General features: G+C 33.2%; 213 protein-coding genes, 5 tRNA genes and 1 pseudogene (1 of these 219 cut by a window edge). 143 read left to right on the top strand and 76 right to left on the bottom strand.

The features are described 5' to 3' along the window. Together GR162_RS06150 and GR162_RS06145 are read right to left on the bottom strand one after the other, a co-directional pair. On the bottom strand, window positions 1-921 hold the beginning of the coding sequence (locus GR162_RS06150; protein WP_160781386.1) for an ATP-binding protein. The gene continues 1,509 nt to the left of window position 1, outside the view; 921 of the gene's 2,430 nt are visible here — the first part of the coding sequence; its start codon is at window positions 919-921; the stop codon falls past the left edge of the window. A gap of 228 nt (window positions 922-1,149) precedes the next feature. Then, entirely contained in the window at window positions 1,150-2,826 is a 1,677-nt protein-coding gene (locus tag GR162_RS06145) for an AraC family transcriptional regulator (RefSeq protein WP_160781385.1), read from the bottom strand. Between the two features lie 340 nt (window positions 2,827-3,166). On the opposite strand from GR162_RS06145, the gene GR162_RS06140 reads away from it, so the two are divergent. The 20 genes from GR162_RS06140 to GR162_RS06045 all read left to right on the top strand — a co-directional run bounded on the left by GR162_RS06140 (window position 3,167) and on the right by GR162_RS06045 (window position 21,022). Beyond that, complete coding sequence (locus GR162_RS06140) at window positions 3,167-3,859, top strand: hypothetical protein (protein ID WP_160781384.1); 693 nt, start codon at window positions 3,167-3,169, stop codon at window positions 3,857-3,859. Window positions 3,860-4,135: 276 nt separating this feature from the next. Further along, window positions 4,136-5,023 (top strand): helix-turn-helix transcriptional regulator, encoded by an 888-nt coding sequence (locus tag GR162_RS06135; protein ID WP_160781383.1) that lies wholly within the window; start codon window positions 4,136-4,138, stop codon window positions 5,021-5,023. A gap of 35 nt (window positions 5,024-5,058) precedes the next feature. Further along, window positions 5,059-6,231 (top strand): hypothetical protein, encoded by a 1,173-nt coding sequence (locus GR162_RS06130; protein ID WP_160781382.1) that lies wholly within the window; start codon window positions 5,059-5,061, stop codon window positions 6,229-6,231. A gap of 59 nt (window positions 6,232-6,290) precedes the next feature. Beyond that, window positions 6,291-6,488 (top strand): YqaE/Pmp3 family membrane protein, encoded by a 198-nt coding sequence (locus GR162_RS06125; protein WP_160781381.1) that lies wholly within the window; start codon window positions 6,291-6,293, stop codon window positions 6,486-6,488. Between the two features lie 237 nt (window positions 6,489-6,725). Further along, the gene (locus GR162_RS06120) at window positions 6,726-7,214 is read left to right on the top strand and encodes a hypothetical protein (RefSeq protein WP_160781380.1); all 489 of its coding nucleotides are present in this window, start codon (window positions 6,726-6,728) and stop codon (window positions 7,212-7,214) included. Window positions 7,215-7,339: 125 nt separating this feature from the next. Beyond that, window positions 7,340-7,678, top strand: a complete 339-nt coding sequence (locus tag GR162_RS06115) for a DUF4134 domain-containing protein (RefSeq protein ID WP_113678690.1) — start codon at window positions 7,340-7,342, stop codon at window positions 7,676-7,678. Further along, complete coding sequence (locus tag GR162_RS06110) at window positions 7,678-7,989, top strand: DUF4133 domain-containing protein (RefSeq protein ID WP_160781379.1); 312 nt, start codon at window positions 7,678-7,680, stop codon at window positions 7,987-7,989. The genes GR162_RS06115 and GR162_RS06110 overlap by 1 nt, the downstream gene beginning before the upstream one ends. A gap of 31 nt (window positions 7,990-8,020) precedes the next feature. Further along, the gene (locus GR162_RS06105; protein ID WP_160781378.1) at window positions 8,021-10,489 is read left to right on the top strand and encodes a TraG family conjugative transposon ATPase; all 2,469 of its coding nucleotides are present in this window, start codon (window positions 8,021-8,023) and stop codon (window positions 10,487-10,489) included. 12 nt (window positions 10,490-10,501) lie between these two features. After that, window positions 10,502-11,185, top strand: coding sequence for a conjugal transfer protein TraI (locus GR162_RS06100; protein ID WP_160781377.1), 684 nt, complete (start codon window positions 10,502-10,504; stop codon window positions 11,183-11,185). A gap of 14 nt (window positions 11,186-11,199) precedes the next feature. Beyond that, on the top strand, window positions 11,200-11,817 hold the full coding sequence (locus GR162_RS06095; RefSeq protein ID WP_160781376.1) for a hypothetical protein: 618 nt from the start codon (window positions 11,200-11,202) through the stop codon (window positions 11,815-11,817). Between the two features lie 5 nt (window positions 11,818-11,822). Beyond that, window positions 11,823-12,458, top strand: a complete 636-nt coding sequence (locus tag GR162_RS06090) for a TerB family tellurite resistance protein (RefSeq protein WP_160781375.1) — start codon at window positions 11,823-11,825, stop codon at window positions 12,456-12,458. A gap of 49 nt (window positions 12,459-12,507) precedes the next feature. Then, window positions 12,508-13,659 (top strand): conjugative transposon protein TraJ, encoded by a 1,152-nt coding sequence (gene traJ, locus GR162_RS06085; RefSeq protein ID WP_370516232.1) that lies wholly within the window; start codon window positions 12,508-12,510, stop codon window positions 13,657-13,659. Window positions 13,660-13,680: 21 nt separating this feature from the next. Further along, the gene (gene traK / locus GR162_RS06080; protein WP_160781373.1) at window positions 13,681-14,301 is read left to right on the top strand and encodes a conjugative transposon protein TraK; all 621 of its coding nucleotides are present in this window, start codon (window positions 13,681-13,683) and stop codon (window positions 14,299-14,301) included. 270 nt (window positions 14,302-14,571) lie between these two features. Continuing rightward, window positions 14,572-15,858: a conjugative transposon protein TraM gene (traM, locus tag GR162_RS06075; RefSeq protein WP_160781372.1), complete on the top strand. Its 1,287-nt coding sequence runs from the start codon at window positions 14,572-14,574 to the stop codon at window positions 15,856-15,858. 11 nt (window positions 15,859-15,869) lie between these two features. Continuing rightward, window positions 15,870-16,733, top strand: a complete 864-nt coding sequence (gene traN / locus GR162_RS06070; RefSeq protein ID WP_160781371.1) for a conjugative transposon protein TraN — start codon at window positions 15,870-15,872, stop codon at window positions 16,731-16,733. Window positions 16,734-16,745: 12 nt separating this feature from the next. Beyond that, a complete protein-coding gene (locus GR162_RS06065; protein WP_160781370.1) occupies window positions 16,746-17,888 on the top strand; it encodes a hypothetical protein in 1,143 nt (380 codons plus the stop codon). Window positions 17,889-17,910: 22 nt separating this feature from the next. Beyond that, a complete protein-coding gene (locus GR162_RS06060) occupies window positions 17,911-18,957 on the top strand; it encodes a hypothetical protein (protein ID WP_160781369.1) in 1,047 nt (348 codons plus the stop codon). A gap of 10 nt (window positions 18,958-18,967) precedes the next feature. Further along, a complete protein-coding gene (locus GR162_RS06055; protein WP_160781368.1) occupies window positions 18,968-19,252 on the top strand; it encodes a hypothetical protein in 285 nt (94 codons plus the stop codon). 58 nt (window positions 19,253-19,310) lie between these two features. Further along, window positions 19,311-19,475, top strand: coding sequence for a hypothetical protein (locus tag GR162_RS06050; protein ID WP_160781367.1), 165 nt, complete (start codon window positions 19,311-19,313; stop codon window positions 19,473-19,475). Then, the gene (locus tag GR162_RS06045) at window positions 19,472-21,022 is read left to right on the top strand and encodes a recombinase family protein (protein ID WP_160781366.1); all 1,551 of its coding nucleotides are present in this window, start codon (window positions 19,472-19,474) and stop codon (window positions 21,020-21,022) included. The genes GR162_RS06050 and GR162_RS06045 overlap by 4 nt, the downstream gene beginning before the upstream one ends. Here GR162_RS06045 and GR162_RS06040 read toward each other — a convergent pair. Beyond that, window positions 20,988-21,061 (bottom strand) — tRNA-Arg (locus GR162_RS06040). The two genes, GR162_RS06045 and GR162_RS06040, sit on opposite strands and share 35 nt — an antisense overlap. A 114-nt stretch (window positions 21,062-21,175) precedes the next feature. On the opposite strand from GR162_RS06040, the gene GR162_RS06035 reads away from it, so the two are divergent. Continuing rightward, complete coding sequence (locus GR162_RS06035; RefSeq protein WP_129748793.1) at window positions 21,176-21,688, top strand: adenine phosphoribosyltransferase; 513 nt, start codon at window positions 21,176-21,178, stop codon at window positions 21,686-21,688. Here GR162_RS06035 and GR162_RS06030 read toward each other — a convergent pair. From GR162_RS06030 to GR162_RS06015, 4 genes are all read right to left on the bottom strand, one after another. Continuing rightward, window positions 21,685-22,335 carry a response regulator transcription factor gene (locus GR162_RS06030; RefSeq protein WP_008463961.1) on the bottom strand — a complete coding sequence of 217 codons (651 nt, stop codon included), beginning with the start codon at window positions 22,333-22,335 and terminating at the stop codon, window positions 21,685-21,687. The two genes, GR162_RS06035 and GR162_RS06030, sit on opposite strands and share 4 nt — an antisense overlap. Next, window positions 22,325-22,981 (bottom strand): sensor histidine kinase, encoded by a 657-nt coding sequence (locus tag GR162_RS06025; RefSeq protein WP_237421295.1) that lies wholly within the window; start codon window positions 22,979-22,981, stop codon window positions 22,325-22,327. The genes GR162_RS06030 and GR162_RS06025 overlap by 11 nt, the downstream gene beginning before the upstream one ends. Window positions 22,982-23,079: 98 nt before the next feature. Continuing rightward, a complete protein-coding gene (locus tag GR162_RS06020) occupies window positions 23,080-23,727 on the bottom strand; it encodes a hypothetical protein (protein WP_119790863.1) in 648 nt (215 codons plus the stop codon). A gap of 7 nt (window positions 23,728-23,734) precedes the next feature. After that, the gene (locus GR162_RS06015; RefSeq protein WP_160781364.1) at window positions 23,735-24,163 is read right to left on the bottom strand and encodes a hypothetical protein; all 429 of its coding nucleotides are present in this window, start codon (window positions 24,161-24,163) and stop codon (window positions 23,735-23,737) included. 440 nt (window positions 24,164-24,603) lie between these two features. Between GR162_RS06015 and GR162_RS06010 the strand changes: the two genes are divergently transcribed. Beyond that, window positions 24,604-25,425 (top strand): N-acetylmuramidase family protein, encoded by an 822-nt coding sequence (locus GR162_RS06010; protein WP_119790867.1) that lies wholly within the window; start codon window positions 24,604-24,606, stop codon window positions 25,423-25,425. A gap of 204 nt (window positions 25,426-25,629) precedes the next feature. On the opposite strand, the gene pheT is transcribed toward GR162_RS06010, so the two are convergent. Next, window positions 25,630-28,050, bottom strand: coding sequence for a phenylalanine--tRNA ligase subunit beta (pheT, locus tag GR162_RS06005; protein WP_160781363.1), 2,421 nt, complete (start codon window positions 28,048-28,050; stop codon window positions 25,630-25,632). Between the two features lie 274 nt (window positions 28,051-28,324). Between pheT and GR162_RS06000 the strand changes: the two genes are divergently transcribed. Both GR162_RS06000 and GR162_RS05995 read left to right on the top strand, forming a co-directional pair. Next, the gene (locus GR162_RS06000; RefSeq protein ID WP_066035225.1) at window positions 28,325-29,830 is read left to right on the top strand and encodes an aldehyde dehydrogenase family protein; all 1,506 of its coding nucleotides are present in this window, start codon (window positions 28,325-28,327) and stop codon (window positions 29,828-29,830) included. A 225-nt stretch (window positions 29,831-30,055) separates the two neighbouring features. After that, window positions 30,056-30,430, top strand: a complete 375-nt coding sequence (locus tag GR162_RS05995; protein ID WP_160781362.1) for a DUF779 domain-containing protein — start codon at window positions 30,056-30,058, stop codon at window positions 30,428-30,430. Window positions 30,431-30,508: 78 nt separating this feature from the next. On the opposite strand, the gene GR162_RS05990 is transcribed toward GR162_RS05995, so the two are convergent. The 6 genes from GR162_RS05990 to GR162_RS05965 all read right to left on the bottom strand — a co-directional run bounded on the left by GR162_RS05990 (window position 30,509) and on the right by GR162_RS05965 (window position 39,516). Beyond that, complete coding sequence (locus GR162_RS05990; protein WP_066034700.1) at window positions 30,509-31,441, bottom strand: AraC family transcriptional regulator; 933 nt, start codon at window positions 31,439-31,441, stop codon at window positions 30,509-30,511. Window positions 31,442-31,599: 158 nt separating this feature from the next. Further along, complete coding sequence (locus GR162_RS05985) at window positions 31,600-32,601, bottom strand: hypothetical protein (RefSeq protein WP_160781361.1); 1,002 nt, start codon at window positions 32,599-32,601, stop codon at window positions 31,600-31,602. Between the two features lie 177 nt (window positions 32,602-32,778). Continuing rightward, window positions 32,779-33,642, bottom strand: a complete 864-nt coding sequence (locus GR162_RS05980; protein ID WP_091131899.1) for a bestrophin family protein — start codon at window positions 33,640-33,642, stop codon at window positions 32,779-32,781. A gap of 250 nt (window positions 33,643-33,892) precedes the next feature. Continuing rightward, a complete protein-coding gene (locus GR162_RS05975; RefSeq protein WP_008463984.1) occupies window positions 33,893-35,203 on the bottom strand; it encodes a TolC family protein in 1,311 nt (436 codons plus the stop codon). Window positions 35,204-35,239: 36 nt separating this feature from the next. Beyond that, on the bottom strand, window positions 35,240-38,338 hold the full coding sequence (locus GR162_RS05970) for an efflux RND transporter permease subunit (RefSeq protein WP_160781360.1): 3,099 nt from the start codon (window positions 38,336-38,338) through the stop codon (window positions 35,240-35,242). A 119-nt stretch (window positions 38,339-38,457) separates the two neighbouring features. Then, window positions 38,458-39,516 carry an efflux RND transporter periplasmic adaptor subunit gene (locus GR162_RS05965; RefSeq protein WP_160781359.1) on the bottom strand — a complete coding sequence of 353 codons (1,059 nt, stop codon included), beginning with the start codon at window positions 39,514-39,516 and terminating at the stop codon, window positions 38,458-38,460. Between the two features lie 473 nt (window positions 39,517-39,989). On the opposite strand from GR162_RS05965, the gene GR162_RS05960 reads away from it, so the two are divergent. The 4 genes from GR162_RS05960 (at window position 39,990) to GR162_RS05945 (ending at window position 42,539) form a co-directional block, all read left to right on the top strand. Continuing rightward, entirely contained in the window at window positions 39,990-40,589 is a 600-nt protein-coding gene (locus GR162_RS05960; RefSeq protein ID WP_160781358.1) for a redoxin domain-containing protein, read from the top strand. A 33-nt stretch (window positions 40,590-40,622) separates the two neighbouring features. Then, window positions 40,623-41,477 (top strand): hypothetical protein, encoded by an 855-nt coding sequence (locus tag GR162_RS05955; protein ID WP_066034695.1) that lies wholly within the window; start codon window positions 40,623-40,625, stop codon window positions 41,475-41,477. A 49-nt stretch (window positions 41,478-41,526) separates the two neighbouring features. Further along, on the top strand, window positions 41,527-41,871 hold the full coding sequence (locus tag GR162_RS05950; RefSeq protein WP_160781357.1) for a hypothetical protein: 345 nt from the start codon (window positions 41,527-41,529) through the stop codon (window positions 41,869-41,871). A gap of 62 nt (window positions 41,872-41,933) precedes the next feature. Further along, complete coding sequence (locus tag GR162_RS05945) at window positions 41,934-42,539, top strand: PAS domain-containing protein (RefSeq protein WP_066034694.1); 606 nt, start codon at window positions 41,934-41,936, stop codon at window positions 42,537-42,539. A 132-nt stretch (window positions 42,540-42,671) separates the two neighbouring features. On the opposite strand, the gene GR162_RS05940 is transcribed toward GR162_RS05945, so the two are convergent. The 3 genes from GR162_RS05940 to recG all read right to left on the bottom strand — a co-directional run bounded on the left by GR162_RS05940 (window position 42,672) and on the right by recG (window position 48,010). Then, window positions 42,672-43,598 (bottom strand): type IX secretion system membrane protein PorP/SprF, encoded by a 927-nt coding sequence (locus GR162_RS05940; protein WP_160781356.1) that lies wholly within the window; start codon window positions 43,596-43,598, stop codon window positions 42,672-42,674. Then, window positions 43,591-45,768, bottom strand: a complete 2,178-nt coding sequence (locus GR162_RS05935; RefSeq protein WP_160781355.1) for a gliding motility-associated C-terminal domain-containing protein — start codon at window positions 45,766-45,768, stop codon at window positions 43,591-43,593. Before GR162_RS05935 ends, GR162_RS05940 begins: the two co-directional genes overlap by 8 nt. Before the next feature lie 133 nt (window positions 45,769-45,901). After that, window positions 45,902-48,010, bottom strand: a complete 2,109-nt coding sequence (gene recG / locus GR162_RS05930) for an ATP-dependent DNA helicase RecG (protein ID WP_160781354.1) — start codon at window positions 48,008-48,010, stop codon at window positions 45,902-45,904. Between the two features lie 258 nt (window positions 48,011-48,268). Between recG and GR162_RS05925 the strand changes: the two genes are divergently transcribed. The 4 genes from GR162_RS05925 to GR162_RS05910 all read left to right on the top strand — a co-directional run bounded on the left by GR162_RS05925 (window position 48,269) and on the right by GR162_RS05910 (window position 51,565). Beyond that, window positions 48,269-48,700 (top strand): hypothetical protein, encoded by a 432-nt coding sequence (locus GR162_RS05925; protein WP_160781353.1) that lies wholly within the window; start codon window positions 48,269-48,271, stop codon window positions 48,698-48,700. 133 nt (window positions 48,701-48,833) lie between these two features. Next, entirely contained in the window at window positions 48,834-50,600 is a 1,767-nt protein-coding gene (locus GR162_RS05920; protein WP_202393902.1) for a hypothetical protein, read from the top strand. 30 nt (window positions 50,601-50,630) lie between these two features. Next, window positions 50,631-51,170, top strand: coding sequence for a DUF1697 domain-containing protein (locus GR162_RS05915; RefSeq protein ID WP_008463998.1), 540 nt, complete (start codon window positions 50,631-50,633; stop codon window positions 51,168-51,170). Next, the gene (locus GR162_RS05910) at window positions 51,170-51,565 is read left to right on the top strand and encodes a DUF4348 domain-containing protein (protein WP_160781352.1); all 396 of its coding nucleotides are present in this window, start codon (window positions 51,170-51,172) and stop codon (window positions 51,563-51,565) included. Before GR162_RS05915 ends, GR162_RS05910 begins: the two co-directional genes overlap by 1 nt. A gap of 2 nt (window positions 51,566-51,567) precedes the next feature. Here GR162_RS05910 and GR162_RS05905 read toward each other — a convergent pair whose 3' ends face one another. Genes GR162_RS05905 through GR162_RS05895 form a run of 3 tightly spaced genes read right to left on the bottom strand, consistent with a single transcriptional unit; the run spans window position 51,568 to window position 53,224 of the window. Next, window positions 51,568-52,071 carry a hypothetical protein gene (locus GR162_RS05905; protein WP_160781351.1) on the bottom strand — a complete coding sequence of 168 codons (504 nt, stop codon included), beginning with the start codon at window positions 52,069-52,071 and terminating at the stop codon, window positions 51,568-51,570. Window position 52,072: 1 nt separating this feature from the next. Then, the gene (locus GR162_RS05900; RefSeq protein WP_160781350.1) at window positions 52,073-52,453 is read right to left on the bottom strand and encodes a carboxypeptidase-like regulatory domain-containing protein; all 381 of its coding nucleotides are present in this window, start codon (window positions 52,451-52,453) and stop codon (window positions 52,073-52,075) included. Then, a complete protein-coding gene (locus tag GR162_RS05895) occupies window positions 52,454-53,224 on the bottom strand; it encodes a diphthine--ammonia ligase (protein WP_160781349.1) in 771 nt (256 codons plus the stop codon). Between the two features lie 63 nt (window positions 53,225-53,287). On the opposite strand from GR162_RS05895, the gene GR162_RS05890 reads away from it, so the two are divergent. The 3 genes from GR162_RS05890 (at window position 53,288) to GR162_RS05880 (ending at window position 57,163) form a co-directional block, all read left to right on the top strand. Further along, window positions 53,288-54,025, top strand: coding sequence for a transposase (locus tag GR162_RS05890; protein WP_160781348.1), 738 nt, complete (start codon window positions 53,288-53,290; stop codon window positions 54,023-54,025). A gap of 7 nt (window positions 54,026-54,032) precedes the next feature. Further along, window positions 54,033-56,093: a M1 family metallopeptidase gene (locus tag GR162_RS05885; RefSeq protein WP_160781347.1), complete on the top strand. Its 2,061-nt coding sequence runs from the start codon at window positions 54,033-54,035 to the stop codon at window positions 56,091-56,093. 161 nt (window positions 56,094-56,254) lie between these two features. Beyond that, window positions 56,255-57,163, top strand: a complete 909-nt coding sequence (locus tag GR162_RS05880; RefSeq protein ID WP_160781346.1) for a patatin family protein — start codon at window positions 56,255-56,257, stop codon at window positions 57,161-57,163. An 86-nt stretch (window positions 57,164-57,249) separates the two neighbouring features. Here GR162_RS05880 and GR162_RS05875 read toward each other — a convergent pair whose 3' ends face one another. Continuing rightward, complete coding sequence (locus tag GR162_RS05875) at window positions 57,250-57,774, bottom strand: hypothetical protein (RefSeq protein ID WP_160781345.1); 525 nt, start codon at window positions 57,772-57,774, stop codon at window positions 57,250-57,252. A gap of 123 nt (window positions 57,775-57,897) precedes the next feature. On the opposite strand from GR162_RS05875, the gene GR162_RS05870 reads away from it, so the two are divergent. The 4 genes from GR162_RS05870 (at window position 57,898) to GR162_RS05855 (ending at window position 62,712) form a co-directional block, all read left to right on the top strand. Then, window positions 57,898-58,665: a TSUP family transporter gene (locus GR162_RS05870; protein WP_160781344.1), complete on the top strand. Its 768-nt coding sequence runs from the start codon at window positions 57,898-57,900 to the stop codon at window positions 58,663-58,665. A gap of 124 nt (window positions 58,666-58,789) precedes the next feature. Beyond that, the gene (locus GR162_RS05865; protein ID WP_160781343.1) at window positions 58,790-59,089 is read left to right on the top strand and encodes a hypothetical protein; all 300 of its coding nucleotides are present in this window, start codon (window positions 58,790-58,792) and stop codon (window positions 59,087-59,089) included. Between the two features lie 531 nt (window positions 59,090-59,620). Then, entirely contained in the window at window positions 59,621-61,957 is a 2,337-nt protein-coding gene (locus GR162_RS05860) for an ATP-dependent helicase (RefSeq protein WP_160781342.1), read from the top strand. Window positions 61,958-62,091: 134 nt separating this feature from the next. After that, on the top strand, window positions 62,092-62,712 hold the full coding sequence (locus GR162_RS05855) for an L-threonylcarbamoyladenylate synthase (RefSeq protein ID WP_066035223.1): 621 nt from the start codon (window positions 62,092-62,094) through the stop codon (window positions 62,710-62,712). 192 nt (window positions 62,713-62,904) lie between these two features. On the opposite strand, the gene GR162_RS05850 is transcribed toward GR162_RS05855, so the two are convergent. From GR162_RS05850 to GR162_RS05840, 3 genes are read right to left on the bottom strand one after another with little or no spacing between them, the layout of a single operon-like run. Next, window positions 62,905-63,738, bottom strand: coding sequence for a flagellar motor protein MotB (locus GR162_RS05850; RefSeq protein WP_008464017.1), 834 nt, complete (start codon window positions 63,736-63,738; stop codon window positions 62,905-62,907). Window positions 63,739-63,771: 33 nt separating this feature from the next. Beyond that, complete coding sequence (locus GR162_RS05845) at window positions 63,772-64,791, bottom strand: glycosyltransferase (protein ID WP_160781341.1); 1,020 nt, start codon at window positions 64,789-64,791, stop codon at window positions 63,772-63,774. A gap of 22 nt (window positions 64,792-64,813) precedes the next feature. Beyond that, complete coding sequence (locus tag GR162_RS05840; protein WP_008464020.1) at window positions 64,814-65,269, bottom strand: type I restriction enzyme HsdR N-terminal domain-containing protein; 456 nt, start codon at window positions 65,267-65,269, stop codon at window positions 64,814-64,816. 69 nt (window positions 65,270-65,338) lie between these two features. Here GR162_RS05840 and holA point away from each other — a divergent pair, with 69 nt between their 5' ends. From holA to ettA, 3 genes are read left to right on the top strand one after another with little or no spacing between them, the layout of a single operon-like run. Continuing rightward, window positions 65,339-66,343, top strand: a complete 1,005-nt coding sequence (gene holA / locus GR162_RS05835) for a DNA polymerase III subunit delta (protein ID WP_008464021.1) — start codon at window positions 65,339-65,341, stop codon at window positions 66,341-66,343. Window positions 66,344-66,403: 60 nt separating this feature from the next. Beyond that, on the top strand, window positions 66,404-66,586 hold the full coding sequence (locus GR162_RS05830) for a CAL67264 family membrane protein (protein WP_008464023.1): 183 nt from the start codon (window positions 66,404-66,406) through the stop codon (window positions 66,584-66,586). Window positions 66,587-66,645: 59 nt separating this feature from the next. Beyond that, window positions 66,646-68,337 carry an energy-dependent translational throttle protein EttA gene (gene ettA, locus GR162_RS05825; protein ID WP_160781340.1) on the top strand — a complete coding sequence of 564 codons (1,692 nt, stop codon included), beginning with the start codon at window positions 66,646-66,648 and terminating at the stop codon, window positions 68,335-68,337. A gap of 221 nt (window positions 68,338-68,558) precedes the next feature. Here the strand turns inward: ettA and GR162_RS05820 are convergent, their stop codons facing one another. Then, a complete protein-coding gene (locus tag GR162_RS05820) occupies window positions 68,559-68,972 on the bottom strand; it encodes a thiol-disulfide oxidoreductase DCC family protein (protein ID WP_160781339.1) in 414 nt (137 codons plus the stop codon). A 254-nt stretch (window positions 68,973-69,226) separates the two neighbouring features. Continuing rightward, window positions 69,227-71,392, bottom strand: a complete 2,166-nt coding sequence (locus tag GR162_RS05815; RefSeq protein ID WP_066034678.1) for a DNA mismatch repair protein MutS — start codon at window positions 71,390-71,392, stop codon at window positions 69,227-69,229. A gap of 189 nt (window positions 71,393-71,581) precedes the next feature. On the opposite strand from GR162_RS05815, the gene GR162_RS05810 reads away from it, so the two are divergent. Further along, window positions 71,582-72,247, top strand: coding sequence for a uracil-DNA glycosylase (locus tag GR162_RS05810; protein WP_160781338.1), 666 nt, complete (start codon window positions 71,582-71,584; stop codon window positions 72,245-72,247). Window positions 72,248-72,374: 127 nt separating this feature from the next. Here GR162_RS05810 and GR162_RS05805 read toward each other — a convergent pair whose 3' ends face one another. The 4 genes from GR162_RS05805 to GR162_RS05790 all read right to left on the bottom strand — a co-directional run bounded on the left by GR162_RS05805 (window position 72,375) and on the right by GR162_RS05790 (window position 76,155). Then, window positions 72,375-72,749 (bottom strand): DUF4258 domain-containing protein, encoded by a 375-nt coding sequence (locus GR162_RS05805; protein WP_160781337.1) that lies wholly within the window; start codon window positions 72,747-72,749, stop codon window positions 72,375-72,377. A 36-nt stretch (window positions 72,750-72,785) separates the two neighbouring features. After that, window positions 72,786-73,985, bottom strand: a complete 1,200-nt coding sequence (locus GR162_RS05800) for an alanine dehydrogenase (RefSeq protein WP_008464031.1) — start codon at window positions 73,983-73,985, stop codon at window positions 72,786-72,788. A 131-nt stretch (window positions 73,986-74,116) separates the two neighbouring features. Further along, entirely contained in the window at window positions 74,117-74,524 is a 408-nt protein-coding gene (gene tsaE, locus GR162_RS05795; RefSeq protein ID WP_160781336.1) for a tRNA (adenosine(37)-N6)-threonylcarbamoyltransferase complex ATPase subunit type 1 TsaE, read from the bottom strand. A gap of 77 nt (window positions 74,525-74,601) precedes the next feature. Then, window positions 74,602-76,155 (bottom strand): bifunctional response regulator/alkaline phosphatase family protein, encoded by a 1,554-nt coding sequence (locus GR162_RS05790; protein ID WP_008464034.1) that lies wholly within the window; start codon window positions 76,153-76,155, stop codon window positions 74,602-74,604. A gap of 223 nt (window positions 76,156-76,378) precedes the next feature. On the opposite strand from GR162_RS05790, the gene GR162_RS05785 reads away from it, so the two are divergent. The 21 genes from GR162_RS05785 to GR162_RS05685 all read left to right on the top strand — a co-directional run bounded on the left by GR162_RS05785 (window position 76,379) and on the right by GR162_RS05685 (window position 103,546). Further along, on the top strand, window positions 76,379-77,608 hold the full coding sequence (locus tag GR162_RS05785) for an HD domain-containing protein (RefSeq protein WP_008464036.1): 1,230 nt from the start codon (window positions 76,379-76,381) through the stop codon (window positions 77,606-77,608). Window positions 77,609-77,647: 39 nt separating this feature from the next. Further along, window positions 77,648-78,691, top strand: a complete 1,044-nt coding sequence (lpxD, locus tag GR162_RS05780) for a UDP-3-O-(3-hydroxymyristoyl)glucosamine N-acyltransferase (protein ID WP_008464038.1) — start codon at window positions 77,648-77,650, stop codon at window positions 78,689-78,691. Further along, complete coding sequence (locus GR162_RS05775) at window positions 78,684-80,072, top strand: bifunctional UDP-3-O-[3-hydroxymyristoyl] N-acetylglucosamine deacetylase/3-hydroxyacyl-ACP dehydratase (protein ID WP_008464039.1); 1,389 nt, start codon at window positions 78,684-78,686, stop codon at window positions 80,070-80,072. Before lpxD ends, GR162_RS05775 begins: the two co-directional genes overlap by 8 nt. 74 nt (window positions 80,073-80,146) lie before the next feature. Further along, a complete protein-coding gene (gene lpxA / locus GR162_RS05770; RefSeq protein ID WP_008464041.1) occupies window positions 80,147-80,932 on the top strand; it encodes an acyl-ACP--UDP-N-acetylglucosamine O-acyltransferase in 786 nt (261 codons plus the stop codon). Window positions 80,933-81,070: 138 nt separating this feature from the next. Beyond that, complete coding sequence (efp, locus tag GR162_RS05765; protein ID WP_008464042.1) at window positions 81,071-81,637, top strand: elongation factor P; 567 nt, start codon at window positions 81,071-81,073, stop codon at window positions 81,635-81,637. A gap of 122 nt (window positions 81,638-81,759) precedes the next feature. Next, window positions 81,760-82,689, top strand: a complete 930-nt coding sequence (locus GR162_RS05760) for a UDP-3-O-(3-hydroxymyristoyl)glucosamine N-acyltransferase (protein ID WP_160781335.1) — start codon at window positions 81,760-81,762, stop codon at window positions 82,687-82,689. A gap of 1 nt (window position 82,690) precedes the next feature. Next, complete coding sequence (locus GR162_RS05755) at window positions 82,691-83,053, top strand: nuclear transport factor 2 family protein (RefSeq protein ID WP_008464044.1); 363 nt, start codon at window positions 82,691-82,693, stop codon at window positions 83,051-83,053. A gap of 86 nt (window positions 83,054-83,139) precedes the next feature. After that, the gene (gene sucD / locus GR162_RS05750) at window positions 83,140-84,012 is read left to right on the top strand and encodes a succinate--CoA ligase subunit alpha (protein ID WP_008464045.1); all 873 of its coding nucleotides are present in this window, start codon (window positions 83,140-83,142) and stop codon (window positions 84,010-84,012) included. A gap of 153 nt (window positions 84,013-84,165) precedes the next feature. Further along, window positions 84,166-84,594, top strand: coding sequence for a hypothetical protein (locus GR162_RS05745; protein ID WP_160781334.1), 429 nt, complete (start codon window positions 84,166-84,168; stop codon window positions 84,592-84,594). 123 nt (window positions 84,595-84,717) lie between these two features. Continuing rightward, window positions 84,718-87,378: a T9SS type A sorting domain-containing protein gene (locus GR162_RS05740; protein ID WP_160781333.1), complete on the top strand. Its 2,661-nt coding sequence runs from the start codon at window positions 84,718-84,720 to the stop codon at window positions 87,376-87,378. A gap of 452 nt (window positions 87,379-87,830) precedes the next feature. Continuing rightward, complete coding sequence (locus tag GR162_RS05735) at window positions 87,831-88,436, top strand: RNA polymerase sigma factor (protein ID WP_160781332.1); 606 nt, start codon at window positions 87,831-87,833, stop codon at window positions 88,434-88,436. A 90-nt stretch (window positions 88,437-88,526) separates the two neighbouring features. Beyond that, window positions 88,527-89,642, top strand: coding sequence for a FecR family protein (locus GR162_RS05730; protein ID WP_091131814.1), 1,116 nt, complete (start codon window positions 88,527-88,529; stop codon window positions 89,640-89,642). Window positions 89,643-89,871: 229 nt separating this feature from the next. Continuing rightward, window positions 89,872-93,594: a SusC/RagA family TonB-linked outer membrane protein gene (locus tag GR162_RS05725; protein ID WP_160781331.1), complete on the top strand. Its 3,723-nt coding sequence runs from the start codon at window positions 89,872-89,874 to the stop codon at window positions 93,592-93,594. Window positions 93,595-93,605: 11 nt separating this feature from the next. Then, on the top strand, window positions 93,606-95,090 hold the full coding sequence (locus GR162_RS05720; protein WP_008464051.1) for a RagB/SusD family nutrient uptake outer membrane protein: 1,485 nt from the start codon (window positions 93,606-93,608) through the stop codon (window positions 95,088-95,090). Between the two features lie 21 nt (window positions 95,091-95,111). Continuing rightward, window positions 95,112-95,975 carry a putative zinc-binding metallopeptidase gene (locus GR162_RS05715; RefSeq protein ID WP_160781330.1) on the top strand — a complete coding sequence of 288 codons (864 nt, stop codon included), beginning with the start codon at window positions 95,112-95,114 and terminating at the stop codon, window positions 95,973-95,975. Between the two features lie 32 nt (window positions 95,976-96,007). Then, window positions 96,008-97,366 carry a DUF4302 domain-containing protein gene (locus tag GR162_RS05710; RefSeq protein WP_008464058.1) on the top strand — a complete coding sequence of 453 codons (1,359 nt, stop codon included), beginning with the start codon at window positions 96,008-96,010 and terminating at the stop codon, window positions 97,364-97,366. A gap of 562 nt (window positions 97,367-97,928) precedes the next feature. Beyond that, window positions 97,929-98,675 (top strand): 3-oxoacyl-[acyl-carrier-protein] reductase, encoded by a 747-nt coding sequence (fabG, locus tag GR162_RS05705; RefSeq protein WP_008464066.1) that lies wholly within the window; start codon window positions 97,929-97,931, stop codon window positions 98,673-98,675. Between the two features lie 79 nt (window positions 98,676-98,754). Beyond that, window positions 98,755-100,782, top strand: coding sequence for a hypothetical protein (locus GR162_RS05700; RefSeq protein WP_160781329.1), 2,028 nt, complete (start codon window positions 98,755-98,757; stop codon window positions 100,780-100,782). Window positions 100,783-100,809: 27 nt separating this feature from the next. Continuing rightward, entirely contained in the window at window positions 100,810-101,598 is a 789-nt protein-coding gene (locus GR162_RS05695) for a hypothetical protein (protein ID WP_160781328.1), read from the top strand. Window positions 101,599-101,608: 10 nt separating this feature from the next. Further along, entirely contained in the window at window positions 101,609-102,505 is an 897-nt protein-coding gene (locus tag GR162_RS05690; protein ID WP_160781327.1) for a LysR family transcriptional regulator, read from the top strand. Window positions 102,506-102,580: 75 nt separating this feature from the next. Further along, a complete protein-coding gene (locus GR162_RS05685; RefSeq protein WP_160781326.1) occupies window positions 102,581-103,546 on the top strand; it encodes a YeiH family protein in 966 nt (321 codons plus the stop codon). A 118-nt stretch (window positions 103,547-103,664) separates the two neighbouring features. Here the strand turns inward: GR162_RS05685 and GR162_RS05680 are convergent, their stop codons facing one another. Beyond that, window positions 103,665-104,465: a hypothetical protein gene (locus GR162_RS05680; RefSeq protein ID WP_237421294.1), complete on the bottom strand. Its 801-nt coding sequence runs from the start codon at window positions 104,463-104,465 to the stop codon at window positions 103,665-103,667. A gap of 323 nt (window positions 104,466-104,788) precedes the next feature. On the opposite strand from GR162_RS05680, the gene GR162_RS05675 reads away from it, so the two are divergent. Further along, on the top strand, window positions 104,789-105,787 hold the full coding sequence (locus GR162_RS05675) for a zinc dependent phospholipase C family protein (RefSeq protein WP_008464073.1): 999 nt from the start codon (window positions 104,789-104,791) through the stop codon (window positions 105,785-105,787). Window positions 105,788-105,885: 98 nt separating this feature from the next. On the opposite strand, the gene GR162_RS05670 is transcribed toward GR162_RS05675, so the two are convergent. Beyond that, a complete protein-coding gene (locus GR162_RS05670) occupies window positions 105,886-108,024 on the bottom strand; it encodes an LTA synthase family protein (RefSeq protein WP_160781324.1) in 2,139 nt (712 codons plus the stop codon). Between the two features lie 199 nt (window positions 108,025-108,223). Here GR162_RS05670 and GR162_RS05665 point away from each other — a divergent pair, with 199 nt between their 5' ends. The 10 genes from GR162_RS05665 (at window position 108,224) to hisIE (ending at window position 118,254) form a co-directional block, all read left to right on the top strand. After that, the gene (locus GR162_RS05665) at window positions 108,224-108,886 is read left to right on the top strand and encodes a response regulator transcription factor (protein WP_160781323.1); all 663 of its coding nucleotides are present in this window, start codon (window positions 108,224-108,226) and stop codon (window positions 108,884-108,886) included. Window positions 108,887-108,889: 3 nt separating this feature from the next. Further along, window positions 108,890-110,290 carry a cell wall metabolism sensor histidine kinase WalK gene (locus tag GR162_RS05660; protein ID WP_160781322.1) on the top strand — a complete coding sequence of 467 codons (1,401 nt, stop codon included), beginning with the start codon at window positions 108,890-108,892 and terminating at the stop codon, window positions 110,288-110,290. Between the two features lie 310 nt (window positions 110,291-110,600). Beyond that, entirely contained in the window at window positions 110,601-111,458 is an 858-nt protein-coding gene (gene hisG / locus GR162_RS05655; protein ID WP_008464079.1) for an ATP phosphoribosyltransferase, read from the top strand. A 174-nt stretch (window positions 111,459-111,632) separates the two neighbouring features. Then, on the top strand, window positions 111,633-112,916 hold the full coding sequence (gene hisD / locus GR162_RS05650; RefSeq protein ID WP_160781321.1) for a histidinol dehydrogenase: 1,284 nt from the start codon (window positions 111,633-111,635) through the stop codon (window positions 112,914-112,916). Between the two features lie 97 nt (window positions 112,917-113,013). Further along, entirely contained in the window at window positions 113,014-114,060 is a 1,047-nt protein-coding gene (gene hisC, locus GR162_RS05645) for a histidinol-phosphate transaminase (RefSeq protein ID WP_160781320.1), read from the top strand. 54 nt (window positions 114,061-114,114) lie between these two features. Then, entirely contained in the window at window positions 114,115-115,251 is a 1,137-nt protein-coding gene (gene hisB / locus GR162_RS05640; protein WP_160781319.1) for a bifunctional histidinol-phosphatase/imidazoleglycerol-phosphate dehydratase HisB, read from the top strand. 67 nt (window positions 115,252-115,318) lie between these two features. Further along, the gene (hisH, locus tag GR162_RS05635; protein ID WP_160781318.1) at window positions 115,319-115,900 is read left to right on the top strand and encodes an imidazole glycerol phosphate synthase subunit HisH; all 582 of its coding nucleotides are present in this window, start codon (window positions 115,319-115,321) and stop codon (window positions 115,898-115,900) included. 100 nt (window positions 115,901-116,000) lie between these two features. Further along, window positions 116,001-116,726, top strand: a complete 726-nt coding sequence (gene hisA, locus GR162_RS05630) for a 1-(5-phosphoribosyl)-5-[(5-phosphoribosylamino)methylideneamino]imidazole-4-carboxamide isomerase (protein WP_160781317.1) — start codon at window positions 116,001-116,003, stop codon at window positions 116,724-116,726. 74 nt (window positions 116,727-116,800) lie between these two features. Continuing rightward, complete coding sequence (hisF, locus tag GR162_RS05625; protein ID WP_160781316.1) at window positions 116,801-117,556, top strand: imidazole glycerol phosphate synthase subunit HisF; 756 nt, start codon at window positions 116,801-116,803, stop codon at window positions 117,554-117,556. Window positions 117,557-117,651: 95 nt separating this feature from the next. Next, complete coding sequence (gene hisIE, locus GR162_RS05620; RefSeq protein ID WP_370516231.1) at window positions 117,652-118,254, top strand: bifunctional phosphoribosyl-AMP cyclohydrolase/phosphoribosyl-ATP diphosphatase HisIE; 603 nt, start codon at window positions 117,652-117,654, stop codon at window positions 118,252-118,254. Window positions 118,255-118,352: 98 nt separating this feature from the next. Here hisIE and GR162_RS05615 read toward each other — a convergent pair whose 3' ends face one another. Continuing rightward, window positions 118,353-119,051: a carbohydrate-binding family 9-like protein gene (locus tag GR162_RS05615; RefSeq protein ID WP_160781314.1), complete on the bottom strand. Its 699-nt coding sequence runs from the start codon at window positions 119,049-119,051 to the stop codon at window positions 118,353-118,355. A 162-nt stretch (window positions 119,052-119,213) separates the two neighbouring features. Between GR162_RS05615 and GR162_RS05610 the strand changes: the two genes are divergently transcribed. Beyond that, entirely contained in the window at window positions 119,214-120,869 is a 1,656-nt protein-coding gene (locus tag GR162_RS05610) for a M1 family metallopeptidase (protein ID WP_160781313.1), read from the top strand. Window positions 120,870-121,143: 274 nt separating this feature from the next. On the opposite strand, the gene GR162_RS05605 is transcribed toward GR162_RS05610, so the two are convergent. Next, on the bottom strand, window positions 121,144-122,688 hold the full coding sequence (locus tag GR162_RS05605) for a hypothetical protein (RefSeq protein ID WP_160781312.1): 1,545 nt from the start codon (window positions 122,686-122,688) through the stop codon (window positions 121,144-121,146). 155 nt (window positions 122,689-122,843) lie between these two features. Between GR162_RS05605 and GR162_RS05600 the strand changes: the two genes are divergently transcribed. The 7 genes from GR162_RS05600 (at window position 122,844) to acs (ending at window position 133,492) form a co-directional block, all read left to right on the top strand. Beyond that, complete coding sequence (locus tag GR162_RS05600; RefSeq protein ID WP_160781311.1) at window positions 122,844-124,019, top strand: 2-isopropylmalate synthase; 1,176 nt, start codon at window positions 122,844-122,846, stop codon at window positions 124,017-124,019. Between the two features lie 63 nt (window positions 124,020-124,082). Next, entirely contained in the window at window positions 124,083-125,201 is a 1,119-nt protein-coding gene (leuB, locus tag GR162_RS05595) for a 3-isopropylmalate dehydrogenase (protein WP_160781310.1), read from the top strand. 268 nt (window positions 125,202-125,469) lie between these two features. Continuing rightward, complete coding sequence (gene ilvD / locus GR162_RS05590) at window positions 125,470-127,143, top strand: dihydroxy-acid dehydratase (protein WP_008464097.1); 1,674 nt, start codon at window positions 125,470-125,472, stop codon at window positions 127,141-127,143. 154 nt (window positions 127,144-127,297) lie between these two features. Further along, complete coding sequence (gene ilvB / locus GR162_RS05585; RefSeq protein WP_160781309.1) at window positions 127,298-128,986, top strand: biosynthetic-type acetolactate synthase large subunit; 1,689 nt, start codon at window positions 127,298-127,300, stop codon at window positions 128,984-128,986. 51 nt (window positions 128,987-129,037) lie between these two features. Further along, window positions 129,038-129,559 carry an acetolactate synthase small subunit gene (gene ilvN / locus GR162_RS05580; RefSeq protein ID WP_008464099.1) on the top strand — a complete coding sequence of 174 codons (522 nt, stop codon included), beginning with the start codon at window positions 129,038-129,040 and terminating at the stop codon, window positions 129,557-129,559. A gap of 60 nt (window positions 129,560-129,619) precedes the next feature. Beyond that, window positions 129,620-131,089 (top strand): ketol-acid reductoisomerase, encoded by a 1,470-nt coding sequence (ilvC, locus tag GR162_RS05575; RefSeq protein ID WP_008464100.1) that lies wholly within the window; start codon window positions 129,620-129,622, stop codon window positions 131,087-131,089. Between the two features lie 492 nt (window positions 131,090-131,581). Beyond that, a complete protein-coding gene (acs, locus tag GR162_RS05570) occupies window positions 131,582-133,492 on the top strand; it encodes an acetate--CoA ligase (RefSeq protein WP_160781308.1) in 1,911 nt (636 codons plus the stop codon). Between the two features lie 70 nt (window positions 133,493-133,562). On the opposite strand, the gene GR162_RS05565 is transcribed toward acs, so the two are convergent. The 5 genes from GR162_RS05565 to GR162_RS05545 all read right to left on the bottom strand — a co-directional run bounded on the left by GR162_RS05565 (window position 133,563) and on the right by GR162_RS05545 (window position 138,244). After that, window positions 133,563-133,955 carry a hypothetical protein gene (locus GR162_RS05565; RefSeq protein WP_160781307.1) on the bottom strand — a complete coding sequence of 131 codons (393 nt, stop codon included), beginning with the start codon at window positions 133,953-133,955 and terminating at the stop codon, window positions 133,563-133,565. Between the two features lie 192 nt (window positions 133,956-134,147). Beyond that, the gene (locus tag GR162_RS05560; RefSeq protein WP_160781306.1) at window positions 134,148-134,744 is read right to left on the bottom strand and encodes a 3'-5' exonuclease; all 597 of its coding nucleotides are present in this window, start codon (window positions 134,742-134,744) and stop codon (window positions 134,148-134,150) included. Window positions 134,745-134,747: 3 nt separating this feature from the next. Beyond that, window positions 134,748-136,664 carry a DUF294 nucleotidyltransferase-like domain-containing protein gene (locus tag GR162_RS05555; RefSeq protein ID WP_160781305.1) on the bottom strand — a complete coding sequence of 639 codons (1,917 nt, stop codon included), beginning with the start codon at window positions 136,662-136,664 and terminating at the stop codon, window positions 134,748-134,750. A 693-nt stretch (window positions 136,665-137,357) separates the two neighbouring features. Further along, complete coding sequence (locus GR162_RS05550; RefSeq protein WP_160781304.1) at window positions 137,358-137,741, bottom strand: hypothetical protein; 384 nt, start codon at window positions 137,739-137,741, stop codon at window positions 137,358-137,360. An 86-nt stretch (window positions 137,742-137,827) separates the two neighbouring features. Further along, on the bottom strand, window positions 137,828-138,244 hold the full coding sequence (locus GR162_RS05545; protein ID WP_160781303.1) for a hypothetical protein: 417 nt from the start codon (window positions 138,242-138,244) through the stop codon (window positions 137,828-137,830). 144 nt (window positions 138,245-138,388) lie between these two features. Between GR162_RS05545 and GR162_RS05540 the strand changes: the two genes are divergently transcribed. Together GR162_RS05540 and GR162_RS05535 are read left to right on the top strand one after the other, a co-directional pair. Further along, window positions 138,389-139,618, top strand: coding sequence for a multidrug effflux MFS transporter (locus GR162_RS05540; protein ID WP_160781302.1), 1,230 nt, complete (start codon window positions 138,389-138,391; stop codon window positions 139,616-139,618). Between the two features lie 132 nt (window positions 139,619-139,750). Further along, window positions 139,751-140,050: a DUF4242 domain-containing protein gene (locus tag GR162_RS05535; protein WP_237421293.1), complete on the top strand. Its 300-nt coding sequence runs from the start codon at window positions 139,751-139,753 to the stop codon at window positions 140,048-140,050. Window positions 140,051-140,193: 143 nt separating this feature from the next. Here GR162_RS05535 and GR162_RS05530 read toward each other — a convergent pair whose 3' ends face one another. The 4 genes from GR162_RS05530 to GR162_RS05515 all read right to left on the bottom strand — a co-directional run bounded on the left by GR162_RS05530 (window position 140,194) and on the right by GR162_RS05515 (window position 145,204). Further along, window positions 140,194-141,459, bottom strand: coding sequence for an NAD(P)/FAD-dependent oxidoreductase (locus tag GR162_RS05530; RefSeq protein ID WP_160781301.1), 1,266 nt, complete (start codon window positions 141,457-141,459; stop codon window positions 140,194-140,196). Window positions 141,460-141,539: 80 nt separating this feature from the next. Then, a complete protein-coding gene (locus GR162_RS05525) occupies window positions 141,540-142,874 on the bottom strand; it encodes a DEAD/DEAH box helicase (protein WP_160781300.1) in 1,335 nt (444 codons plus the stop codon). Window positions 142,875-143,025: 151 nt separating this feature from the next. After that, complete coding sequence (locus GR162_RS05520; RefSeq protein ID WP_160781299.1) at window positions 143,026-144,561, bottom strand: DEAD/DEAH box helicase; 1,536 nt, start codon at window positions 144,559-144,561, stop codon at window positions 143,026-143,028. Between the two features lie 109 nt (window positions 144,562-144,670). Next, window positions 144,671-145,204, bottom strand: coding sequence for a DUF6155 family protein (locus GR162_RS05515; protein WP_160781298.1), 534 nt, complete (start codon window positions 145,202-145,204; stop codon window positions 144,671-144,673). A 140-nt stretch (window positions 145,205-145,344) separates the two neighbouring features. Here GR162_RS05515 and GR162_RS05510 point away from each other — a divergent pair, with 140 nt between their 5' ends. Together GR162_RS05510 and GR162_RS05505 are read left to right on the top strand one after the other, a co-directional pair. Beyond that, entirely contained in the window at window positions 145,345-145,638 is a 294-nt protein-coding gene (locus GR162_RS05510) for a DUF3817 domain-containing protein (RefSeq protein ID WP_160781297.1), read from the top strand. Continuing rightward, window positions 145,631-146,878: a mechanosensitive ion channel family protein gene (locus GR162_RS05505; RefSeq protein WP_160781296.1), complete on the top strand. Its 1,248-nt coding sequence runs from the start codon at window positions 145,631-145,633 to the stop codon at window positions 146,876-146,878. The genes GR162_RS05510 and GR162_RS05505 overlap by 8 nt, the downstream gene beginning before the upstream one ends. 252 nt (window positions 146,879-147,130) lie before the next feature. Here the strand turns inward: GR162_RS05505 and GR162_RS05500 are convergent, their stop codons facing one another. Further along, window positions 147,131-147,550, bottom strand: coding sequence for a hypothetical protein (locus GR162_RS05500; protein ID WP_160781295.1), 420 nt, complete (start codon window positions 147,548-147,550; stop codon window positions 147,131-147,133). A gap of 82 nt (window positions 147,551-147,632) precedes the next feature. Here GR162_RS05500 and GR162_RS05495 point away from each other — a divergent pair, with 82 nt between their 5' ends. The 4 genes from GR162_RS05495 (at window position 147,633) to GR162_RS05480 (ending at window position 150,214) form a co-directional block, all read left to right on the top strand. After that, window positions 147,633-148,040, top strand: coding sequence for a glyoxalase (locus GR162_RS05495; protein WP_160781294.1), 408 nt, complete (start codon window positions 147,633-147,635; stop codon window positions 148,038-148,040). A 5-nt stretch (window positions 148,041-148,045) separates the two neighbouring features. Continuing rightward, the gene (locus GR162_RS05490) at window positions 148,046-148,513 is read left to right on the top strand and encodes a hypothetical protein (RefSeq protein WP_160781293.1); all 468 of its coding nucleotides are present in this window, start codon (window positions 148,046-148,048) and stop codon (window positions 148,511-148,513) included. A 28-nt stretch (window positions 148,514-148,541) separates the two neighbouring features. After that, the gene (locus tag GR162_RS05485) at window positions 148,542-149,117 is read left to right on the top strand and encodes a Crp/Fnr family transcriptional regulator (RefSeq protein ID WP_160781292.1); all 576 of its coding nucleotides are present in this window, start codon (window positions 148,542-148,544) and stop codon (window positions 149,115-149,117) included. Window positions 149,118-149,242: 125 nt separating this feature from the next. Then, window positions 149,243-150,214: a zinc-binding alcohol dehydrogenase family protein gene (locus GR162_RS05480; RefSeq protein WP_160781291.1), complete on the top strand. Its 972-nt coding sequence runs from the start codon at window positions 149,243-149,245 to the stop codon at window positions 150,212-150,214. A 54-nt stretch (window positions 150,215-150,268) separates the two neighbouring features. Here GR162_RS05480 and GR162_RS05475 read toward each other — a convergent pair whose 3' ends face one another. Next, window positions 150,269-152,245 (bottom strand): thiamine pyrophosphate-dependent enzyme, encoded by a 1,977-nt coding sequence (locus GR162_RS05475; protein ID WP_160781290.1) that lies wholly within the window; start codon window positions 152,243-152,245, stop codon window positions 150,269-150,271. A gap of 189 nt (window positions 152,246-152,434) precedes the next feature. Here GR162_RS05475 and GR162_RS05470 point away from each other — a divergent pair, with 189 nt between their 5' ends. The 15 genes from GR162_RS05470 to GR162_RS05400 all read left to right on the top strand — a co-directional run bounded on the left by GR162_RS05470 (window position 152,435) and on the right by GR162_RS05400 (window position 163,641). Continuing rightward, window positions 152,435-153,385: an isopenicillin N synthase family oxygenase gene (locus tag GR162_RS05470; protein ID WP_091131702.1), complete on the top strand. Its 951-nt coding sequence runs from the start codon at window positions 152,435-152,437 to the stop codon at window positions 153,383-153,385. 112 nt (window positions 153,386-153,497) lie between these two features. After that, on the top strand, window positions 153,498-153,830 hold the full coding sequence (locus tag GR162_RS05465; RefSeq protein ID WP_008464140.1) for a translation initiation factor: 333 nt from the start codon (window positions 153,498-153,500) through the stop codon (window positions 153,828-153,830). A gap of 114 nt (window positions 153,831-153,944) precedes the next feature. After that, window positions 153,945-154,814, top strand: a complete 870-nt coding sequence (locus GR162_RS05460; protein WP_160781289.1) for a nucleoside phosphorylase — start codon at window positions 153,945-153,947, stop codon at window positions 154,812-154,814. Between the two features lie 11 nt (window positions 154,815-154,825). Then, on the top strand, window positions 154,826-155,266 hold the full coding sequence (locus tag GR162_RS05455) for a DinB family protein (RefSeq protein WP_119790980.1): 441 nt from the start codon (window positions 154,826-154,828) through the stop codon (window positions 155,264-155,266). Window positions 155,267-155,269: 3 nt separating this feature from the next. Further along, window positions 155,270-155,662, top strand: coding sequence for a VOC family protein (locus GR162_RS05450; RefSeq protein WP_091131691.1), 393 nt, complete (start codon window positions 155,270-155,272; stop codon window positions 155,660-155,662). After that, on the top strand, window positions 155,662-156,138 hold the full coding sequence (locus GR162_RS05445) for a DUF4265 domain-containing protein (protein WP_008464147.1): 477 nt from the start codon (window positions 155,662-155,664) through the stop codon (window positions 156,136-156,138). Before GR162_RS05450 ends, GR162_RS05445 begins: the two co-directional genes overlap by 1 nt. A gap of 233 nt (window positions 156,139-156,371) precedes the next feature. After that, entirely contained in the window at window positions 156,372-157,223 is an 852-nt protein-coding gene (locus GR162_RS05440; RefSeq protein ID WP_066034634.1) for a substrate-binding domain-containing protein, read from the top strand. Window positions 157,224-157,242: 19 nt separating this feature from the next. Further along, a complete protein-coding gene (locus tag GR162_RS05435) occupies window positions 157,243-158,175 on the top strand; it encodes a transglutaminase (protein WP_066034633.1) in 933 nt (310 codons plus the stop codon). 216 nt (window positions 158,176-158,391) lie between these two features. Further along, window positions 158,392-158,763 (top strand): hypothetical protein, encoded by a 372-nt coding sequence (locus GR162_RS05430; RefSeq protein WP_236940363.1) that lies wholly within the window; start codon window positions 158,392-158,394, stop codon window positions 158,761-158,763. Window positions 158,764-158,968: 205 nt separating this feature from the next. Next, a complete protein-coding gene (gene abc-f / locus GR162_RS05425) occupies window positions 158,969-160,555 on the top strand; it encodes a ribosomal protection-like ABC-F family protein (protein ID WP_160781288.1) in 1,587 nt (528 codons plus the stop codon). Between the two features lie 145 nt (window positions 160,556-160,700). Then, window positions 160,701-161,753 carry a linear amide C-N hydrolase gene (locus GR162_RS05420; RefSeq protein ID WP_160781287.1) on the top strand — a complete coding sequence of 351 codons (1,053 nt, stop codon included), beginning with the start codon at window positions 160,701-160,703 and terminating at the stop codon, window positions 161,751-161,753. Window positions 161,754-161,901: 148 nt separating this feature from the next. Further along, the gene (locus GR162_RS05415; RefSeq protein WP_008464153.1) at window positions 161,902-162,219 is read left to right on the top strand and encodes a helix-turn-helix transcriptional regulator; all 318 of its coding nucleotides are present in this window, start codon (window positions 161,902-161,904) and stop codon (window positions 162,217-162,219) included. Between the two features lie 3 nt (window positions 162,220-162,222). Beyond that, window positions 162,223-162,690: an SRPBCC domain-containing protein gene (locus GR162_RS05410; protein ID WP_160781286.1), complete on the top strand. Its 468-nt coding sequence runs from the start codon at window positions 162,223-162,225 to the stop codon at window positions 162,688-162,690. A gap of 3 nt (window positions 162,691-162,693) precedes the next feature. Next, complete coding sequence (locus tag GR162_RS05405) at window positions 162,694-163,071, top strand: DoxX family protein (RefSeq protein WP_160781285.1); 378 nt, start codon at window positions 162,694-162,696, stop codon at window positions 163,069-163,071. A 12-nt stretch (window positions 163,072-163,083) separates the two neighbouring features. Then, window positions 163,084-163,641 carry a DUF4256 domain-containing protein gene (locus GR162_RS05400; protein WP_160781284.1) on the top strand — a complete coding sequence of 186 codons (558 nt, stop codon included), beginning with the start codon at window positions 163,084-163,086 and terminating at the stop codon, window positions 163,639-163,641. A gap of 160 nt (window positions 163,642-163,801) precedes the next feature. Here the strand turns inward: GR162_RS05400 and GR162_RS05395 are convergent, their stop codons facing one another. Continuing rightward, window positions 163,802-164,152, bottom strand: a complete 351-nt coding sequence (locus GR162_RS05395) for a DUF2200 domain-containing protein (protein WP_160781283.1) — start codon at window positions 164,150-164,152, stop codon at window positions 163,802-163,804. A gap of 118 nt (window positions 164,153-164,270) precedes the next feature. Here GR162_RS05395 and GR162_RS05390 point away from each other — a divergent pair, with 118 nt between their 5' ends. After that, the gene (locus GR162_RS05390; protein ID WP_160781282.1) at window positions 164,271-164,672 is read left to right on the top strand and encodes a VOC family protein; all 402 of its coding nucleotides are present in this window, start codon (window positions 164,271-164,273) and stop codon (window positions 164,670-164,672) included. A 71-nt stretch (window positions 164,673-164,743) separates the two neighbouring features. Here the strand turns inward: GR162_RS05390 and GR162_RS05385 are convergent. The 4 genes and pseudogenes from GR162_RS05385 to GR162_RS05370 all read right to left on the bottom strand — a co-directional run bounded on the left by GR162_RS05385 (window position 164,744) and on the right by GR162_RS05370 (window position 167,600). Next, window positions 164,744-165,481, bottom strand: a pseudogene (locus GR162_RS05385) (SDR family oxidoreductase). A gap of 80 nt (window positions 165,482-165,561) precedes the next feature. Continuing rightward, window positions 165,562-166,131, bottom strand: a complete 570-nt coding sequence (locus GR162_RS05380; RefSeq protein WP_160781281.1) for a Crp/Fnr family transcriptional regulator — start codon at window positions 166,129-166,131, stop codon at window positions 165,562-165,564. Between the two features lie 130 nt (window positions 166,132-166,261). After that, window positions 166,262-166,639, bottom strand: a complete 378-nt coding sequence (locus GR162_RS05375; protein ID WP_237421292.1) for a VOC family protein — start codon at window positions 166,637-166,639, stop codon at window positions 166,262-166,264. A 118-nt stretch (window positions 166,640-166,757) separates the two neighbouring features. Continuing rightward, a complete protein-coding gene (locus GR162_RS05370; protein WP_160781280.1) occupies window positions 166,758-167,600 on the bottom strand; it encodes a chromate resistance protein ChrB domain-containing protein in 843 nt (280 codons plus the stop codon). A gap of 186 nt (window positions 167,601-167,786) precedes the next feature. On the opposite strand from GR162_RS05370, the gene GR162_RS05365 reads away from it, so the two are divergent. Together GR162_RS05365 and GR162_RS05360 are read left to right on the top strand one after the other, a co-directional pair. Further along, window positions 167,787-168,293, top strand: coding sequence for an endonuclease V (locus GR162_RS05365; protein ID WP_160781279.1), 507 nt, complete (start codon window positions 167,787-167,789; stop codon window positions 168,291-168,293). A 41-nt stretch (window positions 168,294-168,334) separates the two neighbouring features. After that, a complete protein-coding gene (locus tag GR162_RS05360) occupies window positions 168,335-169,507 on the top strand; it encodes a hypothetical protein (protein WP_160781278.1) in 1,173 nt (390 codons plus the stop codon). Between the two features lie 84 nt (window positions 169,508-169,591). Here the strand turns inward: GR162_RS05360 and GR162_RS05355 are convergent, their stop codons facing one another. Continuing rightward, window positions 169,592-170,173, bottom strand: a complete 582-nt coding sequence (locus tag GR162_RS05355) for an HD domain-containing protein (RefSeq protein ID WP_160781277.1) — start codon at window positions 170,171-170,173, stop codon at window positions 169,592-169,594. A 211-nt stretch (window positions 170,174-170,384) separates the two neighbouring features. Between GR162_RS05355 and GR162_RS05350 the strand changes: the two genes are divergently transcribed. Continuing rightward, the gene (locus tag GR162_RS05350) at window positions 170,385-170,873 is read left to right on the top strand and encodes a hypothetical protein (RefSeq protein WP_160781276.1); all 489 of its coding nucleotides are present in this window, start codon (window positions 170,385-170,387) and stop codon (window positions 170,871-170,873) included. Window positions 170,874-170,933: 60 nt separating this feature from the next. Further along, window positions 170,934-171,533: a hypothetical protein gene (locus tag GR162_RS05345; RefSeq protein WP_160781275.1), complete on the top strand. Its 600-nt coding sequence runs from the start codon at window positions 170,934-170,936 to the stop codon at window positions 171,531-171,533. A 339-nt stretch (window positions 171,534-171,872) separates the two neighbouring features. Here GR162_RS05345 and GR162_RS05340 read toward each other — a convergent pair. From GR162_RS05340 to GR162_RS05315, 6 genes are all read right to left on the bottom strand, one after another. After that, a tRNA-Tyr gene (locus tag GR162_RS05340) sits at window positions 171,873-171,953 on the bottom strand. 69 nt (window positions 171,954-172,022) lie between these two features. Further along, window positions 172,023-172,097 (bottom strand) — tRNA-Val (locus tag GR162_RS05335). A gap of 370 nt (window positions 172,098-172,467) precedes the next feature. Further along, on the bottom strand, window positions 172,468-172,719 hold the full coding sequence (locus tag GR162_RS05330) for a GIY-YIG nuclease family protein (RefSeq protein ID WP_160781274.1): 252 nt from the start codon (window positions 172,717-172,719) through the stop codon (window positions 172,468-172,470). 58 nt (window positions 172,720-172,777) lie between these two features. Then, window positions 172,778-172,851: transfer RNA gene (locus GR162_RS05325), tRNA-Lys, on the bottom strand. Further along, entirely contained in the window at window positions 172,846-173,097 is a 252-nt protein-coding gene (locus tag GR162_RS05320) for a GIY-YIG nuclease family protein (RefSeq protein ID WP_160781273.1), read from the bottom strand. Before GR162_RS05320 ends, GR162_RS05325 begins: the two co-directional genes overlap by 6 nt. Window positions 173,098-173,156: 59 nt before the next feature. Beyond that, window positions 173,157-173,231: transfer RNA gene (locus GR162_RS05315), tRNA-Val, on the bottom strand. A 449-nt stretch (window positions 173,232-173,680) separates the two neighbouring features. Between GR162_RS05315 and GR162_RS05310 the strand changes: the two genes are divergently transcribed. Continuing rightward, on the top strand, window positions 173,681-175,465 hold the full coding sequence (locus tag GR162_RS05310; protein ID WP_160781272.1) for an ABC transporter ATP-binding protein: 1,785 nt from the start codon (window positions 173,681-173,683) through the stop codon (window positions 175,463-175,465). 168 nt (window positions 175,466-175,633) lie between these two features. Here GR162_RS05310 and GR162_RS05305 read toward each other — a convergent pair whose 3' ends face one another. Beyond that, on the bottom strand, window positions 175,634-176,803 hold the full coding sequence (locus GR162_RS05305) for a proline dehydrogenase family protein (protein ID WP_160781271.1): 1,170 nt from the start codon (window positions 176,801-176,803) through the stop codon (window positions 175,634-175,636). A gap of 246 nt (window positions 176,804-177,049) precedes the next feature. Here GR162_RS05305 and aroB point away from each other — a divergent pair, with 246 nt between their 5' ends. The 5 genes from aroB to recQ all read left to right on the top strand — a co-directional run bounded on the left by aroB (window position 177,050) and on the right by recQ (window position 183,756). Further along, window positions 177,050-178,117, top strand: coding sequence for a 3-dehydroquinate synthase (gene aroB / locus GR162_RS05300; RefSeq protein ID WP_160781270.1), 1,068 nt, complete (start codon window positions 177,050-177,052; stop codon window positions 178,115-178,117). A gap of 304 nt (window positions 178,118-178,421) precedes the next feature. Continuing rightward, window positions 178,422-179,825: an arginine decarboxylase gene (locus GR162_RS05295; RefSeq protein ID WP_160781269.1), complete on the top strand. Its 1,404-nt coding sequence runs from the start codon at window positions 178,422-178,424 to the stop codon at window positions 179,823-179,825. Window positions 179,826-179,924: 99 nt separating this feature from the next. Continuing rightward, window positions 179,925-180,893 carry a deoxyhypusine synthase family protein gene (locus tag GR162_RS05290; protein ID WP_008468994.1) on the top strand — a complete coding sequence of 323 codons (969 nt, stop codon included), beginning with the start codon at window positions 179,925-179,927 and terminating at the stop codon, window positions 180,891-180,893. Window positions 180,894-180,901: 8 nt separating this feature from the next. Further along, window positions 180,902-181,303 (top strand): DNA primase, encoded by a 402-nt coding sequence (locus tag GR162_RS05285; protein WP_160781268.1) that lies wholly within the window; start codon window positions 180,902-180,904, stop codon window positions 181,301-181,303. A 146-nt stretch (window positions 181,304-181,449) separates the two neighbouring features. Further along, window positions 181,450-183,756 carry a DNA helicase RecQ gene (gene recQ / locus GR162_RS05280; protein ID WP_160781267.1) on the top strand — a complete coding sequence of 769 codons (2,307 nt, stop codon included), beginning with the start codon at window positions 181,450-181,452 and terminating at the stop codon, window positions 183,754-183,756. Window positions 183,757-183,858: 102 nt separating this feature from the next. Here the strand turns inward: recQ and GR162_RS05275 are convergent, their stop codons facing one another. The 4 genes from GR162_RS05275 to GR162_RS05260 all read right to left on the bottom strand — a co-directional run bounded on the left by GR162_RS05275 (window position 183,859) and on the right by GR162_RS05260 (window position 188,772). Next, window positions 183,859-184,374: a DinB family protein gene (locus tag GR162_RS05275; RefSeq protein ID WP_160781266.1), complete on the bottom strand. Its 516-nt coding sequence runs from the start codon at window positions 184,372-184,374 to the stop codon at window positions 183,859-183,861. A gap of 9 nt (window positions 184,375-184,383) precedes the next feature. After that, entirely contained in the window at window positions 184,384-186,969 is a 2,586-nt protein-coding gene (locus GR162_RS05270) for a phosphoenolpyruvate carboxylase (protein WP_008468990.1), read from the bottom strand. Between the two features lie 91 nt (window positions 186,970-187,060). Next, window positions 187,061-187,540: an Lrp/AsnC family transcriptional regulator gene (locus GR162_RS05265; protein WP_008468989.1), complete on the bottom strand. Its 480-nt coding sequence runs from the start codon at window positions 187,538-187,540 to the stop codon at window positions 187,061-187,063. 77 nt (window positions 187,541-187,617) lie between these two features. Beyond that, complete coding sequence (locus tag GR162_RS05260; protein WP_091131632.1) at window positions 187,618-188,772, bottom strand: M14 metallopeptidase family protein; 1,155 nt, start codon at window positions 188,770-188,772, stop codon at window positions 187,618-187,620. A gap of 312 nt (window positions 188,773-189,084) precedes the next feature. On the opposite strand from GR162_RS05260, the gene GR162_RS05255 reads away from it, so the two are divergent. Then, complete coding sequence (locus tag GR162_RS05255) at window positions 189,085-189,540, top strand: helix-turn-helix transcriptional regulator (RefSeq protein WP_160781265.1); 456 nt, start codon at window positions 189,085-189,087, stop codon at window positions 189,538-189,540. A gap of 84 nt (window positions 189,541-189,624) precedes the next feature. Here GR162_RS05255 and GR162_RS05250 read toward each other — a convergent pair whose 3' ends face one another. Beyond that, window positions 189,625-190,176, bottom strand: coding sequence for a 1-acyl-sn-glycerol-3-phosphate acyltransferase (locus GR162_RS05250; RefSeq protein WP_160781264.1), 552 nt, complete (start codon window positions 190,174-190,176; stop codon window positions 189,625-189,627). Between the two features lie 64 nt (window positions 190,177-190,240). On the opposite strand from GR162_RS05250, the gene GR162_RS05245 reads away from it, so the two are divergent. From GR162_RS05245 to GR162_RS05225, 5 genes are read left to right on the top strand one after another with little or no spacing between them, the layout of a single operon-like run. Beyond that, window positions 190,241-190,906: a spermidine synthase gene (locus GR162_RS05245; RefSeq protein WP_008468979.1), complete on the top strand. Its 666-nt coding sequence runs from the start codon at window positions 190,241-190,243 to the stop codon at window positions 190,904-190,906. A 4-nt stretch (window positions 190,907-190,910) separates the two neighbouring features. Beyond that, window positions 190,911-191,588, top strand: a complete 678-nt coding sequence (locus GR162_RS05240) for a peptidoglycan DD-metalloendopeptidase family protein (protein ID WP_119791030.1) — start codon at window positions 190,911-190,913, stop codon at window positions 191,586-191,588. Between the two features lie 6 nt (window positions 191,589-191,594). Next, window positions 191,595-192,071 carry a hypothetical protein gene (locus tag GR162_RS05235; protein WP_008468977.1) on the top strand — a complete coding sequence of 159 codons (477 nt, stop codon included), beginning with the start codon at window positions 191,595-191,597 and terminating at the stop codon, window positions 192,069-192,071. A gap of 11 nt (window positions 192,072-192,082) precedes the next feature. Further along, on the top strand, window positions 192,083-192,607 hold the full coding sequence (locus GR162_RS05230) for a hypothetical protein (RefSeq protein WP_160781263.1): 525 nt from the start codon (window positions 192,083-192,085) through the stop codon (window positions 192,605-192,607). A 47-nt stretch (window positions 192,608-192,654) separates the two neighbouring features. After that, the gene (locus GR162_RS05225) at window positions 192,655-193,122 is read left to right on the top strand and encodes a nuclear transport factor 2 family protein (RefSeq protein WP_008468974.1); all 468 of its coding nucleotides are present in this window, start codon (window positions 192,655-192,657) and stop codon (window positions 193,120-193,122) included. A 232-nt stretch (window positions 193,123-193,354) separates the two neighbouring features. Here the strand turns inward: GR162_RS05225 and GR162_RS05220 are convergent, their stop codons facing one another. After that, on the bottom strand, window positions 193,355-194,842 hold the full coding sequence (locus GR162_RS05220) for an aminotransferase class V-fold PLP-dependent enzyme (protein WP_160781262.1): 1,488 nt from the start codon (window positions 194,840-194,842) through the stop codon (window positions 193,355-193,357). 184 nt (window positions 194,843-195,026) lie between these two features. Here GR162_RS05220 and msrA point away from each other — a divergent pair, with 184 nt between their 5' ends. Both msrA and GR162_RS05210 read left to right on the top strand, forming a co-directional pair. Continuing rightward, a complete protein-coding gene (gene msrA / locus GR162_RS05215) occupies window positions 195,027-195,560 on the top strand; it encodes a peptide-methionine (S)-S-oxide reductase MsrA (RefSeq protein ID WP_160781261.1) in 534 nt (177 codons plus the stop codon). Window positions 195,561-195,735: 175 nt separating this feature from the next. Then, window positions 195,736-197,304, top strand: a complete 1,569-nt coding sequence (locus GR162_RS05210; protein ID WP_160781260.1) for a YdiU family protein — start codon at window positions 195,736-195,738, stop codon at window positions 197,302-197,304. Between the two features lie 103 nt (window positions 197,305-197,407). On the opposite strand, the gene GR162_RS05205 is transcribed toward GR162_RS05210, so the two are convergent. Beyond that, the gene (locus tag GR162_RS05205) at window positions 197,408-198,376 is read right to left on the bottom strand and encodes a YpdA family putative bacillithiol disulfide reductase (protein WP_160781259.1); all 969 of its coding nucleotides are present in this window, start codon (window positions 198,374-198,376) and stop codon (window positions 197,408-197,410) included. Window position 198,377: 1 nt separating this feature from the next. Further along, window positions 198,378-198,851, bottom strand: a complete 474-nt coding sequence (locus GR162_RS05200; protein ID WP_160781258.1) for a CYTH domain-containing protein — start codon at window positions 198,849-198,851, stop codon at window positions 198,378-198,380. 260 nt (window positions 198,852-199,111) lie between these two features. Here GR162_RS05200 and GR162_RS05195 point away from each other — a divergent pair, with 260 nt between their 5' ends. Beyond that, window positions 199,112-199,636, top strand: coding sequence for a hypothetical protein (locus GR162_RS05195; protein ID WP_160781257.1), 525 nt, complete (start codon window positions 199,112-199,114; stop codon window positions 199,634-199,636). Between the two features lie 106 nt (window positions 199,637-199,742). Here GR162_RS05195 and GR162_RS05190 read toward each other — a convergent pair whose 3' ends face one another. The 8 genes from GR162_RS05190 to menD all read right to left on the bottom strand — a co-directional run bounded on the left by GR162_RS05190 (window position 199,743) and on the right by menD (window position 208,818). Further along, window positions 199,743-200,783 carry an o-succinylbenzoate synthase gene (locus tag GR162_RS05190; RefSeq protein ID WP_160781256.1) on the bottom strand — a complete coding sequence of 347 codons (1,041 nt, stop codon included), beginning with the start codon at window positions 200,781-200,783 and terminating at the stop codon, window positions 199,743-199,745. Window positions 200,784-200,854: 71 nt separating this feature from the next. Further along, window positions 200,855-202,093, bottom strand: coding sequence for a hypothetical protein (locus GR162_RS05185; RefSeq protein ID WP_160781255.1), 1,239 nt, complete (start codon window positions 202,091-202,093; stop codon window positions 200,855-200,857). A 197-nt stretch (window positions 202,094-202,290) separates the two neighbouring features. Then, complete coding sequence (locus GR162_RS05180) at window positions 202,291-202,968, bottom strand: metal-dependent hydrolase (protein ID WP_160781254.1); 678 nt, start codon at window positions 202,966-202,968, stop codon at window positions 202,291-202,293. 29 nt (window positions 202,969-202,997) lie between these two features. Further along, window positions 202,998-203,960, bottom strand: coding sequence for a 1,4-dihydroxy-2-naphthoate octaprenyltransferase (gene menA / locus GR162_RS05175; RefSeq protein WP_160781253.1), 963 nt, complete (start codon window positions 203,958-203,960; stop codon window positions 202,998-203,000). Window positions 203,961-204,061: 101 nt separating this feature from the next. Beyond that, window positions 204,062-204,895 (bottom strand): 1,4-dihydroxy-2-naphthoyl-CoA synthase, encoded by an 834-nt coding sequence (locus GR162_RS05170; RefSeq protein ID WP_008468959.1) that lies wholly within the window; start codon window positions 204,893-204,895, stop codon window positions 204,062-204,064. An 808-nt stretch (window positions 204,896-205,703) separates the two neighbouring features. Further along, complete coding sequence (locus GR162_RS05165; protein WP_160781252.1) at window positions 205,704-206,558, bottom strand: S1 RNA-binding domain-containing protein; 855 nt, start codon at window positions 206,556-206,558, stop codon at window positions 205,704-205,706. A gap of 171 nt (window positions 206,559-206,729) precedes the next feature. Continuing rightward, window positions 206,730-207,071 (bottom strand): DUF2853 family protein, encoded by a 342-nt coding sequence (locus GR162_RS05160; protein WP_160781251.1) that lies wholly within the window; start codon window positions 207,069-207,071, stop codon window positions 206,730-206,732. Between the two features lie 85 nt (window positions 207,072-207,156). After that, window positions 207,157-208,818 carry a 2-succinyl-5-enolpyruvyl-6-hydroxy-3-cyclohexene-1-carboxylic-acid synthase gene (gene menD, locus GR162_RS05155; RefSeq protein ID WP_160781250.1) on the bottom strand — a complete coding sequence of 554 codons (1,662 nt, stop codon included), beginning with the start codon at window positions 208,816-208,818 and terminating at the stop codon, window positions 207,157-207,159. A 177-nt stretch (window positions 208,819-208,995) separates the two neighbouring features. Between menD and GR162_RS05150 the strand changes: the two genes are divergently transcribed. Next, window positions 208,996-210,171 (top strand): thioredoxin fold domain-containing protein, encoded by a 1,176-nt coding sequence (locus GR162_RS05150; protein WP_160781249.1) that lies wholly within the window; start codon window positions 208,996-208,998, stop codon window positions 210,169-210,171. A 15-nt stretch (window positions 210,172-210,186) separates the two neighbouring features. Further along, window positions 210,187-210,684: a GNAT family N-acetyltransferase gene (locus GR162_RS05145; protein ID WP_160781248.1), complete on the top strand. Its 498-nt coding sequence runs from the start codon at window positions 210,187-210,189 to the stop codon at window positions 210,682-210,684. Window positions 210,685-210,817: 133 nt separating this feature from the next. Here GR162_RS05145 and GR162_RS05140 read toward each other — a convergent pair whose 3' ends face one another. Continuing rightward, the gene (locus tag GR162_RS05140; protein WP_066034595.1) at window positions 210,818-211,405 is read right to left on the bottom strand and encodes a glutathione peroxidase; all 588 of its coding nucleotides are present in this window, start codon (window positions 211,403-211,405) and stop codon (window positions 210,818-210,820) included. A 787-nt stretch (window positions 211,406-212,192) separates the two neighbouring features. On the opposite strand from GR162_RS05140, the gene GR162_RS05135 reads away from it, so the two are divergent. From GR162_RS05135 to GR162_RS05120, 4 genes are all read left to right on the top strand, one after another. Further along, window positions 212,193-212,723 (top strand): RNA polymerase sigma factor, encoded by a 531-nt coding sequence (locus tag GR162_RS05135; RefSeq protein WP_008468949.1) that lies wholly within the window; start codon window positions 212,193-212,195, stop codon window positions 212,721-212,723. After that, on the top strand, window positions 212,723-213,511 hold the full coding sequence (locus GR162_RS05130) for an anti-sigma factor domain-containing protein (protein ID WP_119791062.1): 789 nt from the start codon (window positions 212,723-212,725) through the stop codon (window positions 213,509-213,511). Before GR162_RS05135 ends, GR162_RS05130 begins: the two co-directional genes overlap by 1 nt. Window positions 213,512-213,596: 85 nt before the next feature. After that, entirely contained in the window at window positions 213,597-213,983 is a 387-nt protein-coding gene (locus tag GR162_RS05125) for a DoxX family protein (RefSeq protein WP_160781247.1), read from the top strand. Window positions 213,984-214,008: 25 nt separating this feature from the next. Then, on the top strand, window positions 214,009-214,740 hold the full coding sequence (locus GR162_RS05120) for a DUF3667 domain-containing protein (protein WP_160781246.1): 732 nt from the start codon (window positions 214,009-214,011) through the stop codon (window positions 214,738-214,740). 64 nt (window positions 214,741-214,804) lie between these two features. Here GR162_RS05120 and ccsA read toward each other — a convergent pair whose 3' ends face one another. Next, on the bottom strand, window positions 214,805-218,026 hold the full coding sequence (gene ccsA, locus GR162_RS05115; protein WP_160781245.1) for a cytochrome c biogenesis protein CcsA: 3,222 nt from the start codon (window positions 218,024-218,026) through the stop codon (window positions 214,805-214,807). Window positions 218,027-218,314: 288 nt separating this feature from the next. Between ccsA and GR162_RS05110 the strand changes: the two genes are divergently transcribed. From GR162_RS05110 to GR162_RS05060, 11 genes are all read left to right on the top strand, one after another. After that, window positions 218,315-219,076, top strand: coding sequence for a Rossmann-like and DUF2520 domain-containing protein (locus GR162_RS05110; protein WP_160781244.1), 762 nt, complete (start codon window positions 218,315-218,317; stop codon window positions 219,074-219,076). Continuing rightward, window positions 219,060-219,587 (top strand): HAD family hydrolase, encoded by a 528-nt coding sequence (locus tag GR162_RS05105; protein ID WP_008468944.1) that lies wholly within the window; start codon window positions 219,060-219,062, stop codon window positions 219,585-219,587. The genes GR162_RS05110 and GR162_RS05105 overlap by 17 nt, the downstream gene beginning before the upstream one ends. Window positions 219,588-219,671: 84 nt before the next feature. Continuing rightward, window positions 219,672-220,598, top strand: a complete 927-nt coding sequence (locus tag GR162_RS05100; protein WP_160781243.1) for a geranylgeranylglycerol-phosphate geranylgeranyltransferase — start codon at window positions 219,672-219,674, stop codon at window positions 220,596-220,598. Further along, window positions 220,591-221,175, top strand: a complete 585-nt coding sequence (locus GR162_RS05095) for a Maf-like protein (RefSeq protein WP_160781242.1) — start codon at window positions 220,591-220,593, stop codon at window positions 221,173-221,175. The genes GR162_RS05100 and GR162_RS05095 overlap by 8 nt, the downstream gene beginning before the upstream one ends. Window positions 221,176-221,185: 10 nt before the next feature. Continuing rightward, window positions 221,186-221,716: a mechanosensitive ion channel domain-containing protein gene (locus GR162_RS05090; protein WP_160781241.1), complete on the top strand. Its 531-nt coding sequence runs from the start codon at window positions 221,186-221,188 to the stop codon at window positions 221,714-221,716. Window positions 221,717-221,818: 102 nt separating this feature from the next. Next, window positions 221,819-222,919, top strand: a complete 1,101-nt coding sequence (locus GR162_RS05085; protein WP_160781240.1) for an AI-2E family transporter — start codon at window positions 221,819-221,821, stop codon at window positions 222,917-222,919. Window positions 222,920-223,166: 247 nt separating this feature from the next. Further along, window positions 223,167-224,831, top strand: coding sequence for a hypothetical protein (locus GR162_RS05080; RefSeq protein WP_370516230.1), 1,665 nt, complete (start codon window positions 223,167-223,169; stop codon window positions 224,829-224,831). 197 nt (window positions 224,832-225,028) lie between these two features. Further along, window positions 225,029-225,541 (top strand): hypothetical protein, encoded by a 513-nt coding sequence (locus GR162_RS05075; RefSeq protein ID WP_160781238.1) that lies wholly within the window; start codon window positions 225,029-225,031, stop codon window positions 225,539-225,541. Window positions 225,542-225,775: 234 nt separating this feature from the next. Further along, a complete protein-coding gene (locus GR162_RS05070; protein WP_160781237.1) occupies window positions 225,776-228,307 on the top strand; it encodes a PIG-L family deacetylase in 2,532 nt (843 codons plus the stop codon). 114 nt (window positions 228,308-228,421) lie between these two features. Continuing rightward, entirely contained in the window at window positions 228,422-230,146 is a 1,725-nt protein-coding gene (locus GR162_RS05065; RefSeq protein ID WP_160781236.1) for a sodium:solute symporter, read from the top strand. A gap of 4 nt (window positions 230,147-230,150) precedes the next feature. After that, window positions 230,151-230,639, top strand: coding sequence for a hypothetical protein (locus GR162_RS05060; protein ID WP_160781235.1), 489 nt, complete (start codon window positions 230,151-230,153; stop codon window positions 230,637-230,639). Window positions 230,640-230,686 lie beyond the last annotated feature (47 nt).

Below are 230,686 nucleotides of genomic sequence, written 5' to 3'. Positions count from 1 at the left end.
ATATGTGAAATATTGTGATCTAAAAGTTTCAAAATCATAGGGGAAATTTTTCATAGTTGGTCGGGTAAAAACCTTGCTATAATTTTTCTCAATCTGACGTAAATCTAATTCATTTCGGTAAATTGTAATTTCAACCGTTTTGCTCTCATCATTCAAATAATTTGCAAATAATTTATAGTCATAGTCGTCAAAATATACACCAGAAAGATGACCAAAACTACCAGGATATTTATTTGAATAAAGCGCTATATCAAATGATGGTTGTTCTCTTGGAGGAATTAGAATTTCTAAATTTTCAAACAGTTTAAAAATTTCCTCCTCACTCCATTTTTCTCTTAGATTTGATATTTTAATTATAGTTCCGTTATTAAATGAAGCATCATTCTGAGAAATATACTCTAATAGGTTCGAAGAAAGGCTACTAATTTTAGTAAGTGTAGAAATGTAATCAAGATTTGATAAAGGTTCAAGAACTGCATTTACTTGTGATATTGAAATTCCTTTTTGATTGAAATCATTCCAGTCAACCCTCCAATAATTTCCATCAGTTGAATTTCTAGGTAGAGTAAACATTTCTGAGTTTTCACCAAGACGATCCAGTGCAAAACGACCAATACCTTTCGCCCCACTTTTAATTCTTCCACCTGCTGTTGAGTAGTTACTTTCTTTATTGTCAGTTCCTATCATCATCCAATTGTCTCTAATTATAGATTCTGTCATCCCGTCACCATTATCAATTATATACAATGAATGCTTTTTAAAATCTATATCAGTATTATCAAAAAGAATAATTGAAATATTTGAATCAGCGTCATAACAATTTTTCACAAGTTCTATAACCGCACCTTCTGCAGAAGAAAAGTTTTGCTGGCCAATTAGTTGAGCTGTTCTAGCTGAAACAGAAAAAGGAATTAAAGTCATTTTATAAATTTATTCAAATTTAAATTTTTAATTAAAGCACTACCTATTATAACTAGAACATTATTGAAAATAAATTTATTATTTTATTTCTAAATTATGATGCAATGTAAACAATCGATTTCTTTTGTTCTCACTGTACCTATTAGTTTATGAAATTTTCACAACTATGGTAATATATAGCAATGTAAATAATATATTTTAACAAAATTAAAAACATAAACGAATATATTAAATTTTCTTCTTAAGTTCTTCTATAAAAAAATTGACAGGTACTTCTGTTCTCGATTTAAAAGCATTTGCAAACTGCTGAGTACTTGTAAAACCAGCTTCTTCAGCCAAAGCAGCATTAGTATAATTCCGAGTCATTTTATTTTCCTTCAAGAGAGCAATTATATAATCAATCTTCAAATCATTGATATATTGCACAAACCGTTTATCTTTATAATGCGAAATAATTTTATATAAGTATTTTGAATTCGTATGGAGCATACCAGCCACTGTTGCCAAACGAACATCTTTGGCTAAAAATTTCTTTTCTGACTCAAATTTTCCCAGTTCTTTCAATACAAAAGCGATAGTTTCTTCAGGAATATCAAGAACTTCTGCTTTTTCTTTTTTAAGCTTTAGGGTTGGTTTGTCTAATGAAGCAGGACTACGCATTACTTCGTCGAACTTCTTTTTATAAAACTTTTTGTTTTTATGATAGCGATAGGTTAGGAACACTGAGAATGTAAAAAGTATTAGAACGATTGTGATCAAAATAACATCATAATATTTTTCCCTTTTAAGCTGTTTATGAATTTTTTCCCTCTCAACAAGCAGCTCTTTGGTATCGTATTGTTTATGAATTTTTGTAATTAGATATTTGTTGGTTTCATTTAATAAAGAATCCGCTTTTAGTAACTGGTCGATGTACAAAAGCTGGCTTTTCTGATCATTTTTACTTTTGTAATAATTGATAAGCAGTTCATAAACTTCACGAAGATCAGGACGCATATAATTCTTCTCTGTAAAAGTTTTATCAACTTTTAAAAAGTAGGGAAGAGCTTTCTCTTTTTTATTGAGAGCCCAATAACTTTTACCAATATAGAAATTCCCCACTGCCTCATTTGCAAAATCCTTATTTTCCCTAATACTGTCAAGAGAAGATTCTATGTTAACTATTGCAGAACCATAATTTTTTTTAAAGTATAAATTTATACCTTCTGAGTGCTTGAAATAAGGAATCATTTCCAAATTCTTTAGTCTTTCGCTCTCAGAAATTCCCTTCTTGTTAAATTCTGAGCATAATCCATAATTCCCAATTTTGTTATTAAGAACGCCTAGTGAATGAAGGCAATTCAAATAGGCTCTCGTATCTTCTTTTTTATAATATTCTAAACAATCCTGAAACAGTGAAATTGCCTCATCATAAAAGCCTAGTAAATATTTGACCTGAGCCATATGGTATTTCACCTTATAATGCTGGTATTTATCATCAGTTAGGGAGATGTAACTATTTGCAGTAATGTAATTATCAAAAGCACTTTCATATTTTTTTTGGCCATAAAACACAATCCCTTTTGAAAGGTACGCAGAACCTATTAAAGCATTATCTGTACTTTTTTTTGCTGCGTAGACCATACTGTCTGCATAAATAATTCTGATTTTTTCAGGAGATTGGTGCAAAATGTTCTGGTATGCATAAACAACCTCTTCCCAGTTTTTTTCGTTTAATGCCTTGTTGAGATAAGTGTTAAGGTATGGTGCTGCCTTGGAGCTGTCTTTCCTAAAGCTGTACATCTTATCATCGAGATAAGTATAACTTTTATTTTTAAGAGAGTCAGGAACTTTGATACTGTTTTTCTGACTGAACATAAAATTAGAAATGCACAGTAATGACAAGAGGACTAATAATTGTTTCATAGATTAAATATGTAGGGGAGACATTTCTTTCTATAAAATTGATCTTGAAAATTAGTGGACGATTCAGGATAATGTCATAAAAAGCAAACTTCAAATATAAACTAAATAATTGAATTGTAGGTAATTATGTACTTTTAAAAGTGGTATGGAATTCATGGAATTCCATATTATAAATTCATGGAAACCCATAGTTGTTGCCTTGTGTGAGGATTTTTATCGAAATAGATTTGCTTCGAATTCACGGGCAAAAATGTTTAGCAGGGTGCTGGATAAAAGTTCTGCCAATCCGGATGAAATGAACTGAGAAATTATTCTCATTTACTTTCAAAACTATTTAATCATGAAAAGTTTATTATTATGCATTGCAATTTCACTTTCAATGTTTTCTTGTACAAATGACAATGAAACTACAACTGAATTATCTAAAGATTTTAAAAATGAATCGACTTCTAAAGCAACAGATGCAGCAAATCCAAACAACCCATTTGATCAAATTGGACTGGATTATTATAATCATTTAAAAAATTTTGAATTGGAAAACGGACCCATAAAGAACCAAGTCCAACTTATTAAACAATTGCTTTATTTGACTGATAAAGGAGATATAAAGCGTAAAACAAGTAAAAGTGTTATTACTATCACACCTGAAATGATAGCAGTAATACTCGCTGACCCTGAAAACAAGTTAATTGAGCTTATCAATGATGCGTCTTTAAGTATCTCAGTTAAAAACAATTTGACTGGTTTCGTTAATGAATTAGTCGATAAACAGGATGATGATTACGATGATGTCCATAATTACATTCTAGATTATGAAGACGGCGTAATTGCAGATTCTGTACTAATACAGGATGAAAAAGATACTATTTTAAAGGTTTCTGCCATATCAAGGTATTCGCTATATGCAGAAGCGCGTAAGCGAGACAGAGACTGGGAAACTTCTGTAACCAATAAGCCGTCAAAAGGAATTGATCTCAAAGGAAATGAGATTACACTGGTTACACTAGCCGTTGTTTTCAATAATCTGTATTAAAAGAATTATGCTAAGATCTCTTAATATGAAACTGCAGCTTTTTTTATATTCATGTCTGATCTTAATTAATCTGGCAAGCCTCTATTTCATCATAGATCTTTTCCGGTATGATGAAATAGAAAGCCTGCTTCGATCTGGACAAGAGGGCGCAATATCTGTCCGCATCCTGGCTTACCTATTTTTCATTACCTGTCTGCTTAATCTCTATTTACTGTCTTATCTCATGATTAGGATAAGATTTAAGGATTAACGAAAAAGCATCAAACACCTATTAAGATGATAAAAGATCTCATTAATACTGACCTAAAAAAACTTCCTATAGAAGGGCTGGATATCCATATTATTAAAAAGTATGAAAGAATAACTTTAAACGATGAATTGTTTAAAACTGAAAATTTATCAATTTTATTAATTCGATCGGGTAGTTTAAAAATTAAACTTCAGGAAATAACTCAAGATTTAATATCTCATGAACTTATTGTAATCCCTAAAGATTCTTACTGCACTTTTTTAGAAGTTCGTGACAACCTACAGCTATATGTAATATTGTTTTCTTCGGATTTTGTACATAAGAACTGCCTTAAAAAAGATTTAGTAGAATCTTTGTACTTTTTTATAACTAAAGAACCTCTCAAGATTGCCTTGGAAGAAAAGGAATATCAGGTTTTGTCACTCATTTACAAGCTTATTTATTTTGTAAATCTAGATGCTACGCGAAATGGGAACGATAGCGATCTGCCTCGGATAAGTTTAAGTTTATTTCTTTACGAACTCAAACTAATTTATTCGAAACATTCAGCAAATTCAATAATCAGTTTTAATAGAAAGGAAAACCTTGTGATGCAGTTTTTAACTATTTTGTCAATACATTATAAAAAACAGCACTATGTAAAGTTTTATGCTGGTGCATTATTTGTTACTGCTGGATATTTAGATAAAGTAGTAAAAGAAATTACCGGAAAAAGCCCTAAAAGTTTAATAATTGATTCCTTAATTAGTGAATCTAAAATCCTGCTGGATGATCCTCATTATACTATTGCTGAAATAACACAGGAAATGGAGTTTAGCAGTGTTTCAGTATTTAGTAATTTTTTTAAAAAACATACCTCGACCTCCCCATCTATTTACCGCTCGAAATCTACAGAAGGATTTACTGCTCTATAGTTTTCGTTGTCTGGCCTACATTAAACAAGTGTACTATGAATACTATATATCCTTTAGAATGGTTAGATTATGTTATACTGCAAATACTAAATCCAAATAAATCGAATGTTACCATTTTAACTAAAACAGAAGTAACATTAATTACAGAAAATATTGTAAAAGAAGCGAATCATATTCAGGTTCGCATGAAGAATGAAATTTTTTCATTAGTTAAAAAGAGGCAGATACGATTACAGGTACGTAAGTACCATTCTAATTTAATATATCTTCTTGATAGTGCAGTTGAGAATCAGCAATGCAAGGAACTAAAGAAAAAAGACTTGGCAAAAGTTATAGAACTAACTATAAGCACGCTTGATGAGCTTCTTTCTTTTGTGGAAAATAGATTTTCTAATTTTCTGAGTCTTGATGAAAGAGTACCGATAACTTACCTTGCAGTAACGAGAAAAGAGTTAATTCATAAAATTGAGATGTTAGAAAAGAGGCCATTTGAAACGGAAAAGGAAAGAAGTACAATTGATATTATTAAAGATGCTTTATCTGAATCTGTTCAAATTTCACACAATAAAGCTTCTTTTAGACAAATTTTGTATGAGCGCCAGCTTATGAATCGTCTATTGGAAACATCATATCTAAATCAATCCTTATCTATATTTTCAGCATTAGATAAAATCTTAATTGAAACTAATTTCAACAGCAAGAGATATATTGATTTCCTTATCGACAATTTATCTGAAAATACTAGTCTTATCGAAGATGCAAATGAAAGGCTGAATTTTCTTATGTGTAATTCAAAAGAGTTAAATCAGCTGTATTCTAATGAAAATGTAACTTTTAATCCTGCTACAAAAAACATTAAAAGTATTCTACTGGACTGGTTTAGTTATGAGGCTGCGTATCTTGAGAGTCAGATTAATGCAGAACATTTGGTTTCAGAACAATTAGGCAAATCAAATGATAAAGTTGAATGCATTCTGTCAACTGATCAAATGGCTTTGATTTTACGAGCAAGTGATGAATCTAGGGTTTTAAAAGCAAGATCAATGAACTTGGTTTTTAAAACTATTGTTCCTTTTTTATCTACGCCTTTCAAAAAAGATCTTTCGTATCAATCTGTTCGAAGTAAATCTTATAATGCTGAGGACAGGGATAAGGAGATTGCTATCCAAACACTTAAAAAAATTATTGAAAAGATCAAGACATACTGAATAATCAATCTGCGTAACAAAACTGAATATTCACGACAAACTACTAAACATTCTAGATTATGACATTAATAGCAATATTTTTCCCTTCACTTTCCTTTTTCTTAAGGGGTAAGATTTTTACAGCAATCATTTGTCTCATTCTGCAGATTACTCTGATTGGCTGGATACCAGCGGCAATCTGGGCGGTTTTATCGCTTCAGAATTCACGTGCTGATAGACGTAATGCGCAATTAATTAAAGCGATGCGTTCAAAATAAAACGACTAATATCATTTGAAAGGCTTCTGTGGTTACTCTAACTGCAGAAGCCTTTTTTATTTATCAGTGTGAATATATACATATTATCTTCTGCTGACCAACAAACTCAAGGGGTACAAAAGGGTACAAGAAAAGTTGTACTTGTAGAAGCCTGATTCTAGTTGTTCCTTTGACATGTAAAATAAATCATATCTCCTCTAAAGATTTTGATTTGGATAGATAAATGTTGAATGATAAATGAAGAAGACTATGTTTGCAAATGTTTCATGGGGCAGCTACCTTACTGTCATAGGTGTAATCTTAATCGTATGGTATCTAGTAGTACTGCTTAAATTCTATAGAGGCGATTTAAAGGAATTTTTCTCCAGCGGGAAAAGAAATGGCAGCGACCCGCTTAAAAAATCTACAGGTTCTAGGTCTTTACTTCAAAGAAAAACACACACAGGTCTGTCATCGTCTTTTTCAGAATCTTTTGACACTTTAGATGATGCAGAAGAACTATCCGTCAGAATACTTCAAGCTGTAAAAGAAAGTGCCGAGAAAAACTTGTTTAAAGAACAATTCCAAAATTACCTGCGAATGGTTCTTGAAGAATATCCTTATGTGAAGATTTCTTCATTGCGTGAAGATGTAAACAATTTAATAGTCTCCGAAAGCGAAAAGCACCCTCAGTTTTCATTAACGTTTGCCGAAGCGGATCAGCTGTGGGAGGAGACTATTTCTTAAAACTCAGCGGAGGAATAACCCCTGTTCTCTCTGGTGCGGTATGGCTTTGTGTGACAAGATGATAGAGCTGTAACGGCGGTGTTCCTCTGCTTTTTAACTATAAATAATCTTTAAAATGATGTGTGATGAAAAAATGTTGGTGGAAGTTAAAGGAAGTAAATGAAGATAAAGTATTGTCATATGGCATCTTGTTATTATTGTTAGTGTATGAAACTAAAATTTATGCGCAAGACGGTGTAGCTGGAATTAACGAAGCAAATCAGAAAGTAAGAAGCTACTTCGATGCCGGTACGGAACTGATGTATGCAGTAGGCGCAATCCTAGGCCTTATCGGAGCTGTGAAAGTTTACCAAAAGTGGAATGCCGGTGATCCTGATACCGGAAAAGTAGCTGCCGCCTGGTTTGGCAGCTGTGTATTTCTTGTTGTGGTGGCTACTGTTATCAAATCTTTTTTCGGAGTCTAATGAACAGTGTGTATCAGATTAATAAGGGAATCAATCAAAGTATTGAATTTAAGGGGCTCAAAGCGCAATACATCTGGTACCTAGGTGGTGGAGTCGTATGTCTTATGATACTGTTTGCAATTCTCTATATCGTAGGTGTTCCTTCTTTGATATGTGTAGGTATTATTGGAGCTGTAGGTGGATTTTTGGTTTTTAAAATCTACAGGATGAGCAATCAATACGGTGAATATGGAATGATGAAAGCTTTCGCAAAAAAACAGATTCCAAAATTTATAAATGTAAAAAGCAGGGAAGTTTTTATAAAGATATAGCTGTAAAACGTTAAACAAAAAAAGGAGAGAGATGGGGAAGAGGATGGAAGATATATTGCCAATTATGGCAGTAGAACATGATTGCATATTATCAAAACAAGGTGATGTAACTGTAGTATTCAAGGCGGAGCTTCCCGAAATTTTTACGCTCTCGGACCAAGAGTATGAAGCCTTTCACCAGTCTTGGATAAAGGCATTGAAATTGCTGCCTAAACACTGCATTTTTCACAAACAGGACTGGTTTCTTGAAAAGAAACATGTGGCGGACTTTTCAAGCGATGACAGCAGTTTTTTGACAAGGAGCAGTGAGCGCTTCTTTAATGAAAGACCTTTTCTAGATCATACCTGTTATATTATGCTGACTAAGAAACCGGCAGGGAGGAAAAATTCCAGTTCTTTATTTTCCAGTCTTTTGAGGAATACATTGGTGCCTCAAGAAACGTTGAACCCTCAAATACTGCAGGATTTCATTGACAGTACGGGACAGTTTCGCAGGGTTATGGAAGACAGCGGATTTATAAAGCTTGAGCGCCTCAAAAATAATTCTCTTAAAAGTGAAAGCAGGAAGATTGGTATTATTGAACGGTATAGTCTTTTATCAGAGAGAGAAGATTCTTTTGTTTTTAACGACATAGTTTTTGATGAAGGGCTGAAGGTTGGCGATAAATACTGCCAGCTGTTTACTTTAGGTGATGCAGCAGATCTGCCTGGTTTATGCGGATCGAGGATTAATTTCGACCGTTATTCGACCGATAAAACAAAATTCAGCATTGGTTTTGCATCTACGCTGGGTCAGCTATTGTCCTGCAATCATATTTATAATCAGTATCTGTTTATTGAGGATGCGCAGAAAACAATCCAGAAACTCGAGAGTAAAAGATTGAGGCTTCAGTCGCTGTCTGCCTACAGCAGGGAGAACGTGATTGCCAGAGATGCAACTAATGATTTTCTTAATGAAGCTATATCCCAGCAGAGACTCCCTGTAAAAGCACATTTTAATGTCCTTGCCTGGAGTGCGGATAAAGAAGAACTAAAAGATATTAAAAACAAGGTTTCATCAGCACTGGCGCAGATGGATTCGGCTGCAAAACAGGAGACTGTAGGTGCACCGCAGATTTATTGGGCAGGAATGCCAGGGAATGCGGCAGATTTCCCGATGAATGATACTTTCGACAGTTTTACAGAGCAGGCGGTATGCTTCCTCAATATGGAAACTGGCTACAGATCGTCTCTTAGCCCTTGCGGTATAAGGCTCGGAGACAGGCTGACGGGAAAACCGGTTCATGTAGATATAAGCGACGAGCCTGTAAAAATGGGAATCTGCACCAATCGGAACAAATTCATTTTAGGACCTTCAGGAAGCGGTAAATCTTTTTTCACCAACCATATGGTAAGAAGTTATTGCGAGCAGGGCACACATATTGTTCTGGTAGATGTCGGGCATAGTTATAAGGGGCTTTGCGATATGGTTGGCGGCTATTATTTCACCTACGATGAAAAGAATCCGATTCGTTTTAATCCATTTTACATATCAGAGGGAGATAATCTCGATACTGAAAAAAAAGAAAGCATTAAAACACTGCTGCTGGCTCTTTGGAAGAAAGATGATGAAACTTTTAACCGCAGTGAGTATGTAGCACTTTCTAACGCCCTTCAGCTGTATTATGAGAAGTTAGAAATCAATTCGGATGTTTTTCCGTGCTTTAATAGTTTTTATGAATTCTTAAAAGATGATTTTGTTCCCATTCTGGAAAGCGACAAGGTTAAAGAAAAGGATTTTGATGTCAATAATTTTCTTTACGTACTGCGTCCCTATTATAAAGGAGGTGAGTTTGATTATCTGTTAAATGCCACGGAAAATCTGGAACTTTTAAAAGAGAGGTTTATTGTGTTCGAGCTAGATAACATTAAGGATCATCCAATTTTATTTCCGGTGGTTACCATCATTATTATGGAGGTCTTTATCAGCAAGATGAGAAAGCTGAAAGGGGTGCGTAAAATGATCCTGATTGAGGAAGCCTGGAAAGCTATTGCGAAGGAAGGAATGGCCGAATACATAAAGTATCTTTTCAAGACTGTCCGTAAATTTTTTGGTGAAGCTATAGTAGTCACTCAGGAAGTTGAAGATATAATTTCATCACCTGTAGTAAAACAGGCTATAATCAACAACAGTGACTGTAAAATCCTGTTAGACCAAAGCAAATACCAGAATAAATTTGATCAGATTCAGGAGCTGTTGGGACTGACTGAAAAAGAGAAAGCGCTTGTTCTCTCGGTCAACAAGGCAAACGATCCCAGCAAGAAATATAAGGAAGTGTTTATCTCACTGGGCGGAATGCTGTCAAAAGTGTATAGGACAGAAGTTTCTTTAGAGGAATACTTAGCTTATACAACAGAGGAAAGCGAAAAGGTGAAAATGAATGCCTACGCCAAAAAATTCGGCGGGGACATTAAAAAAGGAATTGCCGCGATGGCTCAGGAAATTCGAAGTGCAAATTAAATTAAAGAGAAAATGAAAAAGAAATTAGCAACTTGTTTTATTTGTCTTCTGCTGGTTGCAACTCCGGTCAGACCAGCTGAAAAAACAGCAGTACTGCCAATACTGGAAATCGTTAAAGCAGTGACAAAGAAAGTAATAAAAGCTATTGATCTTCGGATCCAGAAATTGCAGAACAAAACGATTTGGCTTCAGAATGCCCAAAAGCAGGTCGAAAATGTGCTCTCTAAACTTAAACTCGACGAAATCTCAGAATGGACGCAAAAGCAGAAAGATCTTTATAGAGGCTATTATGAAGAGCTTGCAAAAGTGAAATCAATTATCACTTACTATCAGAGGATAAAAGAAATTACTGCGAAGCAGACAAAGCTGGTTCAGGAATACGAAAGAGCATGGAATCTGTTTAGACAGGATAAACACTTTAAAGAAAGTGAGATTCGCTACATGGAGAAGGTCTATACCGGTATTTTAGAAGAAAGCATGAAGAATATCGATGAGATATTTTTGATACTTGATTCGTTTACTACACAGATGAGTGATTTGAAAAGACTGGAAATCATTAATAAAGCTGCCGACCAGATTGATGCTAATTACGATGATCTTACTATGTTCAATCAGCAGAATGTTTTATTGAGTCTGCAGAGGGCAAAAACAGAAGCAGATGTAAATCGTGTCAAAGAATTTTACGGAATACCATAATTCAGAGATAAATCATGAAAAAATTATTAATACCATTGCTTCTAATACTTGTATTTCAGCAAGGACTACAAGCGCAAGCCAAGCAGCGCAAGGAACTGCTTCTGCAGATTGCAGCACTTCAGGTTTATATTGATTATGCTAAAAAAGGTTATTCTGCCGTGTCAAAAGGACTCAATTTTATTGGTGATGCCAAAAGAGGAGAGGTAAACCTTCATGGTGATTATTTTGCATCTCTGGCAAAAGTTAATCCAAAAGTCAGAACCTACTACAAAGCTGCTGAAATTATTTCGCTGCAGTTTCAGATCTTGAAAATCTGTAAAGAGACTTTAGTCAGTTTAAAAACGCACGATTTATTTCATGGAAGCGAGCTGGATTATGTGGAACGTTCTTTTGTAAGACTGCTTCAAAGCTGCGATGACACACTCGAACAGCTTTTAGTCCTCACAATTGATTCGAAACTGGAGCTAAAAGATGACCAGAGAATTGAACGGATTGATATGCTGCATAAAAAAATGACAGATGATTACAATTTCTGTGCTTCATTCAGCAATGATGTAAAACTGCTTTCTCTTTCTAAGAGAGCAGTTCTAAATGATTCTAAAAGCATAAAAGCGTCATATGGATTAAATTAAAACTCATGAAAAGGATATTAATTCTAGGAATAATTTTGATCTTATTATTTGTACCGGACAAATCAAATGCACAGTCAGCAGAAATCCAGCAGCTGATATTGAACATTGAAAAACTATCGCAGTTCAAAAAGATACTTAGTGATATGAAAAAAGGTTACGAACTTCTGTCCGGTGGATACAAGACGGTTAAAGATATGTCCGAAGGAAACTTCAATCTTCATAAGGCTTTTCTAGATGCCCTAATGCAGGTCAGTCCAATGGTAAAGAATTACAAGAGGGTGGGAGATATTGTCAATTACCAGATTTTGCTGGTAAAAGAAAGCAGGAACGCACTGGGCAGATTAATAAAAAGCGAGAATTTTAGCGAGAAGGAAATAAAATATTTTGATCAAGTTTATGGCCATCTCCTGAGTGAAAGCCTCAGGAATCTTGATGAGCTCACAATGGTTATTACCGCCGATAAGTTGAGAATGTCGGACGACGAAAGATTGGAAGCTATTGATAATATTTATCTGCAGATGCAGGATAAGCTGTTTTTCATGAGAGATTTCAATGCATCTGCAAACGTATTGCTTCTCCAGAGAGCAAAAGAAAAAAAAGATGTTTATGCCTCCAAGGCAATACAGGAACTTAAAAACTAAGGGTATGAAACTTTCAATAAGAAATAAAATCCTTTCTGTAATTCTGGTGATGATCCCTCTTTTTAGTTCTGCTCAGGGATTAGGAGATCAAATGCAGAGTCTTCATTCCGTTTTAGATAGGCTTTATGATGAAATGATGCCCTTGTGCTCAAATCTTATCGGTGTGGGGCAGGGAATTGCGGGTTTTGGAGCCATCTGGTACATAGCTTCAAGGGTTTGGCGACATATCGCCAATGCCGAACCAATAGATTTTTACCCGTTGTTCCGGCCTTTTGTGATCGGGTTCTGCATTATGATTTTTCCATCTGTACTGGCACTGATCAACAGTGTTATGAAACCAACTGTAACTGCGACGGCTGCCATGGCTGCGGGATCGAATAATGCAATTGCTGTTCTTTTAAAGGAAAAGGAAAAAGCAATTAAAGAAACAGACACATGGAAAATGTATGTCGGCGGGACTGGCAGCGGTGATAGGGACAGATGGTACAAATATACGCACGACGACGCTGATCCTTCAGATGAGGGTATGCTTGCAGGAATTGGCAACGATGTGAAATTTGCAATGGAAAAAGCATCTTATGCCTTTAGGAATTCAGTAAAAGAATGGATGAGCGAGGTACTAAGGGTATTGTTTGAAGCGGCTGCTCTATGCATAGATACGCTAAGAACATTTCAACTGGTAGTTCTTTCAATCTTGGGGCCGCTTGTTTTTGGAATAGCTGTATTTGATGGATTCCAACACACCCTCACAGTATGGCTGGCAAGATATATCAATATCTATTTATGGCTTCCTGTAGCCAATATTTTTGGAAGTATCATCGGAAAGATACAGGAATTAATGCTGAAGCTAGATCTTTCACAGGTTCAAGCAACTGGCGATACTTTTTTCAGCCGAACAGATATTGCATACTTGATATTTTTGATAATAGGCATTATTGGATATTTCACTGTTCCCTCAGTGGCTAATTATATAGTGCATGCAGGCGGCGGGGGAGCACTGGCTCAAAAGACTACGAGTTTATTTGGCGGTTCAACCAGCTCGGTTATTTCTAAAGCAACACAAGGAACCGCAATGGTTATGGACAGCATGGGGAATGCGGCGGGGAAAATGTCGCAGAGTATGTCCTCATCTTCAGCTTCCTCTCCCTATTTTCAAGAGAAAGGAAATTACATGGGGGACAAACTCAAAGGAAATTCATAATAAACTTAAAAAAAACAGATCATGTTTACTAAAATGAAGAATATTGATTCAGCTTTTAAATATGTAAGAAGCTTTACAATGCTGGTTATTGCAGGCTGTGTTGTTATCTGCTGTTTTGCGCTTTATAAAAGTTTTCAGACTGTAGCCAGAATGCAAGACAAGGTTTATATCCTGGCCGCGGGCAAAGCACTCGAAGCGTATGCTTCTGACAGGAAGGATAATATACCAGTGGAAGCCAGAGATCATGTCAAAACATTTCACAAATTTTTCTTTACCCTTGACCCTGATGACAAGGTAATTAAAACAAATGTGACTAAGGCTTTATATCTGGCTGATGAAAGTGCAAAAAGAATTTACGACGACCTTAAGGAAAATGGATTCTATTCAGGAGTTATATCTGGAAATATCAGCCAGACTGTACAAATAGACAGCATCAACATCGACGTTAAAGATTATCCATATCGATTTAAATGTTTTGCCAGACAGAACATAATTCGAACTACAAGCATTTTAAAAAGAAACCTAATTACCGAAGGGAGCCTTCGAAATGTATCAAGAAGTGATAATAATCCTCACGGTTTTTTAATAGAGCGTTTCAATACTATTGAAAACAAAGACCTCGGTGTAGAAAACAGAAAGTAGATGAAATCGCTATTTAAAAAAAGAGAGGCTCTATTTGTATACAACAGATACTATCTGTTTCTACAGGAAAAATGGGTGCGAAAGATGGAGGTTCTTACGCAAGGGTTCTCCAAAAAGCAATTGATTCTTTTCTTGGTATTATTTATTGCTATTAGTTCTGCTTATTTCCTATTTATCCTTTATGAGGCTTTAAACTGAGATATTTTTCAGTCGAGGAAAAGCATGGTAAATACTTCTATAATAATTGAATTCATTTTAAAAAGTAAAGACATGGAACGAAAAACTATTTCTATGAAAGAAGATAAAAAAAGAAAAATGCTTTTAATGCTACCTTTAATATCTCTTCCCTTCATATCTATTTTGTTTTACACCTTAGGTGGAGGAAAGATGAGTACAGATGCGACAGAAAATAAAATTAAAAAAGGTTTCAATTTTAATCTGCCCATTCCAAAGTTTAAAGAAGATTCATCTTTAAATAAAATGAGCTATTATGACAAGGCAGCGGTAGACTCCATTAAACTGCAGGAACAAATTAAAAAAGATCCGAATTACTCTAATAATAAGCTGCTTGAGCAATCTCATAGTCCATTTGCTGAATCGGATGTGACGTTAAAGGAATTTTTAAGCAATGGTCGAGGGCTAAATTCAGAGCCGCTGCAGAACAGGAATGAAAAAAAGATATATGAAAAACTGCATTTGTTGCAGAAAGCGATCAGTCAGCCATCTACAGTAGACAAGTATGGGCAGGACATGAGCGAGTTTGAGAATTATGGTTCATCCAACGATGTTTCTACGCAGATCAAGGACTTAGAAAAAATGATGTCTACTATGGGGGAATCTCAACCAGATCCCGAACTGCAGCAATTGAGCGGTATGCTTGAGAAAATACTCGATATCCAACATCCTTCAAGAGTTGCGGAAAAGCTGCTTAAAAATTCAGAAAGCAAGAAAGGAAAAGTTTATAACGTAGATAGCAAAAAAGCGTCAATTAATATTACCTCACTTCAGGAAAATAAAGCAGAAAACAATTCTCAACAGAATGCTTTTTATACAGTACAAGAGGCAACAAATGAAGATTCTCCTCAAAATGCACTGGAAGCATTTGTGCATGAAACCCAGACTATTGTCAACGGATCAGTTATAAAATTAAGACTCGGAAGGGATGCGACAGTTCAGGGTAAAGTAATTCCAAAAAATACTTTCCTCTATGGTATTGCCGCCTTGAAGGGTGAAAGACTTGAGATAAAGATAGAAAATCTGCAATACCGAAACTCAATATTCCCAGTTCAGCTTGCTGTTTATGATATTGATGGAATTGAAGGGATAAATATTCCAGGCGCAATCGGCAGGGATGTAGCGAAGGCTTCTGCAGACCGTTCAATACAGACTTTAGGATTGACCGGTGTTACAGATTCTTGGGGAGCTCAGGCAGCAGGTATGGGTATAGAGGCGGCAAAAAGTCTTTTAAGTAAGAAAGTAAAACTCATCAAAGTAATAGTTAAAGGAGGATATCAAGTACTTCTGTATGATGAAAAACAAAAGAATCTAAAACCTTAAAGTGAAAAAAAATGAAAAGAATTAATCATTTACTTAAAATGAGTTTATTGCTGTTTTCTGTTTTAGCCTATTCTCAGTTGAGTGTAAAAGAGACGATAGCCAACGAAGACCAATACAAAAGCGTTCAGATCGGATACTCCAAAACAACAAGTATTGTTTTTTCCTACCCAATCAAGAGCATTGATAAAGGTAGTGATGAGGTACTGGTACAGAAAGCCAAAGGTGTGGAGAATATATTGCTGATTAAAGCAGCTAAACAGCATTTTTTGCAGACCAACCTGACTGTTGTCACTTCTGACGCGAGATTATACGTATTTGTACTGAATTATGATGATGACTGTCCGGATTTGAATGTTAAAGCCGTGAATTCTATTGCTGCAAGCAGAGATGTTGTATTTTCACTTGAGAACGAAAACCAGAAAAAAATAGAACAATGTTCCTCCCTGGCACTATCTAAAAAGAATAAAATCAGCGGTTACAACAAATCTAAGTATCAGATAAGACTAGAGCTAAACGGTATTTTTATCTATCAGGATGTTATGTATTTGAGGATAGTATTTGAAAATAAGTCAAAGATTAACTATGACATTGATCAGTTCCGATTTTTTATAAGGGATCAAAAAAAATCAAAACGAACTGCATCGCAGGAAATAGAAATTGAGCCGCTTTATCAAACTACGTCATCCGCTGTGATCCCCTATAAGTCTGAAGTAATAAGAGTTTATGCACTCGAAAAGTTTACTATTCCTGAAAACAAATATCTCACACTTCAGCTAATTGAAAAAAGTGGTGGAAGACAACTTGAACTTGATATCAGCAGTAACCTGACCGATAAAGTATTTCCAATCGAGGCATTTAACATGGATAAATTTTAAACTAGATATATCATGACAATAAATGTAGCAGATGCTGAAACGCTGTTATCATACGCGGAAGAGATGGTTTCTTACGGTTATCAATTTGCAGCATATCCTTTGAAATTAATTACAGACAGTGATACCATTCAGTTTTTTAGAACATCGATGGCTGCAGCGGATTATTGCCTTGTGGGGCCTAATGATGTTGATTATTTTAAGAATATTCCAATAACATCTCTCATCAATGACTTAAACATAATTCTACAGAGCGGTATTGATACTTCTCGAATAGAGACCGTTGATGTAAATGATTTCATGCATCTGTATAAAGAGAGAAATGAATTGAATGAAAACAACTTAAATGCAAATACAATGAACGAGAAAAATTTAGAATATCTAAAGGACCAGTTAAAATACACTGGAATGGGGGAAACGTTTGAAACAGAACTAAAAGAGAACATGCAGAAAGGTGATAAGGATTTTAAAATCATCCATAGCGGGATTATGAATAATGGAGTGCCAAACAATGATACTTTGACAGTTGAATTGAATTTCAAGAAATCAGATCAGAGTGACATTTACTTCTTTAATTCTTATCATGTGAATCTGCAGAAAGAGGAGAACAAGCCAGGACTGGAGCAAACATTTTATATAAATAATGATGGCACGAGTATAACTCTTAAGGAAGCTTACAACTTGATGGAAGGCCGTTCTGTGAACAAAGATCTTAAAACCAAGGAAGGGGAATCATACAACGCATGGTTAAAAATGGATTTTAAAGAATCAGAGAGCAATGGCAACTTTAAAATAAACCATTTTCATCAAAATTATGGCTATGACTTGGAGGCCAGTCTCGAAAAACATTCTATTAAAGAGCTTCAGACTCCAAACTACAAAGAAAATTTGATGAGCTCGCTTAAGAAAGGAAATCTGCAGTCTGTAACTTTTGTTGTCAATGGTGTGGAAAGTAAAATGTTTGTAGAGGCCAATCCTCAGTTTAAAACATTAAATGTCTATGACGGCAGCCTTCAGAGAATCAATCATAGAGAAAGCAAACAGCAAAAACAGTCAGAATCTAAAGATAAAAATGTCAGCAATGATAATGATGATGAACCAGCACAGAAAGAGCAGAACTCAATAGCCCGCCAAAGAAAAGCAGGTAAATCTGTTTAGCACTAATAATCAAAAGTAAAAAATGATGGACGATCAGTCCCTTACCAATAGACTTGCAGTTGAAATAAACGATTGGAATAGTAAAGAGGAAAACCTAAAAAAACTTTTCCATTCCAGTTCTTCAATTGAAACTTCTCTTTTAAAGGAGAAGTTAAAATGGTATGAAAGTGTGCTGGTTAGATATCGTAAGACGAATAGTGTTTATGAAAACCTTACTCTTCAAGTTGTGAAAAGCGAGCACGATAATCTGCTAAACCAGTTATACCCAGAAAAGCTAAGAAGGTTTATTTATAAAAACATATTTCTAAAGATGACTGTCAGATTAAAATCTGCTATTTACAGCAAAACTGAAGCGAAATCTAACAATGAGCTTAAGGAAAAATTGGAAAGAATAGGTTTTAAAGATGCTTTTAAAAAAGTCGAGCGATACATGAATCTGGGAGAAACGAAATTTATTGTGCCTGTTTCTTACTATTTAAATGAAAAAGAGAGACTAGATCATTCTCTTAATTTTAAAAAAGATGAGTCCGGCCAATATCAATTCGAAGGATTTAAAACCAGTCTTTATTCACAATTCAAAAATGAAGAAAATAGACAGCACTTTTTTACAGACGATGGTGTTAATGCAAGGCAGTCTTATGAATTACTTTCAGGGCGGGCAGTTTTAATCGATGGAATCTGGAAGCAATTGGATTTAAATGATAAAGATGTATCTGGCAGTTACAGAATAAAAGAATTTCCTCAAGAATATGGCTATGATTTAAACAAAGCTTTAAAAGAATTGCCTATAAATTCTTTGGATCAAATACAGCTTGGGGAAATATTGAAATCTTTAAAAAATGGAGGCAGAGAGCTGATAAAATTAGAAAGAAATGGTAGTTCTCAAAATTTTTATGTAGAAGCTAATCCACAAAACAGAGGGCTTTTGATTCACAATGAAGATTTAAAAAAAGTATTGCTTTCGGATCTTTTAAATCAAAATTCCAAAACTTCAAACAAGCAAACAAAGAATTTAGCGGTACAGTCTTCTCAAAGACAACATAGATCAGCTAAAAGTCAAAGTTTATAAATTATTCAACATGGAAAATTTAAAACCGCTATCAGATTTTTTTACAGCAATTGAAAATGATTTTCGGATAAGCACAACACATATTGCTATTTACATGTCTCTGCTTCAATACAGGACGCAGAATCAGTTTGTAAATCCAATACAGGTCTATAGACATGATATAACACCAATAGCAAAGATTTCCTCTCCGCATACTTATCACAGATGCATCCAGGAATTGAGTGATTATGGATATCTTAAATACGAGCCTTCGTTTAAGAAAACACAAGGAAGCAAGATTTACTTTTACGATTGAACACAGATAAATAACGATGAAAGCCCGTAAAGGGCTTTTATTATTTAATTAAATGATGATGGAAAATGAAGAAGAAAAAATGAGAGGAAAAATAACTCCAGAGAAAGCTATGCAAATGTTAAACTCTGAAGGTATGAATATTACAATTGAAGAAGCAACTGAAATTTTGCTATTTTTACGAAAATTGGCCCATGCGGTCGTTTCAAAATTTTTAGAATCATGAGTATTATTGCAGATTTATACATTCGTGTAAGCACAGATGAACAGGCAGAGAAAGGTTATTCGCAAAGGAATCAGGAAGAAGTTTTAAAAAAATATTGTTCGATAAATTTTATTGAAGTGCGTAATGTTATTTATGAAGATCATTCCGCCAAAACCTTTAATAGACCACAATGGAATAAATTACTTCTTAATCTTAAAAAAGAAAAAAACAAATGCGACTTTGTCTTGTTTACAAAATGGGACAGGTTTAGTAGAAATGCTGGTGATGCATACCAAATGATAAGTGTTCTTCGAAAACTTGGAGTGGAGCCACAAGCTATCGAACAGCCTCTTGATTTATCTATTCCGGAAAATAAGATGATGCTTGCTTTTTATCTCGCTGCCCCAGAAGTAGAGAACGACAGACGGGCATTAAATACTTTTCATGGAATGCGAAGAGCTAAAAAAGAAGGAAGATATATGGGAACTGCTCCCTTTGGTTATGCAAATAAATCAAAAGAGGACGGAACCAAGTATATTGCTCTTGTAGAGCCGGCTGCATCAGTAATGAGATGGATATTCGAAGAAATTGCAAGAGGAGTGTTTAACACTGAACAGGTTTACCATCTTGCATGCAGAAGAGGTTTTACAAGAACCAAAAGCAATATGTGGGGTTTAATTCGAAATCCAATTTACTATGGTAAAATTTTTGTCCCCCAATATAAAGATGAAGAAAGCATGTTAGTTACAGGACAGCATGAGCCTTTAATCTCTGAAGGTCTTTTCTATAATGTTCAGGATATTTTAGATGGAAAATCCCGTATTTACAGACCTAAAATTAAAACAGTTGTAGAATTTCCCCTTAGAGGATTTTTTAATTGTCCAAAGTGCCAAAAAAAGCTTCAGGGAAGCAAGTGTAAAGGTAGACATAAACACTACTATTATTATCATTGCGAAGCCCAGTGTAAATTTAGAATCAATTCTGAAATAGCCAATAAATTATTTATTGATGACCTAAAAAAATACCAGCCAATACCAGAGGTCAAAAAAATATACACATCTGTAATATTTGAAACTCACCGAGAATTGGCTAATAATGCTGGTGAACAGAAACGACGACTTTTAGAACAGATTAAAGATTATGAACTTCGATTAAGCAATGCAAGGGATCTTCTTTTAACATCGAAAATAGATTCGGATGATTATAAATTAATGAAGGATGACTATAGTGTACGAATTACAAACCTTGAAAGGGAATTATCCTCCATAGCAAAAGATAGACACAGCATCGAATCCCTTTTAAATAAAGGAATTGAGAACTTAATTAAAATGAATGTGGCTTATGCGGATATGGATCTTTCGGAAGCTCGAAGCTTAATAGGTTTGGTTTATCCAGAAAATTTTACGATTCGTGAAAATAAAATACAAACCGCTAGAGTGAACAAAATTGTAGAGAGTATATATTTGATAAATAAGGAGTTACGGGATAAAAAAAATGGGACAAAAGATGATTTTTATCTTTTGTCCCATAGAGTGACCTCGACAGGATTCAAACCTGTAACCTTCTGAGCCGTAATCAGATGCGCTATTCAGTTGCGCCACGAGGCCTTTTTGTTATCAATTAGCTATTTTTTTGTAGCTTTGTTGATTCCTTATTGCGGGTGCAAAGATAGACATAAAAGTGAGATATACAAGCGAAAAATAACAGAAAAATAAAAAAAAATGAAGATTGAAAATTATATACGTGATATTCAGGGATTTCCAAAAGAAGGAATTTTGTTTAAAGATATAACTCCCTTGCTAATTGACCCTGAAGCGCGAACAAATTGCTTAAGAATTTTGGTGAACTCTTTAGAAAATCAAAAAATAGACAAGGTTGTTGGTGCAGAATCACGTGGTTTCTTCTTCGGAATGCTGCTTGCTCAAGAATTAACTGCTGGATTTGTTCCCGTAAGGAAACCCAAAAAACTTCCGTTTGATACCATTTCAGCTTCTTATGAATTAGAATATGGAACTGACAGTCTTGAAATGCATACCGATGCCATAAAAAAAGGCGACCGAGTTTTAATACATGACGATGTATTGGCAACTGGAGGAACCGCAAAAGCAGTTTGCGAATTAGTTGAAAAACTAGGAGGCGAAATTGTGCAATGCAATTTCTTGATGGAACTGACTTTTCTTAACGGAAGAGAAAAAATTGCGGCATACCCTGTTTTTGCAGCTTTGACATATTAAACAAAAACAATTTTATGCTTAATAGCATAAAGCACTAGTCCGATTCGGGTTTTTATTTCCAATTTATCAAAAAGCGATTCTCTGTAGCCGTCAATGGTTTTAGGGCTTAAACACATTTCTGATGCGATTTCTTTATATGTCATTTCAGTGCAGGCGTGTTTGATAAAGACAATCTCTTTTTCTTTTAAACAGATTTTTTTGTTATCGCTGTTGACTTTATTAATTAGCATTCCAGAAACAAGCTCGGTAAAATAGAAACCCTTTTCGATGACACATTCAATTGCTTCTTTAAAAATTTCAGGCGAGGTATCTTTTAGAAGATAGCCTTTTGCTCCGTTTGTAATCATTTTGATTATAATTTCTTCGTCATCATTAACAGACAAAGCAATTACTTTTAGGTCAGGCCTATTGTCTTTAAGCCATTGCATAGTACTTAATCCATCAAGAACTGGCATATTAACATCCAATAAAATAAGATCGATTTCAGTAGAATTATTTTCTTCCAGATAGTCTATAAAAACTTTTCCGTTTTCAAAACGTTCTATAACTTCATAATCGCCAAAACTTTTAATCAGTAGTTCAAGTGACTGGGAAAAAAGCAAATGATCGTCTACAATTATTAATTTTCTTTTAAGGTTAGTCTTCATGGTCTTGGGTTAAAGGATATTCGATAGTAACACTGGTTCCGGTGCTGTCTGAATTTAGAATCAATTCTGCGCCAATAAGCTTGGCTCTTAATTTCATATTGTTAAGTCCGATTCCTGAATTTGACTTTTCTAGATCATAACCAATTCCGAAGTCTTTTAATTTTAATATAAAAAGAGAATCAGTGGTTTCGATATGAACGTCAAATAAATCGCTTCTAGAATGTTTTAAACTGTTGTGAAGCGCTTCTTGAAAAATTCGGTAAATAATTAGTTCGTGCTCTTTATTTATTGTGGGAACTGCTCCAATTTGCTTAAAATTGAATTTAATCTTTTTGAGCTTTTTAATTCTTTCTAAATCCTGCTGGATGGCTTCGAGAAAGTTGTTTTGAAGTAAGTTGTCTTTGTTTATAATTCTCGAAAGAATTCTTAGTTCGTCTAAAGATTTCGCTAGAAGAGTTTTTAAATCTTTAAGTTCGTTGATTTGGACATCTTTGCTGCTTATGCAGATATTCAGCTGCATAATAGCAACCGAAATAATTTGTCCAATATTATCATGCAGTTCTTTGCTGATTTCAGATAAAGTCTGGTCTTTTATTTCAATTCTTGTTTTCACCAATTCAGATTGGAAATACAAATCAGCTTCCATTTTTTCTACTAAAAACTTATTTTTTTTCTTTAAAAAATAGAAGAAAATTACAAGCAAAATAACGATTAGGGTAAAGAAAACAATACCCAGGGAAATAACTAATAGTTGTATTTCTTTTCGCTCCATATAAATCCAATAATAAAACAGCTATGCGCCAGAAAATTTAGAATAAACAAGACCAAACTAAAGATAGAATCGTCCTGCTTGATTAGAAACCAATTGATAGCCAGCATAAAGGGTGTAAAAGGAACATGAAAAACAAGTATGCCGAGTATATACCAGAAAAAAACCGATTTTTTAAAATTCAATATTTTTTCTGAATTGAATATCTCGATCAGGTACAGACAGGATAATATTAAAACTACTAATACACCAATTGCAAAACTATAAGTATAAGAACGGTTTATGTCGTCTTTGAAATATAAAATATTTAAAAAGAAAGAAACAATAAATAGAATTAAAAAAAGAATAGCCGAAATTCTATGATCTTTTTTAGTCAATAAGGCTCTTAGAAGTAAAATATAGGCAGAAAGGCTGGCAAGCATGTAGAAATTATAAACGTAAAAATTCAGCAAACCCGTCCATTCGGTGAAATAATAGCCTATAATTTCGATTACGATAGAAAACCAGATTAAAAGTACTAAAAATTTAGCTTTATTGCTAGGAAGTTTTGGCAGTGCAAACAAACCAATCGTTCCTGACAATAAAGCCATATAAATGATATAAGATCTTAAAAATTCGAACATATTTTTTTTAGTAAATTAAGCTTGGCGGTCTTCCGATGTTTCCGTAATTCATTGGATCTAGGCTTTCTATGTCTGAAGAAGCAGCTTCTCTCATTAAAGCAAAACTTTGAGCTTCTGTATTCTTTTCTGCTTTTTTGCCTGTAGGAACTAAAAATAAGGTAGTTAAACCTGCTTTTTCTCCATGCTTTTCATCATCTGGATAAACTCCAAAATAAAAACGGATTCCGTCAACATTGTAGCCGTCTTTTGCGCCGTTAGTTTTTATATAATGAATATAGTTTTCCAATTCTTCTAAAGAATACCAAATAGCATTGGCATCTTCTTTTTCTTCTTTTCCAGCAATAAGAGAAGCTCTTTTATTGTTGTAATTTGAATTTAGTTGTCTAGCAAACTCTTTTGTAATTAATTGGCTAGGCTTTGCGGGTGGATTTTTCATAGTTTTTTATTGTTAATTGGTTTAAATGTTTAGTTAACAGATTTTTGAGTTGTTTACAAGGCAAAATTATCTGAAACAGAAAATTTCGGCAAGGGGAAATATACCCTTTTTTGTTTAGGTAAAATTATTTAAAAAAATCGGGTTAAAGTGCTGTTGTTTAGTGTTTTGTAAAAATATAATTTTACATCGCCAGTTTTGAGATAAAACAGGCATTCAAAAATGTTGGCTGTTAGTACTTATTTTTTGAGAACATACTGCAACCGATATTAGTTCTGAGTTAAGTTGGCTGTTTTGCAATCAATATCTCAATTCTCGACCCTCATATTGTTCAGTTTTCATAAAAGTATCACGAACAATATTGCTCTTATTTTACAGTACATCAATTGTAAAAAGATGTTTTTTATTTCTTCAAGCATCAATTATCACCAAAAACAAACCTAATGAGAACTATTAAAGCAGGAACAAAATCTCCAGAAGTTTATTACTTAAACGAGCTTTTGGCTAAATTAAAATACAGTGTAATTGTTTCCGATTATTTCGGAAAAGAAACAGATAATGCAATCAAAGATTTTCAGTTAAAAAACAATCTTGTGGTTGATGGAGTAGTAGGGCTTAAAACTTGGTCGACACTTTTGGAAAAAAGTAAGAATGGTTTTCAGACAAACAATAAATTATTGTCTGAGCAGGATTTAATTGATTTTTCGAATCAGTTTAAATTAGAACTGGCAGTTGTAAAAGCGGTAAACGAAGTCGAAAGCAATGGAAAAGGTTTTTTAATTGACGGACGTCCGAAGATTTTGTTTGAAGGGCATATTTTTTGGAATGAATTGAAGAAAAGAAATATCGATCCGAAAACGTATGTGAATGCCAATACACAGGACATTCTATTCGAAAAATATACTAAGAAGTATTACGTTGGCGGAACTGCAGAATATACGCGATTAGAAAAGGCAAAAAAGCTCGGCTCAGACAAAAAAATAGCCGATGCGGCAAATTGTTCAGCTTCTTGGGGACTTTTTCAAATTATGGGCTTTAATGCGGTCTCTATCGGATATAGTAATATTGATGAATTTGTAGATAAAATGAATCAGAACGAAGGAGAGCATCTAAAAGCCTTCGGACGATTTCTTGAAAAGAATAATTTGATTGGATTGCTGCGAAATAAGAATTGGGTTTCGTTTGCTTTAAAATACAACGGACCAGCCTATAAAACCAATAAATATGACGAAAAGCTGATGAAAGCGTATCAGAAATATGCTTGAGAATTAAAAATTGAGAATTAAAAATTAAAAATTCAGCCTTTGCGAAACTTTGCGCTCTTTGCGGTAAAACTATATTCAAAGTATATCAACTTCAAACTTGTAACTTGAAACTTGAAATTTCAAACCTGAAACCTAAAACAAAAAACAAAACCCGACGAGTCCTTTTAAAAACAAGTCGGGTTTGTATATTAATATAACGAGATTTTATCTTAAACTCGCTCCAAGCTCAGTTTCAAATGTCTGCTGTAGTTTAGACATGATTTTGTCAATTTGAGCATCGGTTAATGTTTTGGTATTGTCTTGAATAGTAAAACTCAAAGCATACGATTTTTTTCCTTCTGGCAATTTATCGCCTTGGTACACATCAAATAAATTAATGTCTTTTAAAAGCGCTTTCTCAGTTTGTTTAGCCAAATTGAAAATGCTCTCATAAGTTGTGTTTTGGTCAATTAATAAAGCCAAGTCTCTGCGAACTTCTGGATATTTAGGGATTTCAGTGTACTTAATTTTTCCTGTAATGATCTTTAAAACCAAATCCCAGTTAAAATCTGCGTAATATACGTCTTGTTTAATCCCGAAATGTTTTAAAATAGGCTTTTTAACAACGCCCATTTCAACTAAAATATCATTGTTGTACGTTATTGCAGTTCCTTCAGAATAAACATCAGATTGAACTGGCGTATTCGAAATTTTTTCAATTCCTAAACGAGATAAAATGGCTTTAACATATCCTTTCAACAAGAAGAAATCTGTTGTTTTCTGCGGATTTGTCCAGCTTTCTTTGTTTCTGTTTCCAGAAATCAGTAAAGAAAGGTGTTTGTGCTCTTCGTATCCGTTTAAATACTTATGATAAGTTTTTCCAAATTCAAATAATTTTAAATCCGAATTTTTTCTATTAATGTTGTATGAAACCGCTTCTAAACCAGAAAATAATAAAGACTGGCGAAGTGTCGCTAAATCACTGCTCAACGGATTCAGCATTGATACATTATGCTCTTCTTTTAATGAAGTAGATAATTTCGCATAAGCAGCAGTTGTCAACGAATTGGCCATCATTTCGTGGAAGCCTTGAGAATTCAATTGAGAAGCAATTACATTCTGAACTTTGTAATCTTCTGTTCTTGGCGAATTGGCTACCGTAGCATTAAATTTCTTAGAGAAATTAATATTGTTATAACCGTAAACTCTCAGAATTTCTTCGATTACGTCAATTTCACGCTGAACGTCTACACGATATGCAGGAATAGTTAAACCTAAACCGGTATCAGAAACGCTGTTTACTTTTATGTCTAAAGAAACTAAGATTTTTTTGATGGTATCTTTTGGAATTTCTTGCCCGATGATTTTAGAAACATGGCTGAAATTCAATAAAACAGAGAAATCTTCCACCTTTTTAGGATACACTTCCACAACATCAGAAGTGATTTTTCCACCAGCAACTTCTTGAATTAAAAGCGCTGCACGTTTCAAAGCGTATTCTGTTATAGTTGGGTCAATTCCTCTTTCAAATCTGAAAGAAGCATCTGTGCTCAATTGATGTCTTTTTGCCGTTTTACGAATGCTTACCGGATCAAAATAGGCACTTTCTAAGAAAATAGATGTTGTTCCTTCAGAAACTCCAGATTTTTTACCTCCAAAAACCCCAGCAATACATAGCGGACCTTTTTCGTCGCAAATCATTAAATCTTCTTTGTGAAGCGTTCTCTCAACATCATCAAGAGTTACAAATTTAGTTCCCTCTTCAACTGTTTTTACAATGATTTTTCCGTTGATTTTTGCAGCATCAAAAGCGTGTAAAGGTTGTCCTAATTCGTGTAAAACATAATTAGTAACGTCAACAATATTATTTTTTGGAGTTAATCCGATAGCTTTTAAACGGTCTTGTAACCAGCTTGGAGATTCATGAACAGAAATTCCAGAGATAGTTACACCGCAATATCTTGGAGCTAAATGATTGTCCTCAACGTTTACGTCGATTTTTAACGTACGCATGTCCACTCTAAAATTGCTTACAGAAGGCGTAATCAATTCTACGTTTACACCACGCTGTAACATTCCAGCTCTCAAATCACGAGCAGTTCCAAAATGGCTCATCGCATCGGCACGGTTTGGCGTCAATCCGATTTCAAAAACTTCATCATTTGCAATTTGGAAAACTTCAGACGCAGGAGTTCCTGGAACTAAATCTTCAGCCAAAACCATAATTCCGTCATGGCTAGTTCCTAAACCTAATTCATCTTCAGCACAGATCATTCCGTGACTTTCCTGTCCGCGGATTTTTCCTTTTTTAATGGTAAATTCTGCACCTTCTTTATCATATAAAACGGTTCCAATGGTAGCAACTGGCACTTTTTGTCCTGCAGCCACGTTTGCAGCGCCACATACAATTTGTACAGGAGCTTCTAAACCAATATTAACTGTAGTGACTTTCAATCTATCCGCATCAGGATGTTTTTCGCATGTCAAAACGTGTCCAACAACAACGCCTGCCAAGCCTCCTTTAATAGATTCATATTTTTCGACAACTTCAACTTCTAAACCTAAATCTGTTAGTAATTCAGAAGTCTGCTCAGATGTCCAATCTGTTTTAATAAATTGTTTTAACCAGTTGTAAGATATTTTCATTGTAGTTCTTTAATTCTTTGTATGAGGTTACAAATATAAGGATTGCGTGTTGGAGTAGGAAAAAATTGAGTAGTTTTTTCTAGTTGTTTTTAATTGACCGAAAAATGCTGCCTACTAATTATTTAGCAATTTATAGGCTAAAATTTTATTAAATGATTATTATAAAACACTAAAAAAACTGAATGTGTAATTTTTGTGCTACAAGATGAATGAAAAGTGCTATTCTGTTTCTTTTTATGAAACTAAATTTGGAGTAAATCAAAAAAAGAATATTATGAGTACCGCAGTAAAAAGACCTGAATTTAAGGCAAAATACGATAACTATATTGGTGGAAAATTTACCGCACCAATTACAGGAGAATACTTTGATGTAGTTTCTCCTATTGATGGAAAAGTATTTACTAAAGCAGCGCATTCTGGAAAAGAAGATCTAGAATTGGCTGTGGATACTGCTTATGAAGCATTTAAGACTTGGGGGAAAACTTCTGTAACCGAAAGAAGTATTTTATTGAATAAGATTGCACAGAAAATTGAAGACAATTTAGAATATATTGCAGCAGTTGAAACTGTGGACAACGGAAAACCAATCCGCGAAACGCTTGCGGCAGACATTCCGCTGGCAATTGACCATTTTAGATATTTTGCGGGCGTAATTCGTGCAGAAGAAAGTGCTATTTCAGAACTAGATTCGCAAACGGTTTCTATTGCGTTAAGCGAACCTCTTGGTGTTGTCGCGCAGATTATTCCGTGGAATTTTCCGATTTTAATGGCAGTCTGGAAAATCGCTCCAGCTCTTGCAGCAGGAAATACAATCGTCTTAAAACCAGCTGAAAGCACGCCGATTTCTATTATGGTTTTGATGGAATTAATTGGCGACATTCTTCCTCCTGGAGTTTTAAATATTGTAAACGGATTTGGAGCTGAATTAGGACGTCCGTTAGTAACCAATAAAAAAGTATCAAAAGCAGCATTTACAGGTTCTACTACTACAGGACGTTTAGTGATGCAGTATGCAACAGAAAATATTATTCCGGTAACTTTAGAATTGGGTGGTAAATCTCCAAATATTTTCTTCCCTTCGGTAGCAGATCACGATGATGACTTCTTTGACAAAGCCGTAGAAGGTGCTGTGTTATTTGCTTTAAATCAGGGAGAAATTTGTACTTGTCCTTCTAGATTATTAATTCACGAAGACATTTATGACAAGTTCATTAAAAAAGTGATTGAAAGAACTGAAGCTATTATAGCTGGAAATCCGTTGGATAAATCAACTATGATTGGAGCTCAGACTTCAATTGTTCAGAAAGAAAAAATCATGTCTTATATCAAATTAGGAAAAGAAGAAGGAGCAGAAGTGCTAACAGGAGGTGATGAAAATAAATTAGGAGGCGAACTGGAAGGAGGTTATTATATTAAGCCAACATTGTTTAAAGGCCATAACAAAATGAGGATTTTCCAAGAAGAGATTTTCGGACCTGTTTTAGCGGTTACAACTTTCAAAACTACTGAAGAAGCTATTGAAATTGCCAATGATACCATGTACGGATTAGGCGCGGGAGTTTGGACACGTGATGCACACGAAATTTATCAGGTTCCTAGAGCAATTCAGTCAGGTCGTGTCTGGATCAATCAGTACCATTCTTATCCAGCAGGAGCTCCGTTTGGAGGTTACAAGCAATCTGGAATTGGTCGTGAAAACCATAAAATGATGCTGAGCCAATACCGCCAAACCAAAAACATGCTGATTTCTTATGATAAAAAGAAATTAGGATTCTTCTAAGAAAAAGATAATCAAAATCCTGGAGTATTTAGGTTGGCGACATGCATGGGGCGTTAAATGAAAATTTAATGGCATTAAGCAAACTTCCTCCAGGCAATTTTGATTTGCAAATATCCAATACAATCAAATTACAGTTTGAATGTAAGTAAATACAAATAGTTGGTTATGTTAAGCAGTAAATTTCTTTATAGAGTTTGCTGCTTTTAAATTTTAGTAGATAAAACGATGATTAAACGAATTGATGCCACAGAAAAAGCGATAGAACTGATTAAAGTTTTAAAAGAAAAACATGGCGACCTAATGTTTTATCAGGCAGGAGGATGCTGTGAAGGCACGCAGCCGCAGTGTTTCGAGAAAGGCGGTTATTATCAGCGAACAGGGGATGTTTGCATTGGTACAGTTGAAGACACCGAATTTTGGGTAGATAAAGATTTATTTGAATACTGGAAACATGCGCATTTTACTCTAACGGTAATTGATGCATTCGGAGTCGGTGGTTTTTCATTAGAAACTCCATTAAAGAAAACATTTCAAATTGAATGCAGAATTTTCAATCCAGAAGAAGAGTTAAATCTAGAGCCGGTTACAAGGATTGAGTAAAAGTTTTAAGTCTCAGTCACAGTTTTCAGTCTCCGATAAAAAAACTTAGAATCTTAGTAGCTTTTGTAGCTTAGAACCTTAGCACCTTTGATTAATATAAAGTAACTGATACTGTTTTGGTGTAATTCCTTCGTACTTTTTAAATAATCTTATAAAATAATTGGCATCTTCAAAGCCGGCTAAATAACAGACTTCGTTAATTTGAAGGGTTGGATTCTTCAAAAGATTTTTAGCACATTTTATTTTCTCATTCAAAATATATTCAATCGGACTCATTCCTAGTTCGCGTTTAAAGAAACGATAGAAAGAGGTAGTGCTCATGCATGCTTTTTCGCTCAGAGATTTTAAGCTTATATTTTCTTTCAGATTCTGTTTGATATATTCTGTAACTTCTTTTATGGGATTGTTTGCGTCCAAAAATTTTCCTTCGTCTATAGATTTTACCGTTTGAGTTTGAATAATTCTAATCAATAATTCTTTTAAAGTTAAATCTGCAAAAATATCTTTGGCAACTGAAGTGCTCATACATTCTTTTATGAGTTTATTAATTGTTGCCGCCATTTCTACATTGTTGTAAAAGAAGTAGTTTTGGTAATTCAACTGCCAATACATGTTGGTTCCTTCTTTCGGATATTGTTCATTTAAGAAGTTTAATATTTCAACAATTTTATCCTGATCAATCGCTAATGCCAAACATTGTGTAGGATTGTTTTTTGAAGCCTCAGGAAAATCAATTTTCATTTCTACATTTGAAGGTACAATGACTGTTTCACCCGGAAGGTAAACAAATTCAGGATCATCAAAAAGATGCATGATTTTTTTGCCTCTCAGCATACTGGTAACCACCAAATCATTAAATTTTAATGGGACTTTTTGAGTCGATTCGTAGGTTTCAAATAGATTTAATTCACAATTATTAAGGTTGTAAATCGTTCTATTTTCTACAAGAGTTTTTAATGATTTCTCTTGCGATAATTGGAGCGGATTGACTAAAAATCGTTGATTGTTCATTAAATTTAATTTTTGGGTGAAGAACTAAATTTACTAAAAATATATATACAGTTTGAATATTTAAGCCTTTTTTATGCTTTGTGTAGGATCGTATAGAATAAAAAAAGAGAGAATTTTGGGTCCTCTCTTTTTCTCCTAATTTATATACTAATTCAAAATTATTCGGTGGTGCAAACTCCCGCATGAACAATTAGCCAGAAACTTCCGTCTCCACTATATGTTAAGTTATAAGTATCTGTGGTAGTATTGTTTAAATTATGCTGGTTGCCATATTGTCCAGGAGCCGCTGTAGTTGGCGGACTGTCGGATAGATACACGTGTGATTCTGTAAATACGGTTCCAGAGTGAGTTGCGTTTAAGGTTACTTGTACGTTGCTTCCTTGAATGACAACGGTTACAGTTCCAGCCAAATATCCGTTATTGATATTATTTTGTCCTGCACCTGCATACAAGTTATAAGTATAAGTTCCGTTTGTGACATTGCTGTAAGACGTAACCCAGCCCCATTTTTCTGAAAGTTGCAAACTGTTGAAAGTATTGTTGCCAAACATATAGGCAGTATCACAGGTAGTTAGGGGTGGAGGTGGCGGAGTATCGCAGGTTCTCAAACAGTAATTGAAATAAGTAGCCCAATTTTTTCCAGGGAATTTAATATCACCAGCCCATCCAGTTTCAGTTCTGATAACAGTTCCGTTTACAATGTTTTTCATGCTAGAATGCGCAGCAATAAATAAACATTTGTTAGCATCCAGAACGATTGCAGAAAGAGGAATTATAAAAGTATAGCTTTGAACTAATGGATTAAAAGATTTTTTATATGGAAATTGTCCAGGAATAGGATTTCCATTTGCTAATGGTACATTGGCATAAGGACCTACATATAAATGTAATTCACTAAAATACCAATCTTGAAATGCAGTATAGGTTACGTAAAGATTTGTAGCGTCATTTTCAATTAAAACTTTTCCAGCGTTGGTAAACTGGCCAGCCATAATATTAATTGAAATTGGATCGCAGTTGGAATAAGTTCCTTTAGCCGTTGCAGAAGCAGTTGAAATATTCGTTTGTTTAGCCTCAGATTGAATGTCAGTATTTACAGGTTCGTTGGTGCAATTGACAATCAGGAAAGCAAAAAAGACAAGTGTGATAATTTTTTTCATCGTAAAAGAAGTTAAAAAATTAGTAACAAAGAAAAATTAAAGCAATTTTAAAGGAGGGAATTTAAAATGCTGTTACAAATTTTATAACATATTTATCAGACTTCAAAAAATACTCGTCCAACGAGTTTTTTTATCGCTTAAATACTTGTTTTTTAGGTTTTTGTAAGTGTTTTGAATTTATATTAATTCTTCAACATGTTTTTTGATGTTTTCGGATATTTTTCTTGTAGGAAGATCATTTTCATCATTCCCAAATGGGTCTTCAATCTCTTCTGCAATTAGCTCTAAACTCGCCAAAACATAAAATATAAAAACTACAACAGGAGCTACCAAATACCCCAAACTTACTGAATATCCAAAAGGTAGCGTCATGGTGTAAAAGAAGATGAATTTCTTGATAAAAGCGCTGTAAGAATAGGGAATAGGCGTGTTTTTGATGCGTTCGCATGCCCCGCAGATATCTGTAAAAGCAACTAATTCGTCGTTTAAAGTAATAAGTTGTTCTCCAGATATTTTTCCTGCATCGTACAAATCATTGATTTTATGATACATGATTCTTTTCAACTGATTTGGCTTGTGTTTATGATGATCAATTTCCAGATCAACATCTTCAAAAAGTTGTTTGCTGGTATCTTCATCCTTTAAATGTTGATTCAGAATATCAGCATACATGGGAATATATTTTCTAAAGAACTTTCTATCATTTTCATCTTTTAAAATGGCAGAAAGTTTTATTGCAAGATTACGGCTATTGTTTACAAGTCCGCCCCAAAGTTTGCGGCCTTCCCACCATCTGTCGTAAGCGGTATTGGTTCTGAAAACAAGCAAAAGCGAAATGACAAACCCTAACATTCCATGCATAATTGGAATGTTGTGAATATAATCGTTTTTGGTTACTTTAAAATAATGAAGTTCAAGATAACATATTATTGCAGCATATATTCCAATTGCAATCATAATCGTAAACAGTTTTCTAACGGTATCCGATTTATGAAAATGAAAAATAAATGTAAACCAGTCTTTGGTATTGTATGTAATCATTGAAGTGGGTTTTGAAACAAATTTAAATTAAAAATCAACTTTTGAACGTAAAACGGAAGAAAATATTTTAGCTCATTTAGAATAGACACAGACATTTATTCATGTGTTTAGGCAAAAGATAGTCTTTTAGAAATTCGAGATTCTTGGTAATAGAAAAAAAATCTGCTGGATTTGCTAATCTGCGAGCTATTTTTTCTCACGCAGATTTAGCAGATCCAGCAGATAATATGTGGTTTTTTAATTAGAAAAGCTAAAAATTAATATTTCCTGCTAATTCTTTAAGAGCAATTTCAGATAATTTTGCTTCGTATTGTGCGTTACTGTAACGCACTTTTGCATTGACATAATTTAGCTGGGCAGTTCTAAAATCAAGTGTTGTAATGGTACCGATTTTAAATTTGTCTAGCGTGATTTCTAGATTCTGCCTAGCAATATTCTCATTATTTTCTTCTAAATCAATTAGTTCTAAGTTTGTCAAATACGTTTGAAATGCAGTGCTCAATTGCGTATTCAAAAGCGTATTCTGCTGTTCGATTGCAAGTTGTGAATTTTCAATCTGAAGTTTGGCTACTTTCTCGTTGCGATGCTGATTAAAACCGTCAAAAATATTCATCGAAGCATTAAAACCGTAGTTCAAACCTCTTGAAGACGTTTCGCTGGTAAAACCCAAACTAGACTGACTTTCAGAAAAGTTGTATCCTGAAGTTAATCTTAAAGTAGGGTATCGGTCTGCTTTTACTTGTTTGAGCTGTAATTCGGCGATACGTTTATTGATAATTTGCGCCTCTAAACCTGGATTTTGTTTTTGGGCCAAATCCATCAAATCGGCCAATACTAATTTGTTGTCTACTTTGACTTCATCTGTAACTTTGAAATCAATCTTTGGATCGCGTGCTAAATGCTGATTCAGCAAGATTTTGCCATTGGCATAAGCTTCTTTTTGTCTAAGCAATGCAACCTGATCTGAATTTAAATCAACTTGAGCATTTAAAACTTCCAGCTTTGAAGCTTTCCCGATACTAAAGCGATTTTTTGCTAAAGTTAAGCGCTGATTCGAAATTACTATTGTAGTGTCTAGTGCCGCCAATTGTTGTTGCATTTGCACTAAATCATAATAAGCCGAATTTACCTGTGCAATTTTGACTAAAATAGTTCTTTTTAATTCTGCGTCACCCAATTTTTGAAGCTCTTTCAGCTGATCTAGTTTGGCAAACATTTTCATTCCGTCAAAAACAGTCCAACCTATACTGACACCATAATTTAAACTATTGTTTTTGGCGTTATCCAATGAGGTAGATGTACCGTCTTGTCGTACTTGTGTAGAGTTGGTAATGCTATTGTTATCTGTAATGTTTGCCGTTGCTGTTGGCAGCATTCCTGCATTTCCAATTGTAACGTTTGTTTCGTTTATTTTGGAATTGTTTTTAGCAATTTTAATTTCAAAATTATTTTCCAAAGCTATAGTCATAGCTTGTTCAATAGTAAGAACTTCCTGTGCCTTTGCCTGAATAAAGCAAAAGAATAGAATAAGTACCGTACAGTATGTTTTTTTGATATTCATATTTGTTTTCTTTAACCAAAAATTGCGTTTTGGTTTCTATTTAATGCTTTCTCTTTCGTATTCGTCAATATGGTCAAATTCAGGATAATGTTTTCTAGCTTTAGACCACATTAAATAAATGGCAGGAATTACAAAAAGCGTTAAAGCCAATGAAAAAATAGTTCCTCCCACAATCACAACCCCCATACCAATTCTGCTGGTTGATGCAGCTCCAAGAGACAATGCAATAGGAAGTGCTCCTAAAGCAATGGCTAAACTGGTCATTAAAATTGGACGTAAACGTGCTTCTGAAGCTTCTAAAATAGCTTCTAATTTAGGCTTTCCTTGTTCTCGTAACTGATTGGCAAATTCTACAATCAAAATACCGTTTTTGGTAACCAGACCAATCAACATTACTGTACCAATCTGGCTGAAAATATTCCATGTCTGATTGAATAGCCACAATGAGAATAACGCTCCAGCAACGGCCATTGGAACCGTCAGGATGATAATGAACGGATCTATAAAACTTTCAAATTGTGCTGCTAGAATTAAAAAGATTAATAATAAAGCCAATCCGAATGCGAAAGAAGTATTAGAGCTACTTTCTACGAAATCTCGTGATTCCCCGGCTAAATCTGTAGTGAAACTTTCATCTAAAACTTTAGCTTTGATTCGGTCCATTTCCTCAATTCCGTCTCCCATACTTTTTCCTGGTGCTAAACCAGCAGAAACGGTTGCAGACATATATCTATTATTGTGATACAATTGCGGCGGATTACTTTGTTCGTATACTTTTATAACGTTATCCATCTGAATCAGTTCGCCGTTTTTGTTTTTTACAAACATAGAAGTCAAATCCAAAGGTTTGGATCTGTCTTTTTGATCAAACTGACCAATTACCTGATATTGCTTTCCGTTTTTAATGAAATAGCCAAAACGCTGTCCGCTTAAAGAAAGCTGTAAAGTTTGCGCAATATCAAGAATAGAAATTCCTAAACTTTCTGCTTTTGCGCGGTCAATAGTAACGTTAATTTCAGGTTTGTTAAATTTCAGGTTTACGTCTGTCGTCGAAAACACATCGCTTTTGTTTACCTCATTCATAAAAAGAGGAATTTTTTCTCGCAGTTTGTCAAAATTAGGAGCCTGAATTATGTATTGAATCGGTAATCCTCCACGTCTGTTAACAGCAATTGTAGGCTGTTGGATTACTGCCGTTTTAGCATCAGGATACTGTTTGGTCCATTTTGTTAACTTATCTGCAATCTCTTTTTGAGAAACCGTCCTTTCGTCTGGTTCTTTTAATGAAAGCCTAATAAAACCCGTGTTAGTTGCCGAAGCTCCAAAACCAGGCGCGGTAATAACCAAGCTTACTTTTTTCTCAGGAATAGAATCGTCAACTAGCTTTGAAATTTCCTGCATAAAACGGTCTGTATATTCGTATGAAGATCCTTCTGGAGTAGTCATACGCATGGTTACAGAGCTTCTGTCATCATAAGGTGCTGTTTCTTTCGGAAGAATAGTAAAGAATAAATAAATCAATCCGAAACAAGCAATAAGAATAGGGAAGCTGATCCATTTTTTTTCCATAAATTTTGAAAGCGCTTCAGCATAACTGCTGTTCATTTTTTCAAAAAATGGTTCTGTTTTAATATAAAACTTCGATTTTTTCTGTTCTCCGCCTTTCATTAAATAGGCGTTTAACATTGGTGTTAAAGTAAGAGAAACGAATGCTGAAATCAATACAGCAGCACCAATTACCACTCCAAATTCCCTAAAGAGCCTTCCTACGAAACCTTCTAAAAAAATTACAGGTAAAAATACAGCAGCCAATGTTACCGAAATCGAAATTACAGCATAAAAAATTTCGTTAGAACCTTTAATCGCTGCTTCAATTGGGGACATTCCTTCTTCTACTTTTTTGAAGATATTTTCGGTTACCACAATACCATCATCTACAACCAGACCTGTTGCTAAAACAATTGCTAATAAAGTCAATACGTTAATTGAGAATCCAAATAACCACATTATGAAGAATGTAGCAATTAACGAAACCGGAATATCAATTAAAGGTCTAAAAGCAATAGCCCAGTCTCTAAAGAATAAATAGATGATAATGATTACCAATATTACAGAAATTCCCAATGTTTCGGCAACTTCTAATACTGATTTCTTTACGAAAATCGTATTGTCAAGAGCAATGTTTAATTTGATATCCTTTGGAAGATCCTTTTTTAAGGCTTCATATTTTTTATAAAACTCTTTCGAAATATCCAAGTAGTTTGCACCCGGCATCGGTACAATTGCCAAACCAATCATTGGTAAACCAGACTGGCTTAATTTGGTTTCGATATTTTCGGGACCTAATTCTGCTCCTCCAATATCACTTAATCGGACAATTTTATCTCCGTCTGTTCTAATGATGATGTTGTTGAATTCTTCTGCTTTAGAAAGATTTCCAATTGTTTTTACAGTAAGTTCAGTGTTATTACCCGTTAATTTACCTGATGGAAGTTCAACATTTTGCGCATTCAAAGCTGTACGCACATCGGCTACTGTACAGCCATAAGCGGTAAGTTTTGCAGGGTCAATCCATAAACGCATCGCGTAACGTTTCTGTCCCCAGATCTGCACGCCACTCACTCCCGGAATTGTTTCTAAACGTTGCGAAATAACATTTTCTGCATAATCGCTTAATTCTAAAGAGTTTCTTGAGTCACTCTGAACGGTCATCGAAATAATAGCGTCGCTATCAGCATCTGCTTTCGATACCACTGGCGGAGCATCAATATCTTGTGGAAGATTTCTAATGGCTTGCGAAACTTTGTCACGAACATCATTCGCAGCTTCTTCTAAATCTTTATCCAGATTAAATTCAATTGTGATATTGCTGCTTCCTTGGTTACTTGAGGACGTAATATTTCTAATTCCGTCAATTGCATTTACAGCTTTTTCAAGAGGTTCTGTAATTTGCGATTCAATAATATCGGCATTGGCACCCGTATAATTGGTACGAATGGATACCTGTGCAGGGTCAATAGAAGGGAATTCTCGAACACCTAAAAAAGTATAACCAATAAAACCGAATAATATAATTAATAGATTCAGTACTATGGTTAAAACAGGTCTTCTAATACTTGTGGTTGATAAACTCATTTGTAATTTTGGATTTTAGATTTCAGACTTTAGATTTCTGATTTATTGTTAAATCGCTATTATCTTTAATCTATATTCAAGTCTTGCGACTTTTGACTTTAAGACTTTTGGCTTTAGAACTATTTTACTTTAATCTTAATTGGAGCTTCGTCTTTTAATGACATAACACCGCTTGTGATCAAAGTATCTCCAGGTTTTAATCCTGCTAAAATTAAAATTGAAGAATCTGTTCTTGTCGTTGCGTCAACCATTACTTCTTTTGCTTGGCCATTATTGGCGACATATACTTTTTTACCGTCTTGAATAGGTACAATTGCTTGAGAAGGAACAACTATGGCATCTTTAATGATATTTAAAGGCAATTTGATATCTGCAAAAGTTCCAGGAAAAAGTTTTCCGTCAACATTATCAGCAAGGGCACGAATTTGAAGTGTACGCGTTGCTACGGCTACTTCTGGTTCGATAGCATAAATTTTTGCATTGTACGTTTTGTCTGATCCAGAAACTTTAAAATCAATTACTGATCCTGACTTTACTTCTGCAGCATATTTTTCAGGAATTGAAAAAGTAATTTTCAATTTGCTGGTATTTACCAGTTTTGCCACCAAAACAGTAGGGGTAATATAAGTTCCTGGAGAGATGTTGCGCAAACCAATTTTCCCTGAAAATGGTGCTCTAACAGATGTTTTAGAAATCTGTGCTCGTATTAATTGAGATTGGGCTTGGGCAGAAGCAAGGTCAGCTTTTGCAACATCAGCTTCTTCTTGGCTGATGGCTTCTTTCTGCAACAGTAATTTTGCTCTTCTTGCGTTTTCAGCGGCCAAATCTTCTCGGGTTAAAGCTTGTCTTAATTGCGCTTTTAACTCAATATCATTTACTTTTAAAAGTACCTGTCCTTTAGTAACGTTGGTGCCTTCATTAAAAAATATTCCTTCAACAATTCCTGAAACCTCACTATGAATTTCTACTTGTTCATTAGCTTCAATAGATCCTGATAATGCTAAATTATTGTCAAAAGTGGCCGTTTTTATTACGATTCCATTAACAGTTGTTGGAGATTTTTTATCATTAAACTTTTTTGAGTCTTCATTTTTTCCCTTGTTAGATATAATTCTGTAGGTAATAAAGCCTCCAATTGTGATGATTAAAAGCGTGTAAATAAGGTGTTTTAATTTCATAAACTTGAGGTAAATATAGATTTTAGGTATGTGTTTTGGTAAGCTTACAAATTTAACTTTTTGATGTGAAATCGAAAGCCGTTAGCTTTTATTTAACATTTGTATGTACAAAGGTTTGCGTTTAGACTGAAGACGGAAGAAAAGGTTTAATTAAATATTATTTTTTTTAAAGGCAATAATAAAATTTCACTCAAAAAATCTTCTATCACATCGCAAAATCGCTGATTGTTTCTGACATGAAAGAATTTTTATGCATTTTGTCTGATTTTTTTTGCACTTTATCGATTTTATTTGTATCATTGATATGTTAAACAAAATGATAAGATTTTGCATAAACACTAATGGTTGTGTTTAGTTTTTGTGTTAAAATACGGATTTAGAAGTTGTTTTTTTTTGGTTTTGGTTATTATAATGAATAATTGTATTAACAAGTGTTTATTCTTTATTGTTGAATAATATAAAAAAAATAATTTATGAAGAAAAAATTACTTCTCGGTTTATGGTTTACATTTTTACTTCTTTCAATTGGCTATCTGTTTTGGCAAAACGAGTTTAAATACAGTCTCCCAACACCTATTCCAAAGAATTATCACGCTATTGCAATGGGATCTGCAATAGAACTTGGTCCATGCTGTGCATTTGATAACAAACCCATTTTTATACATTTCTTTAACCCCGAATGTCCGTGTTCTCGGTTCAATGTGCCGCATGTCAGTGATTTGATAAAAAAATACGGGGATCAGATCAATTTTAAAATTGTTGTGTTGAACAAACAGAAAAAATTTACTATTGATGAAATTCAAGAAAAATTTGACGCCGAGATTCCTGTTTACTTTGATGAATCAATTGCTAAAAAATGTGGCGTTATTTCAACACCTCAAGCGGTTTTGCTAGATCAGTCGCATAATTTGTATTATAGAGGCAATTACAATAAAACCAGATATTGTACGGATACTCGAAGCAATTATGCCCAAATGTCAATCGATTCGCTCCTTAGCAGAAAAGGAAATCCGTCTTTTAACGCCTTAGCTCTTAGAGCTTACGGATGCTCATTACCTAAATGTACTAAATAACTATTTTTTCCAAAAACCTAAAACTAATAACCTATGAAAACAAAAGCTAGCTTAAACGAACAAGACTATCTGCACAGTTTTATGTCTACAATGACACAAAAATCAGATACAATTATCAATTATGTACTTGCAGTATATTTTCTGCTGGGCATCGGTCTTTCTTTTAAATACGATACTTTCGAGATTGGCGTTGGCGTTGGAACGCTAAATCTTTTGTTGTACTACTCGGCAAAATTTTTTATGAAAAACTCTAAATTTTACCAGTATGTTCTGTCTGTTGTTCTGGCAATTTTTATGGCGCAGTACATTTATCAAATGCACGGAATGTTTGAAATGCATTTTACGGTATTTATTGCCAGTACGATTTTAATTATTTATCAGAACTGGAAACTTCAAATTCCGCTTACTTTACTTGTTGTTCTACATCACGCTGGTTTAGCTTATCTTCAAAACTATATTTATAATGATGCAAACGGATTTCAGGTTTACTTTTCTCAAGTAAATTTTGATCTTGAAACTTTGATTATCCATACCGTTTTGGCTGCTGTTGTATTTTTTATGAACGGTTACTGGGCGTATTATTTTAAAGAACATAGCGAAAATCACATTTCGAAAATTTCAGACGAATACGAGTTAGAAAACATGAAATTGGCTTCGGCGAAATACAGTTCAATGTCTGCTACAAAAGATTATAATGATTTTATTCATAGAACAACTTTAGATTTAAAGTTGCCTGTAAATTCTGTTTTAAAGCTTATTGATGTTTCGAAAGGACATACAGATAATGATAAATTACTGAGTTATCTTGAAATGATGAGAGAAAGCGCCAAAAAAATAGATGATTTAGTTAATGATATCCACGTAAAATCGACAAATAGCAGGAATTAGAACTCGAGCCAAGCCCCAAAACAATACTAATATTTTTTAAACCAATTGTATGTTTAAGTATGATTTACCAACTGCAGTGCCTACGCTGCATAATCTTAAAAAAATAATTGAAGATTTTTTGAATGAAAGCATAACATTAGATTCGATCGAAAAAATTAAAATCCAATCTGATTTTGAAATAGAGGTAAGAGAGATTTTTAAAAATTACCAAACTAGCTCTCATGTTTATGATCTCGATTTTCAGTATAAAAAGCTGATTCAGATCGTGAACGATATTCGCCAGCTTAATCTTGTGGTTGATAATGAGATTCCTGAATGGCTTGAAAATGAACTTGAAACCGTTTTTCGCAAAATCAGAAATATTCTTCTTGTCTTGGAGATCGAGTCAAATTGAAAATGGTTTAAAGGATTCATTTTATACTTACTGAATTGTAAATTAATTTAAATGTAAAATTTATGGATACCAGATTGCACCGTCCTACACCTTCTGATAGAGAAGTGGACTGGAATAAGAATAAAGTACTGCTTAGTAAAACTGACAAAAAGGGAACCATTTTATACGCGAATGAAGACTTTATAGATGTTTCTGGTTACGATGAATTTGAACTTGTCGGCCAGCCACATAATATAATTCGCCATCCAGATATGCCCAAGGTTATTTTTAAATTCTTATGGGACAGTATCAAATCCAGCGAGAACATTCATGTTATTATAAAGAACATGGCCAAAACGGGACGTTATTACTGGGTTGTAACCGATTTTAAAATCGTAGCAGATACCGATGGTGAAATTGTAGGTTTCTTTTGTACCCGAAAATCGGTTCCGAACGATATCATTGTAAAATTTATAGAGCCTTTGTACAAGAAACTTTTGCAGATTGAAGAAACCAGTGGTATGCACGCTTCAGAGGAGTATTTGGTGGGCTTTCTTGAAGAAAGAAAGAAAACCTACATGGAATATATCGATCATTTGATTGCAACTGGAAAAGATGATAAAAACAAAATAAGCAAAGGCATATTTAGCGGTCTTTTTGAAAAAAAGAGTGATGTTAAAAAGAAATAATGAACTATATACTTCATTGTGTCAGCTAAAGACATTGGACTTTAAATTTGTTCCCCCAGCAAATATGAACCCCTCAATAAAAAATTAAAATGTTCAAATCTGATGCAATGAAGTTCTTTATTTTTATCATTATTAGTACAGATGACAAGTACATTTTTCGGCATTTTCATTAAGAAGCGTATAGCTTAGAAAAAAGGTGTGTGAGCCGTTGTTGTAATTGCTAAATTTTGTTGTAGAAATGTCATAAGCATATCCAACTTTTAGATCATCAATAAGCTGAATCCCTAAAAAGATTCCTGCACTAGCATTGTAATCAAAATTCACAGAAGCCAAATATTTGTTTAAATAACTGTAATTTAATGAAGTTAAGATGCTAATTGGTGCTCCAGGAGTTACGCGGGCTAAAAGAGCTGGAGTTAATGTGATATCACGTCTTAGTTCGAATTGATATCCAAAATTTGTATAATAGTAATTTTTTCTATTGGAAAGTGTTGTTCCTGAAGAGTTGCTATAAGTAGATTGCAATAAGTTTGGGCTCGAAATCCCGATAAAAAATTTATCAGAATAGAAATTTGCACCTGCACCAAAAATAGGGGAGGTTTTGTTTTCTTGATTAAAATTACTTATTTCTTCTCCTGGTTCATAAATGTCTAGATTGTTTCTGTTGACGTTGTAAGAGTTTATTCCAGATTTGACACCCAAAACCAGTTTGTATTTTCTATTGAGTTTAATGTAATATGCAAAATTGCCTTCAAGATTATATTCACGTTTTGCTCCAATTACATCATGATACAGACTCAAACCATATCCAATTTTTTGCAAAGATTTTGTGTCCGCAGATAAATATTGTGTTTTTGGTGCGCCATCGAAGCCAACCCACTGACTGGAATACATTCCAACAATATTTAGACCATCGGCAGAACCTGCAAAGGCAGGATTGTAAAATAATGGATTATAATTAAAGATAGATAATTTTGCATCATTCTGCGCGCGAATATTATGAATTGAAAATATAACGATTATAAAAAAAAATAAAGTCTTAGTAAGAGTTCTATCCATTATTGTGTATATATAAAAAACCTTTTTTTGTAGCCTCAGTTTGGTCTTTTCGTTTGTAATTTAAAATGTAAAAATAATTTCCCGTAGGTAGTTTTTCATCCTTTATGAAAATTTCTCCTGCATTTGCACGGCCATAGAAATAATTTTGATCGATTCCATATCCTGACATTTTATATACTAGCTGTCCAAATCTATTATAAATCTGAATTGAATTATTTGGAAACAGTTCAATAAACTCAATTTTTAAATAATCATTTGATGTATTATCATTAAGAGTAATCAGATTATAAATGTTGACATCGCAAGGTTCAATATTAACAGTAATTGCGGTACGTACGTTGCTTTCACATTTAGTTTCGGAATCAATAATTGCGGCAAAATATGTTGTTCCATCTTCAAGTTCGGTATTGTGAGAAAGTTGATTGGTACTATTTATACTGCTATAGTATCTTACTGAGGAGCTATAATGATTTAAATCTTTAATTCTCCATGTTGATTCTTGTTTTAAACAAAATTCTTGAGTAAAATCCGGAGAAATTACAGCAGTGCCTTCTTTTAAAATTGCAGTGACTCCCCATCGTGAACTTGAGCAACCCGTTGCTTTGTCATAGTCAGAAGAGTAATAGATGACGTTGTTTTGCAATGGTGTATCCGGACTAAGAATATTCCCTCCATCTTGAGCATCGTACCAACTTACAGAAAGCCCTTTAATTTGAAAATTAGCAATAGTAGGAGCAGAACTTAAGCAAAACTCTTGTATTGAATTCCCAATTGGAGGTCCTAAAGCATTTAGTATTATTGAAACTTTAGTTCTAGGGCCTAAACAACCATCTTTATAGGTAGCTGCATAAATTTCTCTGTTGGAAATTACTTTCGTAATTTCACTAACTTCATCAGTTGATAAAAGAGAATCAAACCATTTCACTGTTAATCCATTTGTCTCAAGGCTCGCTAAAGTTGGGGTTGGATAATGGCAGAAAGTTTGTATTTCTGGAATCGCAGGTTTAGCAATAGGATTTGTTTCGATGTGTATTGGTTTTGAAATTGATGATGAACAACCTCCATCTGAATAGGCTGTTAAAGAAACAGTGTAATCACCTGAATTTTCAAAAATATGACTTGGATTTTTTAGATTAGAAGTTGTTCCGTCGCCAAAGTTCCATTCCCATTTGTTAATTGTTCCATTGACAATAGAAGTGTTGTCTTGGAAAGTAATAGGGCTATAAGTAGTGTGATCAGTTTTACACGGAATGGAAGCAGAAAATCTAGGAGTTATTACAGTCGGATTTGCTAATGTTGCTTGAATTATAGATTCGCATTTGTTGCCATTATTATATGAAGTCAATAAACACTCGAAAGTCGCACCAGGAGGATAATCTGCTAATGGTAGTGTTATACTTTGAGTAGGAGTTCCGACCACTTGCCCATTGTAAGTCCATGAATATCCAATAAAACCAGAAGGAGCGGTCAAAGTGAAGTTATTTCCGCCATCACAAACAGCAACATTAATTTTAAGTTTGCTACATTTTGCAGAAATGTAGGCATATCCAAAATGCTGTACAAAACTACAATCTCTAGTAGTAAATTCGATCGCTATTTTTTGACCAAGATAATTAGATAGATTAATACCTACAGTATTCCATTGGGTCCAGTAAATATCACCGCATACATTTGCATTTTGGTTAGGTTCGCCTGAACTTACATTATATACTCCGCAATAAGGATCAATTTCATTTCCTTGAGCATTTAGAATCCTTACGCTAAAATTAGGTTGAGATTCTTTATCATGTCCACCATCCTGAAGCACCACTGCATATTTGTAAATAAACAAGTTATTATCTGGTGTTACAACATCTACATCGTAAATTAATCTGTCAGCTTCAGTACCGCCTCTATTATTACCGAGCCTTGCAGCATGTGTTTCTCCAGGGGGAACCATAAACAATTCTCCGCCACACGAAGTTGCAACACTATCTACTACCTCGGTGTTAGTTATAAAATGATGGCTAAAATTAGCTCCCTTATTTAAATTTGGATTACTTCTTGGACCATACGAAGCTCTCCAACCTTCAAAGTCTGCATTTGAAAAATCAGAATTAAAGCAACCTGATTGTGCATTTATAAGGTTTGCGATGAAAAATAGAAATAAAAAATAGTAATTTTTTACCATTCATTGTAGTATTGATTAAAAAATTGCTTTTTGGAATTTAGCAAATGTAAGATTTTGGAATAAAAAAATGATCTTTTTAAGCAAAAAGTTAAAAAATATGAAAAACAAAAAAAAATCTTTTATAAAAGGAAGATTAACTAATATAATTCCAAATATTCTTCTTCTTAGTTAACTCAATGAAGATGTTTCTTAAAACAGCATGCTCAGGTTTTTGAAGAGCTGAATCTTCTCTTAAGATTTTCATGGCATAATTTCGAGCTAAAGAAAGAATTTCTCTATCCTTGACAATATCCGCGATCTGTAGATTTAATGCACCGCTTTGCTGTGTTCCCATCATGTCTCCTGGACCACGAAGTTTTAAGTCCACTTCTGCAATTTCAAAGCCGTCATTGGTCTGCACCATAGTTTCCATTCTGGTTTTACTGTCAGAACTCAGTTTATGGCCAGTCATTAAAATGCAATAACTTTGCTCCGCACCACGACCGACACGTCCGCGCAACTGGTGCAATTGCGAAAGTCCGAACCTTTCGGCGCTTTCTATAATCATTACACTGGCGTTTGGCACGTTTACACCAACTTCAATTACGGTTGTAGCAACCATGATATTGGTTTTTCCTTCAGAGAAACGCTTCATTTCTGCATCTTTATCTGCAGGTTTCATTTTTCCGTGAAGTATCGAAATAGAATATTGAGGCAATGGAAAATCACGAGAAATGCTTTCGTAACCATCCATCAAATCCTTGTAATCCATTTTTTCAGATTCCTGAATCAGCGGATACACGATATAAATCTGTCTTCCTTTTGCAATTTCGTCACGAAGAAATTTCCATACTTTTAAGCGATTTGTGTCATAGCGATGTACAGTTTGAATTGGTTTCCTTCCTGGCGGTAATTCGTCAATAACCGAAATATCCAAATCACCATATAAACTCATTGCCAATGTTCTCGGAATAGGAGTGGCGGTCATAACCAAAACGTGTGGTGGAATATCATTTTTCTTCCATAACTTCGATCTTTGCTCCACACCAAAACGATGCTGTTCATCAATTACGGCCAAACCTAAGTTCTGAAACTGCACTTTATCTTCCAGTAAAGCATGAGTTCCAATGAGAATTTTAAGTTCTCCGCTTTCCAGTTCGTCATGAATAATTTTTCTTTCAGAAGTTTTTGTAGAACCCGTTAATATTCGAATATTGATGTTTAGCGTTTTAGCAAATTCCGACAAACCCAAAAAATGCTGATTGGCCAAGATTTCTGTAGGTGCCATCAAGCAAGCTTGAAAACCATTGTCAATAGCCAAAAGCATGCTCATAAAAGCCACAATCGTTTTTCCAGAACCTACGTCACCTTGAAGTAAACGATTCATTTGGGCGTTACTTCCCATATCAGTCCTGATTTCTTTGATTACTCTTTTTTGAGCATTCGTTAAATCAAAAGGAAGGTGGTTTTTATAAAATTCATTAAAAAGTTCGCCCACTTTGTCAAATGGATGCCCTTTTATTTTATGTTTCCGAATGAGATTCTTTGTAATTAATTGCAACTGAATAAAGAACAATTCTTCAAATTTCAGTCTAAATTGTGCTTTCGCTAAAATTTCAGCGCTTTTAGGAAAATGAATATTGAATAAAGCAGCACGTTTCGGAATCAGCTTTAATTCTTCTATTAAAAATGGCGGAAAAGTTTCGGTAAACAACGCTTGTGTTTCCAAAAAAAGCTGTTCCATCAATTTGTTTATCGTACGGTTCGAAATGCCTTTATTAGCTAAAGCTTCTGTCGAAGGATAAACAGGTTGCATAGCCGAACGCAAACTTCTTTCGTGTTCGCTTAATAGTTCAATTTCTGGATGTGCCATACTGAATTGGCTTCCGTAAAGCGAACATTTTCCAAAAATAACCAAAGGTTCATTAAGTTTTAAACTTTCACGAATCCATTTATGCCCTTGGAACCAGTTTAAGTCAATTTGCCCCGTATCATCAACAAAACTAGCCACGAGACGTTTTTTGTTTTTAGCAAATTCAACTGTTTTGATGTGAATTATTTTTCCAATAATTTGAACCTCAGAGCCTGTATTCTGCAATTCATTAATCTTATAATAACGCGTTCTGTCAATGTATCGATTCGGAAAAAGATTGACTAAATCTCCATATTTATGAATGCCCAATTCCTTACGAAGCAGCTGGCCACGGCTTGGACCAACACCTTTTAAGTATTCAATTGGAGTTTCTAGAAGATTATTAGACATTCGAAGATTAGATTTTATAGAGTCAAGAACAAAAGAGTCAAGAAGAAAGAAAAAAGACAACGTATATTCAATATTTCTTGCTTCTTGGCTCTTTTATCTTTAGAAAAGCGAAGATAAATTTTAATTGGGAATTTTGAAAATGAATTATCGTTTTCAAGTGTTTGAATATTAACTTATCGTTAAGCTGTAAAAAAGAAACGCAACCATTTTAACAAATTAAAATCTTAATACTATTAACCATTAAAAACTTAAAAAAAAATGAAGAAAATTGGGCTTTTAATTGTAATGTTTATTTCGCTTGTTTCTTGCTCTAATGATGACAATAGCAATAAACCGACAGAGAGTTATCACGGGAACTGGATTCTTACAAGAATGGGCATTAGTAATCCTGCAGCTAATTCAATAGATGTTTTAAAATGGCAAGAATCGTATACTTTCAACTCTAATAATACATTTTCTAAAACAAGAAAAAGAGACGGTAAAATTACTGCCATTTCAGGAACCTATTCTGTAGTAAAAACGGCAGAACAGACAAAATTTGAGTTAGTTTATGCTAAGGAAAGTGATATAATTGGCAGCTGTACTTCAAAGACAAAAGAAAATTTATATATCATTAATGAAATTGGAAGTTTATACAATACTTGGAATGCTTGTGATGGTCCTGTGTTGGTATACGATAAAGTAAAATAATTTAATGCTTACTAATTCAGATTGTTTTGAAGCTCCGTTTTTGACGGAGTTTTTATTTTGCCGTCAGTATAATTTTATTAAATAAAGATAATTGTTAGATTTGTTTGACTATTTTAAGATATAAGCCCCTGTTATGATTAAAGAAGAAAAAGTTCCTTTTGAAACAATGGTATTTTGTGGTGTAACCTTTAAAGTGATTAACCGACATGAAGCGCATACTATCATTGGAGATCTTACCGATTTCAACAACCAGAAAATCTACAATGTTTTTGAAGACACTTGGCGTTTTCCTGATTATGAAGAAAATCCGATATTTCTTTTAGCAGAAAATGATGTGGAAATGGATTTGTTTGAGATGGATTTCAGTACCGAAGAACATCCAGATATTTTCATTTTAGGTTTTATTTTTAAAGGAAATCTAACGGTTGCACAACTCATCAGTTCTTATGATACTGATAATTCTCCTGCTTTAATCGTTTTAGGAAAAACCACAACTGTAAATATTAATTTGTTCGGAAGCGTTCATTATTTGGGTGGCGGTCTGCAATGCGACACACTTGCTGGAGAATACAATCATGGAGAACTTTTTGTAAAAGGAGATCTTACAGCATGGCTGATTTACAGCGATGATATGCTGTTTCATTTTGAGCGTTTTACAGACGTTCAGGCCATTATCAGTGCCAACAGACCCGATATTCTAATTTGCAGTAATGTTCAAGATACCGACGGATCTATTATAACTGTTGAAAATTATCTGCCTTCAACGCATAAATTATCTGATATTGTAGAAGATTCTTTTGTCGAAAATTCAGATTATAACGAAGAAATATTAGGCAATAATTATTTAGATGTTTTTAAAGAAGGTCTTTCCATCTTAGATTACGACAAAAAGGATAAATATATGTATGCTGATTTCCGAAATCAGTTTATTAATATGGTCGAAGTTCTGTCTGAAACTGAAGAACTGAAAGAAAACGGAAAAATCGTTAGACACATCTCAGGAACAACGTATTTATTTATTCCGTTTGATTATGAAGGGAAGAAATATAGTCAGATTTCGGAAGAAATTTCGAATGGTTTTGGCATCAGAATGCGTGCGTTATGGTGTCATGAAGATCAAGAAATCATGCTTATTCTGGAATATCTTGACGAAAATGGAGATCCAAAATACCAATGGATGAATGATGAAAATGCTCCCGGAATTGAACTTTTCTGCGTAAAAAATGCTGTCATGAGAACTTTTGAAATATTAACGGCTGAAGTTGTTGAGGATGACGACGAAGAAGATGAAACAGAATTTTCGGATTACAATAATAGATTTTCATTGGAAGAATATGCCTCTCAATTTGGCAATCATACACTGCCAGAAGATTTAGTTAAACTCTATGGATTTGAACAGGAATATGGCGTAGAAACGTATTCAGAATGTTTTGGACTTACCATAACTGATGATAAAACGGGTATAAAAACTTGGTCTGAAGATGAAGAATTCTATAATAGTTTTATCGAATTTGCTGGTGCAAACGGTTCGGGAAGCTCCTATGCCTATTGGATTATTGATAAAGATTTAAATAATTGTCCAATTGTTGTTTTTGGAGATGAGGGCGGTGTTCACATTGTAGCAGAAAACACTCAAAAACTGATTCAGCTTCTAACATTGGATACCGAAATTTCTGTTGATTTTGATAAAGCGTATTTTTATCAAGACGAGGAATATTACGAAGAAAGCGAAAATAAGAAAGAATTTCGCGAATGGGTTAAAAAAGAGTTTAATTTGGACGCAATAGATTCTAACGAAGAAGCAGATGAAATCGTAGAAGAAGCACAGAGAAAATATAAACAAAAGTTTAACGACTTTTTAGTAAAGTTTGGCATTGAAATCAGTGAAGAAGATGAATAGTGTTTTTTATCTTTGAAAAAAAATAGAAAAATGAAAACACATTTAGCGCTTTTACGCGGAATCAACGTTTCTGGGCATAATATGATGAAAATGGAAGCTTTGAAAGCAATGCTGGAGAATCTTGGCTTTCAAAATGTACGAACGTATTTGCAATCTGGAAATGTTTTTGTGGATAGCGAAGAAGAAGCTTCTAAAGTTGGTTTCATGATTAAACAGGAAATCTTTAAAGTTTTCGGGCACGAAGTCCCTGTTGTGATGATCACCAAAGAAAACTTGGAATCGTGTTTTGCCAATAATCCGTTCTTGAAAGAAAAAGACATTGATATGAAAAAACTATATGTTGCTTTTGTTTCAATGAATTTGAAAAAGGAAAGTATAAACGATTTAAAAATAAGCCAATTCAAGCCAGACGAAGCCAGCATTGATGAAAATAGAATTTTTATTAAATATGCTGTTGGCGCTGGAAAAACTCGTTTTGACCAAAAATATATCGAGAAAAAACTAAATGTAACAGCAACAATTCGCAACTGGAATACGGTTACGAACTTGCTTAAAATGTATAATGAGTAATGAGAAAGTTTTTTTTTATGATGTTCCTTTTAGGACTAAGCTCAGTAACTCTGGCTCAAACCTCAAAAGCAACTTCGGAAGATTTTAATGAGTTTTTTAAGAAATTCAATGCAGATGCTAAATTTCAAGTTAGCAGAGTTATTTTTCCGCTAAAGTACAAAGCAAACAATGATGATTTTGAATTGACAGATTACACAATGGCTAAAGAAGGGTATAAAGTTCTTCATCTTAATAATAAAGGCGATGAAAAATATTTAAAACGCACATTGTTAGTAAAGAAAAATAAAGTCACTCTTGAACAGCGCGGACTCGATAACGGAATTTATATTGATTATATTTTTGAATTAAAAGATAATAAATGGTTCTTGAAAACTTTTGACGATCAATCGACTTAATGTTATTCTCGAATCCATTTTTGCATAGCTGGAAAAGGCATTTTTTGTTCTTTTTCAGCTTTTTCTTTTCCAAGACACATTCCCATCCATTCCAAAAGAGGCAAACCCATATAATTTTCTGAAGTAAAATTTGAAATAAACCATTCAGAACTACCTTTATAACCATTTGGATGGAATACGAATTCAGGTGAAAGCTTTAAATGGTTTAAAGCCGCATAAGACCATAAAATTGCAGCAATTTCGTCGCCTTGAGTTGGCCAATCTTTAGAGATTTCTACGGTTCCGACTAGTTTTCTTTCAGATGGAATCGTTACAGCAAGATGCCCGGCTTCATGCAGAATATCACCAGGATATAATAATTTATTGTAATCAATATAAATGCAGTTAGGACCTAATTCTAATCCTGGCAAAAAAGTTTCTCCAAGCTCTTTTTTAATAATATCAATTCCAATTTCTTTCAGAAAGAATATTACTTTTTTTACTTCATCATTTTCTTTTAAATCCATGTTAGTTTGTTTTTAAAATATTTTTCTTGATGTAAATAGTATCTGCATGATGTAACGCTCCTTTTTTCATTCCGCCTCCAAAAGGCTGCATAAATTGAATGTTTTGAGGCTCGTAACCTTCTTTTTGTATAGGTTCATTTACAGACAAAGTAGGCGCTTCAAAACCAAAAAAAGTAAATTGGCGATACCGTTTTTCTTTTAATGAAAAAGAACCGTTTGACTGAGTTAAAGTCTCGCCAACTTTACAGTTTTCAATAGGCTGTTTCGTTTCCGCATCATAAATGTATCCTGTTATTTGAGGTCTCTTGCATCTGTTGACCAAGCAGCTTTGGAAAGATAAAGAGATAAAAACAACAAATAAGAGCCTAAACAATAATTTCATTTACTTTTTAATTAAATCACAATACCAAAATCCAAAATCGAAAGCTGTGTCATCATTAGTGTCACAGGCTGTATTTGATGAATCTTGCTTTTTTGGCTTTTCATATTTTCTATAAACAATCTCTCCAATTTCAAAATCAATAGGTTTAGAGAATATTGGTCCATCAAAAGTAAAAGTATGAAATTCACCATTTTCACCGCAGACATCAACATTTTCAGGTAAATCATTTATAAAATCTTGGTCGATAATTCTGCCTGCAAAACTTTTATCGAGATATTTTTCGTTTACACAAACCACAATGGTTTTGAAACCCAATGAAATAAATTCTTGAATTAGATTCTGTGTTGGTATTTTCCAAATCGGAAAAACACCTGTTAATCCAATTTTTGCCAATTGATTTTGGCGGTACTGACGCAAATCTTCCAAAAAAATATCTCCAAAAATAGAATGGGTTATGCCTTTTTGCTTTAGTTCGGTTAACGTTTCAGTCATCACTTTTTCATAAACTTCCATTGTAGGCATTTCGGGTACTTCTAGAATTTTTAACGGAATTCCAATGCTCTGCGCTTGTTGGTGCAGTAATTCCACACGGATTCCGTGCATCGAAATTCTTTGATATTGCTGGTTTACGCTTGTCAATAAACATTCGATTTTAAAATCAGTATTTTGGAGTGTTTTGTATAAAGCGAGAGCAGAATCTTTTCCGCTGCTCCAGTTAAATAAGGCTTTTTGAGGTTCAGACACGATTTGGCATTTTAATACTGTAAACATACAAATTTCATTCTATTTGTAAAGGAAACCTTTGTAACTTTGGGAATTTACACGCCTATTATGATGTTATTTAGAGATAAATTTAAAACCGATTCAAATAGATTGCAAAATTGGGATTATTCTAGTGAAGCAGTTTATTTTATTACAATAGTTGCAAAAGATAGAAAATGTATTTTTGGTAATGTTGAAAACGAAAAAATGATTTTGAATGAAAATGGAAAAATTATTGAAAGGGAACTTTTAAAATCAATTAAAATACGTAAAAATTGGTTTTTTCATAATTGGGTTATCATGCCAAACCATATCCATTTGCTAATCGAAATTCAAGACACCCACCATATCGTAGAGATGCATTGCAGTGCGTCTGCGTCCAGTTTATCCGCTACGGAAAACAATATCGTAGATGCGCATTTGTCGCCCCAGCATATCGTAGAGACGCACTGCAGTGCGTCTACGCCCAGCATATCCGCAACGAAAAAAATTACGGAAAAATCTTTGTCGACATTCGGACGTGAGACGCACTGCAGTGCGCCTCTACAGAACCGACCTAATTCAAAAAATAGTTCTGATGAAAATCTAATTCAAAATCAATCATCATCTAAACTATCTCGAAAATCCAATTCTATTTCATCATTTGTTGCTATTTTTAAATCAATTACAACCAAACAAATAAACGGTGTAGAATCAATTTGGCAAACTAATTACCACGATCACATTGTTAGAAATTATAAAACGTTTGAAAAGATTTATGATTATATAAAACATAATCCGATATCTTGGGAAACAGATTCTTTAAAATAAATTTTCAATGAAATACATTTTTCTATTATTTACCAGTTTTCTATTTGCTCAGCGAACGCAATACGTTGATTTTAAATCGGTTTCGGGGCAATTGTCTATAAATCCAAAAGATAAACTGATTTCTGGAGCTGTCGATTTTCAATTTGAAGTATTGCAGGATACGGATACAATTTCGCTTGACGCTAAAAATATGTCATTTTCGAATGTAAAAGTCAATGAAAACGAAATTATGTTTGTTAATACCAATAAAGAATTAAAATTGGTTTTTCCGTTTAAAAAAGGGCAAAATCATTTGACATTCAATTACACAGCAAAACCAAAACAAGCGCTTTATTTTGTTGACATGGGAAATGATGAAGTGCAAATCTGGACACAAGGGCAGGGCAGATATACAAGCAATTGGTTTCCGAGTTTTGACGATGTAAATGAAAAATTGATTTTCAATTTAGGGATTTCTTATGATAAAGATTATCAGGTGGTCGCTAACGGAGTTTTAAAAACAAAAACTGCAAATGGAAATCTGAATCATTGGCAGTTTGAAATGGAAAAACCAATGAGTTCCTATTTATTGATGTTGGCCATTGGAAAATTTGATAAAAGAGAATTTAAATCTAAAAGCAAAATACCTTTAGAATATTATTACGAACCAAAAGACGCAGATCGTTTTGAACCAACGTATCGGTACTCAAAACGCATTTTTGATTTCCTTGAGAAAGAAATCGGCGTAAAATATCCTTGGAAAATCAACAGACAAATTCCAGTTAGAGACTTTTTGTATGCCGGAATGGAAAATACAACTTCGACTCTTTTTGCAACTCGTTATGTGGTAGATTCAACTGGTTTTTGTGATCGAAATTATACGAATGTAGACGCTCATGAATTAGCGCATCATTGGTTTGGAGATCTTATTACCGCCGAAAGCAGCACGCATCATTGGCTTCAAGAAGGTTTTGCCACTTATTTTGCGCTACTTGCAGAAAAAAACATTTATGGAGAAAATTATTTTTACTCTAAATTATACGACACAGCGCAACAAATAAAGTTTGCGTCTCGAACGGACACAATTCCTGTATTGAATGCGAAAGCAAGTTCGCTTACGTTTTACGAAAAAGGCGCTTGGGCATTGTTTGTTCTGCACGAATCAATTGGCGATAAAGCGTTCAAAAAAGCAATTAAAAGCTATCTGAACAAATATGCTTATCAAACTGTAAACACACAGAATTTCTTTGATGAAATTAAAAAAGTTTCCGATTTTGATTTGGAGAAATTTCAGAAAACTTGGCTGGAATCGACTGCTTTTGATACGCCGATTGCAAATGCATTATTGAGCAAAAACAAAGCGATTCAAAAGCGGCTTGAAATCGATAAACTGAAAAAAACACCTTTTGCAGAGAAAAAAGATATTTTGAAATCTACTTTAGAATCTGATGTATATCAATCAGTAAAAGAAGCCGTTGTCGATCAATTGGAAAATGAAAAATACGAAGACAAAAAAGCTCTTCTGCTTTTGGCATTGCAGACTAATAACATCAGAGTCCGTCAAAATCTGGCTGGATCTCTAAGTAAAATTCCTGAAGATTTTAGAGCAAATTATGAAACGCTTTTGGATGATAGATCATATCAAACACAAGAAATAGCACTTTATTGGCTGTGGCGAAACTTTCCAGATCATAGAACAGAATACTTGGATAAATCTAAAAATTGGATTGGCTTCAACGATTACAATTTAAGGACTTTGTGGCTTTCTCTTGCTTTGTCAACGCCAAATTACAGTAGCGATACCGATTCTCTAGCAAATGAACTGATTGCATTTTCATCAACAAAATATGAAGCGACAACTAGACAAAATGCTCTGGAAAAACTGATCGCTTTTAAAATTATTAATGATCATGTTTTGAGTAATTTAGTCGGCGCTACAACGCATCATATGTGGCAGTTTTCAAAATTTGGAAGAGATACAATAAGACTTCTGTTAAAAAATCCTGAAATGCGTGCTTCTTTTAATAGAATTTTACCTAATTTGACACCCGATGAACAGTTCCAATTGAATCGTTTGTTGAATGAATAAATATTAGAGTGGATAGATAAAAGAAGCAAGAAGAAAGATAATAAAAGCAAGACGCGAGACTTAGAAAAGAAGTTAAAAATGTCTTTCTTCTTGCTTCTTTCCTCTATCAAGTCTCAAAAAAAATATCCCAAAAAAACAAAACCTACATTACATTACAATTTATGAGAGCATTGGTTATTTCAGGTGGTGGCAGTAAAGGCGCATTTGCTGGCGGTGTTGCCCAATATTTAATAGAAGAAAAAAAACACGAATACGATTTGTTTATAGGGACTTCAACAGGAAGTTTGCTGATTCCGCATTTGGCTCTAGGTCATATTAAAAAAATCCATTCTGTTTATACCAATGTTACCATGTCGAGTATTTTTAATATTTGTCCATTTGTGGTAAAAACTAAAGATGGCGTTGATATTGTGACTATTAATCACTTTAATGTATTACGTCAATTCTTTAAAGGAAAACGTACTTTTGGCGAAAGCAAAGGGCTGAAAAAGTATATTCAGAATAATTTTTCTCTTTCTGATTTTAATAAACTCAAAAAACTAAAAACTGATGTTATCGTTACAGTTACCAATTTCACTAAAAACGAATCAGAATATAAATCGGTAAAAGACTGTACTTACGAAGAGTTTTGCGAATGGTCATGGATATCCAGCAATTATGTTCCTTTTATGAGTTTGGTCGAAAAAAACAACTGTGAATATGGCGACGGAGGATTTTCGAGTTTAGTGCCAATTCGTGAGGCAATTAACAGAGGAGCTACAGAAATAGATGTTATTGTGCTTGAAACAGAGGTTAATACGACGAAAACAGTAATTGGAAAAAATCCGTTTTCATTAATGATCGATTTGTTCCGAATTGCTTTAGATCAAGTTGAAAAACATGATATTGCTATAGGAAAACTTATGGCAAACAATAAGAATGTGAAATTAAACTTATATTATACTCCGATAAAATTAACTGATAATGCCTTGATTTTTAATAAAGAAGTAATGAAAGAATGGTGGGAGCAAGGTTATGAATATGCTCAGAATAAATCGGAAGTTATGAGTGATAATAAGATTCTGATTTGATATTTTAGAATGCAGATTTTAGATTTTAGATTGAATGTTTTAAATCTGAACTCTAAAATCTACAATCTAAAATCTGCAATATTTATTTAATACCAAAGTTCAGCAACCTCAGATTTAATAAAACTCAAAGCAGCATTACTTGGCGATTGTTTTTCTAATAAATCATTTAAGATTACTTCACGAAGTTTATCAGCATTTTCCACTTTATCGCTCATAGCTGCTTTACGAATCATTTGGATTGTTGCATTTTTGGCAGTTGTAATGATAGTCCAGCATTCTTCAGACATATAAATCTGCTGTGTTAGATTGTGCTCAAATTCCTGTTCGATTTGGTCAATTACGTAATTTTCGTAATCGTGTTTATTCTGAGAAATAGGAGAAAGTCTAATTAACAATTTTGTCAAGTTAATACGTTCTAAAAACAAAGTCATACGCTCGTATGCTTGTAAGCGCACAGGAAGAGATTCTTTGTGTGCTTGCTTGTTTAATAAAAAAGTACGCTTTCTGTCATTGTTTTTAATGTGTAATTCAAAGAAACGATACGCTACAACTCCTGTAACTAAGGCTGGTAAAGTATAACTCGCAAGTTCTATAATTTTGTTGAAATCCATTGGAATAATTTTTAAGCAAAAATATACTTTTTGATCAAAAATCAACTTTAAATTTATAGTAATAAACAAAAAGGAAGACGTACTTTAGCAACTTGTTTTTACTGAGACTGAAATATCTTTTTAATGGATTCATACATAATACTTTTTCTTTGTCTAGCGGCTTTTGCGGCTGGTTTTATTGATGCAATTGTTGGCGGCGGCGGATTAATCCAGACGCCAATGGGACTAATTTTATTGCCAAATCTTCCTGTTTCGACTGTTATTGGGACTTTAAAAATTCCAGCTTTTAGCGGAACTGCTTTTGCTGCTTTTCAATACTTAAAGAAAGTAGTTATTCAATGGAAATTGCTAATTATAATGATGTGTCTGGCCGTTCCTTCTGCATTTTTAGGTTCTACGATTTTGACCTTAGTAAGCAATGATTTTATGAAGCCGCTTTTATTGGTGGTTTTGTCTCTGCTGTTTGTATATACGTATGCAAAGAAAAATTTCGGACAACATGTTGCAAAAGATCATTCTGCAGTAACTCAAATTATGTATGCAGTTGTTATTAGTATCATTGTTGGATTTTATGACGGATTTATTGGTCCAGGAACAGGAAGTTTTTTTGTTGTCGCTTTTATTGCACTTCTAGGTTTCGATTTTCTTCACGCTTCCGCGAATGCTAAAATGGTAAATCTGGCAACCAATTTCGGTTCGATTTGTTTGTTTATGATGAAAGGAAAAATCATTTGGGCAATCGCTATTCCAATGGCAATTAGCAACGGACTTGGCGGTTGGCTTGGAGCAAAATTAGCGATAAATAAAGGCAACGGATTTATTAGAATTTTCTTTTTGATTGTGGTTGTGGGAACATTGATTCGATTTGCTTACGATGTGTTTTTTAAATGAGATGCTAAGTTGCTAAGATACTAAGGTTCTAAGTTTTCTTTTTTTAAATTATGGTTGAAGTTGTCTTTTGTAGTTATAAAATGATTATTTTTGTATCATTATTTGAGAATTAGAATTATATATAATGATAGAAATAGTCGAAAATTACGAGAAATACATTGATAGCTTACCTGAACTAATTAATAAATCGTATTATAAAGCTGAATTTTTTATGCAGAAATTGGGCTTAAAGCATGCTACATATTACAGGAAGTTAAAATCAAAAACATTCACACATCAGGAAGTGAAGTTGATAACTAAATTATTGTTTCCAGAAGAACTGTTAATCGAAGAATTAAAGAAAGGTGAGGAAGATATAAGAGCGGGTAGAACTATTGATTTTGATGATTTTAAAGAGAGATTAAGAGCTAAGTATAATATCTAAATCGACAGGATTTCTCTTGTTGTCCCAAAACAAAATGATGTATAAAATTTGATTTTCAATTTTGTAGAAAATATATACTTGGTTTGATAACAAGAATTTTCGATAACAAGTTTTTTTATATCTAGAACCAATCTCATTATTTTGAATAATCATTTCTATAGTTGAGATAGTTTTTTCTGAGAAAATTTTTGCTTTTGAATCACTGAATCTATCAATAATAGAGGAATATGTTTTTTCGGCGATTTCCGTTAGTTTTACAATCATTATTTTCCATGAAGTTTTTACAAATATAATATTTAAGATTTTTCTTTCAAAATGTTTTTAAGATGCCTTTTCTTTGTTTCTAGTCCCGATTGAGGTGGTATCCTCGTAGCGGAGCGGAGAGATATAGCCGAAAGCGGGAAACCATGACTGAAAAAATGCCTTTTGTTTGGCTTCAAAAAAACAAAAAACTTAGCATCTTAGAACCTCAGTATCTTAGTAGCTATTTAAAGTATTAATTCTTATTTTTGCCTAAAAGGAGAAAATTACATGCAGAAATATATTGACCAGCTCAACGAAGCGCAGAGAGCGCCTGTTTTAAAGAAAGACGGGCCAATGATTATTATTGCTGGTGCAGGTTCGGGAAAAACCCGTGTTTTAACAATTAGAATTGCTTATTTGATGTATCAGGGAATTGATGCATTCAATATTTTGTCGCTTACTTTTACCAACAAAGCGGCAAGAGAAATGAAGCATAGAATTGCAGATATTGTGGGAGCATCTGAGGCTAAAAATCTTTGGATGGGAACGTTTCACTCTATATTTGCGCGTATTCTTCGTGCAGAATCAGAACTTTTGGGATATCCTTCCAATTTTACCATTTACGATTCTCAGGATTCGGCGCGATTGATTTCTTCGATTATCAAAGAAATGCAGTTGGATCGTGATATTTATAAACCAAAACAAGTTTTAGGACGTATATCAAGTTACAAAAACAGCCTGATTACAGTAAAAGCGTACTTCAATAATCCTGAATTGCAGGAAGCAGATGCGATGTCTAAAAAACCTCGATTGGGAGAAATTTATCAGCAGTATGTGGAGCGCTGTTTCAAAGCCGGTGCAATGGATTTTGATGATTTGTTATTGAAAACCAACGAATTATTGACCCGTTTCCCAGAGGTTTTAGCAAAATATCAAAATCGTTTCCGTTATATTCTGGTTGATGAGTACCAAGATACAAATCACTCTCAGTATTTGATTGTTAGAGCTTTGTCTGATAAGTTTCAGAATATTTGTGTGGTTGGAGATGATGCACAGAGTATTTATGCTTTCCGTGGTGCGAATATCAATAACATTCTAAACTTCCAGAAAGATTACGAAGGTGTAGTGATGTTTCGTCTGGAGCAAAATTATCGTTCTACAAGAAATATTGTGGAAGCTGCCAATACGGTTATGGATCACAACAAAACGAAACTGGATAAAGTGGTTTGGACAGCAAACGAATTTGGACCAAAAATTAAGGTTCATAGGAGCTTGACAGACGCAGAAGAAGGTCGTTTTGTAGCCAGCACTATTTTTGAACAGAAAATGCAACATCAATTGCATAATGGTTCATTCGCGATTTTGTATCGTACCAATGCGCAATCGCGTGCCATGGAGGATGCGTTGAGAAAGCGCGACATTCCGTATAGAATTTATGGAGGATTATCATTCTACCAGCGCAAGGAAATTAAAGACGTTTTATGCTATTTGCGTTTGGTTCTAAATCCTAAGGACGAAGAGGCTTTGATTCGTGTTATTAATTATCCAGCTCGTGGAATTGGAGATACCACTATTGAAAAATTGACTATTGCTGCCAATCATTACAAACGTTCGATTTGGGAAGTGATGGTGAATATCGATAAAATCGATTTGAAACTGAATGCGGGTACAAAGAATAAACTGAAAGATTTTGTGACGATGATTCAGAGTTTTCAGGTTATCGATCAGAATCAGGATGCTTTTTATTTGACAGATCACGTCGCTAAAAAGACAGGATTAGTTCAGGAATTGAAGAAAGACGCTACTCCTGAAGGAATGGCAAAAATTCAGAATATCGAAGAGCTATTAAACGGTATTAAAGATTTTACTGAGGGACAAAGAGAAATTGATGGGGCAAGAGGCGCACTTTCTGAATTTATGGAAGATGTGGCTTTGGCAACAGATTTGGATAAAGATACAAATGACGAGGATCGTGTAGCTTTAATGACTATTCACTTGGCAAAAGGATTAGAGTTTCCTCACGTTTTTGTGGTGGGAATGGAAGAAGATTTGTTTCCAAGTGCTATGAGTATGAGCACTAGAAGTGAACTAGAAGAAGAGCGTCGATTGTTTTATGTGGCCTTAACTCGTGCAGAACATCAGGCTTATTTAACCTATGCGCAATCTCGTTACCGTTGGGGAAAACTGACAGACAGTGAACCATCTCGTTTTATTGAAGAGATTGATGGGCAATATTTAGAGTATTTGACACCTGCCGAAACAAATTACCGTTATAAATCGCCAATTGATGGTGATATTTTTGGAGACGTCGATAAATCAAAACTAAGACTAAGCAAACCGGTTGGAGGAACTCCTCCTGCTCATATTACTAAAAATGAGCCTAAACCAGATTTAAATATTCGTAAATTAAAACCTGTTTCTGGAAATGCACCAAGTAATGGCAATTCGAATTTATTTGATAGTAAGCTTACCGTTGGAAATATTGTAATGCACGAACGTTTTGGAAAAGGTGAAGTAATTAATCTTGAAGGAGCAGGTGCAGACCGAAAAGCAGAAATTAAATTTGAAGTAGGCGGAATTAAGAAATTGTTGTTAAGATTTGCTAAATTAGATGTCGTAGGATAAAAATATTGTTTCAAGTTTCGAAAACATTTGTCACTCTGAGCGGAGTCAAAGAGCTTTTCAACTAGAGGACTTCGACTCCGCTCAGTCTGACAAACTTGAAACATGAAACAAACAAAAACTTGAAACAAAAAGATATGGCAGAATTTATAAAAATATACCCAGACAAACCTAGTGAAGCCGCAATTGCCAAAGTGGTAAAAGTGCTTCAGAATGGAGGTTTGGTAATTTATCCAACAGATACAGTTTATGGTTTAGGTTGTGATATTACCAATTCACGAGCATTGGAGAAAATTGCTAAAATAAAGGGAGTAAAATTAGAGAAAGCCAATTTTTCTTTTATTTGCCATGATTTGAGCAATTTATCAGATTATGTTCGTCAGATTAACACATCAACTTTTAAAATCTTGAAAAGAGCATTGCCGGGGCCATATACTTTTATTCTGCCTGGTAATAATAATCTACCAAAAGAATTTAAAAAGAAAACGACAGTTGGTATTCGTGTTCCAGATAACAATATCATATTAGAAATTGTTCGCCAGTTAGGAAATCCTGTGGTTTCCACTTCTATTCGCGATGAAGATGATGTAATAGAATATACCACAGATCCAGAGTTAATTTTTGAAAAGTGGCAACATCTTGTAGATATGGTGATAGATGGTGGCTACGGAGATAATGTGGGATCAACAATTATTGATCTTTCTGAACATGAACCAGTTATAGTAAGAGAAGGTAAGGGTGATATTGATATTTTGTAAAAAAATACACTAAAAGTATAAAAGTACAAAAAATAATGAGTAACTTTATTATGTTAAAATTTAGTTAGTTACTTAAAGATAATGTTATTCTTGATTTTGCGTTTAATTGATTAATTAAAATAAGAATTAAGAATACATAAAAGCAGGTCAATTGACCTGCTTTTTCTGTTTTATAGTATGTAAAACCAAGGATTATTTTGCTTGTTTTTTCATTTCTTTTTCAATCATATCATAGAATTGATCGATTTTTGGCATAACTACGATACGAGTTCTTCTGTTACGAGCTCTATCTTCAGCGGTATCATTAGAAACTAATGGAACGTAAGAGCTTCTACCAGCAGCAATTAATTTAGCTGGGTTAACACCAAGATCGTTTGTTAATACACGTACGATAGAAGTAGAACGTTTAACGCTCAAATCCCAGTTGTCTAAGATAATACCGTTGCTTTTGTATGGTACGTTATCAGTGTGGCCTTCAACCATACATTCGAAATCAGGTTTGTCGTTAACCACTTTAGCAACTTTTCCTAAAACTGTTTTCGCTTTGTCGCTTACTTCATAGCTACCGCTTTTGAATAATAATTTATCAGCGATAGAAATAAATACAACTCCTTTTTCAACATTGATTTCGATGTCTGGATCGTTGATTCCAACTGCTCCTTTTAAGCTTGTAACCAATGCTAAAGTAACGCTGTCTTTTTTAGTTAAAGCGTCTTGAAGTCTAGCGATTTTTAAATCTTTTTCTTTTAAACTTTCAAGAGATTTTTCAAGGTTTTCAGCACCTTTAGTAGTTAAGATAGTTAAATCTTTAGAACTATTGATTAGATCTTGATTATGTTGTTTGTAGCTTTCAGCTGTAGCAGCTAATCCAGCTTTTTCTTCTAAGCACGTATTTAATTTTACAGTACATGAGTTTAACAAATCTTGAGTCTCTTTGTTTTTAGCTTCCAACTCAGCATATTTCTTTTTAGAAACACATGATGTTAGGGCCATTAATACTGATAGTGCGATAACTATTTTTCTCATAAATTTAATTTTAATTAGACTTGAATTACAAATTTAGTTTTTAATATTTTGAATACTGTTAAAGATTTCTTTAAATAAGGTCAATTTTCTTATATAGTAAAGGAAAACGACGCTTTTTACCATATAGTATTGCTGTATTTGAAAATCTTTTCTTTTTCCGAGATATTTTAAAGATAAGCAATAAAATGAAAAATGTGCCTTTAAAATGGCAAAAGTATGCCCAAACTTGCCTTGTGTAAGAAAACGTATACCGGCAACTCCATCCAAAATCATGCGGAAGAAAATCACCCAGAATAATCCTCTTTTTGGCAGATTTTTGACCATCATTAACAATGAATTTCTAAAATTCAAATAGGTTTTCTTCGGATTTCCTTGCTGTAATGTTGCGCCGCCAACGTGGTAAACAACAGTTTGCGAATTGTATTTTATAATATGTCCTTCATTTGCAGCTCTCCAGCATAAATCTATTTCTTCCTGATGCGCAAAGAAGCTTTCGTCAAATCCACCTAACTCGTGGTAAACATTTTTTCTGATAAAGAAACAAGCGCCTGAAGCCCAGAATAGTTCGATGTTGTCGTTATATTGTCCGTTATCTTTTTCGACTGTGTCAAATATTCTCCCTCTACAGAAAGGAAAGCCGTATTTATCAATAAAACCACCAGCGGCTCCTGCATATTCAAAATACTCCTTGTTTTTAAAATCAAGAATTTTAGGCTGAATAATGGCAGTTTGTTTTTCTTTTTCGAAAGTATCAAGTATTGGTTTCAGCCAGTTTTCGGTAACTTCGATATCTGAATTTACCAATGCGTATATTTCTGCATCAATATGTTTTAAGGCATCATTATAGCCTTTTGCAAAACCATGATTGCCAGAGTTCTTTACAATTTTTACGGTAGGGAAATTCTCTGTAACAAACGCAACAGAATTATCCGTAGAATCATTGTCGGCAACATAAATTGTTGCGCCTTCTGAAAACCGAATAACAGAAGGTAAAAATTGCTCAAGCAATTTTACTCCGTTCCAATTTAAAATGACAACTGCTATCTTATCCAAAAGTATTCTAATTATTTATTCTTTATAAATGGTTTTCTTTATAGTCAGGCAGGCTTCTTAAAAACTCATATCGTTCGTTTTCAAAATCCATCTGACAGTAAAAATGGTTTAGTCCGTTTGTGACTTTCAAAAACCGTGCCTGCATTGTCATATTGTAACGCGCAATTTGATCAAAAGTTGCTTGAGAGATTTTGACTTCAGGTGCTTTACATTCTACCAATATATGTATAGAACCATCTGAGTTAAACACAACAACATCATATCGTTTTCGTAATCCATTGACAGTTAAAACTTTCTCTACGTTAATAAGTGATTTTGGATATTTTTTTTCATGCATGAGATAATGAACAACGTGCTGACGAACCCATTCTTCTGGAGTAAGAATTATAAATTTTTTCCTGATTTCATCAAAAATAGACACTTTATTTTCGCTATTTTTGAATCGGAAAGTGTAAGTTGGGAAATTTAGTTTAAGCATAAAGCAAAAATAAAAAATAGTTTGAGGTTTCGTATCAACTTGAAACTTTAAACTTGAAACAAATTTTAAATGGACGAAGTAGTAAAAATTGTTAATGATATAAAAGCCGGAGATATTAAACCGATTTATTTTTTAATGGGTGAAGAACCATATTATATAGATAAGCTTTCGGAGTATATTGAAGAGAATGTTTTGGCTGAAGAAGAAAGAGGTTTTAATCAGACAGTTTTATATGGAAGAGATGTATCAGTTGATGATATAATTTCAACGGCCAAGCGCTATCCTATGATGGCTGAGCGTCAGGTTGTTATCGTGAAAGAGGCGCAGGATTTATCTAGAACAATTGACAAAATCGAATCTTATGTCGAAAACCCGATGCAGACCACGGTTTTGGTTTTTTGCTATAAATACAAAACGCTGGATAAACGTAAAAAAGTTACTAAGCTTTTAGGGCAGAAAGGCGTTGTTTATGAAAGCAAAAAATTATACGAAAATCAGGTTGGAGACTGGATTAAACGTGTTTTAGCTGGAAAAAAATATACGATTGATCCCAAAGCAAATGCTATGCTTGTAGAATTTTTAGGGACAGATTTGAGTAAAATCAATAATGAGCTGGAGAAACTACAGATTATTTTACCACAGGGGACAATGATTACAGCCGAGCACATTGAAGAAAATATAGGTTTCAGTAAAGATTACAATGTATTCGAACTTAGAAAAGCTATTGGAGAACGCAATCAATTGAAAGCTTATAAGATAGCGGAAAATTTTGCCCATAATCCGAAAGAATATCCTCTTGTTATGACTACAGGATTGGTATTCGGTTTTTTTGTTCAGCTTCTAAAATACCATGGATTAAAAGATAAGAGTCCTAAAAATGTGGCATCAGCACTTGGAGTGAATCCGTATTTCTTAAAAGAATATGATTTGGCAGTAAAAAATTATCCAATGCGAAAAGTAAGTCAGATTGTTGGTGCTTTACGAGATATTGATGTTAAGAGTAAAGGGGTGGGAGCTAACGCATTACCTCAATCTGATCTATTAAAAGAAATGCTATATAAAATTTTTAATTAAGCCGTTAAAATTCACGATATTTGCCTTTCTAAAAAAATTGCATTAAAATATTTATAAACTATGGGAATGAATAAAAATACCATTTTAGGATGGGCTACTTTAATAATGGTGCTTATGGGATTGTTGCTTATAGGTCTTGGAATCTTTAGATACAGTGATGTGTCAGGTTGGGGATTTGGTGCTGTTGGAGTTGGTTTTTTTGCAAATGCCTGGGTATTCAATGCTTTAAAAGGCAGAGTTTAATTTAAATAGCGGCAATATTAATCTCAAATCTAATTAAACAATTAAAATAAAATATAAAAATGTCAGACGATAAGAAAGTAATTTTCTCAATGCAGAAATTGAGTAAAACCTATCAAGGAGCAGACAAACCGGTTCTTAAGAATATTTACCTCAGTTTCTTTTACGGAGCTAAGATTGGAATTTTGGGACTTAACGGTTCTGGAAAATCTTCACTTTTAAAAATTATTGCTGGAGTTGATAAAAACTATCAAGGAGATGTAGTTTTTCAACCTGGCTACACAGTGGGATATCTAGAGCAAGAACCGATTTTGGATGATTCTAAAACAGTTATCGAAATTGTTCGTGAAGGTGCGGCTGAAACTATGGCAGTTTTAGAAGAATACAATCAAATTAATGACTTATTCGGTCTTCCAGAATACTACGAAGATCAGGATAAAATGGATAAATTGATGGACCGTCAGGCAGCTTTACAAGACAAAATTGATGCGCTTGGTGCTTGGGAAATCGATACAAAATTAGAAATCGCGATGGATGCGTTGCGTACTCCAGAAGGAGATACGCCAATTAAAAACCTTTCAGGAGGAGAGCGTCGCCGTGTAGCATTATGCCGTTTGTTATTGCAACAGCCAGACGTATTGTTATTAGATGAGCCTACTAACCACCTTGATGCTGAGTCAGTTCTTTGGTTAGAGCAACACTTAGCACAATATTCTGGAACTGTAATTGCGGTAACGCACGACCGTTATTTCCTTGATAATGTGGCAGGTTGGATTCTTGAGTTAGATAGAGGAGAAGGTATTCCATGGAAAGGAAACTATTCTTCTTGGTTGGATCAAAAATCAAACCGTTTGGCTCAAGAAGAAAAAGTAGCTTCTAAACGTAGAAAAACTTTAGAGCGTGAGTTGGAGTGGGTTCGTCAAGGTGCAAAAGGTCGTCAGACAAAACAAAAAGCGCGTTTGCAGAACTACGACAAATTATTGAATGAAGATCAAAAACAATTGGATGAGAAATTAGAGATCTACATCCCGAATGGTCCACGTTTAGGAACAAATGTTATTGAAGCCAAAAATGTTTCTAAAGCTTTTGGAGATAAATTATTATATGATAATCTGAATTTTACTTTGCCACAAGCAGGTATTGTTGGAATTATCGGACCAAACGGTGCTGGTAAATCTACTATTTTCAAAATGATAATGGGAGAAGAAACTACTGATAGCGGAGAATTTACGGTTGGTGATACTGTAAAAATTGCTTACGTAGATCAGTCGCACGCCAATATTGATCCGAATAAATCTATTTGGGAAAACTTTGCAGATGGTCAGGAGTTGATTATGATGGGAGGTAAGCAGGTAAATTCAAGAGCTTACTTATCTCGTTTCAACTTTGGTGGTGGAGAGCAAAACAAAAAAGTATCAATGCTTTCTGGTGGAGAACGTAACCGTTTGCACTTAGCGATGACTTTGAAAGAAGAAGGAAACGTACTTTTACTGGATGAGCCTACAAACGACCTTGACGTAAATACACTTCGTGCTCTTGAAGAAGGTTTGGAGAATTTTGCCGGTTGTGCTGTAATTATTTCTCATGACAGATGGTTCTTGGATAGAATTTGTACACACATTCTAGCTTTTGAAGGAAATTCTGAAGTTTATTTCTTTGAAGGAAGTTTCTCTGATTACGAAGAAAACAAAAAGAAACGTCTTGGTGGTGACTTAACTCCAAAACGTTTGAAATACAGAAAATTGATCAGATAAGAATCTGAAAAGTTTAAATATAAAAAATCCTAAATTCCAATTGATGCGAATTTGGGATTTTTTGTTAATACATAGTATTTCATTTCGACGAAGGAGAAATCTCCACGAGAAGCTTGAAGATTGGGTTTTCGTTACGGAGTTACTTGCGAAGATTTCTCCTTCGTCGAAATGACAATATTGTGGAAAATTGGAATTTGGAATTTCAGAATTTGGAATTTCTCTTAAAGAAACTTCTTTTTCAGCTCCGGATTTGGAATCATACAGCTTTCTTTTTTGCCATACCAATTGTATCTGTTTTTTGCGACATAATCATAAATTCTGTCACTAATAAAAATGGGTAAAATTCTAAAAATTGGAGTGAGTTTCCAAAAGCCTCCGAAATTTTTAGCAATTTCAATAATTGCAGAAGATTTATAAAAATAAGCTGTTCCAGGATCATATAAAATTATACTGTCCATTTTTGAAAAACTGATTCCCAAATGTTTGCAAATCGAAATTCCTAAATCAGATTGTAATGCGACAAATCTAAAAATATCTTTTTGGTCATGTTTGATAATGTATTGAACCGCCGAACTGCAGAGATTGCAAACTCCGTCAAAAAGAATAATTTTTTTATTTATGGGAAGGCTTTCCATTTTATGGCTTTAAAAGTAAAACTTTATAAAAGTTATATATAATATAAATAAATTAATTTTATCTATCGAATTTTATTTTTGCATAAATTTAATAAATTAAAAACAGCTTTCATAAATTGCTCTAAATCGATTTAAAAATAATGCCGACCTACTTTTGTGTAATTTTTAAAACAATCGCTTAAATCGCTTTATTTTGATTTTGGCGTTTTTTGATCAATTTTTTATAGTGAAAACTGTCACTGCGACTGAAAACTTTATTTCTTAATAGCTTCTACCAATTCCAATTCGTCCAAGCTTACTTTCGAAGTAAAAATGCCATAATTTACAGTTGCTTTATTTTTTTCGATTAAGTCTATGCTTCCAACCGATCTGCCATCGAGCATTCTTACTCGGTCACCAACTTTTAAAATAGGTTTAGGTTTTTCTACAACAGGTTTAAGTTTTTTCTCTTTTTTCTCTTTTCGAATTTCTTCAACTTTTACCTGTACTTCGGCAATAATCTCTTTTTGTTTTTCAACTTTTGCTTTTACTTCTTTTGGAGTTGCTTTTTTACGTTTTGAATTTTCAATCTCAACAATTTTCAAAAATTCGCCAATAAGTTCTTTTTTGTTTTTGTTGTTGAAATATTTCTCGGCAATATCATCAATTTTTTGTCCGATGTAAATTATTTTCTGATTACTGTCGTATAATTCTTGATAGCTTTCCAGTTTTTGCTGAATCTTGGTATTGATGGTTTCCATCTTTTTGCTTTCCTCACGCGCGCGAGTTTCTTCTTCTTTTAAATTGAGAGAAGTTTTTTCAAGCTTCGATCTTTCTTTTTGAAGATTGGCAATGGTTTTATCAAAACGGACTTTTCCAACTTCAATTTTCTTTTTCGCACGATTAATCAATCCAAACGGAATTCCATTTTTTTGTGCCACTTCAAAAGTAAAAGAACTTCCTGCCTGACCAAGAGCCAGTTTGTACATTGGCTCAAGAGTTTTTTCATCAAACATCATGTTCGCATTTGTTGCGTATGGTAATTCGTTTGCCAAAATTTTTAAATTCGCGTAATGCGTTGTGATAATTCCAAAAGCTTCACGATGATAAAATTCTTCCAAGAAAATTTCAGCCAAAGCACCACCCAGTTCAGGATCAGAACCTGTACCAAATTCATCAATCAAAAACATGGTTTTTCGATTACATTTCTTTAAAAAGTAATTCATGTTTTTTAAACGATAGGAATAAGTACTTAAATGATTTTCAATAGATTGGTTGTCTCCAATATCGGTTAAGATTCTGTCGAACAAGAAAGTTTCGCTTCTTTCATGAACCGGAATTAATATTCCTGATTGCAGCATTAATTGCAATAATCCAACTGTTTTTAAAGAAATAGTTTTTCCTCCAGCATTTGGGCCAGAGATTACAATAATTCTGTTTTCTTGTTTCAGTTCAATCGTCTGCGGATGCGTAACTTCTTGTTTTTGCTTGTTAGTCAAATACAAAATCGGATGATAGGCTTCTCTAAAAAACAATCTTCTTTCTTCTGTAATTGCTGGTAAGATTCCGTTAATGCGATTTGCATACTTTGCTTTTCCAGCAACAACATCAATATCACTTAAAAAGTCTTGATATTCAATCAATAAAGGAAGATAAGGACGAATTACATTGGATAAATTCTTCAAAATTCTCGTAATTTCTTCTTTCTCTTCATATTCTAAATTCGCTAATTCACGAGAATATTTTAAAGTAGCTTCAGGTTCAATGTAAGCAATGCTTCCAGTCTTGGAACTTCCTAAAATTGAGCCTTTTACTTTACGGCGATACATGGCTAGCACCGCTAAAACTCTACGGTTTTGAACAAAACTCTCTTTAATATCGTCCAAATAACCCAAGCTATTGTATTGAGTTAAAGCCACACCAAAACTTTGGTTTACTTTTCCGCGAACCAAATTCATATTTTGGCGAATTCCAGACAGAGTAGGAGAAGCATTGTCTTTTATTTCTCCATATTTGTCTACAATTGCATCAATTGCTGTTATAATATCTTTGGTTAATTCTACGCGAGAAGCTCTTGCATTTAAATTTGGATAATAATCGTCAAACTTTTTTAAGAAATTCAACAAGACATTTGTAGTCGCAGAAAGATTGGCAATTTTTCTAAAACTTCCAACTTCCAGAAAACTGTCTTCGATGGCAAGAAACTTAATTTCATGCGTTATAGCGTCAAATCCGTGATTCGGAATGGCGTTGTTATTTTGAAAAGAAGACACATACTCTGATGTCTGCATCAAAGCTTGCATTAATTCTTCTTTATCTCTAAATGGTTTTATTTGTAAAGCCTTTTCTTTTCCAATATCGGTGTTGCAACCATCAGATATGGTTTCGAGAACGGTTGGAAATTGTAAGTCTTGTAACGTTTTTTCGGTAATACTGATCATTTAATTTCTTTATGAAAGCAAAGACAAAAGTACGAAAACAATCATGAATTGTGAATTATGACTTATGAATATTAATGATAAGTTATGAATTATGAATTATGAATTATAGTTTTTAGTTTACTTAGCTTTGGACTTTGGACTTTTTTGATTTTAAGTATTTATTTCAGAAATTCGCATAAAAAAAAAATTATGGACGTAAAAATGCATTCTTCTTGGAAGCCTGTTTTGAATGAAGAATTCGAAAAACCATATTTCAAAGATTTAATTGAATTTGTAAAATCGGAATATGCGACAAAAGTTTGCTACCCAAAAGGGAGCCAGATTTTTTCTGCTTTTGATCATTGCCATTTTGATGAAGTAAAAGTGGTTATTATTGGGCAAGATCCTTATCACGGACCAAATCAAGCAAATGGTTTGTGTTTTTCTGTGAATGACGGAATTCCTTTTCCTCCTTCGTTATATAATATCTTTAGAGAAATCGAAACGGATTTGGGTAAACCGCTGCCAAAAACTGGAAACTTGGAGCGTTGGGCAGACCAAGGTGTTTTTCTCTTAAATGCAACTTTAACCGTTAGGCAATCTGAAGCGGGGAGCCATCAAGGAAAAGGTTGGGAAAAATTTACAGATGCTGTCATTAAGCAAATTTCTGCTGAAAAAGAAAATGTTGTTTTCTTGCTTTGGGGTGGTTTTGCTCAAAAGAAAGCTTCTTTGATCGATGCATCAAAACATCATATTTTAAAATCGGGACATCCTTCGCCTTTGAGCGCCAATAGAGGTTTTTGGTTTGGAAATAAACATTTCAGTCAGACTAATGATTTCTTGAAAGCGAAAGGATTGAAAGAAATTGAGTGGTAAGTTTTTTAAAGCTACAAAGGTTCAGAGTTGCAAAGTGTCAAAGAGAAAAAACTTTGCGTCTTTTTGATTTTCGAGAAATATTTTTATAAAAGAAAACCCAATAACTGTTTTGTTATTGGGTTTCTTTTTATTTTTTGACAATTTCTTCTAAAACAGCTTTGTTTTCGTAATTCACTACTTTTAAAATAATCTCTTGATTTTTAACCGTTTTTCCTTCAATGATGTATAGTTTTCCGCCTTTTGAAGGAACATTGCTTTGGTCAAAATCCACATCTCCGTAAGTTAAGGTGTTTTTGATATCTGCTGTGTCAACCCATTTTTCGTTTAAAGTCTGAACAGCTTTTGGAGAATATTGAAATGGTTTTGTTCTAAGATTGTTTAAAACTCTGGCATTTGGAAAATAATTGCATCGGGTGTCTTTTCCGATAAAAAATCCTGATACAATAAAACATCCCATAACGAGACCAATCAGGTAATATGCAAAACGATGTACGAACTTCATGAAATAAATTTTTTGCAAAGGTACACTAAAGTTCCCTTAAAATACAAGTAAATTAATATCGTTATCCGGAAGATCGAACCAGTCGCCAATAGCTTTATTTGTTAGGATTCCGTGATATAAATAAATTCCGTTTTTAAGGCCTTTGTTACATCGAATGGCACTTTCAATACCACCATCTTCGGCTATCTGATGTAAATAAGGTGTTAAAATGTTACTGATTGATAATGAAGCAGTTTTAGAATATCTTGAAGGGATATTTGGCACACAATAGTGTAAAACATTATTTTTTATGAATGTTGGTTTTTCATGAGTCGTAACTTCAGATGTTTCAAAACAACCTCCAGTATCAATGCTGACGTCAACAATTACAGCGCCTTTTTTCATGTGTTCAACCATTGTTTCATTAACCACAATCGGACAGCGTTCTTTACCACGCATGGCGCCAATTGCGACATCACAGCGTCTTAAAGCTTTTAATAAACCTTTTTGCTGTATGGTGGAAGTAAAAATTCTTTGATTTAAATTGTTCTGCAGACGACGTAATTTAGTGATCGAATTATCGAAAACTTTTACATTGGCTCCTAATCCAATTGCTGTTTTAGCGGCAAATTCACCAACAGTTCCAGCACCAAGTATTACAACTTCGGTAGGAGGAACGCCAGTTATGTTTCCGAATAAAAGTCCTTTCCCGAATTCGTTTGTAATCATTAATTCGGCAGCAATTAAGATTGAAGCTGTTCCGGCAATTTCGCTTAAAGATTTTACTGCTGGATAAGAACCGTCTTCATCTTTTATATATTCAAAAGCTAAGGCAGTGATTTTCTTTTTTGCTAAAGCTTCGAAGTATTCTTTCTTTTTGGTTTTTAGCTGAATAGCAGAAATAATAACCGTTTCAGGATTAATCATTTCGATTTCAGTTAAAGTTGGCGGTTCTACTTTTAATAGAAACGGACAGCCAAAAACTCTTTTGGTATCTTTTGTAATTTCCGCACCGGCATCTGCGTACTCTTTGTCTGTATAACTCGAACTTTCTCCAGCGCCCGATTCTATCATAACGCGATGCCCTTCATAAGTTAGAGAAGCGACTGCATCAGGCGTAAGACAGATACGACGTTCCTGATAACTTGTTTCTTTAGGAATTCCTATAAAAAGTTCTCTTTTAAAACGACCAACCTCAAGTTTTTCTTCCTGCGGTATTAATTGTTGTTTTGTAAATGGAGTTAACGTGATTGACATGGATAGTGCAAAAAATTAAGAGTACAAATTACGTAAAAAGTTTTAAAATTAGTGTAAAAATTCTGCTAATACTCAAAGCGAAAAGTTAAGAAATACAATATCCCTCAATTAAAAGTACTGATTGAATATTTTTAGACCAATTCTAACTCTCTTTTACTGTCAGAAAGTAATTTAATGTTTATTGTAGAATGTTCTTCTGGAATTAAACTTGCGATTTTTTCAGACCATTCAATAAAACACCAATTTCCAGAATATAGGTAATCATCAACTCCCATATCTAGCGCTTCTGTTTCTTGTTTTATTCTGTAAAAGTCAAAATGATAGACTTTTTTTCCGCTTGGAATTTGATATTCGTTTACTAAAGAAAAAGTAGGGCTACTAGTTGCGTCAGTAATTCCAAGACTTTTGCAAAGCTGTTTGATCAAAGTAGTTTTTCCAACTCCCATTTCTCCATTAAAAAGGATAATTTTATTAGGATTTGAAGCTATAATCTGCTCTGCAACTTCTTGAATTTGATCTAATGAAAAAACGATATTCATTTTTAATTACTTATTTAATTTAGTCTCAGTCGCAGCTTTCAGTATTACTGTGACTGACAACCGCGACTGAAAACTTTTTATTTCGGATTAAATACCAAGAACGGAATAATCATTTCTTCTAACGAAATTCCGCCGTGCTGGTAGGTGTTTTTGTAATAACTCACATAATGATTATAGTTGTTTACGTAAGCCAAAAAGAAATCATTTTTGGCAAAAATAAACGAACTGCTCATGTTTATAGCCGGCAAACCAATAGTTTTAGGCTCTTTTACTACATAAACGTCTTTTTGCTCATATGTTAAGCTGCGTCCAGTTTTGTAACGCAAATTTAGACTTGTATTTTTATCTCCCACAACTTTCGACGGATTTTTTACATTTATTGTTCCGTGGTCAGTTGTTAGAATCAGCTTGAAGCCTAAAAGTTGTGCTTGTTGAATGATTTCTAACAAAGGTGAATTTTTAAACCAGCTTAAAGTCAAAGAACGATATGCTTTGTCATCTGAAGCCAATTCTTTTACGACTTCCATTTCGGTTTTAGCGTGCGAAAGCATATCAACAAAGTTGTAAACTACCGTTACTAAGTCGTTTCCTTTTAAGGCCTTAAAGTTTTCTGCTAGTTTTTTTCCTCCAGCATAATTCGTGATTTTAAAATAATCTTCCTTAATGTTTAAGCCTAAACGTTTCAATTGAGCTGATAAAAATTCTGCTTCGTAAAGGTTTTTTCCGCCATCTTCCACATCATTTTTCCAATATTCAGGAAACTGTTTTTCCATTTCTAAAGGCATTAATCCAGAAAAAATTGCGTTTCGTGCATATTGAGTAGCAGTAGGAAGAATAGAGTAGTACGGAACTTCTTTTTCTAGTTTGTAATAGTTTGAAATAACGCCTTCAAAAGCTTTCCATTGGTCGTAACGTAGATTATCAATTACTACAAAAAGAATCGGTTTGTCTTTCTTTTTTATTTCTGGAACCACTAATTCTTTAAATAAAGTATTGGATTGAATTGGTTTATCTGCTTTTGGAGCAAACCAGTCTTCGTAATTTCTCTCGATATATTTTCCAAATTGAGAATTCGCTTCGACTTTTTGAGATTCTAGAATTTCAATCATCGCTGTATCGTTGATGTCTTCTAATTTTAGTTCCCAAAAAAGCAATTTTTTATACAGTTCAATCCAGTCTTCATATGAATTAACCATTGCCAATTCCATCGAAATTTTTCTGAATTCTTTCTGGTAATCTAAGGTTGTTTTTTCTGTAATTAATCTCGAATCATCGAGATTTTTCTTCAAACTCAATAAAATCTGATTCGGATTTACCGGTTTAATCAGATAATCAGCGATTTTAGAACCAATGGCTTCTTCCATAATGTATTCTTCCTCGCTTTTGGTAATCATAATCATAGGGATGGCCGATTTTTTCTCTTTCATTTCAGAAAGTGTTTCCAATCCACTCATTCCAGGCATGTTTTCATCTAGAAAAACAATATCAAAATTATCTTCTTCAAATAGCGCAATCGCATCGAGTCCGTTATTACAAGTCGTAACTTCGTAATTCTTTTTTTCTAGAAATAATATGTGAGGCTTTAAAAGATCGATTTCATCGTCGACCCAAAGTATTTTTATCTTATCCATAAATCAATTTAATTTTACTGCAATTTAAAGTTATAGAACTTAAAAAGTATTAAAAATAGTATAAAATTATTTAAGATGAAGCATGATTTTATTTTGAAATTTAACATTTTTAAATGTATTTTATTGATAATCATTACAATTTCGATTGTGATTTTTAAATAAAAAACACCAAGCTCTTTATACTTATTTACTTATATTTGTTGACCTAAAAAATGACCACACTGTGACTCAGATCAATAAATTAAAAATATTCAACGATCCTATATATGGCTTCATTACGATTCCGAATGAGCTGGTTTACGACTTAATTCAGCATCCTTATTTTCAACGTTTGCGCCGTATTTCACAGATGGGATTATCATATTTGGTGTATCCAGGAGCCAATCATACCCGTTTTCATCATGCCTTAGGATGTATGCATTTGATGAAGAAGGCCATTGATACGCTTCGTTTTAAAGATGTAGTTATTTCTGAAGAAGAAGAAAATGCGCTTTTAATAGCAATTTTGCTTCATGATATAGGGCATGGGCCATTTTCGCATGCAATGGAAAAAAGCATTGTTGAAGATGTGCATCATGAAGCCATTTCGCTATTGTTTATGAATCAGCTTAACGAAGAATTTGGCGGAAGATTAAGTTTGGCGATTCAGGTATTTAAAGGAGAATATCACAGAAAATTCATGTTGCAATTGATTTCGAGTCAATTGGATATGGATCGAATGGATTATTTAAAACGAGATAGTTTTTATACAGGTGTTGCAGAAGGAAATGTAAATTCTGAACGATTGATTCAGATGATGAACGTAGAAAACGATGTTTTGGTCATTGAAGAAAAAGGAATTTATTCTGTCGAGAAATTTCTGCTTTCCAGAAGATTAATGTACTGGCAGGCTTACTTGCACAAAACAAGCTTGGTGGCAGAATTAATTTTAATGAAAGTTTTAAAAAGAGCAAAAGAACTGACTCTAAAAGGTGTTAAACTACCTTGCAGCGAACCTCTAATGTATTTCATGCAAAATAAAATTACGCTTGAAGATTTTGATGCAGAGAAATTAGACTTGTTTTCACAATTAGATGATTTTGATATTATAAGCGCATTAAAAGCTTGGCAAAGGCACAATGATTTTATACTTTCTACTTTAAGTAAAATGATCATTAACAGAGATTTGCTGAAAATTAAGCTTAGCGCAGAGAAAATTCCGATGGAAGAATCGCAATCTTTAAAAGAGGAGTTTGCAGAAGCGCATCAAATTTCGGCTGTAGATGCGGGGTATTTTATTTTTAGAGGAAAAATTAAAAACCAAGCGTATAGTAAAGAAGCAGAACCTATTCGTATTTTGAAAAAAGATAAAACAATTGAAGATGTTGTTGAAGCTTCTGACCAGCTGAATTTGAAATCGTTATCTAAATTGGTAACAAAATATTATATCTGTTTCCCAAAACAACTTATATAAAATTAACATTTAAATCCTATTTTTTATATTTTTGTCGCGATGAAATTTACAGCAGAACAAATAGCAGGAATTTTAGAAGGAGAAGTTGTTGGGAATCCCAATGCAGAAGTTTCTAAGCTTTCCAAGATCGAAGAAGGTGACGAAGGATCGCTTACTTTTTTGGCTAACCCGAAGTATATCAATTATATATATACTACAAAAGCGACAGTAACAATTGTTAATGATAGCTTTATTCCTGAACAGGAAATTAGTACTACACTTATAAAGGTAGAAGATGCTTATGCAGCGTTTTCTAAACTTTTGCATTTTTATAATCAGGTAAAATTAAACAAAAACGGTATCGAACCTCAGTCGTATATGTCTGAAGGAACTAAATATGGCGAGAATTTATATTTAGGAAGCTTTAGTTATATCGGGCAAAATGTGGTTTTAGGGAATAATGTGAAAATTTACCCAAATAGCTTTATTGGTGATAACGTTGTTATTGGAGATAATGTATTCATTTTTGCTGGTGCAAAGATCTATTCTGAAACTGTAATCGGTAATAATTGCACAGTGCATTCTGGTGTTATTATAGGTGCAGATGGTTTTGGTTTTGCTCCAAACGAAAATGGAGAATACAGTAAAGTACCTCAGATTGGAAATGTTATCATTGAAGATAATGTAGATATTGGTGCTAATACTACAATTGACAGAGCAACTCTTGGTTCTACAATTATTAGAAAAGGAGTTAAATTAGACAATCAAATTCAGATTGCCCATAATGTAGAAATTGGTAAAAATACTGTGATAGCAGCTCAAACTGGTGTGGCAGGTTCTACAAAAATCGGCGAAAACTGTATGATTGGTGGGCAAGTAGGTATTGCAGGTCACTTAACAATAGGAAATAATGTTAGGCTTCAAGCGCAGTCAGGTGTAGCTAGAAACATTAAAGATGATGAAGTTCTGCAGGGGACGCCATCTCTTGGATATACGGATTTTAATAAATCGTACGTTCATTTTAAGAATCTGCCTAAAATTGTGGCTGAAGTTGAAGAATTAAAAAAACAAATAATAAACCCAAAAAATGGAAATAATGGTTAAACAGAAGACCATCAAAAATGAAATTTCGCTAACAGGAGTTGGTTTACACACTGGAAAAGAAGTTACAATGACTTTTAAACCTGCACCCGTTAATAATGGTTTCACTTTTGTAAGAGTAGATTTGCAAGGTCAACCAGTCATTGAGGCTGATGCTAATTATGTTGTTAATACTCAAAGAGGAACAAATCTTGAGAAATTAGGAGTAAAAATTCAAACACCAGAACACGTTTTAGCTGCAGTAGTTGGCTGCGATTTGGATAACATTATTATTGAATTGAATGCCTCTGAACTTCCTATTATGGATGGTTCATCAAAATATTTTGTTGAAGCGATTGAAAAAGCTGGAATTGAAGAACAAGATGCGCAACGTAATGTTTACGTAGTAAAAGAAGTAATCTCTTTTACTGATGAAGCAACAGGAAGCGAGATCCTTGTTATGCCAAGCGATGAATATCAGGTTACAACAATGGTAGATTTTGGTACAAAAGTTTTAGGTACTCAAAATGCTACTCTTAAAAGTTTAGCAGACTTTAAATCTGAAATTGCAAGCTCTAGAACTTTTAGTTTCTTACACGAATTAGAGTCTCTTTTAGAGCACGGACTTATTAAAGGTGGAGATTTAAACAACGCAATTGTTTATGTAGATAAAGAAATCTCTGAGTCTACAATGGAGAATTTAAAGAAAGCATTTGGTAAAGAAGAGATTTCTGTTAAGCCAAATGGAGTTTTGGATAACTTGACTTTACACTATCCAAACGAAGCTGCAAGACACAAATTGCTTGACGTAATTGGAGATTTATCTTTAATTGGAGTTCGTATTCAAGGAAAAATTATTGCTAATAAACCAGGACACTTTGTAAATACTCAATTTGCAAAGAAATTGGCAAAAATTATCAAAATAGAGCAGAGAAATCATGTTCCTACTTATGATTTACATCAAGAACCATTGATGGATATTCATAAAATCATGTCTATGCTGCCTCACAGACCGCCATTCTTGTTGATTGACAGAATTATCGAAATGTCTGATCGTCACGTAGTGGGATTGAAAAATGTTACTATGAACGAGAATTTCTTTGTTGGTCACTTCCCTGAAGCTCCAGTTATGCCAGGTGTATTAATTGTAGAAGCAATGGCACAAACAGGTGGGATATTAGTATTAAGCACTGTTCCAGATCCTGAAAATTATTTGACATATTTCATGAAAATTGATAATGTTAAATTTAAACACAAAGTATTGCCAGGTGATACTTTAATCTTTAAATGTGAGTTAATTTCTCCTATCAGAAGAGGAATTTGTCATATGCAGGCTAACGCTTATGCAAATGGTAAATTAGTAACTGAAGCAGAATTAATGGCACAAATAGCAAGAAAACAATAATAAATTATCAAATTTATTGTTTAGGTTTGTTGCTTCAAATTAGAATATTTTAATTAAAAATATAAAACATACAGATGAATCAACCATTAGCATATGTTCATCCAGGCGCAAAAATCGCTAAAAACGTTGTAATAGAGCCATTTACAACAATCCACAATAATGTTGTTATTGGTGATGGTACTTGGATTGGTTCAAACGTGACGATCATGGAAGGCGCTCGAATTGGAAAAAATTGTAATATTTTTCCGGGGGCTGTAATTTCTGCGGTACCACAAGATTTAAAATTCGGAGGTGAGGATTCTCTTGCCATTATTGGTGATAATTGTACAATTAGAGAATGTGTAACCATAAACAGAGGAACAATTGCTTCTGGTCAGACTGTAATTGGTAACAATTGTTTAGTAATGGCTTACGCGCATATTGCTCACGATTGCGAGATTGGAAACAATGCAATTATTGTAAACGGTGTTGCTTTAGCAGGTCACGTGGTTGTTGGAAATCATGCTGTTATCGGAGGTTTGGCTGCAATTCACCAATTTATCCATATTGGAGATCACGCTATGATTTCTGGTGGGTCTTTGGTTAGAAAAGACGTTCCGCCATACACAAAAGCAGCAAAAGAACCATTATCATATGTTGGTATTAACTCTGTTGGTTTAAGAAGAAGAGGTTTCACAACTGAAAAGATTAGAGAAATTCAGGAGATCTATAGAATTTTATATCAAAAGAATTATAATACAACTCAGGCTTTAAGTATTATTGAAGCTGAAATGGAAGCAACTCCAGAAAGAGATGAAATTCTAGATTTTATTAGAAATTCATCTAGAGGAATTATGAAAGGTTATTCAGGGAACTACTAATTATTTTAGTTCCTATAGCTATCGGACAGATTTCTGAACTTTGAAAAGAATTTGAAATAAATATTAAATAAAAATGAAGATTGATTCTATGTAAAGAATCTGAAATCTACATTCTAAAATCTAAAATAAAAAAACAAAATGGCATCTACATCAGATATTAGAAACGGATTGTGTATTAAATTTAATCACGATATCTATAAAATTATTGAATTTCTTCACGTAAAACCTGGAAAAGGACCAGCTTTCGTAAGAACTAAATTGAAAAGTTTAACTTCTGGAAAAGTATTAGATAATACATTTTCAGCAGGACACAAGATTGACGTTATTCGTGTTGAAACACATACATTCCAGTTTTTATATCCAGAGGGAGATGAATTTCACTTCATGAATGCTGAAACGTTTGAGCAGATTTCTTTGAACAAAAATATTTTGGATGCTCCAGAATTATTAAAAGAAGGTACAAACGTAATGGTTCAAATCAATACAGAAACTGATTTGCCTTTATCGGTAGATATGCCAGCATCTGTTATTCTTGAAGTAACTTACGCTGAACCAGGTGTAAAAGGAAATACTGCAACAAACGCTACTAAAAATGCTACAGTAGAAACAGGAGCGAACATCAATGTTCCTTTGTTTATTAACGAAGGTGATAAAATTAAAATTGATACAGCTACAGGTTCTTATATGGAGCGTGTAAAAGAGTAGTCTTTTTGATTAAGATAAATTTGACAATGAGTCAATTAGATAATAAGTGAATCGACATAATTTTGTATATTCACATTCTAATTGACTCATTTTCTAATTGACAAATTTTCTAATTATACTATATGAAATTTCCAAAGAGTCATTCTTTACAAGAAATTGCCAATTTGCTTAATTGCAAATTTATTGGCGACAAGGACTTTCAAATTTTAGGCATGAACGAGATACACGTTGTGGAGCCTGGAGACATTGTTTTTGTTGACCACCCAAAATACTATGATAAAGCTTTACAATCGGCAGCGACAATTGTTTTAATAAACAAAGAAGTGGAATGTCCAGAAGGTAAAGCCCTTTTAATATCTGACGACCCGTTTAGAGATTTCAATATTCTTACCAAACATTTTAAACCGTTTCAATTTGCTAATGTTGCCATTGCACCTTCTGCAGAAATAGGAGAGGGTACTATAATTCAGCCAAATACATTTGTTGGAAATCATGTGAAAATAGGTAAAAACTGTTTGATACATTCTAATGTTTCTATCTATGATTATACTGTAATCGGCGACAATGTTATTATACATGCTGGTACTATTCTAGGAGCTGATGCTTTTTATTATAAAAAACGTCCTGAAGGTTTTGACCAATTAGTTTCTGGCGGAAGAGTTGTTATTGAAGATAATGTTGGTATTGGTGCTTTATGTACAATCGATAAAGGAGTTACTGGAGATACAACTATCGGTGCAGGTTCTAAATTAGATAATCAAGTACATGTTGGCCATGATACCGTAATTGGAAAAAAATGTCTGATTGCTTCGCAAACTGGTATTGCAGGTTGCGTGATTATAGAAGATGAAGTGACCTTATGGGGTCAAGTTGGTACAACAAGCGGTATAACAATTGGAGCAAAAGCAGTTGTTATGGGGCAAACGGGTGTAACAAAATCAGTTGAGGGAGGAAAATCATATTTTGGAACCCCAATTGAAGAGTCTAGAGAGAAATTGAAACAATTAGCCAATATCAAGAAGATTCCTGAAATTTTAAGTAAATTGAAGTAATATGTCTATTAAAGAATTTGTTCAGAAATTTTATAAGTCAGATGCCCTAATTGATAGCGAAATTTTAAAAACATATCTGCATCCTGATGTAACGCTTGAATGGAACAGCAGTAAAGGTTTTATTCAGATGGATTATGATTCGATAATTGAAATGGCCAATGAGCTTAGTCGTGCCTATGTGCGTTCTAAGGTTAGAATTAGCCATATTATTAGCGAAGATGATTTAGTATCAGTGCGTTACTCTCATTTTGTGAAAACAATTGAGAATCCGAGAGAGGAGATGCTTTTAGCGCATTTTGCAACCATTTGGCAAATAAAAGATGATAAACTTTATAGAGGTTATCAAATGAGTCAATTTTCTTAATATTTTTTTGACAATAAAAGAGTCAAAATACATTACAAAACCTTATTTTTGCAACACAAATTTAAAAACTACATAAAATATATATCATGAGTGTTTTAGTTAATAAAGATTCCAAAATAATTGTTCAGGGATTTACAGGAAGTGAAGGAACTTTCCACGCTTCTCAAATGATTGAGTACGGTACTAATGTTGTTGGAGGTGTAACTCCAGGAAAAGGTGGTACTAGCCATTTAGATCGTCCAGTTTTTAATACAGTAAAAGATGCTGTTGACCAAGCTGGTGCTGATACTTCTATCATTTTTGTTCCGCCAGCTTTTGCTGCTGATGCAATTATGGAAGCTGCTGATGCTGGAATTAAAGTAATTATTGCTATTACAGAAGGAATTCCTGTAGCAGATATGATTAAAGCAAATAATTATGTTAAAGAAAGAAATTCAAGATTAATTGGTCCAAACTGTCCAGGTGTAATTACTCCAGGTGAAGCTAAAGTTGGTATTATGCCAGGTTTCGTTTTCAAAAAAGGAACAGTTGGTATCGTTTCTAAATCTGGAACTTTAACTTACGAAGCTGCTGACCAAGTTGTAAAACAAGGATTAGGAATCACTACAGCTATCGGAATTGGTGGAGATCCAATTATTGGAACTACTACTAAAGAAGCTGTTGAATTATTAATGAACGATCCAGAAACTGAAGCTATCATCATGATTGGTGAAATTGGTGGTCAATTAGAAGCTGATGCTGCAAGATGGGTAAAAGCTGACGGTAACCGTAAACCAGTTATTGGTTTTATCGCTGGAGAAACTGCTCCTGCAGGTAGAACAATGGGTCACGCAGGTGCAATCGTTGGTGGTTCTGATGATACAGCTGCTGCTAAAAAACAAATCATGAGAGAGAACGGAATTCACGTTGTTGATTCACCAGCTGAAATTGGTAAAAAAGTAAAAGAAGTACTTGGATAATTTTCAAGTCTCAAATAACAAATTTTTAAAAAAAAGTCTCAATTTCTTGTTGAGACTTTTTTACATTTTAAAGGCTGAGGCATAAATAAAATAAAACTCAGCATCGATCCCGATAGCTATCGGGATAATATCTCAGAAGCTTAAAAAAGAATTATGTACAAAGAATTAGAAAAATTTAAATCAACAAACAGTTTTACTTTTACTGTAAATGATAGTTTAGAAGAAGCTTGCAACGCGCCAGAAGGAAGCGCTGGAATCTTTATCGTATATGCTGTTGAAGGTGATACAAAAGAACTGATTATGGTTGGTTCTACAGGAACTGTTCAGAATGACGGAACTTTAAAAAGCAAAAATGGCGGACTTTATGATAAAATCGTAAACGGACATCAGTTTGCGAAAACAGGAAGAAAGTATTCTTGGCCAGCTCAAATGAAATTAGAGAATATTTCTGAGCTTGAAGTAGTTTGGTATGAAACTTTTGTGGGTGATGCAAAAGCTATTCCAACTGCTGTTGAAGGTCAGGTTTTGCAAGATTTCTTGGATGAAAATGGTAAATTGCCAAGATGGAATGTAGCTTTTTAAGTTACTTTTAAACATCAGATTATAAAAAACCTTATTAAGTAAATTAGTAAGGTTTTTTTTATGAAGCTATAGGTTTTTATTTTTGGGTTTTATATATTTAAACACCAAAAACTAATAAAATCTATGATAAAAAACTACCTGCTATTACTGGCTTTGTGCTTTTTTTCTTCATCAAAAGCGCAAATAATTACTTTTCCAGATGCCAATTTCAAGGCAAAACTTCTAGAAGCTGATACAAATAATGAAATTGCAAAAGATAATACTAATAAAAACATAAAGATTGATTTAAATGGTGATGGCGAAATTGATCGCTCTGAGGCCTCTAAGGTAAGTTATTTGAACGTTAGTGGATCTAATATTGCATCGTTAACAGGAATTAAAAGTTTTACTATTTTATATGATTTTGACTGCTCAAGTAATACTATTACTGATTTAGATATTAGCAACATGTCTAGTCTTGCAGCGGTAAATTGTAGTGGGAATAAAATTATAACAATAAATCATTCAGGTGCTACTAGTTTACGTGGATTTATGTGTATTGATAATTTACTTACACACTTAGATTTGTCTGATTTTTTGCATCTTACTGAACTACAATGTGACGGGAATAAGTTAACTAATTTAGATAATACGCCAATGCCCGAATTAAGAATATTAGGTTGTTCTTCAAATTTACTTAACAGTTTAGATTTGTCAGGTTTAAATCCTAATGTTTTTGAAAGTTTATCTTGTCAATTAAATAACATTTCAAACCTAGATCTGTCTAGATTTACCAAACTTAAAAGTTTGAATTGTGATATGAATCCACTAACTAGTTTAAAAATCACAGCATATGAATCATTACAAAACTTATCATACAGCGAGACGAAGCTTTCAAATTATGATGTAGCAAAATTCCCAAACTTATTATACTTATCGTGTAACAAGACAGAAACAACGACATTAGATTTAGTGGGCTTAAAAAAAATAACTAAATTATATTGTAGTGAAAATTTTATTGAAAATTTAGATTTAAAAGAAGCTTTAGATTTGAAGATTCTTGATTGCCAGTATAATAAATTGACAAATTTAGATTTGTCAAAATTGGCAAAATTAGAAGAGTTGTTGGTTTCGGCGGATGGTATATCAGCTTTAAATTTTGATGAGCTAGTGAGTTTACAAAGAGTTGAAATTTGGTATACCCCAATAAAATCAATAGATTTAAGTAAGTCGCCTTCTTTAAAAGAATTTCATATTTTTCAAAATCCGGTCTTAGAAACGCTAAATATTAAAAATGGTAGTTTAGAGAACGTGATTACACTTACGGGGAATCCAAAATTAGTAAATATTTGCGCAGATGATGATCAAATAACAACTATTGAAAACACTCTAAAGGAAGATGGTATTACAGATTATAATGTGAATTCATATTGTACGTTTACTCCGGGAGGTGAGAGTTTTTCAATTAAGGGAACAAATCGAAATGACTTGAATAATAATGGTTGCGATGCTTTTGACTTTCCTGCTTCTTTCTTAAAGTTTAAAATTGAGGACGGAACGGAGTCAGGAAATTTAATAAGTAATGGATCGGGTAATTATGATATTAAGGTTTCAGCTGGAAATTATAAAATTACACCAGTTTTTGAGAATCCGAGTTATTTTTCTATTTCGCCATCTGAAATTCAAGTACAATTTCCAGCTGTTTCAAGTCCAATGATGCAAGATTTTTGCATTAAGGCTATAGGAAATCACAACGATTTAGAAATTGCAGTAATACCTATTGATGCTGCGAGACCGGGTTTTGATGCAAAGTATAAATTGGTTTATAAAAATAAAGGAACTACTGTTCAATCAGGAACTTTAAATCTTAGTTTTGACGATTCAATTTTGGATTTTGTTTCTTCAAACTCTGTGGTTTCTAATCAAAGCTCTGGTAAATTAGTTTGGAATTTTTTAAATCTAAAACCATTTGAAAGCAGAGAAATTGATTTAGTTTTAAACGTGAATTCTCCGGTTGAAACTCCAGCAGTAAATAACGGAGATATATTAAAGTATAAAGTTATCATTAATTCTGCAGAAACTGATGAAACACCTGATGATAATGTTTTTGAATTTCCTCAAACCGTTGTGGGTTCTTATGATCCAAATGATAAAACCTGTTTAGAAGGAAAAGTCATTAAACCTGAACTTATTGGTCAATATGTTCACTATCTAATTCGTTTTGAAAATACGGGGACTTATAATGCTGAAAATGTTGTGATTAAAGATATAATTGACACTTCAAAATTTGATGTTTCGACTTTATTTCCTACTAGTTCGAGCCATTCTTACATAACTAAAATTTCAGAAGGAAATAAAGTAGAATTTATCTTCGAAAAAATAAATCTTCCTTTTGATGATGCGAATAATGATGGTTATATCGCTTTTAAAATCAAAACATTGCCCACTTTAGTTGTTGGAGATACTTTTCAGAATGAAGCCAATATTTATTTTGACTATAATTTTCCAATTTTGACAAACAAAGAGACGTCTACTTTTAAAACTTTAGGGAGACAAGATTTTGAGCTTTCATCTTCTTTTAGTGTTTATCCAAATCCTGTTCAAAATTATCTCCAAATAGATTCAAAAGATTTCGTTGAAATAGAGTCAGTCTATGTTTATAATGTTCTGGGGCAATTGATTCAAGTGATTCCGAATGCTGAGAATATTTCAAAAATTGATGTTTCAAAATTTAAATCAGGAAATTACATTCTTCAAGCTAAAACTGCCACTGGAAACCTATCAACGAAGTTTATTAAAATTTAAATGACTTTCTATAGATAGCAAAAAAGAGTCTTACTTACGTAAGGCTCTTTTTTATTGGATTAATTATTTTTTTGTTGTGAGGGATTTATGCAATCTGTTAATTAAAATTTAAATTATAGTAATTTTTAAGTTTAATTAAAAAAGTAGGGTAAATACTGATGAATTTGGAAAAATGAGCAAATTTTAGCGAATTATTGGGTTTTAATCATTTGCTTTTCTATATTTATCACACAAAAACAAAAAATAATGTTAAAATATGGTTCTTTTGTGATAGATAAGGTTTGATAGAATGTAAGGCGCTTGCTTAACTTTTTGTTAAATTATAGTGATTACAGATTCGTTATAATCCTTAAAGAATCAAATTTTAAAAGCAATATTAATCCTTTGCAATTAATCCCTTTTTACGATCGATTTAAATTGATTCGATTTTTTGCGCACCTAAGTATTTTTGTATGAGCCAAATTTTGAAGAACAAGGTTTTAGACGATTTTATTCTATGGAACAATTTGAAAAATGGTAATGAGAAATCATTTTCTTTACTTTTTGAAAAATATTATAGAGACTTAATCAGTTATGGTAATTCACTTTGCCCGTATACTGAAAAAGTGCAAGATTGTATTCAAGATGTTTTTGCTGATATTTGGCTTTATCGAGATTCTCTTCAAGATAATGTTATAGTTAAGGCCTATTTGCTTTCTAGTGTTAGAAAGAGAATTGCGCGTTTGCACGAAAGAGATCATGTGTTTAGAAAAACCACCACAACAGACGTTTTGGAGTTTCTTTTTGATTTTTCTATAGAAAATAGTTTGGTAGAAGATGAAGTAACTGCCGAACGTGTTCTTCTTTTAAATAAATTATTAAACGATTTGCCAGGCCGCCAGAAAGAAGCCTTGTATTTACGCTATCATCAAGGTTTAAGCGTAGATCAGATAGCAGATTTGTTAGATGTAAACTATCAATCAGCTAGCAACCTTTTACACCGTGGTTTGTTAACTCTTCGTAAAGAATGGAAGAGCAGTATTCCGCTTTTAGTCCTTATATCCTCAGGGGTTTTTTAAAAATTTAAGAAAAAATCAAAAAAAAATCTTAAATAAGTGAGTATATAATATAAAAACTGTCCTCTATGTTTTTGTAACCTTAATAGTAAGATGCAAAAACGTAACAATTATATCGAAATAGAAGACTTCTTAGCTGATGAATCTTTTCAACTATGGATTTTATCAAAAGTTGATGAACAAGGCTGGGAAGAATGGACTTTAGAAAATCTTCAGAGAGCCAAGCTTGTCGAAGACGCGAGACTTGTGTTGTTGGCAATGCGAGTTCCAGAGTCTAATCTTTCTTCAAATGAAGTTCATGAAGCCTTGCAGCAAACTTGGCGTAAAATTGAACAGAGAGAAGAACTTTCTCAAGAAACTTCAAAAATTAAGAAGCTAAAAATACAAAGATACTGGATTAGTGGTGTTGCTGCCGCTATTTTGGTTGGTATATTTTCTGTATGGTTTTTTAAAACTAACATAACAACTACTGATAACGTAGTTACTTATAACGAACTTATTCAGGACAATAATGAAGGTTTAGTAGAACAAACCAACAATACTGAAAAATCGCAGATAATTACTTTGTCTGATGGAAGTTCGGTCTTATTACAGCCCAATAGTAAATTAAGTTACCCTAAAATCTTTACCGGAAACGAAAGAAAGGTGTATTTATCCGGCGAAGGTTTCTTTGAAATTAGTAAAAATCCTAAAAAGCCTTTTTTTGTTTACGCTAACGAGATCGTAACTCGTGTTGTTGGTACTAGCTTTAGAATAAAGGCTTATCCAGATCAGCAAAATGTCGAAGTTCTTGTTCGCACCGGTAAAGTTAAGGTAAAATCCAACAATTTAGTTCATAATGTTGAAAACGAGGAAATTGTTCTTCTTCCTAATCAAGCATTGCGTTTTGTTCGTAAAGAATTGCTATTTAACAAAATAACAAATATTACGCAGGATCCGATTTTAGTTAGCAGTGTTGGAAATATAGAGCAATTAAGCTTCGAATTTACAGATATACCTGTAGCGCAAATTCTTGAAACCATTGAACAGGCTTATTTGGTAGATATAGATTTTCCTCACGATAAATTGAAAGATTGCCGATTAACTACTTCATTGAGCGATCAGCCACTGGCGGAAAAGCTAAAAATAATTTGTAAAAGTATTGGTAACGATACTAATTATGAAATGAATGGAAATCAGATTGTAATTACGACTTCTGGCTGTAACTAGAATTCTCAATTCAATTAAAATAAAAAAAAGAAAATCCAAAATTAAACTAATTAAAAAACTAAAAAATAATTTGTAAGTGCCTATGTAAAAAACTAATACATAAAAAAAGTGCCGAGAATGCTGTAACATTATCGACACTTAAATCTGAATAAATTACTCTCTGTAAAGGGTAATTTATGATGTTTCTTAAAATACACTCGAATAGTATTAATCAAAACAAACCAAAATTATGAAAAAACCTGTTGTCAAGCAACGATTACTTCACCAAATCATGAAAATAACGCTGTTTCAGTTTGTGTTAGCGCTTGTGTTTTCGAGCGTTACTCTCGCAAATAATGTAAATGGGCAGAAAAAATTAGATACTAAAGTAACTATTACAGTTGATAACCTAACTTTAGACAATGCTTTATCGAAAATCGAAAAGTCTGCTCATGTAAAATTTTCCTATAACTCAAGACTTCCTCAGCTTGGAGAGAAAGTAAGTATTGAAGCAAACCAAGAAACTCTCTCTAGTATTTTGAGCAGAATATTGGTTCCTTTTAATATTACTTTTTCTGAAGTGAGTAATCAGATTGTACTTCAAAAAAGCGCTGTTTCTTTTTCAAATTCAAATAATCATGATTCTTTGTTTGAAATTTTGGCTTTCGGACCAATCATCAAAGGAAAAGTGACAGATCAAAGCGGATCGCCTCTTCCTGGAGCCACTGTTTTAGCAAAAGGAACAAAAACTGCTGTATTAACAGATTTTGATGGAAATTTCTCTATTGAAATGCCTGCAAACGTAGACCGTTTGGTTATTTCTTATGTTGGTATGGAAACAAAAGAAATCGGAATTAGCAATCCTACACCAACCGTAGTTTTAACAGAAGCAGGACAAAATCTTAAAGAAGTTGTCGTTACAACTGGATATGAAAAAACATCAAAAAGAACATTTACTGGAGCAATCAGTAAAATTTCTGGAGCTGAGTTAAAAGTGGATGGTGTTGTAGATGTTAGTAGAATGATTGAAGGAAAAGCGGCAGGGGTTACAGTACAAAACGTTACAGGAACATTTGGTACAGCACCTAAAATTACAGTTCGTGGATCTTCGTCTATTTTTGGAGATACAAAGCCTTTATGGGTTATTGATGGTGTTGTTCAAGAGGATATCATCAATTTAACATTTGCAGATTTAGCATCTGGTAACTCAGAAACATTATTGAGTTCATCTGTTGCAGGATTAAATGCAAACGATATTCAAAGTATTGAAATTCTTAAAGATGCGTCTGCTACTTCTATTTATGGTTCAAGATCTTTAAATGGAGTAGTAGTTGTTACAACAAAACAAGGTCGTAGAGATTCTCCTCTAAAAGTTACTTACTCAGTTGAAAATACAGTTAGAACGGTACCAAACTACACGCAGTATGATATTTTAAATTCTCAAGAATCTATGAGTATTTTAAAAGAGATGGAACAAAAAGGTTTCCTTGATGTACCGTCTACATTGCAAGGCAGATATGGTGGTGTTTACAATATTTTAAGCAGAGCAATCAATACTTACGTTCCAGAGACGGGAGTATATTTAGTAAATAATGATCCTGTAAGCAGAAATAATTTTTTAAGAAAGTATGAATTGGCTAATACAGATTGGTTTAGTGTTTTATTTAGACCATCTATCACACAAAATCATTCATTAAGCTTTTCTGGTGGAGGAAAAAATAATACTTTCTATGCTTCTTTAGGTTATTATTCAGATCCAGGATGGACGATTGCTGATAATGTGAAACAATTATCATCCAACATTAAAGGAACATTTTTTGTAAACGATAAATTAAACATTACTTTCTCAACTCTAGCATCTGTTCGTGATCAAAATGCTCCAGGTAGTTACGAAAGCCAACAAGATGTTGTTTTTGGTAATGTTACAAGAGATTTTGATATCAATCCATTCAATTATGTTTTGAGTACCAGCAGAACATTAAGACCTTATGATGATAATGGTAATTTGGAATATTACAGAACAAATTGGGCGCCAATGAATATCATCAATGAGTTAGAAAACAATATTTTGGATATTAAAGTAAAAGATATTCGTTTCCAGCTTGATTTAGATTACAAGATCAACAAAAACTTAACATACAACCTTGTAGGTTCTGCACGTTATGCAAATACTTCAAGAGAGCATAAAATTTATGAAAACTCGAATGTAGTGGGAGCTTACAGAGCGGGCACAGAATATGGTGCTGACGGTGTAAACACAACAGTTAGAAACGCAAATATATTCCTGTATAAAGATCCAGATGATTTAACAGCACAGCCAATATCTGTATTGCCAAATGGTGGTTTTTTAAGAAAGTTTACAAACGATATGACGTCTTATAACATTAGAAATAGTGTTACGTATAGAAATACTCTAGCGGAAAAACATGAATTAGAAGGTTTTTTTGGAACAGAATTACGTTCTGTAGATAGAAACAGCGATAATTTTACAGCGGCAGGACTTCAATATGATAGAGGTCTTACAGCGTTCACCGATCCTAGATTGATTGAAAAAATTATAAATGAAGGGAATTCATACTATGGTTTTAATGAAGAAAGAGAGCGAACAGTTGGTTTCTTCGGTAAAGTAGGATATACTTACGATCGTCGTTACACAGGATCTGTAACAGGACGTTATGATGGTTCTAATAGACAAGGAAACAGCGGTTCTTCTAGATGGCTTCCTACTTACACATTTAGTGGTAAATGGAATGTTAAAGAAGAAAATTTTATGAAAGATGTTGATAAAGTAAACACTTTGGCATTGAGAGCTTCTTACGGACTTACTGCAACTGCAGGGCCTGCGACCAATTCATTAGCAATTTACAAAAGCTACATTACAGATCGTTTAGGGCTTTCTGATAGAGAAACTGGAATTAGTATTGATGAATTACAAAATGGAGATTTAACTTGGGAAAAACAGTTTGAAACAAACATTGGGGTTGATTTAGGAATGTTTAACAATAGAGTTCAGTTAACTACAGATGTTTATAGCCGTAAAGCTTTTGATTTAGTAGATTTTGTTGTGACTTCTGGAATTGGAGGTCAAAAAATCAAACAAGGTAACAATGCGAATATGGAAACCAAAGGTCTTGAAATTGGGTTAACTACTCAAAATATTTCTACAAAAGACTTTAAATGGTCAACAACTGTAAATATGTCTGTTTTTAAACAGGAGATTACAAAATTAGAAAATCAGCCAACAGTATTTGATTTAGTCGATGGTAACGGAGGTAATGCTATTGGTCACCCAAGAAATTCAATTTATTCATATCAATTTACAGGTTTAAATAATCAAGGATTACCAACCTTCATCATGAAAGATGGAGAAACTGATAATGTAACTGGCGCTAATTTTCAAGATAATGAAAATGCTACCGATTACTTGAAATATGAAGGCTCTATAGAACCAAATAAATCATTTGGTTTTGCGAATACTTTTACATACAAAAACTGGTCATTATATGTATTTGTTGTGGGATCTGGAGGAAACAAAGTGCGTTTAAATCCAGCATTTAGCAGTCAGTATGATGACTTAACTGTTTTTACAAAAGATTTCACAAATCGTTGGATTAATCCTGGTGATGAAGAATTTACAAATGTTCCAGTTATTGCAGATAAACGTTTGATTACTAATTATGGAGGAACAAATACATTAGGACGCGCTTACAATACTTATAATTATTCTGACGTGAGAATTGCAGACGGAGATTTTGTTAGATTGAAAAACGTATCGCTTAGCTGGGAATTTCCAAGTGATTTCAAAAGAAAGTTAGGAGTGAGTACATTTACATTAAAAGGTTCAGCGGTTAATCCTTGGCTGATTTACTCGGATAAGAGATTAAACGGACAAGATCCTGAATTCCGTAATACAGGAGGTGTCGCATTTCCTATTACGTCACAATACACTTTTGCAATTAACCTTTCATTTTAATTTAGCTGACTATGAAAAATAAAAAATATATAAAAGTAACTTTATCATTTTTAATGCTGATAAGTCTTGTTAGCTGCGATGATTTTCTTTCTGAAATACCAGATAACAGAACTCAGATAGATACTCCAGAAAAAATATCTGAACTATTGGTATATGCTTATCCACAGGCGTCGTATATGGATTTGGCTGAAACAATGTCAGATAACGTTGGAGATGGAGAATTAGGTAGTATAGCTATCAAAAATGAACAGAGCTATAACTGGGAAATGCATACTGAAACTAATATTGATACAGAAAACTATTATTGGGATGCCTGTTACCGCGCTATCGCACACGCAAACCAAGCTTTAAAATCAATAGAAGAATTAGGAAATCCCGCTACACTAAATCCTCAGAAAGGAGAAGCATTGCTAGCAAGAGCCTATTCTCATTTTATGTTAGTAACTTTTTGGTCAAACCGATATAATCCATCGACAGCGCAGACAGACTTAGGTGTTCCGTATGTAAGAGAACCAGAAACACAATTGATAAAAAATTACACCAGAAATACTGTAAAAGAGGTGTTTGACTTTATTGAAGCAGATATAGAAGAAGGATTAAAGTATGTAACGAACAATTACAAAGAACCAAAATTTCATTTTAATATCGATGCTGCAAAAGCTTTTGCAAGCCGTTTCTATTTGATAAAAGGAGATTGGGATAAAGTGCTTCAAGTTTCTGAAGGACTTGGGTCGAAACCTGTTGGAAAATTAAAAGACTATGCAACATTGTCAAGTCTTGCACCAGATATTCAGTTTATTGAGTATGGGAAATCTTCTTATGCGGCCAATTTATTAATTGTTTCGGCGAACTCACTATTAGGAAGATCTGCAAGCAGTAGTAATTTCTATTTGTCAGATGACAAACAAACAGAGTTATTTAGAACACAAACCAATCCGTATAATAAAACATGGTTGTTTGATTTTTATAGCTATAATAGTAGCAGAACATTGTTTACGCCAAAATTCGAGGAATATTTTAAATACACAAACTTAACAGCGAATATTGGTGAGCCTTATGTTGGAATCGTTCTTTTATCTAATGACGAATTTTATCTAAATCGTATCGAGGCTTTGGTAATGAAGGGTAGAATTGCCGAAGCAAATACAGAATTAGAATATTTTTTAGGAACGAGAACAACAGGTTACAATGCAACGACAGACAAACTAACAGAAGCAAAAGTGGTTTCTATGTATCCTGTAATTGCAGATGAGTTTACTCCATATTATACCATGACACCAGTACAGACTTCTTATGTAAAAGCTATTGCCGAAGCAAGAAGAAGGGATTTTGTGCACGAAGGTTTAAGATGGTTTGATGTAAAACGTTTTAATTTAGTCGTTAACCATGCAACTTTCGGAAAGCCAACCAACACATTAGTTAAAGACGACAAACGAAGAGCAATGCAGATTCCACTTAGCGCATCAAACTATGGTGTAGAAAAAAATCCAAGATAAAATTCAATTAAATTTAGTACGATGAAAATATTAAAACAATATAAAGCAGTATTATTAATTGTAGGTGTATTAACAATTACATCTTGTGCACACGAAGATCAGCCAAGAGAAAGTCAGTTAGATTATACTCAGCCAACAAAAACAGAATTGGATAATTGGATTACAGCCAATTATCTTAGCCCTTATAATATCAACACTCAGTATAAATGGAATCAAAATACGGTAGATAATAACCGATTTTTATTTCCTCCAATGGTAAATAAAGTGAAGCCTGCATTAGAAGTAGTAAAACAAATCTGGCTAGATAGTTATACTGAAATTGGTGGTGCAGATTTTGTCAAAAAAGTAGCTCCAAGAGAAATTGTTTTAGTTGGAGGTGTAAACTCAAACACAAATGGTACAAGAACATTAGGTATTGCAGATTCTGGGCAAAGAATTACGCTTTTTGAAGTAGATTACTTAAATAAAACAAATCGTGCCAATGTAACGGAATTTGTGCATACTATTCAACACGAATATGTACACATACTGAATCAAAACAAACCGTTTGATGAGCAGGCTTGGCAGAAAATCAGTCCTGGAGATTATACTGGAACTTGGCATTTAGAAGTTTTGGCAACTTCAAGAAACCTTGGATTTGTGACCAATTATGCTAGAAACAATATTATTGAAGATTTTGCAGAGACGGCTTCTACAATTTTGACAAGTACAAAAGCAGAATATGCAGCAATTCTTGCCAGTATTACAGATCCTGCAGGTAGAGCAAAACTGCAGCAAAAAGAAGCGATTGTTGTGCAATATTATAAAGACGCTTTTAATATTGATTTCTATGCTTTGAGAGATGCAGCAGAAAGAAATACAACAAAAGTTATAAATAACAATTAACCTTAATAGTGTATAACTAAAATACTAAGTTTATGAAACCAAAAAATATATTTAAGTTCCTGACGACTGCTGTTTTAGCAATCTTATTATTAGGTTCTTGTTCGAATGATACAGATGCAGAAAAACTGTTTGATAAAACTCCTGTTGAGCGTTTAAATGCTCAGAAGAGTGAGTTAAGTACTACTCTATTAGATTCAGAATTTGGATGGAAAGCTATTTACTTTACGGATGACACCCAGCTCGGAGGGTACACACATTTGTTTAAATTTTCTGCAGATGGGAAAGTGCAAATGGCTTCAGATTTTGATGATGATACAGCGGTTTATCAAAGCGATTACAATGTAGTTTTAGGAAGTACTGTTAGCTTGTTGTTTGATACATATAACAGAATTCATTTGCTTTCAGATTCAAATAGTTATCCTACTACTGCTTTAAGAGGAAAAGGTTATTTAGGAGATTTTCAATTCTTATACTATGGACAAGAAAATGGAGATATCCTTTTTAGAAGTAACCGACTTGTGAGAGAAATTCGCTTTGTAAAAGCAACGGCTCAAGATTGGGCAGATCTATCTAAAAATTTAGATACAGAAGCAAATTTGGTTGGCGGAATCAATAGTCCTCTGTTTAAGTTATTAGAAATTAAAGATGGAAGTACTACTAAGAAATATGATTTCTCATTTTCTCCTGTAACAAGATTTTCTACTTCAAAATCTATTGATGCAGGTTCATCAGAAGTGATCAGTAGAGGAGTGGGATACACACCAACAAGCATTGTTTTAAGTCCTGCTATAGTTGTAGGCGGGCAAAATTTGACCAATTTTGTTTATAACCCTGCAGATGGAAGTTTTACGGCTACAGGAACAAATGGAGTGTCGGCTGCGATCAAATACAGTAATGCGCCTCTTGTACTTACAGATGATTATAAAGTAACACTTCCTGCTGCTGGAGCACCTTCTACAGCATTTGGTTATATAGCGGCTAATCTATCAACAGCACCAACAAATTCACCATTGTGTTTGCAGCTTTTAAATGAAATTAATGCCGCGCTTCCTTCAACACAAAAAGTAAATCGTGTTCAATTTACTTTCTATAACAACGGAACTGCAGATATAATGTATAGTTTTACAGGCGGAAAAGCAACTTTCTATCATAGAGTAACTGTAACAGAAGATGCTGTGAATAAAACTATCATTTTAAAACATTCATTATGGCATAATGGTACATCAGTTATTGCTGCCCAGGCTTTAGTGAAAAATCTAGATGATAAGCTACTAGATCCTAAAGGTCTGTATGTAACAAAAGAAAGTTTTAGAATTCAGTTTACCAATACCATCTATACTTTTACAGGTGCATCAAGCAGTTTTAGAATCACTACTTACGCATTCCAATAGTTAGTTAAATAATTTTGAATGGTTTTTATTTTAAAAAGAGCAACTCAATTTGAGTTGCTCTTTTACCAAAGATAATTTCTGCATTAAAACAATCTAACTTTTATTAATAAATATTATGATAAAAAAAATATTGACACCAGCAACTATTGCAATTTTCTTATGGGGAGCTATTCTCTTACTTATAAATCAATATTACTACGAATACGTTAGATATTATTTGTATATCTCCATAATCGTAATTTTTCCAATCATGATTTGGAATCTTATCAAACAATGGAAAAAAGATAAAGTTGAGGAAACAAAAGAATTTAAATCTTCGATTTTTAGAATGCTAATTATGGCGGTAGTCATGATTGTTATATTTTTTATTACGAAACAAAATCACATTTAAACTTTTTTAGTTTTGTTTTTTTATTTTGGGGGAAAACAGCTCATTTTGTGAGCTGTTTTTTTTGTTTTGTTGACATCGAAAATTCTTAAGCCAAATTTTGTATTACAAATTTTATTAAACGCCCAAATAATCTATATTTGTAATTCAAAAAATAAAAACGAATACCTTAATATGAAATTACTAGAAGGAAAAGTTGCAATTATTACTGGTGCAAGCCGTGGAATTGGAAAAGGAATTGCTGAAGTTTTTGCTAAGCATGGAGCAAACGTTGCTTTTACATACAGCTCATCTGCAGCATCTGCAGAAGCTTTGGAGGCAGAATTAAATAGTTTAGGCGTTAAAGCAAAAGGATACCAATCTAACGCAGCAGATTTTAACGAAGCTCAAACTTTTGTTGACGCTGTTTTAGCAGATTTTGGAACTGTAGATATCTTAATCAACAATGCAGGAATTACAAAAGACAACCTTTTAATGCGTATGTCTGAGGCAGATTTTGACCAAGTAATTGATGTAAACTTGAAATCGGTTTTTAATATGACAAAAGCGATTCAGAAAACTTTCTTAAAACAAAGAGCTGGATCTATCATCAACATTAGTTCTGTTGTTGGAGTTTCTGGAAACGCAGGTCAAACCAACTATGCAGCTTCTAAAGCTGGTGCAATCGGATTTACTAAATCGGTAGCATTAGAATTAGGTTCTCGTAACATTCGTTGCAATGCAATTGCGCCAGGTTTTATCGAAACTGAAATGACTGCAAAATTAAGTGAAGATGTAGTAAAAGGATGGAGAGAAGGTATTCCGTTGAAACGTGGAGGAACTCCAGAAGACGTAGCAAATGCTTGCCTTTTCTTAGCTTCTGATATGAGTGCTTACGTAACAGGACAAGTTCTTAACGTTTGCGGAGGAATGCTTACCTAATAAGTTGATTGTTGATGGTTTGTTGTTTATAGTTCACAACCATAAACTTTAAGCTAAAAACCATAAACTTAAAATAAATATGACGACAAACACGATTCTTTTATTATTGCTTTCTTTAGTAATTGCTGGTGGTTTATCGTACTTTCAATATTTTTTCAAAGCCAAAAGTAAATCCAATGTGATTATACTTTTGGCTTTTTTACGTTTTTTGGCCATTTTCGGATTATTGGTTTTATTGATTAATCCGATAATTTCTAAAAATTCTTTAGAGATTACCAAAACGCCTTTGGCAATTGTAGTTGATAATTCGAGTTCAATCGTTGCTTTAAAATCAGATAAAAAAGCGGTAGAATTATATCAAAAACTGGTTTCAAATCCTGCGTTAAAAGAAAAATTCGAAATTCAGTCTTATCAGTTTGACAACGATTTTAAAACTTCAGATAAATTTGATTTTAAGGGAAATCAAACCAATTTAGACGAAGCAGCAAAGAATTTAAAAAGCATCAACAAAAATCTGATTTTCCCGACAGTAATTATTACCGACGGAAATCAAACTACAGGAAACGACTATGTGTATAGATTCGATCCTGTCAATAAAGTTTATCCTTTGGTTGTGGGAGATACAACCACTTTTTTTGATTTAAAAATCAATCAATTGAACGTAAATAAATACGCGTTTCATAAAAATAAATTTCCTGTAGAAGTTTTTCTGCAATATGCCGGCGATAAAACGGCCAATGCAGAATTTACCATTACACAAGGAAATACAGTTGTGGCAAAAGAAAAACTTTCTTTCTCACCTTCAAAAAAGACAGCTTCTTTAAATTTGCTTCTTCCAGCTGATAAAGTTGGTTTACAGATTTATAAAGCTAGCATTCAATCTTCGGTTAAAGAAAAAAACAGCTATAATAATATCAAAAATTTTGCAGTTGAAATTATCGACCAAAAGTCGACAATTGCTATTGTTTCGGCCATAAATCATCCAGATATTGCATCTTTAAAACGTTCGATTGAGGTTAATGCACAGCGTAAAGTGATATTGGTTAAACCAAACCAAATTAACGATTTACAGGATATTTCTGTTTTGGTTTTATACCAGCCAACAACGGCTTTCAAACCGATATTTGATAATAATAAATTAAAAGGCACAAACACTTTTATTATAACAGGAAGCAATACCGATTTTAATTTTTTAAATCAGCAGCAAAACAATCTGATTTTTAAAATGAGCAATCAGCGAGAAGATTTCCTTAACGAATTCCATTCAGATTTTAATCTGTTTGCAATTGATGATATTGGTTTTGAAAATTTCCCACCTTTACAGAATCCGTTTGGAAATATAAGTACAAATGGAAATGTGTCTGTTTTGCTTTCATCAAAAATAAGAAACGTTTCTACAAATGCTCCATTATTGGCTTTCGCCGAAAACCAAGGCAAAAGAACTGCTTTTCTTTTAGGAGAAAATAGCTGGAAATGGCGTTTGCAAAGCCATGTTGACAACCAGTCTTTTGAAAAGTATGACGTTTTTATTGATAAAATCGTTCAATATCTAGCATCATCGGCTTCAAAAAAATCTTTGGTAGTAACACACGAAAGTTTTTATAACTCTGGAGAAGAAATTATCATCAATGCACAATATTTCAATAAAAATTACGAGTTTGATGAAAAAGCGCGACTTACAATTAGTGTTGTAAATGCAACAACCAAGCAAACCAAAAATTACGATTTACTAAAAGGAAGTAATTCTTTCTCAGCTAATTTGGAAGGACTTTCAGCTGGAAAATATAATTTTACAGTAAAAGAATTAAACTCAAATACGTCGTACGCAGGCCATTTTGAAATTTTAGATTTTGATATCGAAAAACAATTCGTAAATCCAGATGTTCAAAAATTACAGCAATTAGCGCAACAGACCGGCGGAAAAGCTTTCTTTGAAGATCAATCCGATCAATTGATAAATACACTTTTGGAAAACAAAGAATACAAATCGATCGAGAAAAATGTTTCAAGTAAAACTCCAATTATCGACTGGGTTTGGTTATTGATTTTGATTGTTGCTTTATTGACTACAGAATGGTTTGTTAGGAAGTATAATGGGCTTCTGTAGTTTTTTAGATTAAAATAATTTTATAATATGACTAACTTTTCCGCAAATAATAATCAGAAAGAAGATGTTGTTTTTAATAAATTTAAAAAGCAACTTGAAAAAAACGGATTAAGTATTGAGTCAATTGATGCAGATGGATTTATTTATGTCAATATCGGAGAAACTGATCTGAAAATTAGTTTAGAGAATGTTAGACGAAATTATGAAAGAGATTTTGATGAAAGACATATTGCTGATTTAGTAGAAGTAATTGTGCAACATTCATTTAAAATTGAAGATTGGGAACAAGTAAAAGACAAAATATATTTACAATTTGTTCCAAATGACTTTGAATTTGAAAATATTATAAATGAAAAGATTACTAATGAATTTAGTAAAGTCTTTGCATTAAACCTTAATAATGGTTTTTCGTTTATAACTAATGACGATTTATCAGATTGGAAAATAGACGTTACAGAATTAGAAAAACAAGCCGATTTAAATTTAGGAATTTTATTGGAGAAAGTAAAGATAGAATTTGAAGATATAGATAATCATAAACTTGGAATGATTAATCTTGAAGAAGTATCGCTTAAAAGTTCTTGTCTTTTTTCTTCAAAAATAAAAGATCTAGTTGAAAATAATATTGGTTTTCCTTTTTATGCTGTAATTCCTGTAAATGATTTTTGTTACATTTTTGCCGAAGAAGATTTTGAATATTTTTCTCAACGTCTAGGTTCTGTTGTTCTTGATGAATATAATAACTCGGGATATCCAATTACGACAGAAATTTTAAAATTTTCAGAAACAGCTGTTGAAGCGATTGGAAAATATTAAATAAATAAAAATGGACTTCAGGCTAAAAGTTTTCTACACAGTTGCGCTCCGCCTTAATTTTACTAAAGCGGCAACAGAATTGTATATTACTCAGCCGGCCGTTTCTAAGCATATTCAAGAATTAGAAGAAACTTATAAAACCAAACTTTTCGAACGAAACGGTTCTAAAATTGCCTTAACTCCAGCAGGAAAAATGTTGCAAAAATATACTAAAAGTATTTTTGATATTTATCGCGAGATAGATTTTGAGATGAGCTCGTTTAATGCAGAACGTCAAGGTTTGCTTAGGTTAGGAGCGAGTACAACCATTTCGCAATATATTATTTCTCCAGTTTTAGCTAGTTTTCATCAGAAACAAAAAGACATAAAAGTCAATCTGCTGAATGGAAATACAGAACAAATCGAAACGGCTTTAATCAATAAAGAAATCGAAATTGGAATTGTAGAAGGGCAATCAAAAAATCAATCCATAAAATACATTCCGTTTTTAAAGGATGAATTGGTTTTAGTCTGCAATAGCAATAATCCTTTAGCAAAACAAAACGAAATTTCAGTAAATGATTTAAAATCAATGAAATTCATAACTCGAGAGCGTGGATCTGGAACACTTGAAGTTATAGAATTTGCCTTGAAAAAAGCAGGTTTAAAATTTTCAGATTTACAAATCGAAATGCAGTTGGGAAGTACAGAAAGTATAAAATCATATTTGCTGAATTCAGATTGTTTTGCATTTATGTCTATTCATGCTGTAAGTAAAGAGTTGAAAAATAAAGAATTGATTGTTTTAGATGTGGAAAATTTATCTGTAGAACGATATTTTTATATTGCCACTTTAAAAGGAAAATCAGATTCTTTATCAGAACTATTCATTCAAAATTTAGCATTTCATTATAACTTAAAGTTATAGCCAATCGCAATTTACGATTGGTGTTTTCAATATAAACGGCGGAACTTTGCGACATAATATCAATACCCATTTATTTTGAAAACAAAAGAACAAACCACATCACAATTATTTGAAATTAATCAATCTTTACAGCAAGTACTTTTTCTTGCCGTAATTCTTTTATGCTTATTTTCGATCATTTCACCTCCAATTGCACTTTTATTGGGAGTTTTAATTGTGAATCTTTTCGGAAATCCATTTATAGAATTCAATCATAAAGCCATTACATTTTTATTGCAGTTTTCGGTTGTTGGTTTAGGATTCGGAATGAACGCCAACAGCGCAGTTTCGGCAGGAAAAGAAGGATTTGTTTTGACTGTTTTTTCAATTTTTAGTACTTTACTCTTCGGGTTTCTGTTAGGAAAATGGCTTAAAACAGAGAAAAAAACTTCTCATTTGATTTCTTGTGGAACAGCAATCTGCGGAGGAAGCGCTATCGCGGCAATTTCGCCAGTAATCAAGTCAAACGAAAATCAAACTTCAATTGCTTTGGGTGTTATTTTTATACTCAATTCAATTGCCTTGTTTATTTTTCCATTTATCGGACATCAATTGGATTTATCGCAAAAAGATTTTGGTTTATGGTGCGCCATTGCCATTCATGACACGAGTTCGGTAGTTGGAGCGGCAAATAAATATGGCGCAGAAGCCTTACAAGTTGCTACAACAGTAAAATTAGCAAGAGCTTTATGGATTATTCCAATTTCAATTTTGACTGCTTTTCTTTTTAAAAGTAAGAACTCAAAAATCAAAATACCTTATTTTATCGGTTTGTTTGTTGTGGCGATGCTAGTAAATACTTACGCTCCGTCAACAGCCTTTTTTACTGGTCATCTCGTTGGGATTGCCAAAATTGGTTTAACCATAACTTTGTTTTTGATTGGAGCAACTTTAAATTTTGCCACCTTAAAAACAGTAGGAGTAAAGCCTTTGCTTCAAGGAATTTTTCTTTGGATTTTTATAGCCGTTTTAGCTTTAGTATCAATTCTTTATTTGGGCTAGTATTTTTTTAACCGCAAAGAGCGCAAAGAGTTACGCAAAGTTCGCAAAGTTTTTTGTACAAAGCTTTGCGAACTTTGCGTTTTTTGTGGTAAAAGCATACTCAAAAGTTTTTTAATTATTACTTTACATTGGAGAATTTTACAATTGGTTTACCAATTATTTTGTAAAATTTTCCTTTGAAAGCATAACGTCTTTCAATCTCAAAATTAAACGACTTTTTTAATTTTGCCATAGCTGCAATTTCTTCAGGAACATTTGTTTCGAATTCGTCTTGAGCTTTTAAAGCTTTATTAAACGTGCCTGTTGTTTTGACAATAATATCTCTAAAATGCTTTTTTGCATTATCATTTATAACTGTATATGTTCCAGACCACTGTATACTTTGGACGTTTGTAAGTTGATAATTGTCAACTTCCATTATCGGCTGATATTTTCCGTCAAAACCGGCAACCAAATATAGCCATCCTTCAAAAGGACCGCCTGCGCCGCCGTTAACATGCAGCAATGTAAAAGCAAACTGATCTTCTCCAATTTCAATCAATTTTGGAGTTGGGCATTGCGCAAAAGCTCCAAATGCAGCAACTGCTGGCTGGAAAGATCGCATTTCCCACAAATTGCCATTTTTTGCAAATTTTGCCAAACCTAGCAATCCTCCAGAAAAACGCCCAGTCTGCAATCCGTCTTCATCATGGACAGAGTGATTAAAAGCTAGTATTTTAAATTGATTTCCTTTTGAATCTTTATAATCAATATTGGCTAAAAGTCTTGTTGCAACACCTTCGGTATATGGAAATAATTGGTCGCCTTCGACACCATTTACGTCCAAAAAAGGAGCTGGTTTGCATGCTTTACATTTCCAGCTAATAAAATTATTTTTATCGGCAAAATGATAGGGATTGCCAGGAAATAGCTTTTGCATTGTTTTTATGCCATCAAGCGGTTCAGAAACTTTAAGAATCCTTTTTGGGTTTAATATAGTGTCGCTGATATTTTTTAGTTGAATGTCAGTTTCTTGTGCCAAGCATAAGGAGGAAGTAAGCAAGAAGAGATTTAAGATAATCTGGCGCATAAAAGTATATTAATTATAAAAACAAATATATAAAGAAAACTATTGTTAATATAAACTTCTGTTTCTTTTGGAGCGGAAAATCTCAAAAATCTAAATTTAGGAAATCTTAATTACAGTATTTTTTGCGTATTCTTTAATTAAAGCTAAATTTGCTCCCTCTAATAAAATAACAAATGAAGAAAATCCAAATGAGACCAAAATTAATCGCTTTCGGAGCTTTAGTTATTGGGTTTATTATGCTGTCATGGGGAAATGTTGGCCATGAGCGTATTAACAAAGCAGCTGTAATGGCTTTACCAAAACAATTACAGATCTTTTTTTACAACCACATTGATTTTATTACACAAGAAGCTTCGGTTCCGGATATCCGTAAGTATGCTTTAAATTATAAAGAAGAGGGGCCAAGGCACTATTTCGATATGGAAAACTTTGGATCTGCTGACACATATCCACAAACATTAGAAGAAGCAAAACAAAAGTACGATGCTAAATTTTTGAGCGATAATGGAATTCTGCCTTGGTATATTGAAGATATGATGGCAAAATTGACAAAGGCTTTTAAAGAAAAAAATAGAGCTGAAATCTTATTTCTTGCAGCAGATTTAGGTCATTACATTGGTGATGCACACATGCCTTTGCATACTTCTAAAAACCACGATGGACAATTGACTGATCAAAAAGGAATTCATTCGCTTTGGGAAAGTAGATTGCCAGAATTATTTGTTAAGAATTACAAATTAAATGTTCCAGAAGCTCAGTATTATGCCGATGTTCATAAAGCCATTTGGGATATGATTAATGATACTCACAGTTTTGCACAGCCTTTATTGGATATTGATAAGAAGCTAAGAACAGCAACTCCTGAAAACAAAGTTTTTGAAATGGATGCTGATGGTAAAATCGCTAAAACAAAATACAATACTTCTAAGTTTTCTGATGAATATGCTGGGAAATTGCATGCAGAATTAAACGGAATGGTTGAAAGTCAAATGAGAAAAGCAATTTCTGCAACTGCAAGTTTTTGGTATACTGCTTGGGTAAATGCTGGAAAACCAGATTTGAGCGATTTGGATTCGCCAGCTGTTACTCAAAGAAACTACCAATTTTTGCAGGATGATTTAAAATTATACCAGAAAGGAAATTTATTTGGAATGAAAAATCAGAACGACTAATTTTTGTTTCAAGTTTTAAGTTTCATGTTTCAAGTTAAGCTGAAACTATAAGCAAAAGCCTCAAATTCTTTACGTTTTTGAGGCTTTTGTTTTTCTTTTTAATGATGAATGTTTGCATATAATTTTTTATGCTTATCGGCTAAATCTTTAAACTGATATTCTTTCTCTTTTAAAACATATGAAGCTGATTGATAATACGAAATAGTTTCATCGACCAAGTTTTTGTTTTCAGTTTTCAGCGGAATCTCATCGTAATGAATTTGAAACTCTGGAGAGATTCCAACTTTTTCGTTAAGTTTCAATTGAAACTGTTTTATTTGCTGTTTTGGAGATAAAATTGTCAAAACATTATTTTTTATTAAACCAAGATCCTGATAAGTTGCTATAAAAGCTCGAGGCTGATAATCTGGTTTAAATACATCGCGGCCAAAGAATTTGCTTTCGTAATTAAAGTGTAAAAGTCCAAATAATGTTGGCATGATATCAATCTGCGACATTAATTTGGTGTATTTTTCAGGTTTTATATCTGGCGAATAGATTAAAGCTGGAATTCTGTATTTATCCAACGGAAGTTCTGTTTTTCCTGCACTAGAAGCGCAGTGATCGGCTACAATTACAAAAACAGTATTTTTAAACCAAGGCTGTTTTTCTGCCTGTTTAAAGAATTGTTTAAGTGCGTAATCAGTATATTTCACACCTCCGTCACGTGATTTGATATTTCCGGGAATGTCAATTTTATTGTTTGGGTAAGTAAAAGGTCTATGGTTGCTAACAGTCATGATATGATTGAAGAAAGGCTTATTTTGTTTCGCCTCAGCATTCATAACTTTAATGGCCTTGTTATACATGTCTTCATCGCAAACTCCCCACACGTTAGAAAAAGTAACTTCATTTTCAGCAAAACTCGATTTGTCAATGATTTGATAGCCATTTCCAGTATAAAAATCCTGCATATTGTCAAAAAAAGCATCTCCACCGTACATGAATTTCACATTGTATCCTTTTTTAAGGAATACAGATCCAGTTGAGAACTTGTTTTTATTGTCTTCTCTTTTGACCACACTTTCGCCAGCTGTTGGAGGAAGGCATAAAGTTACAGCTTCAAGTCCGCGAACGGTGCGGTTTCCTGCCGCATACACATTCGTAAAGAGTAAGCTTTTTTGTGCAAGACTGTCTAAAAATGGCGTAATATTTTGCTCATTGCCATACATTTTCATGAAATCGGCACTTAAACTTTCAACAGTAATTAATACCACATTTTTATGCTGTTCTAGAGAATCCTCTTTTATCTCGTGTAATGTGTTTTTACCAGAAATAGAAGGTAGATCCTGTTTTAACAAAGCAAATGCTTTTTCGTTCGGAATTGTTTTGTAAAATTTAAAATAATCCAGTTTGTTATTCTGAAAAGCCAAATAGAATTTGTAGACGCCGTTAGATTGCAATTCATTAACAAATACGTTTTTGGAGTCTTCAGTTTTGGCTAATCCAGGAACAGCCAACAATGACGCTATAAATAAAACCGCATAGAGCGCTGTAATTTTTAATTTTTCACTAAGACTCGGAATTTCATCTATATAAATTCTTGACTTCTTAATAATAAAATAAGTGATGATTGCTGTAACAAAAAATAAAGCCGAAAATATCGGGATTACAGGATACGACTGCATGATGTTTCCAATAACTTCATTGGTGTAAATAAGATAATTAACAGCAATGAAATTGTATTTTACTCCAAATTCGTTCCAGAAGAAAAATTCGCTGATTGCATTTTGAAGAATCAATAAAACATATAGAAAAATCACAAAAGCAAAAAGCCAAAATCTGATTTTATCTCTTTGTTTTGGAAGGAAGAGAAAAATTGCAAACAGAAGTGTTTTTAACGAAATAAAAATCAAAACGATTTTTGGCAAAGCGCCACCGTATTCATCAAAAATACTTTTTCCAGAAGCAACATAGATTAGAAGTACTACAAAGCCTGCTAGTATACTATATCCGTAAGGCTTGTTATATTTAGAGTTCGAAATGAAAATAAGATAAAGCCATAAAAAGCCTGAAGCCAATACAAACACAAATGTGTCTGACAGTAAGCCAAGCGAAAATATTTTTAAACTCTCTGCAAAAGTAAACGAACTTTGTGTAATGGGATGAAAAAGCAATACCATTCTAAGTGCGAAACTCACAATAAAATACAGCAGGGCAAGGTTATAAAAAGGCGAAAGTTTTTTGTAAAAATTCATCGGACTTATTTTTTTACAAAATTAATTTCGAATGATTAACGCCAGATTAAGTTCCACTTTTACCTTACTTAACATTGACTTAATGTTTGCTTAAGAAGTTGATTGCCTTCTTTTATTAATGGCAAGGATTATTTCTGAGAGCTAAATTAGCTATCTTTGAATTGAAAAATGATATTCAAATTTTAATCAGATACGATAAATGCATATTTTAATAGTTGAAGACGAAGTAGGAATTGTTCAATTTCTAAAACAAGGTTTGCAAGAAGAAGGATATCAAATTACTACTGCCGCCGACGGTTCAAAGGGGTTTGAATTGGTTCAGGAGCAAAAATTTGATTTGATTCTTTTAGATTGGATGTTGCCCAAAATAAACGGTCTAGATTTGTGCAAAGGTATTAGGGTTAAAGATCAGTTTACTCCAATCATTTTTTTAACTGCAAAAGATACGGTTCAAGAAACTATCGAAGGGCTAAAAGCTGGCGCCAACGATTATATCAAAAAGCCCTTTAGTTTTGAAGAATTGGTAGAGCGAATTAAAGTCCACTTTAGAAATAAAAAACAAACTGAAACCTTAACTCTCGGAAATATTACTATGGATTTGTCCAGACATATTGTATTGAAAGGTGATGAAGAAATTTCGTTGACCCAACGCGAATTTGAATTGCTAGCTTATTTAATACAGCATAAAGGAAAAGTCTGTACTAGAAACCAGATTTTGCGAGACGTCTGGGAAATTAATTTTGAGTATGATACAGGTGTTATTGATGTTTTTATGAATGCCATTAGAAAAAAACTCAACCTTAAAATCGAAGAAGACTATATCAAAACCATCCGAGGCATTGGATATATTGCCAATGATTAACAAATGACATCATTATCTTTTAAAGACAGAATAGCATTAAATTATATCGTAGGAACCGGACTTTTGGTTTTGGCGGTTTTTTCTGCTATTTATTTTATTGTAAAACTGACTGTTTACAATCATATAGACGAAAATTTGAACATAGAAGTTCAAGACCATCTGAGGGAAATAAAAATTGAAAAAGATAAGGTTATTTTTATGGATGCAGAAGAATGGGAGGAAAGAGAACATAATTCTGTTGATGTAAATCCTGTGTTTGTCCAGTTTTTAGATCTAAACAAAAAAATAATAGAAAAATCTCCCAACTTAAAAAATGAAAAACTCATTTTTCATGAAAATAAGGATCATTTTCAGCTTTTTGATGCACAATTATTAGGTAATAAAATTCGTCAAATCCAAGTTCCGCTTCAGGTACAATCTAAAAAAGTGGGGTATTTGATTATTGCCATGTCACTTTCAGATTCTTCAAAAGTATTGGATAATTTGATGGATACCTTATTGATTACTTTTCCAATCATTCTTTTGATTCTTTTTTTCTTAGCAAGATTTTATGCTGGACGAAGCATCAAACCGATAAATAATATTATTCAGACTTCTAAGATTATTACAAAAGACAATCTGAAAGCACGAATTCCACTTCCAAAAACAAGAGACGAATTATTTGTGCTTTCTAAAACGATTAATAATTTATTAAATCGAATTGAAGACGCGATAGAGCGCGAAAAACAGTTCACATCTGATGCTTCTCATGAATTGAGAACTCCGTTGACAGTCATTAAAGGAACACTTGAAGTATTGATTCGTAAACCTCGTGATAACAAAGAATACGAAGAAAAAATTAATTACTGCATTAATGAAGTTGATCACTTGAATTCTCTTGTAGATCAGCTGCTTATGATGGCTCGATTTGAGAATCAAAAACAAAATATTCTTAAGGAAAAAGTTTATTTAAATGCTGTTGTTTTAGATGTATTGAAATTAAATACAGAGAAAATTAAACTAGGATTAGTAAATGTTATTTTAGACGCTTCAGAAGAGTTTTATATTTATTCCGATAATTACTTAGCGGTAACAATTCTTCGAAATATAATCTCAAATGCCATAAAATACTCAAAACCTGATAGCGAAGTTCGAATTTCCTTATCGAGAGAAAATGATAAAATTATCTGCAATATTTCAGATCAAGGAATTGGAATCGCAAAAAAGGATTTAGAATCTATTTTGAATCCGTTTTTCAGATCAGATTCTTTAAACCATTCAGAAATAAAAGGAACCGGACTTGGTTTGTTTATTGTAAAACGAATGACAGATCTGCTTAAGATTAAGTTTAAAATTGAAAGCGAAATTGGTATAGGTACGCGAGTTTTGCTAGTTTTTGACGAATATGATAATTCGTTAAAGTAATTCAAAATCATTAACCAAAATGACCTTCAAAACGATTTTTAACAATAAACTATCGTTAAGTTAAAATAAAAATTGCTTTTTAATTATTTTATCTAGTATATTTGCAACCGAATCAAAGAAGTAAAAAACAAAACAAATCATGATTTCAATTCAATTACATCATCATCATTTACATTATTGCTCTCAAGCGATGTGTTAATGGTATGCATGTAAATCATCATATTTTAAAACCCGTTTGAGTACATCAAACGGGTTTTTTAATTCAAGCTCTCTTTGTACTCAAACTATTAATCAACAAACAACTAAAAAAATGAGTACTTTAAAAATTGCAATTCAAAAATCTGGGCGTTTAAACGAAGACAGCATTCAAATCTTAAAAGATTGCGGCATTTCAATCAACAACGGAATAGACCAGTTAAAAGCTGAAGCTTCAAATTTTCCTCTTGAAGTTTTATATCTAAGAAATTCAGATATTCCCCAATATTTAATCGATGGAGTAGTAGATTTAGCCATCGTTGGCGATAATCTTTTGGTAGAAAAAGGGAAAGGAATTGAAGTAGTTCAGAAATTGGGGTTCTCTAAATGTAAAGTTTCTGTAGCAGTTCCTAAAACCTTCGAATACAATTCGGTGCAAGATTTAGCTAATCTTCGAATTGCTACCTCTTATCCAAATACAGTTACCGAATATTTTAATAAATTTGGTCTAACTGTTGATATTCACCAAATCTCTGGTTCTGTAGAAATTGCTCCTAATATTGGTCTTGCAGATGCGATTGTAGATATTGTTTCAAGCGGAAGCACTTTATTCAAAAACAACTTAAAAGAAGTTGAAGTCATTTTGAAAAGCGAGGCGGTTTTGGCAGTCTCACCAAAAGTTTCTCCAGAAATCCAGAAGCACATTGATACTTTAAAATTCAGAATTCAAGCTGTTTTAAGAGCTAGAAATTCAAAATATATCTTAATGAACGTTCCAAATGACAAAATTGAAGCAGTTGGAAAAATCCTTCCAGTTTTAAGAAGTTTAACGGTTCTTCCGCTAGCGCAAGAAGGCTGGAGCAGTGTTCACTCTGTAATTGACAAAGATACTTTTTGGGATGTAATAGATCAGTTAAAAGAAGTAGGAGCAGAAGGAATTCTAGTTTGCCCAATTGAGAAAATGGTACTATAAAAATAGAAATTCCAATTATAAAAATCCAAATTCCAAGTCGCGGATGTAGCTTTGCGAACTTAGCGTTTTTCAAGACAAAGAGAATAATAAAACCTTGCGCACTTTGCGGTATAAAATTTAGGCAAAAAAATAGAATTTGGGATTTTAAAAATTTGGAATTTAATATAAAATATTATGAATAAAATAGATGATCCAAAACCAGAAATCTGGTCAGAAATATTAAAAAGACCGACTAAAACTGTAGACGATATAGAACTTACGGTAAAAGAAATCTTCAAAGAAGTTCAAAGAAAAGGAGATGAAGCTGTTGCAAAATACACTTCGATTTTTGACGGAATTTCTCAAGACAATTATGAAGTTTCGCAGGCAGAAATTGAAGAAGCGATTAGCTTGATTCCGAACGAGCTGAAAGAAGCTATTGAATTAGCGAAAGACAATATTTATAAATTTCACAATGCTCAAAAAACAGATCGTATTTCTGTTGAAACTATTGAAGGAGTAAACTGCTGGCAGGAGAAAAGACCAATTCAAAAAATCGGTTTGTATATTCCTGGAGGAACAGCGCCTTTGTTTTCGACTGTTTTAATGTTGGCTGTGCCTGCTGAAATCGCGGGTTGCAAAGAAATTGTGTTGTGTTCTCCGCCAGATAAAAAAGGAAAAATTAATCCGGCAATTTTATACGCAGCGAATTTATGCGGAGTGACTAAAATTCTAAAAGTTGGCGGAATCCAAGCTATTGCAGGAATGACTTTCGGGACACAATCAATTCCGAAAGTATATAAGATTTTCGGACCAGGAAATCAATTTGTAACGGTTGCGAAACAGTTGGCAACTCAATTTGGCGTTGCAATTGATATGCCTGCAGGGCCTTCAGAACTGTTAATTGTTGCTGATGATACAGCGGTTCCAGCTTTTGTAGCGTCAGATTTATTATCTCAAGCAGAACACGGAACTGATAGTCAGGTAATTTTAGTTTCGACTTCAAAAAAACTAATTTCAGAAGTAGAAAAAGAAGTTCAATCACAATTGGAAGTTCTTCCTAGAAAAGCGATTGCAGAAAAAGCAATTGAAAATTCAAAATTGATTTATGTCGAAAATGATCAGATTGCTTTAGATTTAATCAATGAATATGGCCCAGAGCACTTTATAATTTGTTCAGAATATGATGATTTCTATTGCAACGGAATTGTAAATGCAGGTTCTGTCTTCATAGGGAATTATACGCCTGAAAGTGCTGGAGATTACGCTTCAGGAACCAATCATACATTGCCAACAAATGGTTATGCGAAGAATTACAGCGGTGTAAATCTAGACAGTTTTATGAAATCAATGACATTCCAGAAAATTTCAGAAAAAGGAATTCAAAACATTGGAAAAGCTATAGAATTAATGGCTGAAGCCGAAGGGTTACAAGCGCATAAGAATGCTGTGACGCTGAGATTAAAGAGTTTAGAATAAGAAAGAGAAAAGAAGCAAGAAGAAAGATATTGAGTGGGTAAGATAAGAAGTCTTTTCTCTTGTTTCTTGTTTCTAATAGTCCAAAAAACAACAACAAATGAACATATTCGATATAAACACAATAACAAGAGAAAACGTAAAATCGTTAAAACCCTATTCTTCTGCGAGAGATGAGTTTGAAGATTTTGATACAGCAGAAATGATTTTTTTGGATGCCAATGAAAATCCGTATCAGAATGGTGTAAATCGTTATCCAGATCCACAGCAGAATTCGGTTAAAGCGATTTTAGCTAAAAATAATTTAGTAAAGCAAAGTCAGATTTTGCTAGGAAACGGAAGTGATGAAGTTTTAGATTTGCTTTTTAGAGCTTTTTGTGAACCTAACAAAGACAATGTTATTTCGCTTCCGCCTACATATGGTATGTACGGAGTTTTGGCAAACATCAATGCAGTAGAAAATAGAGAAGTTTTGCTTTCAACCGATTTTCAGCCTCAGGTTGAAAAGATTCTAGAAGCGGTTGATGAAAACACGAAAATTATCTTTTTGTGTTCGCCAAACAATCCAACGGGAAATTCTTTCTCTGATGAAAGCGTAGTGAAATTGCTTCAAAACTTCAATGGTTTAGTGGTAATTGATGAAGCCTATATTGATTTTTCAGATAAAGAAAGCTGGCTGACAGAAATCGACGAATATCCGAATTTAGTGATTACTCAAACTCTTTCAAAAGCCTATGGTTTAGCTGGAATACGTTTAGGAATTTGCTACGCTTCTGAGGAAGTGATTTCAATTTTAAACAAAATCAAACCGCCTTATAACGTAAACGAATTAACACAGCAAAGAGCTAAAGAACGTTTAAAAGATTCTGACAAAATTAAACAAGAAATATCCTCTATTATTGAGCAAAGAGAAGAGTTGCTTAAAGTATTGCTTGAAGTAAATTTTGTTGAGAAAGTGTATCCAACAGAAGCCAATTTTATCTTGGCAAAAGTAGATGACGCAAACAAAAGATACGACCAGTTAATCGAAAAGGGAATCGTTATTCGTAATAGAACAACACAGCCCTTATGTGAAAATTGTCTTCGTTTTACAATAGGAACAAAAGAAGAAAATGCGGTTGTTATTAGAGAATTGAAATTGTTATAAACTATGACAGACCTAACAGGTTTTTAAAACCTGTTAGGTCTCAAACTATAAACCATGAAAAAAGTACTTTTTATCGATCGTGACGGGACGATTGTTTTAGAACCTGAAAATTATCAATTAGATAGCCTAGATAAACTGGAGTTTTATCCAAAAGCATTTCAATATTTGGCTAAAATTGCTGCTGAATTAGATTACGAATTGGCAATGGTAACGAATCAGGACGGCTTAGGAACTGATAGTTTTCCAGAAGATACATTTTGGCCAACGCAGAATTTTATTCTAAAAGCATTTGAAAACGAAGGAGTTGTTTTTGATGAAATCTTCGTTGACAGAACTTTTCCAGAAGAAAATGCGCCAACTCGCAAACCAAGAACCGGAATGCTGACTAGATATTTGAATAATCCAGAATATGATTTGGCGAATTCTTTTGTTTTAGGTGATCGTTTGACAGATGTAGAATTGGCTAAAAATCTTGGTGCAAAAGCGATTTTCATGAACGATACGGATGGAATTGGAAGCAATGAAATTTCATCTAAACGTGAAGAATTGAATGAAACAATCGTTTTACAGACAATGGATTGGAAGAAAATCTATGAGTTTTTGAAATTAGAAGCGCGTTCAGCCTCAATTACAAGAAAAACCAACGAAACTGATATTTACATTAATCTGAATCTTGACGGAACAGGAAAAAGTAAAATCGATACCGGAATTGCGTTTTTCGACCACATGTTAGACCAAATCTCACGTCATGGTCAAATGGACTTAGAAATCACAGTAAAAGGCGATTTAGAAGTCGATGAACACCATACAATTGAAGATACAGCAATTGCCTTAGGAGAAGTTTTCGCGAAAGCGTTAGGAAATAAATTAGGAATAGAACGTTATGGTTTCTGTTTGCCAATGGATGATTGTTTAGCACAAGCTGCAATTGATTTTGGAGGAAGAAACTGGCTTGTTTGGGAAACTGAATTCAAACGCGAAATGGTAGGTAAAATGCCAACAGAAATGTTTTATCATTTCTTTAAATCATTTACAGACGGCGCAAAAGCCAACTTAAATATAAAAGCAGAAGGAATTAACGAGCATCACAAAATTGAAGCTATTTTTAAAGCTTTCGCAAAAGCCATAAAAGTAGCCGTAAAAAGGGATACAGAAAAAATGATTTTGCCTTCGACGAAAGGGATGCTTTAAAGTTTATGGTTGTTGGTTGATAGTTGTTAGCCATCAACCAATAACCATCAACCAACAACTAAAAAGAATGAAAATAGTAATTATAAATTACGGAGCAGGGAATATTCAGAGCATTATGTTTGCTATTGAAAGATTGGGTTTTAAGGCTGTTTTGAGTAATAATCCAGACGAAATTAAATCGGCAGATAAAGTGATTTTTCCTGGCGTGGGCGAGGCGAGTTCGGCAATGGCAAAACTTCGCGAAAGCGGTTTGAACAGTTTGATTCCTCAATTGAAACAGCCTGTTTTGGGAATTTGTCTGGGGATGCAATTGATGTGCAATAAAACCGAAGAAGGAAATACCGAAGGTTTAGGAATTTTTGATGTTGATGTTTTGAAATTTTCAAACAACGTAAAAGTGCCTCAAATGGGATGGAATCAGATTTATGATTTAAAAACCGATTTGTTTAAGGATGTTTCTGAAAATGAATTTATGTATTTGGTTCACAGTTTTTACGCTCCAAATTGCCAATACGCTGTGGCTAAAACCAATTATGATGTAGAATACGCATCGGCATTACAAAAAGATAATTTCTACGGAACACAATTTCATCCAGAAAAAAGCGGTGACATTGGAGAAAAGATTCTCGGAAACTTTTTGAAGATGTAAATATTTCAATATCAAAAATCAATATCAATCAAAATAACAATTTTTGAGAATCAGAAAAGACTTTAAGACTTTCGACTTTCAAACTTTAAGACTAAAAATAATGAGAATAATACCAGCCATAGATATCATTGAAGGAAAATGCGTTCGTTTGTCCAAAGGTGATTATAACACCAAAATAATTTATAATGAGAATCCGCTTGAAGTGGCAAAATCATTTGAAGCGCACGGAATCGAATATCTGCATTTAGTAGATCTTGACGGTGCAAAATCAAGCAAAATTGTCAATTATAAGATTTTAGAACAAATCGCAACACAAACAAGCCTAAAAATTGATTTTGGAGGCGGATTGAAATCAGATGATGATTTGAGAATTGCTTTTGAAAGCGGTGCAAATCAAATCACTGGCGGAAGTATTGCAGTAAAAAACAGAGCCATTTTTGAAAAATGGATTTCAGAATACGGAACTGAAAAAATCATTTTGGGCGCAGATGCTAAAGACGAAAAAATTGCTGTTTCAGGCTGGTTAGAAGAATCAAATGAAGATTTGATTCCATTCATTCAGGATTATCAATCGAAAGGAATTCAGTACGTTATCTGTACAGATATTGCCAAAGACGGAATGCTTCAAGGTCCAAGTTTTGATTTGTATAAAAAGATTTTAGCAGAAGCGGAAGGTGTAAAATTAATCGCCTCAGGAGGAATTTCGACTTTCGACGAATTGCCAAAACTAGCAGAATTAGGTTGTGAAGGAACTATTATCGGAAAAGCGATTTACGAGGGAAGAATTACTTTGAAACAGTTAGAAAACTATATAATTGATTTATAGTTATTAGTTGTCGGTTGATAGTTTATCGCATTAACCAACAACAATCAACCAGTAACCAACAACTAAAATAAAAAATGTTAGCAAAAAGAATAATACCTTGTTTAGATATAAAAAACGGAAGAACCGTAAAAGGCGTTAATTTCGTTGACTTGCGAGACGCTGGAGATCCTGTAGAATTGGCTGCGATTTATTCAGCTGAAGGCGCAGATGAATTGGTTTTTCTGGATATTTCGGCAACCGAAGAAAGACGTAAAACACTTGTCAATATGGTGCGAAGCGTTGCAGAAAAAATCAATATTCCGTTTACAGTTGGCGGTGGAATTTCATCTGTTGAAGATGTTGATATTCTGTTGAATAACGGAGCTGATAAAGTTTCAATCAATTCGTCAGCAGTTAAAAATCCACAATTAATTAATGATTTAGCGCAGAAATTTGGAAGCCAATGTGTTGTAGTAGCAATTGATGCCAAGCAAATCGACGGAAAATGGATTGTGCATTTAGTTGGCGGAAAAGTACCAACTGAATTGAATTTATTTGACTGGGCTGTTGAAGTGGCAGAACGTGGTGCAGGAGAGATTTTATTTACTTCTATGGATAATGACGGAACTAAAAATGGGTTTGCAAACGAAGCTTTGGCTAAACTTTCAGAATTAGTAAATATTCCAATCATTGCTTCTGGAGGAGCTGGAAACATTCAGCATTTCGTAGATTCGTTTCAAAAAGGAAAAGCAGACGCAGCTTTAGCGGCAAGTGTTTTTCACTTTAAAGAAATCGAAATTAAAGCCCTAAAACAAGAATTAAGAAATAATAATATAGAAGTGAGAATTTGAAAAAAAAATCCAATTTTTAAATTCCAAATTCCAATAATCCGAGTTTAGAAATTAATCTAAAATCTTCCCGATAGCTATCGGGACTAAAATCTAAAATTAAAATGGAAATCGATATCAAAAGCGCACACGGATTAATTCCGGCGATAATTCAGGATTCAGAAACAAAAAATGTTTTGATGCTGGGTTATATGAACGAAGAATCGCTTCAAAAAACAATAGAAACACAAAAAGTAACTTTCTTTAGTCGTTCAAAGCAAAGACTTTGGACAAAAGGCGAGGAGAGTGGTAATTTTTTAAACTTAGTAAGCATTAAAAATGACTGTGATGGCGATACGCTTTTAATTCAGGCAAAACCTGTTGGGCCAACGTGTCACACGGGTGCAGATACCTGTTGGCAGGAGCCAAATGATGCTAATTACGGTTTTATTTCACAATTAGAAAATACAATTAAAACCCGTAGAGAAAATGCTGATTCTGAACAGAGTTATGTGGCTTCTTTGTTTGCAAAAGGAATAAATAAAATAGCGCAAAAAGTAGGTGAGGAAGCTGTAGAAGTCGTTATCGAAGCGAAAGACGATAATGACGATTTATTCCTTAGCGAAAGCGCTGACTTATTGTTTCATTATTTAATTCTACTTCAAGCAAAGGGTTTTAAATTGAATGATGTTATTGAAGTTTTGAAAAGACGTCAAAAATAGTTTTGTTGTTTCAAGTTTCAAGTTTCATGTTCTGTGAGCAACTTGAAACTTGAAACTTGAAACTTGAAACTTGAAACTTGAAACTTGAAACAAAGTTATTACTCCACAAACTCAAAAACCGCAAATTCTTGCGGCTGATGAAATCCAAAAACTGAAGTTTTATAAGGCTGTAAAGCAATGTATTCAGTGGTTTTACCGTAATCAATTCTAAAAGCATTTCCTCGCCATTTTGTCCCAGTTTTCGGTTTTTTAAAACCGCCATTTTCAATTTTTTTAAGACTAGAAAATGGGATTTTAATTTCTACTGTATAGCCATCAGAATTTATTTTGCTTACAGATTCCATACCTTTAATATCGAAATCCATTGCTGTATTCCAACCTCCACATTCTGGTGAAATGCATTTTAAAACCAAATCGTAATTTGTAGAAAATGCATTCACTCCAATTTCAATATAATTTTGGCCATCTCCATCCGGATCTAGAAAAATTTCAGCTAAATCATCGGTATTGAATATTTGAGAATCTTTTGTTTGCGGTGCTCCAATGATTTTAGAATCAGTGCATTTGTAAGCTAAATATAAGTTTTTGCTATTCCACGAAAGTGAAACAAAAGTTTGTTGGGAAGCTTTTTCGCCTGTGTTATGAATTGCAAACGGACCAAGAAAAGGCGTTTTCCACTCTGATAAATTACCATCAATATTAATTTTGTCATTTGTTTTATGAACAGGAAATGTCTGAGAATAAACGGATAATTGGCAGAATAAAAGCGAAACAATAGTAATGTATTGCAATTTCATAAAACACTAAATATAATTGAATCGCTAAAATAAAGAAAATGAGTTTATCTATTGTTTTTGATTGTTAAAATGATAAAAATTTAAAAAGTTTGATATGAATGTTTACATTTGTTGAAGATTAAAACAGGCTTGACAACCTTATTTATTTCAAATTTATAAATAATGAAAAAACACTTTTGTGGGGCATTTATCGCCTTTTTAGTTGGTTTTGCGGCCAATGCTCAGGGACTTTTAAATAAGTCAGAAACCGTTTTTACACATCAGGACACTTTACGCGGAAGCATCACAAAAGAAAGAGCCTGGTGGGATTTAAAATACTATCATTTGAATGTAAAAGTAAATCCTTCTGAAAAATCAATTTCAGGTTCTAATACTGTTCGTTATACGGTTCTGACAGAAAACAACCGTATGCAGATCGATTTGCAGCAACCAATGAATATTACCAAAGTAACGCAAAACGGAAAAGAATTAAAGTTTGAGAGAGATGGAAATGCGTTTTTCATTACTTTAACTGAAAAGCAAAAAGTTGGTGATACTAAGGAGATTATAGTTTATTATGAAGGAAAACCGAAAGAAGCTGTAAGAGCACCATGGGATGGAGGTTTTTCTTGGAAAAAAGATAAAAACGGAAAAGATTTTATTGCTACATCTTGTCAGGGTTTAGGCGCTAGTGTTTGGTGGCCTTGCAAAGATCATATGTATGATGAAGTAGAAAATATGCTTATCAGCGTGAATGTGCCAGGCGATTTAACGGAGGTTTCTAACGGAAGACTGAAAAGCGTTAAAAAAGAAAAAGACGGAACTAAAACTTTCAATTGGTATGTTTCTAATCCAATTAACAATTACGGTGTAAACATCAATATTGGTGACTATGTAAATTTCTCTGAAGTATTTAAAGGAGAAAAAGGAAATTTAGATTGTAATTATTATGTTCTTAAAGATAATTTAGCTTTAGCTAAAGAACATTTCAAAGATGCTCCAAAAATGTTGAAAGCTTTTGAAAGCTGGTTTGGACCATATCCTTTTTACGAAGACAGCTATAAACTGGTAGAAGTGCCTTATTTGGGAATGGAGCACCAAAGTTCTGTAACTTATGGAAACCAATATAAACAAGGTTATTTAGGACGTGACTTAAGTGGAACAGGTTGGGGACTAAAATTTGATTTTATCATCATTCATGAATCTGGACACGAATGGTACGCTAACAATATCACCTACAAAGATATTGCAGATATGTGGGTTCATGAGAGTTTTACCAATTATTCTGAGAGCCTTTTTGTAGAGTATTATTATGGTAAAGAAGCTGGTGCTGAATATGTTATTGGATGTAGACAGAATATTGAAAATGACAAGCCAATCATCGGGCATTATGATGTAAATAATGAAGGATCTGGCGATATGTATCCAAAAGGAGCTTCAATGCTTCACATGATTCGTCAGATAATCAACGATGATGCGAAATGGAAAACGATTTTAAGAGGGATGAATAAGACTTTTTACCATCAAACCGTTACTGGAAAGCAGATTCAGGATTATATAAATGAGCAATCTGGAATTAATTTCAATAGAGTTTATGCACAATATTTAACCACAACTCAGATTCCAGTTTTTGAATATATGTTTAAAAACGGAACTTTCGGTTACCATTGGACTAATTGCGTTTCTAAATTTGATATGCCAGTACGGGTAAAATTAAACGGAGTTGAAACTTGGCTGAAACCAACAACAGAATGGCAATCAATAAAAACTGATAATGAAGATAGAAAGCTAGAAGTAGATAAAGATTTCTACGTTACAGCTTCTAATATCGTCGAATAAAAGTTCGACAATTTCCAATTTTTTAAATTCCAAATTCCAAGCGGAGTTTTATAAATAGTAAACCCGACAGGTTTTAAAAACCTGTCGGATTTTTTTTTAGTGTGGTTTGTCATTTCGACGAAGGAGAAATCTCCGCAAAGAAAATCAACAATCTTTGTCGAGCTACTCGCGGAGATTTCTCCTTCGTCGAAATGACAAAAATGGCGTTAAGAACAAAGTTTTAACGCCATTTTTATTGGAATTTGGAATTTTAAAAAATTGGAATTTAAAAACCTTATCTATTATTAAGCTTCGCTTTCTCCTTAATAATATCAGCAATTTTCCTATTTTCGATTTTGCTTTCGAGCCAAGAAATGATATCTAAATATAAGAAAGCCCTTTTTTCATAAGTATTCTTTTCAAGCTCAACAAAACGAGTATGCATTTTCTTGAATTCCTTTTTTATATCGGCAGGGTAAAAGTTGTTTAGGTTTCTTAAAAACTTGATAATTTCTTTTTGAACTTCATGCAAATCGTTCATTTTCAATAAGAACTTATACGTGCTTTTTAAATGATTTTCTAAATAATAATCTTTACCAAGCTCATAATGAGCAATCAACGACAACAATCGCGCAAAACACATTAAATCCTCGCGCATTGTCAAGTTTTTATTGTTGATGATTTTATCTAAGTAATTAATGCATTCATTATACTTTTCGTTACCAAAATAAATAGAAGCAAACTTGTAGAAAAATAACATTTCATGATGTTCGTCTAAATGTTCACTGTGCAGTTTTAATTTTTCTAGAATCTCAGGAATTAAGTATTCGCTTTCCGCAAAAGTGCCTTCTAAAATATGTAGGTTTAACTTATTATTATACACATAAAGGAATGATAAAGAGGCAATATTGTCATTTGCAGGAAACTTAGGATCTGCAATTGTTTCTTCCAAAAGATTTAAATATTTCTTGAAATTCGATGTATATTTAAGCATATAGAGCGATTCTAAGAAATAATGATTTCCTTTTAAGAAGAAAACAGGATTGAGATAAATCATATTTGGATTATCATAAAAAAGCTGAACCCATTTATAGGCAAATTTATAACTCGCCAAGAAATCTTGTACTAGAAAGCTTCGCCAAAGATTGGCATTGTAAAACCAATACTTTTCGCGGAAACCAAATTTACTCTCGTCAAGTTTAGAAATATGCTTATTAAAGTAATCATCAATATATCGGTATTCTTCGTCATTTTTTACGTAACCTGTTTTCAGCATGATTCCGTATAATTGAAGAGATAAATTGGATAATTTGCTTGAAATTGTATTTCTATAATTTAATTCTTTCGCCTGAACTACCAATTCGTCAGCACGACCTTGAATACTTCGGGTGATGTATTGCGATTCAATTAGCTTTTCGAATTCAACAATTTCATACGCCATATATTTTTCATCATTCTCTAAAGCTTGCTGTTTGGTTTTATCCAATATTTTCAAGCTCTGCTTATATAATCCTTTATTATAAAGAATAACAGCAAAATCCATTTGCTCTCGAAGCTGATAACGAATATTCTGACTAGGAATATTTAGTCTTATACTAACCAGGATTTGTTTGTATAAGTATGATTTTAAGTTAGATAACTGCACTTTTTGGATAACACCACTTTTCAAAATGAGTTTTTCATCGTAAACTTCAGATTTATCTAAAATGTTGAATAATTCGATAAATTTTGTATTTGAACTCGTTTCTAATCGGCTTGCAAAAATTTTAAACTGCCTTTTTTCTGATTTCGAAAGTGATTTGATTAGAACAAATAAGAAATCTTTTTGATGGTTAGCCATTGTAAAAAAAAATAATATAACTTACTGATTATAAGTTAGTTAATATAGTATAAGTCGTTTTATAAACAGTATAATTTCATTAAAATGAATTTCATACTGTAATAGTACAATATATATTTGTTATCAAGATGTGAAATTACATTAAATAAATGAATATGAATAGAGAGAAAGTTCAAATTTTTGACACCACATTGCGAGATGGTGAACAAGTTCCAGGATGTAAGTTAGATACTAAACAGAAATTAGTTATCGCAGAACGACTAGACAAAATGGGAGTTGACATTATCGAAGCAGGCTTTCCTGTGTCAAGTCCGGGCGATTTTTTATCGGTCTCTGAGATTTGTAAAATTGTAGAAAATGCAACCGTCTGCGGACTAACAAGAGCCGTAAAAAACGACATTGATGTTGCTGCAGCTGCTTTAAAGCATGCTAAGAAACCTAGAATCCATACTGGAATCGGAACTTCGGAATCTCACATACTCCACAAATTAAATACTACGCCTGAAGATATTATTGCAAGAGCAAAATTTGCTGTATCACACGCTAAATCTTATGTAGAAGACGTTGAATTCTACGCTGAAGATGCTGGTAGAACAGACAATGCGTTCTTAGCTAAAGTTTGTGAAGAAGTTATCAAATCTGGAGCTACAGTATTGAATATTCCTGATACTACTGGATATTGTCTTCCAGAAGAATACGGAGCAAAAATTAAATACTTAAAAGAAAACGTAAAAGGAATCGAAAGCGTAATCCTTTCATGCCACTGTCATAATGATTTAGGAATGGCAACTGCAAATTCGATCGCAGGAGCTATAAATGGAGCAAGACAAATTGAATGTACTATTAATGGTATTGGTGAAAGAGCTGGAAACACAGCACTTGAAGAAGTGGTAATGATTTTCAAGCAGCACCCTTACTTAAATTTAGATACAAACATTAATACAAGAGAATTGAACGAAATGAGCCGTTTAGTTTCTGAAAGTATGGGAATGATTGTACAGCCAAATAAAGCAATTGTTGGAGCAAATGCTTTTGCACACAGTTCTGGTATTCACCAAGATGGTGTAATCAAAAACAGAGCAACTTACGAGATCATGGATCCGCTAGATGTGGGAGTGAATGAATCTTCAATCATTTTAACAGCAAGAAGCGGAAGAGCTGCTTTGGCTTACCGTGCTAAAAAAGTAGGTTACGAATTGACAAAAACACAATTGGATATCGTTTACATCGAATTCTTGAAATTCGCTGATATTAAAAAAGAAGTTGTAGACGCAGATATCCACCAAATTATAGAAGCTTCTAAAATAGAAGGAGATTTAATCAGAAACTAAAATAGTATAAAAATAAGAGTTTAAGGAACAATAAGGATTTAAAGACATAAAGAGCGAGAGATTATGAATTTAAAAATTGCAGTTTTACCAGGAGATGGAATTGGACCTGAAGTAATATTACAGGCTAAAAAAGCTTTGTACGCCATTGGCGAAGTGTATAATCATGAATTTGTTTTTGAAGAAGCACTGATGGGAGCGGTTGCTATCGATAAAACGGGAAGCCCTTTGCCGGAGCAGACTCTAAATCTGTGCTTAAATACAGATGCGGTTTTGCTTGGTGCAATTGGAGATCCAAAATATGATAACAATCCAAATGCAAAGGTTCGCCCAGAGCAAGGATTATTAAAATTGCGAAAAGAATTAGGATTGTTTGCTAATATTCGTCCCATAAAACCTTATAAAGCCTTAATCGAATCTTCTCCTTTGAAAAGAGAAATTATTGAAGGAGCTGATTTTACCATTTTTAGAGAATTAACTGGTGGAGCTTATTTCGGAACTAAAACACTTAATGAAGAAGGAACACATGCTTCGGATTTATGTGAATATTCAGAAGAAGAAATTACAAGAATTGCACATTTAGCTTTTAAATCGGCGCAAAAAAGACGTAAAAAGCTAACAATGGTAGACAAAGCAAATGTTTTGGAAACTTCAAGATTGTGGAGAAAAGTAGTTCAGAAGGTGAGCGAAGAGTATTCAGATGTTAAACTTGATTTCTTATTTGTGGATAATGCAGCAATGCAGTTAATCTTAAATCCGAAACAATTTGATGTGATTTTGACTGAGAATTTGTTCGGAGATATTTTATCTGATGAAGCTAGCGTAATTACAGGTTCAATTGGCTTATTGCCATCGGTATCTTTAGGTGAAAAAAATGCTTTGTTTGAACCAATTCACGGATCATATCCGCAGGCAAAAGGCAAAAACATTGCCAATCCGATTGCTTCGATTTTGGCAGCAGCACTTTTGCTAGAGCACTTTGGATTAACTAAAGAAGCTCATGTAATCTATAAAGCGGTTGAAAAAGCAATTGAATACAAAGTAGTTACAGTTGATTTGAAACCAGACTCAAAATTTGGAACAAATGAAGTTGGAGAGTTTGTTTCTAATTTTATTTTCAGCAAAGATGATTTGCTCTATTTCAATAATGACAATGTAAGTATTGGGCAATCTACAATTGTTTAATATTTTTTGTTAAAACTTGAATATAATCACAAGAAGTATTGTAAATGTTGAGATTTTATTTTTTTACTTCCAGAAGTTTATTTACTTTTGTGACACTAAAAAATAAATGATGCAAATCTCAATTATTATTACTTCTGTCGTTGTTGTCAATGTGATTCACACATCTGCATCGGGAATGTTATAAATATAATTGAAAGACTATATTACAAACCTTCCAAATACTGGAAGGTTTTTTTTTGAACAAAAAATTAAAAAAAATAAAACTATAATGGAATTAAATAAGTACAGCAAGACCATCACACAAGATCAAACACAGCCAGCGGCGCAAGCGATGTTGTACGGAATTGGTTTAACTGAAGAAGATTTAAAAAAAGCACAAGTTGGAATTGTGAGCATGGGTTACGATGGTAACACTTGTAACATGCACCTTAATGATTTAGCACAAGATGTTAAAAAAGGTGTCTGGGATGCAGATCTTGTCGGACTTATTTTTAATACCATTGGTGTCAGTGACGGTATTTCTAACGGAACTGAGGGTATGCGATACTCACTAGTTTCTCGTGATGTAATCGCAGATTCTATCGAAACAGTTGTGGGAGCGCAATGGTATGATAGTTTAATTGCAATTCCGGGATGCGATAAAAATATGCCAGGTGCTTTAATTGCAATGGGAAGGTTAAACCGTCCATCTCTTATGGTTTACGGAGGTTCTATCCATTCTGGAAAATGGAAAGGAGAATCTTTAAATATCGTTTCTGCTTTTGAAGCTTTAGGAAAAAAAGTAAAAGGCGAAATTACTCCAGAAGATTTTAAAGGTGTTATTCAAAATGCTTGTCCAGGAGCTGGTGCTTGCGGTGGAATGTATACTGCAAATACAATGTCTTCTGCTATTGAAGCATTAGGAATGAGTTTGCCTTACAGTTCTTCAAACCCTGCTTTAAGTCAGGAGAAAAGAGACGAATGTCTTGAAGCTGGAAAAGCAATCAAAATATTATTAGAAAAAGATATTAAGCCAAGAGACATTATGACTCGCAAGGCTTTTGAAAACGCTATCACAATTGTAGCTGTTTTAGGTGGTTCTACAAATGCTGTTATGCACTTAATTGCAATGGCTCACTCAGTTGGAATCACAATTACATTAGATGATTTCCAAGCGATTAACGATAGAACACCAGTATTGGCAGACATGAAGCCAAGCGGTAAATACATGATGGAAGACATTCACGAAGTAGGAGGTATTCCAGCAGTTATGAAATACTTATTGAAAGTTGGACTTATTCATGGGGACTGTTTAACAGTTACAGGAAAAACAGTTGCAGAAAACTTAGCTTCAACTCCAGATTTACAAGACGGACAAGAAGTAATTCATGAAATTCAAAAAGCATTAAAACCAACAGGAAATATTCAGGTATTATACGGAAATCTTGCTACTGAAGGTGCTGTAGCAAAAATCAGCGGAAAAGAGGGAGAGTATTTCGAAGGGCCAGCTGTTGTATTTGAAGGTGAATTTGAAGTAATTCCAGGTCTTCAAGCCGGAAAAATTAAACCAGGTAATGTAGTCGTCATCAGGGGTTGTGGACCAAAAGGTGGTCCGGGAATGCCTGAAATGCTGAAGCCTACATCTGCTATTATTGGTGCTGGATTAGGAAGCAGTTGTGCGCTAATTACAGACGGTAGATTCTCGGGCGGTTCGCACGGTTTCGTGGTAGGACACGTTACACCAGAAGCATATGATGGTGGTGGTATTGCACTAGTAAAAGATGGTGACTTAATCGCCATTGATGCTGTGAAAAATACAATCGATCTGAAGATATCTGACGAAGAATTTGCAGCAAGAAAAGCGGCTTGGGTTCAGCCGGCTTTAAAAGTTGACAGAGGGGTTTTACTTAAATACGCGAAGTCGGTCTCGAGTGCATCAACAGGATGTGTAACCGATAAATAATTATAAAAAATCAAAAATCAATTTCAATAACAATATCAAAAATCAAATAGCAATAATTAAAAAAGTCAATTTAAAATTTATAATTGAAATTGAATTTTGCCATTGCCTTTGAATTTTGAAATTGAATTTTTGAAATTGATAAAAAAAATATACTATGAAAATATCAGGGGCAGAAGCCGTTATAAGATGTTTATTAGCAGAAGGAGTAGATTTAATTTATGGTTATCCAGGTGGAGCTATAATGCCAGTTTACGACGAATTATATAAATTTCAAGATCAATTGCACCACGTTTTAGTACGTCATGAACAAGGTGCAACGCATGCAGCTCAAGGTTATGCAAGAGCTACAGGAAAAGTAGGAGTGGCAATTGCTACTTCTGGACCAGGAGCTACAAATTTAGTAACTGGTATCGCAGATGCTCAGATCGATTCAACTCCTTTAATATGCATTACTGGTCAAGTTGGAAGACATTTATTAGGATCTGACGCATTTCAGGAAACTGATATTATCGGAATTTCAACTCCGGTTACAAAATGGAATTTCCAAGTAACTGAAGCTTCTCAAATTCCTGAAATTATTGCAAAAGCATTTTACATTGCTCGTTCTGGACGTCCAGGGCCAGTTTTGGTTGATATTACTAAAAATGCTCAATTTGATGAGTTCGAATTTAGTTATGAAAAATGCACAGGAATTAGAAGTTATGTTCCAGTTCCGAAATTAAATTTAGACAAAGTTGCTGAAGCTGCAGCTTTAATCAATAGCGCAAAAAAACCGCTTATTGTTTTTGGTCAGGGAATTATCTTAGGTCAGGCAGAAGCTGAGTTTAAAGCGGTGGTTGAAAAATCTGGAATTCCAGCGGCATGGACAATTTTAGGATTGTCAGCTCTACCAACAGATCATCCTTTGAACGTTGGTATGCTTGGAATGCACGGAAATTATGCGCCAAATTTACTAACAAACGAATGCGATGTTTTAATTGCTTTCGGAATGCGTTTTGATGATCGTGTTACGGGTAAATTAAGCACTTATGCCAAACAGGCAAAAGTAATTCACTTTGAAATTGATCCTGCTGAGATTGACAAAAACGTGAAAACAGATATCGCTGTTTTAGGAGACGTAAAAGAGTCTTTAGCAGCTTTATTGCCACTTCTTGATGCTAAATCTCATGATTTATGGCACAATGAATTCAAAGAGTTGAGTAAAGTTGAATATGATTCAGTAATAAAAGAAGAATTAAATCCAACGAATGGAAAAGGAATTTCGATGGGAGAAACTATCGAAATGATCAACAAACACTCAAAAGGAGATGCCATTATCGTTTCAGATGTTGGACAGCACCAAATGTTTGCGTGCCGTTACGCTAAATTCAATTCAACAAAAAGTAATATTACTTCAGGTGGTTTAGGTACTATGGGATTCGCATTGCCTGCTGCGATTGGAGCAAAAATGGGAAAACCAGAACGCGAAGTAGTGGCGATTATTGGTGATGGAGGCTTCCAGATGACCATTCAAGAACTTGGAACTATTTTCCAAACAGAAGTTCCGGTAAAAATTGTGGTCTTAAACAATGAATTCTTAGGAATGGTTCGCCAATGGCAAGAATTATTCTTTGATAACAGATATGCTTCAACAAAAATGATCAATCCAAATTTCATTGCAATTGCTGAAGGATATCATATCAAATCTAAAAAAGTTACACAAAGAGAAGATCTAGATGCGGCAGTCGCAGAAATGCTGGCTTCAAAAGATTCTTATTTCTTAGAAGTTGTAGTCGAAAAAGAAAACAACGTTTTCCCTATGATTCCAACAGGAGCTTGTGTATCAGAAATTAGATTAAGTTAAGAAAAGTTTCAATCCCGATAGCTATCGGGAAAATAAAACTAAAAAAACATCATGGAAGATAAAACATTTACCATATCGGTATACTCAGAAAATAACGTGGGTTTATTAAATAGAATATCGGGAATATTCTTAAAGCGCCACATTAATATATTAAGTCTAAATGTTTCTGAATCAGAAATAGAGAATGTTTCAAGATTTATCATTGTTGTAAACACGACAGAAAAATGGGTTCAGAATATTGTAGGCCAGATCGAAAAACAAATTGAAGTTATAAAAGCATTTTATCATACAGATGAAGAGACTATTTTCTTAGAAAATGCCTTGTTTAAAATCGCTTCAAGCTTGTTGTTTGACGAGAAACAGATTCAGAATATCATTAAAGAAAGCCAGTCTACGATTGTGACGGTTTCTCGAGATTTCTTTGTGATTTCAAAATCAGGAAGACGTTCTGAAATTGAAGAATTATACCAAAAGTTCAAACCATACGGAATTATGCAGTTTGTGCGTTCGGGAAGAATATCAGTTTCTAAGCAAAAAATGGAAATTTCTTCATTGCTAGAAACTTTTAAATAATAAAATCTTAGTTATATATAATCAATATTAAATTTCATTTCATTAAATATTAAAACAAAAATGGCAAATTATTTCAATACATTACCACTTAGATTACAATTAGAACAATTAGGAGTTTGCGAATTTATGGAGCAATCTGAATTTGCAGACGGAATTGCAGCATTGGCTGGAAAAAAAGTTGTAATTGTTGGTTGTGGAGCACAAGGTTTGAATCAAGGTTTAAACATGAGAGATTCTGGTTTAGACATTTCTTACGCATTGCGTGCAGATGCAATTGCAGAAAAAAGAGCTTCTTATAAAAATGCAACTGAAAATGGTTTCAAAGTAGGAACTTACGAAGAATTGATTCCAACTGCAGATCTAGTTTGCAACCTTACACCAGACAAGCAACACACTGCTGTGGTAACTGCTATTATGCCATTAATGAAACAAGGTTCTACTTTGGCTTATTCTCACGGATTTAACATTGTGGAAGAAGGAATGCAGATTCGTAAAGACATCACTGTTATTATGTGTGCTCCTAAATGTCCAGGTTCTGAGGTGCGTGAAGAATACAAAAGAGGATTTGGAGTTCCAACTCTTATCGCTGTTCACCCAGAGAACGATCCGAACGGATTTGGTTTAGATCAAGCAAAAGCTTATGCTGTAGCAACTGGAGGACACAGAGCTGGAGTTTTAAGATCATCTTTCGTGGCTGAAGTAAAATCAGACTTAATGGGTGAGCAGACAATTCTTTGCGGATTATTGCAAACAGGATCTATTTTATGTTTTGATAAAATGGTTGAAAAAGGAATCGATCCTGCTTATGCATCTAAATTAATCCAATACGGATGGGAAACTATCACTGAAGCTTTGAAACACGGTGGTATTACAAATATGATGGATCGTTTAAACAATCCTTCAAAAATTGAAGCTTACGAATTGGCTGAAGAATTGAAAGATATCATGCGTCCGTTATTCCAAAAACACCAAGACGATATCATTTCTGGGGAATTCTCTAGAACTATGATGATTGACTGGGCAAATGACGATGTTAACTTATTGAAATGGAGAGCTGCAACAGGAGAAACTAACTTCGAAAAAACAGCTCCACAAGAAGCTCCAATCTCTGAGCAAGAATATTTTGATAATGGAGTATTGATGATTGCAATGGTAAAAGCTGGTGTTGAATTAGCTTTCGAAACAATGACAGAGGCTGGAATCATCGAAGAATCTGCTTATTATGAGTCTTTACATGAATTGCCATTAATTGCAAACACAATTGCAAGAAAGAAATTATTCGAAATGAACCGTGTAATTTCTGACACTGCTGAGTACGGATGTTACTTATTTGATCATGCGTGTAAGCCATTATTGACTGAATTCATGAAAAAAGTTGAAACTAATATTATAGGTAAACCATTTTCTACTTCAAACGGAGTAGACAATACCGTATTAATTGCTGTAAACAAAGCAATCCGTCAGCATCCTATCGAAGAAGTAGGAGCTTGGTTGAGAGAGTCTATGACAGCAATGAAAAAAATTGGATAATAAAAAATTGGGAATTTCCGCAGAATCCGATTCTGCGGAATTTGCACTGTATCAATGATTTGTAATATTTTGAATTAGTAAGCACTTATTAAGATAATAGATATAGATGCATATTGCATTCACTTAACTTCAGATAATAAGCAAGTTAAGTGAAGCGGATCCCTAAAATGGGGTATATTTTGAAAAAAAATATACTTGTTGAAATTTCTGTTTTAATTAATAAGGATGCTGCTATTTTCAAAATAGAGAAAAATTTTGCAACGCATTTACAAAATTAATTGTTATTGAAATTTGTTAAATTAAAAAAGGCATAATATCTGTTTATTATGCCTTTTTTGCCCTTAAGTAATAATAAAAAATAAAGTTTTAAAATAATTTCAGATAATTATCATATTTTATTAAATAAATGTTTTTTTTTGATAAAATTTATGAATTAAATTATTTCACGGATACGTTCAGATTTAATACATTTATAAAAAAATTCAACAAACGATGAGCTATTACAAAATTGAAAATTTAGAACAATACTTTAAACATTACAATAAGTCAATAAGAGAGCCAAGAAAATTTTGGGGAAAAATAGCAGAGGAGAATTTCACATGGTACCAGCAATGGGAAAAAGTTGTTGATTTTAATATGGCTGAGGCTGAAGTAAAATGGTTTACAGATGCTAAAGTTAACATTACCAAAAACTGTATTGATAGACATTTAAGCAAAAGAGGAGAGAAGACGGCAATTATTTTTGAACCGAACGATCCTTCTGAAGAGGCTTTACATATATCGTATAATGAGTTATACGAAAGAGTTTCAAAAATGGCAAACGTTCTTCGCGAGCAAGGTGTTCGCAAAGGAGATAGAGTTTGCATTTATTTGCCAATGATTCCGGAATTGGCTGTTGCTGTTTTAGCTTGCGCTAGAATTGGAGCAATTCACTCAGTAGTTTTTGCTGGATTTTCTGCTTCTGCAGTTTCTGCAAGAATCAACGATTGCGAGTGTAAAATGGTGATTACATCTGATGGAGGTTATAGAGGAAATAAAACAATTGATCTTAAAGGAATTGTTGATGAAGCTTTAGAAACTTGTCCTTCTGTAGCAAAAGTTTTAGTTGCAAAAAGAACTAATACTGATGTTAAAATGAAAGAGGGCCGTGATATTTGGTTGCAACCATTATTAGACGTAGCTTTGGATAATAGCGTTGCTGAAATTATGGATGCCGAAGATCCTTTATTTATTTTATATACTTCAGGATCAACAGGAAAACCAAAAGGAATGGTTCATACCACTGCAGGTTACATGGTATATACAGCGTATACTTTTAAAAACGTTTTCAATTACGAAGACAATGACATTTTCTGGTGTACTGCAGATATCGGATGGATTACAGGTCACTCTTATATATTGTACGGACCATTATTGAATGGCGCTACAACTGTAATTTTTGAAGGAGTGCCTTCTTATCCAGATTTTAGCCGTTTTTGGGATATTATCGAAAAACATAAAATTACACAATTCTATACTGCACCAACTGCAATCCGTTCGTTGGCAAAAGAAAGTTTAGATTATATTCAAAAATATCCTCTTAAATCACTTAAAGTTATTGGATCTGTTGGAGAGCCAATCAACGAAGAAGCTTGGCACTGGTTTAATGACCACGTTGGAGATAAGAGATGTCCAGTTGTAGATACTTGGTGGCAGACAGAAACAGGAGGAATCATGATTTCACCTATTGCTTTTGTAACACCAACAAAACCAACGTATGCAACTTTGCCATTGCCTGGAATTCAGCCAGTTTTGATGGATGAAAAACGCAATGAAATTGAAGGAAATCAGGTAGTTGGAAGTTTATGCATTAAATTCCCATGGCCTGGAATTGCCAGAACTATTTGGGGTAATCACGATCGTTACAAAGAAACTTATTTCTCTGCTTTCCCTGGAAAATATTTTACAGGAGACGGAGCGTTAAGAGACGAAGTGGGTTATTACAGAATCACCGGTAGAGTAGATGATGTAGTAATTGTTTCTGGACATAACTTAGGAACTGCGCCAATTGAAGATGCGATCAACGAACATCCAGCTGTTGCAGAATCTGCTATTGTTGGATTCCCTCACGATATTAAAGGAAATGCTTTATATGGTTTTGTAATTCTGAAAGAAACAGGAGAAGTTAGAAACAAAGAAAATCTGGCTAAGGAAATTAATCAATATATTGCAGATCACATTGGACCAATCGCTAAATTAGACAAGATTCAATTCGTTTCTGGTTTGCCAAAAACTCGTTCAGGAAAAATTATGCGTAGAATTCTGCGTAAAATTGCAGAAGGAGATTTTTCTAATTTTGGAGATACAACGACTTTACTAAATCCAGAAGTAGTTGAAGAAATTATGAAAGAAAGAATTTCTTAATTTGAAACATAAACAAAAAAAACGCCTCTTAATTAAGAGGCGTTTTTTTTAAAGAATTTTTAAAAATATATTATTGTACAACTTTTGAATTTGCGTCGTTTACAAAAATAAGTTGCTGCATGTTGCTTAAATTAGTGAGCGACAAAATTCCGTTTTTGTTTTCATTGATTCCATTTATTTTAAAACAGAATTGATTACCATCTTTGTCCATTAAAGTTATAAATTCTGCTGTATCATCCGTAAAATTTTGGCAACTATGCGAAATGGTATATTTATACATTACAGCCATTCTATCTTGGTTATAATTGTAAACTCGCCCGTCTTGCGTAAAAGTCCATTTGATACTTAGGTTTGTTTTAGAATACCAGTTTCCTAAAATTCGTTTAGAAGAAGGGTCTTGATTTTGGGCAAAAATTGCTGAAACAAAAAACAGCAATGGCAACATAAATAAAAGCTTTTTCATAGATTTTTTTAATTAAAAAATAGACTGTGTTTTTGTTTGTTTTTTGGAAATATAATTTGATATAAAATTACAGTTTTACTTAATTTGAAAAATATATGAGCTTATAATTTTGTGTTAAAGCTTAAATAAACAAAATGCCTCTTAAATTTTTAAGAGGCATTTTTATATCATACAGAATTGATTATTTTTAATTTATTTAATTCCCAATCTAGATTTTAATTTCAAGAATAGAAGTCCAATTCTATAGGCATCTTCCGAAGAAGAATTTCTATCACTTTTCGGGATTTTATATATTCCGCACAAATCGTCAAGAGAAAATTGCTTGTCATTTATATCAGTCAATTTTCTATACATCACATCAACATCTAAAGCCTCATTTTTTAGCCTGCCACAGTTTAGACGTTCCAAAGATGCATTCAACATTTCGATATCAAAATTGATATGATGTCCAACCAGAATAGAATTTCCGATAAAATTCACAAAAGCTTCAAGTGCATCAGGTTCAGGCATTTTCATCATTTTGCTTTCAATAATAAATTCATTTGAAAGTCCGTTGTCTTGAAGATATTTATATTGTAATAAAACGGTTTCAAAATTTTCTTTAATAACAATGCTGTTATCGATAACTGAAAAGGCTCCAAGTGATAATATAACATCTTTATCCGGATTTAAGCCAGAAGTTTCAGTTGACAATACAACAAACTTATTAGGTCTAGTTTCGAATTTAGTTAAATAATCTTTCCAGAAATCTGGATAGTCTTTATTGATATTTTTTAGCCAGTCTAGCATGTTTTATGAGAATTGTGTCAATTGAAATTTACTCTTAATCAGTTCCTCCAGGTCTTTCATTGGGGACAATGCATTTTTTAATTTCTCTTTGTCAGATTTTGACATTTCTCTTAAATTAATATATTGGCCAGAGTCGTCATTTTTTAATCCTTCAACAGTTCTAAATTTAGAAAGTGTCAAGAATGCTTCCGCACAGCTTAAGTATATTTCGGCATTTTTAGAATCTGTAATTGCTAATTGTTTGAATCTTAGATAAGTATTTTGAATTCCTTTTATGTTGGCATTTAATATTAATAAACGAGCACCATCAATTAGCGGCATCAAAGCTCTTGTCTTAATATCAAATTTATCTTTATGAGGTCCATCTTCTTCCGTTATAAATTTCTTGAAGAAACTCAAAGGAGAATTTTTCTTTAAGGCATCATTTCCTAAAAAGTCGAAGAACAAAGTATTATTAACGGCATTTTTGAAAATTACGCTTTCTATTGCTTCCTCAATTTTTGGTTCTCCAAAAACAATTTCATAATCAAAGAAAATACTGCTCAAATCATTACTATTTTCACCTGGAGTATTCATCCAGCTATTGTATTGTTTAGTCCAGTCGCTCAATGATTTACACCAAAGCATGTTGCTTGCCATGTGCCCATTTGGACAATAATCATAGCCCACTTTTTCTAGTATAGAAGTAGCTCGTTTAGCCAATCTCAAGAAATAATCTTTTACCTCTCTGTATTTCTCAGGAGTAACATCTTCAAAAATTAAAATACTATCCTGATCTGTAAGCAATAATTGTTCCTTACGACCTTGACTACCAATGCTTAACCACGCAAAACGTGCAGGAGGGGAGCCTAAATCTAAAATTGATAATTCAACTGCTCTTTTAATGATAGCTAAGTTAATCTCACTTGCGATATTGCTAACATGTGAGATTGGGATATTCTTTTGAATCGAGTTCTGAATCAGATCAGATAGACGATCACGTATTTGTTTTAAATCTTTTGGAAGCTGAGAACGCTTAATTTCTTTGATTAATACACCTGGGTTACTAGCCTGAGCAACAATAAGGTCATGTTCAGAAATAATTCCTTTTACAACAGATTTGCTAGTGCCATCTTTAGTAACGCATAAGTGAGTTACATTATGTTTCAGCATTAACAATTGCGCTTCTGCTAAAGACACATTTTCTAAAACTGTAACAACCGGAGATGACATAATTTTGTCAATGGTTTCAGTAATAGGATAGCGTCCTGTCGCAATTTTTGAGGATAAATCAGCATTGGTAACAATACCAATTGGATGATTTTTCTCGCCGCAGATTATGATATTATCTACCATAGAATCGGTCATTAAAATTGCAACATCCTTAATTATAGATGTGGCCTGAGTAGTTAGAGGCGAATTATTGTAGTTAAGTGACTGAATATATTGCATTTCTGTCTGCTGATCAATGTAATCGCTGTCAGAAATTAGCTTGCCATTAGAGCTCACGCTATCTTTGGTATGACGCGAATTTACAGCAAAACTCTCAAGCAGAAAGTTCAACACATTAGAATTATTAGCAACAAATGGTCTAAATACAGCGATTGGAATAGCATAAATAATGCTTTCCTCACGTGCTTTAGCAGTCATCATATAGTTATTTTTGGCAAAAAACGGGCGTAATCCAAAAATATCTCCTTCATGGCATTTGTTTATGATGGTTTCTTCAGCGTCTGCAATAGTCGTTAAATTAATGACACCAGAAGCTACAACATAAAAACTTTCATGAAGCGGATCGTTATTTTGAAATAATACCGCATGCTTTTCTAAATTAATGACACGGATATTCGTGGCAATATCTGATAATTCCTGGAAAGTCAGGTTATCAAACGGTTTGTATTCTTTTAAAAAATCTGCAATATGTTCAGCAACTGTATTCATATATGTGATAATTTATTTTTAAAGTATCGAATGTAAAAATAGTAAAATAAAGTCTTACAACGAAAGGTTCTTTAGCAGAAACTAATTATTTTAAGGAAATGTTAAAAGATAATAGCTACAAGGCTTATAAAAGTTTTTATGTTTTGAAAATCTGAGTATTTCTGATTTTGAAAAAAGATATTTCATTTAATGAAAAATAAACGTCAAAAAGCAAGTCTGATGATTTTGCGATATTTGAAAATTTTATGATTTAAAAGTCATATACAGCATTTATGGCGGTTTGAATTTAAAGGAAAAGATTCAGATTGATACACAAATCGTCGAGCTAATTTTTCAATATTTGAGAATATTTTATTTTAAAAATCATACAGCGTAATTATGGTCAATTTGAATTTCGAGGAATTTGCTCTAATGACCAACTACATTTTCACAAATCAAGATAATCCAAATTTTCAATATTTAGAATTTTTTTAAAACAAAAACCATACAGCGTATTTATACGAGTTTGGAATTTTTTTTTTAAAGAAAAATTTATTCATCAAGTACACATTAGAAGTGAGGAAGTGAAATTTTAGATATTTGAAAACATTTTCAAAAGAAATGCATACAGCACATTTATAGGGCAGTTTCTAAAATATTCTATTTTACATAATATAAATTATAATTCAAAATGAAATAACCCTGAGAAAGGGCTTATTCATATAATTTATTCAAAATCATCTCTTTTGGCACAACATCGCCTCCGCCATTTTTAGTAAACTGAATTACGGCATCGTTTACAAATAAAACTGCGCTAGCGGTAACTCCGTTTTTATCTTTTAGTTTTATTTGCGCTTTATCGCCATGCGGATAAACATGTCCGGAAACTTCTAAAATTCCTGAATTTAAATCTTTGTGTTCGCTCGTAACTTCAGCGGTTCCAAAAATCTTATAATTTGACTGCGCTATTGTAATCATAAAATTATATTCTTTCTTGCAGTCTTTGCATTTTTGGCTTCCCCAAGTTCCTGAGAATTTGTTTTGCTGTGAGAATGCTTGCATGGAGATTAAAAATGCCAGGAAAAGAAATTTTTTCATTTTGTTTGTTTTATTTAAATCTGAACCAAATATAAATCAAAAAAGCATCACAAGTTTGCGATGCTTTTTCTAAAATTTTCTTAAATCTATAATTTTTTCAAGTAAACCGATTTTCCATTTAGTGATACGTCAACTTGATTTGTTTTTTCGTTAAACGTAGTTCGTAATGCATTTCCGTTAAAAATAGTAACGTCGCCGTACACATGACCAGCTTCATTAGATGTGTAATCAAATTTTACCTTTTTGTTTCCTGGCTCGATGCCTAATTTATAACTTGAAAATTTGGTGCCTCTTAAATCAAAATCCTGTTGCGAATCGATAATTTTCCCGTCAGCATAGAAATTTGTGACCGATTTGCTTAAGGTAATGTCCGGATAATACTGATTTACTTTTTTTAAGAGTTCGTATTGTGCAACACTAGCTTCTTCTTGTTTGGATGTAATAGTTTGCGAAAATGAAATTGTTGTAAATAAAACTGCTGCTAGTAAAAGGTACTTTTTCATAATTTCTAATTTAAAGATTAATAAACAGTTACACTAAATAATGTTGGCAATTACTTTAATATATTGTTATAAACTTTTTCAAGTTATACTACAAGATATGAAATCTTTACCTTTGCAGAAAATTATAAGCCACTTTTTAAGATAATGACAACAAAAAAATATATTCAGCTCATCCTGATATTGGGCTCTTTAACCGCTCTCGGTCCTTTTTCAATTGATATGTATCTGCCTGGTTTTTCGGGAATTGCAAAAGATTTAAATACTACTGTTGCCAAGGTTTCAATGAGTTTATCCAGTTATTTCATCGGAATTTCTGCGGGACAATTACTTTATGGCCCTTTATTAGATCGTTTCGGACGCAAAAAACCGTTGTTTGTTGGACTTTTCATTTATATTCTTGCGTCTTTAGGATGTATTTATGTTGCTGATATTGATGCTTTTATAATGCTTCGTTTTATTCAAGCCATCGGAAGTTGCGCTGCAACAGTTGCTTCTGTAGCAATGGTTCGTGATTTGTTTCCTGTAAAAGATATTCCGAAGGTATTTTCGCTTTTAATGCTCGTTGTAGGACTTTCTCCAATGCTGGCGCCAACTATTGGCGGTTATGTTACCGAAGATTTAGGCTGGCACACTGTCTTTTTTATACTAATGTGTATGGGAATCGTGATTTTAGCTGCTTCACAATTTGGGCTTCCAAATACATATAAACCAGATACTTCCATTTCGTTAAAGCCGAAGCCGATTCTGTCTAATTTTCTTTTGGTAATAAAAGAACCTCAATTTTATACGTATGCGTTTACAGGCGCTGTAGCTTTTTCAGGATTATTTTCTTATGTAGCGGCTTCTCCACTAGTTTTTATGGATATTTATAAAGTTGATGCTAAAACTTACGGATGGATTTTTGCTCTTATGTCTGTTAGTTTTATCGGATCTAGTCAGTTGAATTCTATGCTATTAAAGCGATTTTCGAGCGAACAGATGATTTTTGGAGCTTTAATTTCTCAATCTGCCATTAGTATAATATTCTTGATTTTGGCTTTAAATGACCTTTTAGGATTGTATCAGACAATCGGAATGCTGTTCTTGTTTCTGGCATGTTTAGGAATTTCAAATCCAAATACTGCGGGATTAACGTTGGCTCCTTTTGCTAAGAATACCGGAAGTGCTTCTGCATTAATGGGTGCCATTCAGCTTGGAATCGGTGCTTTGGCTTCGTTTGCAGTTGGTGTTTTTGTGAAAGATTCTGTAACGCCAATGGTCGCGATTATGACGACTACAACTATAACCGCATTTATAATTTTAAATATCGGAAAGCGATTTATCAAGCAAAAAGTAGAATTATCTTCAGATGACAGTATTGCTTCTGTTCATTGATTTTAATAGTAAGTGTTTAAAAATCAAATGATAATAATTGATTTTGCGCTTTTATTTCAGTAATTTTATAGGGCATAAAATGGAATGGAATCCAGAAACCATTTTAAAAACGGGGCGAAACCGAAAAGCCACATGAGTAGGAATAAATTTCTAAAGATTATGCCTAAATATGTTATTGAAAGAGAAATCCCAAATGCCGGTAAACTTACATCTGATCAATTAAAAAGTATTTCGCAGGCCTCCTGTGGCGTACTTAGTCAACTAGGAACTCAAATTCAATGGGTTAACAGCTATATTACAAACGATAAATTGTATTGCATTTATATAGCGCCAAATGAAGAAATGGTTTATGAACACGCTAAATTAGGAGGCTTTCCAGCCAATTCTGTAAATCAGGTCACAGGAATAATCGACCCAACTACTGCTGAATAAATAGTTAAATTTCAATTTTTTAAAATTCCAAATTCAATCTATTGAAAAATAGAAAAGCCAAAAACAAAATGTTTTTGGCTTTTTAGTATTTAAAGCTTCCAATTTTGGAATTTGGAATTTAAAAAATTGGAATTTCTATAATTTTAGTTTTGTGTCTTTTTATCTGGTCTGATAATCATTCTAAGCGATTGATCTTTTGCGAAATACGCTACCATCCAGTTCCAGAATGTATTTAATCTGTTTCTGTAAGTGATTAGCGAAATTAAGTGGATAAATAGCCAGATGATCCAAGCAAAGAAACCCTTAAAATGCCATTTTGGACTTGGTAAATCTACAACAGCTTTTGCTTTTCCGATAATTGCCATAGATCCTTTGTCTTTGTAAGCAAAAGGTTTAAGCGGTTTGTTAGCAACCATGGCCTTGAAGTTTTTAGCCAGATTCAGACCTTGCTGAATAGCTACTTGTGCAACCTGCGGATGACCATCAGGGAAATTTTTATCTCCTGCTAAAATAGCAGTGTCACCAATGGCATAAATATTATCCACACCGTTTACTTTATTGAATTCATCCGTAGCCATACGTCGGCCACGTCCGTAACTTTCTTTTGGAATTCCTTCGAAAATTTTAGCAGAAACCCCAGCGGCCCAAATTAAGTTTTTGGTTTTGATGGTTTCTCCATTTTCAAAAACAACGGTATCGTCAACGTAATCTACAACTTTAGTGTTTAATTTCACCACGACTCCAAGTTTAGTCAAAGCCTCTAAAGTATCTTTTTGGGAATCTTTGCTCATTGGAGCCAAAAGTGCATCACCACCATCAACTAAATAAATATTGCTTGCAGAAGTATCTAATTCAGGGTATTCCTTCAATAGAATATTTTTTCTCATTTCGGCAAACATTCCAGAAACCTCCACTCCTGTTGGTCCCCCTCCTGCCACTACGATTGTAAGTAATTTACGTCTTTTTCGCATATCCTTACAAATCGCTGCTTTTTCAAGGTTTTTCAGCAGTGTATTACGCATTACGATGGCATCATTTAAGGTTTTCATCGGAATAGCGTTTTTCATCACGTTTTCCATGCCAAAATAACTCGTTTCTGCTCCAGTTGCGAAAACAAGATAATCGTATTCTAGCTCTCCGTTGCTTAGAGTGATTTTCTTTTCGGCAGGAGAAACTGATAATAATTCGCCTAAACGAAACTGCAGATTTTTTTTGCCAGCAAAGAATTTTCTAAATGGATAACTAATGCTCGATGGCTCTAAAAATGCCGTGGCAACTTGATATATAAGTGGTGGGAAAAAGTTATAATTATTCTTGTCTACAAGCGTTACTTGTATTTGAGGCTGATTTACAAGCTCTTTTGCCAGATTAATTCCTGCAAATCCACCTCCAATAATGACTATTTTCATATATGTTGTATTAAGTAGGATTATAAAATAATTCCTTATAAATATACAACTTTAATATGCAATGACAATTGTCATATTTATTACTTTTTGAATTTTTTAACTGTTTTTTCAACTATATCGATTTTGTTCTGTAAGACATAACTTGCCATTAATTTCTCGATTAGTTCGTCTTTAGTCAAATGATGAAAAACGGTTTTTACTTTTGTTTTTAAATCAGCCGAAAGTTCATGATTTGGTTTTGTTTTAAAGATTTGTCTTGCCCACAAAAGCATATTATTTTCTTCTACGCTTGCTGCGGAAGGTTTTTTAAACTCAGAAAACTGAATTCCCAATTCTCTTTCAAAATCAGCAATTTCAAAAACTTCTTCTTGCTGCAAAACCGTTAAGGAAAGTCCTTTTGCTCCTGCCCTCGCGGTTCTTCCGCTTCGGTGAACATAATTTTCGTAAGTATCAGGCAAATGATAATTAATTACATAGGAGATTTCTTTTACATCTATTCCTCTCGCAGCCAAATCGGTTGCAACTAAGATATTGATGTGGCCTTCGCGAAACTGTTCCATAATTCTATCACGAATTCCTTGCGTTAAACTTCCATGAAGCGCTCCCGAAGAGAACTTATTTATTGCCAGATTTTTGGCTAATTTATTAACAGCAGCTTTAGTTTTACAGAAAATAATTCCTCGTTCTCCGTCTCTAGAATTTAAGAAATGCATTAAAACTTCCAATTTTTCAATCGGATCGACCACAATATACTCATGATCTATTCCTTCATTACCAACTGTTTCCATATTGGCACTAATCTGAACTACATTTTTATGCAAATAATTCTGAATCAGCTGTTTTATGGTTCCAGGAAGTGTCGCTGAAAATAATAAAGTGCGGTGTTTTTTGGGAAGTTCGGCAATAATTTGATCCAAACTTTCTTTAAGAATCGCCACCATTTCGTCTGCTTCATCCAATACCAAATATTCAGCTAGTTTTAAATTGATAGCTTCTCTCTGAATTAGATCGATTAAGCGTCCAGGAGTTGCCACTACAATTTGAGCGCCTTCTTTTAACCTTTCAATTTGCGGTTTTATTGGTGTTCCCCCACAAATTTGAGCAATAGATATATTCGGAATATATTTTGAAAAACTTTCTAAGTTTCTGAAAATCTGCTGGCCCAATTCTCTGGTTGGAACTAAAATCACAGCTTGAACTGTTGTTGATTCTGTATTGACCAATTGCAATAAAGGCAATCCAAAAGCAGCAGTTTTTCCCGTTCCTGTTTTGGCCAAACCAACAATATCATGGGCTTCGTCCAAAAATAACGGAATTGTTTTTTGTTGAATTTCTGTTGGTTCAACAATGTTTAACTCGCTTAAAGCTTTTAAAATTGGAGCCGAAATTCCTAATGTTGAGAATGGTTGAGACATAATTATTTTAGATTTTTGAGTTCTGATTTTAGATTTGATACAGATTACTCAGTATTTGAATGTTTTTTTGGGATGACTTGAAAATAAAAATCTTTGCCAAAGTTTTAAACTTTGACAAAGATCATATAATTTTTTGTATTAATTGAAATTATCAATCAGGCTCATTCATGATTTTCTCACGATATTTTTTACCGATTAATAAAGTTAATCTTTGTTTGTAATCGTCAACCAGCCATTCGCGGTAGTTTTTACTGCATTGGCTCAAACATTTAGAATAACGTTTGATACGATCTTCAATATCATCTTCTAATTCTCTTGCTAGCATTTTTGCTTCCTGTAGCGTTTCAGTATTATCAACACACATCGAAGCATGCTGATCTAGAGATTTATCCAAAACGACTTTAGAACGAAGATTCTGTTTGATGATTAATTTGTGCTCTTCATCTACATCAAAACTAACATCGGCAGTTTTGCTAAATTTCGCACGCAATTCTGCTGGCATGCTGTATTTAAAGAACATTTCAATTTCGTGGTCATCCCGAAGATTTTCCAAGTAAAACTCTGGCGATTTAAAGATATGCTGCCAGTTTACAGGGTCACTCCATAAACCAAAACGAGCGGCGTTGTTTCCTAAATCTATAACTGTAAACTCATCTTTTCCAGGCAATTTACGAGAACCTCGACCAATCATTTGGAAATACAAAGTCAACGATTTTGTTGCTCTGTTCAAAATAATCGTCTCTACAGTAGGCTCGTCAAAACCAGTTGTCAAAATTCCAACAGAAGTCAAAATGGCATCTGGAGTCTTTTTAAACCATTGCAGAATGTCTTTACGCTCTTCAGAACTGCTTGTGTTATCTAAGTGTCTGATATCGTATCCTGCTTCTCTGAACGTTTCATATACATATAAAGAAGTATGAATACCGTTATTGAAAATCAAAGTTTTCTTCCCTAAAGAACGTTCTGTATACGCATGAAGCAGTTTTTCCTGCATCAAAGTATTGGTATACAAATCGTCTGAAGATTTTACAGTATAATCTCCATTGATACCTACTTTTAACGAAGTCAGACCAACATCGTAGCTGTAAGTTGTTGCTTTTGCCAAGAATCCTTTTTCGATTAATGAACCAATTGTATCACCAACAATAAGTTCGTGGTAGCTTTGGTGCATCGGCAATTTTATATTAGAACTCAAAGGTGTTGCCGTTACTCCAAGGATAAAAGCATTTTTAAATGAGTTTAATAATTTTCTAAATGAGTTGTAGTGTGCCTCATCAATAATAACCAAACCAATATTGTCTAGATGAAGTTTTTCATCATTAATACGGTTTTTTAAAGTTTCAACCATTGCCACAAAACATGAAAAATCATTCTGGTCTGGCAATTCTTTTACTTTACTATTGATTATTTTGTTTGTAACGCCAAAACCTGTCAACATTTTTGAAGTTTGTTTACAAAGTTCAATACGGTGCGTCAAAACCACCACTTTTTTATCGTTATTAGACAAATAGCGGCGTACGATTTCAGAAAATATTACTGTTTTTCCTCCTCCAGTTGGAAGCTGATACAGTAAGTGGTGTTTCGGAGGAGCATTATCTAAACGGTCAAAAATAGCGTCAATATCGCCTTTTTGGTATGCATACAGTTCTTTTTTATCTTCTCTTTGTATTTCTAAAGTTTGAGACATTGTTTATTTTTGGATTTTTGCAAAAATACATCGAAAAAACAGTTATTCATCCTCTTTTAACGTAAAATAAATATTTTTTTTGAATAAAGATTTTATATGAGAAAGGGTTCTAGTAGTCGATTTTCTCTAAAATTGCCTCAAAATCGTATCTATTTTTCCATTTTTGATTTAAAGTTTCCTCCAAAATAGCATTAATTCGCAATTTAAAATCAGTAAAAATTCCGTTTGAAACAATATAATTTACCGCCTGCTCAAAAGAATTAAAGATGCTTTTGTAAAATAATTCCTGTTTGACGAAATTCTGCGAAGAAAACGTTTGCGCAATTTCAATATTATAAAGCATAATGTCAGCCACTATATACGAGTCTACGCCCAACATAATAAAATGTTTAATTAATTTTTGAGCAACAGATCTTCTCATTTTGGCTTTCGGACGCCATTTTGCTCCAGGTTTTTTGATTGGGAAATATTCGTGCGAGATTTTGACTTTTGCCTCCTGAAGCAATTTGTCTTCTTTCGGGTTAAAAACAAAGTCATAATACACTTTTACGGGAGCAAATTTCTCGTACAATTCTATCAATTGTTCTTCCAACTGCTCTTTTGATAATTCGCCTAAATATTTTTTTAAATCTCTTTTACTCATAGAGTAAAGATAATTTTCAAAATTTTAAATTCCAAATTCCAATTTTCAGCCCATCGGATTGATTTAATTTGTGAGTTTTAAATTCTAAAATCAATCCAGAATCCTTAATTTTGCTGGCATAAAACTTAAAAAATATATACATGCTCAAGATTTTCAAAGTTACTGCCATTTTAGAGGGAATCTCTTATTTAGTATTATTTGCTAATATGTTAATTATCAAAAACAATAATCCTGAACTTTACCATACATTATTACGTCCGTTAGGAATGACACACGGTGTTTTATTTATCGGATACATTCTTTTAGCCTTTTTATTGAAAAAATCAATGAATTGGGATTTAAAAACTTTTGCAATCATTTTAGTGGCTTCTCTTATTCCGCTTGGAACTTTTTACATTGAGAAAAAATATTTAGAAACTAAAGCAAATGCATAAGTTTTTGGAGAAAATATTTAATTTTTTATATCCTGTTTTTAGAGATTGGGGAATGAGCCGCAACGTGGCGTCTTATACCAGCTTGATCTTTAACATCGCTATTTTAATAGCACTTGCTTATGTAATTTATTACGCCGCCAAATTTATTTTAGTCACTTTGACCGCTATTTTCGCTCAGCGAACTAAAACTAAATTTGACGATTATTTAATTCAAAATAAAACCACTAGATATACCGCTTATTTAATTCCGTTTTTCTTTATTTACAAAGCCGTTCCCGTTATTCTGGATAAATACGAATATTGGGAATCCATGTTTGGAAAAATAGTCGGCATCTATATTGTATTACTCGGATTATGGATTGTTAGAACTGTTTTTAATTCGTTACGTGATTATTTAAAACAAAAACCAGAATACAGCGATAAACCAATTGACAGCTTTGTTCAGGTTATTATGATCGTGCTTTGGATTTTTGGAGTTGCCATGATTATTTCGACTTTATTCGGAATTAAGAAAGGAGAACTTTTAACTATTCTAGGAACACTTTCGGCAATTATCATCTTGATTTTCAGAGATACGATTCTTGGATTTGTTTCTAGTGTTCAGGTTGCCATAAATGATATGGTTCGTATTGGCGACTGGATTACAATGGATAAATTTGGAGCTGACGGAGATGTTATCGAAATCAATTTGACAACTGTAAAAGTTCGAAATTTTGATAACACCATAACCACAATTCCAACCTATGCTTTAAGTTCAGATTCTTTTCAGAACTGGCGCGGAATGCAGAAATCTGAAGGGAGACGCATCAAAAGACATATTTTGATTAAAAGCAGCACCATTCGTTTTTTAAATGATGAAGATTTGCGTCAATTGCGAAAAGTACAGCTCATCACTTCTTATATTGATAGCCGTCAAGCGGAAATTGACCGATACAATGATCTTAGAGGAATTGATAAAACGCTTTCGCTAAATGGCCGAAACATGACCAATTTAGGATTGTTTAGAAAATACATCATTCAATATTTGACTGATCATCCCGGATTAAATAAAAATATGCACATCATATGCCGACAGTTGCAATCGACGGCACATGGAGTTCCGTTGGAGATTTACGTATTTTCAAGTGACAAGCGCTGGGCAAATTATGAATATATTATGGCCGATATTTTCGACCACGTAATGGCGTCAGTAAGATATTTTGATCTTGAAATTTTTGAATTGCCTTCTACTTTAAGTTAGATTTTGTTTCAAGTTTCAGGTTTCAAGTTGAAATAGATTGCGTGTATTTTTACCGCAAAGAGCGCAATCCCGATAGCTATCGGGAACGCAAGGTTCGCAAAGTTTTTACACAAAGCTTTGCGAACTTTGCGTTTTTAGAAGATTTAGCATATCAAAAAACCTTGCTCCCGATAGCTATCGGGATTGCGGTAAAATACACAAAGTAATTCACGTTTGGAATTTGGAATTTTAAAATTTGGAATTTTGTAACATTCACTTCTCTTCTATCCTTTCGAAAAGAAATTCAGGATTATTATACTCAATAGGAACTTCTGGAACATAACACGGAAGATTGAAATACGTTCCGATTACTCCTTTTCCTAAATAAAGTTTTTCGTCTTTCTTTAAAAGTGCCAAAGGAACTCTTTTCCATCCGCCACCAAAAGAAATATAATGGAAATCGCCTCTCAGCGTATCGCCTCTTAAGTCACCTCTCACATCGCCAGAATCTTTTCCTGTTCCGTAATGCGAAATTTCGTAGCGTCCGTAAAAACGTTTATTATTGATGTGAATGTCTAAAACAGCCGTGTCTTTATTGTTTACAGCACGATATAATTGGTGATTGTATTTTTCTTTATCTTCTTTAGAATTGCAAGAAGCTAGTAATAAGCAGAGAAACAGAAATAATCGCATAATTTATTTTTAGAAAAACAAAAATAGGTTTTTACTGTGGGATTATTTCTTTAACTTTAAAGAAAACTAAAAACAAAACCCCATGGAAGATAGAGACACTTTTTTAAAAGAATTCAGAGGCAAAACTTTAGGAACCGTAAGTGCTCAATCTTCAGCAGATGAGATCTTTCAAAACCAGACCATCAGACCTATTTTAAAACTTCAAAACGATCTATTTATAGCCGTTTTTATCAATTATGTAAACAAAAACAAACCTGATTTTTATTCTTATTCAGTTGAAAAGAAACTTCAGACCATCGAAAATTCTATTCAAAAAGACATTAAATTCAGAAATTCGTTAAAAGGAATTGTAATGGCGCTTTTTACAGTTGACGAATACAATACTTATATTCAAAATTCTTCTGACTTAAATAAACGTATGATGAATTTATTAATTGACCGATTGAAAAATCAGGTGCAATTGTTTGAAGTGGAGTCTGATTCTAAGTGATTTTAATGGAAATAGAAATTCTTCAAGATAAAAAACGGAGTTTATATGTTTATAAAAATAATGAGCTGTCGTTTTACTCTAAGGTAAAATTCAACTGGGCAAACAGGATTACAAAAATTTACAATCATGACAACATTTTGCTTTTAGAGGTAGAATATAAAATGACTCTCATAAATTCTCATTATAAGATTTTATTCCAGAACGAATTAGTTAAGGAGAATATAGTAGAAATAACAGATACGAGAATAGTTTTTGATACTAACGAGAGGTTATATACAAAGCAAGGTTATTTTATTGCTATTAACGGAAATTTTTCCTATTATTTTAAAGAAATTAGGGTTTCTCAGTTAAAACAGAAAAATTGGGTTTCAAATCCAAAGATACTTTTAAATATAAATGATGAAAACCTAGAGTTTTTAAATCTTATAATCTTTCATATTTTAGCAACTGGAGCAGGATATAGTTCTGATTAAAAACAATATTAAATTTTAGAATAAATCAATGTTCAACCAATTCCGAAATAAATTCCCTTTAACCGATGAAAAATGGAACGAATACATTGGTTATTTCAATCGGATGGAAGTTCCTGCAAAAACAACTCTTTTAGAAGAAGGTGAAGTTTCAAAAAAGCTTTATATGATTGAAAAGGGTTGTATTCGGGTTTGGTTTAACAATAATGGAAAGGATCTTACTACGCAATTCTTCTTTGAAAATCAGAGTGTTGCTTCAATCGAAAGTTTTATGAAGAAACTTCCAAGTCCAACAAACATAGAAACGATTGAACCTTCAGTTTTATGGTGGATTCATAAAAATGATCTGGATAAAATTCTCGAAGAAATCAAAGAAATTCCAGAATTAAGGGATAGTCTAATTAATATGCTTTTTGAGCGTACTTTTGATTATATGAAATATTTTGTTTCGTTCATAAAAAATTCTCCTGTAGAACGATATACTAATTTAATTAAAGAAAGGCCTCAGATCATAATGCGTGTTCCGCAGCATTATATCGCTTCTTATTTGGGGATAACGACTGTGCATCTAAGCAGACTAAAAAGTAAACTATTAAGTAAAGAATAATTGACTTTTAAGTCAAGCTTAAATTGACTTATATAACTTATATGGTTTAAAGAAAAATTTGATAACAAATGTTATCGTTTGCCCATATACGACTTTATAATTTTGCTTCATAAAATTAAATAATTATGAAAGCAGCAGTAGTTTATAAAAAAGGCGAATTGCCAAAATATTCAGAATTTCCAGAACCAATTACATCAAATGAAAACGAAGTTTTGGTTTCGGTAAAAGCCGTAGCCATTACCAATTTGGATAAAGGAATTGCGAGCGGAGAACATTATTCTTCAGAAAAAGAAAATCAAAACGGATTTATAGTCGGAAGCGACGGAATCGGAGTTCTAGAAAACGGAACAAGAGTTTACGCTCGCGGTATCTCTGGAACAATAGCCGAAAAAGCACTTGTTGAGAAAAACCGAATGGTGGCTTTGCCAGACAGAATCGATGATGCAACAGCCGCAGCAATGCCAAATGCAGTCGCTGGTTCGGCAATGGCACTTCGTTTTAGAGCGGGAATAAAACCAGGAGAAACGGTTTTAATTAATGGAGCAACTGGCTTTACGGGACAAATGGCTGTTCAAATTACAAAGCATTATGGAGCTAAAAACATTATTGTTACAGGAAGAAATGAAAAATCGCTTGAAAGTCTTTTGGAATTGGGCGCCGACGAAATTCTTTCCCTAAAACAAGACGACGAATATTTTATTTCTCAGCTAAGAGAAATCCATAAAAATACTCCAATAGATATTGTAATAGATTATTTATGGGGACATTCGGCAGAACTAATTCTTTCGGTTTTAAAAGGAAATGGAAATTTTACGCATAAAACCCGATATGTTTCTGTTGGCTCAATTTCTGGAGATACCATTCAATTATCTGCACAGATTTTACGAAGTGTCGATCTTCAGTTATCAGGTTCAGGATTAGGAAGTTGGTCAAAAGAAGAAGTCAAGCTATTATTTTCTGAAATCCTGCCTGAAATGTTTCTTTTGGCTTCAAAAAATATACTAAAAGTAAATATTGAAACGGTGAATTTATCAGATATAGAAAAAATGTGGAATACAGAAGTTCCTGATGGAAGACGTTTAGTGGTTCTTATTTAAAGGTTCTAAGGTACTAAGTTTTTTTTAGACTCAGAACCTTAGCGTCTTAGCTACTTAGTATCTTAGAACCTCAAGTAAAACTTGTTCAAATCTATTTTTCGGTAAAAACTGATCTTCTAAAGCTTTTGTGAACGGAATTGGAGAATCTAAACTCGCTACGCGTTTTACAGGAGCATCTAGATATTCGAAGCAGTTTTCCATAATTAAAGCCAAAATATCACTTGCGATTCCGCCAAACATTGTGTCTTCTTGGTAAATAATAGCTCTTCCTGTTTTCTTAATAGAAGCAAAAATAGTTTCGGTATCTAAAGGCTGTAAAGTTCTTAAATCAATTACATCAGCATCAATTTCTGCATGTTGCGATAAAGTGTCTAAAGTCCAATGAACAGTTGCTCCAAAAGCAATAATCGTTACCGATTTTCCTTCTTTTACCAAAGCGGCTTTACCTAAAGGAATAGTATAATAGTCTTTCGGAACATCTTGATAAATACTGCGGTATAATAATTTATGTTCGAAGAATAAAACAGGATTTGGGTCGTTAATTGCTGTGTTCAAAAGCCCCTTTGCATCGTATGGAAATGCTGGATAAACTACTTTTAAACCAGGCGTTTTAGTAAACCAAGCTTCGTTGGTTTGTGAGTGAAATGGCCCAGCCTGAGTTCCTCCACCGCAAGGCATACGAACGACAACATCGGCTTTTTCGCCCCAGCGGTAATGAGATTTAGCCAAAAGATTCACAATCGGATTAAATCCAGACGAAACAAAATCGGCAAATTGCATTTCTACAATCGCTTTATATCCATTTATAGAAAGCCCCATTCCGGTTGAAATCACGCCGCTTTCGCAAATTGGCGTATTGCGTATTCTGTCTTTTCCAAAAGCATCAACAAAACCCTCTGTAATTTTAAAAGCTCCGCCATATTCAGCAATATCCTGCCCCATAATCACAAGGTTTTTATGGCGCCACATAGACTGCTCTAAACTATTTCTGATGGCATCTATAAAACGAATATTTTCTGATTCAGAATTAGGACTATATTCCTCATATTGAAACTCTTCATAAACATCATCTAATTCCCCACTGTAAGTTGGTTCAATTTCAGGTTCAGCATTTGCAACTGCCCAATTTTCATCAATTTCGTGTTTGATTTGGGCATGAAATTGTTCGTCTAATTCAGCGGTTAGAATTCCGTTTTCGGTCAAATATTTTCTGTAATTGGTAACAGGATCTCTCAGTTCCCATTGATCCATTAAATCCTGAGGAACGTATTTTGTACCACTCGCCTCTTCATGACCGCGCATTCTGAAGGTTTTGAACTCCAATAAAATCGGACGCGGATCTTCTTGCATTTCTTTCTTTAACTTAGACAGTTTATTGTAGATTTCGACAATATTATTTCCGTCAATAATCCAGCTTTCAATTCCGTAACCAATTCCTTTATCTGCAAGATTTTCACAAGCATATTGTTCGTTGGTTGGCGTTGAAAGTCCGTAACCATTATTTTCAATAACAAACATTACAGGCAGTTTCCAAACGGCTGCAATATTTAGAGCTTCGTGGAAATCGCCTTCGCTTGTAGCGCCTTCTCCGGTAAAAACAGCGGTAATTTTTTTATTGTCTTGAAGTTTATTCGCAAGAGCGATTCCGTCAGCAATTCCTAACTGAGGTCCCAAATGCGAAATCATTCCAATGATATTATATTCTTGCGTTCCGAAGTGAAAACTTCTATCTCGGCCTTTTGTAAAACCGTTTGCTTTTCCTTGCCATTGCGAGAATAGACGGTGAAGCGGAATCTCTCTAGTAGTAAAAACACCAAGATTTCGGTGCATTGGAAGCACATATTCAGACGGATCTAAAACAGCTGTTACCCCAACAGCAATGGCTTCTTGTCCTATTCCAGAAAACCATTTGGAAACTTTTCCTTGTCGAATCAAGATAAGCATCTTTTCTTCGATCAGTCGTGGTTTTAATATTTTTTTATATAAATCTAATAATTGCGCGTCAGTCAGGTTTTGGCGGTAAAAGATCATGTAATTTTTTGTTTTTTAGTGTTTCAAATATAACAAATTGCGGGTGTTTTATTAGATTATAAAATAAAATTTTAATCAGAAATCTGCTTTTAATGCCTGAGCTTAAGATTATTTTCTAAAATATTATCTACCTTTGTTAGCGAAAGGTACTTATGACACCTTTCTTCTTTAAAATAAAAAATGTAAAGTATGCAAAACATTCCTAGTGTAGACTTACGTGATTTCCTTTCGGACGACCCGAAACGTAAACAAAAATTTGTAAATGAAATCGGCAGTGCATTTGAAAACATTGGCTTCGTAGCCTTAAAAGGTCATTTTCTTGATGACCAATTGGTAAACGAACTTTATGGCGAAATTAGAAACTTCTTCGCCTTGCCAATAGAAACTAAGCATAAATATGAAATTCCTGGAATCGGCGGACAAAGAGGTTATGTTTCTTTTGGAAAAGAACATGCTAAAGGACGCAAAGAAGGAGATTTAAAAGAATTTTGGCATTTTGGCCAATACGTTGACAAAGATTCAAGATGGGCTTCTGAATACCCAGACAATGTTGAAGTTACCGAATTGCCTCGTTTTAATGCGGTTGGTAAAGAAGCGTACCAAAAATTGGAAAAAACGGGTGTTTATGTTTTAAGAGCTTTGGCTTTACATTTAGGTTTAGATGAGTTTTATTTTGATGAATACGCAAAAGAAGGAAACTCAATTTTAAGACCAATCCACTATCCTCCTATTACTTCTGAGCCAGAAAACGCCATTCGTGCGGCGGCTCACGGTGATATCAACTTGATTACATTGTTGATGGGAGCTCAAGGAAAAGGATTACAGGTTCAAAACCACAACGGCGATTGGATTGATGCCATTGCTGAAGATGACGAATTGGTAATCAACGTTGGTGATATGTTGTCTAGACACACCAATAATAAACTAAAATCTACAATTCACCAAGTGGTAAATCCGCCAAGAGAATTGTGGGGAACTTCACGTTATTCAATTCCGTTTTTCATGCACCCAGTAAGCGATATGCGTTTGGATTGTCTTGAAAATTGCATTGATGAAGAAAACCCAAAAAAATACGAAGATATTACAGCTGGAGAGTTCTTATACGAACGTTTAGTAGAATTAGGCTTAATCAAAAAGTAAGCTTAAATATTTTCTAGATATAAAAATTCCAAATTCCAAGTTTTTCTTGGGGTTTGGAATTTAATTTTTAGATATCTTTATGCTTGAAAATTTATTTTTAGAATAAAAAAATATGGACTTAAAAGATCAATTAAAGAATCTGTTTCCAGATCATGTTGAATCAAATGAGCCTGAACAAGTTGAAGAGCAAGAACACGTTCTTTACGTTCAGAAGGAACCTATGATTTGTAAATTTGAAAAAAGAAAAGGAAAACCAACCACTATTATTGAAGGTTATGAAGGTTCTGATGAAGATTTTAAAATCTTAGCCAAAGAAATCAAAACCAAATTAAGCGTTGGCGGAACTTTTAAAGATGATTCGATTATAATTCAAGGCGATTACCGAGATAAAATAATGGCAATCTTAAAAGAAAAAGGATTTAAAACCAAACGTGTAGGTGGATAATGATTTTAGATTTCAGAATTTAGATTTAAGATTGGAATTTTGAATTTTCTTTTTGAAATTTAGATTTAAAACTTAGAATCTTAGCACCTCAGAACCTTAGCAACTTAAAAAGAAATGATACAATCATCAGAATTGATATTAAATCCAGACGGAAGCGTTTACCACTTAAACCTTCGTCCTGAACATATAGCACACGACATTATTTTTGTTGGTGACCAAAACAGAGTAGAAAAAATTACTCAATTTTTCGATTCAATTGAGCATTCTGCTCAAAAAAGAGAATTTAAAACCCAAACGGGTATTTATAAAGGCAAGAGAATTTCTGTGGTTTCTACAGGAATTGGCCCTGATAATATTGATATCGTACTAAACGAATTAGATGCTTTAGTAAATATCGATCTGAAAACGCGTCAGCCAAAAGAAAAATTAACTTCTTTAAACATTATCAGAATTGGAACTTCAGGCTCTTTGCAGGAAGATATTCCAGTTGATAGTTTTGTAATGTCGAAGTTTGGTTTAGGATTAGACAATATGCTTCGCTCCTACTTAATCGACGATGTTTCTATTACAGAAATTGAAGATGCATTTGTTAAACATACCAATTGGGATCCTAAAAAAGGAAAACCTTATGTGACGCAATGTTCTGAAAAACTGGAAAAATTAATCGAATCTGATCGAATTTTTAAAGGAATTACAGCAACTGCTGGAGGATTCTACGGTCCGCAAGGAAGAGTTTTGCGTCTGAATATTCAAGATGAGGAATTAAATAATAAAATGGATAATTTTAGTTTTAACGAAACTAAAATCACTAATTTAGAAATGGAAACAGCAGCAATCTACGGACTTTCTGCTCTTTTAGGCCACAATGCTTTATCGTTGAATGCTATTATTGCCAATCGTGCTTCTGGAACTTTCAGTGCAGATCCGTACAAAGCTGTTGACGAATTGATTGCTTATACATTGAATAAATTAGCAGGTAATTAATTAGAGATTTTATGCAAGACGCTATTCTTAAATTTGAACAGTTATTGAACGAAAATGTCAATTATATTCCGACATTAAACAATGATATTTTAGAAGTAAAAAATCCTGGAAAATGGTCTAAAAAAGAGATTTTAGGACATTTGGTAGATTCTGCAATTCATAATCTGGTTCGTTTTACGGAGATTAATTATGCAGAAAAACCATATCGCCACAGACCATATAATCAAATGGATTTAGTAAATTTAAATCAGTACCAAAAAATAGATATCCAGGAGCTGACTCAATTGTGGTTTACCATAAACAAACAGATGGTGAGATTAATGAAGTCTGTTGATGAAAAAGCTTTAGATTACAAAATCATTTTGGCCGACGGATCTGAAATAGATTTGAGGTTTTTAATGACCGATTATGTTGAACATTTAGAACATCATATTAATCAAATAAGAGCATAGATTATGTTTTTGAGAGTAGCCAGACATACGAATGATTTAGCAAAAATTGAAAATTTTTATGTTGATGTACTCGGATTTGAACGCTTAGGCGGATTTGAACATCACAATAATTATGATGGCGTTTTTATTGGAAAACCGGGTTTAGACTGGCATTTTGAGTTTACCCAATCTGATGTTAAAGCCAAACATACTTTTGATGAAGACGATGTTATGGTCTTATACCCAAAAACTATTGCAGATTACGATAAATTAGTGAATAAATTAACACAGCAAAATATTGCAGTTATACCATCGCTGAATCCTTTCTGGAATGAAAACGGAAAAATGATTCAGGATCCAGATGGCTATAGAATCGTAATATCTCCCTTAAAAGCTGTAATAAGCGAAATTGAATAATGGAACAGGAAACTCATAAAAAAATATTATTTAAATACTATAGCGATTATCTGGATGAAGTAGTTTCTGAAACCATGTGGGCAGAAATTATCGATCTGGAGAAAGGTCTTTTCAGGCTGGATAATATCCCTTTTTTCGGGCCTTTAATTGCTACAGATGACATTTTTTATGCAGAATATGATGAAACAGAAGAACGTTTTATGCATAGAAAAACGATTCAGAATTCTGGAAATTCGATTGTTCAGGTTGCTATTCTAGAAAAAGGTTTTGATAAAGAAATTATCAGAGAAAAATTGAAAGCAATCAATTGTTTATCTGAAGGGCTAAATGAAACCTTTTTTGCCGTAGAAATAGCTAAAGATGTAGATTATTCATTGGTGAGAAGCCTTTTAAATGAATACGAATCTCAAGACATTATAGAATTTGCAGAGCCTTGCCTTTCAGAAAAACATAGGGCAGATTTATTGAAAAACTAAACTTAAAATTTGAACACATAGAAACATAGATTTTTATTGAATATGTTTACATTTTAGAAAAAGCAGGCTTTAACACATAGCTATTTGCTGAAATTAGTGAAACGCCCTTTTTTAGCGTTTTAAAAGACTATGTTTCTATGTGTAAAAAAAAATGAATAACAAATAAACTAACCAAATTTAACCATAAGATTACGCATACGCATACCAAGCAACTTAACTTAAACTTAAAATAAATGAAAACTGTCAAAATTGCGGGTGTTCCGGAACACTTCAATTTGCCGTGGCATCTATGTATTGAAAACGGCGAATTTGAAGAAGAGAACATCGATTTACAATGGACAAATGTACCCGAAGGAACCGGGAAGATGTGTCAAATGCTTCGTGACGGAGAAACAGATTTGGCTGTTATTCTAACCGAAGGAATTCTTAAAGATATTGCTGCTGGTAATCCGAGTAAGATTGTTCAGGTTTATGTGCAATCTCCATTAATTTGGGGAATTCACGTCGATGCAAAATCAGACTTTCAAACGCTGAAAGATCTTAAGAATAAAAAAGTGGCGATTTCCAGAGTCGGTTCGGGATCACAATTAATGGCTTATGTAAATGCAAATGAACAAGGCTGGGAAATGGATGATCTTGAATTCGAGATTGTTAATACAATTGATGGTGCTGTAGATGCTCTGACCAATAAAAAAGCTGATTATTTTATGTGGGAACGTTTTATGACGAAACCGCTTGTAGATAAAGGTGTTTTTAGACGCATTGAAGACTGCCCTACTCCTTGGCCATCATTTATTATTGTGGTACGTGACGAATTCTTAAAAAAGAACGCCAAAACGGTCGAAACAATTCTTAAAATAATCAACAAGACAACAGTTGATTTTAAAGAGATTCCAGAGATAGACAAGAAATTGTCTAAACTGTTTAATCAAAAAGAAGAAGATATTAAGGAATGGCTGAAATTGACCCAATGGTCGCAGAAAAATTTGACAGAAAAATCTTTTAATAAAATTCAAAATCAATTATTTGATCTGGGAATTATTGATAAAAAAAGTATTTTTGTAGAAACAGTAAAAGCATTGTAAATACTGCTTTTTGATTCGTATGATGAAATTCCCTAAAATTGACTTACCGAGATTAAAATCTAAACTACAGGTGAAATCACCGTGGGACAGGATTATTATTTCGATTCTAAGTCTTTTAATTACGATTCCGATTTTCATCATACTGCATCAAAATTTGATCGATTTGGAATGGGCATTCAATCTAGATCGTATATTCATCTTTATTTTTGTTTTTGCAGCTGTATTTTTTCTTCTGATGTATCTCAGAACAATTATTATTCTGTGCGTTGCAGTTTATTTATTGATTCTGTTTTATGGATCTGTGATTGGAAATTATGGTTTTAACGAAATCTCAGAAGATTATAATTCTATGATTTACACCATGTCCGATAATCCCTATCCGCAGGATATTATTGTGGCAAAACTGCTTCCTTTTCCAAATAAAACAAAGATTATCAATGCTATAGAATATCAGAATCCGAAAGTGCGAAATTTTGCTATTATGGCAACTTCAAAGCATTTTAAAGGCATTAGAGGGTATTCAGATTATCGAACTATAATTCAATGTTTTGCTGTTTTTAAAGAAATAAACAGCAGGTGGAACTATGTAAACGATCCAAAAGACGGTGATTATATTGCAACCGCCAGCGAATCTTTAGAATATTTCTCTGGCGATTGCGATGATCACTCTATTTTGATGGCAGCAGCCGTGCGTTCCATTGGCGGAACTCCGCGCCTTATCCATACGAAAGGACATATTTATCCTGAAATATTAATTGGTTCAATGATTGATTTAGAAAAAGTCAATTATCTTATTAAAAACGTGCTCTTTGTAAAAGAAAGCTACGGCAAAAAACTGCACTATCATATAGACGAACGCGGTCAAGTGTGGATGAATTTGGATTATACCGCGACTTACCCAGGCGGACCGTTCATGTATGAAGAAATTTTAGGGGCTTTAACCTTAAATTAGTTAGCCTTAGAAAGCCAATCAGACTAATTTTGACTTTTATCAGTGCTGATTTATAAATAGCTGGTTATCAGTAAAAGTACCGAAAATAGAGGCCTTTAGCATTAAAAGCAATTCAATTTAAGAAGTAAAAAAAATCTTTATAAATATTTGATTTCGAATATTTTAATGTCATTTTTTTTTGTAACTTTTTCCTGTTTAACTTTTAATCACAAAATCATGAAAAACTCTAAATTATTTACCCTCGTAATTGCCATTGCTATCGTAGTATTAATTGTTTCATGCCATCGTAAAAGAGACAAGCTTGTGAATTCATGGAAAGTTACTGCCGTAGAACCAAAAGAAGCTGTTTCTGATTCTACAAAAAATGCGATTTTAACCAATGGTATGCTTACTTTTACAGAAGACGGGCATGTAACAGGATATCTGCTTCGTGAAATCACAGACGGAACTTATGCTTTAACTCAAAAAGGCAAAAAACTAGTTATTAAAGACGAAGTTGGAACACCTTATGTATGTGAAAGCACTATCACAGACGATAAGTTAATTTTAGACACCAAAGAAGCCAAACTAACATTTGATAAAATTTAAACAAGAATTACTGGTAATTCTACTCAAAAAACCATTCTTTACAATTGTAGTGAATGGTTTTTTGATTTTTAAGACTAAAATAAATATCTTTGCATCTCTTTAAAATAAGCAGGCTCTATGTGAAAAATAATTTCTTTCAGGAAAATTTAATAGGCAACCACTCTTTTGTGGCTGCTAGATTATTTATCTATAAAAGAAAGGAATTATGCTTATTCTTCAAAATATCTCATATCAGCATGAGAATAAAGACATGCTGTTTCAAAACATTAGTTTTACGCTAAATCATCACGAGAAAACCGCTTTGGTCGGGAATAATGGTGTTGGAAAATCTACTTTATTAAAAATTATTGCAGGTGAATTACAGCCTTTTTCAGGGCAGATTATTCATAATTCAAAACCTTATTTTGTTCCGCAATTATTCGGACAATTTAATGGTTTTACTATTTCAGAAGCCTTGCAAATAAAGGAAAAAATAACTTCACTTAAAGAAATACTTGAAGGCACTGTAACCGAAGAAAATCTTCAGCTTCTAAATGACGATTGGACAATCGAGGAACGGTGTAATGAAGCTTTGTCCTATTGGCAACTTCATGATTTGGATTTGGAGCAAAAAATGGGAACTTTAAGTGGTGGTCAGAAAACAAAAGTTTTCTTGGCCGGAATTATGATTCATGAACCTGATTTAGTTTTATTGGACGAGCCTAGCAATCATTTAGATTTTGCTGGCAGAACATTATTGTATGATTTTATAAAATCTACTTCTAGTAAACTTTTAGTGGTTAGTCACGACAGAAAACTGCTCAATCTTTTGAATAAGACTTTAGAAATGACAAAAAATGAAATTTCGGTCTATGGCGGTAATTATGATTTTTATAGTGAACAAAAGAAAATTGAAAACAATGCTTTAGAACAAGATGTTCAGAGCAAAGAAAAGGCATTGAAAAAAGCCAAAGAAAAAGAAAGAGAAACTATTGAACGCCAAAATAAATTGGATTCTAGAGGCAAAAAGAAACAGGAAAAGTCTGGTGTTGCCAGAATTATGATGAATACGCTTCGAAATAAAGCGGAAAACAGCAGTTCTAAACTCAAAGATGTTCACGCTGAAAAAATTAGCGGTATTTCTGAGGATTTAAGACAGTTACGATCGTCTCTTCCCGCTATAGATCAGATGAAATTTGGATTTGAAAACAATTCTTTTCTTAAAGGAAAAACTCTTTTTGAGGCTTCAGATATTAATTATGCTTATGGAGATAAACTTCTTTGGAAAGAAAATCTCGATTTTGAAATTCTTTCTGGAGAACGACTTGCTATAAAAGGCTTGAATGCTTCTGGAAAAACAACCTTGATCAAAATTATTCTAGGAGAATTAAATCCAACGCAAGGACAAGCAACTTCATTAACCAAAAAAGCAATTTATATAGATCAGGATTATTCATTATTGAATCAGAATCTTACAATTTATGAACAGGCTCAGGTTTTTAATGACTACGGTTTAGAGGAGCATGAAATAAAAATGAGACTGAATCGCTTTCTGTTTTCTAGAAATGACTGGGACAAACCTTGCAATGCACTAAGCGGAGGCGAACGAATGCGTTTAATGTTGTGCTGTTTAACTATTAGCAACGAATCGCCTGAGATTATCATTCTGGACGAGCCAACAAATAATCTCGATATTCAAAACATTGAAATATTAACCGCTGCAATCAATGAATACAAAGGAACTTTGATTGTGATTTCGCATGATCAATCTTTTTTGGAGCAAATCAATATAGAGAAAAGTATTTCGCTTTAAAATAAATAACTATCAGCGCTGAGAATTATCTTGGCGCTTTTCTTTTAGTATTGGTTTTATTTTCAAATAATTAAAATAAAAATTCCGTAAATTGCAGTAAAAACTGATAAAATCAAGTTCACGTTTAATTAAAATCTAAAATTTTATGAAATCCAAAAACAGAATTTTTCCTGCCCTGCTTGCTTTTACTTTATTAATTACTGAAACTGTCCTTCCTTGCACAAGAATCGTTTACGAAGGCCTAAACGGAACAATTATTACAGCCCGCTCTATGGATTGGAAAGGTGAAATTCCCGCCAATTTATGGATTTTCCCGCGTGGAATTGAAAGATCTGGTGAAGTTGGAACCAGTTCGATTAAATGGAAATCTAAATACGGAAGCGTTATTACTAGTTCTTGGGACATTGCTTCTTCTGATGGTATGAACGAAAAAGGACTTGTAGGCAATCTTTTGTGGTTGGTAGAATCGCAATATCCAGCTTTTGAAAAAAATGGAAAAGTAAAAGGCTTGGCTGTCTCTTTATGGCTTCAATATGTTTTAGATAATTTTTCTACTGTTGCAGAAACGGTTTCTGCATTAGAAAAGAATGATTTTGTAATAACTTCTTCGCATATTCCGGGAACGAATATTTTCGCGACGGTGCATTTGTCTATTTCTGACGCTAGCGGCGATAATGCCATTTTCGAATATATAAACGGTAAATTAGTCATTCATCATGATAGAAAATATGTAGCGATGACCAATTCGCCTATTTTTGAGCAGCAATTAGCCATCAATGCGTATTGGAAAGGAATTCCGGGTACAATTATGCTACCAGGAACCAATCGTGCCGCAGATCGCTTTGTAAGAGCTTCTTATTATATTGATGCAATTCCGAAAACAGATAATATCAGAACAGCTTTATCTAGTGTTTTTGGCGTGATTAGAAACTGTTCTGTTCCTTTAGGAATTTCCTCAGAAACAGAACCTAACATCTCCTCTACCCGCTGGAGAACAGTTGCCGACCAAAAAAATCTGGTTTATTATTTTGATAATGTTTTGAATCCAAATGTAATTTGGGTTGAATTCAGTAAAATTGATTTTAGCGAAAAAGGCAAAATCAAGAAATTAAGTTTGGCCAATAATGAGAATTATTCTGGCGATTCACTTCTAAATTTTAAGGAAACAAAGCCTTTTCAATTTGCCGGATTAGATTAAAAAGCACTTTTTTAAATAAACTAAATATCATAAAACCTTCAAATTGAAAAGTTTGAAGGTTTCTTTTTTGAAAAAAAATGAAAAAAAATGAAAAAAAATATTGCGCAGTCAAATGACTTCGTTATATTTGCAGTCAAATAACTGCATAATGGAAATTAGAAGAGATGTTTTTCAAGCCATAGCCGATCCTACGCGAAGAGCTATTTTAAGTTTAGTTGCCATTCAAGCTATGACGCCTGGGGCAATTGCCGAGAATTTTAATTCGTCAAGACAGACTATTTCAAAGCATATTCAGATTTTGAACGAATGTGAACTATTACACCAAACACAAAACGGAAGAGAAATTTATTATCATTTAAACCCAGAAAAAATGAAAGAAATTGACAAGTTCATCGAACCATTCAGAAAAATGTGGGACGATCGTTTTAATAAGTTAGAATCAATTATGAAAAACTATAAAAAATAAACCATGGAAAAGAAAACAAAAATTCACGCCGAAGATGACAGATTAGATCTTGTGATTACAAGAGAATTTGATCTGCCAGTTGAATTATTATTTAAAGCTCATACCGAGTCTGAAATTGTAGCACAATGGATGGGTACAAAAGTTTTGAAACTGGAAAGCAAAAAATATGGCGGATGGGAGTATGAAACCAGCGATCCTAACGGTAATGTAGTTTTTAAAGCAAATGGGGTTTTTCATGATTTTGTTCCAAATGAAAAAATAGTACGCACTTTTGAAATGGATAACCCCAATTTTGCGCCTCAATTAGAATTTTTAGAGTTTGAAAAACTAACAGATGATATCAGTAAACTGACCATGCAGATCATTTATAAATCTATTGAGCACAGAACAACGCAGTTAAAATTGCCATTTGCACAAGGATTAAATATGGCACACAATCGATTGGAAGAAATTGTAACTAAACTAAAATAAATCATGAGCAAAAGAAATAAAATTATCTATTGGGTTGCCACTTTATGGTTGGCTTTAGGAATGACATCAACAGGAATTGTACAGCTTATTCCTCTCAAAGAAGAAGCAGAAATGATACAGCATTTAGGATATCCGCTTTATTTTTTAACTCTTTTGGGCGTTTGGAAGCTTTTCGGAGTAATTGCAATCCTGATTCCGAAATTCGGTTTATTAAAAGAATGGGCTTATGCAGGTTTCTTTTTTGCAATGTCTGGAGCTGTGGTTTCGCATTTGGCTGTAAAAGATGAAGCGTCAGCACTTTTTGGACCAACATTATTAATTGTTTTAACTGTAACTTCTTGGTATTTCAGACCGGAAACTAGAAGATGCAGTTCTAATTAAAAACTTAAGAAAATGAAAAAGCAACTTACCGTAAACGAGCAAGACGAATTATTGAGTATACTCGAAAAACGTTTTGAAAAGAATAAAAACCGTCACGAAAATTTAGATTGGTCAAAAATTGAAACCAAACTAAAAGCTAATCCATCAAAATTATGGTCTCTTGACGAAATGGAAAGAACTGAAGGCGAACCAGACGTAATTGGATATGATGCTAAAACAGATGAATATCTTTTTGTAGATTGTTCTGCTGAAAGTCCAAAAGGACGAAGAAGTATCTGTTATGATCATGAAGCGCTGGAAAAAAGAAAAGAGCATAAACCAGCTGACAGCGCTATAAATATGGCGGAACAAATGGGAATTGAAATCTTAAACGAAGAGCAATATAAAGAGCTGCAAAAATTAGGAAAATTTGATGCCAAAACTTCAAGCTGGATTTTAACTCCGCCAGAAATTAGAAAACTGGGTGGTGCAATTTTCTCAGATTTTAGATATAATACCGTTTTTGTTTATCATAATGGAGCAGAATCGTATTATGCTGCGAGAGGTTTTCGCGGTTTGCTGAGAGTTTAAAACAATTTTATAAAGTTCCAGTTTTAAACATAGCCCGTGGTTTCAACCACGGGAAACGTATTTTGATATACATAATGTTATATGCTTAGCGTCCCCGTGGTTGAAACCACGGGCTATGTTTAAAATATCATAAAAAAGAGGCTATTTAAAAGCCTCTTTTTTATTCTCTTAAAATCTTTTCCATCTTTTTTCCTTTGGCGATTTCATCAATTAGTTTATCTAAATATCGCATTTTTTGAATTAGCGGATCTTCAATCTCTTCTACACGGTAACCACAGATTACGCCTGTAATTTTAGAAGCATTCGGATTGATTTCTGGAGCTTCAGCAAAGAATGTTTGAAAGTCCACTTTCTTTTCAATCTGTTCTTTAATTTGGTTATCAGTATATCCTGTAAGCCATTTTATTACCATATCTAATTCTTCTTTAGTTCTTCCCTTTTTTTCCACTTTTTGAATGTATAAAGGATATACGCTAGAAAATAAGATTTTGTAGATTCTTTCCGTTTTCATTTTAGTTAGATTTAAGTCGAAATACGTTTATGTAAATATAATTCAAAAGCAAATAGAATAAAATACAAGCAATATTTAATATCTTAGATTCTCAAAAAAATAACCTTAAAACTCTCCTATGGAAAACAATTCAAATGACACAACTCCAAAAGTGACAGGACTTGGCGGTGTTTTCTTTTTTATGGATAATCCGAAAGAAGCTAAAGAATGGTATGCCAAAAATTTAGGATTAGAAATCAACGAATGGGGTTCTGCAAGTTTTGAATCTAGAAATCTAGAAAATCCAGAACAGATAGAATCTACGCAATGGTGCCCCTTTAAGAAAGATGACGAATATTTTTCTCCATCGAAAAAGGAATTTATGGTTAATTATCGCGTTCAGAATATTGAAGGTCTTGTAGAAAAACTGAAAGCAAACGGAGTTACAGTTCTCGACGATATCGAAACCTACAAATATGGCAAGTTTGTACACATTATGGACACGGAAGGGAATAAAATTGAACTTTGGGAACCCGCATAATGCTATATTTTCATTCTTTTAAATGCTAAAAACCTTTCAAAATCTTTGATTTTGGAAGGTTTTCTTTTTTTTTACCAAGGACTTTCTTCACTTTCGTCTTCAATATCATTACTGAAGAACTTTCCAGTTGGTCCATTTTCATCAACTAATGTATGTTTTATGATAAAACTTGCAGCGCTTTCAACACTTCCTGGGCCATTATGATGATTAAAATCTGTTGCTGTGTAACCTGGGTCAATTGAATTTACTTTGAAAGCAAGATCTTTCAGTTCATAAGCTAAAGTAACAGTAAATGCGTTTAAAGCTGTTTTAGAAGAAACATAAGAAATTGCTTTTATTGCATAATATTTCCAAGTTGGATCACTATGTAAAGTAAGAGATCCGAGTCCAGATGTAATGTTGCTGATTCTTGGACTATCAGATTTTTTCAGCAACTCAAGAAAAGTTTGCGTTACGTTTATCACTCCAAAGAAATTGGTATCAAAAACGCATTGAATATTTTCTATAGAAGTTGTCGAAGGGTCTTGCGGAATATCTCCTAAAATTCAGGCATTATTTATTAGAATATCCAATTTGCCCTTTTCTTTCTCAACTATCTTTTTTGCGTCTAAAATGCTTTGTGCGTCCGTAACATCTATTTGGATAGCTTGAATGTTTTGAAATCCTTTCGCAATTAACTCTTTTATTACTTCTTCTCCTTTAGCAAGATTTCTTGTTCCTAGGTAAACAAATAATCCTTTTTCAGAAAGCTGTTTAGCTGTTTCTAAACCAATACTTCTATTTGCGCCTGTAATTAATGCTATTTTCATTTTTTATCTTTTAAAAATTATCTGAAGCAAAGTTCCGTCAATGAAAAAGAAAAACATTTGCCATATGGCAAAAAGCGATTTCAACGGATATTTTTTCTGATTCTGCTCAAAGAAGATTGTGTGATGCCAAGATATGAAGCCAAATACGAAAGCGGAATTCGATTAATTACATTTGGAAACATTTCCATAAAAGACAAATAACGAGTTGTGGCGTCTTCTGAAACCAGCGGACTTCTTCTAGCGACTTTCTGCATTAACACTTTTGAAATAATTTTATGCACAATTGTATCCCAACCGACAATTGTATCTAGTAATTCTTGCCAATTGGCTTTAGAAAACACAATAATCTTGCAATCTGTAACTGCTTGAACATAAGCAGACGAACAAATATTATTATCAAAACTTTCTAAATCTACTACAAGATTATTTTCGTCTATAAAATATTTTGTGATCTCTTCGCCTTTGTTGTTGTAGTAACAAACGCGCATTATTCCATCTATAATAAAACCAACTTCAGAAGCGATTTTTCCGGCTTCAGAAAAATATTCTTCTTTTTTGATTTCTTTTTCTTTGGCTTTAGTTAAAATTAAATCAATTTGTTGCTGATTTAAATTGCCAAACTGCAATATGTAATTTACTAATTCTTTCATGCACGAAAGTTAGACATAAGTTTTCATTGAAAATTTGCCATATGGCAAAAAAATACTAAACTTCTTGATAACATTCAGATTGGAAATTTATGGTTTGGAAAATGCTTGAGAGTATATTCTTTTTTAAAATTTACATTCCAGGCCAGTACAGAAAATTAAACTTATGTCCGTCTGGATCGGTAAAACCAAAAGTATAGCCTAATTGGTAATTTTCGGGTTCAGAAAAAATAGTTCCGCCTGCTTTTTTGACTTTGTTATACCAAAGGTCTACTTCTTCCCTGCTTTCTGCAGAAAGCGAGAAGATGATTTCGTTCTCATTTTTAGCATTTGCTAAATTGCCTTTTAAAGCGGTCTTAAATCTATCGATGGTAAAAAAGTTGATTATAAAATTATTCTCTGCAATAGAAAAACTTACAATTTCTTCTGTGTTTTGTCCGTTTTGTTTGAATCCTAAATCGGTATAAAACTGAATTGTCTTCTGCAAATCGTTTGAAACCAAGTTGGCCATATCATTTTAGTTTTCATAAACTGTAGTTTTAATTGATTGCAACTAAGGTAGTGATAATCAGTCAAAACATAATAACTGCCGTTGAGTTTTATTCAATACTGGAGTTATAACAACAGAGTTATTTTTTTGATTTTTTTCTATAAGCTGAAGGATTTTTTCCTGTATGAAGTTTGAAAATTCTATTAAAATGGCTTTGATCTGAAAAACCTGTCATATATGCGATTTCTGTCAAGTTATGAGAAGAATTCTCAATCAGATGAATCGCTTTTTCAATACGAAGTTTTCTAACATATTCGCCAAAATTCAAATCTTCGAAATGTTTCGAAAATTCTCGCGATAAATACGATGGATTTAAATCTAATTCACTCGAAATTTTCTTCAAATCAAAAGTAAATTGAGCATCAATTTGATCTTGAATAATATTTTTTAATTCTTTTACCCATGAAGGCGTTTTGCCAGCTGATTTTTTGTCTTTAAGAAACTTATCATAAACCTCATGCAGCAGTTTTTCGAACGGACTGTTCTGCAAGTGGTTTTGCTGATATAAATGTGTTGCCCAACTGTATAAAGCATCATATAGAATCATTCCGTTTTCTAATAGCTCATAGTCGTCTTTGATATTATGAGCCAGTCCAGCCGAAATAGCCCACAGTCCAGCTGACTCTTTAGCAATTTCATGCCTGTCAGTATCAGCTCCGCGTACAATTCCTGCAATAATTTTAATCGCTGGATCTTTAATTTCGTATTTCTTAACAATATAATCAAAAGTACATTCTTCGTTATAATGCGTAAACTCAACATTCGGAATGTCAAACGGAATAGCATCAAGCTCTTCCGCCTTTCTTAGAACATTAGCAAATGGAACATAAATAAATTCAGCTTCAGAATCAACAAATCTTCGAATCAGCCACGGACAGGCGATTCTATCTATTTTTGGTCTTTCCCTAGTAATCCATTTCATTTTGAAATAGTGTTTAAAGAAACATTCTTAAAATTTTAGCTAAACTACATTTATTTGTGAGTTTTTCAAAAGCTTGAATTTTAAAGTTTACCAATCTTATTAAAAATAGAAATTGTTTCGGTAAATAAGCCGTCTTTCACAATCGTTTTTATATTTTTAGACTTTAATATTTTAGAAAAATAACATATGATCCTAGCTTTTGACACGTATTACTTTGACCAAAAAGCAAAAACAGTTTGTCTTGAATTTTCAGAGTGGAATGAGGACAAAAATTTTAAAATTCATTTTGAAACAATCGACAATGTGGCAGAATATATTCCTGGAGAATTTTACAAAAGAGAATTGCCATGCATTTTGAGTTTATTAAACCAAATAGATTTGTCTAAAGTTGAAGCAATCGTTGTTGATGGTTTTGTGTATTTAGATGACGAACAGAAATATGGTTTGGGTGGTTATTTATATGAAAAATTAAATAAAGAAATTCCGATTATCGGCGTCGCCAAAACCAATTTTGCTTCTATAGAAAAAAATAAAAAAGCATTGTTTAGAGGCGATAGCAAGAAACCGTTATACATTACTTCTATCGGAATTGATTTGAATGAAGCTTATAAAAAAGTCGAAGGCATGCATGGAGAATTTAGAATGCCGACTTTGCTAAAAGAATTGGATAGATTGACAAAGGAAAATGTTTAATTAAATTGAACTAGAAAAAACACTTTTATAATTTTATTGAAATGATTATATTTTCCGCTTTAATTATACTTTTGGGCATTATGCTTATTGTAGTTTATGCAATAAGCAATAATGAAAACCCTAGTAAAAATCGTACCGTCCTTAGAAGTTACAACTTTTTAGAAGATAAAAATGAAACAAATTTTAGAAATAACCTTGAATATCAGGAATGTTTGTTCTCTAATTATCAAGATGATAGTAATTTAATTATTGCAATTCATTTTAATAAAAATAATAGATATATATATCAGTTACTATCAAAGGACTATTCATACCACTTAGTAATTTATGATGGACAATTTAATCTTTTAAAAGATATTAATTTGAAACTTCTGCATTTTCCTGAAGTAACTAGCAGTGCCATAATTAATACATTTTCAGAAAATGGGGAAGATTTTATAATTTTATCCCTTATTGATATTGATAATATCTATTATTATCACTTTAATTCTGATGGATTAAATATTTTCAAAAAACATTTTTTGAGAGCTAGAAATCAAATATTCTTGATTTATCATAAAGAGGATGAGTTTATTTCAATTTCAGATGAAGACTATACTTATAAGCCAATTAAAGCATTTTGGATAAAAGACGAAACTTCTTTTGAAGCTTTATTAAGTGATGATCGACTATATCCTGAAAAAGAATGGTCTGGTTACGAATATATTGAATCGGTAACGAAAACGAATATTACGAATCAATTTGCTTTTATAACTCATCATGCCAATTATGGAGTTCAAGGCGTTAAAATTTTTAAGTTTAATCAGTCAAAGAATATTGATTTGATTTATGACATGGATGATCTTGATTTTAATGGTGCTTTTCATAATTTAAGTTTTAACTCAAAAGGAGACCGATTTGTAGTGTTACTTTATATGAGAGATAAATTTCAAAATGATAGTTTTTCTATTTGTGAATATTCTGTTTTAGAAAATAAAAGACCATTAAGAGTAATTAAAACTAAATTTGCTTATTGGGAATTTGGCGCATTACATACTTTTTATATTACTGATAGATTGGTTTGCATCGTAAGAAATTCTGATATAATAATCTACAATTTAGAATTTGAAAAGTTAAAAGAAACCCTAAAAAGAGATTTTAGATCTGCCTTTTATGCTGGCAATAATGTCTTAATTTATCAATACGAAGATGAAGTTATTAATTTATCTTACTAAGAATTCGGAGTTTTATTTAAACCTTGGTGAAATTTATTTTCTACAAAAAAAACTCGCGAACCTAATGGTTTAGGAGTTTTACTCTTATAATTGGTTAACAGTGCTAAGAAAACGGTAATAGTTTTGAGTTTTATTCTTTAATCTTTCTGCTAAATAGACATTTCCATCCTTAAGTTCATTGTGTATCATTTTGGCTTCTTCGATATATTTTAGCTTTTTCTCGTCGTCCCAATAATATGGAGGTTCGTACAAATTACATATTCTATCCGCCATTTTAACAGCCCAAATCTCTATTGGCTGCTGTTTAATTCTATTTAAACTGTCTAGCATTTTTTCGAGAGAATCGCCAATTTTATCATTTTTGGTTAATGCTAAAACTCCAGATGCTACTTCGCTTCCAAACAAATCATTAACTTTTTCATAATTAAATGCCGTATCTTCTATACTATCATGCAGCATTGCACATTTTACAGCCAAATCAGCATTCATATTTTCTGTAAATCGGCTGGCATTTAAAACTTCAAAAACAACACTTCCAATATGATTAATGTATTCTATCCTTTCACCTTCATTGCTTCCTCCATATTTTTGTCCATCGTGAAGTTTAGAAACCAATTGCCAAGTATTTTGAATTTCGTCTATTGACCAGTCTTTTTGATGTTTCATATCGTTATAATGATTTTTTGATTGATCCTAATATATAGCTTTTGATGAAGATTTACAATAGCCAAATTGAAAGTTTATTAAAATGAAGATAAAAGGATTTCACTTATATTAGCATTTCTAAATTAGGAGTTGTTTGACACAGTTTCTATATAAAAAAACAAACTGACAATTATTTCTTAACAGATGTGGATAAGAATTCAATCTTTATATAATGACAGAAACAATTATTGAAAATTTAAAGGTTTTATCTGACAATTTCAAATACAAGTTTGATACTCTCTCCAGCTCAATAATCTTTGTTAATGAAATAAACAGAATTAGAATCTGGGTTGAAAATGATTCAGCTTTTAAAATCAGCTATAATTTAGGTTACGATGAAGAAACACTTTTAGTATCGGAAGAAACAGTTTATCATTTTTGCATAAATTTATTTAAGAGGAAAAACAATGATATTGGACTGATTCCTAGCAACTATAAGTCGATTGATATCGATGAATGGTTTAAAATTGAAGAAAGAGAAGCTTTAGGTATAGCTAGTGTAACCCAAAAAGAGTTAGAATACAATTACAGGCTTAAACATTTATTTTTAGAGAGTAAACGATTTGATATAACCTATTTTAATGGTTTATTGATTTTAGAAGACAAAAAGAAAGAATATTTGTCTAATGTATTTGATTTTAAAGACATCAATCCTAAGTAAAAAATTAAAAATGAATCTATAACTAACTCCTTTCAAATTATAATAAATATAAATCACCATATGATTATAAAAAAGACATTAACTCTCTTACTATTCTTTTTCCTGTTTTTCTTATCAATAAGTTGTAATCAATCCCAGAAAGAACAAAGCTCGAGAAAAGAAACTAAAGAGCTAATTAATAAAAAGTCTAATAGCTTTTCTTTATTAAATAAACTTTATCTCTTAGCTCCTGAATTTAATTTAGAAAAATGCGAATCATTTGCAGAATTTGATTGTTGTGCCAGTCATTATGTTTTCGTAGATAGTGAAAATTTCATCTCTGTTGATTATTGCTTAGAAGTTGATATGTTTTATAGTGGGAAATATAAAATAAAGAAAGATACAATTGAATTAGATTATAATTCAACTGCTGTTAAAAAAGAATATAATTGGGAAAGTGAAACCGATACTACTAATACGCAGCCTAAATATTTCTATAAAATTGAGAAATGCAAGCCATTTAAATCGAAATGGGTTAGATTTAAGTGTAAAGAAAATAACTGCTTTAAAACAATCGAAAAAGAAACTGATTATGCTTCTGTCGATAAAACAAAAAGAATGGATTTTTTTTTGGCTGAGATAAAAAAGGAAGGCATTCTAGATAAGCTCCATTTGAAATAAACAGAGCCTTTTAAACTCTTTTTTATTTCTCTTCAACTAGTTTTTCTAAAGCTTTAATATGTTCATCTTTAGCTTTTAAAAGCTCAGTATTTAAACGTTTAATTTCTTCTAAAGCTTCAATCCATTTTATCTAAAGGATTTATATTAAATACAGCACTACGACCTGTGTTTAAAAATCAGGGATAGATTATTCTAGTAAAAAGGGAGTAAAACTATAGACAATAAGAAGAGCAAATTAGGTTTTTAGGCTAACTTTTATAAACTCTTAATAAATTTTTACAAACCATTTTAGCAAAAAAGCCTGTATATCTCTCGATTTACAGGCTTTGTTATTTTTTGTGGGGAGAGCAGGATTCGAACCTGCGAAGTTTTCACAGCAGATTTACAGTCTGCCCTCGTTGGCCGCTTGAGTATCTCCCCAAAATGATTGTAAATTATTACATTCATGAAATTCAAAAAAAAATCCTTAATTACTTAAGGAGTCTTTTGTGGGCGATGAGGGGTTCGAACCCCCGACCCCCTCGGTGTAAACGAGGTGCTCTGAACCAGCTGAGCTAATCGCCCTATTTTACTAGGTTGCTATCATTTTGTGATTGCGAGTGCAAATATACAGCTAGATTTTATATTTGCAAGTGTTTCTGCGAAAAAAAAGCAAAATATTTTTTATAACATTGTTTATCAAACTTCTGCAAATGTGATACCCCGTCCACTTCCGATTAAAAATCGGAATGCTCTGAACCAGCTGAGCCAATCGGCTATTTTATTAAGCAGCTATTATTTGTGATTGACCATGCAAATAGAGTTAGATTTTGTACCTGCAAGCGTTTCTGGGAATAAGGTGAAATGTTTTTTATTGCATTGTTTATCAAACTTCTGCAAATCGGATACCCGGTACACTTCCGATTAAAAATTGGAATGCTCTGAACCGGCTGAGTCAATACTTTTGTTTAATTAATGCTTCGATTTTAATTCTGCTTTTCCTAGATTTAATTTGCAATTCTCTTTTATGAGCGTCTTCTTTTGTTTCATAATTTTCGGTATAAACAACTTTCCAATCATTTGTGTTTCCTGTAAAACCTTTGCTCTTCTGATTATGACGAATCAGTCTTTCTTCTAAATTGGAAGTAAATCCAATATAGTATCTATTCTTGCTTTCGCTAAATAATATATAAACAGTAAAATCCATAAAAATATATAAAACAAAAACTCCAAAATCAAATGACTTTGGAGTTTTTGGAATTCTGTGGGCGATGAGGGGTTCGAACCCCCGACCGCTTCCGATTAAAAATCGGAATGCTCTGAACCAGCTGAGTTAATCCTTTTGTTTAATTAATGCTTCGATTTTAATTCTGCTTTTCCAAGATTTAATTTGAAGCTCTCTTTTATGAGCATCTTCTTTCGTTTCATAATTTTCAGTATAAACAACTTTCCAATCATTTGTATTTCCTGTAAAACCTTTGCTCTTCTGATTATGACGAATCAGTCTTTCTTCCAAATTGGAAGTTAATCCAATATAGTATCTATTCTTGCTTTCGCTAAATAATATATAAACAGTAAAATCCATAAAAACATATAAAGCAAAAAACTCCAAAATCAAATGACTTTGGAGTTTTTGGAATTATGTGGGCGATGAGGGGTTCGAACCCCCGACCCCCTCGGTGTAAACGAGGTGCTCTGAACCAGCTGAGCTAATCGCCCTATTTTACTAGGTTGCTATCTTTTCTGATTGCGAGTGCAAATATAAAGCTAGATTTTGTTTTTACAAGCCTTTTTTAGAAAAAAAAGCAAAATATTTTTTACTTCATTGTTTATCAAACTTCTGTAAGTGCAATCGGGAAGTTAGAACCTTCGACCGCTTCCGATTAAAAATCGGAATGCTCTGAACCAGCTGAGCTAATCGCCCCATTTTATTAGGATGTTATCGTTTCTGATTGCAATTGCAGATATAAAGCTGGATTTTGTTTTGAGAACCATTTTTAGAAAAATTTTTTTTTCTTGACTTTTTTATAAGCTACTTAAAATGAATAACCTTTTTAGGTTTTCTTATAATTTCGTTAAAAAGTCAAATTGAGAACTCTAATTCTTAATATTCCTTTGTAGTGATTAGACTTAGTTATACATTTGTATACCTAAAATAGTAAATTCTAATGGCACGATTTAAAGAAAATGATTTGCCTAAATCAAAAATAACGGCTACTTCACTTAACAAAGCAAAAACAATTTTTACATACGCAGGACATCACAAATGGAAATTTTTCATTGGTTTGATTTTTCTACTTTTAACAGGTGCTACTGCCCTAGCCTTCCCTAAATTAATGGGAATGCTTGTTGATTGCGTTAAAAACAAAAACAACGACGAAGCCAATCAAATTGCATTAGGTTTAATTGTTATTCTGTTTCTGCAATCTTTCTTTTCATTTTTCAGACTTTCATTGTTTGTAAACTTTACAGAAAATACATTGGCAAACCTGCGTTTAGCTTTATACACCAATTTGGTTAAATTGCCGATGACTTTTTTCTCTCAAAAAAGAGTTGGCGAATTGAATAGTAGAATCAGTGCTGACATTACGCAAATTCAAGACACTTTAACGACAACAATTGCAGAGTTCTTACGTCAGTTTATTTTAATCATAGGGGGAATTATTCTTTTAGCAACAGAAAGTTTCAAATTAACTTTACTAATGCTTTCTGTAGTTCCGTTAGTTGCTATTGCAGCAGTTGTTTTTGGAAGATTTATTAGAAAGTATTCAAAAAAAGTTCAGGATCAGGTTGCCGAAAGCCAGGTAATTGTTGAAGAAACGATGCAAGGAATTAGTATCGTGAAGGCTTTTGCCAACGAATGGTACGAAATTGCACGTTACAAAGGAAAAATTAGCGAAGTAGTGAAGTTGGCCATTAAAGGCGGTAAATACCGCGGATATTTTGCTTCTTTTATCATTTTCTGTCTATTTGGCGCAATCGTAGCTGTAGTTTGGTACGGAGTTCGTTTGAGCATTGCTGGCGAAATGAGCGTTGGACAATTGATCTCTTTCGTGCTATATTCAACTTTTGTTGGTGCTTCTTTTGGTGGAATTGCCGAATTATATGCGCAGATCCAAAAGGCAATTGGCGCAACAGAACGTGTTTTTGAGTTATTAGACGAAAGTCCTGAGAAAATCAATTCAAATTTAAATAAAAATCAGGAGAAAATTAAAGGAAATGTTACATTCAAAAATGTGGCATTTAGCTATCCTACACGTCAAGAAATACAAGTCCTGAAAGATGTGAACTTCTCGGCAGAGTTTGGACAGAAAATAGCGATTGTTGGGCCTAGTGGTGCTGGAAAATCGACTATTTCTTCTCTTTTGCTTCGTTTCTACGATATTACTTCTGGTGAAATTACGGTTGACGGAAAAAATATCTACGATTACGACTTGGAAAACCTTCGTGGGAATATGAGTATTGTGCCTCAAGATGTAATTTTATTTGGAGGAACCATTAGGGAAAATATTGCGTACGGAAAGCCGGATGCAACTGATGAAGAAATTATTCAGGTTGCAAAACAAGCGAATGCTTTCAATTTTGTGGATAGTTTTCCTGAGAAATTTGAAACTTTAGTTGGAGAACGCGGCGTTAAACTTTCTGGAGGACAGCGCCAGCGTATTGCTATTGCGAGAGCGTTGCTTAAAAATCCAAGTATTTTGATTTTAGACGAAGCTACATCGTCTTTAGACAGCGAAAGCGAAAAACTGGTTCAAGAAGCTTTGGAAGTATTAATGGAAGGAAGAACAAGCATTATTATTGCTCACAGGCTTTCAACAATCAGAAATGCTGATAAAATCTTAGTTTTAGATAACGGAAAAATCTCTGAAGAAGGAACACACCAAGAATTAATAAACTTAGAAAACGGAATTTATAAGAATTTAAGCAATTTACAGTTTAGTAACTCTTAAATAGAAAATCCAATTTTTTAAATTCCAAATTCCAATAAAAAAAACTCCGTTTGTATTGCAAACGGAGTTTTTTTATTATTTAAAGTAAATCCGACCGTTTTGAAAGCCAGTCGGATTTATAAAAATTTTGGAATTTGGAATTTAAAAAATTGGAATTTACAATTTAATTTATTTCCCTTTTCTTCTCTTGCGTTCAGCTTTAATCATAGATAATTCGCGGCTTGTTTGACCTGCTACAGAAGTATTTTCTTCAGCACGACGAATCAAGTATGGCATAACATCTTTTACAGGTCCGAATGGCAAATATTTAGCAACATTATAACCGTTTTCAGCCAAGTTGTAGCTGATATTGTCACTCATACCGTATAATTGTCCGAACCAGATTCTAGGATCATTTTTAGCGATTCCTTTCTGAGCCATCATTTCCATTAACTTGTATGAGCTTAATTCGTTATGAGTTCCTGCAAAAACGGCCATTTTATTAATATGCTCTAACATATATTGTACAGCACTATCGTAGTTTACGTCTGTAGCTTCTTTAGATACGCAAATTGGAGAAACATAACCTTTTTCTTCGGCTCTTTTGTTTTCTTTTTCCATATAAGCGCCACGAACCAATTTCATTCCGATATAGAAACCTTCAGCTTTAGCAACTTCATGAAGTTTTTTCAAATAATCTAAACGATCCCAGCGGTACATCTGCAAAGTGTTAAATACAATTGCTTTTTCTTTATTGTATTTACGCATCATATCAGTTACCAAATCATCGGCAGCGTCCTGCATCCAGCTTTCTTCACCATCAATCAATAATGCAACATCTTTTTTGTGCGCTTCACTGCATATTTTGTCAAAACGAGCTACTACTCTATCCCATTCAGCCTGCTCTGCTGGAGTTAAAGTTTTTTTCTCGCCCAATTTTTCATACAATTCAAAACGTCCTAAACCTGTTGGTTTGAAAACAGCAAATGGAATTGCTAAACGTTCTTTAGCAAAATCTACTGTTCTTAAAGTCATTTCCAATGCGGCATCAAACTGCTCCTCTTCTTCTTTTCCTTCAACCGAATAATCCAAAACAGAAGAAACTCCTTTTGTAAACATTTTGTCTACCACAGTAAGACAGTCATTTTCGTTTACACCACCACAAAAATGGTCAAAAACAGTTGCTCTAATTAATCCTTCTACTGGTAAATGAGCTTTAATTGCAAAATTAGTTACAGCAGTACCTATTCTTACTAAAGGTTCGCTGTCAATCATTTTGAAAAGAAAATAAGCTCTATCAAGTTCAGTGTCACTCTTTAGTGAAAATGCAACCTGTGTATTATCGAATATCTTTTCCATTAAAATTTATTTTTTATGCAAATATAGAGAGTGTTTTGAATATTTTTCACTAAACGATACCATATTTTTTAATATTGTTAACGAGGACACCGCAAATATTAATTTATGAAGTAAATATTTATTTGTTGTAAAATTTTATCTTAATTTTAAAGATGCAAACCCGTATTTTAAACAAAATAGCCAGAAAGTTTGAATATTATTACGTTTAAAATGCCTTATTTTGCGCTTTCAATTAACTAAAGAATTATGCAATCTATTCAAGCCAATAATTATTTCGTACATTTTAATGAGAATGCTTACGTAGCTTTAAATAAACACTTAAGAGAAAGTAAATATTCTAACATATTTATAATTGTTGATGATCAGACCAATGAGTATTGTTTATCTAAATTTATACCGCTTTTAGAAACCGATTTGGCGATTGAAATAATCGAGTTTGAAGCTGGAGAGGCAAATAAAAATATAGAAACTTGTATTGAGATCTGGAATATTTTGACAGAGCTTGGAGCAGATAGAAAATCACTTATTATTAATTTAGGTGGCGGAGTTGTGACCGATTTAGGAGGTTTTGTTGCTTCTACGTTCAAAAGAGGCGTAGATTTTATCAATATTCCTACTACTCTATTATCTATGGTTGATGCTTCTGTTGGAGGAAAAACAGGAGTTGACTTAGGAAATCTCAAGAATCAAATTGGAGTTATCAATGTACCACAGATGGTTTTGATTGATACACAATATTTAGAAACTTTACCGCAAAGCGAAATGCGTTCTGGTTTGGCAGAAATGCTAAAACACGGTTTAATATTTGATGCTCCGTACTGGAGACAGTTTTCAGATTTGAAATCAATTGTTTTTGATGAATTAGATCAACTGATTTATCGTTCTGTCGAGATTAAAAATGAAATAGTTATTCAGGATCCAACGGAGAAAAACATTCGTAAGGCCTTGAATTTTGGGCATACTTTAGGGCATGCAATCGAAGGGTATTTCTTGGAAAGCGAGGATAAAACAACTTTGCTGCATGGAGAGGCAATTGCGGTTGGAATGATCTTAGAAAGCTATATTTCGTTTCAAAAAGGATTAATTTCTGCAGAAGAATACCGTGAAATCAAAGCTGTAATAAAAGATATTTATGATGATGTGATTTTTGAGGAAAATGACATTGATCCTATCTTAGAATTGTTAATTCATGACAAAAAAAATGAATACGGTTTAATTCAATTTGCATTAATTGAAGGAATCGGAAAAATAAAAATTAACCAATCCGTTGAAAATAAATTGATTCTAGAAGCGTTTGAGGATTATAAATCTTAAACTTTTTTTAATCAAAAGCATTGCATTTGGTATATATTATTTTTTACATTTGCGCCATGAAAACAAACAATCAGCAAAGGCACTTCAGCTCTTACAGAAACAGACTCAACAGTTCTTTATTAAGGATGCTGGACCGTTTCTATAATAGTAAAAGTCCTTTCTGTTTTGATGTTTTCCAATGTACAAAAGCAGAGCATGAAAAACTGCCTATTATATTTGCCAATATTAGAGTTTGAATTTAAGATTAAGTCCCCAAAAACCTAAAATTAAATTATAATTACAATCTCTAAACATTGACAAATAAATGAATACAAAATATTCTGATCTAATAAACCAAACATACTACTTTCCGCAAGAGGAATTTAAACTAAACAAAGACAACCTTTTATTTCACAATATCGATTTGATGAAATTGGTTGAACAATATGGTACGCCATTAAAGTTTACTTACCTTCCTCAGATTTCTGAAAACATCAACAAGGCTAAAGCTTGGTTCAGAAAATCAATGGAAAAGAATAAATACGACGCTAAATATTACTATTGCTATTGCACAAAAAGCTCTCATTTTGAATATATTATGAATGAAGCTTTCAAGAATAACATTCACATCGAGACTTCATCTGCTTTTGATGTTAATATTGTTGAGAATTTATTAGAAAATGGAAAAATCAACAAAAGTACGTATGTAATTTGTAATGGTTTTAAAAGAGATGAATACATTACTAACATCGGTAGATTAATCAATAACGGACATAAAAATACTATTCCGATTATTGATAATTACGAAGAGTTAGATTTGCTTCAGGCAGAAATTAAAGGAAAATTCAAAATCGGAATCCGTATTGCTGCTGAGGAAGAACCTAAATTTGAGTTTTATACTTCAAGATTAGGTATTGGTTACAAAAACATAGTTTCTTTCTACAAAAAACAAATTCAGGAGAATGATAAATTAGAGCTGAAAATGCTTCACTTCTTTATCAATACCGGAATTAACGATACTTCATACTATTGGAATGAGCTTGTAAAATGTATCAAAGTATACATTGCGCTTAAAAAAGAATGTCCTACTCTAGACGGACTAAACATTGGCGGTGGTTTCCCTATCAAAAACTCACTTGCTTTTGAGTATGATTATCAATATATGATTGATGAAATTATCAATCAGATTAAAATTGCTTGTGATGAAGCCGAAGTTGATGTTCCAAATATTTTTACGGAATTTGGATCGTTTACTGTTGGTGAAAGCGGTGGTGCAATCTATCAGATTTTGTATCAAAAACAACAAAATGATAGAGAAAAATGGAATATGATCGACTCATCTTTCATTACCACTTTACCAGATACTTGGGCTATAAATAAACGTTTTATCATGCTGGCTATTAACCGCTGGAATGATACTTACGAGCGGGTTCTGCTAGGAGGTCTTACTTGTGATAGTGACGACTATTACAATTCTGAACAAAACATGAACGCCATTTATTTGCCTAAATATAACAAAGAGAAACCTTTGTACATTGGTTTCTTTAATACTGGCGCTTATCAAGAAACAATTGGAGGATACGGCGGTTTGCACCACTGTTTGATTCCGCAGCCAAAACATATCTTAATTGATCGTGATGAAAATGGAATTCTGGCAACCGAAGTGTTCTCAGAACAACAGACTTCAGATGATGTTTTAAAGATTTTAGGCTACAAAAAAAAGGCGTAAAAAAACGGCAGATTAAGTTATAATTTTTCTTAAAAAATTCTTAATTTGCATTAAAATCCAAAAAGGTTAAACTTTTTAATTCAAAAAAAAAACAAAAAAATGAAAGGACCAATCAGTCAGTTTATTGAAAAACATTATTTGCATTTTAACTCTGCTTCCTTAGTAGATGCTGCAAAAGCATACGAACAGCAATTAGCTGATGGTGCAAAGATGCTGGTAAGTATGGCTGGCGCAATGAGTACAGCAGAAATTGGTAAAATTTTTGCCGAAGTAATCAGACAAGACAAAGTACATATTATTTCATGTACTGGAGCAAACTTAGAAGAAGACATCATGAATTTAGTGGCTCATTCTCACTACGAGAGAGTTCCTAATTACCGTGATTTGACACCAGAAGACGAATGGGCTTTATTAGAAAGAGGATTAAACCGTGTTACAGACACTTGTATTCCTGAGCATGAAGCTTTCCGTCGTTTACAAAAACACATTTACAAAATTTGGAAAGAGGCAGACGATAAAGGTGAGCGCTACTTCCCACATGAATTTATGTATAAAATGTTGTTGTCTGGCGTTTTAGAAGAATATTACGAAATTGATCTAAAAGATAGCTGGATGTATGCAGCTGCAGAGAAAAATTTACCGATCATCGTTCCAGGATGGGAAGATAGTACAATGGGGAATATCTTTGCTTCATACGTAATTAAAGGAGATTTAAAAGCGTCTACTATGAAATCTGGTATTGAATACATGACTTTCCTTGCGGATTGGTATTCAAAAAACAGTTCAAACGGAATTGGATTCTTCCAAATCGGTGGTGGTATCGCGGGTGATTTCCCTATCTGTGTAGTACCAATGCTATACCAAGATATGGAAATGCATGATGTGCCATTTTGGAGCTATTTCTGTCAAATCTCAGATTCAACAACTAGTTATGGTTCTTACTCTGGGGCAGTTCCAAATGAAAAAATCACTTGGGGTAAATTAGATATCAAAACCCCCAAATTTATTATTGAATCGGATGCTACAATTGTTGCTCCGTTAATTTTTGCATACTTATTAGATTTATAAGATAATTTATGAAAAGAGTTATAGTAGACTACGCCAAACTTACCAACGAAATTTTAAACCTTTTGGTTGAAAAGTTTCCTGATGGTTATGATGATTCGGATGTAATCCGTTTTAGAAATGCTAAAAACGAATTGGTTGAAGCTGTTGAAGTTCGTACTGAAGACACTATTTACTTAGTGAAAATCAGCACTAAACTTGCTGACAGAATTGAAAACTACGATGAAGATGACGATTTAGATGTTGATGTAGATGCAATTGCACCAGTTAAAGGTATAGATCTTGATGATGATATTAGTGACGATGATGATGACGATGATAATCTCGACAAACCAGATACTGATGATGATGATGATGATGACGACAAAGCTGATACTGACTATGATGAAGAAGACGAAGATGATGAAGATTAATTCATTTTCTTTCTAATAAAAAAAAAGGAACTCTGTTTGGAGTTCCTTTTTTTATAACAAGACAATTACAAATTACTAAACTTATATTTTTGTTTTTATAGGATTATTTTTACATTTAAATCTTAAACAAAAAAAAATACATGCCTATGACTTCAGAAATTTTACACGCTACATTAAAAGAAAACTTTGGTTTCGAAAAATTCAGACCCAATCAGGAAACTATAATTAATACCGTATTATCTGGACAAGATGCATTGGCAATTATGCCAACAGGCGGAGGAAAATCAATTTGTTTTCAGCTTCCTGCTTTAATTTTACCAGGAATCACTATTGTGATATCGCCACTAATTGCTTTAATGAAGGATCAGGTTGATAGTTTGAAAACAAACGGAATTTCTGCTTGTTATATTAATAGTACACAATCATCGCAAGAACAGCAATATTATATCGACAACTTAAAATCAAATAACTTTAAGTTAGTTTATGTCGCACCAGAAAGTCTTTCTTATTTAGATATGGCTTTTAGCGAATTGAATATTAGTCTAATAGCAATTGATGAAGCGCACTGTATCTCGTCTTGGGGACATGATTTCAGACCGGCTTATACTAATTTAGGATACCTAAAAAGTCGCTTCCCTTCTACTCCAATCTTGGCATTGACAGCTACAGCTGATAAAGCGACTCGAACAGATATATCCAAACAATTGAATCTTAAGAATCCGAAAACATTCATAGCTTCTTTTGATCGTAAAAATCTAAGTCTTGAAGTTCGTCCAGCTTTGGATCGGGTGAAACAAATAATTGATTTTATTGAAAACAAGCCTAACGAATCGGGAATTATTTATTGTTTGAGCCGTAAAGCAACAGAAGAGCTTGCTGAAAAATTACGAAAAAATGGAATTGAAGCGAAAGCATATCATGCTGGTTTGGATAATGAAACTCGTGCTAAAACTCAGGATCAGTTTATAAATGATGATTGCCAGGTGGTTTGTGCAACGATTGCTTTTGGAATGGGAATTGATAAATCGAATGTTCGCTGGGTAATTCACTACAATCTTCCAAAAAATATTGAAGGATATTATCAGGAAATTGGGCGTGCCGGACGTGACGGTCTTCCTGCCGAAACCGTTTTGTTTGAGAGTTATGCAGATGTGATTCAATTGCAGAAATTTGCATCGGAAGGATTGAACTCTGACATTCAGCTTGCAAAATTAGATCGTATGAAACAATACGCTGATGCTGTAAGTTGCCGAAGAAAAATTCTGCTGTCTTATTTTGGCGAACTGGTTACTGAGAATTGCGGAAACTGCGATATTTGCAAAAATCCGCCAATTTTTTTCGATGGTACGATTCTCGCACAAAAAGCTTTGTCTGCTATTGTTCGTTTAAAAGAATCTGAGCCTTTGGCTGTAATTGTCGATTTTTTAAGAGGTTCGAGAAACGCATATATCTACGAAAAAAATTATCAAGAGCTAAAAACGTACGGAATTGGCGCTGATGTTTCTTGGTACGATTGGAATCAATATCTTATTCAACTGATTAATTTAGGCTATTGCGAAATTGCCTTTCATCAGCATAATAAAATTCTACTTACTCCTTTTGCAAAGAAAGTTTTATTTGAAGGCGAAAAAGTAAAACTGACAACAGTTGTTAAGAAAACAATTGATAAAAGCGAAGCTAAAGAGGCAAAACCAAAAGCGTCTAAAAATTCTCTGTTTGAGACACTTCGCAAATTACGTTATGAAATTGCGCAGGAAGAAGAAGTTCCTGCTTATGTGATTTTTAGTGATGCGTCCCTACGCCAAATGGAAATCTTGCGACCAATGAGCGACGAAGAGTTTCTTGCTGTTGAAGGTGTTGGGAAAGCAAAACTAGAAAAATATGGTGCAGATTTCATCAAAGCCATTATTGAATTTGAAAGAAATAAGTCTGTTGTCAAAAAAGAGAAAAAAGACAATACTTATAAAAAAACGCTGGAATTATTTCAAAATGGAGTTTCAGTAGAAGAAATAGCAGAACAGCGAGATTTGAATCCAACAACAATTATTTCGCATTTAGCAAAATTATACGTTGATGGCCATGATTTAGATCTAAGTCAGTTTGTTTCTGAAGATGAAATTCTTCAAATAGAAAAAGCTCAAACAGAATTAGATAATCCAAATGCATTAAGACCTTACTTCGATTATTTTGAAGAAAAAATGTCTTATGATAAAATTCGATTTGGTTTGGCTTTTTTGGAGAGAAAAAAGAATAATAAATTTAAAGAGAAAGCATATTCTGTTGACGAAATACGTTTAGTTCATGCTGAAGCTTATAAAAAATGGGATGCAGAAGAAGATCTAAAACTTACGAAACTTTTTAATGAAGGAAAAAGTATTAAAGAAATTGCTGATTTATTAGGAAGAAATAATGGAGCAATTACTTCACGATTAAAAAAACTTGATTTAAAATAATTTGGCTAAAACCTGTCGGGTTTACAAAATGTAAAATCAATAAAAAATCCCAAACTCCAAAGATGTGGAATTTGGGATTTTAAATTTTAAAATATTCATTTTTCACAAATATCTCTCTTCAAAAACTTTCTGATGGTGTTTCTGATGTCCAATCATGACAAAACCCAAAGCACGAACGGAAATCTGATTTCCTGAAGCAGTTCCAATTCGCTTTAGCTGTTCTTCAGATAAACTTTTGTAAAACAATAAAGTTGAATGTCTTACAGCTGAAAATTCAGTAAGCAAATCTTGGATGCTTCTGCTATTTGAATCTGTATTGTCTGCATAATCATTTTCTTCAAAACTTGGCAAAGGCGTTTTATCATTTCTTGAAAAACGTAAAGCGCGATAAGCAAAAATTCGTTCTGTATCAATAACATGCTGAATAATATCTTTTATCGTCCATTTTCCTTCTGCATATCGATAATCAAATTTATCCATTGGAATATTTTGCACAAATCGGATAAACTCGTGAAGCGAAATTTCTAAATCTTCAATCAAAATTCCATCTCCAGCCGCTTTGATATAAGTACCAAAATGACCTGAATATTCATTGTGTAATAATTCTGCTGCTTTCATTTGTATATTTTAAGCTGAGTTCCTACTTGCGTTTGTATTACCAAATAATGATCTTGTTACGATTTTCTCATAAACTTTAACCAATTCTTCATTTGGAGTTTCTGCTTTGTTTAATTCGTTGATTCTCAATAAAGCATATTGCTGAATAGTTAATAACGGTAAAACAATGCGCTCTCTAATCTGAATTGAAGCAATACCATCAGGATAATTTTCCATCAATGTTTTGTGCCCAGCAATTTTCAATAAAAGACGTTTTGTTTCTGAAAATTCATCGTAAATAATCTGCCAGAATTCACCAAACTCAGGATCATTTTTCATATAAGCTGTCAATGGTAAAAATGATTTTGCTAATGACATCATACTATTTTCAAGCAATGTTTTGAAAAATAAAGAATTATGATACAAATCACTTACTTTATTCCATTGTCCAGTTTCCTCAAAATGTTTTAAAGCAGAACCCACTCCAAAGAATCCAGGAACGTTTTGCTTTAACTGGCTCCATGAACCCACAAATGGAATTGCTCTTAAATCAGCAAAATCCAATGACTCAGATTTGCTTCTTTTTGAAGGACGGCTTCCAATATTAGTTTTTGAGTAATATTTCAGAGTACTCATTTTTTCTAAGTACGGAATAAACTTCGGATGATTTTTGAAGCTTAAATATTTATCATAACCCAGATTAGCCAAATCAGTTAAGATTTGAGTTTCTTCTGCAGTCAATTCGTTTTTCTCTTTACTAAATACTTGGTTTGTAACACCAGCACTCAATAAGTTTTCAATATTATAACGGCAAGAATCTAAAGTTCCAAAATTAGAGCTAATCGTTTGACCTTGAACTGTAATTTGAATTTCGTTGTTTTCAATTTTTGGACCAAGAGAAGCGTAAAATTTATGTGTTTTTCCACCACCACGCGCTGGAGGTCCGCCACGTCCATCAAAGAAAATCGCTTTAATTCCGTATTCTCTAGAAATTTTGGTCAACGAAATTTTAGCTTGGTAAATACTCCAGTTAGCCATTAAATACCCGCCATCTTTTGTTCCATCAGAGAATCCAAGCATAATAGTTTGTTTATTCCCTCTCGATTTCAGATGTTTCGCATATTCTGGATTGGTGTACAATTGCTCCATAATAGTATGCGCATTTTGCAAATCGTCTACAGACTCAAAAAGCGGAATAATATCTACAGTTGGTTTTTCCCAATCATTCAAACGAATCATGGCAAAAGTCTCCATAACATTCAGGGCACTTTCGTTATTACTAATGATATAACGGTTTGCTCCTTCTTCTCCATTATTTTGCTGAATTGTTTTAATAGCCTGAACAGATTCTAAAGTATATCTAGTAATTTCATTTTCAAAATCCGCTGGATTAAGTTTTCCTTTAACTTTCGATAAAACATTGATTTTTTGATCTTCCGTCAATTCGAAATAATTTTTCGGAAAAATATCTGAGCCAGAATTCAAATAATAATTCACAACATCTTTGAAAACTGCATTGTGAATTTTACTGTTTTGACGAATATCTAAAGTCGCAAAATGGAATCCGAATAAATTAATTTTTACTAAAAGAGCGTCTAATTCGTCCAAATATAAAGATTGATGCTTCTCAATAATTATAGCTCTAATTTTATTTAGCTGTGTTAATAATTCATCTAAGGTGATAAAAATATCTCCTTTAGAATAAAATACAGAACGGTAAAGTTTATGTTCAAGTTCTGCTACTAAATCATCTACACCTGAGAAAGTTAACTTACGTTTTAAGTTTCTCATTTCTACATAATAGCACTTCAAAATTGATGTACGCAAACGATCTGCCACTTTAAGCGTAATGTCTGTCGTAACAAAAGGATTTCCGTCACGATCACCTCCTGGCCAGAAACCAAGTTTGATTAATTGGTTGTGAATTGGGTTTCCTTCTAAAATATTTTTTTGCAGATAATGCACAATTTCTCCCGCGGTCGCATAAAATACATTTTCAAGATACCAAATTAAACTTACCGCCTCATCGTACGGATTTGGTTTTTCTTTTTGTATGAAAGGCGTTTTTCCTAATTGAGCCAGTAACTGTTTAATTTTTAGCAAATCATTTTGACGAATTGCTTCTGTCAAATCATTTATAATTCCCAAAACTGGACCAGGATAAAACTGAGTTGGATGCGCTGTTAAAACGGTACGAACATTAAAACTTTCTAGAAATTCGCTTAATTCTTCATCCTTTTCTTTAGCGTCCGATTTTTCTTTGATGTCGCGAAGAGACCCGCGTCCCTCCATGTTGTTAACTTCTGGAAAAGCTGCGTCTTCAATAGCATCAAACAATACAATCTGGCGTTCTATATATTGAATAAATCGAAACATAAGATCGATTTTTTCCTCTTCAGAAGCGTTATTTAAGTATTTGTTTGAGAAGAAATCAACAATTTCTTTTGGTGTTTCTTGTTTTTTAAAGCCCGTTTCGCAAGTTTCTGTAAATAAAGGAAGTAAAACTCCCGTATTATCTATAGAATCAAAAGGTAATGTTATGAAAACACTATTATAAATGTGGTATTTTGAGAGAACGTCTTGATTAAAACGCTCAATTTTTGGCAACGTATACATAATCGTGTTATAGTTGGTTGGTTAATTAGTCATAAAAAAACCCCAAGAATAAACTTGAGGTATATTTTAATATAGCATTCAAGAAAAGTTCTTACATATTTTTGAAAATAGTATGCATCAAACGCTTCTTATCGTTTATACTTTCCTCTAATGAAATCATTGTTTCTGTTCTGTAAACACCATCAATATCGTCAATCATAAAGATAACTTCTTTCGCATGCTTAGTGTCTTTTGCTCTGATTTTGCAAAAGATGTTGAATTTTCCTGTAGTTACAGAAGCTACAGTTACGAATGGAATTTGATTGATTCTTTCTAACACAAATTTAGTTTGAGATGTATTATTAAGAAAAACCCCTACATAAGCAATAAATGAATAACCTAATTTATCGTAATCCAAGGCTAATGAAGATCCCATGATGATACCGGCATCTTCCATCTTTTTAACTCTAACGTGTACTGTACCAGCAGATATCAAAAGTTTTTTTGCAATGTCAGTAAACGGAACTCTCGTATTGTCTATTAACATATCTAAAATCTGGTGATCTACTTCATCTAAACGAAATTTACTCATAATTGTTTAATTAATATTACTAATTGCTATTACAAAGTATAAAATTATATATAAAAAACAACAAATTCACATAAAAATTAACTTTTTATTAATCCGTTAACAAATTTAACATTTTTATTTAAATAAAAATTTGCTTTCTGACCCGTTTTTGGAAAGTTTTGGAAATCGTCCGAATATTCTGCTCCTTTTGCGTCGTATTCATAATGACCAAAATAATTTTCCAATTCGCCTACTTCAACTATGTAAGCGTTAAAATGAATCTTATTTTCGATTAATTCTTCTTTGTATTGTGCGACAAAATTCGTAATAATTTCGATACCATCATAATTTATTTTGACATTTTTATACATAAAATCATAAAAAACCACATTATTTTGTGAAATATTCAAATATTCGGAAAATCTATTGTCAACTAAATCGTTTTCGGATATCAATTTGAAGCTTAAAATTAACGAGAAAAATATGAACTTCCTCGTGATTTCTCGCTCATAATCCTCTGGAAAATGTCCCGCCTCAAATAAGATAGTTGGCACGCCTAAAAACTGGAAAGTGTCTCCTATACAATTAATATTGAAGGAGTCATCGAAGCGCCCAACTTGTCCAGGAATATACTTTTGCAGTTCTTCATTGATTCCAGCTATTATATTAATAGCTTTTAATCTATTATTGTTTACATCTCTTTCTTCATTATAAGAAGGAGCTAAAAAAGAAACAGTTGCAGGTTTTCCAGTTGTTCCTGCTCCAAATATAGTACGCTGATCATGAAGATTAAAGCAGAAGTCAGGTTTAAATTCTTCAAAAATCTGGCGTAACACTTTACTCTCAGGTTGAGTCAAATCTTGTGAATCACGATTTAAGTCAATTTCATTTGCGTTTGCTCTAGTATAAAGCCTTGCTCCATCAGGATTAAGTATCGGAATGCAGTAAAATGTGAAGGTATTCAGCATTTGTTTAGCAAAATCGGTATCGTCATTCAGCAAATTAATGAAATCAAATAAGGCTTTTGTTGTTGTGCTTTCGTTTCCGTGCATTTGCGACCATAGGTATGCTCGCGTTTTTCCCGTTCCAATTTGATAGCTATATATAGGTTCTCCTAAAACAGATGTGCCAATAATCTGTACTTGACCATTTGTATTTAACTTATCTAAAAGTGGTTTAATATGATCTAAAGTTAGATATCTGCCAGATATGGACTGTTCCTTGTATTGTGTAAAAAGCTGTTCTAAATTCATTGTATTTCGATTAGTTTACAAAAGTAAACATCTTTATTATTACAATTGTAAACTGATTAAAAAAATAATAATTTAGAATTGTAAACAGTTTTTGAAGAGTTTTAACATTAATCCTTATAACTTGTTTTAATTGAGATTTTTGCATTATAAACAAACACTTAAATAAATAAATTTCAGTTAGTTGTAATTAGCTATCTAAATTTTAAATTTAACATAAAAATGAACTCTAATTAAAATTACAACAATAATATCCAAATACTCTTTCTTTTTGTTTACATTTGTAAATAGAAGAATTTAAAGCACGAATTTACAATGGTAAACATAGATGATTTTGTAAAAAGACTTGAATCTGTATTGGAATATTATGGCTTAAATGCATCTGCTTTTGCCGATAAAATTGGTGTGCAACGTTCTAGCATGTCTCATCTTTTGTCAGGAAGAAATAAGCCAAGTTTAGATTTTGTAATGAAAATTCTAGAAGTTTTTCCAGATGTAGATTTATATTGGATTTTGATAGGGAGAGGAACTTTTCCTAAAAGTAATAGTGAAGAAGCTGTTGAAACTCAAAAATCATCTTCTCCTATTCTATCGAATCAGAATGTGGAAAATGATTTATTTTCAGGTATAGAAATAAATTCTGAACAAGAGAAAAGAGAAATCAAAAAACCTCCTGTTCTAAAAAACGAAAATTTCAGTTTGGAAGACGATCAAATTGAAAAAATCGTCTTATTCTATAAAAACGGCACTTTTAAGGCCTATTCTCCATAATGCAAAAATTAGCGCGTATTTGACTCTTTGTCCAGAAAACTTTCAAATACGCGATTCTCACGCGCTTGGAAAAATTCTCAGAAATTACAGTTTGATGCCATTTTCAGGAATTTTACCTTCAACTCCTTCATAATGCTTTTTCAAAATTTCATAATCGGCTTCGTAATTTCCAGTCGGATAAAATGGCTTACCAATATTCACTTCTTTTTTACCCCAATCAAAAGCAACGGGAACAATTGGCACATTCGCTTTAAGCGCGATAAAATAAAATCCTGTTTTTATTTCGTTAACTTTTTTTCTGGTTCCTTCTGGAGCAACAGCCAAACGGAAGATTTCTTTTCTATCAAAAATAGAAGCAATCGCATCCACTTTATTCAATCCTCCAGTACGATCTAGCGCTTCTCCACCCACATTTCTGAAATAAAAACCAAAAGGAAATTTGAATAACTCCTTCTTTGCTACAAAATTCATTTGCAATCCAGATATGCCACGAGTTAATAGACCTATATAAAAGTCATGATTACTGGTATGAGGCATTACTACTAGTACACATTTTTTTACTTCAGCATTTTCCATTCCCACTATCTTCCAGCCCATTAGCTTGTAAAAGATGAATTTGTATAATAGTTTTTTCATGAAAGATTTAATATTTGGTGCAAAATAAAAGATTTAATGGTAAATTTGAGTAAAAGCATAAAAAATGATTCGAAAATTTTTCAGTTATATAATTCCAATAAAAATATTTAAGAAAAAATCAGCCAGAAGCAAAATGATTGAAGTTACATGGGCAAATGGCGAATTAGTTTTGGACACTGAAAACACAAATTATTCATACGGAAGTCTACAGCGTATATTAAGGTATGGGCTTCGAAATATTGGTTACGATAAAATCTTAGAAATGGAACATATTCTGCTATTGGGAGTTGCCGGTGGAAGTGTGGTCAAAACCTTAGTAGACGAGATTGCATACAAAGAAAAAATTACAGGAGTTGAAATCGATCCGGATATGATTCAGATTGCCAATGAGTATTTTAATCTTAATCAAATTAAGCAGTTAGAAGTTGTTATTGATGACGCATTTGAATTTGTGCTCAAGACAAAAGACAAATACGATCTCATTATTATAGACATTTTTGAAGATACGCATATGCCTAATTTTTTGTTCGAAAAGTTTTTTGTTGATAGAGTTTGTACCATTTTAAAAGATAATGGTTTTGTTTTGTTCAATACCATGATATTGGACGAAGCTCACAATGTTAGAAACAGAAAATATGTTGCTGAAGTAAATCCGAAAATGTTTAAAGCAAAAATGCTGCCTCGCATAGAAGTACATAACGAATTAATAATTATAAATAAAGTAGCTTAATTTTATGAAACCCCTTGCCTCAATCTTAAACGCCTTACCACCTACTAAAGTTATTGATACCTCAATTAATCTTTCTGAATATGTACCTTTAAATTTATCGGTTTCGAATCAAGAACTGGTAAATCAGAAATTAGATACTTCGGAAGATTTTGAAAAATATATTTCAAGTTTCTTAAAAGAAAACAACGCCAAAGTTGCATTTGGAGGTTATATAGAAGGAAGATTTTTATACCAAAGAAGTCCCATTTTTTTAGATGCCTCAAAACCCGAACGCAATATTCACATCGGATTAGATTTGTGGGCAGAAGCTGGAACTGCTGTACTTGCAGCCCTTGACGGTACAGTGCATAGTTTTAAAAATAATATTGGTTTGGGCGACTATGGCCCTACTATTATATTGGAACATGAAGTAGAAAATGAAAAATTTTATACTTTATACGGACATTTGTCGTTAGAAAGTATAGAGAATTTAAATGTCGGAGACAATTTTAAGAAAGGCGAAAAAATTGCAACCTTAGGAAAAGCCTCTGTAAATGGCGATTATGCACCTCATGTCCATTTTCAGATTATCCACAACATTGGAGATTATTGGGGAGATTATCCTGGAGTCTGCAACACAAAAGACCTAAACTTCTATATCGAAAATTGTCCCGATCCTAACTTATTATTAAAAATTACTTAAATAGTTATGAAGAAAGCAGGATTGATTATATGTTTGTTGTTATTAATTGGATGTAAATCTAAAACCGTTAGCAGAGATACAGAAGATTTAAAAATTAAAAAAGTTTCTACAGCAGAAGTAAATGCAAATCAGCAGCGAAAAGCGTATGATTTAGGAAAGAGAGTTTTAGAAACTTGTAATACTTCAAAATTTAAACCTTTTAATGAAACTGAAGTAACTAAATCGGTTATGGAAAACACAACAGAAGAGCGTTTAACCAAAACCTGCCAGAGATTTAGACAATACTACGGAAGTTTTATAGATTTAAAATTAGATGGAGTTTACAAAACCAAACATGAAGTCATTTACCGCTATCATGCTTTGTACACCAAAAAAGTTGCCAATAAAGAATTGCGCATCTTTGTAAATGAAGACAATCTCATTTCTGCCATAAAATCTATGGATTGGGATGAAAAATTTGATGCCAAATTAGCCGATCAATAAATTAAATACTTATGAATTTTAAACTACCACTTCTTGTTTTATTATTTGTTTCAACATTTGCTTTAGCACAGCAAACTATCAGTGTAAAAGGATCTGCACCTTATCCTGCAACACAAGAATATACTTTCATCTGCGAAAAATATGCTTACTCTGGTGAATTAAATGTACAAATAGCCAAAACAGATAAAGGCGGTATTTTAAAACTAACCATTTCTACGGCGAGCGACAAAGCAAAAATTGCTGGAGGCGTTTACGTTGATTTGACAAATGCCGATGTCATTGCTTGCACAGATAAAAATGTAAAAGAGTCGGCAGACGGCAAAACAACTGCTTACTATTATTTTACACCAGCAGAATGGCTGAAGCTTAAAAAGACCGATATTTATGCGATAAGATTCATCATTGCAGGCGGACCAGATATCTCAGGAAATCTAACTGGGCATTTTACAGCTTATAGCAAAGTAAAATATTTCTCTACAGCGTTTGATAAATCTAAAAAAACATTTGATACAGCTAAAGAAATTAGTGTTTTATAGTGATTTTTTAATATAATAAATCTTATATTTAACATAAATATTTTTTTATGAACTCAAATGAAGCCTTGATTACAAAATTTTATACCGCTTTCGCGAATGCCGACGCTAAAACCATGAGCGAATGCTATCATCCGAAAGTTCATTTTATAGATCCAGCTTTTGGTTTGTTAAAAGAAGAACAGGTTTCTAAAATGTGGGAAATGCTGTTGTTAAAAAGTAAAGGCAACTTAAAAATTGAATTTTCAAATGTTAAGGCAGACGACACAACAGGTTCTGCAAATTGGATTGCTACTTACAATTTTAGCAAAACAAACAGAAAAGTCATTAATAAAATTTCAGCCGAATTTATCTTTCAAGACGGCTTAATTATCAAACATACCGATAATTTTGATGTCTGGAAATGGTCTAAACAAGCCTTTGGACTTACCGGTTATTTATTAGGTTGGACTGGTTTTTTCCAGAAAAAAGTACAATCGCAAGCTCTTTCTGCGCTGAAACAATTTCAAAAGATTTAATTTCCTTTTAAAAATTAAAAAACAAACTCTACAGGTTTTTAAACCTGTAGAGTTTATAACTTTGCGACCTCAATAACCACACAGATAATCAAGAAAGCTTAAAAAAAATCTTTGCACTCTTCGCGTTAAAAAAACTAGCCACAGATTATAAAGATTAAAAGGATTTAAAAAAATCTGCGCTAATCAGTATAATCTGTGGCTAAAAAATCTTTATTGGCTTTTTTAGTAAAATCTAAGATTTAAACCAGCTTTCAACCAATTCGTCTTCAAACGAGGTAGCGTCTTTATGAATAAACTCATTTCGATTTTTATCATAAGAATAATCCAAAGCCCAAGTTTTATGATTGGCCGCTAATTCTTTTATGCTCTTGCAAACATAAGCAATCTCTTCATCTGTTGTAGTTGGGTGAATTGACATTCTAATCCATCCTGGTTTTTTGATCAAATCACCAATAGTAATTTCGTTGACCAATTTATTTGAAGTTTCCTGATCAACATGCAATAAATAATGGCCATAAGTTCCTGCACAACTACATCCTCCTCTAGTTTGGATTCCAAAACGGTCGTTTAAGATTTTAACCCCTAAATTAAAATGAAGATCATCAATGAAAAATGAAATTACCCCAAGACGTTCTTTGTGTTGTCCAGCTAAAATTTTGATATTCGAAACTGGTTCCAATTCAGAGAAAACATAATCGACAATTTCATGTTCACGCTCTATAATGTTTTCAATTCCCATTTCCTCTTTTAGCTCAATTGCCAACGCAGTTTTGATAACTTGAAGAAAACCAGGTGTTCCGCCATCTTCACGATCTTCAATATTATCAATATATTTATGCTCTCCCCACGGATTTGTCCAGCTTACTGTTCCTCCGCCTGGACAATCAGGAATCATGTTGTTGTATAATTTTTTATTGAAAATTAAAACGCCTGAAGTTCCAGGACCGCCAAGGAATTTATGAGGTGACATAAAAATGGCGTCCAAATAAGCTTCTGGATCAGCTGGGTGCATATCAATTTCCACATAAGGACCAGAACAAGCGAAATCAACAAAACAGACACCATTATATTGATGCATTAACTTTGCCGCTTCGTGAAAAGGAGTTCTTAAACCCGTAACATTCGAACAGGCAGTAATAGAAGCAATTTTGATAGTTCTATCTTTATATTTTTCTAGTAAAGCTTCAAGATTCTCTAAATTAAAAAGACCTTTTTCGCAAGACGGAATAATCTCAACATCTGCAATAGTTTCCAACCATGAAGTTTGGTTAGAATGGTGTTCCATATGAGAAATAAAAACAATAGGTTTTTTTTCTGCAGGAACATTGGTAAAACTCTTTAAATTCTCAGGAACTTTCAAACCTAAAATACGCTGAAATTTATTGATAACTCCAGTCATTCCAGTTCCATCTGTAATTAGAACATCATCGTTATTTGCATTGGCATGACGCTTTATAATATGTCTGGCATGATGATATGCTTTTGTCATAGCAGTACCAGATACAGTAGTTTCGGTATGTGTATTAGCGACAAAAGGACCAAACTGATTTAATAGTTTTTCTTCAATCGGACGATATAGTCTTCCACTGGCAGTCCAATCTGTGTAAATTATTGATTTTCTGCCATAAGGCGAAGTAAATTCTTGATTTATACCGACAATATTCTTTCTAAATTCCTGAAAATAAGTTTCCAGTGTCATGGTACTATTTTTGCTATTCATTAGTTGTGCCTTGTGTTTGACTGCAAATATATATAGTTTTTTATAAAATTGCGAATTTATCAATAGTAAACTTCAAACACTATGTTACCGTTTAGTATTTTTAGTTAAAACAACTTTTTTTTAATAAATTATCATAATATCCTATCGAATTAATAGGCATTAAACTTTAAAGAAAGTATTATTTATGGGAAATTTATCAGTAGCTACCTTTGGTGGCGGATGTTTTTGGTGTATAGAAGCTGTAATCCAGCGATTAAAAGGTGTAGAATCAATAAAATCGGGTTATTCAGACGGATTTATAAAGAATCCTGCTTATCGTGAAGTATGTACAGGAAGAACTGGACACGCCGAAGTGATTCAAGTGACTTTCAACCCTGACATAATTTCATATCATGACTTAATTTTCATTTTCATGACAAGTCATGATCCAACAACTTTAAATCGCCAAGGAGGCGATAGCGGAACACAATATCGTTCCATAATTTTATATCACGATGATGAACAGAAAGAAATTGCTGAAAAAGTATTTGAAGAAGTGCAACCAGCCTATCCTGATCCGATTGTAACGCAATTAAAACCTTTTGAAGTTTTTTACGAAGCCGAAGACTATCATCAAAACTATTATAATGAAAATTCAGAAGCAGGATATTGCCAAGTTGTAATCGATCCAAAAATCCAAAAACTTAAAAAAATGTACGCTGATATGCTAATTGGCTAATTTTAAGTTTGTCACGGATTAAATTTTTTTGTTAGCCAAGAATTGCACAAATTTCCACTAATTTTTAGATTTAGTTGAAAAAACATTCGTGAAAATTTGTGCAATTCTTGGCAAATAGATAACACAGAAAATCTTTTTGATCTTTGTAATCTGTGGCATATAGAAAGAAAACAAAATGAAAAATCTAAAAATAAATAATCGATTTAGTGCCGAATTACCAGCAGATCCTGACTTGACAAATGAAGTTCGTCAGGTCAAAAACACGTTGTTTTCGTACGTAAATCCGAAACAGCCTTCAAATCCAAAATTGATTCATGCTTCTGAGGAAGTAGCTGAGTTGGTTGGCATTTCTAAAGACGAAATTCAATCAGAAGAGTTTTTAAATGTTTTTTCTGGAAAAGAGATTCTTCCAGAAACTAGGCCGTATGCAATGTGTTATGCGGGACATCAGTTTGGAAACTGGGCTGGACAATTGGGAGATGGCCGCGCAATCAATCTAACAGAAGTCGAAAACAACAATCAGTTCTATACGTTGCAATTAAAAGGTGCTGGAAAAACTCCTTATTCACGAAGTGCAGATGGCTTAGCTGTTTTGCGTTCTTCTATTAGAGAATATTTATGCGCTGAGGCAATGCACTATTTAGGAGTTCCCACTACCCGATCGCTGTCGCTTGCACTTACTGGAGATCAGGTTTTAAGGGATATTTTATATAATGGAAATCCAGCTTATGAAAAAGGTGCTGTGGTTTGCCGCGTGGCTCCTTCTTTTATTCGTTTTGGAAGCTACGAAATGCTGACAGCTAGAAATGAGTTGAAAAATCTGAAACAATTTGTAGAATTTACGATTAAGCATTATTTCCCAGAAATTACTGGAGAACCAAAAGAACAGTACTTAAAGTTTTTTCAAAAAGTTGCGGACACAACACGTGAAATGATTGTACATTGGCAACGTGTAGGATTTGTTCATGGTGTAATGAATACTGATAATATGTCGATTCACGGAATTACGATCGATTACGGTCCATACGGCTGGTTGGAGAATTATGATCCCAACTGGACACCAAACACGACAGACAGTCAAAACAGAAGATATCGTTTCGGAAATCAGCCTCATGTTGCTCAATGGAATTTGTTTCAATTGGCAAATGCTCTTTATCCATTAATTAATGAAGCTGCACCCTTAGAAAAAATCCTAGACACATTTATAACTGATTTTGAAAATGACTATAAAATAATGTTTTTGAGCAAACTAGGAATATTCACTTCGAGTGAAGCTGATGATAAAATCATTAAAGGTTTTGAAGAAATTTTGCAGTTATCAGAAACTGATATGACTATCTTTTTTAGAAATCTTAGTAAGATTAAAAAAGACGATTCTGTAGAACAAGCCTTCGAAAAAATAGAATATGCTTTTTATATTCCAGAAGAAATAAAAGAAAATATTCTAGATGCTTGGCAAAAATGGTTTACTGTATATCTGAAAAGATTAAATGCAGAAGAACTTTCGGATGATGAACGTTCAGAAAAAATGAACCAGATTAATCCAAAATATGTACTGCGAAATTATATGGCACAATTAGCAATTGATGCTGCAGATAAAGAGGATTATTCTTTGGTTGATGAATTGTTTCAGCTTTTGAAAAATCCGTATGACGAACAACCTGAATCTGAAACATGGTTTGCAAAACGTCCAGATTGGGCTAGAACTAAGGTGGGCTGTTCTATGTTGTCTTGTAGTTCTTAAAAGTTTTTTTGCCACGAATTGAATTTACGCTAATTTCTTTTTTATAAAGTAAAAACTAAACTTATAAAATTTGTGCAAATTCGTGCAATTCGTGGCAAACTTTTTACTTTGAGCTTATAAAATCTACAATCATATTAGCATGAACTCGCGAGTTTTCTATAAACCATTTATGAGTCTGCATTCCGCCACAAACTACTCCGGCAAGAAATAAACCTTCTACATTAGTTTCCATCGTTTCTGGATTATAAACAGGGATTTTCAGTTCGTCATTAGAAAGCTGAATTCCGATTTTTTCAAGAAAATTCAAATCCGGTTTGTAGCCCGTTAGCGCCAAAACAAAATCATTTTCAATTGTAACTTTTCCGTTTGGTGTTTGAATTTCTACTTCATTTTCACGGATTTCGGTAATATTAGATTCAAAATAAGCTTTAATGCTTCCTTCGGCAATTCGATTTTCGATATCAGGTTTTACCCAATATTTCACACGGTTATTAATTTCGTTTTTACGAATTACCATTGTAACCTCTGCTCCTTTTCTCCAGCATTCCAGCGCGGCATCTACAGACGAATTATTAGCTCCAACGACTAAAACTTTTCTAAAAGCATATTCGTGCGCTTCTTTATAATAATGGCGGACTTTGGGAAGATTTTCGCCTAAAACATTCATTTCAATCGGAATGTCATAAAAACCAGTTGCAATTATGACATTTTTAGATTCATAATTCTGCTTGTCGGTTGCAATTTTGAAAATCCCTTGATTCTTCTGTACATCTGTTACTTTTTCAAATAAGTTAATATTGAATTTAAAGTAACGATGAATATTTCGATAATATTCTAAAGCCTCTTGACGTCCTGGTTTTGGCGCCAAACAGTTAAACGGAATTTCTCCAATTTCTAATCTTTCTGCGGTAGAGAAAAAAGTCATATATAGCGGATAGTTGAAAATGCTATTCACTATTGCCCCTTTTTCTATAATTACATATTTTAAATTTTTCTTTTCAGCTTCAATTGCACAAGCAAGACCAATTGGTCCGCCACCTACAATAATAAGGTCATATATTGATTCTGTCATTTTATTTTTGCCAGTCTTTATAAGGATTTTTGCTTAAATAAGCGTTGTAATATCTTTCGTCGTTTGTAACTTCTTCTCCAAGCCATTCTGGTTTTGCAAAAACTTCATCCTCAGAATTTAGTTCAATTTCAGCCATTACTAAGCCTTCATTTTCACCATAAAACTCATCAACTTCATAGACATGCTCACCAGATTGTATTTCGTAGCGCGTTTTTTCAATTTTCCCCTTTTCGCATAATTTTAATAATTCCTGAGCTTCATCAAGCGGAATTTCATTTTCCCACTCAAAGCGAGACATACCGCCACTATGGCTTATTCCTTTGATAGTTATATAGCCTTTATGCCCTTTAATTCTAACCCTAACCGTACGCTCAGGAGCAGAACTCAAATAGCCTTGAGCAATTTTATTCTGAGTAAAAGCTTGATTCTTATAAACATCAGATTTTACAAGAAACTTTCTTTCTATTTCGACCATTTTAAATCTAGATTATTTTTATGCAAGTTACTCATTTTAATCAAGCCCTTGAACTTATAAAAAATGAAAAATATGTTAATTCATTCTTTTTATTCAAAAGCAAAAAGAATCAAAATAACTGATTGTTAACATTTTGCAATTATTATTTTGAGTAATTTTGATAGAATTCATTCCTCGTAAAATCACTAGTTATCAGTCTAAAAACAATCTTATGCATAACTAAAAACTTACTATAGTTTAAACTCTAAAATAGAACGATCATGAATGTACCTTATGTTGTAATACCAATAGCACTAGGTGTAATCTGCGGGATTTTAGGTTACATACTAGGAAAAATTACTTTTAAGAATGATAATGCTCTTTCAGCATCTCTTCAAGCTGATTTAGATGTTTGCAAAGCGCATACAAAAAATTTAAATGCAAGAATCTTAAAATTAGAAGCTGAACTTGCCGCGAAAAATAAAACAGTAATTCCTGAAATAATTCCTTTCGAACCTACATTAGCCTTAAATGCTTTAGGTAAAAAAGTAAAGGAAAATGACTTGAAAATAGTGGAAGGAATTGGTCCAAAAATAGAATCTTTATTTATCGAGGCAGGAATAAAAACTTGGCAAAACCTTTCGCAAGCTTCGACAGAAAAGTTACAAGCTATTTTGGATGCTGGCGGAGAAAACTATGCTATGCATAATCCGAGCACTTGGGCAAAACAAGCATTAATGGCTTATCAGGGAAAATGGAAGGAATTGAAAGATTGGCAAGATAGTTTGTTGGGTGGAAAAGAGTGACTAAAAAAGATGCTGAGTTTCTAAGATGCTAAGATACTAAGTTTATAAGACGCTAAGATTTAATTACTAGATAACTAAAGACTTAACAACTCAGAAACTCAGAATCTTAGAATCTTAGAAACTTTTCCCATCTCTTATATGCATTGTACCAAAGCTGGCCTTTTTTTACTTCAAGTGGACAATCTATATTATTAGTATACAATGCTCCGGTTCCCAAACCTTGTGGCATGTTTGAATTTAATGTAAATGTCCATTGTGCAATTGCATTCAGTCCGATATTGCTTTCTAATGCAGATGTAATCCACCAGCCGATATTGTACTTTTCTGCTAGGGTAATCCACTCTTGGGTACCGCGAAAACCGCCAATAAAACTGGGTTTTAAAATGATATATTGCGGAGTAATATCCTGAAGCAATTTTTCTTTTTCTTCAAACGAAAATACGCCGATTAATTCTTCGTCTAAAGCGATTGGGAATGGCGTATGCTTACACAATTCAGCCATTTCTGCGACTTGACCTTTTTTGATAGGCTGTTCAATACTATGAAGCTGAAATTGTTTTAATTGATGTAGTTTATCCAAAGCATCAGTTGAAGAAAAAGCGCCATTTGCATCTACTCTTATTTCTATTTCTTCAGCAGAAAAATGGCTTCTGATAAATTGGAGTAATTCTAATTCTTTATCAAAATCAATAGCTCCAATTTTAAGTTTTATACAGCTAAAACCATCAGCTAATTTTTCTTCAATCTGCTGTTTCATAAATTCAGATTCCCCCATCCAAACCAATCCGTTTATGGGAATTGAGTTTGTACCATCACTAAAATTAGAGGGAAATAAAAGATATGGATTTTCACTTTTAAGCGATAAAAAAGCCATTTCTATTCCGAATTGTATAGAAGGAAATTCTAATAAGGCATTCCAAAGCGCTGTTTCACCTAAATGAATATTATCGCAAGCCCATTTTAGTTTTTCTTCGTAATCTGGACGGTCGTCTGCGCTTAATCCATGAAGTATGCCGCACTCTCCTATTCCTTTTTTACCGTCTTCTTCTAGAATTATAAACCAAGTTTCTTTCTCAGTCAAAACACCCCGGGAAGTTCCAGATGGGCGTTTAAATTCTAGTAGATATTTATGATAAGATGCTTTCATTTTTTTTAAGATGCTAAGCAACTGAGATGCTAAGTTTAAAAAACATTAGGAAATACTCAAAGCAAAGAAACTTAGTTATATAATTTTAAGATTTTTTCAAAATCTTTTGATGGTAAACCAGCTTTTTCAAATGCTTGAAAATCAAGTTTTGTTTTTGCAATCCAACTTAAACTATCCGTTACGTTTTGAGTCTGATATTTTTTGTAAATCGCTTTGGCGGCACTGAAGTCATCGCTTACCAAATAAGTATGCGCTAAATTTAATTTGACCAATAATTCCGTATCATCCAGCTTTTCTCCTTCTTGAAGCACTTTTAATGCTTTTGCATATTGTTTGGTCAAAATGTAGCAATAGCCTAGCGAACTATAATCTACAGCAGTTGCTTTGCCTTCGTTTACAATTGTATTTAATTTCGGAATTGCTTCGTTGTATTTTTGAGCTTTTATTAAAGACGCGACTTGTGTTCTTAAATCGTTGAATACATTTTTAGAAATATCAGCATCTTTGTAACAGCTGTTTCCAAAATCTTTATAGACTTTAGTTTTTTCCACAGCCAATAATTTCTGAAACTCATCATAACGATATTGTTTCATGATTTTATTGAGAATACAAACACAAAAATCATCAGAATTGGCCATTTTCTGTGCCATTGTAGATGTTTTGCACAAACTTATAATTTCGTTTTTATTGTCCTGATTCCAACCACGGTTTAGTTTTGTATCTACCCAAGGCACTACTTCCAAAACTACTTTTTGACTTAATAGCCAATTTTTGCTTTCAAAACCAAACCAAATTGTGCTGATGTTTTCTTTTAAACAAGATGATTTATTGACTGACAATCGTTTAGCGTCTTTACTTACAGGTTCTGCCTGAGAATAACAAGCTTTATCAATTTTACCATCTGCAACATACTTTTTTGCATTTTCATTAGAGGTAAAAATCGAATAGGTGCATTCATCGTCACCTGAAATTTTTGACATCAAGAAAACAGCACCTGCAGAACCTTGACTAACGCCTGTTGGATCTGGAATTGCTTTTAGTAAAGAGACCAAGCTATTGGCCATTTCTTGATTTTTATCTAAAAGGGTAATTCTATAGACAATTTCTGTAGTTCCAACAGGCAAATCTTCTGTTGGTATAGAAATCCTATCGCGTGCCGGAACCATAATTTCTTTGGTTGTAGCACGTTCTTTATCCCAATAACCGTCTTTTTGTGCGAACGCGTTACAGAAGATTGCGATAAATAGTAATAAAATGTTTTTTCTGAAAGTTGTATTTTGTGATGATGCTTTAATTGCCACAGATTTCACAGATTAAAATGATTTTTATTTTAAAAAACTTTAATTCAATTAGCATAGATTATGCCAAATAACTTTCTAATGGAATTGAGTGCCCAAGCCCCAATAGTAGCGGTATTCTTTTGTGGTTTCCCGATAGCTATCGGGAACCACAAAAGACATGCGTATAGCGGGATTAGCACCTTCTTTCGACTCCGCTCAGGATGATTTTATAATTCAATAGAATCTCCGATTGGCAGAAGCATTAAATCTTTTCCTTTATCAAAGAATTTACGGATTGCTTCTTCATCATTGATTTCAATATAACCAAAAGTGTCATAGTGATATCCTAAAACTTTATCGCATTCTACAAAATCTGATGCAATAATAGCATCTTCAATATCCATTGTAAAATTGTCTCCGATTGGAAGAATCGCTAAATCCAGTTTTGTGCGAAGCGGAATCAGTTTCATATCGTATGTCAAGGCAGTATCCCCAGCAATGTAGATATTTTTATGTTCGCCTTCAATAACAAAACCTCCAGGATTTCCTCCGTAAGACCCGTCAGGAAAACTGCTTGAGTGAATTGCGTTTACATATTTTACTTTTCCGAAATCAAATTTCCAGCTTCCGCCATGATTCATTGGATGTGAATTGAATCCTTTTTTGGCATAGTAGCTTGCAATTTCAGCATTAGAAACAATTACTGCGTTGGTATTTTTTGCAATAGCCTCAACATCTAGAACGTGATCAGGGTGTGCATGCGTCAGTAAAATATAATCGGCTTTTATGATACTAAGATTGATTGATGCTGCTTGCGGGTTTCCGGTAATAAATGGATCCACAATAATGTATTTTCCTCCTACTTCAATTCCTAATGAAGCGTGTCCGTAGTATGTAATTTTCATTTTGTTACCTTTTTAAATTAAACATGTTTTTATCTTCCCCCTAAAAAGAGGTTTACAATAATATCTGAAATCAAAGAAATCATGCAAACGGTAAGTAATATAGAAAGCAAAAATGTGCTTAATGCCAGTTTTTTCAATTCTGGATCTAATAGTTTTGGATCTTGGTTTTTGTAAACCGTGATTAAATGTTTTGTCAACGGGATATAAGCCAATACAAATAAATATTGGTCAAAGTTATAATCGCTTAAAATAGCAAACACAACCACCAAAACCATTGCTGTAATAATCAAGAAAAAGTGATAATTCTTAGCTTTTTGAGCTCCAATCTGCACTACAATAGTATTTTTTCCAGACTTTTTATCTGATTCCTGATCGCGCATATTGTTTAAGTTCAATACTCCAACACTCAATAATCCGATGGCTACAGCCGGAAGGATTAAAAGAGGATCGACTTCTTTTGCATACAAAAAGTTAACCCCTAAAGTACTCACTAATCCGAAGAAAATGAAAACGAATACATCTCCTAGTCCTCTATAGCCATACGCTGAATTACCTACGGTATATTTAATTGCCGCTACAATAGCTGCGATTCCTAATAGAAGAAAAAAGATAGAATATCCGAAATTATCTTTTCCAAAAGCAAAATAGATCAAGATTATAGCAGATAATAAAGTCAAAAGTGAAGTAATAATAATGGCTTTTTTCATTGCCCGCGGCGTAATAACACCACTCTGAATAGCACGTTGCGGCCCTACTCGATCTGCATTATCAGTACCTTTTACTCCATCGCCATAATCGTTTGCAAAATTGGATAAAACCTGTAGTCCTAGTGTTGTCAATAAGGCGAAACCAAAAACTTTCCAGCTAAAAACTTCAGTTGGTGTATTGATAGTTTCGGTTGGATTTGACAAAGCATAAATGCTCCCAACTATAATTCCGGAAACTGATAAAGGTAATGTGCGCAATCTAGCGGCTTCAATCCAATGTTTCATGTTTTAATTTTAGATTTTAGAATATAGATTTTAGATTATTATATTCTGATTTAAAATTATAGATTGAAAATCTAAAATCTATAATCAGAAATCTAAAATTATTAAGGTATCCATTTATTTTCACCGAAGTTTGGTTTTCTTTTTTCTAAGAAAGCATTTCTTCCTTCTTTAGCTTCTTCGGTCATGTAAGCCAAACGAGTTGCTTCTCCTGCAAAAACTTGTTGTCCGACCATTCCGTCATCTGTTAAGTTCATTGCAAATTTTAGCATTTTTATAGAGGTTGGTGATTTTTGAAGAATTTCCTGAGCCCATTCGTAAGCAGTAGCTTCCAATTCGTCATGAGGAATTACAGCATTTACCATTCCCATTTCAAAAGCTTCTTGAGCAGAATAATTACGGCCTAAGAAAAAGATTTCACGTGCTTTTTTCTGTCCTACCATTTTAGCCAAATATGCCGATCCATAACCACCATCAAAACTAGTTACGTCAGCGTCAGTTTGTTTAAAAATGGCGTGTTCTTTACTGGCAAGCGTCATATCGCAAACTACATGCAAACTGTGTCCGCCACCTACAGCCCAGCCAGGAACAACAGCAATAACTACTTTTGGCATAAAACGGATTAAACGCTGCACTTCTAATATATTTAAACGGTGCTGTCCATCATCTCCAACATATCCTTGGTGTCCGCGTGCATTTTGGTCTCCACCGCTGCAGAAAGAATAAACTCCATCTTTTGTTGAAGGTCCTTCAGCAGAAAGCAAAACAACTCCAATTGAAGTGTCTTCTTGCGCGTCGTAAAAAGCTTGGTATAATTCTGAAGTAGTTTTAGGACGGAATGCATTTCTAACATTTGGTCTGTTAAAGGCAATTCTTGCTACTCCGTTGCATTTTTTATAAGTTATATCTTCAAATTCTCTGGCTGTAATCCATTCCATTTTGATTTTTTGTTTTAATAATTATACGGTAAAAATAAAGCATTTTTACTACTTTACCTACTCAATCTGCCTTAAGTCTTTGCTAAATTGATGTGCAATGTTAACAATTAGTATTTACTTACAAAAAATAACATTTTTTAACATTAGTTTAGAAAAATAATATTTAATTTTACAGCCTAGAAATCAATGAGATACAAAATATTTCAATGATTCCAGATTGATTTTCTTTCACTGATTTATTAACCTAAAAAATGATTTTTTTGAGAAAATTTAAAAAATTTGTCGCTCATTTTTTTAGGGTTTTCACAAACAAACCTCAATTAAAAGAGCAAATGATTTATGTGTTTGTCGAAACTTCAAAAAGAAAAAAGTAACACCTAAGGTTAAATGTTAGAATTGTATCTATAATTAGTATAGAAATGATAACGAAAAGAGGAAAAAAGTACTAATTCGCACTTTCTAAAAGTTATTTTATAAACCAATGGATGAGCCGTGAAATTTATTTTTTTGCTTTTGAGATAGGTACATTTATTATTTAAAAGACATACCCATCAATGGAATAATTTCTAAAATTCGTAAAGCTATTGTTCTGAGATGGACTCGAATTATTTTATTTCTGTTTTTTTTTAATTACAATTTTTTTTAAAACTGAATAAAAAGCGAAAGGCTGCTTGTAATGAGCAGCCTTTTGTGTTATAATAATTTTGCTGGCGCAAAATAAATTCCAAATTTTAAACTCCAAATTCCGATGGATTGTGTTGAATCAGTCTTGAAATTTGGAATTTTAAATATTGGAATTTCTAGATTTTTATTCTTTCACAAGATAAATCCCGTCTTCTTTAATTTCAATAAGTTTTTCTTTATACAAAGCTCCGATTGCTTTCTTAAATGATTTCTTACTCATTTTCAAAACGGTTTTAATATCTTCAGGATGAGAATTGTCATTCAATCTAAGAAACCCTCTGCTAGCTCTCAGTTCGCTTAATATTTTTTCGGCATTAGGTTCTATGCTTTCAAAACCTTGAGCCTGAAGTGCTACATCAATTTTATTGTCAGGACGAATATTTTTGATATACCCACGCATTCTGTCTCCAGTTCTTATCGAATCATCATACACTTCATCTTTGTATAAAAGACCTTTATGACGTTCATTTATAATAACATTGATTCCCATATCGGTAATATGAGAAACTATCAAATCGACTTCTTCCCCTTTTTCAACTGTCAACGTATCGTTACTCAAAAATTGATTGGTTTTACTCGAAGCCACCAAACGATTCGTCTGTTTGTCCATATATAAATAAACCAAATAGCGTTTCCCTTTTTCCATTGGACGCGCCTGTTCTTTAAACGGGACCAAAATATCTTTCTCCATTCCCCAGTCCATAAATGCGCCGACATTATTGATGTAGTTTACACGTAAAAGAGCAAATTCATTCAATAAAATGTACGGAACCAGAGTAGTTGCAACTGGTCGCTGTTCGTGATCTAAGTAAACAAAAACAATTAATTCTTCGCCAATTTCAAATACTTTTGGCACATATTTATTTGGAAGCAAAACGTCATGAACTCCTTCTGGATCATTTTCTGGATCTCCTAAAAATAAACCAACTTTGGTATCACGTAATATAGTTAGCGTATTGTATTTTCCTATTTCTAGCATTTTTATAAGTTTCTAAGCAGTTGAACTGCTAAGTTTCTGAGGCGCAAAGGTACGAAGTTTGGCTCGGTACAAAGAAATTAATTTTAACAAAACTTGATTTGCAGAAAAAAAAATAGAAAATCCCTTTACAGCAGTTGTTATAAAGGGATTTTAAATTATGCCAAATGCATATTATTTGTAAACACTTTCTTTTTTAAAGTGAACTGTTAATAAATAATACACTACAGCTCTGTATTTGAGCTTATTAGATTTTCCATACTTTTCCATAACGGCATCAATTCCTTTATCTAAGTCTGGTCCATCTTTTAAACCTAACTTTTTAACTAAAAAATTGTTTTTTACCGTCTCTAATTCAGATTCTTGAGATCCTGCTACAACTGATGCATCATCATTATATATAGAAGGACCACAGCCAATGGTAACTTTAGTCAATAAATCCATATTTGGAGTTACTCCACATTTATCCTTCAAATCTGAAGCATACTTTTTAATTAATTCTTCTCTCTTGCTCATAATTATATAATTGGTGAATAATAGACCAAATGTATAATTAAGGAAATTTTAAAACAATAATTTTAACATTAATTTTCTCTCAATTTTAAATTAAGTATTTAAAATACTGTTTTAAAATGCGATCATTTTCAGTTGTTGGCGTAAAAATTTCTAGAATACATGGAACTTCATTAGAACTGTATAAAGATTCAATTCCGCTTTCTAATGATTGAATATTGTGAGCTGTTATATAGTTTAAACCATACATTTTTGCCAAATGCTCAGCAGTCAATTTATGCGAAGTTTCAAAATAGGTATTGAAAACCGGTTTTTCCTGATGGCCAGGAAGAATTCTAAAGATTCCTCCTCCTCCATTATTAATTAAAATAATCTTGAAGTTTTTAGGAATATAAGAATTCCATAAAGCATTGCTATCATAGAGAAAGCTTATGTCGCCTGTAACAAATACGGTTTGTTTTTCGTTTCCAACCGCCGCGCCAATTGCTGTAGAAGTGCTTCCGTCAATTCCGCTTGTTCCTCTATTACAAAAGACCTGAATAGAATTGTCGATATCAATTAATTGTGCATAACGAATTGCAGAACTGTTGCTTATCTGCAACACGCTGTTTTTAGGCAATGATTCGATTACTTTTTCAAAAACTTTAAAATCTGAAAATTCGATTTTACTTAAATAGTGTTTTCTTCTCTCTAATCTTGTTTGGTAAACTGTATTTACATTATTGAAATAGTTACTTTTTACAAAAGATGTTTTTGAAAGCAGGTCTTTAAAGAAATCATTAGGCTGCATCTCGAAGTGTTTTGTCAATGCTCCAAATGTATCATAAGCACGCAATGTGTCTATATGCCAATGATGTTTTGGTTTGTATTTTCGAAGAAATCCTTTTATTCTTTTTGAAACCACCATTCCACCAAAAGTAACTAATACTTCAGGGTTAAATTTCTTAAAATCAAAATCATCAAAAGGTGTAATTAAAGTATCTATTGAATTGATAAAACTTTCATGATGAAGATTTGAAGTTGTTTCTGTCAGTACAACAATGGATGGATCTGAAGCTAAATTTTCGATGATTTCTTGATCTATACTATTGGCTTCATTAACTCCTACTAAAACCAATTTTCTTTTGGCACTATTCCAAATAGAAATAAATTCGTCACTATTATCTATTTTTTTAGAATGAGCTTCTGGATTCAAAATCGTGATTTTTGGCTGTACAGAAAGCTCTTCTGTTGTCTCATAAAGCGGTTCTTCAAAAGGTGCGTTGATATGAACTGGGCCTTTTTTAAGAATTGCCGTTTCGATAGCCAAATTGATTTTAAGATCATTCTCTTCTGATGCCTCTTCGGTTAAATTAGCATTAAAAACAGAATGATTAGCAAAAACATTTTCCTGACGAATGGTTTGTCCGTCGCCAATATCAATTTTACTCTGCGGACGATCAGCTGAAATTACAATCAATGGAATCTGACTGTAAAACGCTTCTGCCAAAGCAGGATAATAATTTAGTAAAGCCGATCCTGAAGTACAAACTATAGCCGTTGGCTTTTTGGTTTGCTGTGCAATTCCTAAAGCAAAAAAAGCGGCACATCTCTCGTCTGCAATACTATAGCAGGTGAAGTTCGGGTTTTGAGCAAACCCGATGGTTAATGGTGCATTTCTAGATCCTGGAGAAATTATAATATTGACAATGCCTTTGGCAGATAAAATTTCGATAATGCTTTGTGCAAGCGCTATTTTGGGGTAAATCATTCCGGTCGTGTATTACTTTTTTAAAGAAAATCCTTCTGTTTGATTTTTCTTCATCTTGATTACAAAGTTACAAACTTCGCACTTGATTTGTATTATAATTAGGAATATATTAAGGCTCTTTCGCGAAAAAGGGAATATATTTGTAAAATCGAATAATTAATAAAAGCCTGACACAATATGCGTTTCTTACTTATACTTTTTTTATCTGTTACTTTTCAAACTATAACCTCACAGAATCAATTTGTTCCTGTTGACGTTCCGTACAAAACAGCTTTAGAAAATGCAAAAAAAGAAGAAAAACCGCTTTTTGTTATGCTTTACGCAGATTGGTGTCCGCATTGCAATTTAATGAAAGCGGAAGTTTTGAGCGATCCTGCTGTGATGGATTTTTTGAATAAAAACTTTGTTTGTACTTATAAAAACATTGAGAAAGAAGAAGGAATTGCTTTAAAAAACAAATTCAATACCAAATCGCTTCCTACATTTTTATTTCTGGACACCAATGAAACGTTGATTTACGCATTGAAAGGCGAAATGAAAAAGCCAGAGTTTCTAAATGAGTTAAACTATGCATTAAATCCAAAAATGCAATTGCCTCAATTAGAAAAACAATTTCTTGCTGATCCTAGTAATTCAGATAAATTCTTTGTTTACTTAAATACTTTAAAAAAAGGAAAAGATAGAACCGAATTATCGATACCGACACACATTTATTTGGATACGCAAACTGATAAACAATTGGTGAGTGAATTAAATTGGCGAGTGATTGCCAATGGTGTAACCGATATTAAATCTAGGGAGTTTCAATATGTTTTAAATCACCAGAAAGAATTTGCAGCTGTAGCTTCACAAAATCGAGTTGACCGTAAAATTGAAAGCATTGTAAACGAATTGCTTCGACCTTTGGTAGATAATTTAGACACCGTAAACTACTATAAACAAAGAGAAATTGCTAAATCAATAAGATTACAAAAAACAGATTCTTTGGTTTTTAAATACGATTTGACATTGGCTGAAAGAACCGAAAAATGGAATTTTTATAAAAAAGTTACATTAGAAGACACGCAGAAGTTAGTTTGGAACGACGCAAGTTTTCTAAAAGATATCGGAAATACTTATTTCAAGCATATAAAAGATAAAGAAAGTCTGAAAAAAGCGATTTTTTGGGTAAATCGTTCTCTAGAATTAAATGATTCTTATGACGGAAATTTGCTTGAAGCCAAGCTTTACAACAAAATAAATGATCGAAAGAAAGCTTTAGAATACGCCAAAAACGCCAAAGCCATAGCAAAAGAAATGGACTGGAATTCTAAAGAAGTAGACACTTTATTAGCTGAACTAAATACCAAATAACCTATAAAATTACCAATGAGCATTATTTTAAGACCAGCAACAACAAATGATTTGCAAAAGATTCTAGAGATTGTAAATCACTCTATTTTACACACTACTGCCAATTATAGTTATGAGATTCAGACTTTGGAAGTTCAGACCAAATGGTTTGAAGATAAAACGGCTAAAAATCTTCCTGTAATTGTAGCCGATTTGGATGGCGAAGTGGTTGGTTTTGGAAGTTATGGGCAGTTTAGAGAAAAGATTGGCTATCAATATACCGTCGAACATTCTGTTTACGTAGTTGATAATATAATAGGAAAAGGAATTGGTTCTAAACTTTTGACAGAATTAATCCGTTTAGCGAAAGAACAAGGCTACCATGTTATGATTGGTGCCATTGATGCTGATAATGCTGGAAGCATTGCTTTCCATGAAAAATTCGGATTTGTCGCTACAGGAACGATTCGAGAAGTAGGCTACAAATTTGATCATTGGTTAGATTTGGTTTTTATGCAACTTATTTTGGTTTAACCGCAAAGCACGCTAAGAATTACGCAAAGTTCGCAAAGTATTTAAAAACTTTGTTCCTTTGCCTCTTTGTGCCTTTGAACCTAAAAAAAAAGACTCAAATTTGAATTCCAAATTTGAGTCTTTTTTTTTTAGGTTAGCTTTTAATCCAATTGATAACTTCTGGTTCTGTTACTAGAGTTTTTGGTTTAATTACTTTTACCAATTCTCCTTTCTCGTTGATTAAGTATTTCTGAAAATTCCATTCCACTTCAGAATCCTGTAAACCGTTTCTTGATTTTTCAGTTAAGAATTTATAGACATCACACATATCGCTTCCTTTTACTGAAACTTTGCTCATCATTGGGAAAGAAACTCCATAATTTTGCTGGCAGAATGTTTCGATTTCTTTATTTGTTCCTGGCTCCTGAGATGCGAAGTTATTTGCAGGGAAACCAACAATCACAAATCCTTTATCTTTATATTGTTTATAAACTGCTTCTAAATCTTTATACTGAGGCGTTAAACCGCATTTTGAAGCCGTGTTGACAATCATGATTTTTTTGCCTTTTAAAGACGCAAAGTCAAAAGTGTCTCCTGATAAATCTTCTACTTTAAATTGGTAGATTGTTTCTTTTGCCATGGTTTTATCCTTTTTAGATAATTTGTTATTACTGGTTTGAGCATTTAATCCTGTTGCAGATAAAACTGCTGCTCCAAATAGCATAAAAAGTATTTTTTTCATCTTTTAATTTTTTATAAAATTAGCTAAAATCCATTTCACAAAAACTATTTTAGGCCTTTAATTTTTGCTAATCAAAAGTTAAATAACAAAATGAAGCCTAACGTTAATCAGACGTTAGGCTTCCCCCCATACAAACAAATCAAACCATGAATTAATTATTATGCAATCTTTTATAAATTATAGTTGATGACTCGGTTATGTCGAAAATCGTTTATCCCCCATATGTCAAACGTCTCTTAAAAATCTTAAAATGGCTTGTATCGATGTAAAATTAAATCCTAAATAGCCGAGACATATTAAAAAATCTTCGGTTGGAAGTCCGAGCACATCAACTATACAGTATTTATATTTTGTTATTTTTCATACTCAAATTTGGCTCAGCCATAAATTTTGGAATCACATACATTTACGCGAATACGCAAGGCATCTTTTACAAAGTCTTTTTCAGTAAATATGGTCAGTGATAAAACTGTTGTTAAGCCCACTATTAATATTTTAACTATTATTTTGCTATCCATAAGTCCTTAGTAATGTTCTAACAACAGTTTATTTCAAATTTTATGACTGTAACAAGGTCTTTCTCATGTTATTAAAATCATTTACGTAATTGGATTTATTTTGGTTTTAAAAAAAGTGAGAAAAAATTCATTTTTTTTCTAAACCCTTTATTTTCCTAGGTTTTGGACTACAAAAAAAAATCAAAAAAATCAAAAAAAAATAATTTACCTTTATAACAGTTAGCGAATAAACTTTAACTTTTAATGTTTAAACTTTAAATTCCAAATCTATGAGTCAAGAAGAACTGTTAGTTTTAATTTACCAAAAAGACGAAAAAGCTTTTACACATTTGTATGATATGTATTCAAAAAGCTTGTTTTCAGTCATTCATGTGCTAATCAAGAATCGCGAAGAGGCAGAAGATGTACTTCAGGATGTTTTTGTCAAAATTTGGAAAAACATAGATTCTTATAATGAAAGTAAAGGACGATTTTATACCTGGATTCTTAATATCGCTCGAAATACCTCGATCGATAAACTTCGTTCTAAAGATTTTAATAACAGCCAAAAAAACCTTTCATCAGATAATTTCGTAAATCTTTTAGATGAGAGCAATAAATTGAGTCATAAACTGGATGCAATTGGAATTCAAGAATTTGTAAAAAAACTAAAACCAAAATGTATCGAAATAATCAATTTATTGTTTTTTAAAGGATATACCCAGCAAGAAGCTTCAGAAGAATTGGCAATGCCACTGGGAACTATAAAAACGCAAAACAGAAACTGTATTAACGATTTACGTAATTATTTGAAAATATAATGGAAGCACAAGAATATATAGAATCAGGAATTTTAGAGCTGTATGTTTATGGCTTATTAAGTGAAAAAGAGAATCTTGAAATTGCTGAACTGGCAAAAAAGAATCCTGAAGTAGATCAGGAGATTATTTCTATAGAAAAAGCTGTAATAGCGCTTTCTTCGAGTTTTTCTCCATTTCATTCTGTAGAAAATTTCGAAAAAATTAAAGCTCGTCTTGAACTTAAACACGGAAAAGTAGTCGACATGAAACCTGCTTCAAACTGGTCTCAATATGTGGGCTGGGCTGCAGCAGTATTATTATTGCTAGGTTTAGGATATCAGACTTTAGAATTGACTAAAACAAAAGAAGCTATCTCTACTGTTGGAAATGAAAAGAATAAAATTGAGCGTGAATATGCTTTTTTAAACCAGCAGAATAAACAGACCGAGAAAAACTTAAGCATTGTAAGAGATATTAAAAACACTGGAGTAACACTCGGCGGTCAGGCAGTATCGCCAAAATCTTATGCAAAAGTATATTGGAATAAGGAAACCAAAACCACGTATATCGATGCGGCAGGATTACCTACTCCGCCAAAGGGAATGGTTTATCAGGTTTGGTCTTTAAAATTAAGTCCTGTTCTTACACCAACAAGTATTGGTTTGCTGGATAATTTTGAGGGAAATTCTCAGAAAATCTTTGCTGTCAGCCAAACCGACTCAGCAGAAGCTTTCGGAATTACTTTGGAACCAGCAGGTGGAAGTTTGACTCCAACAATGGAACAGCTTTATACTTTAGGGAAAGTTTAAAATTTAATCTTTCATAAAAAGCTAAAACGCATATTCAGTGTAATATGCGTTTTTTTATTACTTTTAATTTACCAAAAACCAATTTATGAATGCAAACTTACTTTTGAGAATCGCTATGGCGATTATTCTTCTCACCCATTCCATTTTTGGAATGTTTAATAATGGCATCAATGATTTTGGCAATCTCTTTCTAAATCAAATTGGTTTTGCTCCTTACGGCGTATTTCTTGCTTGGAGCATTAAATTATCTCATGTTTTCGCCGCAATACTATTATTAGCCAACAAATACATTAAACTTGCTGGTTTAGTTACCATTTTCGTTTTTGTAATAGGCATTATTTTAGTGCATTTTCAAGAAGGTTGGTTTGTGGTAGGCGGCGGACGAAATGGTGTTGAGTATAATTTTCTGCTGATAATAGTTTTATTGGCAATCATGTATCCTAACGGCATCATAAAAAAACAACAAAAGTAAATCATAAACCAAATATCGAGCTTAAATGGAAATAATGTGTAAAAATTGCCATCAGGTCTTTAGGGGGCATTATTGTAATAATTGCGGACAGTCTGCAGAAACGCATAAAATAAATGTGCATTTTTTATGGCATGATATCCAGCATGGTTTATTGCATTTTGACAAAGGAATTTTGTATTCTTTAAAACAATTGTTTACCAGACCAGGCCATTCTGTTCGTGAATTTATAGAAGGAAAAAGAGTCCGTCATTTTAAGCCTTTATCTTTGGTCGTAGTTCTTGCTACGCTTTATGGACTTTTGTATCATTATTTTCATATTGACACCTTTGATCATGTACAGGCTCCTATAGATTCAAATTTTTTAAATGAGTGGTTTGCTACACATTTTTCGTGGGTAACAGTGGGATCTATTCCTATTTATACTATTGGCACTTATCTCGTTTTTAAAAATCAGGGATATAATTTTGTCGAACTATTTGTGCTCAATACTTTTAAAGCTGCTCAGAGAATTTCTGTACAGCTACTAACAATACCTGCCATGATTTTTCTAAATCATACTTCTCATATGCAGCAATATACTTATACAATGTATATTATCGGCATTGTTTTGATCTTTTGGACGAACATTCAGTTTTTTAACAAAATGTCTAAAACAAAAGCATTTTTCTTATCTATACTAAGCCACCTGATCTTTTTGGTTTGCTTTTTTATAATCATGATTATTATACTTCTTCTCTTTGGAAACTTTAAAACTTAGCATAAAAAAAACGGCTCAACATCATGTTGAGCCGTTTTATGAATTAATAATTATTTCAAATTATCTATTTCTTCACTTTTTTTGTTTTATAGTATTTTCTATACTTTGGATACGTAACAGCCCCAATTATAGTAATTGTAATCAAGCAGTAATAAATCCAGCTTAATGAATGTGCTTCACCACTTGCATAAGAGTGCAAACCTACTAAGTGGAAGTTTACTCCATAATAGGTAAACAAGATAGAAACAAAAGCATACATACTCATTAAGTTAAAGAACCATTTTCCTCTTAAAGCAGGAACAAAACGAGCGTGAATTACAAAAGCATAAACCATAATCGAGATTAAAGCCCAAGTTTCTTTTGGATCCCATCCCCAGTAGCGTCCCCAGCTTTCATTGGCCCATTGTCCGCCTAAGAAGTTTCCAATCGTCAACATGATAAGACCGATTGTTAAAGACATTTCGTTGATATAAGTGATCTCTTTAATGTTTAGTTCCATTCTTGCTTTGTTTTTCTCAGTTGTAAACAAAATCAACAATAGCGATACGAAACCTAAAATCATTCCTAATGCAGTTGGACCATAACTACCTACAATAACCGCAACGTGAATCATTAACCAATATGAATTAAGAACTGGTTGCAAGTTTGCAATTTCTGGGTCAATCCAGTTCAAGTATGCCGCCATCAAAATCATAGCAGTAACGAAAGCAGATGAAGCAACTGTCAATTTTGATTTTCTGTCAAAAGCCAATCCGAAGAACATCGTTGACCAAGATACATATACAATAGATTCATAAGCATTACTCCAAGGAGCATGCCCAGAAATATACCAGCGTGCTATTAATCCTAATGTATGAAGCACAAATAATAATCCAATAATAATATGGAAGCCATTTATTGTAATACGAAGCCATTTTTTCTCAAAGAAAATATTGACAATAATAAAAATGAACATAAAACTTGCAGCTGTAATATACCAATACGGTAATTTTTGAAAAACGTCGTATTTGTTATAAGCAATCTCTGCATCAATCTTTTGCTCGCTTGGTCTTACTTTGGCTCCAAATTTCTTTTGAAAGCCATTAATGCTTTCTACTAAATTATCGGCTGTATCAAAATTTTTCTCAATAGAGCCGTTATTTAAAGCGCTAAAATATAAAGGTAGAATTTGTTTCACATAAGTAGAATCCATGCCTTTAAATCCTGCATTATCACGTTCTAAATAAGAAACCCATTTGTTTCCAGGATCATTTGGAACAGGAAATATTTTTAAAATACGACCACTCAAAGCAGACTCCATTAAGTTTACTTTTTTGTCTGTTTCAACAAAATCTTTTTCGAAACTATTTGGATTTGCCGCTTTGTAAGCAGCATCTAAATACGGTGATAATTTATAATTTCCTTGTTCGTCAAAGAATTTTACAAACGGAGCGTATTTATCTTTTGAATCGATACCAATAATTTTACGGATACTGTCATTCTTTGTATTAATATAAATAATAGGAACCTGAATCCAAACCTGAGCGTATTGCGTCATTGATAAAAACACCTGATCAGAATTCATTCCGTTATACTTATCATCATGGCTCACTTTACGAAGCAATTCAGATGAAAACGTATTGATGGGCTTCATTCTACCGCCAGCATCCTGAATAATCAGACGGCCGAATTTTGCAGCGTGAGCTTCTGGAGCTTTATAGATATTTAATAATGAATCAAGTTGCTTCTTACTTGGCGGTGCCGTAACATGATTCGCGTGATCGTTTGGATCTGCAGAATGTGCGTGATCATGAGTATGATCGTGTGAATGAACATGAGGCGTTTGCTGTGCAAAACCATTTAATCCGATCAATAAAACTAAAATCGTAATTAGTTTTTCTTTTTTCTTTTTAACAGCTTCAAGTTTACGTTTCAAATCACCAAAACGAGAATGCTTAGTAAACATAATAGCCATTAAGCCAATATATAATAGATAGTAACCAAAATATGTAATATTTGTTCCCCAGAAATCATGGTTTACAGATAAGACAGTTCCTTTTTCATCTGGATCAAATGAAGACTGGAAGAAACGGAATCCTTTATAATCTAGAACGTGGTTCATAAAAATATCTGCATCAAAAGTTTCTGTAGAATCCTGAACAGTTACTTTACTTTTGTATGAAGAATAGCTTTTTTCTGTTCCAGGGTATTTCTCAGCAATAAAGTCATTCAAACGAATTTTAAATGGCAAAACATAAGCTTTGCTTCCAAAAAATAAAGAATATTCGATATTGCCAATTTTAACTGTTTTAGCTTCTCCAACTTGTCCCTTATTTCCAAAAAGCATTACTTCTTTTTCTTGTCCTTCTGCTTTTACTTTTACAACCAAAGCATCTCTATGAGATTTTGCTTTAAAATCGTTATTAGATTCATAGTCTACTTTTCCTTTCAATGGAGGTTCTGGAAATACAATTCTAATGTCTCCAATGCTATATAATGAACGCATCATTAAAGGCTGTACATTATCTTTTGTAACTTTTCCTTTAAGCTGATCTGCCATTCGCATAAATTCACCTTCAAAAGGAGTCTGAATAGTATACTCTTTTCCTGTTGTATTAATATTGATTGCACCGTCTGTCTGCTTATTTAAAGCAAATAAAACGTTGTGAATATTCTGAACTTCACCTTCTTTAAGGTAATGTTCTTCACGTCCGCCAGCACCAGCTTCAACTAATTTAAGATATAAAGTTCCGTTTGGATCTGGTTTAACCACTTCTTTCGCTCCCATGATGTAGTTAGAATAGCTAACTTCAAAAGGAGTTTCATCAAATTTTCCAGAAATGCTAAAATCGTTATTGGTTACAGGAGAAAGTATAAGGCTTTTTTCAAAAACTCTTCTTTTCATTTCGCCTTTATATTCACCGTCAGCAAAAATGGTTAGAAAAGTTTTATCTGAATAAACTTGGTTTTCTGCCGCGCCTTCGCGAATTGGCATCATTCCTTCATAACTGATATAACGAGTAATAAAAGCTCCTAAAAGGATAAAAATAAATGCAAGGTGCAATAATAGCGTAGCCCATTTTTCTTTTTTATGCAGTTGATATCTTTTGATGTTTCCGAAAAAATTGATCATAAAGATGACCATAATTGCTTCAAACCACCATGTGTTGTAAATTAATATTCTGGCTGTATCAGTATTGTATTTACTTTCGATAAAAGTTCCAATACCCATTGCAATTGCAAATGTTAAAAAAAGAACGGCCATTAAACGTGTAGAAAACAAAAAAGAGAATATTTTTTTATCCATTTCTTAGGAGATTACATTGTATAAAAGTGCGACAAAAGTACTTAAAAATGTTGATTAGCAGGCTTTGCCTTTTGTTAATAAAAACCAAAAATAAGGACTATTTTTTAAACGAATTGACAATATAGGAAGTTTAAACTTACAAAATCAGTATGCGTTTTTTGATTCGTTCTTTTTATTCAAATTGTCTTAGAATTCTAACAAAAAACAAAAGGCAATAAAAACTTCAAAAATGCATTATCAGTAACCAATAGACTCTTGATTAAAAAAAATAATACTAATTTTGCTTTCATGATTCAGATAACAATAATCGGTTCCGGCAATGTTGCGCAGCATTTGATAAAGGCTTTTTCTGCCAGCAAAATTGTTGAAATTAAAGAGGTTTTTTCACGGAAGAAAGAAGCCTTACTTCATTTAATTGATTCTGAAAAGATTGTAACTGATTTTGCAGCATTAGAACCTGCTGATTTACACATTATTTCAGTTTCAGACAATGCGATTTCAGAAGTTTCAGACCAGCTTCCTTTTAATAATCAACTTGTGGTTCATACTTCTGGAACATCTTCTATTGAGTTATTAAATCCTAAAAATCGACGGGGTGTTTTTTATCCGCTTCAAACCTTTTCTAAAAATAAAGAAATCGATTATTCTGTAGTTCCCTTTTGCTTAGAAGCAGAAAACACAGCCGATTTTAAACTTTTGGAAACTATTGCAAAAAGCGTTTCAACTGCAGTTTATTCAATCAGTTCAGAACAGCGAAAAGCGCTTCACGTAGCAGCTGTATTTGTGAGCAATTTTACGAATCATTTGTACCAGATGGGACAGGAAATCTGTGAAGAAAATCAACTTCCTTTTGCTGTTTTAAGACCATTAATTCAAGAAACTGCTGATAAAATCAACACACTCGATCCTATTGATGCCCAAACAGGGCCAGCAATACGCCATGATTCTAACACAATCGAAGCGCATCTGGCTTTTTTACAAGACGAAAACAAAAAAAACATCTATAAAATCCTAACACAATCTATACAGCATAATGGCAAAAAGTTATAAAGAATTAATGAATGACATCACAACGTTTGTTTTTGATGTAGACGGCGTACTTACAGACAGTTCTGTTTTTGTAACCAATGAAGGTGAAATGCTAAGAACAATGAATATTCGCGATGGATTTGCAATGAAAGCGGCAATCGAAAGCGGTTATCATGTTTGCATTATTTCTGGAGGAAGCAATGAAGGCGTACGAATTCGTCTTCGCAATTTAGGCGTTACAGACATTCATTTAGGAACTCCAGATAAAGTAAAAACTTTTACAGCCTATACTGAAACTCATAATATAAAACCTGAAAATGTGTTATATATGGGAGATGATATTCCTGATTTTCATGTCATGAAATTGGTTGGACTACCGACATGTCCTCAAGATGCAAGTCCAGAAATAAAAAAAATCTGCCGATATATTTCGCACGTAAAAGGTGGACGCGGTGCTGCCAGAGATGTTATCGAACAAGTAATGAAAGTGCAAGGAAAATGGATGGAGTACTTTAACGGTAAGCACGATTAAAGTTTTCAGTCGCAGTCGCAGTTTGCAGTTACATTAAAAAAACTTAGCCCCTTAGCTCCTTAGTATCTCAGAACCTTAAAAAAAATGAAATTCCTCAAACTCATTCGTTATAAAAACCTTTTAATGCTTGCTTTTATGCAGCTCTTATTCCGTTATGCCTTTTTAAAACAGCAGGAAGTTCCGCTGGCATTGGCTGACTGGCAATACGGATTATTAGTTTTAAGCACTGTATTATTGGCTGCGGCCGGATATGTTATCAATAATATTTATGATGTTGGAACTGATAGCATCAACAAACCAAATGATGTTGTAGTTGGAAAAGGAATTACGGAAACAGTCGCTTATAATATTTATATTGGTTTAAATATTTCTGGGGTTGCAATCGGTTTTATTCTATCGAATATTATTATGAGACCGACTTTCGCATCGCTTTTTATTTTAATTGCATCACTTTTATATTTTTATGCCACAACGCTGAAACAGATCATGGTTTTGGGCAATTTTGTTGTAGCATTACTTTTGGCGGTTAGCGTGCTAATTATTGGCGTTTTTGATCTTTTTCCAGCTACTACAAGCGAAAATCAAGCACAAATGGCTAGCCTTTTTTCTATTCTAACCGATTATGCCATATTTGCTTTTATGATCAATTTTATTCGTGAAATTGTAAAAGATATAGAAGATGTAAATGGCGATTACAATATGGGTATGAATACTTTACCAGTTGCAATTGGAGTTAGTCGAGCAGCGAAAATAGCTTTAGGTTTTGCGATTATTGCCTTCATTTTATCAGGGCTTTACTGCAATACTTATTTTATGCAAAATAAGCTTTATATAGCGGTATTTTATGCTTTTGCGACAGTTTTGGCACCTTTGCTTTATTTTATTGTCAAAATATTCACTGCAAAATCTCAAAAAGATTTTCATCATTTAAGCAGCATTTTAAAACTTATTTTGTTCTTCGGAATTTTATCAATCTTAGTTATCGCTTTAAATATCAAATACAATGCTTAAAGAAAAATTAAAAAAATATAAAATTATCTTAGCTTCAGGTTCTCCAAGAAGACAGCAGTTTTTTAAGGATTTAGATCTTGATTTTGAAATTCGTTTAAAAGACGTTGAAGAAATCTATCCTCCGGAATTAAAAGCAGTAGAAATCACAGATTATCTTGCCGAATTAAAGGCAAATGCTTTTGAGGGCGAACTGGCAGCAAATGAAATTTTAATTACAAGCGATACGATTGTATGGCATCAGAACAAAGCTTTAGGAAAACCAAAAAGTGCTGAAGAAGCTTTCGCTATGATTAAATCGATGTCCAATACCACACATGACGTAATTACTTCTGTTTGTTTTAAGACGGCAGACTCCTCTACTCTTTTGCATGATATTACTAAAGTAACCTTCAACGATTTATCAGATGAAGCTATTTTATATTATATCGAAAACTACAAACCTTATGATAAAGCTGGCGCGTATGGGATACAGGAATGGTTTGGTTTTATGGCAGTTGCAAAAGTTGAAGGCTCATATACCAATGTTATGGGACTTCCAACAGCCAAAGTTTATGAATTTTTGACTACATTAGTGTAAAAAACCAATTATGTTTTCCTTTAAAGAGTATAGCCGAGAAATAATAGCCACCATCATTCTTATTGGGGTTTTGATTGTGTTACGTATGGTAATCGCTAAACTGATAAGACGTTTTGCAGCTACAAGCCAATTATTTGAACATCGCACCAATTTAGTTATTAAGTATATTAATATTTTAATGAATATATTGGTTGTAACCACTTTAATTGTAATTTGGGGAGTTCAAACAGAAGATATTTTTATTACAATTTCTTCTATTGCAACCGTTATTGGTGTGGCTATGTTTGCTCAGTGGTCTATTTTGAGCAATATTACTTCTGGAATGGTTTTATTCTTTTCTTTTCCTTTCAGAATTGGAGATACCATTAAAATACACGATAAGGATTTCCCCATAGAAGCTGAAATTGAAGATATTAATACCTTTCATGTAAGCTTAAAAACAAAAGAGGGCGAAAAAATTATTTTCCCTAATAATTTATTGCTTCAAAAAGGAATTTCAATAATTCCTGCGAAGTACGAAGAACGCGAGTTTTTTGATTAAGTTTTGATGGGAATTTTATAACGGGCAGTCAAAAAGCTGGAACAGAAAAAGACAAATAAAATGTAATATTTGTTTAATACATTCAGCTAAATAAAAATAAAAATGACTCGGCCCATAACATTACCATTTTATGCAAAACTTTCTTTTATTCTGGTTACCTTAATTTGTTTTGCATTCATTTTTTGCATCGGAAAAGATATTCTCACTCCTATTTTAATGGCATTTTTGTTTGCCGTTTTACTGCTTCCGATTTTTACTTTTCTAAACACAAAATTCAAGTTTCCAAGACATTTGGCGGCAATAGTCTGTCTAATTATTTTTATATCTGTCATTGTCGGAATTTTGGTTTTCATCTCTTACCAAGTAACTTATATGGCAAATGATTTTCATACCATAAAAAAAAATGCAAATTCTTTTATTCTTGAAATTCATAAATTTATAAGAGAAAATTTCCAGGTAAGCATAGGAGAACAGAAAAAATATCTGGATTCGGTTACAAAAGACTCCGTTAAAAATGGTCAGGCAAAACTGGGTTCTTTTATAGTTTCTATGAGCGATGTCCTTTTAGACAGCACAATTATGGTTGTGTACACCTTTCTATTTTTGATTTACAAAGAACACTTCAAACTGTTTTTTGCCAAATTAATCAAACAGGAAAATCACGCTGTTTTGCAAGATATTTTATCTCAAATAAAAGTTTCAATCAACAATTATATCGTAAGTCTAATTATAGAAATGATCGTTGTTTCTGTTCTAACCAGTTTAGGTTTGTGGATTATTGGCATCAAATACTTCGTCCTTCTCGGATTAATTACAGGAATTTTAAATTTGATTCCGTACATCGGAATCACAATTGCAGGAATCATTACGGTTTTGGCATCGTTGACAGGATCTGGAGAAACATCTGTAATTCTTGGAATTCTGATTGTAAACATTATTGTGCAGTTTATTGATAATAATCTTCTTGTTCCTTTAATTATCAATTCTAAAGTAGAAATAAACGCTTTTGTTTCTATTATGGGAATTATCGTTGGAGGCGCTGCTGCCGGAATTGCCGGAATGTTTTTAGCGATTCCACTTCTTGCTATTCTCAAGATTATTTTTGACCGAATTGAATCCCTTTCTGCTTGGGGATATTTGATGGGAAATCACGTTCCGAGAAAATTCGTCTGGAGAAAAAGAAAAATCACAACAGAAAATTAAAATAAAGCGTTATGCTAGCATAGCATTTATTAATTCCTTATATTCATAAAGCTTAAACCTATTAGAAGAGAACTACCGAATGTTTTTAAATAACAAAATACTGTTTTTTATTTTGCTTTGCTTTTTTTTACAAAGTGGACATGCCCAGGTAGATAAAAATAAAAAAGAGCCAAAAAAAGACAAAGACACTACGGAAATCTATACAAAAATTAGAAATTATTCTAAAAAAAATAAGTTTACGCAGACGATGCATAAATTATTTTTTAGATCTAAAAAGCCAAAGAAAAAAGATGAACTGCTTGTTCCTTTAGATTCTACAAACTACGAAGGGAAAATTATTCGAAAAATCAATATTATCACTTTAGATCCTTTCGGCTATTCGGTTGCTGATACTAATCAAATACCTAAAAACTGGGGAGAACGAATGGGTAACCGCCTCCACTTAAAAACCAAAAAAATTGCCATTCAAAATTTATTGCTTTTTAAGAAAAACACACCTTATAATACCTATAAAATTCTAGAGAGTGAACGTTTAATTCGTGCTCAACGTTACGTAACAGCAGTTAGAATTTCTAACCAAAGCGTTGGAAAAGCATCAGATTCTGTTGATGTTACGATTCGAGTTCTAGATTCTTGGAGCACGATTCCGAGGTTCTCTATTTCCAGCAATCAGGTTTCGGTTGGATTTAAGGAAAAAGATTTTTTTGGCACAGGACAACAGCTAGAATACCGTTTCACCAACCGTTTTGATGACGGCCAAAATGGTAATGAAGTGACGTACACAGTTCCGAATATTAAAAATACTTATATTGGAACGGTTCTCCATTACAATATGGATTTAGACAATAATTATATTAAAAGCATAGATATAGAGCGAGACTTTTACTCTCCTCTGACGAAATGGGCCGGCGGTTTTTACATGGACGAAAGTTTTAGAAAAGATACGCTTCAAGCTCCTGATTCTACATTTGCTTATCAGCCAAAAAAATATACTTCGCAAGATGTTTGGGTTGGGCATGCTTTTAAAATGTTTGAGGACAGTAACAAAGCGATAACAAATCTTGTCACCACTGCACGTTTTTTAAATGTCAACTATAGCGAATCGCCTTCAGACCTTTATGACCCAAATCATTTTTATTCTTCTGAAAAATTAATTCTCAGCGGAATTGGGTTGAACACGAGAAAATTTATCAAAGACAGTTATATTTTCAGAAACGGACAGACAGAAGACGTTCCGATTGGACGAATTTATGGCGTAACTTTCGGCTATCAGTACAAGAATACTTTCTGGCGGCCTTATGTTGGGGCTCAATTTTCTTTTGGAAATTATTACCGTTTAGGTTTTCTGAGTATGAATTTTGAAGCAGGAACATTTTTTCATCAGTCCAAAACCTATCAGACCTCATTTTTGTTTGAGTCCAATTATTTTACAAAATTATACAGAATTGGAAATTGGAAAATTAGACAATTCGTAAATCCGAAAGTTGTCATTGGTATAAATAGAGATGATATTATTGGAGATCAACTAAATATAAATGAACAAAATGGACTTGCCGGATTTAACAGTTATTTGTACGGAACCAGCAAAGCCGTTTTATCGCTTCAAACTCAGACCTATTCTCCGCATGCTTTATTAGGATTCCGTTTAAACCCATTTTTCAATTATTCAATTGCAGTATTGGGAAGTCCAGAAATGGCAATGACTAAAAGCAAGTCTTATTCTAAACTTACTGTGGGGTTATTAATTAGTAATGACTACTTAGTTTTCAGTTCATTCCAGCTTTCACTGTCTTACTATCCAAGTATTCCGCAACAAGGAGACAATGTTTTCAAAACAAATACTTTTGAAACAACCGATTTTGGGCTTCAAAGTTTTGAACTTGCAAAGCCTAGAGTTGTCGATTACAGATAATTTTTTTTATTTTTTTATTTTTTTAGATTTTTCAAAATATCAAAAAAACTATTGTAAATCAATATCTTAAAACTATTTTTAGTGATAACCTATTCGACGAAATGCATTTTTATCCGATAAAATACATCTGTTTGTTTTTTTTGGCACAGTATATGAATATCCCTATTCAAGATTAACATTTAAAAAAAACAAAAAAGATGAAAACGATAAAATTAGCAATCGCCGGATTATTTCTAATGGTTGCAAACGCCACACAAGCCCAAGTATCAGTAAATGTAAATATAGGTACTCCACCAGCTTGGGGACCAGTAGGATATTCAGAAATGGAATATTATTATCTTCCAGATATTGAAGCTTACTACGATGTTCGTGCTGCTCAATTTATCTATTTCGGAGGAGGAAGATGGGTAAGAACAACTTACTTGCCAAGACAATATAGAAATTACGACTTGTATGGAGGTTATAAAGTTGTTTTAACAGATTATCATGGCAGAACTCCTTATGTATACTTTGACCGTCATAAAGTAAAATACTATAGAGGTTACCATGGAGCGCCACAAAGACCATACAAACCAAGACCTGTATATGGCTATGATGACAGAAGAGATTACAAACGTTATGACAAACACTACGATAAACACCATGGAAGACATGACCGTCACGATCACGATGATGATCACGACCATGGCCACGGACACGGAAGAAGATAACTGCTAAATTATTAGTAATTAATACAAGAGAGTATCATTTTTTTGATACTCTCTTTTTTTTATAGCATTTTAGTCTAGATGTTATTTTAAAAAAAAGCGTCTAAGAAACCAATTTTTTATTTTTCCGAATTAAAGAAAGGTATAATTATTGAGCGTTAACAATTCATTTAAATAATCTTACATAAAATAATTACTATTTTTGAAATAATTTCAAAAAAACATCTAACACTCACCATGCGAAAAATACAGGTTCAGATCCTTCTTTTATTTTTTATCGGTTTTCAGGTTTCATTTGCACAACAGCCACAAAAACCAAATTCGGTTGAAATTTACAATCAAATCAAAAAGCTAAACTTTTTAGGTTCTGTATTGTATGTTGCCGCACATCCTGACGATGAAAATACTAGAATGATTTCGTATTTAGCCAATGAAATGAACGCCAGAACAGGTTATTTATCATTGACCCGCGGTGATGGAGGACAAAACTTAATCGGACCTCAATTACGTGAATTGCTTGGTGTTATTAGAACTCAAGAATTGATTGAAGCCAGAAAAATTGACGGCGGAGAACAGTTTTTCTCTAGAGCGAATGACTTTGGCTTTTCTAAAAATCCAGACGAAACTTTAGATATTTGGGACAAAGATAAAGTCCTTGCCGATGTAGTTTGGACAATCAGAAAATTCCAACCAGATATTATCATCAATCGTTTTGACCATCGCTCTCCAGGTACAACGCACGGGCATCATACTTCGTCTGCAATGCTGAGCGTTGAAAGTTTCAAATTGACAAATGATCCTAAAATTTATCCTGAACAGCTAAAATATATTGCTCCTTGGCAGGTAAAGAGACAGTTCTTTAATCCATCTTGGTGGTTTTACGGAAGCCAGGAAAAATTTGATGCTGCTAACAAATCTAAATTCACAAAGCTAGAAACTGGTGTCTACTATACTGGAATTGGAAAATCGAATCAAGAAATTGCTGCTTTAAGCCGAAGCCGCCATCAATCGCAAGGTTTTGGTAGCACAGGGGTTCGTGGTGAAGAAACAGAATATTTAGAACTTATAAATGGTGAAACTCCAAAAGAGCGTGATAATTTATTTGATGGAATTGACACAAGTTGGAACCGTGTTAAAAACGGAAAACCAATTGGAGACTTAATTTCTTCAATTATTTCAAAATACGATTTCAGCAATCCTTCTGCAAGTATTCCAGATTTAGTTAAAGCTTATGCCATGATTCAAGCTTTAGACGATACACATTGGAAAGAAATTAAATCGGCAGCCATTAAAAACATTATTGCATCTTGTTCTGGTTTATATCTTGAAGCTGTTGCCAATGAACAAGAAGCAACTCCAGGAAGTACTATTAAACTAACACTTGAAGCGATTAACAGATGCGCAGTTGGAATGCAGTTAGTTAGCGTAACAACTCTTCCAGATAATAAGACAACAGTTCAAAATATCGTTTTAAAAAACAATAACGATCAGAAAATCAATTTGCAGTTACAGCTTTCAAACAATATTGAATACACTCAGCCTTATTGGCTTAAAGAAAAAGCAACAGTCGGAATGTATACCGTTTCGAATCAAGAAAATATTGGTATTCCTGATATTATACGAGACACAAAAGTAGTTTTTAATGTAAAAATCAACGATGTTGAAATTCCATTTGAACGTACTGTTGTGTATAAATACAATGATGGCGTAAAAGGCGAAATGTATAATTTCCTTGACATTGTTCCAGAAGTGACTACTTCTATCCCAGAAAGAGTTTTGATTTTTGGAAACACCAAAAGCAAAATGGTTCCAGTAAAAATTCGCGCTGGAAAAGACGACGTAAAAGGAAATCTGCAGTTAGAATTGCCAAAAAGCTGGAATGTTTCTCCAAAAGAAATTCCGTTTGCTTTAGACAAAAAAGGCACAGAACAAATCTTTTATTTTGAAGTAACACCTCCAGTTAATCCTGAAGAAGTTACGGCAAAAAGTGTTGCCATTGTTGACAATAAACGTTTTGATAAAGACCAAACCATTATTGATTTTCCTCATATTACCAAGCAAATGGTTCTAAAACCAGCGGAATCAAAATGCATTAGAATTGATTTGAAAATTTCTGGAGATGCCATTGCTTATATCATGGGTGCGGGCGACGAAGTGCCTGAAAGTTTAACCCAAATGGGATACAAAGTTTCTATTTTAAAACCAGAAGAAATTACGCCTCAAAAGCTAGATTCTTTCAACACTGTAATTACAGGAGTTCGTGCCTACAATACGGTAAATGCTTTGGCAAACAAACAAAATATACTTTTCAATTTTGTCAAGAGCGGTAAAAACATGATCGTACAGTACAATACAAATGGCAAACTGGTTACTGATAAAATTGCACCATATCCGTTAAAACTGTCAAACGATCGCGTAACAGAAGAAAATGCTAAAATTACATTCTTAGCGCCAAATCATCCTGTTTTAAATACACCAAATAAAATATCTGAAAAAGATTTTCAAGGCTGGACACAAGAACAAGGTTTATATTATCCAAACGAATACGATCCTGCCTTCACTCCTATTATTTCATCGCATGACAAAGGAGAATCTGCAAAAGACGGAGCTTTACTTGTAGCGCCGTATGGAAAAGGATACTATATTTACACCGGTTTGAGTTTCTTTAGAGAATTACCAGAAGGTGTTTCTGGAGCATATCGATTACTATCGAATATTATTTCTCTCAAACAGCCCATTGAAGCTCCAAAACAAGATTTAAAGCAATAAAATATGGAAGCTAAAAAAACAAAAAAATGGAAAAAAAGCTACACTTATGTATTGGTAGTTAATGCGATCTACATAGCTATTTTTCTTTTAATCATGCAATTATACTCATAACCTATGCAGCTATTTGACTGGATCGTACTTATTGTAACCTTATTATTTATTGTTGGATACGGCTCTTGGAAAACCCGAGGCAGTAAAAACGTAGAAGATTTCATTTTAGGAAATAACGAAACGCCTTGGTACACTGTAGGACTTTCTGTAATGGCTACACAAGCCAGTGCGATTACCTTCTTGTCTACGCCTGGACAAGCTTATCACGACGGAATGGGGTTTGTACAGTTCTATTTTGGATTGCCAATTGCTATGATTGTCATTTGTTTGACTTTTATTCCACTTTACCATAAAAGCAAAGTCTTTACGGCTTACGAATTTTTAGAAAGAAGATTTGATGTTAAAACACGTTCGCTTGCAGCAATTTTGTTTTTGGTTCAAAGAGGATTAGGAACAGGATTAACTATTTATGCTCCAGCCATTATTTTGTCTGCTCTTTTAGGATGGAACTTGACTGTAATGAATATTATCATTGGAGTTATGGTAATTATTTATACTTTTTCTGGCGGTACAAAAGCGGTAAACGTAACTCAAAAACAGCAGATGTTTGTTATTATGTCTGGAATGTTTATTACATTTTTCTTAATTCTGCACTATCTTCCAAACGATATGACTTTTAACAGCGCGCTACACATCGCTGGTGCAAATGACAAAATGAATATTGTAGATTTTTCTTTTGATCCCGAAGAAAAATATACCTTTTGGAGCGGTATCACAGGTGGTTTCTTTCTGGCCCTCGCCTATTTTGGCACAGACCAATCACAAGTGGGACGTTATTTATCAGGGAAATCGGTTCGTGAAAGTCAAATGGGATTAATTATGAATGGATTGCTTAAAGTACCAATGCAGTTCTTTATTCTTTTGACAGGAGTTATGGTTTTTGTTTTCTTCCAATTCAATCCCGTGCCCTTAAATTTTAATCCGAATAATAAAATAGCAATTGAGAAGTCTCCTTACAAACAAGAATATCATGTCTTAGAAGAAAAATTGGTAAAACTTTCAGAAGATAAAAAAGTGATAAACTTACTGTATATCGATCAGCTAAACCAAGATTACGACAATCCAATTTTGCGTAAAGAATTGGTTGCCTTATCTAACAAAGAAAAAGATCTACGCGATAAAGCCAAAGAAATCATTTCGAGAGCCGACAGCAATTCTGAAACGAATGATAAAGATTATGTATTCTTCCACTTCATTCTGCATTATTTGCCAAAAGGTCTTATCGGATTGCTATTGGCCGTTATTCTATCGGCAGCCATGTCTTCTACCGCTTCTGGTTTGACAGCTTTGGCTTCTACGACTGCAATTGACATTTACAAACGAAATCAGAAAGAAGAAAAATCGGAGAAACATTATTTGCATGTGACTAAATTTTTCACTCTTTTCTGGGGAATTGTAGCGATACTTTTTGCTTGTGTGGGAACTTTATTTGAAAACTTAATTCAGCTTGTAAATATTATTGGCTCTATCTTCTACGGAACCGTTTTAGGTATCTTCCTTGTCGCTTTCTATACCAAGAAAGTTCAAGCAAAACCAATGTTTATTAGTGCTATCATTAGTCAGCTTACTATTTTTGTAATCTACTATTTTATGGTTTACAACCAAGAAAAATTGGGTTATTTATGGCTTAATTTTATTGGAGCAATCTTGACGATTGTCTTGGCTTTATTGCTTCAATTTTTATTCTTCAAAGGAAACTCGAATGAAAATGAATTAATAGTTGAATAAAATTATGATCGGAAAACTGCTGTTATTAGTATCATTTTTTTCATTCTCTTATGTAGAAAGTCAAAATAATGATGATTCTAATGTAGTTGAAGACAATTCCATTTCTACTCAATTGTACACTAAATGTTTCGAGAATTTAAATCAGGGAAATGAAATATTCATAAAATATCCTGAAATTAATAAATCAATGTTTTGCTCTTTAATTACTTGTTCATTTCTTTTGTCATATAAGGAAACTGATTTACAAATAGCTGGAGAGCAAAGACTAATAGGTATCGCTACTCAATTATTTAAAGAAGGAAATCCAGTTTATTTGGTTAGTGGTTTAGATAGTTCTTTTGAAACTAAAAAGAAAAACGAAAGTATAGACGATGACAACCATATAGTATACATTAGCTACGCTGAATGTACTAGTCCTACATTTTTATCTAAAGCAGCAGATATTGTAAACAAACAGACTCTTTCATTAATTAAAAAAGAGTGTCGCAAATAAAACTACTGACCTAGCCCTGATGGTAGCGGCATCCTTTTGTGGCGGGG

The organism is Flavobacterium sp. HBTb2-11-1 (assembly GCF_009826975.1).
Taxonomy (GTDB): Bacteria; Bacteroidota; Bacteroidia; order Flavobacteriales; family Flavobacteriaceae; genus Flavobacterium.
This window is presented reverse-complemented; position numbering and strand designations above follow the sequence as displayed.

Excerpts from the sequence above, each read along its gene's own strand:
- GR162_RS05555 (WP_160781305.1), bottom strand. The coding sequence starts at position 136,664 with ATGAATACAGTTGCTGAACATATTGCAGATTTTTTAAAAGAATACAAA.
- hisG (WP_008464079.1), top strand. The coding sequence starts at position 110,601 with ATGAGTACTTTAAAAATTGCAATTCAAAAATCTGGGCGTTTAAACGAA.
- GR162_RS05445 (WP_008464147.1), top strand. The coding sequence starts at position 155,662 with ATGGAACAGGAAACTCATAAAAAAATATTATTTAAATACTATAGCGAT.
- GR162_RS05975 (WP_008463984.1), bottom strand. The coding sequence starts at position 35,203 with ATGAATATCAAAAAAACATACTGTACGGTACTTATTCTATTCTTTTGC.
- GR162_RS05495 (WP_160781294.1), top strand. The coding sequence starts at position 147,633 with ATGGAAGATAGAGACACTTTTTTAAAAGAATTCAGAGGCAAAACTTTA.
- recG (WP_160781354.1), bottom strand. The coding sequence starts at position 48,010 with ATGTCTAATAATCTTCTAGAAACTCCAATTGAATACTTAAAAGGTGTT.
- GR162_RS05880 (WP_160781346.1), top strand. The coding sequence starts at position 56,255 with ATGAGAGCATTGGTTATTTCAGGTGGTGGCAGTAAAGGCGCATTTGCT.
- GR162_RS06015 (WP_160781364.1), bottom strand. The coding sequence starts at position 24,163 with ATGAAAAATCCACCCGCAAAGCCTAGCCAATTAATTACAAAAGAGTTT.
- GR162_RS05310 (WP_160781272.1), top strand. The coding sequence starts at position 173,681 with ATGGCACGATTTAAAGAAAATGATTTGCCTAAATCAAAAATAACGGCT.
- GR162_RS06105 (WP_160781378.1), top strand. The coding sequence starts at position 8,021 with ATGGGGAAGAGGATGGAAGATATATTGCCAATTATGGCAGTAGAACAT.
- ilvC (WP_008464100.1), top strand. The coding sequence starts at position 129,620 with ATGGCAAATTATTTCAATACATTACCACTTAGATTACAATTAGAACAA.
- GR162_RS05120 (WP_160781246.1), top strand. The coding sequence starts at position 214,009 with ATGGAAATAATGTGTAAAAATTGCCATCAGGTCTTTAGGGGGCATTAT.
- GR162_RS05905 (WP_160781351.1), bottom strand. The coding sequence starts at position 52,071 with ATGGATTTAAAAGAAAATGATGAAGTAAAAAAAGTAATATTCTTTCTG.
- GR162_RS05330 (WP_160781274.1), bottom strand. The coding sequence starts at position 172,719 with ATGGATTTTACTGTTTATATATTATTTAGCGAAAGCAAGAATAGATAC.
- GR162_RS05295 (WP_160781269.1), top strand. The coding sequence starts at position 178,422 with ATGAATACAAAATATTCTGATCTAATAAACCAAACATACTACTTTCCG.
- GR162_RS05660 (WP_160781322.1), top strand. The coding sequence starts at position 108,890 with ATGACATCATTATCTTTTAAAGACAGAATAGCATTAAATTATATCGTA.
- GR162_RS05775 (WP_008464039.1), top strand. The coding sequence starts at position 78,684 with ATGGTTAAACAGAAGACCATCAAAAATGAAATTTCGCTAACAGGAGTT.
- GR162_RS05725 (WP_160781331.1), top strand. The coding sequence starts at position 89,872 with ATGAAAAAACCTGTTGTCAAGCAACGATTACTTCACCAAATCATGAAA.
- GR162_RS05540 (WP_160781302.1), top strand. The coding sequence starts at position 138,389 with ATGACAACAAAAAAATATATTCAGCTCATCCTGATATTGGGCTCTTTA.
- GR162_RS05440 (WP_066034634.1), top strand. The coding sequence starts at position 156,372 with ATGAAAACTGTCAAAATTGCGGGTGTTCCGGAACACTTCAATTTGCCG.
- GR162_RS05525 (WP_160781300.1), bottom strand. The coding sequence starts at position 142,874 with ATGTCTCAACCATTCTCAACATTAGGAATTTCGGCTCCAATTTTAAAA.
- GR162_RS05350 (WP_160781276.1), top strand. The coding sequence starts at position 170,385 with ATGACAGAAACAATTATTGAAAATTTAAAGGTTTTATCTGACAATTTC.
- GR162_RS05720 (WP_008464051.1), top strand. The coding sequence starts at position 93,606 with ATGAAAAATAAAAAATATATAAAAGTAACTTTATCATTTTTAATGCTG.
- GR162_RS05225 (WP_008468974.1), top strand. The coding sequence starts at position 192,655 with ATGAACTCAAATGAAGCCTTGATTACAAAATTTTATACCGCTTTCGCG.
- GR162_RS05935 (WP_160781355.1), bottom strand. The coding sequence starts at position 45,768 with ATGGTAAAAAATTACTATTTTTTATTTCTATTTTTCATCGCAAACCTT.
- GR162_RS05550 (WP_160781304.1), bottom strand. The coding sequence starts at position 137,741 with ATGAAAAAATTTCTTTTCCTGGCATTTTTAATCTCCATGCAAGCATTC.
- leuB (WP_160781310.1), top strand. The coding sequence starts at position 124,083 with ATGAATTTAAAAATTGCAGTTTTACCAGGAGATGGAATTGGACCTGAA.
- GR162_RS05715 (WP_160781330.1), top strand. The coding sequence starts at position 95,112 with ATGAAAATATTAAAACAATATAAAGCAGTATTATTAATTGTAGGTGTA.
- GR162_RS05855 (WP_066035223.1), top strand. The coding sequence starts at position 62,092 with ATGGCAGAATTTATAAAAATATACCCAGACAAACCTAGTGAAGCCGCA.
- GR162_RS06135 (WP_160781383.1), top strand. The coding sequence starts at position 4,136 with ATGATAAAAGATCTCATTAATACTGACCTAAAAAAACTTCCTATAGAA.
- GR162_RS05460 (WP_160781289.1), top strand. The coding sequence starts at position 153,945 with ATGATACAATCATCAGAATTGATATTAAATCCAGACGGAAGCGTTTAC.
- GR162_RS05135 (WP_008468949.1), top strand. The coding sequence starts at position 212,193 with ATGAGTCAAGAAGAACTGTTAGTTTTAATTTACCAAAAAGACGAAAAA.
- GR162_RS05200 (WP_160781258.1), bottom strand. The coding sequence starts at position 198,851 with ATGGTCGAAATAGAAAGAAAGTTTCTTGTAAAATCTGATGTTTATAAG.
- GR162_RS05605 (WP_160781312.1), bottom strand. The coding sequence starts at position 122,688 with ATGGCTAACCATCAAAAAGATTTCTTATTTGTTCTAATCAAATCACTT.
- GR162_RS05915 (WP_008463998.1), top strand. The coding sequence starts at position 50,631 with ATGAAAACACATTTAGCGCTTTTACGCGGAATCAACGTTTCTGGGCAT.
- GR162_RS06050 (WP_160781367.1), top strand. The coding sequence starts at position 19,311 with ATGGAAAATGAAGAAGAAAAAATGAGAGGAAAAATAACTCCAGAGAAA.
- GR162_RS06110 (WP_160781379.1), top strand. The coding sequence starts at position 7,678 with ATGAACAGTGTGTATCAGATTAATAAGGGAATCAATCAAAGTATTGAA.
- GR162_RS05680 (WP_237421294.1), bottom strand. The coding sequence starts at position 104,465 with ATGCAAAAGCTATTTCCTGGCAATCCCTATCATTTTGCCGATAAAAAT.
- GR162_RS06125 (WP_160781381.1), top strand. The coding sequence starts at position 6,291 with ATGACATTAATAGCAATATTTTTCCCTTCACTTTCCTTTTTCTTAAGG.
- GR162_RS05190 (WP_160781256.1), bottom strand. The coding sequence starts at position 200,783 with ATGAAAGCATCTTATCATAAATATCTACTAGAATTTAAACGCCCATCT.
- ettA (WP_160781340.1), top strand. The coding sequence starts at position 66,646 with ATGTCAGACGATAAGAAAGTAATTTTCTCAATGCAGAAATTGAGTAAA.
- GR162_RS05405 (WP_160781285.1), top strand. The coding sequence starts at position 162,694 with ATGAGCAAAAGAAATAAAATTATCTATTGGGTTGCCACTTTATGGTTG.
- GR162_RS05545 (WP_160781303.1), bottom strand. The coding sequence starts at position 138,244 with ATGAAAAAGTACCTTTTACTAGCAGCAGTTTTATTTACAACAATTTCA.
- GR162_RS05410 (WP_160781286.1), top strand. The coding sequence starts at position 162,223 with ATGGAAAAGAAAACAAAAATTCACGCCGAAGATGACAGATTAGATCTT.
- hisH (WP_160781318.1), top strand. The coding sequence starts at position 115,319 with ATGAAAATAGTAATTATAAATTACGGAGCAGGGAATATTCAGAGCATT.
- lpxD (WP_008464038.1), top strand. The coding sequence starts at position 77,648 with ATGAAATTTACAGCAGAACAAATAGCAGGAATTTTAGAAGGAGAAGTT.
- GR162_RS05390 (WP_160781282.1), top strand. The coding sequence starts at position 164,271 with ATGGAAAACAATTCAAATGACACAACTCCAAAAGTGACAGGACTTGGC.
- GR162_RS05255 (WP_160781265.1), top strand. The coding sequence starts at position 189,085 with ATGGTAAACATAGATGATTTTGTAAAAAGACTTGAATCTGTATTGGAA.
- GR162_RS05900 (WP_160781350.1), bottom strand. The coding sequence starts at position 52,453 with ATGAAATTATTGTTTAGGCTCTTATTTGTTGTTTTTATCTCTTTATCT.
- GR162_RS05205 (WP_160781259.1), bottom strand. The coding sequence starts at position 198,376 with ATGACAGAATCAATATATGACCTTATTATTGTAGGTGGCGGACCAATT.
- traM (WP_160781372.1), top strand. The coding sequence starts at position 14,572 with ATGGAACGAAAAACTATTTCTATGAAAGAAGATAAAAAAAGAAAAATG.
- GR162_RS05085 (WP_160781240.1), top strand. The coding sequence starts at position 221,819 with ATGACTCGGCCCATAACATTACCATTTTATGCAAAACTTTCTTTTATT.
- GR162_RS05290 (WP_008468994.1), top strand. The coding sequence starts at position 179,925 with ATGAAAGGACCAATCAGTCAGTTTATTGAAAAACATTATTTGCATTTT.
- GR162_RS05985 (WP_160781361.1), bottom strand. The coding sequence starts at position 32,601 with ATGAAAAAAATTATCACACTTGTCTTTTTTGCTTTCCTGATTGTCAAT.
- efp (WP_008464042.1), top strand. The coding sequence starts at position 81,071 with ATGGCATCTACATCAGATATTAGAAACGGATTGTGTATTAAATTTAAT.
- GR162_RS06090 (WP_160781375.1), top strand. The coding sequence starts at position 11,823 with ATGAAAAGGATATTAATTCTAGGAATAATTTTGATCTTATTATTTGTA.
- GR162_RS05760 (WP_160781335.1), top strand. The coding sequence starts at position 81,760 with ATGAAATTTCCAAAGAGTCATTCTTTACAAGAAATTGCCAATTTGCTT.
- GR162_RS05450 (WP_091131691.1), top strand. The coding sequence starts at position 155,270 with ATGTTTTTGAGAGTAGCCAGACATACGAATGATTTAGCAAAAATTGAA.
- GR162_RS05665 (WP_160781323.1), top strand. The coding sequence starts at position 108,224 with ATGCATATTTTAATAGTTGAAGACGAAGTAGGAATTGTTCAATTTCTA.
- GR162_RS05220 (WP_160781262.1), bottom strand. The coding sequence starts at position 194,842 with ATGAATAGCAAAAATAGTACCATGACACTGGAAACTTATTTTCAGGAA.
- GR162_RS05925 (WP_160781353.1), top strand. The coding sequence starts at position 48,269 with ATGAAGAAAATTGGGCTTTTAATTGTAATGTTTATTTCGCTTGTTTCT.
- tsaE (WP_160781336.1), bottom strand. The coding sequence starts at position 74,524 with ATGAATATCGTTTTTTCATTAGATCAAATTCAAGAAGTTGCAGAGCAG.
- GR162_RS05395 (WP_160781283.1), bottom strand. The coding sequence starts at position 164,152 with ATGAAAACGGAAAGAATCTACAAAATCTTATTTTCTAGCGTATATCCT.
- GR162_RS05375 (WP_237421292.1), bottom strand. The coding sequence starts at position 166,639 with ATGGCCAACTTGGTTTCAAACGATTTGCAGAAGACAATTCAGTTTTAT.
- GR162_RS05530 (WP_160781301.1), bottom strand. The coding sequence starts at position 141,459 with ATGAAAATAGTCATTATTGGAGGTGGATTTGCAGGAATTAATCTGGCA.
- hisD (WP_160781321.1), top strand. The coding sequence starts at position 111,633 with ATGAATAAAATAGATGATCCAAAACCAGAAATCTGGTCAGAAATATTA.
- GR162_RS05735 (WP_160781332.1), top strand. The coding sequence starts at position 87,831 with ATGAGCCAAATTTTGAAGAACAAGGTTTTAGACGATTTTATTCTATGG.
- GR162_RS05920 (WP_202393902.1), top strand. The coding sequence starts at position 48,834 with ATGATTAAAGAAGAAAAAGTTCCTTTTGAAACAATGGTATTTTGTGGT.
- GR162_RS05455 (WP_119790980.1), top strand. The coding sequence starts at position 154,826 with ATGCAAGACGCTATTCTTAAATTTGAACAGTTATTGAACGAAAATGTC.
- GR162_RS06025 (WP_237421295.1), bottom strand. The coding sequence starts at position 22,981 with ATGGAAGCTGATTTGTATTTCCAATCTGAATTGGTGAAAACAAGAATT.
- GR162_RS05060 (WP_160781235.1), top strand. The coding sequence starts at position 230,151 with ATGATCGGAAAACTGCTGTTATTAGTATCATTTTTTTCATTCTCTTAT.
- GR162_RS05865 (WP_160781343.1), top strand. The coding sequence starts at position 58,790 with ATGATAGAAATAGTCGAAAATTACGAGAAATACATTGATAGCTTACCT.
- ilvB (WP_160781309.1), top strand. The coding sequence starts at position 127,298 with ATGAAAATATCAGGGGCAGAAGCCGTTATAAGATGTTTATTAGCAGAA.
- GR162_RS05790 (WP_008464034.1), bottom strand. The coding sequence starts at position 76,155 with ATGGATAAGATAAAAATACTTTGGGTCGACGATGAAATCGATCTTTTA.
- GR162_RS05885 (WP_160781347.1), top strand. The coding sequence starts at position 54,033 with ATGAAATACATTTTTCTATTATTTACCAGTTTTCTATTTGCTCAGCGA.
- GR162_RS05615 (WP_160781314.1), bottom strand. The coding sequence starts at position 119,051 with ATGAAATTGCAATACATTACTATTGTTTCGCTTTTATTCTGCCAATTA.
- GR162_RS05480 (WP_160781291.1), top strand. The coding sequence starts at position 149,243 with ATGAAAGCAGCAGTAGTTTATAAAAAAGGCGAATTGCCAAAATATTCA.
- GR162_RS05485 (WP_160781292.1), top strand. The coding sequence starts at position 148,542 with ATGTTCAACCAATTCCGAAATAAATTCCCTTTAACCGATGAAAAATGG.
- msrA (WP_160781261.1), top strand. The coding sequence starts at position 195,027 with ATGGGAAATTTATCAGTAGCTACCTTTGGTGGCGGATGTTTTTGGTGT.
- GR162_RS05090 (WP_160781241.1), top strand. The coding sequence starts at position 221,186 with ATGTTTTCCTTTAAAGAGTATAGCCGAGAAATAATAGCCACCATCATT.
- GR162_RS05505 (WP_160781296.1), top strand. The coding sequence starts at position 145,631 with ATGCATAAGTTTTTGGAGAAAATATTTAATTTTTTATATCCTGTTTTT.
- GR162_RS05230 (WP_160781263.1), top strand. The coding sequence starts at position 192,083 with ATGAATTTTAAACTACCACTTCTTGTTTTATTATTTGTTTCAACATTT.
- GR162_RS05065 (WP_160781236.1), top strand. The coding sequence starts at position 228,422 with ATGCAGCTATTTGACTGGATCGTACTTATTGTAACCTTATTATTTATT.
- GR162_RS06120 (WP_160781380.1), top strand. The coding sequence starts at position 6,726 with ATGAAGAAGACTATGTTTGCAAATGTTTCATGGGGCAGCTACCTTACT.
- holA (WP_008464021.1), top strand. The coding sequence starts at position 65,339 with ATGGACGAAGTAGTAAAAATTGTTAATGATATAAAAGCCGGAGATATT.
- GR162_RS05095 (WP_160781242.1), top strand. The coding sequence starts at position 220,591 with ATGCTTAAAGAAAAATTAAAAAAATATAAAATTATCTTAGCTTCAGGT.
- GR162_RS05125 (WP_160781247.1), top strand. The coding sequence starts at position 213,597 with ATGAATGCAAACTTACTTTTGAGAATCGCTATGGCGATTATTCTTCTC.
- GR162_RS05805 (WP_160781337.1), bottom strand. The coding sequence starts at position 72,749 with ATGAAGTTCGTACATCGTTTTGCATATTACCTGATTGGTCTCGTTATG.
- GR162_RS05670 (WP_160781324.1), bottom strand. The coding sequence starts at position 108,024 with ATGAATTTTTACAAAAAACTTTCGCCTTTTTATAACCTTGCCCTGCTG.
- ilvD (WP_008464097.1), top strand. The coding sequence starts at position 125,470 with ATGGAATTAAATAAGTACAGCAAGACCATCACACAAGATCAAACACAG.
- GR162_RS05955 (WP_066034695.1), top strand. The coding sequence starts at position 40,623 with ATGAAAACAAAAGCTAGCTTAAACGAACAAGACTATCTGCACAGTTTT.
- GR162_RS05245 (WP_008468979.1), top strand. The coding sequence starts at position 190,241 with ATGATTCGAAAATTTTTCAGTTATATAATTCCAATAAAAATATTTAAG.
- GR162_RS05690 (WP_160781327.1), top strand. The coding sequence starts at position 101,609 with ATGGACTTCAGGCTAAAAGTTTTCTACACAGTTGCGCTCCGCCTTAAT.
- GR162_RS05560 (WP_160781306.1), bottom strand. The coding sequence starts at position 134,744 with ATGCTAGACTGGCTAAAAAATATCAATAAAGACTATCCAGATTTCTGG.
- acs (WP_160781308.1), top strand. The coding sequence starts at position 131,582 with ATGAGCTATTACAAAATTGAAAATTTAGAACAATACTTTAAACATTAC.
- GR162_RS06145 (WP_160781385.1), bottom strand. The coding sequence starts at position 2,826 with ATGAAACAATTATTAGTCCTCTTGTCATTACTGTGCATTTCTAATTTT.
- GR162_RS05345 (WP_160781275.1), top strand. The coding sequence starts at position 170,934 with ATGATTATAAAAAAGACATTAACTCTCTTACTATTCTTTTTCCTGTTT.
- GR162_RS05365 (WP_160781279.1), top strand. The coding sequence starts at position 167,787 with ATGATCCTAGCTTTTGACACGTATTACTTTGACCAAAAAGCAAAAACA.
- GR162_RS06140 (WP_160781384.1), top strand. The coding sequence starts at position 3,167 with ATGAAAAGTTTATTATTATGCATTGCAATTTCACTTTCAATGTTTTCT.
- hisB (WP_160781319.1), top strand. The coding sequence starts at position 114,115 with ATGAAAAAAGTACTTTTTATCGATCGTGACGGGACGATTGTTTTAGAA.
- GR162_RS05600 (WP_160781311.1), top strand. The coding sequence starts at position 122,844 with ATGAATAGAGAGAAAGTTCAAATTTTTGACACCACATTGCGAGATGGT.
- GR162_RS05470 (WP_091131702.1), top strand. The coding sequence starts at position 152,435 with ATGCAAAACATTCCTAGTGTAGACTTACGTGATTTCCTTTCGGACGAC.
- GR162_RS05075 (WP_160781238.1), top strand. The coding sequence starts at position 225,029 with ATGAAAACGATAAAATTAGCAATCGCCGGATTATTTCTAATGGTTGCA.
- GR162_RS05710 (WP_008464058.1), top strand. The coding sequence starts at position 96,008 with ATGAAACCAAAAAATATATTTAAGTTCCTGACGACTGCTGTTTTAGCA.
- GR162_RS05320 (WP_160781273.1), bottom strand. The coding sequence starts at position 173,097 with ATGGATTTTACTGTTTATATATTATTTAGCGAAAGCAAGAATAGATAC.
- menA (WP_160781253.1), bottom strand. The coding sequence starts at position 203,960 with ATGAAACATTGGATTGAAGCCGCTAGATTGCGCACATTACCTTTATCA.
- GR162_RS05080 (WP_370516230.1), top strand. The coding sequence starts at position 223,167 with ATGCATAAATTATTTTTTAGATCTAAAAAGCCAAAGAAAAAAGATGAA.
- GR162_RS05980 (WP_091131899.1), bottom strand. The coding sequence starts at position 33,642 with ATGATTACATACAATACCAAAGACTGGTTTACATTTATTTTTCATTTT.
- ccsA (WP_160781245.1), bottom strand. The coding sequence starts at position 218,026 with ATGGATAAAAAAATATTCTCTTTTTTGTTTTCTACACGTTTAATGGCC.
- GR162_RS05910 (WP_160781352.1), top strand. The coding sequence starts at position 51,170 with ATGAGAAAGTTTTTTTTTATGATGTTCCTTTTAGGACTAAGCTCAGTA.
- hisA (WP_160781317.1), top strand. The coding sequence starts at position 116,001 with ATGAGAATAATACCAGCCATAGATATCATTGAAGGAAAATGCGTTCGT.
- GR162_RS05070 (WP_160781237.1), top strand. The coding sequence starts at position 225,776 with ATGCGAAAAATACAGGTTCAGATCCTTCTTTTATTTTTTATCGGTTTT.
- GR162_RS05820 (WP_160781339.1), bottom strand. The coding sequence starts at position 68,972 with ATGGAAAGCCTTCCCATAAATAAAAAAATTATTCTTTTTGACGGAGTT.
- GR162_RS05890 (WP_160781348.1), top strand. The coding sequence starts at position 53,288 with ATGTTATTTAGAGATAAATTTAAAACCGATTCAAATAGATTGCAAAAT.
- GR162_RS05500 (WP_160781295.1), bottom strand. The coding sequence starts at position 147,550 with ATGCGATTATTTCTGTTTCTCTGCTTATTACTAGCTTCTTGCAATTCT.
- GR162_RS05800 (WP_008464031.1), bottom strand. The coding sequence starts at position 73,985 with ATGTCAATCACGTTAACTCCATTTACAAAACAACAATTAATACCGCAG.
- GR162_RS05180 (WP_160781254.1), bottom strand. The coding sequence starts at position 202,968 with ATGAAAATTACATACTACGGACACGCTTCATTAGGAATTGAAGTAGGA.
- GR162_RS06060 (WP_160781369.1), top strand. The coding sequence starts at position 17,911 with ATGATGGACGATCAGTCCCTTACCAATAGACTTGCAGTTGAAATAAAC.
- ilvN (WP_008464099.1), top strand. The coding sequence starts at position 129,038 with ATGGAAGATAAAACATTTACCATATCGGTATACTCAGAAAATAACGTG.
- GR162_RS05100 (WP_160781243.1), top strand. The coding sequence starts at position 219,672 with ATGAAATTCCTCAAACTCATTCGTTATAAAAACCTTTTAATGCTTGCT.
- GR162_RS05265 (WP_008468989.1), bottom strand. The coding sequence starts at position 187,540 with ATGAGTAAATTTCGTTTAGATGAAGTAGATCACCAGATTTTAGATATG.
- fabG (WP_008464066.1), top strand. The coding sequence starts at position 97,929 with ATGAAATTACTAGAAGGAAAAGTTGCAATTATTACTGGTGCAAGCCGT.
- GR162_RS06000 (WP_066035225.1), top strand. The coding sequence starts at position 28,325 with ATGAGTACCGCAGTAAAAAGACCTGAATTTAAGGCAAAATACGATAAC.
- GR162_RS05360 (WP_160781278.1), top strand. The coding sequence starts at position 168,335 with ATGATTATATTTTCCGCTTTAATTATACTTTTGGGCATTATGCTTATT.
- GR162_RS05130 (WP_119791062.1), top strand. The coding sequence starts at position 212,723 with ATGGAAGCACAAGAATATATAGAATCAGGAATTTTAGAGCTGTATGTT.
- GR162_RS05270 (WP_008468990.1), bottom strand. The coding sequence starts at position 186,969 with ATGTATACGTTGCCAAAAATTGAGCGTTTTAATCAAGACGTTCTCTCA.
- GR162_RS06055 (WP_160781368.1), top strand. The coding sequence starts at position 18,968 with ATGGAAAATTTAAAACCGCTATCAGATTTTTTTACAGCAATTGAAAAT.
- GR162_RS06030 (WP_008463961.1), bottom strand. The coding sequence starts at position 22,335 with ATGAAGACTAACCTTAAAAGAAAATTAATAATTGTAGACGATCATTTG.
- GR162_RS05740 (WP_160781333.1), top strand. The coding sequence starts at position 84,718 with ATGATAAAAAACTACCTGCTATTACTGGCTTTGTGCTTTTTTTCTTCA.
- GR162_RS05260 (WP_091131632.1), bottom strand. The coding sequence starts at position 188,772 with ATGAATTTAGAACAGCTTTTTACACAATACAAGGAACAGTCCATATCT.
- GR162_RS05490 (WP_160781293.1), top strand. The coding sequence starts at position 148,046 with ATGGAAATAGAAATTCTTCAAGATAAAAAACGGAGTTTATATGTTTAT.
- GR162_RS05965 (WP_160781359.1), bottom strand. The coding sequence starts at position 39,516 with ATGAAATTAAAACACCTTATTTACACGCTTTTAATCATCACAATTGGA.
- GR162_RS05810 (WP_160781338.1), top strand. The coding sequence starts at position 71,582 with ATGGACGTAAAAATGCATTCTTCTTGGAAGCCTGTTTTGAATGAAGAA.
- GR162_RS05210 (WP_160781260.1), top strand. The coding sequence starts at position 195,736 with ATGAAAAATCTAAAAATAAATAATCGATTTAGTGCCGAATTACCAGCA.
- abc-f (WP_160781288.1), top strand. The coding sequence starts at position 158,969 with ATGCTTATTCTTCAAAATATCTCATATCAGCATGAGAATAAAGACATG.
- GR162_RS05400 (WP_160781284.1), top strand. The coding sequence starts at position 163,084 with ATGAAAAAGCAACTTACCGTAAACGAGCAAGACGAATTATTGAGTATA.
- GR162_RS05850 (WP_008464017.1), bottom strand. The coding sequence starts at position 63,738 with ATGAGAAAAATAGTTATCGCACTATCAGTATTAATGGCCCTAACATCA.
- GR162_RS05755 (WP_008464044.1), top strand. The coding sequence starts at position 82,691 with ATGTCTATTAAAGAATTTGTTCAGAAATTTTATAAGTCAGATGCCCTA.
- GR162_RS05475 (WP_160781290.1), bottom strand. The coding sequence starts at position 152,245 with ATGATCTTTTACCGCCAAAACCTGACTGACGCGCAATTATTAGATTTA.
- GR162_RS05960 (WP_160781358.1), top strand. The coding sequence starts at position 39,990 with ATGAAGAAAAAATTACTTCTCGGTTTATGGTTTACATTTTTACTTCTT.
- GR162_RS06100 (WP_160781377.1), top strand. The coding sequence starts at position 10,502 with ATGAAAAAGAAATTAGCAACTTGTTTTATTTGTCTTCTGCTGGTTGCA.
- GR162_RS05995 (WP_160781362.1), top strand. The coding sequence starts at position 30,056 with ATGATTAAACGAATTGATGCCACAGAAAAAGCGATAGAACTGATTAAA.
- lpxA (WP_008464041.1), top strand. The coding sequence starts at position 80,147 with ATGAATCAACCATTAGCATATGTTCATCCAGGCGCAAAAATCGCTAAA.
- GR162_RS05370 (WP_160781280.1), bottom strand. The coding sequence starts at position 167,600 with ATGAAATGGATTACTAGGGAAAGACCAAAAATAGATAGAATCGCCTGT.
- traJ (WP_370516232.1), top strand. The coding sequence starts at position 12,508 with ATGATCCCTCTTTTTAGTTCTGCTCAGGGATTAGGAGATCAAATGCAG.
- pheT (WP_160781363.1), bottom strand. The coding sequence starts at position 28,050 with ATGAAAATATCTTACAACTGGTTAAAACAATTTATTAAAACAGATTGG.
- GR162_RS05700 (WP_160781329.1), top strand. The coding sequence starts at position 98,755 with ATGACGACAAACACGATTCTTTTATTATTGCTTTCTTTAGTAATTGCT.
- recQ (WP_160781267.1), top strand. The coding sequence starts at position 181,450 with ATGACTTCAGAAATTTTACACGCTACATTAAAAGAAAACTTTGGTTTC.
- GR162_RS05950 (WP_160781357.1), top strand. The coding sequence starts at position 41,527 with ATGTTTAAGTATGATTTACCAACTGCAGTGCCTACGCTGCATAATCTT.
- GR162_RS05745 (WP_160781334.1), top strand. The coding sequence starts at position 84,166 with ATGTACAAAGAATTAGAAAAATTTAAATCAACAAACAGTTTTACTTTT.
- GR162_RS05465 (WP_008464140.1), top strand. The coding sequence starts at position 153,498 with ATGGACTTAAAAGATCAATTAAAGAATCTGTTTCCAGATCATGTTGAA.
- GR162_RS05145 (WP_160781248.1), top strand. The coding sequence starts at position 210,187 with ATGAGCATTATTTTAAGACCAGCAACAACAAATGATTTGCAAAAGATT.
- GR162_RS05940 (WP_160781356.1), bottom strand. The coding sequence starts at position 43,598 with ATGGATAGAACTCTTACTAAGACTTTATTTTTTTTTATAATCGTTATA.
- GR162_RS05420 (WP_160781287.1), top strand. The coding sequence starts at position 160,701 with ATGAAATCCAAAAACAGAATTTTTCCTGCCCTGCTTGCTTTTACTTTA.
- GR162_RS05170 (WP_008468959.1), bottom strand. The coding sequence starts at position 204,895 with ATGGAATGGATTACAGCCAGAGAATTTGAAGATATAACTTATAAAAAA.
- GR162_RS06095 (WP_160781376.1), top strand. The coding sequence starts at position 11,200 with ATGAAAAAATTATTAATACCATTGCTTCTAATACTTGTATTTCAGCAA.
- GR162_RS05235 (WP_008468977.1), top strand. The coding sequence starts at position 191,595 with ATGAAGAAAGCAGGATTGATTATATGTTTGTTGTTATTAATTGGATGT.
- GR162_RS05520 (WP_160781299.1), bottom strand. The coding sequence starts at position 144,561 with ATGTCTCAAACTTTAGAAATACAAAGAGAAGATAAAAAAGAACTGTAT.
- hisF (WP_160781316.1), top strand. The coding sequence starts at position 116,801 with ATGTTAGCAAAAAGAATAATACCTTGTTTAGATATAAAAAACGGAAGA.
- GR162_RS05150 (WP_160781249.1), top strand. The coding sequence starts at position 208,996 with ATGCGTTTCTTACTTATACTTTTTTTATCTGTTACTTTTCAAACTATA.
- GR162_RS05610 (WP_160781313.1), top strand. The coding sequence starts at position 119,214 with ATGAAAAAACACTTTTGTGGGGCATTTATCGCCTTTTTAGTTGGTTTT.
- GR162_RS05275 (WP_160781266.1), bottom strand. The coding sequence starts at position 184,374 with ATGAAAGCAGCAGAATTATTACACAATGAATATTCAGGTCATTTTGGT.
- GR162_RS05840 (WP_008464020.1), bottom strand. The coding sequence starts at position 65,269 with ATGCTTAAACTAAATTTCCCAACTTACACTTTCCGATTCAAAAATAGC.
- GR162_RS05195 (WP_160781257.1), top strand. The coding sequence starts at position 199,112 with ATGAATGTACCTTATGTTGTAATACCAATAGCACTAGGTGTAATCTGC.
- GR162_RS05990 (WP_066034700.1), bottom strand. The coding sequence starts at position 31,441 with ATGAACAATCAACGATTTTTAGTCAATCCGCTCCAATTATCGCAAGAG.
- hisC (WP_160781320.1), top strand. The coding sequence starts at position 113,014 with ATGAACATATTCGATATAAACACAATAACAAGAGAAAACGTAAAATCG.
- GR162_RS05415 (WP_008464153.1), top strand. The coding sequence starts at position 161,902 with ATGGAAATTAGAAGAGATGTTTTTCAAGCCATAGCCGATCCTACGCGA.
- GR162_RS05355 (WP_160781277.1), bottom strand. The coding sequence starts at position 170,173 with ATGAAACATCAAAAAGACTGGTCAATAGACGAAATTCAAAATACTTGG.
- GR162_RS05695 (WP_160781328.1), top strand. The coding sequence starts at position 100,810 with ATGACTAACTTTTCCGCAAATAATAATCAGAAAGAAGATGTTGTTTTT.
- GR162_RS05895 (WP_160781349.1), bottom strand. The coding sequence starts at position 53,224 with ATGTTTACAGTATTAAAATGCCAAATCGTGTCTGAACCTCAAAAAGCC.
- GR162_RS05250 (WP_160781264.1), bottom strand. The coding sequence starts at position 190,176 with ATGAAAAAACTATTATACAAATTCATCTTTTACAAGCTAATGGGCTGG.
- GR162_RS05730 (WP_091131814.1), top strand. The coding sequence starts at position 88,527 with ATGCAAAAACGTAACAATTATATCGAAATAGAAGACTTCTTAGCTGAT.
- traK (WP_160781373.1), top strand. The coding sequence starts at position 13,681 with ATGTTTACTAAAATGAAGAATATTGATTCAGCTTTTAAATATGTAAGA.
- GR162_RS05435 (WP_066034633.1), top strand. The coding sequence starts at position 157,243 with ATGATGAAATTCCCTAAAATTGACTTACCGAGATTAAAATCTAAACTA.
- GR162_RS05870 (WP_160781344.1), top strand. The coding sequence starts at position 57,898 with ATGGATTCATACATAATACTTTTTCTTTGTCTAGCGGCTTTTGCGGCT.
- GR162_RS06045 (WP_160781366.1), top strand. The coding sequence starts at position 19,472 with ATGAGTATTATTGCAGATTTATACATTCGTGTAAGCACAGATGAACAG.
- GR162_RS05105 (WP_008468944.1), top strand. The coding sequence starts at position 219,060 with ATGGCAAAAAGTTATAAAGAATTAATGAATGACATCACAACGTTTGTT.
- GR162_RS05110 (WP_160781244.1), top strand. The coding sequence starts at position 218,315 with ATGATTCAGATAACAATAATCGGTTCCGGCAATGTTGCGCAGCATTTG.
- GR162_RS05430 (WP_236940363.1), top strand. The coding sequence starts at position 158,392 with ATGAAAAACTCTAAATTATTTACCCTCGTAATTGCCATTGCTATCGTA.
- GR162_RS05240 (WP_119791030.1), top strand. The coding sequence starts at position 190,911 with ATGAAACCCCTTGCCTCAATCTTAAACGCCTTACCACCTACTAAAGTT.
- GR162_RS06020 (WP_119790863.1), bottom strand. The coding sequence starts at position 23,727 with ATGTTCGAATTTTTAAGATCTTATATCATTTATATGGCTTTATTGTCA.
- GR162_RS05285 (WP_160781268.1), top strand. The coding sequence starts at position 180,902 with ATGAAAAGAGTTATAGTAGACTACGCCAAACTTACCAACGAAATTTTA.
- GR162_RS06035 (WP_129748793.1), top strand. The coding sequence starts at position 21,176 with ATGAAGATTGAAAATTATATACGTGATATTCAGGGATTTCCAAAAGAA.
- GR162_RS05515 (WP_160781298.1), bottom strand. The coding sequence starts at position 145,204 with ATGAGTAAAAGAGATTTAAAAAAATATTTAGGCGAATTATCAAAAGAG.
- GR162_RS05140 (WP_066034595.1), bottom strand. The coding sequence starts at position 211,405 with ATGAAAAAAATACTTTTTATGCTATTTGGAGCAGCAGTTTTATCTGCA.
- GR162_RS05305 (WP_160781271.1), bottom strand. The coding sequence starts at position 176,803 with ATGGAAAAGATATTCGATAATACACAGGTTGCATTTTCACTAAAGAGT.
- GR162_RS05875 (WP_160781345.1), bottom strand. The coding sequence starts at position 57,774 with ATGGATTTCAACAAAATTATAGAACTTGCGAGTTATACTTTACCAGCC.
- traN (WP_160781371.1), top strand. The coding sequence starts at position 15,870 with ATGAAAAGAATTAATCATTTACTTAAAATGAGTTTATTGCTGTTTTCT.
- GR162_RS05945 (WP_066034694.1), top strand. The coding sequence starts at position 41,934 with ATGGATACCAGATTGCACCGTCCTACACCTTCTGATAGAGAAGTGGAC.
- GR162_RS05160 (WP_160781251.1), bottom strand. The coding sequence starts at position 207,071 with ATGAGCAAGAGAGAAGAATTAATTAAAAAGTATGCTTCAGATTTGAAG.
- aroB (WP_160781270.1), top strand. The coding sequence starts at position 177,050 with ATGCAATCTATTCAAGCCAATAATTATTTCGTACATTTTAATGAGAAT.
- GR162_RS05565 (WP_160781307.1), bottom strand. The coding sequence starts at position 133,955 with ATGAAAAAGCTTTTATTTATGTTGCCATTGCTGTTTTTTGTTTCAGCA.
- GR162_RS06065 (WP_160781370.1), top strand. The coding sequence starts at position 16,746 with ATGACAATAAATGTAGCAGATGCTGAAACGCTGTTATCATACGCGGAA.
- GR162_RS05165 (WP_160781252.1), bottom strand. The coding sequence starts at position 206,558 with ATGCTAGAAATAGGAAAATACAATACGCTAACTATATTACGTGATACC.
- GR162_RS06010 (WP_119790867.1), top strand. The coding sequence starts at position 24,604 with ATGAGAACTATTAAAGCAGGAACAAAATCTCCAGAAGTTTATTACTTA.
- GR162_RS06115 (WP_113678690.1), top strand. The coding sequence starts at position 7,340 with ATGAAAAAATGTTGGTGGAAGTTAAAGGAAGTAAATGAAGATAAAGTA.
- menD (WP_160781250.1), bottom strand. The coding sequence starts at position 208,818 with ATGATTTACCCCAAAATAGCGCTTGCACAAAGCATTATCGAAATTTTA.
- GR162_RS06130 (WP_160781382.1), top strand. The coding sequence starts at position 5,059 with ATGAATACTATATATCCTTTAGAATGGTTAGATTATGTTATACTGCAA.
- sucD (WP_008464045.1), top strand. The coding sequence starts at position 83,140 with ATGAGTGTTTTAGTTAATAAAGATTCCAAAATAATTGTTCAGGGATTT.
- GR162_RS05860 (WP_160781342.1), top strand. The coding sequence starts at position 59,621 with ATGCAGAAATATATTGACCAGCTCAACGAAGCGCAGAGAGCGCCTGTT.
- GR162_RS05535 (WP_237421293.1), top strand. The coding sequence starts at position 139,751 with ATGAGTAGGAATAAATTTCTAAAGATTATGCCTAAATATGTTATTGAA.
- GR162_RS05830 (WP_008464023.1), top strand. The coding sequence starts at position 66,404 with ATGGGAATGAATAAAAATACCATTTTAGGATGGGCTACTTTAATAATG.
- GR162_RS05510 (WP_160781297.1), top strand. The coding sequence starts at position 145,345 with ATGCTCAAGATTTTCAAAGTTACTGCCATTTTAGAGGGAATCTCTTAT.
- GR162_RS05675 (WP_008464073.1), top strand. The coding sequence starts at position 104,789 with ATGAAGAAAATCCAAATGAGACCAAAATTAATCGCTTTCGGAGCTTTA.
- GR162_RS05380 (WP_160781281.1), bottom strand. The coding sequence starts at position 166,131 with ATGAAAGAATTAGTAAATTACATATTGCAGTTTGGCAATTTAAATCAG.
- GR162_RS05970 (WP_160781360.1), bottom strand. The coding sequence starts at position 38,338 with ATGAGTTTATCAACCACAAGTATTAGAAGACCTGTTTTAACCATAGTA.
- GR162_RS05815 (WP_066034678.1), bottom strand. The coding sequence starts at position 71,392 with ATGATCAGTATTACCGAAAAAACGTTACAAGACTTACAATTTCCAACC.